Origin of the sequence: Halomonas sp. XH26 (genome assembly GCF_024138895.1) — a bacterium.
Lineage (GTDB): Bacteria > Pseudomonadota > Gammaproteobacteria > Pseudomonadales > Halomonadaceae > Vreelandella > Vreelandella alkaliphila.
On record NZ_CP071889.1, the window covers coordinates 3,166,449 to 3,397,134 of the forward strand.

The window sequence follows — 230,686 nt, forward strand, 5'->3', positions numbered from 1 at the left end:
TTCTTAGGCCCAGAATTCCCATCAATGATTGGTGCTATGGTGGGCTTAGCGATTGTAGTACCCGCTGCTCGCAAAGGCTTCTTGCTACCGAAAGACACCTGGGACTTTCCTGAATCAACGTCTTGGCCAGATGAATGGATCGGCAACCTGCAGATCAAATTGGATGACGTTGTTGGTAAAGCGCCAATGTCGACCTTCAAGGGCTGGATTCCTTACGTCCTACTCGCGGTATTCTTGGTTGCTTCACGCACCGTTGAACCGCTGAAAGCTGCCTTGACCTCCGTTAACCTGAGCTGGAACAACATTCTAGGCGAAGCCGGTGTTAGCGGCGGTGTACAGCCGCTTTATTTGCCAGGCGGCATTATTATCGCGGTGGTCATCGTCACCTACTTCTTGCACCGCATGAACCCGCAGAAAATCAGCGCTGCCGTGTCTGAATCTACTAAAACCATCTTCGGTGCTGGCTTTGTCTTGATCTTCACCGTTCCCATGGTACGCATCCTGATTAACTCTGGCGTGAATGGTGCTGACCTTGTGTCAATGCCCGTCATGATGGCCCAGGCGGTAGCTAACAGCGTAGGGGGCATTTATCCCTTCTTTGCACCTGCGGTTGGGGCTATGGGTGCCTTTATTGCCGGCTCCAATACCGTTTCTAATCTGATGCTAGCGGAATTCCAGTTTAGCGTTGCCGAAACACTTGGGTTGTCTACGGCGATGATGGTCGCGCTGCAAGCCGTTGGTGCCGCAGCGGGTAACATGATTGCGATTCACAATGTTGTCGCCGCATCAGCGACGGTTGGCCTACTGGGTCGCGAAGGTACGACGATTCGTAAAACAATTATTCCCACGATCTACTATCTGATCTTTACTGGGATCATTGCGCTTATTGCTTTCTATGTGATTGGCATTACCGATCCACTGATGTGACGGGAAAACGTTAATCAAGAGTGAGTCATTCCTGCTGGGTAGCCTAAGGGCAACCCAGCAGCCTCTTCACGAGGGACCACTACCCAGCAACCTCAGCAGAAACAGTAAATCATTAACACGTTATTAGAATTTTCACTGTATGCAAAAGTTTTCCAGCATCGAATTAGTTATTTATGGAAAGATTTTCCATAAAGTGATTAGATAATTTTCTGCTCTCCTCACCCACAGGAGCTAACATGAACATTCTTTTCGATGAACGCCTCGACGGCGAATTCATTCACCGCGATAAAGCAGATGTTTTAGATGATCTGCAAAACGCAGTGCCGTCTTTGACGCTGCTGCACCGTGAAGAGGACTTACATCCCTTTGAGTGCGACGGCCTTGCCGCTTATCGCATCATGCCGATGCTGGTTGCATTACCCGAGACTCTGGAACAGGTAGAAGGTCTTCTAAAACGCTGCCATGCCCTGGGTGTTCCGGTCGTTACTCGTGGTGCAGGCACGGGGCTTTCAGGCGGTGCTTTACCGCTTGAACGAGGCGTCCTGCTAGTGATGTCGCGCTTCAACACGATTATTAATGTTGACCCAGATGCTCGTCTTGCACGTGTACAGCCAGGCGTGCGCAACTTAGCTATTTCTGAAGCTGCTGCCCCTTACGGGCTTTATTATGCACCCGACCCATCGTCACAGATTGCTTGCTCGATTGGTGGCAACGTGGCGGAAAATGCGGGTGGCGTGCACTGCCTCAAGTATGGTCTCACCGTTCATAACGTGATGCGTGTTGATGTCATGACGATTGAAGGCGAGCGTATGACGCTGGGATCCGAAGCACTGGATGCACCTGGCTTTGACCTCCTCGCGCTGATGAATGGCTCTGAAGGCATGTTGGGTGTGGTCACTGAAATTACCGTAAAGCTGCTGCCCAAACCTGAAACCGCCAAGGTACTAATGGCCAGCTTTGACGACGTAGAGAAAGCGGGCCGTGCTGTTGGCGACATTATTGCCGCGGGGATTATTCCTGGCGGATTAGAAATGATGGATAAGCTGGCCATCAAGGCTGCAGAAGATTTCATCAAAGCTGGTTACCCCGTTGAGGCAGAAGCCATTCTTCTGTGCGAACTAGATGGTGTTGAAGCCGATGTGGACGACGATTGCCAAACCGTTCGCCGAGTCTTAGAAAAAGCGGGGGCGACCGACATTCAACAGGCTCGCGATGAGGCTGAGCGGGCCAAATTCTGGGCAGGGCGAAAAAATGCCTTCCCCGCGGTGGGGCGCATGTCGCCTGACTACTACTGTATGGATGGCACCATCCCTCGCCGCGAACTCCCTCGCGTCCTCAAAGGTATTGCCGCCCTGTCGGAAGAGAGTGGCTTGGCGATTGCCAACGTCTTCCATGCCGGTGACGGCAATATGCACCCGCTGATTCTATTTGATGCCAATAAAGAGGGAGAGCTGGCTCTTGCAGAGGACGTCGGCGGAAAAATTCTGGAGCTATGCGTCGCGGCGGGCGGCTCTATCACTGGCGAACATGGCGTCGGCCGCGAAAAAATCAATCAGATGTGCAGTCAGTTTCAACCCGATGAACTAACGGTATTCCATGCCTTGAAAGCCGCTTTTGACCCACAGCGCTTACTCAACCCAGGGAAAAATATTCCTACCCTGGCGCGCTGTGCTGAGTTTGGCGCGATGCATGTGCATAACAACGAACTACCGCATCCGGAACTACCACGCTTCTGATGCGACTCCTAGTCGACTAACCACTAGGAAGCATAATGATTAGGAATCACCATGACTGAACTAGCGATACATGCTGCCGATCAAGATATCGCTGACGACCTGTGCGAACAGGTGCGCAGCGCCTATGCCAACCGCACGCCACTGCGCATAGTAGGTGGCGATACCCGCGCTTTTTACGGCCGACCGGTAGAAGGCAACGCCTTAAATATGTTGCCCCATAGCGGCATTGTCTCCTATGACCCGGTAGAGCTTGTGATTACTGTTCGTGCCGGTACGCGGTTAAGCGCACTCAACGCAGCTCTAGCCGAAGAAAATCAAATGCTGGCCTTTGAACCACCCGCGTTCAGCGATGCCAGCACCATTGGCGGTGCTGTTGCCACCGGCATGTCCGGCCCACGCCGCCCATGGGCTGGCGCAGCGAGGGACTTTGTCTTAGGCACACGCGTGATCACCCAAGAAGGCAAGTTGTTGCGTTTTGGCGGTGAAGTCATGAAAAACGTCGCCGGATACGACCTCTCACGCTTGATGGCAGGTGCTCAAGGGACGCTAGGCGTACTGGCTGATATCTCGTTTAAAGTCCTTCCCATTCCTACTGCCACTCACAGCCTACGCCTAAGCATGAGTCTTGAAGATGCCTTGGGTAAGCTCGCCGAACTAGGACGACAGCCGCTGCCCATCACCGCAGCAGGATGGCACGCAGGCGAGCTATTTATTCGTTTAGAAGGCGGCGCAAGTTCCGTTAATGCGACCAAGGAACGCTTGGGCGGCGAATCACTTTCCAGCGATTTCTGGCAGCAACTGCGCGACCATCAGCATCCTTTTTTCCGTCTGAATGAAGGGCAAGCGCTGTGGCGCTTATCATTACCCCCCAATACGCCGCCGCTAGCCTTGAATATACCCCAAAGCGATATCTTCTATGACTGGGGTGGCAGCCAGCGGTGGATAAAAACCAACGCGGCAGCTGATACGTTACGCACGGTTTGCCAGCAGGCAGGTGGTCATGCCACTTGCTTTACCCCCTACGCCCAAGGCGGAGCAGAGTCACCGTTCACCCCGCTCAACCCCGTGGTCGAAAAGTATCATCGCAACCTGAAGGCCGAGTTGGATGCCTACGGCATTTTCAACCCAGGCCGTCTTTATGCGGCGTTTTAATCAGGAGAGTAGACATGCAGACGCACTTTACCGATGCTGATCGCCAAAAACCGCATATTCAGGAGGCCGAGCGCATCCTACGCACCTGCGTACACTGCGGCTTTTGTAATGCTACCTGCCCCACCTATCAACTGCTAGGCGATGAGCGGGACGGGCCGCGCGGGCGCATCTATTTAATGAAAGAGCTGCTGGAAAGCCGCGATGATAATGATCAGGTCACCGAAGAGACACGCCTGCATTTAGACCGCTGTTTGACCTGTCGCAATTGTGAAACCACCTGCCCTTCAGGCGTGGAATATCACAAACTTTTGGATATCGGTCGTGCAGAAATTGACCGCCGGGTTCCTCGCCCCATGGCCGAACGCGCCCAACGCTATGCACTGCGTAAGATGCTGGTAGACCCTAAGCGCTTCAAAGCACTTCTGTCCTTAGGGCAAACCTTCAAACCCCTGGTGCCTGGCAAGCTACGCAGTAAGATGCCACCGACGCCAGTCGACGCAGGCCAACGCCCGGATAGCCAACGCCATTCTCGCAAGGTGCTAATACTAGAAGGGTGCGTTCAACCAGGCCTATCGCCAAACACCAATGCAGCGACCGCTCGACTGCTAGACCGTCTTGGGATTAGCGTGACGCCCATCAGCGAAGCAGGTTGTTGTGGGGCCATTGATTTTCACCTGAATGCCCAGGACGATGGTCGCGCTCGTATGCGTGCCAATATCGATGCTTGGTGGCCACAGATCGAACAAGGGGCTGAAGCCATTGTTCAAACGGCCAGCGGCTGCGGCGCTTTTGTCAAAGAGTATGGCGACATGCTCAAAGATGACCCGGCCTATGCCCAGAAAGCGCAAAAAGTCAGCGCACTGGCGAAAGATATTGTCGAAATACTGCGCGAAGAGCCAGTAGAGAAGCTCGAGCTGAAAGAGCACCAACGTCTGGCGTTTCACTGCCCTTGCACACTGCAGCACGCCCAGAAGCTCAATGGTGCGGTTGAAGGCGTGCTCAGCAAGCTGGGGTTTTCGCTAACGCCGGTACAAGATGCGCATCTATGCTGTGGCTCAGCTGGCACCTACTCGGTTACCCAGCCAGCGCTTGCCACACAGCTGCGCGATAACAAGCTCAATGCGCTGGAAGCTAGCAACCCAGAGGTTATCGTCACTGCCAATATTGGCTGCCAAACCCATCTTGCTAGTGCCAATCGCACCCCGGTACGGCACTGGGTGGAAGTGGTGGATGCTGCCCTGGTATAAACACTAATTCACTTTGCCGCGCTAACAAGCTTTTACAAGCAAACAATAGCGCGGCACTTTACTCCCCTTGATCAAAAGGAAAGTTTGATGCAAAGCAAAGCTGTTCTCGGCCAAGCCGATGTCATTCAGGTACTAGATGCTGCTCAAAAAGAAGCCGATAACAACGGCTGGCCGGTCACCATTGCCATAACGGATGATGGCGGGCATCTACTCGCTCTGCGCCGCTTAGACGGTGCTGCACCCTTCAGTGCCGATGTAGCAACACATAAAGCGCGCAGTGCAGCACTAGGCCGTAAAGAGACCCAAGTATTTGAAGAAATGATTAACGGTGGGCGCACGGCATTTGTCTCTGCGCCACTGCAAGGTTTGCTGTCAGGCGGCGTTCCTATCATCGTCGATGGCAACGTCGTGGGTGCTGTCGGCATCTCAGGCGTGAAGCCTGACCAGGACGTACAGATTGCCAAAGCCGGGGTAAGCGCTATCGCCTGATATTACCGTGCAGCTGCATGGCTGCACGTTATGGCGCTAGAGAATGGACTCAAGGTACTAAATGACACGCAATAAAAAGCCCAGATCAATGATCTGGGCTTTTTGGAATTCGTTCGACTAAAACGTTTAGTCGATGAGTGCTTAAATGGCGGACCGGACGAGACTCGAACTCGCGACCTCCGGCGTGACAGGCCGGCATTCTAACCGACTGAACTACCGGTCCACTTTAAGTCACTTATTTCTAACCATGAAACTAGCTATTTAAAAGCGGTTCAGAGGCGCTTAAAAACATTCAGCTAAATGGTGGGTGGTACTGGGTTCGAACCAGTGACCCCCAGCTTGTAAGGCTGGTGCTCTCCCAACTGAGCTAACCACCCAGGGCATTTAAAGCAATAATGCTTAAATGGTGCAACTTGATAAGTTATCGTGGCGGACCGGACGAGACTCGAACTCGCGACCTCCGGCGTGACAGGCCGGCATTCTAACCAACTGAACTACCGGTCCGAATAGCGATAACTTTTATACGGTAATAATTGATGATGGCGGACCGGACGAGACTCGAACTCGCGACCTCCGGCGTGACAGGCCGGCATTCTAACCAACTGAACTACCGGTCCACTTAAAACATCAATTGCTACTGCTTCACGTTTCCAAACGACCAAATAAATGGTGGGTGGTACTGGGTTCGAACCAGTGACCCCCAGCTTGTAAGGCTGGTGCTCTCCCAACTGAGCTAACCACCCGCTGGTCACGTGGCGCTGCATTCTACAGGAACTTGGTGATATGTCAACACGGCGCGTTCAAATTTTCGATTCAAACCAGCGTATTGCCACTCATCACACGTACCTTGCTTGGTGAGCGCGGACGAAGGATGCCGCAAGTATGGCCGCTTCGTCAATCAAAACTTGCTGATTTAATCCAGAAACACGTCTAGGTTTAAAATCATGATCGCCATCAGCAAGCCAAGCAACGTTAATATTATTAGGAAGGTTATAGCCTAAAACCTCATCTACATTGCCAAAGGGATCTCGTTCCCCCTGAAGAATCTGCACGGGGCAACGAATAGCGGGAAAATGTTCCAAACGGGTTTTGTCTAGTTTTTTAGGTGGATGGAAAGGATAGCCCGCGACAATAACGCCAGGACCATGCACTTCATTATTGGCAAGCATTTCACTGGCAAATAAAGTGGCAACACGCCCACCCATCGACTTACCGCCCACCCACAAGGGCTGATCGCTTAAAGACGTCAGTAGCGAGTACCATGAGGCAAAATTAGCCACCGTTTGCTTGATAGGGGGTGGCGGACGGCGTTTACCCTGCTCGTTAATCTGCTGCATGTAGGGAAAATCAATTGCCAATACCTGCATGCCTTGCGCTGCTAACGTCGCGGCAAATTGCCGCATAAACACAGAGCAATGACCCGCCCCTGCGCCATGAGCAAGTAGTATTCGGCCTACCTTAGGCGACCCCAAAACTGAAAGCGGGCCGTGCCCAGTCACTATAAACCGCTGTACGCTGGGATTAGCTAACGCGTCGTTTAAAGCTGCTGGGTGTATATCGACGAAACCAAAACCCGCGTAATAAGACACGATTAACTCCTAATAATTCAGTGTTACTTCTATTGGCGTGTTCAGCTTAAGGCGCGGCTGCGATAGAATCTCTATCGGATCTTGACCTGCATCATCAAGCGGGTGGCCGCACCCGGGCAAAATGCTAATGCAAAATGCTACGGGTTACCCCCTAACCGCGTTCGATGGGAACATGAAATGAGCACAGCACTGGAACACCCGACCTACAACTACAAGGTAGTTCGGCAGTTCGCGATCATGACCGTTGTGTGGGGCATTGTAGGTATGACGCTTGGCGTTATCCTTGCCTCCCAGCTAGTTTGGCCGCAACTGAACCTCGGCTTACCTTGGACAAGCTTCGGGCGCTTACGTCCGTTACACACTAACGCTGTTATCTTCGCCTTCGGTGGCTCAGCGCTATTTGCGACGTCTTACTATGTCGTACAGCGTACCTGTCAGACTCGCCTGTTCTCTGACAAGCTCGCAGCGTTCACCTTCTGGGGATGGCAAGCGGTTATTCTCTCGGCTGTCGTGTCATTGCCGCTAGGCTATACCACTACAAAAGAGTATGCAGAGCTTGAATGGCCTATCAATATTTTGATTGCGGTCGTTTGGATTAGCTACGCTATCGTTTTCTTAATGACGATTAAAAAGCGCACCACTTCCCATATTTACGTGGCGAACTGGTTCTTTGCAGCGTTTATTTTGACCGTCGCGGTGCTGCACATCGTTAATAATGCGGCCATTCCGGTCACCCCCATGTACTCCACCTCGATTTATGCGGGTGCGGTAGATGCGATGGTGCAGTGGTGGTATGGCCACAATGCGGTCGGCTTCTTCCTGACGGCAGGCTTCCTGGGCATGATGTACTACTTCGTGCCAAAACAGGCCGAACGCCCGGTCTATTCCTACCGCCTCTCCATAGTCCATTTCTGGGCGTTGATTATGATTTATATGTGGGCAGGCCCCCACCACCTTCACTACACAGCGCTGCCTAACTGGGCACAGTCGCTGGGTATGATTATGTCTATCATCCTGCTTGCGCCTTCCTGGGGCGGTATGATTAACGGCATGATGACCCTGTCTGGCGCTTGGCATAAACTGCGCACCGATCCAACACTTCGCTTCCTGGTGGTAGCGCTGTCGTTCTACGGCATGTCGACGTTTGAAGGGCCAATGATGGCCATCAAGACCGTCAACGCGCTGTCGCATTACACCGATTGGACCATTGGTCACGTGCATGCTGGTGCGCTAGGTTGGGTAGCGATGATTACCATTGGCTCTATGTACCACCTGATTCCGCGGGTCTTTGGGCGTACCGAGATGTACTCCGTCAATCTAATTGCGGTGCATTTCTGGTTAGCCACCATTGGTACTGTGTTGTATATCGCCGCCATGTGGGTCAACGGCATCATGCAAGGCCTAATGTGGCGCGCGATTAATGCTGACGGCACGCTGATGTACACCTTTGTAGAGTCTGTCGAAGCCAGTGGCCCCGGCTACTTTGTGCGTATGATTGGCGGCCTCTTCTGGGTAACAGGCATGCTAATTATGGCATTCAACGTTTACATGACCGTAAAACGTCGCGAAACGATTAGCCATTCAGCGCCACAAGCCGCTTAAAACGGGGAAGTTGAGACCAATGAAACACGAGATTGTTGAAAAGAACGTTGGCCTGCTCGCCGTGTTGATCCTGGTTGCGATCAGCTTTGGCGGCCTGGCCGAAGTCGTACCGCTGTTCTTTCAAAAGCAAACAACTGAGCCAGTTGAGGGCCTCAAGCCTCTCACCGCACTGGAACTGGAAGGGCGCGACATATACCGCCGCGAGGGCTGCGTAGGCTGCCACTCCCAGATGGTTCGCCCCTTCAGGGCAGAAACCGAACGCTATGGCCACTATAACGTTGCAGGCGAACAGGTTTACGAACACAACTTCCTTTGGGGTTCTAAGCGCACTGGGCCGGATCTTGCTCGCGTAGGTGGACGTTATAGTGATGATTGGCACCGCGCCCACCTCTATAACCCACGAGATGTGGTACCCGAGTCAGTCATGCCTGAATATCCTTGGCTGTTTGAAAACACCTTGGATGGCGAATCGACACCGGCAAAAATGCGCACGCTGCGTCAGCTAGGCGTGCCATATACCGATGAAGATATCGCCACTGCGACAGAAGACGTTCGCGGCACCCAGGAAATTACTGCACTGGTGGCCTACTTGCAGCAATTAGGCACCGTGCTTGAGGGCACTCGTTAAGTTATGGATACGGGAACTTTCCGCGGCCTTATCACGCTGATATTGATTGTCGCTTTTATTGGCATCTGTTTATGGGCTTATTCCAAGCGACGCAAACCAGACTTCGACGAAGCAGCTAACCTGCCTTTCGCCGATGACGATGATAAGCAACCGACCCGTGACAAGCATGCTTCGTCTGAGCACGAAGTGGATTCCCGCCACGACAGGGGAGATAAAAATACATGAATAATTTATGGGGTGACTCCCTATCCAGCTTCTGGAGCGCCTGGATCATTGTCGTCACACTGGGCACTATCGCTCTGAGCGTTTGGATCTTATTTTCCAACCGCCGTACCGATAAAGCACCCGATGCTGATGGCAATATCGAAACCACTGGCCACGCGGCTGATGGGATCGAAGAGTACGACAACGCACTACCCCAGTGGTGGTTCAAGCTGTTTATCCTCACCGTTATTTTTGCCTTGGGCTACTTAGTACTTTACCCAGGCCTAGGTAACTATGCGGGCATTTTGGGCTGGTCCCAAGAAGGCCAGTGGGAAGAAGAGGTTGCTAATGCCGAAGAGCGCTTCACACCGATTTTTGCTCAGTATCAGGAAATACCTATTCCTGAACTGGCAAAAGACGCTGAAGCCATGCGGGTAGCAGAGCGTGTTTTCCTGAACAACTGTGCGGTATGTCACGGCTCTAACGCCCAAGGTGGTTACGGCTTCCCGAACCTCACCGATGACGACTGGCTGTATGGCGGTGAGCCGGAAAACATCATGACGACGTTGAATAATGGTCGTAATGGATTAATGCCTGCCTGGCAGCAGCTTGGCGAGAACAACATTGAGAACCTCACTCAGTACGTTCTCTCAATGTCTGGCGAAGAGCATGATGCAGACCGTGCAGCCAGTGGCGAAAGCACTTTCCTAGCAGCGTGCGCGGCATGTCATACACCCAGTGGAACGGGAAATACCGCGCTTGGCGCACCTAACCTTACTGATGATGTATGGCTCTATTTGGCACCGGGACAAAGCGTTGCTGATTCTGTCCGCCAAACACTGCGCAATGGTCGTAACGGCCACATGCCAGCACAAGCGGCTTATATCGGTGAAGAGCGTGTTCATCTAGTAGCCGCTTATGTCTACAGCCTACGCTTCAACGACTAATCGCTTAGTTAGTAGCAACCGCTTGTAGGTAGTATCACGAGGGTGCGGTTTCATACCGCACCCTTTCTTCATCCACCGTCCGTCCAGATACCCTTTCTATCCGTTACACTATTATTTAGCGACACGGCATACAGTTGTGTTATCTAGCGTCGCAGGTTTAACGCCACGATATCCATGCTGCCGCCCATTCCCGCCTTAGTGAGCTGCGATCATCGCCATGGAAAAAATACCTAGCCAAGATATTACGCCGCCGCCCGTTGGGCACCATACCCCTGGGGAAAGTACAACTCAGAGCATGTATGCTAAGCGCCGACATATTTATGTGCGCGAAATTAAAGGGCTCTTCCAGAAAGTAAGGCGCAGCGCCAACTGGGCGCTTATGCTGGGCTTTTTTCTGCTTCCATGGCTGAACTGGGGCGACCGCCCTGCCATCTGGTTTGACCTTCCAGGCCGAGAGTTTCATATTTTTGCTGCCACATTTTATCCCCAAGAGTTCGTATTACTTTCGTGGCTGCTTATTATCTGTGCCTTTGGACTATTTTTTATTACTGTTTTTGCTGGACGCGTTTGGTGTGGCTATACCTGCCCACAAAGCGTCTGGACATTCTTATTTATTTGGCTTGAGCACCGCATAGAGGGATCTAGAAACCACCGTATTAAGCTCGACAAGCAGCCAATGAATGCTGACAAAGCGTGGCGGAAAGGAGCTAAACATTCCGCTTGGTTACTGATTTCTTTGGCTACTGGCATTACTTTTGTGGGTTACTTCACCCCCATCCGCACGCTAGTAACGGAACTGCCTACGCTAGAAGCCCATGGCTGGTCCTATTTTTGGGTTGGCTTCTTTTTAGTATTTACCTATTTAAATGCAGGCTGGCTGCGTGAGCAGGTGTGTATTTACATGTGTCCCTACGCGCGCTTCCAATCAGTCATGTTTGATCGCGACACGCTGATCGTGTCGTACGACGAAGCACGCGGCGAGCCAAGAGGTCGGCGGAAGAAGTCGCTTAGCCATACTCAGGCGAGAGAAGCCGGCTTTGGCGACTGTATAGACTGCGAGCTATGCGTTCAGGTTTGCCCAACAGGTATTGATATTCGTGATGGGCTCCAGTACGAGTGCATTACCTGTGCAGCCTGCATTGATGCCTGTGACAGCGTCATGGACAAAATGGGCTACCCCAAAGGGCTTATTCGCTACACAACGGAAAATGCGCTAGAAGGCAAGAAAAGCCACATCTTACGGCCTCGACTGCTGGGCTACTTTGCCGCGCTGATTATTATGGTCGTTGCGTTTGCCTGGGCGGTTAACGACCGCATACCACTTAGTTTCGACGCCGAGCGTGAGCGCACACAGCTGTATCAAATGACCCGAGAAGGGCAAATCAGCAATGTTTACAGCCTTACAGTGCGTAACCTTGATAACCAGCCACACACTTACCAAATCAGTGTGTTAGGCCTACCCAGCTTAACGCTAGATAGCGCGTCGATTAGCGTGCCAGCAGGCGAGTCTCGCATTCAGGTAGTCACCGTACTTGCAAACCCTCAAGATCTAAGCCAGCCCAGCCACCCCATTACTTTTGTGCTACAAGCACAACAAGATGAGCAAATCCGTCAGGAGCGTGAAGCCCGCTTCTTAGGTAACGCCAGGAGATAAATGCGTTATGTCAGACCCTACGATTACGCCTTGGTACAAACAGTTCTGGCCATGGTTTTTGTTAGGCTTGCTGTTCTCCTCCATTATTGTCAGCACGACCTTTGCGGTTATGTCGATCAAAAGCTACGACGGTATGGTGGTACAAGAAGATTACTACGAGCACGGCAAAGCAATTAACATGGTATTCGCCAAGCAAGAGCAAGCGCGCGCTTTAAATTTAAGTGCCGAGTTACGCATTGATCCGCTTACCAGCGATATTGTTGTTGATCTTGCGGGTGATGCTCGCCCAGATAAGCTCTATCTAGATCTTATCTTTCCCACCGAAGACGATCGTGACCAGTCGTTTGTACTAGAGCATGTGCGCGAAGGCCGCTACATCACTCAAGGACCTGACAATCTGCGCTATCGCTGGTATCTACAGCTACAGCCAGAGCAAGGCGATGAATCAGAATGGCGCCTTATCGGAGAAGCACGCTTTCCTGACGAAAACACGATTGCACTACTACCTGGCGGGCGCTCGGAGAACGAATGACCACGACCGCCCTTAGCTGCTACCACTGCGGCAACCCGGTGCCCGAAGGGGCACCGTGGCGAATTAACATTGACGACACATCCAAACCACTATGCTGCCCAGGTTGCGAAGCCGTCGCCCACGCCATCGTTGATGGCGGGTTGGAGAGCTATTATCGCTATCGCACAGAAATGCCAGAGCGCCCTGACGAGCGCCAAGCTGCCAAAGCAGAAACCTGGTCGGTATTTGATGACCCAGGGCTGCAAGCGCAGTTTGTTCACCCAGAGGGTGACGAAGGACAAGTACGAGCCACACTAGCAATAGACGGCATCACCTGTGCAGCCTGCGCCTGGCTCATTGAACACCGTTTGAATGCACTTGATGGCGTTACTTCTAGCGCGGTCAACCTTACCCATCATCGCCTACGTGTGAGCTGGGACCCCGCCGTCATCAACCTCTCACAGCTGTTCGCTGAACTAGCGGCCATTGGCTACGATGCGCAGCCCTATGAACCTGATCAAGCCCAAACGCGCTTACAACATGAAGAACGCATGAATGTGCGACGCCTGATTGTCGCGGCTGTCGGGATGATGCAGGTCATGATGTTCTCCATTCCCATTTATGTATCGGGGCCAGGTGAGCTTAGCGAAGACTTTTACGCTCTGTTTCACTGGCTATCGTTTGCTCTAGCCACGCCCGTGGTATTTTTCTCAGCGCAGCCTTTTTTCCGTAACGCATTGCGTGATCTAAAAACCGGCGTTCTTGGCATGGATGTGCCGGTCTCGCTAGCCATTGGCGGCGCCTATTTGGCGAGCAGTTATGCAGTGCTGTTTAACGTTGGCGATGTTTATTTCGACTCGGTCGCCATGTTTACCTTCTTCTTGCTATTTGGCCGTTATGTAGAAGGTAGGGCCAGGCGGCGCAGCGGCCACAGTGGCAATGCGCTGAGCGGCGTTTTGCCGGTGTCCGCTATTCGCCTTGAAGCTGATGGCAGTGAACGCATTCTGCCTGCCAGTGAACTTAAAGAAGGCGACCGCGTGCTCATCAAGCCCGGTCATGGCGTTCCCGCTGACGGCATTATCGAAGACGGCGAATCCAGCCTTGATGAGTCGATGCTGACCGGTGAGTATTTGCCAGTGACTCGACGGGTAGGCGAAAGCGTGGTGGGTGGCAGCCAAAACATGGAAAACCCGCTCATCATAAAGGTAACCCATGCTGGCAATAGCGCCAGAGTGGCCGGTATTGTCGATTTAACCGATCGCGCCTTTGCAAGTCGCCCACGACTTGCCCAGATGGCGGCGCGTATGGCGCACCTGTTTGTATTACGACTGCTGATCGTTACCGCGTGTGTCACCGTAGCATGGTGGTTTATTGATCCATCTCGTGTGCTATGGGTACTACTCTCGGTATTAGTAGTCACTTGCCCTTGTGCACTGGCGCTGGCCACCCCCACTGCGCTGACAGCAGGGCATGGCCAATTGCGCCAGCGAGGCGTACTAATTACACGTGCTGACGCGATCGAATCACTCTCCAACGTCACCCGCGTGATCTTTGATAAGACCGGTACGCTGACCCGCGGCGAAATGCAGCTGACCCAAACGCACCCTATTGACCAACAGCATCTCGCCCACAGCGATACGACGCTCAGTGAAGAGCATGCCCAAGCCATCGCGGCGGCGCTAGAGGCACACTCTGAACACCCCATAGCCAGAGCTTTTCGCCCATTTAGAGATGCCACTCTGCAGGCACGCAACATCAAAAGTGTGACTGGAAGCGGGCTAGAAGGCACTTTAAACGGCGCAACATGGCGATTAGGCAAACCTGATTTTGCGACGACAACCACACTGCCTCCACCAAGCACCGGCCAGTGGCTTTTACTTAGTGAAAACAGCGCACCACGTGCCTGGTTCAAGCTACACGATGGCATTCGTGAAGATGCGGCTCAAACCGTTGCCGCACTTCAAGCCCGTGGATTGGAAGTAGAACTACTTTCTGGTGACACGCAAGAAGCGGTAGAGAGCTTGGCAGAACAGCTCAATATTACCACGTGGCACGCTGGCAAATCGCCTGAGGGCAAGCTGGCACGACTACGTGAGTTACAAGCCAGCGGTGAGCGTGTCGTGATGATCGGTGACGGTATCAATGATGTGCCGGTATTGGCTGGCGCTGACGTTGCCATTGCTATGAATGGCGCCACAGACCTCGCCCGTACCCGCGCCGACGCGATATTGCTCAGTCCACGCCTAATGCGTATTTTTGAGGCGATTGATATTTCCTGCGCCACACGCCGAATTATGCGCCAAAATATGATGTGGTCGGTTTGCTACAACTTTTCGGCACTGCCTTTAGCAGCAATGGGGTTAATCCCCCCCTGGCTCGCTGCGATTGGCATGTCGCTAAGCTCCCTGATTGTGGTAGGTAACGCGCTGCGTCTTACTCGCTGGCGTACCCCGCCCGCCCCTCAGATTGCCCTATCAACACCGGTGACGGCATGACGATTTTATACTTACTGATTCCACTTTCACTCACTCTTCTGGGCCTCGCGGTGTGGGCGTTTTTCTGGGCCGTGAAGCACGACCAGTTTGACGATTTGGAAGGCCCAGCCCACCGCATTCTATTCGACGATGATGAGAATGACCTGACTCCCGAGCAGCGTGCCGCACGTAAAAAAAGCGGCTCTTCTTCTCAAGATAACCAAGAGCCGCCCGCATGAATCCGACGGGACTTGATTTACCGCCCCTGCTAGCCGCGTTTGTATTTGGCTTAATGGGCGGCGCCCACTGTATCGGCATGTGTGGCGGCATTATGAGCGCGCTGACCTTTGCCGTACCGCCTAGCATGCGACACCCTGCCCGCATGGGTGGGCTGCTGATTAGCTATAACGCCGGACGCATTCTCAGCTATATGGTGGCGGGTGCCATTGTTGCTGCACTTGGCACACTTATCTCACTTTCTCCGTCTGCACGTGTTGCATTGCAGGCTTTCGCCGCATTGATGCTCATCTTAATGGCGCTCTATATCGCCAACTGGTGGAAAGGACTGCTGAAAGTAGAAGCGGTGGGAAGGCACCTTTGGCGATATATTGAGCCAGTGGGAAGACGCCTGATGCCTGTCGTCCATCTTCCTCAAGCCTTCGCCCTAGGGACACTGTGGGGCTGGCTGCCCTGTGGGCTGGTTTACTCCATGCTAGCCTGGAGCTTAGCGATTGCAGACCCACTCGATGGCGCGCTTCTAATGGGGGCTTTTGGCCTGGGTACACTCCCTGCTCTGCTGGCAACAGGACTTGCAGCACAGCAGTTAAGCCATTTAATTCGCCACCCTGCCACTCGCAGCGTCGCCGCACTGTCGATTATAAGTTTCGCCCTTTGGCAGCTATGGACGCTTATTCCTCTAACAGCGCATTAGTCAGACCCTCCTATAGTTTGATATAGCTCAACGCATTCCAAGTGACACCGACGTAGCATGCCGAGAGAACACTGAGCGACGGCGCTCAGTCACTCCTTTTGTTTACTTCTCACTTCGGAGCGCTCGCCATGCCCGTTCATGCCACTGCTGCCTTCTCACCTACCAACACTGATGTGTCTGGGGCTAATGCCTGGAATGAAACGCTGCTGCGTCGCTATGACAAAAGTGGCCCACGTTACACGTCCTACCCGACAGCTCTAGCGTTTCATGAGCAGTTTAGTGCCGATGACTTTACTCAGGCGCTAGCGCGCAGTAACGAGAGCCACCGCCCGCTATCACTGTATGTACATGTACCCTTTTGTCGAAAAATTTGCTTCTACTGCGCTTGCAATAAAATCGCAACGAAGAATACCGCCCTTGCAGAACCTTACCTTTCTCGGCTAGATCGAGAAATGGTGCTCACTGCCCGCCATTTAGACACTTCACGCCCGGTGCAACAGTTACACTGGGGTGGTGGTACGCCCACATTTCTAACCTTGGCACAGATGGGGGACCTAATTGACCGCCTAGATGCCCGTTTTGGTTTATCTAGCTCAGCCGATCGCGATTACGCTATTGAAATAGATCCTCGTGAAGCAGATGTATTTACGTTGCGCCATCTACAGTCTCTCGGCTTTAATCGACTAAGCCTTGGCGTGCAGGATTTAAATCCGCAGGTACAAAAAGCCATCAACCGAGTACAACCCCGGGTACTCACCGAAACGTTGATGGAAGAAGCACACCGTCTTGGTTTTCGCTCACTCAATCTTGATTTAATTTATGGGCTGCCATTTCAAACCGAAAAAAGCTTTGCTGAGACGCTAAGTCAAGTCATCGAACTCAACCCTGCACGGCTGTCCGTATTTAATTATGCGCACATGCCCACCCGCTTTGCGCCACAACGACGCATTAACGAAACGGACCTCCCCAGCGCTGATGAAAAGCTGGCTATTTTGCATACCACCATAGAAATGCTGACTAACGCAGGCTATGTGCATATTGGCATGGATCACTTTGCACGACCTGACGATAGCCTGGCGATTGCACAGCGCAACGGCACCTTACAACGCAATTTCCAGGGCTACTCTAGCCATGCACAGTGCGATTTAGTTGGCTTAGGCGTATCCGCTATATCACGGGTTGACGACGTTTACGCACAAAACCCGACTCAGCTTGACCAATATGAAGCAGCCTTAGATCAAGGTAAGCTGGCAACCGTCAAAGGATTAAGGTTAAATAAGGACGACCTAATACGAAGAGACGTGATTGAACGGCTAATGTGCGACATGCACATTGATCTAGCGGCAGTTGGAAAGCGTTGGCACATCGATGCTAATGACTATTTCTCCACCGCAATTGAGCAATTGAAGACAGCTGAGCAAGACGGCTTAATCACTCGCCATCAGCAAGTTATTAGCGCCACCCCCACTGGACGGCTGCTGATTCGCCATTTGGCGATGGCCTTTGATGCTCGCCTAGCTGATCAGCCTACTCAGCGCTACTCTAAGATTGTATAAGCTTCTTGAGACGTCTTGCCTCTGGGCCTATGATGGCTAACGAGAAAGGGAGAATGATATGCCACACCCCGCCAGCCAACGACGCTCACTGCTGCAAGAGGCGCGCTGTCAGACCTGTAGCCTAAGCTCGTTGTGTCTACCGCTCGCCTTAGAGCTTGAGGACATGAGCCAGTTTGATGCCATCATTCGCCGCCGCGCACCGCTCAAAAAAGGCGAGCCCCTGTTTCGCCAGGGTGATCACTTCACCAGTGTGTATGCCGTCCGCTCAGGCAGCCTGAAACAGGTGACCAGCGAAGGGAACGGCAATGATCAGCTGACAAATTTCTACCTTCCCAGCGAACTAGTAGGATTAGATGGAATTGACGAAGAGCACTACCCCGGTAGCGTCATTGCACTGGAAACCACTACGGTGTGTGAAATCCCATTTGACCGCTTGGACCTGCTTTCCGAAGAACTGCCCGAACTACGTGGCCAGCTTTATCGGAGCATGAGCAAAGAATTGCGAGATGACCGGCGTATGATGCGCTTGCTATCGCGCAAAACGGCCGATCAGCGACTAGCCAGCTTTTTAGTCACCCTTTCAGACCGTTTTCGTCGACGTGGATACTCGCCTTATAGCTTCAGACTCTCCATGTCCCGCGCCGACATTGGCAATTACTTAGGCTTGGCGGTAGAAACGGTCAGCCGTATTCTTAGCCGCTTTCAACAGCAAGAGGTGGTGGCTGTTTCAGGGCGGGAGGTTAATATTTTAGATATGCGGCGCCTCATCACGCTAGCTGAAGAGGAAGAACAGTCGGCTAGTCCACGCTAAGCGCCTGAATACGCCCTTCCATCAACGCCGCTTGTTTGGCTTCAAGGCCAGCAAAGTCAAATAAACGGCGGTCTGCTAGCTGGGAAGGCGCTACATTGGTCACCGCTTTAAACATGCTTTCTAGGCGTCCTGGATGTTTTTTATCCCACTCAGCCAACATATCTTTGACAACTTGACGCTGGAGATTGGGCTGAGAGCCACATAAGTTGCAGGGAATAATGGGGAATTCCATTAGCCGAGAAAACTCTGCAATATCAGCCTCTTTGCAGTAGGCAAGGGGGCGAATGACAATATTCTTGCCATCGTCAGATAAAAGTTTGGGAGGCATTGCTTTCAAAGTGCCACCAAAGAACATGTTAAGAAATAACGTTTCTAAAATATCTTCACGATGATGCCCTAGGGCAATTTTCGTTGCCCCAATTTCCTCGGCAAACCCATAGAGCGAGCCACGTCTTAGTCGTGAGCAGAGCGCGCAGGTCGTTTTTCCTTCTGGGGTTTTCTCTTTCACCACCGAGTAGGTGTCACGCTCTAGAATGTGGTATTCGACACCCACTTCATCTAGGTACTGGGGCAGCACATGCTCCGGGAAGCCTGGCTGTTTTTGATCCATATTGACAGCGACCAGAGAGAAGTTAACCGGCGCGTTGCGCTGCAGGTTAAGCAGTATCTCCAGCATCGTATAGCTATCTTTGCCGCCAGACAGGCACACCATCACCTTGTCACCTTCACCAATCATTTGATAATCAATGATGGCGTTACCAACCTCTCGCCGTAAGCGCTTTTGTAGCTTATTAAATTCACGCTTTTGTTTAGCGGCGTGATGCTCGGATGGTGTCTGTGCGCTATTAACAGCAGGGCTGTCAATAGAAACAGTATCAGGCGCTGCGGGGTCAAAATAGTCAGGTTGTAGCATGGTGTAGGCACTGCCGATGGTAGAAGAAGCAGCGGGCATTCTAACAAGACTCACCACGTCCACCCAAGATAAACCCGTGGATTCATCCCGTGAGGGTAGTAACGACTACCCCTGCTGGGCGATCTCGCGCTGCAAACGCAGATATAAAAGCGCGCTTGCGGTTGCATCCCCCAGCACTCCCATCCATTGAAGAGCGGGTATTTGCCAACGAGCGAGCGCTTCGGTTAGGCGGCCGCTCGTCTCACACTGTGGATGTAAGCGACGCAGCTGACGATAGTGTAGCTTTCCAACATCGACCTGGGCATTGGGCAAACCAAATCCCAACCCGGCTTTAAACAAAAGATTTAGGTGTTCCACCGAGCGGCCTAACTGCCAACCAATTAGCGGCCGATTACCGATGAATTCAGCTAGCGCCCCAAGATGCTCAGCGTTAGGCGCCAGCACCGTGTCCGTCGCATACAGCTGATGATGTCGCCGCAATGCAGGGGCGTTGTTGTCTTGCTCTTCTGCCAGGGTAGCCACCCAGGCTCGGCTGGTCTGCACTCTCCCTGGGCTTAAGACAACAGCAGCGACGCTGACCACCGGCGCTTGGCCTGGGCTAACCTGGCAGGCAAGCGCCACCATTTCTTCCCCCATGTAGGGCTGAAACAGCCATGCGTAGGGGGAATCTGCCCAACGTCGACGGTCGCTTTCGCGCTGCATTAATGTACGCAGCGAGCCACTGAGCAGTGACATATGCCGGTCTAACAAGCGCATTCCGCTCACGAATACTCCAAATGATAACGATGGGAGAGCCGCTGCTTAAAATCTTTTACGATATGCAGCGCCTCACGCAACAGGTCACGCTCAAGGGACGAGAGTTCTTGCACCACAACACGGTTACTACGCTGCTGAGTCGACGCTTCTGCTGTCTGCAACTGCTGCTTTAAACGTAGTTCGGTAAACAGCGCCAGCGCCTCGCCCAGGTCGTCAGCAAAACGGCGATCAAGACGACCATCTTCTGCTAAAGCGTCCAGGCGATCTAAGGTGGAAGTGGCATTAATGCGTCGCTCGAGGGCCATTGTGCGCACCCCATGAACAATAGGGAAAATACCGCCTTTTTTAATATCGATCCCATGCTGAGGCTTTTTTAAGGAGCCAAATAGCGTTAGCGGTGTTGAGAAACGCAGCGCAGCACGCGCAAAGTAAGACAGCAATAGCTCATCCCGTGAGCAGCGTTCAAACAGCTCTGCACGCACGCTGTCTAGCAATTGCGGATTACCAGCCACACCATGGGCATCCAGCAAAATCGCCAGCTTCATTAGGCTGTCGCCATCTCTTGCACTCACCCATTTAGCAATGTTGTTTTTCCATTGCGACACAGTGCCAACCCATTCAGGATTAGACACCATGATATTACCTGGGCATGGTGGGTAGCCGAGCTGAATCAGCGTTTGGGTAAGCACATTCATGTCTTCGGCAAGCGAAGGCCATTGGCTGTCATCGGCTAAAATCAGGCCATTATCTTGATCTGTTTTAAGAATTTGTTCACCGCGCCCTTCGCTCCCCATCACCATTAGGCAACTTTGGGAGTGATACTGCTCAGGAATAACAAATGACCACGCTTTATTGATAATTCGGCCATTCAACGCGGCCAGTAGGTCCATGGCAAAACGTAGCTTGACCCCTTGCGCCATAAGCGCATTCACCAATTCTGGCGTGCGTTGACTGGCAGCCGCCAATGCTTCTAAGCTATTCGCCTGTTCTACCTGCAGACTAACGACATAGCTACGGCTCGAAAAATAGCTAAGGACATCCGTTAGCTCCACCACCCCTTTCAGGGCGCCCTGTTCCATAACCACTACCCGCGTTACTTTATGCCGCGTCATCAGCACGAGCGCTTCAAATAAGTATTGATGGGGGGTAACGGTCACCAACGAGAAATGGGCCACATCCTCAACGGGCGCTGTATGTTCATAGTTATTCAGCACGACACCATTGAGCAAATCGGTTTTAGTGACAATGCCAAACTCGCCCTGGGTTTTGACTAGCAAGCTATCTGCATGACTATCGTTGAGCTGACGCACCGCGCTGGCAATATCTGTCGATGCATCCATGATAAGAGGTTCACGCATACATTCGCTGACTTTAGCCAACATAAAACCGGCCATGGTCACGCCGCCTTCGGCACGCTTTTCAGTCATTAACCGCGCTTTGTGAGATAGCGACTGTTTGAAGAAATTTTCGAAGTCAGGATGATGACGGCATAGTTTTATAAATAGCGCCTTCGGCATCACATAGCACAAGCATTCTTGCTCAGCCTGGAAGCGATAGCGGCTTTTACCGTTCAGAATACTAATGGCACCAAACAGATCACCAGCCGTGTAGTGCCCAATCCGTGCACTGGACGCTGGCAAAGTAGGATCTAGTTCAGCAACTTCGCCCTTGTGAATCAAAAATACCGATTCACCCGCTTGCCCCATCTCGATAATAATTTCATCACGATCAAAATAGGCGATGTCCATACCACGACGAACGTGGTCACGCCCTTCATCATCAATTAATGTGAAGGGCAATTGGGAAAGATCAACGTCAATCATGAGTGACCCCAGTTAATCGCGATGAAGAACACAATGGCTTAAGGTTTGATTGCTTTTTAACCAGCGCCTTTATTATACCTTTTGCTATACCGCTAACGTCGTAAAGACGTTTGTTTAGCGACCAAAGTAGCGACACGAACTAGCAAACTTGGCCACTTAATATACCACCTATTAAAAGTAGCAAACATTGCTTTTAAGCGACCCATAGACCATCGTCCTATCACCCAGATAGCAAAGCTAAAAAAACTTCAAAAACAAGTATTTATTTTCAATAATAAACATCACAATACGTACTGAAAGCTCATTGATACCAAAGTCTGGGATTTATTTTTTGCAATTATTGCCCACTATTAACAACGGGCTATACAGGATGTTCACGTGGCACTTGTTAAACACTTATCAAGGCACTGAAGAAAACCTTGCCAAACCATTAACCAGCAGAGCAACTTAACCAACAAGGTGATATGCGTCTAATCGCACTAAATCATCGCAGACAACTAAAAGAGCGGTTTTCTATGAAGGATTGCCCTAATGGATCACACGCTATCCTGAGTTAACTTTCCAACCCTAAAAATCACAACTGGAGAGCACCACAATGGCAGATGACAAATCCAACGCTGCTGAATACTGGAAAGCCAACGTCCGATTAATCTTTGGATGCTTGGCCGTTTGGGCGTTCGTTTCTTATGGATGTGCCATTCTCTTTCGTCCGCTGCTAGCGGGCATTCCCGTTGGTGGGACTGACTTGGGCTTTTGGTTCGCTCAACAGGGCTCCATCCTCACCTTCATCGTACTGATCTTCTTCTATGCCTGGAGAATGAACAAACTCGATGCAAAATTCGGCCTTGGGGAGTAAGCCAGTATGAGCCAGTTTGCCATTAACCTATTGTTTGTCGGCGCGTCGTTTGCGCTCTATATCGGGATTGCGATATGGGCACGAGCCGGGTCGACCAAAGACTTCTACGTTGCCGGTGGCGGCGTTCACCCTATCACCAACGGTATGGCGACTGCCGCTGACTGGATGTCAGCTGCATCGTTTATTTCAATGGCCGGTCTGCTAGCGTCTGGCGGATACGCTAACTCCACCTTCTTGATGGGCTGGACAGGTGGTTACGTTATCCTGGCAATGCTGCTAGCGCCTTACCTCCGTAAGTTTGGCAAGTTTACAGTGCCCGACTTTATTGGTGACCGTTTCTACAGCAACACTGCGCGCTTCGTCGCGATTGTGTGTTTAATCGTTGCCTCTGTTACTTACGTTATCGGTCAAATGACCGGTGCTGGCGTTGCTTTCTCGCGCTTCTTGGAAGTGAGCAACACCTGGGGTATCTGGATCGCAGCGCTGATTGTGTTCCTGTATGCCGTTTTTGGCGGCATGAAAGGTATTACCTACACGCAGGTCGCTCAGTACGTAGTGCTTATCATCGCCTATACTATTCCGGCGGTGTTCATTGCCATGCAACTAACCGGCAACCCGATTCCGATGTTCGGTATGTTCAGTACTCATACGGAGTCTGGTATTCCGCTACTGACCAAGCTGGATGAAGTGGTCAATGCACTTGGTTTCCGCGACTATACCGCCGACGTCGATAATAAGCTGAACATGGTGCTGTTTACTCTGTCGCTAATGGTGGGTACTGCTGGTTTACCCCACGTCATTATTCGCTTTTTCACTGTGCCGAAAGTTGCTGATGCGCGCTGGTCCGCTGGTTGGGCACTTGTATTCATTGCACTGCTGTACCTCACCGCTCCTGCGGTTGGTTCCATGGCGCGTCTAAACTTGGCTACCACCGTCTATCCCGAGATGGCAGGACAAGTAGAGAATTACGAAGAAGCCGCCCGCAATCCGATTCTCTATGAAGATCGTCCTGAGTGGGTGCGCACGTGGGAAGAAACTGGGCTTATCGCCTTCAACGATCTCAACAATGACGGCCGCATCCAAATGTACAATGATGCTACCGACTATTCTGATCGTGGCTGGGAAGGTAACGAGCTAACCGTTAATAACGACATTCTCGTATTAGCAAACCCAGAAATTGCTAACCTACCGGGTTGGGTTATCGGCCTGATTGCAGCAGGCGGTATTGCTGCGGCTCTCTCAACAGCGGCTGGCCTACTATTGGCTATCTCGTCAGCCATTAGTCATGACTTGATCAAAACAATGATCAATCCGAAAATCTCTGAAAAGGGTGAAATGCTGGCAGCACGCATCTCAATGGGCGGCGCAATTCTTCTGGCTACCTACCTCGGGCTTAACCCACCCGGGTTCGCAGCACAGACGGTTGCACTTGCCTTTGGTATCGCGGGTGCCTCACTGTTCCCAGCGCTGATGATGGGCATTTTCTCCAAGCGCATGAACAGCAAAGGCGCGATTTGCGGCATGCTTGCAGGTCTGATCTGCACCCTGCTCTATATCTTCACCTATCTCGGCTGGTTCTTCGTCCCCGGCACCAACATGCTGGCTAACACGCCAGACAACTGGATCCTGGGCATTTCACCGCTCTCCTTCGGTGCAATAGGCGCGATGATCAACTTTGCAACTGCGTTTGCTGTCTCTAGCGCAACGGAAGAGCCTCCGCAGGAGATTCAAGACCTGGTAGAAAGCGTTCGCTACCCGAAAGGTGCTGGTGTCGCGGTCGACCACTAAGTCATAATCGGCTCCTCCTCTTTGGCACACTGCCATTAGATTCGGAATCGATACTTCTCATCGGGCTTCCTTAGGGGAGCCCGATGTCATTTAGAAAGGATATTTTATGATTTGGCATCTTGTTGCCGCTGTATTTGCCGGGCTTGCCGCCGCAGGGATAGGCCTATTACTTAGAACGCTTAGCCGTAAACGGCTGCCTAAATGGATCGTGCCCGTTTTTGGTGGCCTGGGTATGCTTGGGTATCAGGTCTCAACCGAATACAGCTGGTTTGAACACAAGCGCTCTCAACTACCTGAAACTGCCATCGTCATTTCCAGCGATACGTCTAGCGCCGTGTGGCGACCATGGACCTTTGTGTTTCCGATGACGACTAAATTCAGCATCGTTGATAGCGACAATGTGCGCGCTCGCCACATTGACGATGAGTTAATTGCTGAATTTATTCTCTATCAATTCGAACGCCGCCATACCGATATACTGACCACTCAGCCTTATGTCTTGAACTGCGCTCACCGCGAGATAGTCCCCCTGAATACAGAGACGGGCGACGCTGAATTAAGCGAACGCCGCACGCTACGGGAAACCGCGCCTTTGCTAACAACCGTTTGCCAACTTGCCGCCGACCAGCAGACGTGATGCCCCTCCTTCGCCTAGAATAGGGTCTTTATTTAGATGATCGTTATTTGATATTAGATCGTCGCTAGGCGAAGCCTTCAACGTGGGGAGACGACATGTTTCATGGCGGTCTGCTGGTCGCGGTATCACTGCTTTACATTGCGGTGCTGTTTGGAATTGCCTGGTTCGGTGATCGCCGTGCACGGACTCACGGCGCCAGCCGCCGACGGCCAATCATTTACAGTTTGGCATTGGCCATTTACTGCACCTCGTGGACGTTTTACGGCGCGGTGGGGCAAGCAGCCACGGCTGGCTGGTCATTCGCCAGTATCTTTGTCGGCCCAATCTTAACGTTTCTGCTGTTTTGGCCTGTTCTGGCAAAAATGATTCGCGTTGCCAAACATCAAAACGTCACGTCAATCGCTGACTTTATTGCTTCCCGTTACGGCAAAACCCAATCTCTTGCGGCGTTTGCTAGCTTAGTTGCCCTCATTGGCACCCTGCCCTACATTGCTCTGCAGTTAAAAGCGGTGTCTACCACCTTTAGTGTTCTTACCGACGCAGCGGATATGACCCATACGCCGCTGTTTGGCGACACAGCGTTTTATGTCGCTATCGTCATGGCAATCTTCGCCATCCTTTTTGGCACTCGCCACACAGACGCGACAGAGCACCACGAAGGGCTGATTCATGCGGTAGCATTTGAATCTCTGGTAAAGTTGCTGGCGTTTGTTGTCCTCGGCGCGTTTGTTACCTGGGGCATGTTTGATGGCCTAGGTGAACTAATGGGCCACGCCGAAAGCCAATTGGAGTTGCAGCGCCAGCTAGCCAATCAAGATTTTGGCCAAAGCTTCTGGGCGCAAACGCTGCTCGCCATGCTCGCCATACTTTGCCTGCCTCGTCAGTTTCATGTGGCAGTGGTGGAAAATATCCACCCAGATGATGCAACGAAAGCACGCTGGCTATTTCCTCTTTACTTACTCGCAGTCGCCTTTTTTGTGGTGCCTTTGGCGGCAGCTGGTTTACTGCTGTTTTCTGAAAGCGGGGTTGAGCCTGATACTTACGTACTTGCTCTTTCGATGGCGTCTGGCCAGCAGTGGCTGACCCTTCTCACCTTTATTGGCGGATTTTCTGCCGCGACAGGGATGGTTATTGTGGCGGCAGTGGCAGTTTCTATCATGATTTCTAACGAGATCGTGATCCCAGCGCTCTTCAGGTTGCGTTGGTTCGACACCAAAGCTCGCGACTATGGCCGCTTAGTACTCCGCGCGCGCCGCCTTACCATTGTCGCTGTTCTGGCAATGGCTTACGGCTTCTATCAGCTCATTGCCGAATTCACCTCGCTAGCCTCAATTGGCATGCTGTCCTTTGCGGCCGCCGCTCAGTTTGCCCCCGCACTCATCGGCGGGCTGTATTGGAAGCGCGGTAACCGCCTCGGCGTTATCGTTGGCATGAACGCAGGCTTTGCGATTTGGGCATACAGCCTGCTAATGCCGGCTATGATCAACGCCGGAGTGCTTCCTCAAGCCTGGCTAGCGGGCGGCCCTTTAGGGCTTAATTGGCTATCGCCCACAACCCTATTTGGCTTAAACCTCGGCGACCCATTTACCCACGGAGTCATGCTGTCGCTGGGCATCAACTTGTTCTGCTATATCTTTGTTTCACAGGTAACTTCTCAGCGGGTTGTCGAGCGTATTCAGGCATCGCTGTTTGTCGATAGCGTTGAAACACGCCAAACATCCGTAAACCGCCCTTGGACAGGCGCCACTACTGTTGGCGACCTTAAAGTACTTTGTGAGCGTTTTCTTGGGGCAGGCCAAGTGGATCGCGCATTTGAGGATTACGCACGACGCGCGGGCAAACCCATGGAAGATAGTTCACGGGCGTCTATCGACGTCATCCAATTTACTGAGCGCTTTCTTGCGTCAGTGCTAGGTGCATCGTCAGCACGCATAGTCGTTAACTCGGCGCTTCAGGGACGCGGCATCGGCATTTCAGATGTCATTTCAATCGTTGATGAAGCCTCTCAAGTCTTAGAGTTCAACCGCGCACTACTGCAAGCCACCATTGAAAACATCAACCAGGGTATTAGCGTGGTTGACCAAAATTTGCGCTTGGTGGTGTGGAACCAACGCTATTTAGAGCTGTTCCGCTTCCCTGATCACTTGATACGGGTCGGCGCCCCCATGGATCGCATTTTTCGCTACAACGCGCACAACGGCGAATATGGTCCAGGAGATCCAGAGGAGCACGTCCAACTGCTGCTAGACAACATTCGCGACGGCCAGCCCCATCGTTATGTGCGTTACCGCCAAGATGGCAGTGTATTGGAAGTCCAAGGCAACCCGATGCCTGGCGGTGGTTTTGTCTATACCTATCAAGATATTACTCAGCAGAAGCGCATCGAAGAGGCGCTGATCCGCTCTGAAAACAACATCCGTATCTACACCGATAATGTACCCGCGCTGATTGCCTATTTTGATAAAGAGTGCCGTTACTTATTCACCAACCGCGCCTACGAACAAGCTTTCGATATTGATCGTAATGCCGTGATTGGACGCCGATACGAAGACGTATTACCGGTTAAAAAAGCTGAAGAGCGCATGCCATGGGTTCAGCGAACGCTTGCAGGCGAGCGCGTCAGTTTTGAAGTCTCAATGCGCGTTAATAATGCCATGCGCTATATGCTGGTCACCTATACGCCCCACTTTGGCGATAGCCAGTCGATTTTAGGTTTCTTCGCGCTTTATCAAGACATTACTGAGCGCCGCCAAGCTGAAATCGCCTTGAAAGAGACCAACGAAACTCTGGAAGAACGTGTTCGCGAGCGCACACAAGCACTTTCCGAGGCCAACGCGGCGCTGCGCCAAGAGAACCGTGTGCGCGCTGAAGCAGAGCAAGCGCTGCGCCAAGCGAAGCAATTAGCTGAAGATGCTAACGCTTCCAAAACGCGCTTTTTGGCTGCCGCCAGTCATGACTTGTTACAGCCGCTGAACGCAGCCCGGCTGTTTACTTCCGCATTAATGCAGAACGTCACCGCTAGCGATACCCAGCGTACCATCAGCCATATTGATAACTCACTTCAAGCCGCTGAAGAACTGCTTGGCACTCTGCTAGATATTTCAAAGCTTGATGCGGGTGCCCTCACACCGCGACGCAGCCACTTTGCACTGGCGGATATTATTCGTCCACTGCGTGCCGAATTTGAAGTAATGGCCGATGACCGTGGACTGGATCTTGTCGTCGTACCGACGCAACAATGGGTAGATTCCGATCCGCAGATGCTTCGCCGGATTGTACAAAACTTTCTATCCAACGCGATTCGCTATACCCAAGAAGGTCGTGTACTACTAGGCTGTCGCCGCCAAGCAGGACGACTTTCCATAGAGGTGTGGGATAGTGGGCCCGGTATTCCTGAGTCTAAGCTAACGGAAATTTTCCAAGAGTTCCGCCGATTGGATCAAGTTTCACGCCATAAAGAGAGTGAGAAAGGGCTCGGCTTAGGCTTATCAATTGCCGATCGTATGAGCCGTGTACTTGACCACCCAATTAAGGTTCGGTCCTGGGTAGGTGTGGGGACTGCATTCTGCGTCAGCGTTCCCATTGTTGCCGCCCGTGAAGTAACCTTAGCGGACCAAGAACCTCAAAGCCGCCGGAGTGGTAATAAGCTAGCGGGTACCCGCATTGTGTGTATCGATAACGAAACGCTCATTTTAGAGGGCATGACGGCCATGCTAAGCGGCTGGGGATGTGAAGTATTTACCGCGACCAGCATCGGCGGTGCAAAATCGATTCTGCGTAACATGGACGGCGACCCCGACGCCATCTTGGCAGACTATCATCTGGACAATGAAGTCACGGGGCTAATGGCACTCGAGGCCCTCAGTGAGCGCTTCGAAGGAGCCGTACCGGGCATTGTGATTACCGCCGACCGCACGGAAGCGGTGGCCGAAGAGATTAAGCGTGCGGGTTATCAACTGCTGCTTAAGCCGGTCAAACCTGCCGCGCTGCGCGCGCTTTTAACTCGCACCCTTCAGGCTAGCCGAGCAGGAGGGAAAACGTAATGATACGTCATACCGTCATTCCCGAATGGGGTTATCGGGAATCCAGTTTGACCTTACCCGCTGATGCCTGGGAGCCTGCTTCAAAATGGATTCCCGCTAAAAGCACGCGGGAATGACAGAGCAGCGAGACAGATGCATCACACCGTCATTCCCGAAACGAGACAGATGCACCATACCGTCATTCCCGAAGGGGGTTATCGGGAATCCAGCTTACCCTTCAAGAAGAAACTTTCGGCGGTTCCACTTCAAGTTTCTGAGCAGCAATAACAGCCTGGGTGCGCGAGTGCACTCCCAGCTTGCGCAGAATAGCCGTCACGTGGGCCTTAATAGTGGCTTCTGAGACGCTAAGCTCATAGGCGATCTGTTTATTCAACAAGCCTTCCGTCAGCATATTGAGCACACGAAACTGCTGCGGCGTCAGTGAGGCAATTGCCTCCGCAAAACGCGACTCTTCTTCGCTGGTTTCATCTAAGACGTTCGCCAACGCTTCTGGCAGCCAAACTTCCCCTTGCAGGATTTCCCCCACCGCTTCAGCAATCAACTGTAGCGAGGAAGATTTAGGAATAAAGCCTGACGCGCCGTAGTCAATTGCACGACGTACTACATAGGGCTCGTCACTGCCTGAAACAACCGCCACCGGAATATCGGGCATCTGGCCACGCAATTGAATCAAACCTGAAAAGCCATGCGCTCCTGGCATATGGAGGTCTAGCAAAATCAAATCAGCATCAGGGTGTCGATTAACGACCTCAGTGGTGGCTTCCATGGTGTCGGCTTCGACAATCTCAGCCTGGGGGGCTAACTGGCGCAACGCCTGGGTGAGCGCTGCACGAAACAGCGGATGGTCGTCTGCGACGATAAACTTATGGGCTACTGCCATGGATATTCCTCCGGTTCCTCGAGCAGCGGGGTTGGCTACCGCCGCGACGCTAGGCTCATACGGTTGAAGCATGGTACCCCATGGGCTTCGTCATTCCCAAGCATCACATGCACTATTTGTCATTGATACGTCATCCAAACAGAAATAACAGTGCCGGCTCCATGGCCGGCACTGCAACGGATCTATCCAGTTTGCCTTATTTAACATAGCAAATGAATGACATCCGTCATTTAAAAGTGCCCCCATTAGAAGGATAACTGGGGGCAAAAAACATTACTGGTTGGCACGATGCTCAATGAGTTCGTCCACCACCGACGGATCAGCCAGCGTGCTGGTGTCCCCCAGGCCATCACACTCATTGGCCGCAATTTTACGTAAAATGCGCCGCATAATTTTACCAGAACGTGTTTTTGGCAGCCCAGGAGCCCACTGAATTACATCTGGCGATGCAATCGGGCCAATATCTTTACGTACCCATTGGGTCAGCTCTTTCTTGAGTTCATCCGTGGGATCAATACCATCATTAAGTGTTACATAGATATAGATGCCTTGGCCTTTAATATCGTGCGGAAAACCGACGACGGCGGCTTCTGCCACTGCCGAGTGAGCAACCAGAGACGACTCTATTTCAGCAGTGCCCATACGATGGCCTGAGACGTTAAGTACGTCGTCAACCCGGCCTGTAATCCAGTAATAGCCATCCTCATCCCGGCGGCAGCCATCTCCTGTAAAATACATGCCGTCGTAAGTAGAAAAGTAGGTCTGTACAAAGCGTTCGTGGTCGCCCCAAATGGAGCGCGCTTGGCCCGGCCAGGAGTCGAGAATGACTAGATTGCCTTCCGTCTCGCCTTCCAATTTATGGCCTTCATTATCCACCAGCGCGGGGTTCACACCAAAGAAGGGCGTTGTAGCAGAGCCAGGCTTTAGATCAGTAGCGCCAGGAAGTGGCGCGATCATAATGCCGCCCGTTTCGGTTTGCCACCAGGTGTCCACAATAGGACACTTCTCATTGCCAATAACGCGATAGAACCACTCCCAAGCTTCTGGGTTGATAGGTTCGCCTACAGAACCTAGCAAGCGCAGTGAGTCACGTTTGCTAGAGTCCATCACGTTATCACCATGCGCCATTAATGCACGGACAGCAGTAGGCGCGGTATAGAGGATATTGACCTGATGTTTATCGACAATTTCGCCCATTCGCCCATGGCTTGGGTAGCTCGGTACGCCCTCAAACATTAGCGTGGTTGCACCATTGGCAAGCGGTCCGTACACGATATAGCTATGGCCCGTCACCCAACCTACGTCCGCTGTACACCAGTAAACTTCGCCTTCTTGATAGTCGAAAACATACTGATGGGTCATCGCTGCGTAGGTCAGGTAGCCGCCAGTGGTATGCTTTAAGCCCTTAGGCGCACCGGTTGATCCAGAGGTATAGAGAATAAACAGCGGATCTTCGGCATTCATGGTTTCAGCTTGGCATTCGGTAGATTGCTTATCCACCAGCTCGTCAAACCAAATGTCACGGCCTTCCTTCCAGTCAATATCACCGCCTGTACGCTTCACCACCAATACGTTTTTGCACACATCAGTGCCATCGCGCGTCAGAGCCGAATCGACATTCTCTTTAAGGGGTACGTGTTTACCACCACGCACTGACTCATCAGCAGTGATCACCAGTTTAGAATCAGCACCAATTACCCGCTGAGCGACTGCGTCCGGCGAAAAGCCGCCAAACACAACAGAGTGCACTGCACCAATACGGGCACATGCCAACATGGCCATGGCCGCCTCGGGAATCATCGGCATATACAGCGTCACTGTATCGCCTTTCTTTACCCCCAGCGACTTCAGGCCGTTGGCCAGCTGGTTAGTGCGCTCATAAAGCTCACGGTACGTAATATGTTTTGAATCGTTAGGATTATCTCCCTCCCAGATAATCGCTGTTTGGTCGCCACGCTTCTCCAAATGGCGATCTAGGCAGTTGGCGCTAACGTTTAGCTCACCATCTTCAAACCAGCGAATATCAACATTATCGCGTGCAAAGGAGGTGTTTTTAATCTTGGTTGGCGCCTTGATCCAATCAAGACGCTTTGCTTGCTCAGCCCAGAAACGCTCCGGGTCGTCCATGGACTGCTGATACATTGCCGCATATTTATCTTTATCAGCCCATGCACTGGCAGCGATACTATCGCGCACTGGATAGACGTTTTTATGCTCGCTCATGAAGTTGCCTCTGTCCGTGAAATTGCACTCTCTAGAAAATGGTGTCGGTATTATTGTTAGTCGCACCGACGCGCTTAATATTTACCTAGCATAAACCTCCCAACGCCGGCTTCCCTTTAGACATTGGTATTAACATTTTTAATATTTAAAACAATAGGTTAAAACACTTTCAAGGTTTTTTAAAAGCACTGTAGACCAAGGTCTGATCACAATGACGGCAGCGATAGCGACGCCCCTTTACCACTAAAGAATGACGCCTGGCTGTGAAACAATGCGTTTGACAGTCACATTGATAATAATATGGCCGAGACTGGGCATCCTGAACATCAAAGCGATGAGTCACCTTAGGCTCAAGGCCAAACAGGTCTCGCATGACAGCTTGCCATTCTCGACCATGCGGTTTGAGCCGCGTGCCATTGGCTAAATGAAAGACTAACCAATGCGCCATTTCATGGGGAATCACCTCGTCAAAAAACGCCTGCCGATTATTGCTCAGTAAAACAGGATTAAAACGCAGCCCGCCACGCCCTAGATGCGCCTGCCCTGCTGAGGCACCTTTTAGGTCGAACCACACCTTTGGCGCTGGCAGCGCAGGATAGACTTCTTGGCAGCGTTTTAACGCTTCATCAGTTCTATCTCGCACGGCGTGCATGAGCGCCTCTGAAGATAGTGTCGCAAGTTTTTCAGCAGGCCATGGGGGCAGTGGTAAAGTCTTCATTAGTGATAAACTAACCAGTAACGATGTTGCCAACGAGTGTTGCCGATCAACATCTTTTTCTCAAAGACGATTTTTATGATGAGGCCCCTTATGGCAGAGCGCAATAACGTTCCCGCAGCAACGTCGCCCAATACCACCCCACCTCAGCCGCTACTTGATGACGAGCAACTTGATCGACTGGATGACTTTCTCGACTCAGAGCAGGTCGGCGAAGATGCGCTGGACCTTATCTCTGCCCATGGTTTTTTAGTGGCGCTGGCGGTTGCCCCTAGCGAATTACCTACCAGTCAATGGCTAACTGAGCTGTTTCAGGGAGAGCCAAGTTATCGGGATGATGCCGAACGAGACGAGATTATCCAACTGTTAACACTGCTACGTGACAACGCCGTCGCAGTACTTGAACAGGGCGGTTTACCAGAGCTACCCTTCGAGCTAACGCTAGATGGCATCCCCGCTGAGGAAACGCCCATCGGCGACTGGTGCGCGGGGTTTATGGAAGGTGTCTTTAGCGACGAAAGCGCGTGGTTCCAAGATGACGAAGAAGCTGCCGCCACGCTACTGTTGCCCTTTATGTCGCTTTCAGGTTTATTCGATGATGAGCCAGAAATGGCTGAGATGGCCCAAGATCAGGCCAGTCAGGAAACCTTTGTTGCTCAATTGCCAGAATTAGTCCTGGATCTTTATCTTCACTATCGCGTGCCCCCCGAAACGCCGAAGCCTAAGCCACGCAAGAAAACACCGGCCAAAGGTAAAAAGCGTCGATAGCCGATTGTTAGCCGCACATTATTTAAGACGGGTGACAATACCATCCACTACGCCATAGACCCACTCTCGGGCTCGCTGCCACCAGGGTCGTGCGGCCCAGGCGGCAGCATCGACTTCTTGGCTGGCGGCAAAGTTACGCTCAAACAGCGATTGAACTTGCTTGGCGAAGGCTTGGTTTTCTACTTCTTGATTAGCTTCAAGGTTCCAGTGCAGATTCCAATGGTCGAAGTTGCATGAACCAAGACTGACCCAGTTATCTGCTAACACAAACTTGGCATGAATAAACGTGGGCTGGAACTCAAAAATCCGCACGCCAGCTTTTAACAACGCTTGGTAAAACCGTTGTCCTGCATAGCGCACACCTGGGTGGTCATGTTTACTACCCGGTAATAGTAAACAAACATCCACGCCACGCCGTGCTGCGCGAATAAGGCGTCGGCGCAGCGTGAAGGTCGGCACAAAATAAGGCGTACATAGCCAAAGTCGCTTGTTTGCCTGATTTACCCGCGCATAGAGCGAGTGACGAATAGCTTGGTAACGATAACCCCTCGCTGACATTACACGGCCACGTATGCCATCAGCATAATGCACTGCTGTCCGCTGTGGCGGCAGCACTGAGCTAGCCCGTCCACCACCTGCTTGCCGTGTTAACCGGGAACGCCATAAACGGCGAAAAAGCTCTTCCCAATCAGCGACCACTGGGCCTTCGATGCGCACCGCAATTTCGTACCATGCTTCCAGAAACTCATCCACTGCGCCAAATCCGCCGGTAAACGCAACCTCTCCATCCACGACAACAATTTTGCGGTGATCACGGCTTAAGTTACGAGCCAGCGAGTGAAAACCAATGGGATTAAAGAACCGTAATGCGACACCTGCTTGCTCTAGGCGTATGCGGTCACGATGTTCCAATCCCATAGAGCCATAACCATCGAGCAGCAAATACACTTTTACACCGCGCTCAGCAGCGTCGATCAGCGCATTACTCATCTGGCTCGCTAACTTACCTGACTCCATCAAGTAGAGCTCCACCAGCACATAGTGCTCCGCTTGACTAACCGCATCAAACATAGCTGGCAAAAATCGCGTTGCTTCCGGCAACAGAGTAGTGCGGTTGCCTTCACGCCACACGTGCTGCATAGAGACTCCTTCTCTTGAAGAAACGGCTCAGCGACGAGCCAGCGAGCGATGGACGTATAAATCGTAACGGCTCGTTTTACCTTCTAGCGTATGCTGCGGCGCTGGGCCATCGATAGGGGGAGCTTTGCGGGGGCGCTTGACCACCACTCGATGCGTTGCTACATCCAGCGCTGCTTCTAATAAGCGCGGTGCATCATCGTCATCTCCCGCCAGCTCTCGAAACAAGCGCATCTCTTTTTTGACCAACGCCGACTTTTCACGGTGCGGAAACATCGGATCAAGATGAACAACCTCAGGATCAAAGGCCGCGCTTTCCACAAGGGCAGCCAGCTGCTCAGCGGCATCACCATGACGAAGCGTCATACGCAAGGCAATCTCTGCTGTCGCGTCTGTTTTTGCGGCACGCGCAAGGCCATCTTGAAGCAGCGCAGCAATCGCCGCGACACGTTCAATTAATAAGACATTTGCGCCCAGGCTTGCCAGTACAAACGCATCCCGGCCCAAACCAGCAGTGGCATCCACGACGTTAGGTGTGATGCCTTTAGCAAGCCCACAGGCTTTTGCCACTAACTGCCCGCGACCACCACCAAACTGACGGCGATGGGCTGCCTTTCCAGCGGCAAAATCCACGCTAAGCGGTTTTCCGTATTGACGCTCATCACCTGACAGTGCCAATTGGCCATCAACGTAGCTAAGCGCCAATCCTGAAGGCAACACAAGCGTCTCTGGGCTTACCGTATGGCTCATGCTGGCTTTTTCCAGGCCACGTCGTTGCGCAAATAAACTGGCTGTGCTTCATGGGCTGCCTGACCTAACCCCGCTTCCAAATCACGAACGGCGAGCCATGCCATCTCTTCGGCCCGTGGCTCAAGATCAGTGAGATGCTGAGACATATTGGCCTGTAGGCTTAACGCAAAGTCATCCCACAGCGTAAACCCCGAGCCCACGCCTACCCAGTCGGCCTCCTCCGCAGGCAAATGAAAGTTAGCAGGCGCCACGACCACTTCGTCACTTTGCAAGCTAAGCGTGTCATTTAAACAGTGCCAAGTAGCCGCATAGATTTCGCCCATACGGGCATCTAACGCGGTCACTACATGACGAAAATGGTAGCGGCGATGGGCCTGAAGCGCGAGCGCTTCCAAGGTGGAAATACCCAACAATGGACGATCCAGCCCAAACGCCAAGCCTTGCGCTGCACCGGCAGCGATGCGCAAGCCGGTGAATGAGCCGGGGCCACGCCCAAACGCAACCGCATCTAGCTGCTGCGTAGCAATATTGGCCTCAGCGAGAATGTCATCCACCATCGGCATTAAGCGCCGGGTATGGGCCCTTGGCGTCATTTCGAATCGCGCCAAGCATTCACGCTGGCTACCCTGCTGGCGTAATAAAGCTGCAGAGCAGGCACTAGAAGATGCGTCCAGTGCGAGAAGGTATAACGATGACATCGATTCTGCACTCCATAAAATAGACCGTCATTATACCTTTACGCGGCCTCAACGACGATGGCCCGCAGGTAACCTGCGGGCCATCGTGTAACTCACTAGCATGTGCTACTTAGCAAAGCGCTTCTTTCACTTGCCGAGTAATGTCAGCCACGCTGCCTACGCCTTCTACGCGATGATACTGCGGCGCGGCCTCAGGGTCTTCTTTCGCCCACTGCTGATAATAATCTACCAACGGTGCAGTTTGGTCGTGATAAACCGACAGACGGTTGCGCACGGTAGACTCTTGATCATCTTCACGCTGAATCAGCGCTTCCCCAGTCACGTCATCTTTACCCGGCTCTTTGGACGGATTATGGTCGACATGGTAAACACGCCCAGATGCCGGATGCACGCGACGCCCTGCAAGACGGCTCACAATTTCTTCGTCTGGCACGGCAATTTCCAACACGTGGTCCAGCTTAACGCCAGCCTCTTTCATCGCATCGGCTTGCGGGATGGTGCGCGGAAAACCATCGAACAAGAAACCATTTCCACAGTCGGGTTGGCTAATGCGCTCTTTAACAAGATCGATAATGACATCGTCGGACACCAAACCGCCGCTATTCATAATCTCTTTTACTTTGAGACCCAATTCGGTACCGTCCTTGATGGCCGCGCGCAGCATATCCCCGGTGGAAATTTGAGGGATCTTAAATTGCTCACAGATAAACTGAGCCTGAGTCCCCTTCCCCGCGCCGGGGGCACCCAACAGGATTAAACGCATGGCACTGCTCCTTGAATGTTAGTCGTTAGATATGAATAATTTTTGAATAATGGACTGACAATAACCGTGCCGTTCGGATGACACAACTCCCCAAAAGCCTGATAACGCATTTTTTTAACATTTTCTTAAGCAAAAACAGACAGGTGGCAATTTCTTGTACTTTGGTCACCCCTTCTTTGCAGACCTACTGAACTGTTTTAAACACAAGCGGCGCCCTATTGGGCGCCGCTTTTGGCTTACTGTGAGACGATTACAGCAGTAATCGGCGAATATCCGTCAACACATCGGCCAGGAAGGCCGTAAAGCGGGCGGCATCCGCACCGTTAATCGCCCGGTGATCATAAGAGAGCGATAGCGGCATCATTAAGCGCGGTTGGAAGGCACTGCCATCCCATACCGGTTTCATCTGCGCTTTCGATACCCCCAGGATCGCCACTTCCGGCGCATTAACGATCGGTGTGAACGCGGTTCCACCAATCGAGCCAAGGCTCGAAATGGTGAAGCAGCCACCGGTCATCTCATCACGCTTAAGCTTCTTGGTTTGCGCTTTCTTGCCTAGCTCCGCCATCTCCTTGGCTATCTCGATCAAGGATTTCTTATCGGCGTTGCGCACTACCGGCACCATCAGACCGTCCGGCGTATCCACGGCAATCCCAATATGCACGTAGTTTTTCCATACCAGCGTTTCGCCGTCACCTTTCAGGCTGACGTTGAACTGGGGGAATTTACGCAGGGCAAAGGCACAGGCCTTGACCATAAACGGCAACGGTGTCAGCTTAGCGCCCTGGGCTTCGGCCTCGGCTTTCATGGCTTTACGGAAGCTTTCGAGCTCGGTAATGTCGGCCTCGTCGAACTGCGTCACGTGAGGCACATTGAGCCAGCTGCGGTGCAGATTGGTCGCGCCCATTTTCAGCAGGCGACCCATCGGCTTCTCTTCTACGTCGCCAAACTGGCTAAAGTCGACTTCAGGTATCGCGGGAATACCCGCACCACCACTCGCTGCAGGGGCAGCCGCTGTTTGTGCTTTACCCTGGCTGGCAATGGCCTGCTTCACGTAAGCCTGCACATCCTCTTTCAGCACCCGGTCTTTCGGGCCACTAGGCTTAACAAGGCCGAGGTCTACGCCGAGCTCACGTGCCAGCATGCGTACTGCTGGGCCTGCGTGTACCAGTTTCCCATCGCGAGGCTTATGAGCCGCCATCTGCGCTTCAGGGCTAGGCGTACCTTCTGGTGAAGCGGCAGGCTTTGCACTTGACTGACTAGTACTTGACTGACTAGCACTAGAGGATTGAGCTTTCTCCGGCGCTGCTTGTTTAGGGGCTGCCTTCTTGGCACCCGCTACTTCGATATAGCCAATCACATCGCCTTCAGAGACGGTGTCACCCTCTTTTACGGTCAGCTCTAAGAGCTTGCCTTTGTAAGGGCTCGGCACGTCCATCGACGCTTTGTCAGATTCCAGAGTGATAAGAGGATCTTCTTCGTTGACCTCATCACCTGCCGCAACACCAATTTCGATAATCGGCACGTCAGAAGAACCTGACAAATCAGGTACACGAATCTCTTTGCGCTCAGGCTCACCGCTACCGCTATCTTCTTCAACGGCAGACTCTTCAACAGCCGCTGCTTCCGGCGCGCTGCTGGTTTGGCTAGCAGCCTGCGCTTGCGATGCATCTTCTTCAGCCGATGCATCACCGCCTTCGCCAGCGATTTCCATCTGGCCGATCACGTCGCCTTCCGAGACGGTATCGCCTTCCTTGACGGTCAGCGCAACGATCTTACCGCCGTGCGGGCTGGGCACGTCCATGGAGGCTTTGTCCGACTCCAGGGTGATCAGGGTATCTTCGGCGTTGACCTCATCACCGGCGCTAACCGCGACTTCGATGATTTCAACGCTGTCTGAACCGCCCAGGTCCGGCACTTTAATATCGACCGTCTGCTTGCCGCCACTGGCTTTCTTCGCTGCCGGTGCGGGGGCGTCTTCCTGCGTTGGTTTGTCTTCTTTCACTGGCGCGTCGTTGGGCTGGCTGTCAGATGCGGGGGCTGACGTCTCTTCGCCGCCACCTTCTACTTCCAGCTCAACGATGTCGTCGCCTTCGGAGACAGTATCGCCTTCTTTGACCAGCACTTTGGTGACCTTGCCGCCTTTCGGGGCCGGAACATCCATGCTGGCTTTGTCAGATTCCAGGGTGATTAGGGTGTCTTCCGCTTCAATGACGTCGCCTTCTGACACCGCAATCTCGATGATTTCGACATCGGTATCGCCACCGATATCGGGAACTTTGATGATTTCGCTACTCAAGGTCGCGCTCCTTCCAAATCGGATCGAGCCGGCGGGCATCTGCCCGCCGGGCAGCGGTTTAGCTGGTCAGCGGGTTCGGCTTGTTGGCGTCAATGCCATACTTCTTCAGCGCCTCGCCGACGTGCTTACGATCAAGCTCACCGCGGTCTGCCAGCGCACGTAGCGCCGCCACGGTGACGAAGTAGCGGTCTACTTCAAAGAAGTAGCGCAGCTTCTCGCGGGTGTCGGAACGGCCAAAGCCGTCCGTGCCCAGCACGGTGTACTCGCTGGGTACCCAGGCACGCACCTGGTCGGCGTAGAGCTTCATATAGTCGGTGGAGGCAATCACCGGGCCGTCACGGCCTTCCAGGCACTTCGTCACGTGGGGCTTGTTGGCCTCGGCATCCGGGTTCAGGAAGGCTTCACGCTCCAGCAGCAGCGCTTCGCGGCGCAGTTCGTTAAAGCTGGTGACACTCCAGATATCCGCGCCAATGCCCCAGTCGTTGGCCAGCAGCTCGGCAGCCGCTTCGACTTCACGCAGGATGGTGCCGGAGCCCAGCAGTTGCACGCGGCCTTTATCGCCCTGGGTTTCGTTGAGCAGGTACATGCCTTTGACGATATCGTCGGTAGGCACGTTCTCAAGCGCGGGGTGCTCGTAGTTTTCGTTCATCACCGTCAGGTAGTAGAAGCAGTTCTCTTTGTCGGAGAACATGCGCTTCAGACCATCCTGGAGGATGACCGCCACTTCGTGGGCGTAGGTCGGGTCGTAGCTGCGGCAGTTGGGGATGGTGGAGGCTTGAATCAAGCTGTGGCCATCCTGGTGCTGCAGACCTTCACCGTTGAGCGTGGTACGCCCGGCGGTGCCGCCGACCATAAAGCCGCGGGCTTGCAGGTCACCCGCGGCCCAGGCCAAGTCACCAATGCGCTGGAAGCCGAACATCGAGTAGTAGACGTAGAACGGCAGCAGGGTAACGTTGTTGTTGCTGTAGGACGTCGCGGCGGCAATCCACGCAGACATCGCGCCAGCCTCACTAATCCCTTCTTCGAGAATCTGGCCTTTCTGATCCTCGCGGTAGAACATGATCTGGCCTTTATCGACCGGCTCATACTTCTGACCTTCCGAGGTGTAGATGCCGAGCTGACGGAACATGCCTTCCATGCCGAAGGTACGCGCTTCGTCAGGAATAATCGGGACGACATGTTTGCCGAGCTTCTTATCCTTCACCAGGCCGTTCAGCACGCGCACGAACGCCATGGTGGTCGAGACTTCGCGCCCTTTGGAACCGACCATTTGCGAGGCAAAGGTTTTGTCGTCCAGGCTGGGGATCTCCAGCGCCTCAAAGTCACTGCGGCGGCTCGGCAGGTAGCCGTTTAAGCGTTCCCGCTGCAGGTGCATGTATTTCAGCTCGGGGGAGTCTTCTTCCGGCTTGTAATAGGGCACATCTTTAAGCTGCTCGTCGGTGAGCGGAATACCGAAGCGGTCGCGGAATTTACGCAACGCCTCGTACTCCATGCTCTTGACCTGGTGGGACTCGTTGGCAGCTTCGCCATCGCCGCTGCCCATGCCGTAGCCTTTGACGGTGTGCGCCAGAATGACCGTGGGCTTACCGTTGGTCTGGTTGACCGCTTCGTGGTAGGCCGCGTAGACCTTGAACGGATCGTGACCACCGCGGTTGAGCTTCCAGATGTCTTCATCAGACAAGTCGTTGACCATCGCTTCGGTTTCGGGGTACTTACCGAAGAAGTGCTCACGGGTGTACGAACCGCCGTTGGCCTTGTAGTTCTGGTACTCACCGTCAACCGCTTCATCCATGCGTTTTTGCAGGATGCCTTTCTTGTCCTTCTCGAACAGCGGATCCCAGTGACGCCCCCAGACCACCTTGATGACGTTCCAACCGGCACCACGGAATACGCCTTCGAACTCGTCCATGACGCGGGAGTTGCCGCGAACCGGACCGTCCAAGCGCTGCAGGTTGCAGTTGATAACGAAGATCAGGTTATCGAGGTTTTCACGCCCCGCTAGGGAGATCGCGCCCAGTGACTCCGGCTCATCACACTCGCCGTCACCCATGAAGCACCAGATCTTACGGTCGTACATGTCTTTCAGCTCACGGTGATGCAGGTACTTCATCACGTGGGCTTGATAGATGGCCTGAATCGGGCCAAGGCCCATGGACACCGTGGGGAACTGCCAGTAGTCCGGCATCAGCCACGGGTGCGGGTAGGAAGAGAGGCCATCGCCGTCGACTTCGCGACGGAATTTGTCCATCTGCTCTTCTGATAAACGGCCTTCCAAGTAGGAACGCGCGTAAATACCCGGGGCAACGTGGCCCTGGATGTAAATCAGGTCGCCTTCAAAATCGCCTTTGGGGGCGCGGAAGAAGTGGTTAAAGCCGACATCGTACAGCGTGGCCGACGACATAAAGCTGGCAATGTGGCCGCCCAGCCCGGGGTTGGCGCGGTTATTACGGATGACCTGAGCAATGGCGTTGTAACGAATCAACGACCGAATGCGGCGCTCCATAAACAGATCGCCGGGCATCGGTGCTTCGCGATGCACAGGGATCGTATTCCGGTGCGGGGTTGTCACCGAGAAGGGTACCTTCATCCCGTCCCGGCGCAGGCGATCCGCCAAGCGGGTCATCAGGTAGCGGGCACGATCTTCGCCCTCACGATCCAGTACTGATTCCAGGGATTCCAGCCACTCCGTGGTTTCGAGCGGATCGAGATCTTCTCTTGTCTCCAGACTCATAGAGGTCTCTCCGAATGACGATAAATGACAATGAGCCCCGCCAACCCTTAGGGCCTGGGGCGGCTGCGGTGTTTAGCCACCACAGGCCGATAAAACACCGACGCCTAAGCGTCGCGTAGAGGTTTTCTTTCTACATTCAACAAGCTACGTACTTTCCGATGTAGTAAAGCTACACAATTGTCGTAAAAGTTAGCCTTTTGTATATGAGAAGATACCGCAAAGTCGTCACTCTGCCAATTCCAGCAAGCCCTAAAAGGCTATCGAAAACAGACTATTGCACCGCAACATAAAAAAATAGTAAGACTTTAGACGAATCTACCAAACGCTCAAAAATGTAGCCAAACTACCGTTTTATTTACTTACGAGTGAAGTACTTAATTAAATTTCCAACGTTCTTTTACAAATTTATTAACCCAGCGCTAAGCATCTAACTGTTGATAATAATAAGCCCAGTCAAAGGCTGGCCCTGGATCAGTTTTACGCAGTGGAGCCACGTGAGCATGACCGGTAATGCGTGACTTATCCAGCTGTGGGTAGCGCGCTATTAGCCACTGAGTTACCGCTACTAACCTTTGATATTGCGCTTTGGTAAAAGGGGTCACGTCGTCACCCTCCAGCTCAATACCCACTGAAAAGTCATTTAAGGCTGTTCGCCACGCCTTTTGATACGGATCCAGCCAGCATGAGCGCCCGGCATGCCAGGCGCGATGATCTGTATCAACAAACTGTAAGCACTCGCCATCGCGACGAATCAGAAAATGAGCTGATACCCTAAGATGTGCAATCTCAGCAAAAAAGGGGTGCTCTGCTGAATTTAGCTGGTTAGTAAACAGTGCCTCAATGGCATCACCACTAAACTGACCGGGCGGCAAACTAATCGCATGAATAAGCAGTAGCGAGACCTCACTATTGGGGCGCTGATCGCAGTTGGGTGATGCCATTTGTCTAGCGCTTGGCCACTGCCCATCAAAGGCTGTACTTTTCATAACAGATACACTCTTCTCTACGTTGGCATTCTCTTTCACTATAATGCCCAACACACTCAATAACGCCTAGAGAACTCACCGCCATGCATTATGAAAACGCTCTTGCCGAAGAGATACGCGCTAGCGCAGCCCGCTTACTAGCTGAGGATATTGGCCCTGGCGATATTACAGCGCAGCTAATCCCTGAGAACCAATGGGCAACCGCCAGCATCATTACGCGTGAACCCGCAGTACTTTGTGGTGTTGCTTGGGTAGATGAGATTTTTCGACGGTTAGATAACCGCGTTACGCTACGTTGGCAGGCAGCAGACGGCGACTCTCTTCAAGCAGATCAGTGTTTTTTAGAGCTAGAAGGGCCTGCTCGCAGCCTACTGACCGGTGAGCGTGCTGCCCTAAATATGCTGCAAACATTGTCTGCCACGGCTACATCAACACGACATTACGTTGATTTAATTGAAGGCACTAATGTCCGTCTACTAGATACGCGTAAAACATTGCCTGGAATGCGCCTAGCTCAAAAGTACGCAGTAACCTGCGGCGGTGGACATAATCATCGGATTGGATTGTGGGATGCTTTCTTAATTAAAGAGAATCATATTACTGCTTGTGGCGGTATTCCGGCAGCCGTTGAGCAAGCTCGTAAATTGGCAAGTGACCTGCCAGTAGAGGTAGAGGTGGAAACGTTTGAGGAGCTTGATCAAGCACTGGCCGCAAAGGCAGACATTATCATGCTCGATAATTTCGCCTTAGAAGACTTGCATGTAGCCGTCGAAATAACTGGTGGGCGGGCAACACTTGAGGCCTCTGGCAATGTCGGCGCAGCAACATTGAAGGCAATTGCCGATACCGGTGTTGACTGCATTTCCAGCGGCGCACTCACCAAAGACCTAAAATCGATCGATTTATCGATGCGTATTACCCACACCTTCGACGTTTGATGTACTCAGGTTTCGACAGCGTTGAGCTTTTTGACTAAGCGATAGCGTTTCAAAAGCTCGCCACTGCGCTCTACCCACTGCTCGCCGAGGTTGCTAAAACCTCGGCGAATCAAACGTTCATAAAGCACTAAGCTTGCTTCAATTTCTACACTCGATACGCCCTGCTCAAGCAGCATACGTTCAGCGTGTATCAACAATGTGGTACCGATCCCGCGTCCAGTCAGTGAAGGCCACACATAAAGTGTCTCTATACGTTTGGCCGCAACATCCAGCTCTAAAAACCCGACACATCGCCCATCACAGCTGGCAACCAGCGTAGTATAAAGCGTTTGTCTGGCCGCCCAGGCGCTTGCCTCGCGTGGCAGAGCATTCGCCCAAGCTCGGCGTTCGTCTACACCATAGTGGGAAGCAGCGCCCTGCATCACCGCGTGATAAAACACCTCTGCTTGGTCAGCTGCGTCACGGGCAAACCCTTCACGATAGATAATTCGTGGAGTGGGCGCAGAAGGTGTTTGGCTCACGTTAGTACTTGTCACATTAGTACTTGTCACATTAGTACTTATCATATATACAACTCCACTATTTAATTATCGCACCTTAACGGGTCATTGCATCCCAACTCGATGCTTGACTGCTTTATACTTCGTTTTTATCTACACGTAAGGTGTGCCATGCACGGTATATCCATAAATGAGTCATTTACCATCAACCCTATAGGTTATATTGAAAGCGACTACCCTGATAAGTTTGGCATTCCTCGCCAACCGGGACTAGCGACGGCAGCGAAAGCGACACTGATATTAACGCCCCCCTTCAACACACCGTTAAGCGTTCGTGGACTAGAAGCATTTAGCCACTTATGGATCAGCTTTATTTTTCATCGCAGTCCCGAAGAGTGGGCTCCCCTTGTACGCCCACCCCGACTGGGTGGCAATAAAAAAATAGGGGTATTCGCGAGTCGTAGCACACATCGGCCTAATCGTTTAGGACTATCGCTCGTTGAGCTAGTGGGTATTGATACGCACAACGGTGCACGGCTATTGCTCAAAGGAGCAGATTTAATGACAGGTACACCCGTGGTAGATATCAAACCTTACCTGCCTTGGACTGAAGCCGTTCCGAATGCACGCTCAGGCTTTGCCCCAGCACCGCCACCCTTTTACCCCGTAGAGTTCTCTTCAGCGGCCGAAAAAGCACTTGCTCAACGCGCAGATGCTAGTGACTTAAGGCAGCTAATTACTCAAGTATTAGGCCAAGACCCACGACCAGCCTACCATCATGGTCAACCAGAACGGGAATATGGCATGCAGTTAAGAGATGTCAATATTCGTTTTCAAATACAACAGATGCCTGAGCTAGGCAACGTCGTTTATATAATCAGCATTCAAAAAAACAACTAACAATTGGCACTTCGGCAACTCACAACTCACAACTCACAACTCACAACTCACAACTCACAAGAAGGTAGCTTCATTGTAAACTGACTACCTCTACCAAACTCACTTTCACAGAAAATCTCGCCGCCATGCTTAGCTGCTACCGTTTTCACTAATGCTAGCCCGAGACCATGCCCTTCTGCCACGCCGTCCTTATCGCTGCGCGTAAAGTCGTCGAAAATATCGTTAATTTCATCAGACTCAATACCGACGCCATTGTCAGAAACCTGCAGCACAATCCACTTACCCTGCCGATACACAAGAACATTAACTTCGCCCCAAGAAGGCGTATACTTAACGGCATTTTCAATTAAGTTAAACACAGCTCTTGCAAGATAGTTCTTGTCGCCCATCATCGGGGCGCCATCTTCATCCTGTAGCTCACTGACTAGTTTAATATCTTTCACTTTCGCTAGCGGATAAACTTGATCGAGCACCTCCATAACAATATCTTCAAAGAGCACAAACTCTCTTTTCAAGTCAAATGACTTAACTCGTGTTAAGTTAATAAAGTCGTTGATCATCCCAAGCCCCATCGTGAGGCACTGTTCCAAATGACTATAGAAATTAGCTTGTGTTGTGGCCGACGCTGGATCTTTTTGGGCTTCTAGAAATGCTAGCGCTCTTGCCTGAGGAGCTTTCATGTCATGTGACAAGAAACTAAGCATACTAGATCGTTGTGCTTCAGCTTCTACTTCACTCGTCAGGTCAACCAGCCATACCAACCAGCCACCAGCAGCACTATTTGTCGTTGTAGATAACTCCCCCATTTCCAGCCGATACGTATGCTCATCTCTGTCAGTACATAAGCCACCTATTTGAATACCGTTGACGCCACTCATGCCAGTTGGCTCGGGCGGCCATATAGTCGAAAAGCCTCGCTCTTCTTCAAAGGTTAGAAAGGATGGCAAAGCATCAATATGATCAATCGCATGTTTCCCTCCCTTACAACAAATCGCCAATGCTTTTTTATTTGCCAGCAGCACCTCTCCCTTCTTATTTAGTATAAAGTGAATCGCCCCGGATATTTTAGACACCCGTTAGGCTCTTAAAGTAACGCCTTTCATAATCAACCGGTGACAAGTTATCACTTGTGCCGTGTCGGCGCTTTGGGTTGTAAAACATTTCAATGTAATTGAACACGTCACGTCTAGCCGCTTCGCGTGTTGAATAAATCTGTCGCTTGATTCGCTCCCGCTTGAGAAGTTGAAAGAAGCTTTCAGCAACGGCGTTGTCATGACAGTTACCACGTCGGCTCATACTGCCTACCAAGCAATTCGCTTTCAGAAAGCTTTGCCAGTCTCCACTGCTAAACTGGCTCCCTTGATCCGAATGCACCATCACCGTTCCTTGTGGCTTGCGTCGCCAGACTGCTGATAACAAAGCATCCAGTGCCAACTCCGTAGTCATGCGTGACTTCATCGACCAGCCAATCACTTGACGGGAAAACAGGTCGATAACTACCGATAGGTAAAGCCAGCCTTCGTAAGTGCGGATGTACGTGATGTCCGTCACCCAAGCAATATTTGGCGCTGTTACTTCAAACTGACGGTCTAAATGGTTAGGGGATACGGCAGCCGGTTTCCCATCGCCATAGCCGCCAGGGCGTCGTCGATAGCCCGTCTGAGAGCGTAAACCTTCCCTATTCATAAGACGCGCCACACGGTGCTTCCCACAAGCTTCGCCAGCTTCACGCAAGTCCTGGTAGACCTTGCGATAGCCATATACACCGCCGCTTTCAAGCCAGGAGTGCTTGATCAATCCCAGCAAGCGCTCATCTTCCCGCGCTCGATTAGAGAGCGCTTTTTTACACCATGCGTAGTAACCGCTGGGGTGCACTGCCATCATCTGACACAAGCGACGTACCGAATATTGGCTCGAATAATTTTGAATAAACGCGTACCTCAGTCGGACTCCCTGGCGAAGTACGCGGTGGCCTTCCTAAGAAACCCGCTGTCTGGGGTCTGCTATGGGGGCCAATTCAAAGCCTAATGATTGCGCACGGCGTTGTAAGTTGCGAACAATACGTTGATGGTAACGTTCCTCATAGTAGTCAGCACCAGGGTCTTGATAAACCCAGCCGTAGCGCAGGACGTTGTAGAATAAAACGGCAATTTTCCTTGCTGTCGCAGTGACAGCTTTGGCCTTGCCTAGGCGACTCGCCAATCGGCGGTAAAAAGCACCAAGGCCTGTTTGAGAGCGCCCAATCGTGGTAGCCGCCAGACGCAGCAAGGCAGCTGCTCGATTCTTGGTTCGTCGGGTTCTTGACGATAGCACTTTGCCACCAGAAATCTTGCTTCCCGGTGACAACGCTAGCCAAGAGGTAAAGTGCTTGACCGTGGGCCAGCGACTCATATCGGTGCCACACTCGCTAATTAGCTTGAGTACCAAGTAGGGTCCAAGGCCATGAATCTGGGTTAGGTCAATGCCCAGCACCTGAAATAGAGCACTGCGTACATCGAATGCCGGTGCATTAGGGTTGGCATCCCGATGCCGAGCAGCAGGCAGCGAGCTTTCCGGCATTGGCGTTGCAAGTGAAAGCCGTTTGAGAGTCGCTTCAATAAACTGATCGCATTCGGCGACATGCTCATGGTAGGTGTCGTACAAGGAGAGCGACTGACGCAGTGCGAGTAGATGTTCCTCGCGGTAGTGGCCCTCCAAGCTTTGACGAATTGTTTCCTCGCTGGCTTTACAGCGCGGATCACGAAAGGAGGCTAGTACAACGGAGTCATGCTGCCCCTGGGCAATAGCGCGCAGAATCCGCATCCCTGTTTTACCGGTGATATCGGACACAACATGATGAAGTTGCAAGTTCATCTCCATCAATGCTTTCTGCATATGCTGAATATGAGAGGCACAATATTCCAGTAACCGTTCCCGCTGGCGTAGTAACGCTCGTAGACTGGCAAGCTCTTGAGTCGGACGAAAGCTGCCACGTAGCAGGCCATAGGAATGCAAGCGTTGCAGCCACTGAGCATCGTTGATATCTGTCTTACGCCCTGGGACATTCTTGGCCTCACGGGCATTGACCAAAATCACGTCAAAACCGCGTTCTTCCAAGAGTTCGTAAACGGGGATCCAATACACCCCTGTCGATTCCATTGCGATGGTCACGATGTTCTTTTCCGCTAACCAATCAGCTAGGCGACGCAAATCGCCCGTAAAGGTATCAAAACGTCGTACCGGTTGCGGATCCCGATCAGGGGGGATCGCTACAACATGAAAACGTGAACCAATATCTATCGCTGCGGCATTAGGGTGGACGACTTGTAGCTTGTCCCGTTGATGCGTGGAACGGGAGGATTGACGAGCCATGACAGCATCTCCTCAGCAACCGTAAATGACGGAAGGACCAGAGGAGGTGGCGTTGATAACATCTACCTTCCTAACCGGGATCACCTCAAACGGTGTCGCCACTTTCAAGTCCAGAACGCCATCCGAGCCACGTTTTTTAACGGGGTCGACCACCAAAAAGCCAACGGCTGCGCCCCTGGCACCCAAGCTGAGTATAGTGCGCCGTCGGGTTTCTGTACCTACAAGCGGGTGCCAACCCATAACGGTTTTTTAATATGTCTCGCTCTTCTAATACGCGTTTGAGTTCGGCCATCAAACGACGGTTTTCAGCTTGGAGATCATCATCCTCTTGCCGTTGTTCTACCGGCTTATCGTATCGCTTAATCCAGTTGTACAGGCTGTGACCTGACACGCCTAGCCGCTCAGCGACCTCGGCCACGCGATGGCCGCGCTCTACCACTTGTTTGACGGCTTCGATTTTGAATTCTTCAGTGTAGCGGGGATGGCTCATGGTTCCTCCTAGATACCTTTAGTATAGGGCCTGGAGGTGTCTATGAAACCTGGGGCGATTCATGGTGACTCTGCGGCAAGAAGAATCTGATATTATTCAAGCCTTAAACGCGGGAGCTGACGACTTCATCAGCAAGCCTTTTAGACCGCGCGAACTGGCTGCAAGAGCCTATGCATCAACTCGACGCCATTCGCTACGCACGCCAAGTGTTGCTCAGCAACAAACATTGGAGTTTGGCCGCATTAAGCTTAATACCAATCGTGAAACAGCATACGTGGACGGAGAAGAAGTATCGTTGACGAGGCAGGAGTTTCGCTTAGCCTTTCTTCTTCTAAACCAGCTAGGCAGCCCGCTTTCACGTTCCTACCTATATGAATATGTGTGGGGTAAAAGTGATCCGCCTGGCACGCGTACACTAGACGTTCATATTCACCGAGTGCGCAAAAAACTTAGTCTAACGTCGGAGTTCGGTTGGAATCTTGTTTCGGTTTATGGCTATGGCTACCGATTACAAGCGCTTGAAGAGATCACTGACGAGCCTTCAAGCGATGAGCCCTTCGGCGACAAACCTTCTAATGATGACGAGGCTACATAGGCAGCCCGCTTCAGAAAACCCCGCTTCGGAAATTGATACCTAAGCGGGGTTTTACTATGCACAACTCAATACAGATGTGCTTTGCGATTATTCGATATGAATACCAATCCGTCGTGCTACTTCTTCATACGCTTCAATAACACCACCTAACCCCTGGCGGAAGCGATCCTTATCAAGTTTTTCTCGCGTATTCGCATCCCATAAGCGACAGCCATCCGGAGAGAACTCATCGCCAAGGATTACATCGCCTTTGAAGACGCCAAACTCAAGTTTGTAATCGACTAGCAACATGTCGCCTTCGGCAAAAAGCTGCTTGAGCACATGATTCACTTTAAAAGTAAGTGACTTCATTTTCACCAATTGCTCAGGAGTTGCCCAGCCAAAGGTTTCTGCTAACGACTCGTTAATCATGGGGTCTCCCTTTTCATCGTTCTTTAAGAACAATTCAAAGGTGGGCGGATTCAAACTGATGCCCTCTTCCACACCCAGGCGCTTAACTAGGCCACCTGCTGCAATGTTGCGCACGACGCATTCAACGGGAATCATCTCCATTTTCTTTACTAGGCTTTCAGTATCAGAAAGCTGCTTCTCAAAATGGGTAGGAATCCCAGCCTCTTCCAGGCGCTGCATAATAAAAGCATTGAAGATGTTGTTCACTTTGCCTTTGCGGGCCAGTGACTCTTTCTTTTTGCCATCGAAAGCACTGGTATCGTCACGAAAGTGCAGTACCAACAAATCAGGGTCGTCGGTGGTATAAACGGATTTCGCTTTTCCAGCGTAGAGTTCTTGGCGCTTTTCCATAGGGGCTCCGAAAGATTTCAAAATTAAAAATTAACGTAGGTAGCCGGAGACACGCTCAAGCAGCTCGCGCTGATCATCAGCATTAAAACTACGCTCACTGGCATTAATCGCACGCAGAATGGTCTTATCACCGTCGGGTTGAAGGGCAAGACGAATTTGCTGCGACATACGGCGTACATCGGGACTGAAAACAATTTGCAGAGGATTGCGACCTCGCTCAGTTTCGGTCATGTACTCAACCAGGAATTCATAGTTTTCAGCAGAAGTGGCTAATAGGTCACGCTGACCTTCGACACTAAAGTCGAGCTCAAGATAGTGATCCAACTCTGCCCAAACTCGATCAATAGGTTGAGGAATCACAACTTCCCACTCGTCGCCCTGCTGACGCATTTGAAGCGCCTGATCTTGTGCGAGTCGTTGAGCCGTCCAAGAAGATGCACTAGCCGTGGCACTGCGTGCACCTAGGTACTGCTCTAGGGCATCGAGACACCCAGCCACGCTTTGCCCCGCTTGCTCACAGCGCACCTCACTACTGCCCGCCCTTAGCGCGCTTTGTAGCTTCAACGTGGCTTGAGAAGTCACTATGACACCTTGATTCGCATCGCTTTGCTGAATACCTAGCTGTCGACTATTCGCGAACGCTTCTAACTGAGGCCAAACGGCTCCCGTATCTGCCGCAACCACCAACCATGTCTGATTACCCACCTGACGACGCTCTACGAATTCAGGTTCTAAACCGCTCCCAATCGTCAACGTCTGAGGGGGGGCAATTTCGGCCGCCTCATCAATACGGCTACCTTGCATAGCTACCTGGGGCACAGGCATGGCATCACGGTAACGCTGAGTATTGCGGGTTTCAGGCAGTACTAAGGGGGGCGCTGGGGTAGCTTCAGTATAATCCAAATTGCGGTCGTGATAGTAACCGTCATCGCGCGCGCATCCAGCAAGCGTGACAGCCGCTGCGAGAGCCAGCGGTATCCATTTAAGCGCACGTTTTTCAAGCAAACGTTTTTCCAGAACAGGGCTCATCAAGCCACCTTTACAGTCAACAGGTCGAGTACTCGACGCGTTAACAAACCACGCCGAGTAGCAAAAGGGGATTACGTCGAATTACTCCTCTACGACACCCGCCAACTGCAGCGCTTCACTAACAGTGGCATGGTACTTTTCCGACAGCCAAGTTAACGGCAGACGAATCCCGGCGTCCATATATCCCATGCGATGCAGTGCCCACTTAACCGGAATCGGGTTAGCTTCAATGCCTAAATTTGTATGTAACGGCATCAAACGCGTATTAATTTGGTGAGCCTTGTCCGAATCACCAGCTACGGCTGCAGCGCAGAGCTCATGCATCGCTTTAGGTGCTACGTTCGCAGTAACAGAAATATCCCCGTGGCCACCCATCAGCATGAAGTCACAGGCCGTGGCATCGTCACCGGAATAGAGCATAAAATCACTGCCCTTCAAGCGGGCAATTAGATCCTCAGCGCGCTCAAGGTTCCCGGTAGCATCTTTCAAACCGATAATATTCTTCACCTCGGCTAAACGTACTACCGTTTCATTATATAGATCAGAGCAAGTACGACCGGGGACGTTATAAAGAATTACCGGCAGTTTGCTTCCTTCAGCCACCGCTTTGAAATGTTGATAGAGGCCTTCCTGAGTCGGCTTGTTATAGTAAGGACAAACCGATAAACAGTAATCTGCGCCGACTTCGCTAGCGTAGCGTGCTAACTCAACCGCCTCTGATGTGGCGTTCGCTCCCGTGCCAGCGATCACCGGAATACGGCCTTTCACCTCTTCTACCACACTGCGGATCACATCAAAGTGCTCAGCAAATGTCATGGTAGTAGGTTCACCCGTGGTGCCCGCTGCGACAATGGCATCAGTGCCATTGTCGAGGTGGAAGTTCACCAGGCGACGAAGCGCCTCCCAGTCGATGTCGCCATTGACTTTCATCGGCGTCGCCAGGGCGACAATGCTGCCTGTGATCATCCGTTTTTTCCTCACCTGCAAAATTATAAAATTAAGCTACTGACGATGTTCATTGAAAATCGAGAAGCTTCGACCATAAGGGCTCTATTTATAAGAGCCTGTCCACAAGAGACTGCCCACAAGAGACTGTCCACAAGAGCTTTGACCACTAGAACGAGCACACCGAGGCGATTTAACCTACTGCTATTTTATGCCTTGAGCACTGTGTTGTCGTCCCAAGGAGGGCTACAGACAGCAAATGGTACTCAGGCGGCTCGAACCTGTACAGCGTAAAGCGCTGAGAGTTTTCTCACCTACTCATCACTGGGCGCCTATTCGCTTTGACATAATAGCGTTACTTGCGTGTAATCAACTAAGTAAGTCATCTCATTAAAGGAGCTCTTCATGTCCGTAAAACTAAACCACCCAGTACCTGACTTTTCCGCCCCAGCCACCAGTGATGCGACGGTGACGCTGTCTGAGCTGCGTGGCAAGCAGGTGGTTATCTATTTTTATCCAAAGGCCAGCACCCCAGGGTGCACTACCGAAGGCGGAGACTTTAGAGACCGCAAGCCACAATTCGATGCTGCCAATACGGTTATTATCGGCGTTTCTAGAGATGGTATCCGTGCTCAGGAGAACTTCAAAGCCAAGCAAGATTTTAACTTCGAGCTTATCTCCGATAAGGACGAAACCGTATGCCAGATTTTTGACGTTATCAAACTTAAAAAAATGTACGGCAAAGAGCATCTTGGCATTGAGCGCAGTACTTTCCTAATCGACAGCGAGGGTAAACTTGCCCAAGAGTGGCGCGGCGTTAAAGTACCAGGGCATGCCGATGAAGTACTAACAGCAGCAGAAGCGCTTCACGCCAACTAACAAAGTCAAGAGCACCGCATCCTTCACGGGTACAGCGCGAAGCGGTGCCGCGACTGATTCGCAGGCAATTTTTCCGTTCGCGCCTCGTGTACTGCGGTTAGATGGTGCCTTTTAATTTTCAGCCAATGGGAGCTGCTTTTCTCCCTCTCTCTCTGCCATTCCTCTGGGCCATGCATAAACCAGTGCTTTTAGCAGGGTGGCCAGGGGAATCGCAAAGAAAACGCCCCAGAACCCCCAGATACCACCAAAAAACAGCACCGCAACAATAATGGAAACCGGGTGAATATTATTCGTTTCTGAAAACAACACCGGTGCAAGCACATTCCCATCAAGCGCTTGAATAACGCCGTAAGCAACAACCACATAAGCAAACTGCTCACTGATCCCAAAATGAAATCCAGCAACGGCCGCTACTGGGATGGTGACCACCGCCGCGCCAATGTATGGCACCAGAACAGAAAAACCCACCAGCACTGCTAACAAGGCGGTGTATGGCAAGCCAAAGAAAGCGAAGGTAAAAAAAGCGACCGTACCAACGATAATAATCTCTATCGATTTGCCGCGTATGTAATTTGCAATCTGACGATCCATCTCGTGCCAAATACGCGTTAACAGCGTACGCTTTTGCGGTAGCAACGACAGTGTAAAACCTACCAAAGACTGGCGATCCTTTAGCATGAAGAATACCAGTATCGGCACTAACACTAAGTAAATAATCAACGACATAATATTGCCGAGCGATGCCAGTGACAGCGTTAATGCACGCTGTCCTAGCTGGCTAATTTCCCGGCTGGCAACGCCTATCCAACTCTGCATTTGATCAGGGGTGATTAAGTTAGGATAACGAGCCTGAAGTTCGTCTAACCATCCTTGGCCGCTAGCAAACATACGTGGCGTTTCCTGAACAAGCCCGACAAGTTGATTCCAAATCAGCGGCATCAAAATAAAGGCCATTGTTAGCAACACGCTAACAAACGCCACAAACACAACAATGACCGCTAGCAAATGAGGCACACCGCGTCGCGTCAAGGCACTCACTACGCCCTGCAGTAAAAAAGCTATCACAAGCGCGGTGAAGAACGGCGCTAGCATCCTGCCAAACCAAATAATGGCCGCAAAACCAGCTACCAATACCAAGAGAAGAATTAACGCCTCTTCGTCTGAAAAGTAGCGATCAATCCAACTTTTCAGAATAGTGCGCATGGTCATGAGTGAGACATCCCTGCTTTGCGTATCCAAAAATAGTACATATCGCCATGCTGCTCGCGTGCTTCTAACACATGATCACTAAGCTCAGTGAAAGATGCCATATCACGCCACGAACCAGCATCCGTTGCTCTTACTTCAAGCAATTGACCTGGGGCCAGCCCTGCCAACGCCTGTTTGGCTTTTAATAATGGCAGCGGGCAGTGCAACCCGGTAGCGTCCAACACCGTATCGGGTTTAATGCTATCGTTTGACCTAGACTCTGTGTGCTCGGACATACCCTCTCCCCCAAAAGACCTACTTGATCAAAATACTTACTTGAATACGGCATTGTTACATAAACTATTTCTTTAAAACGGTCGCTGAGAATTTGATTTAACGGCACTTACCTGCCTGAATCAATGTCACACCGCTGTTTGCTGCGTATATTACTTGAAAATCAGGAACACCATGAGGATGCCATGCTGCACCTTCGATTCGCACTTTCTCGCCGAGCCTACGCGCTAGCGTTCATGCTGAGTGTCGCCAGTGTTAGCCCACCCAGCTTTGGCTTCGACGATTATCAGCTCCCAAGCCTAGGTGGCGCTTCAACCTCTGTCAGTAACGAGGAGTATCGCCTGGGTCGCGCTTGGCTTCGTCAATTTCGTGCCCAGGCACCACAGTGGCAAGACCCTATTGTAAATGACTACCTAGATAGTCTAGTTGCACGCCTTGCTCCCCACAGCCAGCTTGGCAACCTTCGCACAACGACAGTGATGGTTGATAACGGCTCTCTCAATGCTTTCGCAGTCCCAGGGGGAGTCATAGGTATCAATTCAGGGTTATTTGCCTTCGCTGAAGATGAGGGAGCCTTTGTGTCGGTTATCGCCCACGAGTTAGGCCACCTATCTCAACGACACTACGCCAGGGGCAGTGCACGTGCGGAGCAAACACAGCTGCCTGCAATGGCCGCCATGCTGGCCGGCATGCTCATTGCCGCTAGCGGAGGCGGCGATGCGGGCATGGCCGCCGCTATGGGTTCCCAAGCGGCGCTAATTCAAGACCAATTGTCTTATTCACGACGCTTTGAGCAAGAGGCCGACCGGGTTGGTCTGCAGGCAATGGCAAGCGCTGGATACAACCCTGATGCGATGGCGCGGATGTTCGGTGCCATGCAGCGGATGGCACGACTCCAGGGCGGCACGCCACCAGAGTTCTTACTTACCCACCCGGTGAGCGACAGCCGACTAAGTGATGCTCAAGCACGCGCATCACAGCTAAATATTGCCGACGCCTATACCAGCGACACGTTATACGACATGATGCGCGCCCGCGCACTTTTGAGCATTTACCACAACACACCGCAACAAGCTGCGTCACGACTTGCTCAAGAGAATAGCGAAGAACAAGCGCAACGCTATCTATCAGCGCTAATTGCAGCTCGAAATGGCCAAACAGACAACGCACTGCAAACCATTGACCAATTGGCCCGCGAGCTACCTGACTACGGCATGCTACCTGCTTCTGCCGCCACCGTTGCGCTAGAAGCACAGCGCTATGAGGAGGCTATTACGCGTAGCCAGCGTCTGCTTCGCATCATGCCCAACTACTTACCTGCTCAATTGGTGTTAGCCGAAGCACAGCTCCAGCGCGATCCGCAAGCAGCCTATGAGTTATTACGTGATATTACTGATCAGCACCCTGAAACCCCTCAAGGGTACAATCTTCTTGCCGAAGCGGCCGGACGCAGTGGCTATAATGGTTGGGGACACTTAGCGCGAGCAGAACACTTACAGCTAACGGGTAGAATTGACCGCGGTATTCGCCAGTTGAGCATCGCCAAAGATGCCGCACAGCAAGAGAATGATCAACAGGCACTGGCGCGTATCGAACAACGCAGGGAAGCGTTCATTGAATATCGAGAGGCACTAGAGAAGTTTTGACGTTTCAAAAAAACAGCCCGAATGCTTATCGCATTCGGGCTGTCGCTTTGCTGCTATGGAGAGTTTATACGCTAGGCATTAAAGTTCAACATTCGCTCTAATGGTTTTAACGCCTGCAGGCGCAGCGTGTCATCAACAAAAATCTCACCGCTACCATCACGCAACGCACCAGCCAAGTTATCCAGAGCATTCATCGCCATCCAGGGGCAATGTGCGCAGCTACGACAGGTAGCACCGTTACCTGCAGTGGGCGCCTCAAATAGTGTTTTATCGGGCACCGCCTGCTGCATTTTAAAGAAAATGCCGCGATCAGTAGCAACGATCAGTTTGTCATTGGGCAACGTTTGCGCGGCTTTGATCAGTTGAGAGGTTGAACCTGCAACATCGGCCAATTTGACCACGGCATCGGGCGATTCCGGGTGCACCAGTACAGCAGCTTCAGGATAAAGACGCTTAAGATCTTCAATCCCCTTTGCCTTAAACTCTTCGTGAACGATACAGGCACCGTCCCACATCAGCATATCTGCACCGGTTTTTTTCTGTATATAACCGCCTAAATGCTTATCCGGCGCCCACAGTATTTTTTCACCTTGGGCTTGAAGGTGCTCAATAACTTCGACTGCAATCGAAGAGGTGACGACCCAGTCAGCGCGGGCTTTTACAGCAGCAGAGGTATTGGCGTATACCACAACGGTACGATCCGGATGCGCATCACAAAAAGCGCTAAACTCGTCAGCTGGGCAGCCAATATCCAGCGAACAGGTCGCTTCCAGGGTGGGCATTAAGACGCGTTTTTCTGGCGATAGAATTTTCGCTGTTTCCCCCATGAAGCGTACACCTGCAACCACCAGCGTTGTTGCATCGTGCCGCGCACCAAAGCGCGCCATTTCAAGGGAGTCAGCAACACAGCCACCGGTCTCTTCAGCCAGCTGTTGAATGGCATCATCGGTGTAGTAATGGGCGACGAGCACCGCATTGTGTGCTTTTAGCAACTGCTTGATTTCGGCTACCCGTGCCTCATCTTCCGCAGGAATGCGGGTAGGGCAGTACGGGCTGGGGAGCGGAGCGTCAAGCTCAGCTTGAGTAGTCATAATAGTCATCGTGTCTACCACTGTGACGAACAGGGAATCCCCCTGTTAAACACCGGCCACGGCGTGTGCACTCCGCAAACGCCGCACTCGATGCGACAAGCCTCTGCGTCTCTCGCGGTGACTCGTCGCTCTGCCCGCCATTAGCCCGGGCAGCGCTACCGTGACATCATTGGTAGCTATAACTAAGACTATTGTGGTGTTAAATCGTTGCCCGCTGCAAGCATAAAGTGTGCGATAGAACGCTTTATCACCGAATAGCAAAACGCCCCTGGCAGCAAGCTACCAAGGGCGTTAAATTTGGTGGGTCGTGTAGGATTCGAACCTACGACCAATTGATTAAAAGTCAACTGCTCTACCAACTGAGCTAACGACCCAAATTTTGCTACGCACCTAGTTGACCACTTGGCGCTATAAACTGGTTCGAATGGTGGGTCGTGTAGGATTCGAACCTACGACCAATTGATTAAAAGTCAACTGCTCTACCAACTGAGCTAACGACCCCCTCGAACGGATGCATATAGTACGGATAGAGCTCGCCAATAGCAAGCCTTTTTTACCTTTCAACAATAAGCATCCGTCAAAATCACTCTTTTTAGCTACTTCCAACCGCTCTTAATTATTCCTAGCCACGCTTAGGCTTACGCATAGCTTGAACCGGGCGGCGTTTGTGTTTATCACGGCTCCAGCGATTTTTCTCGTCGGGTGTTAGTGCAGGTACCTTGCGAGTTTCCAGGTTTGCCAATGTGGCCAGGTCGTCGACTTCATCCTGGGAAAGCTCAACCCACTCGCCTGCTTTGGCGCGCTTATCAAGGAAGATGTTGCCGTAGCGCACCCGCTTCAGACGACTAACTGTTAGCCCCTGAGATTCCCACAAGCGACGCACTTCGCGGTTACGACCTTCTAAAATCACCACGTGGAACCAGGTATTAATGCCTTCGCCACCAAACTCTTGTACGTCAGTAAAGCGCGCAGGACCATCTTCTAACATGACGCCATCAACCATGGCGACAATATGTTCGCGCTTGACTTCACCCATCACTCGAACCGCGTACTCACGCTCTACCTGGGTCGAAGGGTGCATTAGTCGGTTAGCAAGCTCGCCATCTGTGGTGAATAGCAACAAGCCGCTAGTGTTAATATCCAAACGGCCAATGGCAACCCAGCGCTCGCCTTTCAGCCGCGGAAGACGTTCAAACACCGTGCGACGCCCTTCTGGGTCTTTGCGTGTGCACAGCTCACCTTCCGGCTTGTTGTACATAATCACACGGCGCGGCACTTCCTCTTCGGGGCGCAGCGACACAGGGCGATCATCAAAACTGACCTTGTCGCGGGCTTCTACTCGGTCGCCTAACTTGGCTACCTGGCTATTAACCTTTACCCGGCCGTCGGAAATGGCAGTTTCCATTTCGCGACGTGACCCTAGCCCTGCCCGGGCCAGTACTTTTTGCAGCTTTTCACTGGTGGGGGGCGTGGTGTTATTACTCTGACTCATGGTCGTCTGACCTCACATCGTTAGTCTGCGTGCGCGCATCATCATCGTTACGCTGCGCACGTGCCGCTAGGCGTGCCTCTAAATCGGCAAAACTCAGCGGCTGGGTTAACGCCGTCTCGGCGTGTTTATCAGCTATCTCTGCTGCAACAATCTCAGCTGAGTTTATCTCTTCACTCTGGGGTGGCGCATCCTGCACGGTTTCTGGCGTTTCGTCCAGTGCTGGTTGCGCTTCATCTTGCTCAATAACCGTATCGCTATCATCGGCATTGACCAGCTCATGCATCGGCGGCAATGCATCCAAGGTTTTCAGGCCAAAATCATCTAAAAAGCTGCGGGTGGTGGCATAAACAGCTGGTCGCCCAGGCACATCTCGGTGGCCTACCACGCGAATCCATCCCCGCTCCATTAGCGTACGGATAATAGAGCTGCTAACACTTACACCGCGCACGTCTTCGATATCACCCCGCGTCACTGGTTGGCGATAGGCAATCAGCGCCAGTGTTTCCAACAATGCCCGGGAGTATCGCTGTGGCCGCTCATCCCATAAGCGCGACACCCAATGAGAGAGCCGTGGGCGAATACGCAACTGGAACCCTGATGCGGTCTCTACTAGCTCCAGCGCCCCGTCTTCATGGCGCAGGACAAGGCGGGACAACGTATCGCGCAGTGCTTTTTTAGACGGACACTCGTCTTCTAAAAACAGCGTTTCAAGCCGCTCTAGAGAAAGCGGCTCACCAGCGGCAAGTAATGCCGCTTCAATAATATCGTCTAACGTGGTGTCTCTCACGGCGACTCCTCGTCAGGCTCAAATACTGACTCTTCAAACGCAGATTCTGAGGCGTCATCGTCTGAGTCAGACTCCTCAAATGCGCTCTCTTCTTCTCCATCTGTGAGGGCTGCACGCCGCGCACGCACATGAATGGGCGACAGTGGCGCGTTCTGAACAATTTCGATCATGGCTTCTTTGGCTAATTCTAAAATGGCCATAAACGTAACAACGACTCCAGCACGCCCCTCTTCCAGCGTAAACAACGCTTCAAACGGGGTATAGCGCTGATGGTCCCCGTCGTGACTTAACTGCTCCATAATTTTCAGCATGCGTTCGCGGGTAGAGAGAACCTCACGGCTGATTTGGTGGGCTTGCGCCAACTCAGCGCGTTTCAGAATATCTGTCAGCGCTCCCAGCAGCTCATCTAACCCTACATCGGGATGAATTACCCGTGCCTCTAACGGGGGCAGACCCGCCTGCACACTAAACCAGTCACGCCCTACCCGAGGCAGCGTGTCCAACGTTTCGGCGGCTTCCTTTAAGCGCTCATACTCTTGCAGACGGCGAATTAGCTCAGCCCTGGGATCTTCTTCCTCTTCGCCTTCTGCCTTCGGTGGGCGTGGCAGTAGTGTGCGGGATTTAATTTCCGCCAGCATAGCCGCCATTAATAAGTACTCTCCGGCCAGCTCAATCTCCATGGCTTTCATCAGTTCCACATACTCAATGTATTGATGAGTAATAGTCGCCACATTGATCGTCAAGATATCCAGGTTCTGACGGCGAATAAGATAGAGCAGCAGATCAAGCGGCCCCTCGAAAGCCTCTAGAAACACGCGTAGCGCCTCCGGAGGTATATAGAGATCCTCCGGCAACTGCATGATGGGCTCATCAAACAGACGCCCAAGCGCTTCCACTACCGGTTCGGCAGCTGGCTCAATAAGTTCGTGATCAACGGGGGCGTTTGGCGTCTCGCTCACGCGGGGCGTGTTCCTTTTTAGTTAAACATCCATGGTTAGTTAAGCGCCCATGGTTAGTTAAATGGCTATGCCCGCCAGTGTAACAGCGTGCCACCTATCGAGGCATTATCGCTAGCCTGCCTCAGCCGCCTTGCGATAACGCCCTTGGTAGTCAAACAGCTTATCGCGAAGCTGCCAGTGCCGTCCGACTTTACGCCCCACAACAAAATCAGGATGGCGCAGGCGGCGCTGCTCTTCGATCACCTCGGTCGGCGAAGCAGGCTGCCACTTAGCGCCTGGGGCACGCAGGTGGTTACGTAAAAAAACAGCATAAAATGCCCGCCGTTGAGCAGGCGTTTCCAGCGCAAACCACTCCGCCAAGCTCGCGCCATCTTCATCGTAATAGGTCACTTTTAGACGTGGCAGCCCCCGCCCATTGGCCGTGGCCTCTAACTGCATACCGCTGACTCGCAGCACTTTGGCATCTTTTAATTTGAGTGCGTCTTTGAGCTTATCGTCGGCATCCACCAGCAGTTGCTCGCAACCATGACATCGGCGGGCGGCAATATCATTCTCAGCGCCACACTGCTCACAAACTTTAAAGCGAAAACGAAAATCACACTGTTTTTGATCGGTGCCCTGCCTGCCCTTGCCCGGCTTAGCGGGCGGATTGGGATTGTCTACCAGCCCCTGGCAGCGGCGGCCAAAATGCTCAATCACCAGCTCTCCATCACGCTTACCCCAAAACAGATTGGCATGGCCACACGCTGGACACTCAACCTGGACCGGTTCGCTGTCGCTGTCTGGTTTTGGCTCGCCGACTTCTGGCGCATAAAGATCCCAGGGATTGCCTGCGAAATCCAACACTAGGCAGTTGGTTTTATCCGGCGATAAACGCAGCCCTCGGCCAACAATCTGCTGATAAAGGCTCACCGATTCCGTGGGCCGCAGAATAGCGATTAAATCCACATGGGGCGCATCGAACCCTGTGGTTAGCACGGCCACATTAACTAGAAACTTAAGCTCACGCGCCTTGAACGCCTCAATCAGAGAGACGCGCTCTTGGGAGGCCGTCGCGCCGGTAATCAACGCCGCTTGGTCCGCAGGTAAGTAGCTGATGATTTCTTCAGCATGAGCAACCGTTGCGGCAAAAATCATCACTCCTTGACGTTCTTCAGCGTACTCAACCACCTGCTGAATAATCCTTGGCGTAGCACGGCTACCGGCAACAACGCGATTGAGCTCTTCCTCACGAAACAACCCACTGGGCGCAGGAGCCAAGGCAGAAAAATCGTAGCCTTCAATGGCCATATCCAGCCGTTTAGGCGCCGCCAAAAAACCTTGTTTCACCATCAATCGTAGCGGCTGTTCAAAGACGCAGTCGGCAAAGAAGCACGCTTCATCGCCACGCACCATGCCATGGTGATGGCGGTGGTAGATAAATCCCTGCCCTAACCGAAACGGCGTAGCGGTTAAGCCGAGAATTTTTAGCTGTGGGTTCTGACGCTGCAGATGCTCAATCACTTGGCGATAGCTGGCATCTTTTTCCAGCGATACTCGGTGGCATTCATCAATCACCAGTAACGTAAAACTGGCGTCACTGAAGCGCTCCAGATTACGCACCACCGACTGCACCGAGCCAAACACCACTTGTCGGCTGGCTTCTTTACGCTTAAGACCTGCACTGAAAATATCTGCCTGAAGCCCGTAGGCTTGGTACTTGGCATGATTTTGCTCAACCAGCTCACGCACGTGGGCCAGCACCAGCACACGGCCACGGGCTAGCCTGGCCAGCTCAGCAATCACTAACGACTTACCGCTCCCAGTGGGCAATACCACCACTGCAGGCGCGCTGCTGGCACGGAAGTGGCCCACCACGCGTTTTACAGCCTCCGTTTGGTAGGGGCGTAAACGGGGTGGTGGGCCAGAAATGGGATCGCTGGAAGGGCTGAATTGAGGCATGTCAGTCGAAACGCGGGGCGCGACGCTCCATTCGTGCACTCACCGCCTCACGCTGCTCGGCACCGGCTAAAAGCTGCTGCTGCAAATGCGCTTCGAGGGCTAGTCGATCACGAGGGGCTAAATCCGGACTGCATGCAAACAGTTCACGAGCCGCAGCGACGGCACGAGGTGAGCGCGAGGCAATAAGCGCAGCGGTTTCCCGGGCGGCTTCCTGGGGCGTATCGCTCAGGCGGCTGCCCAAGCCCAACTGATAGGCCTCTTCACCTGATACCTTGCGCCCACTTATCGCCAATTCCTGGAGTACATCCTGACGCAGCCCCGCTCCAGTCACGCTAATGGCCATATCAGGGATGATCCCCCAGTCGATCTCAAGCAGCGCCAGACGTGCGCGGGGGTGGAGAATGCGGATATCGGCGCCCAAGGCTATCTGCAAGCCGCCGCCGTAAACATGCCCGTGCAGAGCAGCCACCACGGGAACGCCCGCCTCGCGCCAGCCTAGAGCCAAGCGCTGAACCGAGTTGATGCCCGCTTCATCGGACGCCAGCAGGGTGGGCAGCCGCTCCGCCTCGCTCATGATCGACGCCATATCGAGTCCCGCGCAAAAGCTGTCACCATCGCCGCTCAAGACCACCGCACGCAGCCCAGCGAGCTGGGTCAGGCACTGTTGGGCTGCCAACAGACCATCAATCATGGCCCAATCCAGGCCATTATGGTGGTCAGGTCGCGACAACATGACCTCAGCCACGTGGTCAGCGAAGGTCAGGGTCACACGTTCATTGAGGATTTGATGCATTCGAGCTCCCAGAAGATTCCTTTGGCTCGCCATCGATGGGCGATAGCTGAGCTTGTGAAGTAGTGCGCTTATGACGTGATAAAAGCGCTTGTGAACTGAGTGTGGCGCGAAGATGAAGCATTTTCAAACACACGTTTCATTCTATCGCAACCACCGCCAAGATCACTTCTCCACCACAGGAAAAAAGCGGCCCGCAGGCCGCTTTTCTTTAGCATGGCAGGGCGTATCAGCCCAGCCATACACGGGCGTTACGGAATAAACGCAGCCAAGCGCCATCCTCAGTCCACTCGGCCGGACGCCAGGAGTTGGTAACCGCACGAGCCACCCGCTCTGGGTGAGGCATCATAATGGTCACGCGGCCATCCGGCGTGGTGAGGCCGGTGATTCCTGACGGCGAGCCGTTAGGGTTAGCTGGGTAGCGGGTTGTTACTTGACCGTAGTTGTCGATATAACGCAGCGCTATCTGGCTGCTGGACTGCATACTGCGCAGATGCGCGGTATCACGGAACTCAGCACGTCCTTCGCCGTGGGCCACAGCAATCGGTAATTTAGAGCCTTCCATACCCGCCAGCAGAATCGACGGGCTTTTCTCTACCCGCACCATCGCCACACGTGCTTCAAACTGCTCAGATTCGTTACGCTCAAACGCAGGCCAGCTTTCAGCCCCCGGAATCAGTGTCTTAAGCTGCGAGAGCATCTGACAACCATTGCACACGCCCAGCGAGAAGCTGTCATCACGGGTGAAGAAGTTGGCAAACTGCTCACGGGCACGCTCATTGAACAGTACCGACTTCGCCCAACCGCCACCTGCACCCAGCACATCGCCGTAAGAGAAACCGCCGCAGGCGACTAGCCCTTTGAACTCATCAAGCGAAACACGCCCTTCCAGGATGTCACTCATGTGCACATCCACTGCGTCAAAGCCCGCTTTATGGAATGCCCAAGCCATCTCGACCTGACCATTAACACCTTGTTCGCGCAGCACGGCAACAGCAGGCTTGGCCGTGTTGATAAACGGCGCGCTGATATCATCGTTGATATCAAAGCTAGGCGCGGCGCTTAGGCCAGGATCACGAACATCCAGCAGGTTATCGAATTCGTTCTTAGCGCATTCGGGGTTATCACGCAGCGCCTGCATGCGGTAACTGGTTTCCGCCCAGGTGCGCTGAGTCAGTTGGCGAGTAGTTTCCAGCAGCGGCTCTTCAAACAGCGTTACCCGCACCTGGTCGTCATAACGGGGACGCGCAATAACACCGCATGTTTCGATACCTGCAACGGCAAACTGGGTAAGCACTTCTTCAGTGTGCTCACGGCTCACCTGAATCACCGCACCCAGCTCTTCAGAGAACAGCGCATTGAACGCTTCCACCGGCTCATCAATCAGCCAGTCCAGCTTAATCTCAAGGCCCGCATGGGCAGCAAAGGCCATTTCCAACAGCGTGACCAGCAGGCCACCATCGCTACGGTCGTGGTAGGCCAGCAGCTTGCCATCGCGGTTGAGCCCCTGAATGACCTCAAAAAACGCCTTCAGGTCTTCTGGGTCATCAACATCAGGACAGTCATTACCGACTTGACCATAGACTTGCGCCAGCGCAGAACCACCTAAGCGGTTTTGTCCATTTCCCAGGTCGATCAGAATCAGATCTGATTCGTCCTGCTCCAGATTGATTTGCGGTGTCAGCGTCGCCATTGCATCGGTCACTGGCGCAAACCCCGTCACCACCAGCGAAAGCGGCGATGTGATGCTCTTTTCGTCGGCACTGTTTTCGTCCGAACTGTCGCCTTCCTGCCAAGCGGTACGCATTGACATGGAATCCTTACCCACCGGAATGGCAATGCCGAGTGCCGGACACAGCTCCATACCTACGGCATGTACAGCATCATAGAGCGCCTGATTTTCACCGGGATGGTCGGCAGCGCTCATCCAGTTAGCTGAAAGCTTAATATCCGACAGTTTGGCAATTGGCGCCGCAGCTAAGTTAGTAATCGCTTCGGCAACGGCCAGACGGGCGCTGGCAGCGGGGTTAATCAGCGCCACTGGCGGGCGCTCGCCCATCGCCATGGCTTCACCAGCGTGGGTGTCGAAGCTAGCAGTGGTCACGGCCACATCGGCCACCGGTACCTGCCAAGGGCCAACCATCTGATCGCGGGCGACTTGGCCGGTAATTGAACGGTCGCCAATGGTAATCAAAAAGCTCTTCGATGCCACGGTTGGCAGGCGCAACACTCGATCCATCGCTTCGCGCAGATCCAGATTGTCGAGCATGACGCCAGAAAGCTCTAAAGTTTGACGTTCAAACGAACGCGTCATCTTCGGCGGTTTGCCAAACAACACGCTCATCGGCAGATCGACCGGCTTGGTATCAAAATGGCCGTCGCGAACTTCCAGATGATGATGCTCCATGGCCTCGCCGACCACCGCATAGGGGCAACGTTCGCGCTTGCACAGTGCGTCAAAGGTATCCAGGTCTTCGGGGGCAACGGCCAGCACATAACGCTCTTGGGCTTCGTTACACCAAATTTCCAGCGGGCTCATACCTGGCTCAGCGTTAGGCACTGCACGCAGGTCAAACAGACCACCGCGATTACCGTCTTTGACCAGCTCCGGTAAGGCGTTGGAAAGCCCGCCTGCACCTACATCGTGAATAAAGCGAATCGGGTTTTTATCGCCCAGCGCCCAACAGCGGTCGATGACCTCCTGGGCGCGACGCTCAATTTCCGGGTTTTCCCGCTGCACCGAGGCAAAATCTAAGTCCGCGCTAGACTCGCCTGATGCCATGCTAGACGCTGCTCCACCACCCAGGCCGATTAGCATGGCTGGGCCGCCCATCACGATTAGCTTGCCACCAACGGGAATTTCGCCTTTCTGCACATGGTGAGCACGAATATTGCCATAACCACCGGCCAGCATAATCGGCTTGTGGAAGCCGCGACGCTCGATACCATCGTCGCTCAGCGTATCCTGCTCGTAGGTACGGAAGTAGCCCGTCAGATTAGGCCGGCCAAATTCATTGTTAAACGCCGCACCACCGATGGGGCCGTCCAGCATAATTTGCAGCGCCGACTGCATGCGCTCTGGCTTGCCGTAGTCAAACGCTTCCCAGGGTTGTACGAACTCGGGGATGCGCAGGTTGGATACGGTAAAGCCCGACAGGCCGGCCTTCGGCTTGCCGCCGATACCGGTCGCCCCCTCATCACGAATTTCACCACCAGAGCCGGTCGCCGCGCCAGGGAATGGTGCAATCGCTGTAGGGTGGTTGTGGGTTTCCACCTTCATCAGAATGTGGATGGGCTCTTGGTGGGCGTCGTAGCTGGCCCGCTCCCCCTCAGCGCCGATCAGTGGCGTGGGGAAGAAACGCCCCCCTTGGCTACCTTTGATCACCGCTGCGTTGTCGCTATAGGCCGAGAGCACGTTATCCGGCGAGGTCGCAAAGGTGTTCTTAATCATCTTAAACAGCGAATGGCTCTGGGCTTCACCATCAATAACCCAGTCCGCGTTGAAGATTTTGTGGCGGCAGTGCTCCGAGTTCGCCTGGGCAAACATCATCAGCTCGACATCGCTAGGATTGCGACCAAGCTCAATAAACGCAGCCACTAGATAGTCGATTTCATCGTCGGCAAGCGCCAGCCCTAATTCTCGGTTGGCTGTTGCCAACGCTTCGTGGCCGCCTTCCAAGATATCGACACTGCCCAGTGGCGCAGGGGTATGATGAGCAAACAGTTTGACCGCATCAGCAACGTCAGCCAGCACGTTCTCCGTCATACGGTCGTGCAGTAACGCGCTGATCGCGTCTAACTGTTCAGCGCTAGGCTCACTGCGCAGCGCTACCCGATAATCGACACCACGTTCGATGCGATCAATCTGGTGCAGCCCACAGTTATGAGCAATATCAGTTGCTTTAGAAGACCATGGCGACTGGGTGCCTAAACGCGGCACAACCAGGAAGCGCTGGGCGTTTTCAGGAATGTCTTGGCTTGCGTGGCTGCCATAATCAAGCAGCTTGGCCAAACACTCCTGGGCAGCATCATCCAGTGTCTCGCGGTGGTCTATGAAGTGGACGTAATGGGCGGACAACGCCTCCACCTCGGGAACACGTTCACGCAACACCGTTAACAGCCGTTCATGGCGGAAGGCAGAAAGGGCAGGTGCGCCTCGCAGTTCGAGCATATCTGGGAGCCTCTAAAGCAGGAAGAGTTCGTGCGGGAAATCAGTGGGCCGCAGCGCGGCAATCTCACTATGATACTGGAAAGCGGCGGCCACACGAAATCAACAAGGTGACAGCATCTCTCAGGCTGGGTATCGTGGCAGCTTGTTTCATGCCGACAAGACGCCATGCTGACGTTGATTTGCCGACATTTTATAGCGCGTTATCGCGCCTATTTTGCAGTCATTGTTACGCTTTTCTTAGCGTTAATTCCGCGCGCCACCACGCCGGTACCGCAAGGTGAGCACCTCGCTCAGATCATCGCGAAAGAATTTATTACTATTCATACCCGCAATACACCAACCACTTACTATGAAGGCCGCCAAGGCCCCACTGGCTTTGAATATGAGCTGATGCATCGATTTGCTGACTATTTGGGGGTTAGCTTAAATCTCAATGCAAGCCACCATCCTGAAAGCGTGCTGCCTGCCGTACGAGAACAAGGAGACCTAGGTGCTGCGGCGCTACCCTTGCTGCCAGATTCACCCGGCATTCATTACACCCGCTCAATTATCCAGATGCAGCCACTGGTGGTTTATCGTCGCGGCTTGAACGGCATAAACGAGCCAAAAAATTTAGTTGGTTTGGAATTAGGCACGCTTAGCGAAGCAGGCACCAGCCAATCACTCCTCGCCCTTCAGCGCGACTACCCAAGTTTAAGCTGGAAAGAGTCTCACGAGCTTGAAGTAGCAGAACTGCTGGCTCGGGTGGAAAACGGCACGCTGGATGCCGCAATTATTTTTGATCATCAGTTTCGTCTCAATCGGCTCTTTTTCCCTAACGTCGAGCGCGGTTTCTTTTTGGGAGAGCCGCTGTCATTAGCCTGGGCGGTACCTAGCGGGCGCGGGCTGGGGCTATTGGAAACTGCCAATCAGTTTCTTCAAGAACTGCAGGAAAGTGGCACGCTGGAGCAGCTCGTCAGCCGCTATTTTGGCCATGATGATTATTTGGAGTACGTGGGAACACGCACGTTTTTAGCCCATCTTGATGAACGCCTGCCAACCTATAGCGAGCTTTTCAAAAAGGCTGCTCGAGACACGGGGTTTGACTGGAAACTGCTGGCCGCCGTGGGCTATCAGGAATCTCACTGGGACCCTAACGCAGTGTCTCCCACCGGGGTGCGCGGCCTAATGATGCTCACCAACCCAACCGCCAGCGAGATGGGCATTGCTGACCGCACTAATCCTGCCCAGAGCATTGATGGTGGCGCCCGCTATTTACGTAGTATTAAAGATCGCCTGCCAGAGAGCATTGTCGGCAATGACCGGCTCTACATGGCGATGGCAGCCTATAACGTTGGACTCGGGCACCTATACGATGCCCGCAAGATCGCCGAAATGCGCGGCGGCAACCCAGACAGCTGGCAAGATGTCCGTGCAGCGCTGCCCTTACTTCAGCAACGGGAATGGCACAGCCAAACTCGCCATGGCTATGCACGCGGCGGTGAGCCTGTGATCTATGTACGCAACATTCGCCGCTACTACGAGATGATTGAGTACGTCGAACGCAGTCGCCAGCAGTTTTTCCAGTTGGGACAAACACTGGTTAGCGATGAGCCTCTGTTACTCTTTGATATTATTCCACCCATGGAATAATGATTGGTTGCTACTCTCTATACCGCCACTCGTTGACGATAGTAGCGGGCTAGCGTTTCGTAGCAAAAAACTGTTTTAGCAATTTTTTTGCCGGCGCTGCCAGCACACCACTGGTGACGACTACTTGATGATTGAACCACGGCTGAGCAAGCAAGTTGGCTTTTGATTCGACCATCCCCGTGCGCGGCTCTGCCGCACCATACACCAAGCGTGTTAAGCGGGCATGGACCATGGCACCCGCACACATCATGCATGGCTCAAGCGTTACAAATAGTGTGCAGCCCTCTAAGCGATAGTTACCTACTTGCTGTCCCGCTGCTCTCAGCGCGCGAATTTCCGCGTGACCGCTAGGGTCGCAACTAGCTACCGGTGAGTTTCGCCCTGCACCTATAATAGTTCCCAGAGCATCCACCACTACAGCCCCCACCGGCACCTCGCCCTCTTTAAAGGCAAGGTGTGCTTGGTCAAGCGCTCGGTGCATGTAAAATTCGTCGCTGCGTATCAAGACAAACTCCGCTAAGGTAGCAAAACGATCGTTTTAATTGTGCCATAGCCGCATAGATACCCTGGCAAACATTAGCGGCCAAACGGACAGCACTAAGGATACCGAGAATGAACGATGCGCTGAAGTTACTGGTAAGCTTACTAGAGCTGGAAACACTTGAAGAGACGCTATTTCGTGGCCAAAGCCAAGACCTCGGCTTCCCACAACTCTACGGTGGCCAGGTATTAGGCCAAGCATTAGCAGCTGCGGCCCGCACCGTGCCCGATGATCGCCGCCCACACTCACAGCATGGCTATTTTCTGCGTCCCGGCGACCCTCACCGCCCCGTCGTCTACCAAGTAGACACGATTCGCGATGGTGGTAGCTTTACTACTCGGCGCGTTACCGCTATTCAAAAAGGGCGCCCGATCTTCTTCTGTAGCGCTTCGTTTCAAAGCGCCGAAGAGAGCATTAACCACCAGCGCGCCATGCCCCACGTGCCTACGCCAGAAGCGTTAATCGAAAGTGGAGATGTAAAGCATGCGCGTTTCCCAGGTCATCCTATCGAGTTTCTGCATTTAAAAGGCAATCCAGGCAATGCATCGCCTGCAGGTCAGTGCCTATGGTTTCGCCTAGCGGGCGGAACGCTGCCCGATGATCCAGCCCTGCATCGCCACCTGCTTTCCTACGCATCGGACTTCAACCTACTAACGACCGGACTGGTTCCCCACGGTATCAAGTTTACCGATCCCAAACTGCGCATCGCCAGCCTGGACCATGCCCTGTGGCTACACGAAGATACCCGCCTGGATGACTGGTTACTCTACGTGATTGACTCTCCCTGGGCTGGCGGCGCCCGCGGTTTAGCGCGCGGTCATATTTACCGACGCGATGGTCGCTTGGTGGCCTCTACCGCTCAAGAAGGACTGGTGCGCTACCCGCAACAGCACTAAAGCACATCAATCAACCGGTGCGCAAAAACACCGACGCCCGCTATCAGCGGGCGTCGGAGGATACATCAACGTGCGCTATAAAGTTTACGCACCGTAAACGTCATTAATTGTTTTGAGCGGATAGTGCGCGGGATAAGGCTTACGCGCCACACCTGAGTCTACGGCTGCCTGAGCCACCGCCGAAGAAACTCGGTCTAGCAGGCGAATATCGACCGGTGTCGGGATAATGTACTCACGCCCAAAACTCATCTCAGTGCGCTCGTAGGCGTCTAACACTTCTTGGGGTACCGGCTCTCGGGCTAGATCCTTCAGAGCGTGGACAGCAGCCAGCTTCATGGCTTCATTAATGCGTGTCGCCCGAACATCTAAAGCACCTCGGAAAATAAACGGGAAACCCAATACGTTATTTACCTGATTCGGGAAGTCCGAACGGCCGGTGGCCATGATCACATCAGGGCGTGCCTCGCGGGCCACAGCTGGGTGAATTTCCGGATCTGGGTTAGTACAGGCGAAAATAACCGGGTCTGCGGCCATTTTTTTCACTTGCTCGGCAGAAAGCAGCCCCGGGCCTGAAAGACCAATAAACACATCAGCACCGTCGATGGCATCGTCTAACGTGCGCATATTGGTATGGCGGGCGAATTCAGCTTTATACTCGTTAATGCCATCGCGATCAGCGTGAATAACACCGCGACGATCAAGCATCACCAAATTCTTTTTATTAGCGCCACACGACACTAGCAAACGCATGCAGGCAATCGCTGCAGCTCCCGCGCCCATACAGACAATCTTCACATCTTCAATACGCTTATTGGCAATATCCAGCGCATTAAGCATACCGGCAGCGGTCACAATGGCCGTACCATGCTGATCATCGTGAAATACTGGAATACTGCAGCGATCAATCAAGGCCTTTTCGATTTCAAAGCATTCGGGGGCTTTGATATCTTCCAGGTTAATACCACCCCAGGTATCCGCAATACGCGCCACCGTATCGATAAACGCCTGCGGGCTTTCAGCATCCACTTCAATATCGACTGAGTTAATGCCTGCAAAGCACTTAAACAGTACGCCCTTACCTTCCATAACCGGCTTACTGGCCAGCGGGCCAAGGTTACCAAGGCCTAGAATGGCAGTTCCGTCAGAAATGACAGCGACCAGATTCCCTTTACCAGTGTAGCGATACGCGTTTTCCGCCTCACGGGCGATTTCGCGAACCGGCTCAGCAACGCCAGGGCTATACGCCAGCGCCAGATCACGCGCGGTAGCTGTGGGTTTGGTTAACTCCACAGACAGCTTACCGGGAATCGGTTTAGCGTGATAATCCAAAGCCGCTTGCTTATTTGCATCCATCATGGTCAAGGTCCAATCAGCCTAAAGTAGAAAAGTCACTCCAGAATATAGAAAAAACCCATGCGCCTCAAGCACGTAGTAAACTTTGCAGAAAAACAGTTGTTTCAAACCCGTTTCCAACATGTTCGTAACTTTTCAACACCATTTGCTGCAACTTATAAATAAGTACGATAGCCATAAAGGTTTGCTTATTGATGCAATGCGGAATTTATGAAAATAAATTCCATTAAAAACCATAAAAAACCAACCTTTCCACAGGCCTGCCTTTACAGAAGCGGCTGTGGACAAGTATCTATTTTAAGCATCTGCTAGACGCATCCATGGATACATTATTACTAAGCAAAATAAGCCTTCAGAAGGCCTATCAGGTAAGGAAGGGAAAGGAAAATGGAAAAAGCGTGCCTCTGAGAATAAAAAGCCCACGCCGTAGCGTGGGCTTACATTGCAAACACACTGTGTGTTTGCAGCAGCGCAAATCCGTTAGGATTAGCCGCGCTTAACGGCAGCGCCGAAACGCTTGTTAAAGCGTTCTACACGGCCACCAGTGGTCGCTTGCTTCTGCTTACCAGTGTAGAACGGGTGGCAGTTGGAGCACACGTCCAGAGAGAAGTCCTGACCAGAGGTAGAACCAACCTGGAAGCTTGCACCGCAAGAACAGCTAGCGGTGACCGTGTTGTAATTCGGGTGGATACCTTGTTTCATCTTGAGCCTCATGAGCTGTATGCCGCCACCTGATCCGTTGCCAGGCACCGCATACGGGTTTGAAAAAACTGCTAACCGGTTAACCGCTCCATCCTATGGATTCAGAGCGGCCGCGCATTCTAGCAAACTAAACGCCGGAGGCCAATTGTCCGACTCTGTTTCTAACCAGGCACGCCCTCAAGGCGGGTCCTCAGCACCTTTTCAAGTGCTTAAAGTCGCTCTACCATCACCACTGCGGCGTTTATTTGACTATTTACCAACACGCCAACCACCCGCTTGTGGCTGGCAGATAGGCCTTAGAGTACGCGTCCCCTTTGGCCGCAGAGAAGTGGTCGGCGTGGTGGCAGAACTTGCCAATGGCAGCGAACTGCCTCACGGGAAGCTACGCGCTATTAGCGAGGTGCTCGATGACACCCCCCTGCCCAACGACTGGCAGTGGCTATGCCATTTCGCGGCCCGTTATTATCAGCACAGCTTAGGCGACACGATGCAGCTGGCCATGCCTGCCCGGCTGCGCCAGGGCCATCCGATGGGGGGACGAACACAGACCCTGTGGCTGCCGCTATCACCTGGGGACGACCTACCGCTTCAGCGAGCACCGAAACAAGCCGAGCTGTATGCCCTGCTGCGCCAGCATCCACATGGACTGGCTGGTCGAGCAATCACTGCTCATGGTTTCACCCGTGAACAGCTTCTATCCTTGCAAAAAAAGGGCTTCGCCCGTGCCCAGGAAACCACGCTAACCCCAACACCGTCCGCTGGCGGCAACCTGCTGGCCTCACCATCACTGCCGCTGAACAGAGAGCAGGCCTCGGCACTTGCCGTATTGCATGAAAAGCTCGAAAGCTACCATCCCTGCTTACTTGAAGGCGTGACCGGTAGTGGTAAAACCGAAATCTACCTTCAGCTAATTGAAGCCCTCGCCGCTAAAGGCAAGCAGTCCCTGGTACTGGTGCCTGAAATAGGCCTCACGCCTCAAACCCTGGCGCGCTTTAAGAGCCGCTTTAGGGTACCGGTAGTGGCGCTACACTCGGGGCTTACCGACCTGGAGCGCCTGGATGTATGGGAAGCCGCTGCCAATGGCCGCGCGCTAGTCATTATCGGCACTCGTTCGGCTATTTTTACGCCACTCAAAAACCCAGGCGCCATTATCGTCGACGAAGAGCATGATGGCTCCTATAAACAGCACGACGGGCTTCGCTACCACGCCCGGGACTTAGCCGTTGCCAGGGCTCATTACCACAATATCCCCCTGCTGTTAGGCAGCGCCACGCCTTCTTTTGAGAGTTTGCAGCAAGCGCTTTCCGGCCACTATCGCCATCTGCGTCTTACCCAACGTCCCAGTCGACACCCACCAGCCAAGCTTGAATTGATTGACCTACGTCATCAGCGACGCCAGGGGGGGCTTCTGCCCGGCGCCATCACCGCTATCAAAAACACCTTAGCGTCAGGCAAGCAGGCGCTCGTTTTTATTAACCGACGGGGATTCGCACCAACGCTGGCTTGCCATAGCTGTGGGTGGATCGCCGAATGCGGACAGTGCGACTCGCGCATGACGCTGCACCGCCAGCCTTCCCTTTTGGCCTGCCACCATTGCGATAGTCGACGCGCGCTACCAGACGCTTGCCCCGAGTGTGGCAGCGGTGACCTACGCGCCCTGGGCAGCGGTACCGAACGAACTGAAGAAACGTTGCAGGGATTGTTCCCAAACGTCACCGTTCACCGTATTGACCGCGACAGTACGCGTAAAAAAGAGAGTTTTGAGCAGATACTCAAAGAGATCCAGCGAGGCGAGCCATGCTTGCTCGTCGGCACCCAGATGCTGGCGAAAGGCCACCACCTACCCCATGTCACGCTGGTCGTCGTCGTTAATGCCGACGGTGGACTTTACGCTGCTGATTTTCGCGCATTGGAACACAGCGCGCAGTTGCTGGAGCAGGTCGCCGGTCGCGCAGGACGTGCCGCTCATCCAGGGCGGGTTCTGGTACAAACGCTGCACCCAGATGACCCGCACTTGGGCCAACTTGCGGAGCACGGTTATGGCGCACTCGCCCGTAGCCTTTTGGAAGAGCGCCGCCTCGCTATGCTGCCGCCTTTTTGTTTTATGGCATTGCTACGCATTGAAAGCCCTCATGAAGAAGCTGCCACGGCTTTGGGCCAGCAGGCTGCTCAAGCACTTCAACAATGGTTAACAATGGTAAAACTACCGGTGCGCTGCTTAGGCCCCGTCCCAGCTCCCATGGAGCGCCGTCAAAACCGTTATCATGTGCACATCATGCTGGCAGCAGATAAACGTAGCCAGCGCCATACCGCTGCTAACTGGCTGGTACAGTGGTTAGAAGCCAATCGTGAGGCGCGCAAAGTCCGATGGTCAATCGACATTGACCCGCAAACTCTCGCGTAGAGTCTCGCGTAGAGATAGACATATCGTGGGCCATTGGCTCGCCCTGTAACGTAATACGGCTTTGAAACTGCGCGCCAATTGCCGATAATGACCGCTTTGCCGCTGCCTAACATGAGCGCATGCACACGCCGCCACTGACGACATTCGGATATTTAAATGAAAGACACAATTGTTACTTTGCTAGAAGGCGCGATTGACGCGCTTAAGCACCAAGGCGTGCTGCCCGACGATTTACAGCCGACGATTAAAGTTGACCCCACTAAAGATAAAGCGCACGGCGACTACGCCACCAACCTAGCGCTTATGCTGGCGAAGCCCGCAGCAAAGAAGCCGCGCGAGCTAGCCGATCTACTGGTCGCCGCCCTCCCCGCGAGCGATGCTATTCAAAAAACCGAGATTGCTGGCCCCGGCTTTATTAATTTTTTTGCTGCCACGGATGCGGCCGCTCAAATTGTTGCTCAGGTGCTCGATAGCGGCGATGCTTTTGGCCGCAGCCTGATTGGCAAGGGCGAGAAAGTCCAGGTGGAGTTTGTTTCTGCCAACCCGACAGGACCTCTTCATGTTGGCCATGGCCGTGGCGCAGCAATAGGCGACTGTATTTGCCGCCTGTTAGAAGCCACCGGCTACGATGTGACGCGCGAATTTTATTACAACGATGCCGGCGCCCAGATCAAAAATCTGGCGCTTTCTGTTCAAGCTCGCGCCAAGGGCCTTGGGCCAGATGACCCCAGCTGGCCAGAAGACGGCTATCGCGGCGAGTACATTATTGATGTGGCCAACGACTACATGGCAGGCAAAACGGTGGCAGCCGATGACCGTGAAGTCACCGCTAAAGCAGATGCCAATGACCTAGATGCCATTCAGGCCTTCGCTGTCGCTTGGCTGCGCCGAGAACAGGATTTAGACCTGAAAGCGTTTGGCGTTGAGTTTGACGTCTACTTCCTTGAGTCATCGCTTTATCAAGACGGCAAAGTAGACGCGACCGTTGAGAAGCTCGTTGCGAATGGCCATACGTACGAAGAAGACGGTGCCATGTGGCTGCGCACCACTGACTTTGGCGATGACAAAGACCGCGTGATGCGCAAACGGGAAGGTGGCTACACCTACTTCTTACCGGATGTGGCCTACCACCTGAATAAGTGGCAACGCGGCTTTAAAACCGTGATTAATGAGCAAGGTGCTGACCACCACTCCACGGTTACCCGTGTTCGTGCTGGCTTGCAGGCACTGGAGGTCGGCATTCCCAAAGGCTGGCCCGACTACGTTCTGCATCAAATGGTAATGGTGACCCGCTCAGGCGTAGAGGTAAAACTTTCCAAACGTGCTGGCAGCTATGTCACCGTGCGCGACCTAATTGATGAAGTTGGCCGTGATGCTACTCGCTTCTTCCTGGCCGCACGCCGGGCGGATTCGCAGCTTACCTTTGATATCGACTTGGCGCGCTCGCAGTCGAACGATAACCCGGTGTATTACATTCAATACGCCCATGCGCGGGTATCCAGCATGCTGCGCAAAGCCGAAGATGCAGACCAGCCATTCAACCACAGCGTCGCTCTAGCTCACCTCGCACTGCTCGATAGCGACCAGGAAAAGGCCGTGCTTAATCGCTTGGCACGCTACCCAGAAGTGGTTGAAAACGCCGCTAAAAATCGCGAGCCCCAGCAGGTTGCTCAGTATCTATTGGATCTTTCAGGTGATTTCCACACGTGCTACAACGCCGTTAAAGTCATGGTTGAAGACGATACCCTGCGTAACACACGCTTAGCTCTTGGCCTAGCAACCAAACAGGTGCTTCGCAACGGCCTTGATCTTATGGGGGTCAGCGCCCCAGAGGAGATGTAAGCGATGGCCAGCCCAAAAGAGAAGCCCGCCCGCCGAGGCGCAACCTCTCAGCGCAAAGCCAGCAAAAGCTCAGGTGGCGGATTCAAAATTCCTGGCTGGCTTTGGGGGATAGCAGGCTTAGCGGCAGGCTTCTTCCTAGCACAGCATCAACATGGCACCGCTCCTTGGCAAGAGCAGGAAGACACGCCCCAAGCGACTGTCTTGCCTAAGCCTGCTGACAGCGATGAGCGTAGCGCTGCGCGTCAAACAGAAACCGTCGCCGAGCCATCAATGCCAACGTTTGAGTTCTACACGCTGCTGCCAGATACAGAAGTCATTGCTCCAGGCGTGTCGCTGCCATCAACCGTGAACCGCCCCGAGGCAGCAGCACAGCAGGAACAAACGACGGCAAGTAACAACGCGACAGCTAACGAAACAACGACAAGCAGCGCAAGTGCGCGTCAGAACGATGACCCTATTGCTCAGGTTATTGCAGCTAATATGCGCCCTGAAGAGCAAGTGGCCGCTGCCCAGCAAGCGCCTGCCAGTAACACGCCTAACCGCTACATGCTACAGGCCGCGTCGTTTCGAGAGCTAAGCGATGCCGAGCAGTTGCGTGGCCGTCTGCGCAACTTAAGCCTGCTAGCCCAAGTTAGCGAAGTAAAGGCTAATGGCGATACTTGGCACCGTGTTCAAGTAGGCCCTTACGAAGATACTCGTGAGCTTAACCGCGCCCAAGACTTAATGGCCACACAAGGCATTGAGCCACTGCTGATCCAACTGCAGAACTAGTCTAACCACAGACTACTTTAACTAAAGGGCTAGACAGGCTTTCATCGCCATAAGCCCCGTTAAAAAAACAGTTTATCTAACAGCTTTATTTAGCGGGCGGTTGATTTTTTATCAGCCGCCCGCATTTTGTTGTGAATCGCTTTTTATACGGTCTTTTAAAATGGCCGATCAGTCATCGGGAGCATGTGTCTCCCCCAAGGAGTTATCTCCATGACCACTATTGTATCCGTACGCCGCGGTAATCAGGTTGCCCTTGCAGGCGACGGCCAAGTATCTCTGGGCAACACCGTAATGAAAGGCAACGCGAGCAAAGTACGCCGCCTGTATCGTGGCAAAGTACTCGCTGGTTTTGCTGGCGGCACCGCCGATGCCTTCACCCTGTTTGAGCGTTTTGAAGCGCAGTTAGAAAAATACCAAGGACACCTCACCAAAGCAGCGGTTGAGTTGGCCAAAGATTGGCGCACCGATCGAGCTCTGCGCCGCCTGGAAGCACTACTGGCCGTAGCGGACCACAGCGCCTCGCTGATTATTACCGGTAACGGTGATGTGGTTGAGCCTGAACGCGGCATTATTGCTATTGGCTCTGGCGGCAACTTTGCCCAGGCAAGTGCCCGCGCACTATTGGAAAACACCGAGCTTTCTGCTCGTGAAATTACTGAAAAGTCTCTCGAAATCGCCGGCGACATCTGCGTATTTACCAATCACCACGTGACGCTCGAAGAGCTGAACATCAACGACCGTTGAGGCCCTTTTTATGACTCAGATGACACCCCGCGAAATCGTCCACGCCCTGGATCAATACATCATTGGTCAACAAGATGCCAAGCGCGCCGTGGCCATTGCCCTGCGTAACCGCTGGCGTCGCATGCAACTAGACGATGAGTTGCGCCCGGAAGTGACACCAAAAAATATTCTGATGATTGGCCCTACCGGCGTGGGTAAAACTGAAATTGCTCGCCGCCTCGCCAAGCTAGCCAGAGCGCCCTTCATCAAGGTCGAGGCCACTAAATTTACCGAAGTCGGCTATGTAGGCCGGGACGTCGAGTCGATTATTCGCGACTTGATGGAAGCCGCCATCAAAATGGTTCGTGAACACGCGAAGGAAGAAGTCGGCCATCGCGCTGAAGATGCCGCTGAAGATCGCGTTCTAGATGCACTGCTACCACCGCCCCGTGGCCAGGAAGATAAGCCTCGGGAAGATAACGGTACGCGTCAAACCTTCCGCAAAAAGCTTCGGGAAGGTCAGTTGGATGATAAAGAGATCGATATCGAAATCTCTTCCCATGGGCAAGGCATCGACATAATGACGCCGCCAGGTATGGAGGAGATGACCAACCAGCTACAGAGCCTGTTCTCCAACATGGGCCAGCAAAAGCGCGAACAGCGCCGTGTAACGGTCAAAGAAGCACTGGTTCTGCTGCGCGATGAAGAAGCGAGCAAGCTGGTCAATGAAGAAGAGATCAAAGCCCGCGCTGTCGAAGCCGTTGAACAGCATGGGATTGTCTTCTTAGATGAGATCGACAAAGTTGCCAAGGGTAGCGGCCAGTCTAGCGGTGGCGAAGTCTCCCGTGAAGGCGTTCAGCGTGACCTGCTGCCGTTAATCGAAGGCTCTACCGTTTCAACCAAATACGGAATGGTCAAAACCGATCATATCCTGTTTATTGCCTCGGGTGCCTTCCACCTATCGCGTCCCTCGGACCTTATTCCAGAGCTACAAGGACGCTTGCCGATCCGTGTTGAGCTGGATGCGCTGACCCCCGGCGATTTCCAGCGGATTCTCACCGAGCCATCCGCCTCGCTCACCAAGCAGTACCAAGCGCTGCTGGCTACCGAAGGGCTGGATATCGAGTTCACTCCAGACGGTATCGAGCGTATTGCCGAGATTTCCTGGCAAGTGAACGAAGGCACCGAGAATATTGGCGCTCGCCGTCTACATACAGTGCTGGAACGGCTGCTCGAAGAAGCCTCATTTAAAGGCGGCGACATGGATAGCCCGCTGGTCATCGATGCCGATTACGTCAATGCCCAACTGGGTGAGCTAGCAGTAGACGAAGACCTATCGCGCTATATTTTGTAAACGCGCTTATATCGGTATAGCCCGCAACAGCTTGCCCGCTTTTTACGCAAGCAAATGCCGCTGTTCAGGCTGCGCTGCGTCTAACGTTACGCACGATAACAACATCCCTGTTGCTCGTGCTTGATCGACGTCCTGTCGATCAAACGTTAGCCGTGGCGCTTGCCTTCACGCATTTGCTAAAGCGCAAATAGTCGGTCAATCCGCTTTAGCTCGATATCGTAAAAGGTGACGTCATCCATGAATGCCCCTACTTCTACGAATGCCCCCACCCCAACGCGGGTTCACTACCATAAGCAGGCTCGCGAGCTAGAACTTAGCTACGCCACGGGTGAAAGCTTTCGACTGCCTGTCGAATTTTTACGGGTTTATTCACCTTCAGCCGAAGTGCGTGGCCACGGCGGCGATACTGCCGTGCTGCAAGTGGGTAAAAAAGATGTCGGCCTGCAAAACATTACCCAAGCCGGCAATTACGCTCTGAAATTGCACTTTGACGACGGCCACGACAGCGGACTTTACAGCTGGAACTATCTTTACGACTTAGCTCAGCACCAAACAGATTATTGGCAAAACTACCTACAACGCCTAGAAGCGGCCGGCGCCTCCCGCGAACCAGCCAGCATCCAATTCAAACAGCTGTGACGCTTCACCTCAGTTGAAGCGCAGACAAGTTGGGGGTGAGAAGGCTACAATGTCGCTAACCATTTATTGCGACGACCTTTTGGTCGACTATTACCGCCTCGAACTCGGGAGCTAGAGCCCCATGAGCCCCACTGAAAAACGCACCACCCATTTTGGTTATCAGGAAGTCGCAGTTGACGAAAAAGCGTCTCGTGTTGCCGATGTCTTTCATTCGGTAGCTGCACGCTATGACATCATGAATGACTTGATGTCCATGGGTATCCATCGCGTCTGGAAACGCCTTACTATTGAGCGCGCAGGCGTTCGTCCTGGGCACCATGTGCTGGATATTGCTGGCGGCACTGGCGATTTAACGCTCAAATTTTCTCGTCTGGTTGGCCCGCGTGGCAAAGTGGTATTGGCCGACATTAACGCCTCCATGCTCAACGTTGGCCGCGACAAACTGATGGATAATGGCGTCGGAGGCAACGTTGAGTATGTACAAGCCAACGCCGAGTGCCTGCCATTTCCGGACAACAGTTTTGATTGCATTACGATTGCCTTCGGACTGCGCAACGTCACCGACAAAGACGCTGCACTGCGCTCTATGACACGCGTGCTAAAGCCCGGCGGACGGTTGCTAGTGCTTGAGTTTTCAAAGCCAAATAATGCGCTGCTGTCGAAAGCCTACGATGAGTACTCCTTCCGCCTTCTACCTAAAATGGGCGAACTAGTGGCCGGAGACGGTGAGAGTTATCGCTACCTCGCTGAATCTATTCGCATGCATCCCGACCAGGAAACCCTGAAAGGCATGATGGAAACGGCAGGGCTTGATCGGGTTGAATATACCAACCTGACCGGCGGTATCGTGGCCCTTCACCGCGGCATTAAATTATGAACTCACCGACAATGAGGTCAGCATGCTAGTCACCCCGACCCTGTTGCTGGCCGGATGTGAACGCACGTTGAATGCCTTGCTTGCCCGTGATCCGGCCTCACCTGCGCGCTTGTCTGCGCTAGCAGGGAGTCGACTACTGGTAAGGCTTGAAAAGCCTCACCTTCAGTTGGTGCTGCACTATCACCATGCGGGGATTGATTTGCTGCGTGGCGATGATCTAGACGAAACTGACGTCGACGCCATCGTCGAGCTCACCCCTGAAACGCTCTCTGAGTGGTTAAGTGGTGCCTCCATTGAGCGGTTGATGTTTGATGGCAAGCTTTCTGTGCGTGGCCGTATCCACCTCTTGGAAGCCACCCGCGACCTGCTCTTTGATCTGGATATCGATTGGGAAGGCGAGCTAGCTCGCTGGCTGGGGGATATGCCGGCCCATTCACTGGCCGAAGGTATCCGGCGCGCCGCACGCTGGGGGCTAAGAGCGAAAGATGAGCTGCTGCAAGACGTTTCTGAATATGTATTTGAAGAAGCACGCATACTCCCCGGCCGCCAACAGCGCGATGTACTCCGAGATCATTTGACCGAACTAGAGATCGCGACCGACCGCCTGGAAGCCAAACTCAATCGCCTGCATAAGCGCTTGACACAGTTGACGGCCAGTCAGTCGCCAAACAAGCAGCCACACCTCAAGGAGCCGCACTGATGAGCCTGCGGTTATTGAAAATCTCTTGGATAGTGGCTCGCCATCGCTTAGATACGTTGATACCCGTTGAGCGGCTCCCGTTCTGGCTACGTGCCTTAATGGCTCTTTCGCCTCTAAAACTGTTTCCTGTAGGGCAGCGCAGTCGCGGCGAGCGACTGCGCCTGGCCCTGGAAGCGCTGGGGCCGATTTTTATTAAATTTGGCCAAATGCTCTCGACCCGTCGAGACCTATTGCCCGAAGACATCGCCGATGAATTAAAACGGCTGCAAGACCAAGTGCCGCCCTTCCCCGGCGAACTAGCCGCTGCACGGGTCGAAAAAGAGCTTGAAATGTCGCTCGTAGAGGCATTTGCCGCCTTTGACCGAGTGCCTTTGGCGTCAGCATCGATTGCCCAGGTGCATGCGGCAACGCTGCATAGCGGTGAAGATGTCGTCGTCAAAATTATTCGCCCCGGCATCGACCGCATTATGCGTCAGGATATGGCGCTGATGTATCAAATCGCTAAGTTGCTGGGTAAAGTGCCTGACGCAAAACGCTTACGCCCTGTAGAAGTGATTCGTGATTACGAAGCCACCTTATTTGACGAACTTGATCTCTATAAAGAAGCGGCAAACACATCGCAACTTAAGCGTAACTTCAAAGACTCACCGCTGCTGTTTGTGCCGACAATCTATTGGTCATACACCCGCCGCCATGTCATGGTCCAGGAGCGCATTCGCGGCGTACCAGTGGCTGATTTAGATACCCTTATTGCGCGTGGAACCAACCTTAAGAAGCTGGCTGAACGCGGCGTAGAAATCTTCTTCACCCAGGTCTTCCGAGATAACTTCTTCCATGCCGATATGCACCCCGGCAATATCTTTGTTAACTGCGATGATCCTGAAGATCCACAGTATATCGCCATCGACTGCGGCATCGTGGGGAGCCTTACCCGAGAAGATCAAGACTACCTAGCGCGCAACCTACTGGCCTTTTTCCATCAAGATTATTACGAAGTAGCGGCGTTACATATTGAGTCCGGCTGGGTGGGCGAAAACACGCGCGCTAACGAGTTTGCAGCCGCTATTCGTACCGTATGCGAGCCCATTCTTGAAAAGCCGCTAAAAGATATTTCGTTTGGGCAGGTGCTGTTAGGACTGTTTCAAACAGCACGACGCTTTAATATGGAAGTACAGCCACAGTTAGTATTGTTGCAAAAAACGCTGCTTAACATCGAAGGGCTGGGTCGTCAGCTTTACCCTGAACTAGATCTGTGGAGCACTGCGAAACCATATCTAGAAAAGTGGATGAAACAGCGCGCTGGTATCGGCGGCCTTTGGGAGTCGCTCAAACGCCAAGCGCCGGAGCTTTCTCATCAGTTGCCTGAGCTACCCGTGCTAGCGCATCAAGCGCTGAGCCGAATGGAGCATGAACACCGCCAGCGTCATCAGCAAGTGAACTCCATTAGTACCGTTCAGCAGCAACTGACGCGCCAGCATAAACGTCATTACCGACTGCGTATCGGACTTATTTTGCTTGCTATTGCCCTGGCTTGGCAGCCGCTGAGCAGCTGGGCATCGGCTCAAGAGTGGCCTGTTTTAGCAGCTGCGGGAGTAGGTTTGTTGCTGCTGCTATGGCAATGAAACATTCTGGCAGTAAGATAAAGCGCCTCAGTGTCGCCCTTGGCGAAAGCACTGATCTTTGGCGAAAGCGCTGTGATGATTGATAAAAGGATGCCTATGACTGATTCTACCCAGACGACGCAAGTGCTAGATGCACTCGCGGAGGTCTTAAAGCAGCGTCGACATGCTTGTGCAGAAGATTCTTATGTTGCCTCCTTGCATCATAAGGGTTTGAACAAGATACTCGAAAAAGTCGGCGAAGAGGCGACCGAAACAATTTTGGCTGCTAAAGATGCCGAGCACGGCGGCGAGCAGGCGCATCAAGCTGTGATCGCTGAAACCGCCGACCTGTGGTTTCATAGTTTGGTGATGCTGTCGCACCTTGAACTGGATCATCAGCGCGTTTTAGATGAGCTAGCACGGCGGTTTGGTATTTCTGGTCATGACGAAAAAGCGTCCCGCACACAACGTTAACCTGCACTGATGAGGAAATGCATATGTTAGGTGGTATCAGTATTTGGCAGTTGCTGATTGTTCTGGGCATTATCATCCTAATTTTCGGCACCAAGAAACTGCGTAATGTGGGCACCGACTTAGGCGGTGCAGTCAAAGGCTTTAAGAAGGCCATTAACGAAGAAGAGAAAGACGGCGACAAAAAAGATGCTGACCAATCTCAGGCGAAGGTAAGCCACGAAGAGGCTGGTAACACCTATGATGTTCAAGCAGAAGAGAAGCGTGCCGCCGAAGAACGCCCCACAGAACGTAACGAAGAGCGCAAATAACCCATGCTGGATATCGGCTTTCTTGAACTGATGCTGATTGGTATCGTCGGGCTTCTGGTGCTTGGCCCAGAGCGCCTGCCTAGAGCCGCTCGCACAGCAGGCATGTGGATTGGCAAAATCAAGCGTACGGTATCCGGTATGCAGCGCGAGATCAGCGCTCAGTTGGAAGCAGAGGAGTTGCGTCAAAAGCTCAACGAGCAACAGAAAAAGCTCGATGACAGTCTCAAAAAAGCCAAGCAGGATGTTGAGAGCATTGCCGACGCCCCCTCTTCTTCCAGCACTTCGACACAAGCGTCCCAAAACGAGACCGAGCAGCGGGTTGCCAACGCGAGTGCTCGACTAGATGATGCACTGCAAACAGTACGCGAAGACACGCCAGCAGCCTCTTCCTCAACGCCTCATCAACGTGCTACCGATGAACTGCGCGCGGTAAATCCTAGCGGCAAAAATGAGTCTAGCAAGGCTAACGTCAAGCAGGCGGATGTGGGAAATGCCGATGCTAAAAAGGCGGATCTTACAAAGGCGGATCTTACAAAGGATAGTAATCACCAATGAGCATGTCTGGCGACTCCCAGGAGCCACGTAAAGACCAAGGCCAAGCGCCTCTTATTGAGCACCTGATTGAACTACGCTCGCGGCTTATGAAAGCGGTCGTGGTTATATTAGTCGTATTTCTTGGCCTTTATGCCTTTGCTAATGACATCTACAGCTTTGTGGCTGAGCCATTAATGGCACTGTTGCCAGAAGGCTCACAGATGATAGCCACCGAGGTAGCCTCGCCCTTCTTGGCGCCCTTCAAACTAACCCTGGTAGTCGCCGTCTTTATCGCTATCCCCTTCGTACTGCACCAAGCATGGGCATTTGTAGCACCTGGGCTTTACGATAACGAAAAAGCGCTGGCGATACCCATTCTGGTCTCTAGCATAGCGCTATTTTACGCTGGGGCGGCCTTCGCTTATTACGTGGTTTTTCCGCTGCTCTTTGAGTTTTTCACCCAGACCGGGCCGGAAAACGTGGCGGTAATGACCGATATTAATCAGTATTTGAACTTTGTACTTAAGCTATTTTTCGCCTTTGGTGTTGCGTTTGAAATCCCCATCGCAACATTTCTGCTAATACTGTCTGGCGCGACCACAGTCGAGAGCCTTTCTAAAAAGCGCCCCTACATTATTTTAGGCTGCTTTGTGGTGGGCATGCTGCTTACTCCTCCCGACATTATTTCTCAAAGCCTGTTAGCGATACCGATGTACCTACTTTATGAGGTGGGCCTATTGTTTGGCCGGTTGGTACGCCGTAAGGCAAAGGCGGATGACGCTGAGGAACAAGAGACCTAAAAGCACTATTAAAGGCGATACACTGCTCAAAAAAAGCCTCTGCCATGGGAACATGACAGAGGCTTTTTGCTCTTCATACGAGAGGCTTTTTGCCCTTCATACGAATAGCCGATTACCTAGAAAGCATTAGCCCATCATTTCATCAATGCGGTCTACCAACTTAAAGATACCTGTTGCGGCCTCACTGATACGGGTCGCCAGCATGTAAGCAGGCGTCGTTACCACCCGATGCTCATGATCTACCACAATGTCTTCTACGCCACAGCTGCGATGCAGGCCACCCATCGCACTAATGGCGCCAGAAACACTCGGATCATGACCAATCGTCACGGCCACACCTTCGCCAAGCAGGCGCGGGACCAAAACAGGAGCAATACACATCAGGCCAATGGGTTTTGCCTCTTCTTTAAAGCCTACCAGCGCCTCTTTCACGCTCTCAAGTACCTGCATGCTATCGCCCTGGTCGGCAAAATCAGACAGGTTTTTAGCGACACCAAAGCCACCAGGAACAATGACCGCATCAAAGTCATCTGCATCTAGCTCAGTAATCGGGCTAATATCACCACGGGCAAGGCGCGCCGACTCCTGCAGTACATTGCGCTGTTCGCCCTCGACAGGCTCTTGGGTTAAGTGGTTAATCACATGATGCTGAGCGACATCCGGCGCAAAGCAGCGATAGCCAATCCCTAACTGATCAAGGCGCAGCAGCGTTAGCGTTGTTTCATAGATTTCAGAACCATCAAAAACGCCGCAGCCTGCTAATACGATTGCTACCTGTTTGGTCATGCTTATCTCCTTATCGTAGCGCTTATTATCGCTGTTAAATCGTCGCCACTTAGCGTCGCTGAGTGGCTCACTTTAGTCAGTCTATAAAGCCACTACAAGCCAGCTATCACAAGCCCGCTTTCGCTGCAGTGCAGGACTGATATACTCACGTTAGGCCTTTTAGGGCACCCACTATTTGATTGACTATGCGATTGTTTGGAGAAAGCCGTTGAACACCTCTGCTCCCCGTCACTTCCCTGCCACCAGACTTCGCCGTATGCGTCGCGACGATTTCTCCCGTCGCTTAATGCAGGAGTCGACGCTAACACCCAATGATTTGATTTTGCCGGTTTTTGTACTGGAAGGCGAAAATCAGCGCGAAGCGATTGCCTCAATGCCCGGTGTTGAGCGTCTTTCCATCGACCTGCTGATTGAGCAGGCACGTGAGGCCTACGCGCTGGGTATTCCTGCCTTAGCTCTCTTCCCCGTTGTCAGCGCTGAGCAAAAAAGCGAGTTAGCAGAAGAGGCTTACAACTCGAATGGTCTGGTTCAGCGTAGTGTACGGGCGCTAAAAGAAGCACTACCAGAGCTTGGCATTATTACCGATGTCGCCCTTGACCCCTATACTAGCCACGGACAGGACGGCATTCTTGATGAGCACGGCTATGTGCAAAATGACCGCACAGTGGATACGCTACTCAAACAGGCACTCTCCCACGCCGAAGCAGGCGCCGATGTCGTGGCACCTTCCGATATGATGGATGGCCGCATCGGCGCCATACGCCAAGTGTTGGAGCAGGAACACCTGCATAATGTGCGTATTATGGCGTATAGCGCTAAGTACGCCTCTAAATATTACGGCCCTTTCCGTGATGCAGTCGGCTCTGCCGCCAATCTTGGCAAAGCGGACAAACGCACCTATCAGATGGATCCCGCCAATAGTGATGAAGCACTGCATGAAGTCGCTATGGATATCGCTGAAGGCGCTGATATGGTAATGGTAAAACCTGGCATGCCTTACTTGGATATCGTACGTCGTGTAAAAAGCGAACTCCAAGTACCGACATTCGCTTATCAAGTCAGCGGTGAGTACGCCATGCATCGCGCCGCTTTCGACAACGGCTGGCTTGAGGCCGAACCCGTCATTCTTGAGTCACTGATGTGCTTCAAGCGAGCAGGTGCAGATGGGATTTTAACCTATTTTGCCTTAGAAGCAGCACGCTTGTTACAGCGTTAATTTCAGGGGTCAAACCTTCAAAGATGACAAACCGGTGACACTTGTTTGTCATCTTTTCCCGGCATACTCCTATTAACAGTAGTTATCACGCTATGATGAGTATGAACCACCACCGGGGGGCAGCCATGGACGATCAATCAGCAGATTCCACGCCAGCATTTTCTAGCGAGTCAACGAACGCTGCAAACGAGACGGTAAGTGGCGAGGGAGAGGCTTTGCCATTGCGTATCAATCGTACCCCCACCGGAGTTCACGCGAAAGAGGCTCACTTGGAAGCGGATCTTGACGACCCGCAGCTTTACTTCAATCGCGAGCTTTCTCATCTGCAATTCAATATCCGGGTGCTTGAACAAGCCCTAGACGATGCACATCCGCTACTTAACCGGCTGATGTTTCTGCTGATATTTTCATCCAACATGGATGAGTTTTTTGAGATAAGAGTTGCTGGGCTTAAACACCAAATGGCATTAGGTGACGATACCACCGCCGCCGACGGCCGCTTACCTAAGGCTGTGCTGGCAGAAATCTCGGATATCGCGCATCAGCAAATTGCCCGCCAATATCAAATATTGAACGAAACACTGCTGCCCGCGCTGGAAGCTCAGGGGCTACGCTTTCGTCGTCGCGATCAGTGGACCGACGAGCAAAAAGCGTGGGTTAAAGGTTTTTTTGATAACGAAATCATGCCGGTCATCAGCCCCATTGGCTTAGACCCTTCCCACCCGTTTCCGCGTTTGGTTAATAAAAGCCTCAACTTCATTGTTGAACTAGAGGGAAAGGACGCCTTTGGTCGGGCTGGTGGCATGGCAATACTGCCAGCGCCTCGCTCACTGCCTCGCTTGATGGCACTGCCTAAAGCTCTGTGTGCAGAAGGTTTCTCTGAGTATATTTTCTTGTCATCGATGATTCACGCTCATGCAGAGGAACTCTTCCCCGGTATGCGTGTGCGCGGTTGTTATCAGTTCCGGCTGACTCGCAATGCCGATATGACCGTCGACCCAGAAGAGGTCTCAGACTTGGCCTCAGCGCTACGTGGCGAGCTATTAGCCCGCCGTTATGGCAGTGGTGTTCGCCTTGAAGTCGCTGATAATTGTCCAGATGACTTGATCAGTTTCTTGCTGCGCCAGTTTGAGCTAGAAAGCAGCGACTTATACCGTGTTCAAGGGCCGGTAAATTTGACCCGCATGATGGCTGTACTCGGTGATGTTGACCGACCGGAACTGCTCTATCGCCCCTATTCGCCTAGCGTGCCAAAAGCATTAAAGGGTGGCAGCCTATTTAGCGCTATTGCCAAAAGCGATATCCTGCTTCATCACCCATTCCAGTCTTTTTCACCTATTGAAGACCTACTACGCGAGGCCGCACGCGATCCGGACGTACTGGCAATCAAGCAGACTCTGTACCGCACGGGCGCAGATTCAACGATAGTGAGTGCTCTGGTCGATGCCGCCAGCCAAGGCAAAGAAGTCACCGTTGTTATCGAGCTGCGGGCGCGTTTCGATGAGGCCGACAATCTTCAGTTAGCATCACGCCTGCAAGAAGCCGGCGCCATCGTGATTTACGGCATCATGGCCTATAAAACCCATGCCAAAATGCTACATATCGTGCGACGTGAGAAGGGCGAGCTGCGCCACTACGCACATTTAGGCACCGGCAACTACCACTCTAAAACAGCGAAACTATATACCGATTACAGCCTGCTAACTGCCAATACAGCACTATGCGCGGACGTGCACAAGGTGTTCCAGCAGCTTTCTGGCATGGGCCGCGCGCGCAAGATCGACACGTTGCTCCACGCCCCCTTTACGCTTCACGAGCGCTTAGTCGAAATGATTGACCGTGAAGCTCAGGTGGCGCTTAGAGGTAAGCGCGGGCACATCATTATTAAGTGCAATTCGCTAACAGAGCCCAAGCTTATCAAAGCGCTTTATCGCGCCTCGCAAGCAGGCGTAGAGTGCGACCTGATCATTCGCGGCATGTGCTGTTTGAAACCCGGTATCGAGGGTGTTTCAGAAAATATCCGTGTCCGGTCGATTATTGGGCGTTTTTTAGAACATACCCGCGTTTTCCATTTTCACAATGACGGCAAACCAGAAACATGGTGCTCAAGCGCTGATTTTATGTCACGCAATATGTTCCATCGCGTAGAAACCTGCTTCCCGCTATTGGATAAAAAGCTTGCCACGCGGGTACGTAAAGATTTAGAGACCTACCTCGTCGATAACTGCCAAAGCTGGTTACTAAAAAGCGACGGTAGCTATCACCTCCAGGATCCTGGCAATGGCGACGCGATCAGCGCTCAGGAAACACTGCTCTATGCCTACGCATCAAAAAGCTAGCTGAGTAGAAAGGAGGGTTGGGGACGGTTAGCCATGATTGACCTGCCGTATCAGCATGAGGAAGCACACTTATAATGAATGGCATCAGCGACTCTACCGTTCTCACTGCGCTCAGCGCTGCATTGCACCTGGTGATTCAGTGGCTGCTGATCATCCGCGTTCTACTTAAACCGCACCGCGACCCTAGGGCCAGACTGACCTGGATAGTGGTCATCATCGCCCTACCAATCGTTGGCATCATTACCTATTTACTACTCGGTGAGACCAACATCGGCAACAAACGCGCCAAACGGATGCGTGAGGTACTTGCGCAAACATCAACACCAGAGACCACTCTTGGTGTTGATTCAACCAACCTCGCACCGCAGATTCCGGCGCACTATCAGCACTTGTTTCAGGTGGGCTATTCCATCAGCGGGTTCGAGCCGGTCGGTGGCAACCACGCAAAAGTACTAAAAGACTCCAACGCCGTCATTGATGCACTTGTTGCCGATATTGACGCTGCACAAGATCACGTCCATCTACTATTTTACATCTGGTTGACCGATAACAACGGCCTCAAAGTTGCCCAGGCGCTGATGCGAGCAGCCACGCGCGGCGTTGCCTGCCGAGCGATGGCAGATGACCTTGGTGCGCGCGCCATGATCCACTCCAAGCACTGGCGGGCGATGCAAGCTGCTGGCGTCCAGCTTGCACGCGCCCTGCCTATTGGCAATCCGATCTTGCGCATGCTTGGCGGCCGTATCGATTTGCGCAACCACCGCAAAATTGTCGTCATTGATGACCACATTACCTACTGCGGTAGCCAGAATTGCGCTGATCCTGAGTTTCGGGTCAAGGCGAAGTATGCGCCCTGGGTCGATCTTATGATTCGCTTTGAAGGGCCAATCGCACGCCAAAATCAGCATCTGTTTATCAGCGACTGGATGTCGCATGTCAACGACGATATCCGTGCCCTGCTGCACCGCCCCCTCCCCGCCACTCGGCCTGGCATATGTACACAGGTAATCGGCACCGGCCCCACCGTGCGCTACTCGGCCATGCCTGAGATGTTCGAGGCCTTGATTTACAGCGCCCGCCGAAGCCTAGTTATCACTACACCCTACTATGTGCCGGACGAACCTCTACAAGCCGCGCTCTGCGCCAGCGCACGTCGCGGCGTGGAGACTCTTATTATCTTTCCTCAACGCAATGACAGCCGCATAGTAGCCGCTGCTAGCCGCAGCTACTACGCCGAACTACTCACCGCCGGCGTAAAAATTTATGAGTATGTCGGTGGCCTGTTGCACACCAAGTCGCTCACCCTGGATGGTGAGATCAGTCTTATCGGCTCCGCCAACATGGACCGGCGCAGCTTCGAACTCAACTATGAGAACAATATCCTGGCCTACGACTCAGAGCTGGCCCAACAGATCCACCAACGTCAGCAGCACTACCTCAACAGCTCGGTGCGCGTTGACCCCAATGAGGTTGCAAACTGGCCCCGCCACCGCCGATTAATCAATAATACCGTCGCGATGCTGGGGCCGATCCTTTGAACTAAGCGGCCAGAAAGTGATTTATACTGCTGATATACGAAGAGAATAATGTCAGACCTATTCTGGCAGTATGTTGGTTGCAACTTAGCGAAAGGAGAGCCGTATGTGCACGCGAGTAGTTTGGCCGGACGCCAACGGAGCCGTCATCGTTGGCCGTAACATGGACTTTCACAAAGACCTGATGACCAACCTATGGACGCAGCCGAAAGGCATCACACGCGACGACGGGGTGCAGGGAGCGCTGACATGGACATCGAAGTACGGGAGCGTCGTTGCGACAGCCTTCGACATGATTTCAGTCGACGGTCTGAATGAGGCTGGCTTGGCTGGTCACGTACTATGGCTTGCAGAGTCAGACTACGGCAACCCAGAAGACAGTCGCACTCAGCTGAGTCAGGCCATCTGGATGCAGTACTTCCTCGACAACTACGCCACCGTCGCAGAAGCCGTCGAGTGGATTGAAACTTCAGACGTTCAAGTCGTCCAGATGATGGATCCTACCGGAGGGGCACCGCCGGCAATCCACCTAGCACTCGATGACGCCACCGGCGATTCGTGCATCATCGAGTATAGCGAGGGGAAACCCAAGGTATACCATAGCCGCGATTACCGAGTGATGACAAACTCACCCACGTACGACCAGCAACTCGAGCTAGTCCAAACCATCAGCGGACTTGGCGGCGACCAGCCCATTCCTGGGTCGACACTAGCAAGCGACAGATTCGCTCGTGCTGCATACTACGTGAGCCGTCTCGATCAGCCCCAGACGCAGCTGCAGGCCATCGCGGCTATGTTTAGTGTCATCCGCAATGTCGCCCAACCGTTCCGTATCCCAGATCCCGGCAAACCTGATGCATCCCAGACGCTTTGGCAGACTGTCACCGACCTAACTAATCGGCGCTACGTCTTTGAATCGACCACCCGCCCCAACATTGTCTGGGTAGACCTGAGTGACCTCAACCTAGCCGAGGGAGCCCCCCAGCTGAAGCTAGACCTCGTGAATGAACTAACTGTCGAGTGTGGCATTGCTGGCGAAGTAAGCGACAAATTCGTCGACACCGGCACATTGAAATTTCTCACTATCGAGCGCGAAAGGCAGCTAATTGCAGCTGCAACGCAGGCTAAACAGTAGACCATCAAGCTTGGCATGCCGTTGAAGACATGCAGGTCTTCAACATGGGTCTACTGAATGCTCTTTTTCAGTCACCTGCATGCCAGGTTTTACGCTGAAGCGGATCCGCAGAACATCTGCGGTCCGCATCATAGATAGTGTATTCAATAATTAGCAGGCTTCGACAGCAGCACAAAGCACCAGAGCTATAGAATGGTGCATTCAGTGATGGAACCCTGAAGCATCCTCTTCTGCCAAAGGAACCTGTTTGGGATGGGCCGCAATATGCGACAATGCTGCTTTCATATCATCAATAAGTAGCGCGCATAAATCCCCGCTGACGCCGTTGCGCACAAGAATTCGCTGAATCGCCTGATCTTCACAATGGGTTGGCAGTGTATAAGCTGGCACCTGCCAGCCACGTACCCGCAAACGGTCGGCAAGATCAAAAAGTGTAAAGCCAGGATCACTGCCGTCCTTCAGCTTCCATGAGACCGCAGGGATACCACGGCTGCGTTCTCCGTCGAAAACAATCTCGAACGGCCCCAATGCGGCGATCTCAGCGGCGAGGAACGCCGCGCTGTCATAACAGGCTCCGTGCACCTTTTCGTAGCCTTCGCGGCCGAGCCGGACAAAGTTGTAGTATTGGCAAACAATCTGACCACCAGGCCGCGAGAAATTAAGCGCAATGTCCTTCATGTTACCGCCCAGATAATTGACCCAAAAGATCATTTCCTCAGGCAGGTCGCTTTCCTCGCGCCATAGTACCCATCCGACACCGAGCGGCGCTAGGCCGAACTTGTGGCCTGACGCGTTGATCGAGCGCACCCGCGGAAGGCGAAAATCCCATTCAAGATCCGGTGCGCAGAATGGCGCTAAAAATCCTCCGCTGGCACCATCCACATGAATTGGGATATCAAGACCGGTATCGCGCTCCAACTGATCGAGCGCGTCGCTGACAGCTTTTACAGGCTCATACTCGCCTGTAAAGGTCACACCGAGGGTCGGAACCACGCCAATTGTGTTCTCGTCGCAGTATTTCAGAACTTCCTCGGGGGTCATCAGCAGCCGCCCCTGCTCCATCGGGATCTCACGATGTTCGACATCCCAGTAGCGGGTAAATTTGTGCCAGCAAACTTGTACTGGGCCAGTCACGAGGTTGGGCTTGTCAGTTGGCTTACCATCCGCACGGCGCCTGGCCTCCCAGCGGCGTTTCATGGCTAGCCCACCTAGCATTGCGGCTTCGCTAGAGCCTGTCGTCGAACACCCCGTCGCAGGCCCTTCGGGCGCATTCCAGAGATCAGCCAACATACGTACGCAGCGTGCTTCAATCTCGGCAGTCTGTGGATATTCGTCCTTGTCGATCATATTCTTATCGATGCAGGCATCCATCAGCTCATGCACTTCGGGCTCCTCCCAAGTCTGGCAGAAGGTCGCGAGGTTCTGGCGTGCATTACCGTCCAGCATCAATTCGTCGCGCACGGCAGCGCAGACCCAGCGTGGTGCTTGCTCATCATCGGGGAACCCGGATTTGGGAAGTGGCTTCGCCAACGTGCTGGATCCGTAGATTTCATCATTCATGTTTCGGGAACGATTTGTCATTGCTCATCTCCACTCTATGGTAGTGGCCACGCCTCCGGCGTCGCTCGGCGCAGGCAAAATCAGGCAGGTTTTGCCTTTTTCCAGGGTTTCACTTGATTGCTCAACAGGGGATCGAGTTCGCTAAGCGCAGCTCCGAATAACTGCCCTCTTAGCCGGGATAATCGAGAGTGATGCTGCGAGGCAGTCAACATAGTTCATGAGATGAGCCACTATCCGCACGGATAGCTCGGTTGTCTCGGCCGTTCCCGCGAATTACGTATAGTAGACATGTCAAGACAAGATCTGCGCGATGTAGCCACCGACAAGGGCAAGCACCGTCGTTATGGCGTAGGATACAGGGAAAGGCACCGCAGCCACTTGGCTTTTAGACTGTTCAAGCACCGCATTCAAGCTTGGCGTCGAGTTGCGCCCGCCCGCGCATGCGCCTGCGTTGATCACAGAGTTCAGTTTGAAGAATTTGTCAGCAACGAAAAAGGCTACCACTACCGGCAGAAGGGCCGCTATGGTACCTATCAGGGCGAGCCAGATGACCGTGTCGCCGCCTAGCGCCGAAATTATTTTCGGCCCAGTATTCGCGCCCAGCACGGCGACGAATACATTAAGGCCGATATCCTGCAAAAAACTGCGCGCACCTTCAGATACCGGCCCGCCAAATTGCGGGTTGCGACTACGTAAATATGCAACGATGATACCGGCAAGTAGGCAGCCAGCCGAAGTGCCGAGTGCGAAGGGAATGCCTGCGATCGTGACACTCAACGTCCCTGCGATGAAGCCGACTACCATGGCGATCGCCATATACATGACTTCAGTCGTCGCAAGGGTCTGCTCTGTAATAACCCTGCTGCCCAGGGCCTTTCCCGCCCGTTCGATACAACTGTCTGGCCCGGTAAGGCGCACTACATCACCCACGCGAATATCGGTTTGCGGCCCGATAGGAATCTCTTGCCCCGCCCGAAAAATCGCGATCAGACGAAGACCATAGGCCAGTGAGGTCCTTGCAAGCTCCGCAATAGTCTTGCCAGCAATCTCGGAGGACGATACTGCGATATCTGCAGACTCAATGGTTATGTCACGAGCAACTGGATCGTCTACCTCTGGACCGACCTCGTTACCGTGCAGGATCATGTCGTGCACATCTGCGCGCACAGTTACGATGTCGCCTTTGCGAATTGTCGGGTTATTGAGCGCATCGATTACCTGACCATCACGCTCTACACGAAGAATTGGGGCCTGAGGATGGGCCTCAAAAAGCTCATTAACGCTCTTTCCGACTAGGTTTTCGTTCTCGACCTTATAGGCGCGAATGTCAAACGGCATGTAGCCGAGCAGGAACGCATGCGGTGTGCCCGGAAGCGGATGGGTGCCTGAACCAGCAAAGGCGTCTTCAGCCTTTTTCGCATCTGCGGCAGGGTCGTGCCCAAACATCGCGGGCAGATAGCGCATTAGCAAGATGATTCCGACGCTCGACAAGATATAGCTGACGGCATAGCCCGCCGCCATATTGGCCCCAATCTCATCGGCGGTCATGCCCGGAGGTACCGTTGCCGAGCCGCTTTGCACGGCTGATTCCGCGACACCAAGGACGGCTGTAATCGTGTAACTGCCCGAAATCAGGCCAGCCGCAAAGCCTGATTCAAGCCCGACAAGATGCGCGCCGCCAACGCAAATCACCCAGTTCAGTGCCCAGATAATCACCCCGCAAACAATCGCCGCCAAACCACCGGATTTCAGACCAGCAAAGAATTTGGGGCCTACCCCGAGCCCCAGTGCATACATGAAGAGCGACAGGAAGATGGTCGCGACGATGCCCGGGATCGCATAAGTCATATTAAAAGCGATTTGCGCCGTCATCGAGATCACGACGGCGACAAGTAGCGTGCTGGCAGTTGAACCAAGAGAAATAGGACCGAACTTGAGTCGCCCGAGAGGATATCCGATGGCAAGCGCAAGCAAAATAAATACCCATTGCTGCGCGTCAAGGAAGGCAAAGACACCTTCGATACCACGCTCCGTCACCGGCTCGATGAATTCGAAGACACTGCCGAGGGCCCGCTCACTCGCCTGCTCAAAGGTTCGTAGGGTTCCGCTCTCTGCTGTTCCTGCTCCCTCAGCTTGCGCGTGCGTGGCAATGCCTAAGGCGAGTAGTCCAGCGACCAAAAGCACACTAAATCTGGCGCTTATTGAGGTACTTAGCAAAAAAGAAGAGTTGCGCATGTCGCTCCCTCGCTCTTGAAACAAACTCACCTTAGGCTTCGGTCAACTAATCACACTGCTACAAACCTGTCAACATATTAGGTTCTACAGACAATCATCTCGATATGATGAAACTGCCACTTTCGGCGTTAGTGCAATGGGTGTTGTCATGGCGTACAGCTATTATGCCTTTACCGATGAATTTTTTTATTTTTGGCATGATAGATATGAGGTCATCCGTATCGACCTCTATTGCCTGAGATGAAGGCATAGATGAAAGTACAAGGCGGGTGGGCGCCGTTGCATTTGATTCACGTCACAATCCGGCCGGAACATCGCTGTTAGTGAGACGACCGGTCGCAAAGGCAAGAGCTGTCGCGGCAGCGAAGGTGTCGGCAAAGGCTTGCTCATGGATTAAACGGACGTCGTTTAGACCGATTTTTGACTGACTGACTTCAGACAGCGACGCGAGGCCATTTTCGTAAAGTCCAAGCGCAGTTTCATAGGTTTCTCGCCCAGCCTCAAGCAGTGGACCGGAGGCCGTGTAGGCAGCTAGGCTGCTGTGCAGCAGACTGTAGGCTTCAACGATCTCCTGTGCAGCCAAATTGCGGATCTCAAGAAGATCCTGTTCAGCAGCTTCAGCCTGCATGCGGGCCTGCCGCTTCTGAGTCTGGCGTAGTCCGCCGTCAAAAAGGGGCATGGTGAAAACAATGCCAGCTACGGCCTCGTCAAGCGTCCTATTCATTGAGGCACTCCCGTCGAAGCGACTATCACTGAGGCTCACTCCCCCAATTGCTCGCCCAACTTCAGCCACCGCCGCGATCTTTGGCCTAGATGACGCTGCCACTAGGTTCACTTCTGAACGGGCTGCTCGGACCCGAGCCAACGCTGCCTGAATATCGGGCCGCTGAGCCAGTGATTTCTCGATCAGCTCGTCGAGCGGCATAGGCACCTCTTCCGGCAGTTGCCTATCTGAGAGCTCCGCTACCCCTATTGTGGTTGCTGGTGAGAGGCCCATGGCGTGCATCAACGCCGTCCGCTTGTTTTCCTCTCGACTCTCGGCCAGCGTCAAATCGAACTGGGCTCGAGCCTCGATCTGTCGTGCCTGGGCGACTTCAGCCCTAATAGCCAAGCCTTCTCGAAGTCTGCCTTCAGCAACTCTGCGCAAAGTTCGGGCGTCCTCCACCCGCTCTCGGTCGATGCGTGTTTCCGCACGTGCTGCAGAGTATTGAAAATAGGCCTCGCTGACTTCGAAGATGACCCTTTGGTGGGCACCGTGGAAAGCGATATTGCCACCGATGGCTACCTGCTCAGCAATCTCCATAGCGGCATCTCGCGCACCGAAGTCGAACAGCAGCCATTCTACGGTAAGGTTAGGTATCACATGGTAACCTGTCGCTGTCAGACGCCCTGTTCCGATTCCAAGCTCGGGAATTGCCTGTTCGGGACGTGATACCGTTTCGTAACCCGCTAGCACATTGGCTGACAGCTGTGGCAAATAGGAGGCCTCGACAACATTCACGGCAAGAGCCGCTTCACGGGCACGCAGCCAAGCAGCGCGGGTAGCGGGCTTGGTACGCTGGGCGATGTCGATCAGCTCCGGTAAGGTGTAAATTCGCTCCGAGTCGATAGCGACAGACAGTTCGTCCGTGAGCTGCTGACTGACGAGGGTGGATACCTGATCATCTGCCCGCGATAGATCGGCGGGTAGGGAAAAATCCATGGCACCGGTTGCCGTTTGCGCCAACCCCAGGGGTGTCGAGGCGTCGGGTGATGTTGCATGGGGTGGATGCTGTGCGCAGCCCGCTGTCGCAGCACAGATCGCGGCAAGCACTATTCGATGAAGTTCAACTCTCATTCACTTTCCCCTGTTAGTATCCCTACCAGAACTCGTGCGCGTTTGTAGACGTTATCACCTGCATCATTTAAATCTAAAACTGCCGACGTGTGTTCAGTGGTTGCCTCTAAAGCGGCCGCGAGTGGAGCTGCATTCTTCACGCTAATCAATGGCAATAGTCGTGCTAATTCATCGATTGCCGCAAGTCGCCGGACACCTTCGCCCTGTTCCCTGGCAATTGGCCCAGCCCACTCGAATCGCATAACTTCCTGAGCATGGTGTGCAGCACCAATATGTCGGTACATGTCATCAAGACGATCCTCGCCGCGTAGTACCTCGGCCATTACCACAAGCGCGGCGTCGACCTCGCTATCACGGGTATCTTTTGCACTCTCCGGCCAGACCAACGAAAACACCAGCCCCATGATGCCGATGCCCACGAGAATGCCAAGTACGCGATAGCCCGCGTCTGAGAGATTGTAGTTCGGTCCAAAGTCCAGTGGTGATCCGGGCAGCACGCAGATGAAAAAGGCGAGTGCCATCTGAAAGCCAGCATACTGCACTCGGTACGACCCCGTCGCTACCCAACCAGCTATCAGGCTACCCGCGGCGATGAGCAGGAAAAGGTGCCCCGGATCATCCAAGTGTGGCATCACGAAGACAACGGCGAAGGCTCCCATCGCTGCCCCAATCAGGCAGCCAATGATACGCAAGATGCTCTTATGGAACGTTTCGCCGGAGGTTCCCAGCGCTACCACAAAACAGGTGACCATCGCCGTGTGGATCTCAAACAACCCGATGCTTGTATACAAGGCATAGGTCAGAAAGACAGCAAGCAACACCTTGAGCGCAAACTGGATATAAATAGGATTCTCGAAAGCATCTGGCTTCAAAAATCCACTCTTAGCCTCAGATGATGTTGGTACAGTTACAGTAGCGACATTTCGGGCGGCAACAAAAGTACGGACGGCGTCGGCAACTAAACCACCACCCTCAGGCAAGGGCGGCGACGAGCCCTCTTCAGCCAACCGGCGCAGCAAGGGAGCCAGTTCGGGTTCGGGTCGGCCTGCGGCAGTCGCCGCCTGGGCTGTAGCGAGCAAATTGAAGCTCGCCGCTAGCTCCGCGACGAGTCGGTCGTGTTCCTCTTTCGACACCAGAGCAAGCAGGCGTGCCATACCAGCATGCTTTTCCGCCACTTCGTTGCCTTCCCGTAGTAATCGGTCGGTCGGGGTAGGATCTCCTCCTTCGGAGAGGCGCGCAGTCTCGTGTAGCCGTTCGCGCACTCGCTCACGCACCAATCGCAGTGGGCTGCGGCCAACAAACACGTTAAGAGCCACCAGCAGTACCATCGGCACGAAGACCACCATCCATACCCAGGCCAAGCCACGCAGCACCAATTCTGGCATAGAGATGTAGTCGTAGAACGTCAGGATAAATACGATAATGAACCCTAGTAGGCCGGCGGGTTCACCAAGCTTGCTAGCCCGAGCCAGCCACATAAAGCCGAAAGTGACCGCGCCCATCATCGCTAACCGCAATGCAGGCGCATCGGCAACGAACATCATAAGCAGGATGCTCAAAGCTATGATGACGGTCGCCGCAAGGATCAGGCCGACACCAATGCCGATGTTCTCGCCCGCATTGTCTCGATACATCAGGAAAATCAGATAGCAGGAGAGCAACGCCAATGGCACCTGCAGGGTCATTGCAACAACCGCTGTCAGTCCGCACAGCAAAGCAATGTGCAGCGTCATCTCCAAACGCCCATCATAGGGGCGCAGGTCGTTGATAACTGCCCGCAACATGCTGGCGTGGCTACTCATGCTCTTCAGCCGAATGGATAATGACGGAAGCGGAGGCACCAACGCGCATAAGCTCTTCGGGTGGCTCTTCGAGACGGATGGTCACAGGGAAGCGCTGCGCGACCCGAACCCAGTCTACTGAGCTATCTATAATCGGTAGCCCGAGAACACTGATAGTATCAGTGGTTCGAACCCCGTAGCCAAGGCTCTGGATACGACCACTCAGCCGCTGCGTCGGCGCCGACATTACAAAGACATCGACGGGCGCACCGACCCGGATGCGTGGTAATTCGGTTTCACGAAACAGGGCCGTGACCACCCAGTCTTCGGTATCGATGAGCGAGAACAGCGAAACACCGGTCACCACATACGTACCAACACCTAGGTCAAGCCCAGTGATGCGGCCCGAGATGGGGGCTCGCACTTCGGTCCTTCGTAATTCGCGTTCGGCCAGCGCCAGATTGGTTCGTGCTAGATCCACTTGGGACTCAGGGGCATCGAGGGTCCCTATCATCGTTTGCGCCGCCAGTTGCTGACTTAATGACTCGTCGAGCGAGATCAAAGCATCCCCGTGGACCGTGCGCGCAGTATCAACTTGCTGGGCGGTCACCATGCCACGTGGTAGCAGGTTTTCAAGTCGCTGAAGCGACTGACGGGTGAGGTCAACGTGATTGCGGGCGCGATCAATCTGACGACTAGCAATCTCAGCATTGGTCTGCTGGACGGAGAGCAAACGCCCACCCGTCTCGAGTTCGGCTTCTGCAGTGCGTAGCATCGCGCGCGCCTGTTCCACACGAAGCTCATAAGGCTCTGGATCAATACGAAACAGTAAATCTCCAGCTTCCACGAAGACGTTATCCTCGACAAACACCTCTACGACAGGCCCCGGCACGTTGGTCGATATTGGCACGATCGTGGCACTCACCGCAGCATGGTCAGTACGCAAGTTGGTGCCACGCTGCATGGCCGCAAAGACGATAGCAACAATGGCACTAGCAATCAGCGCGAAGCCAATCGCCCGCGCGACAAATATCCGCATACCCGGTTCGCGTTGAACCGGTATGTCTTTCGGGTTATTCATATCGCTCGGGTTACTTTTATCGTTCTGGTTACTCATATTGTCAGTGCTCCAGTCCAGAGCGCCCAGATCATGATACCGCTAAAAATTGCTGCGCTAAGATAGGTCAACGGCGACATCGGTAGGTGCGCGTGCAGCCCAACTCGAATGAACAGCAGCCGTAGGATGACCGAGCAAATAACACCGAGCAGGGCTGCAATCAGCCAGACTGGGAAGAACGATCCGTACAGGGACATTGTTGGCGAATGAGCATGCATAGAGCACCCCGCAAGTATCATTGGTGTCAGAAAGGTTGCTAACCTAGGAAGAAGCGAGCAACCTTCCCCACCCTTCAAGAGCCTGCGGCCGAAAGCAGCCAGAATCATTGCCTCACCTCTTTAGATGTTTGATATTCCTGAACGTAGCCTCGGACTATAGCCTGCACCGAACGGCCAATGGCGAATAAAAGAAAGATAAAAACGATTAACCAGATCTGCGGCAAGATGTTTGTGCCGAACAGAATGTCAACGAGTAAAGTACCGGTCACAGTGGCGGAGTTGAAGCCACCCTTTTTTGGCTCCACTCCAATAGGCGCCAGCGAGTGTAAGCAAAATCGGTCGCTTTTGATGCTCGCTAGACCTTTCCAAAATCCAGCTCCCATATCGCATGTTCCCTTTTGTTATTTGGAAGCGATCGAGTTTTCGATTAGCTCACCAGCGGCGATAATAGATGCTTATCTTATAATATAAAATCCCCTGAGTCCTTGAACCTGACACGAAACCATATGTAACTGTCAACCTTTAAGGTTCAACAGCAGAGCTTAATAAGAGAATAGCGAGTAGTTGCAGCAAGGGCTGGGGATTACATCTTTTATTACCACTTTGAGTGCATCAATAAACTAAAAAGCCTGAGTCCTGTGCCATGGACGCAGGCCTTGAGCATCAACTGAGCAAACCACCCTGCTATTAAAGGGCAGTTCATTACACAACGAGGCTTAATTTAAAAACTCTAGAGGGGTCTAAATTAGATAGAGAGGCCTGCGTTAGATAGTGCCAACACAGACATCTCTAGTGAGCGGCCAATTAATATAGCCCCTATCTTTTTATTACTCTTGTTTTACCCATAACGCTGACGCAGTTGATTGGCAGCTTCCACCATATTCGCCAACGCAGGCTCCACTTCTGCCCAGCCACGGGTTTTCAGACCACAATCTGGGTTCACCCACAGACGCTCGGCAGGGATTTTCTCTAGCGCTTTTTCCATCAGCGCCACCATCCAAGCAACATCCGGAATGTTGGGTGTGTGGATATCATAAACCCCTGGCCCAATTTCGTTCGGGTATGCAAAATCCTGGAAAGCGTCCAGCAACTCCATATCGGAGCGTGAGGTTTCAATAGTAATCACATCCGCGTCTAGGGCAGCAATGGCACCAATGATGTCGTTAAACTCCGAATAGCACATATGGGTATGAATTTGGGTGCTATCTTTAACGCCAGCAGCGCTTAGCTGGAAGCTTTCCACCGCCCAAGCTAAATAGTCTTGCCACTCGTGCTGGCGCAGCGGTAAGCCTTCACGTAGCGCAGGCTCGTCAATTTGAATGATCCGAATACCGGCTTTTTCCAAATCCAATACTTCGTCACGCAGCGCCAGGGCGATCTGGCGGCAGGTGGTTGCGCGAGGTTGATCATCACGCACAAACGACCACTGCAAAATCGTCACTGGCCCTGTCAGCATGCCTTTCATGGGCTTATCCGTGAGCGATTGGGCATATTCGCTCCACTTCACTGTCATTGGTACTGGTCGGGTGACATCACCAAAAATAATCGGTGGTTTCACACAACGAGAGCCATAACTTTGTACCCAGCCAAAGCGCGTAAAGGCAAAGCCTTCTAACTGCTCACCAAAGTACTCCACCATGTCATTACGTTCAGCCTCACCATGGACAGGCACATCAAGCCCTAGTGCTTGCTGGCGCTCTACGACGAAGGCAATTTCTTCACGCATGCGGGCTTCATAATCCGTTTGGCTCAGTTCACCGGCTTTAAATGCCCGACGAGCAGCGCGTATCTCATCTGTTTGTGGAAAAGAGCCAATGGTGGTGGTGGGAAACAGCGGTAACGCAAGCGCTCTGCGCTGTGTTGCTGCGCGGGCAGCATAAGGTGATTGGCGCTGGCTCTCTTGAGGCGTTATTGCTGCTAGACGTGAGCTGACAGCAGGCTGATGAATTCGGGTTGATTCCCGACGCTTATCCAGAGCATATGTTGCCTCGCTCACCCGCTGCTCATCAATGGGCGTTGTTCGGTTATCAATGAGCCGAGCGAGGGTCACCACCTCATCTAGTTTTTGCCGAGCAAATGCTAGCCAGCCCACCAGCTCGCTATCTAGCTCGGTTTCTTGGGACAAGTCTACCGGCACGTGCAGCAACGAACAGCTGGGCGCCAGCCATAACCGCTGCCCTAAACGCACTTTTAAGGGCAGCAAACGCTCACGTAGGGCTGCCAAATCAGCACGCCAAATATTACGGCCATCGACTAAGCCAATTGAAAGCACTTGATGAGGGCTTAAACGATCAATCACGCTCTCTACCTGGCCCGGCGCACGCACAGCATCAATATGCAACCCAGCCACTGGCAGGCGAGTGGTTAGCGAAAGGTTATCACCCAGCGCACCAAAGTAAGTGGCAACGAGTAACTTCAGCGGCGCCGATTGCAGGCGATGATAGGCGCGCTCATACGCTTGCTGCCATGCCAACGGCAAGTCTTGCACCAAAGCAGGCTCGTCAAGCTGCACCCACTCAATACCTTGAGTGGCTAAGCGTGCCAGAATTTCGCTATACACATCTAATACACTGTCTAGCAGGCTCAGCCGGTCAAACTCACTACCTTTAGCCTTACCCAGCCATAGCCAAGTAAGCGGGCCGGTTAGCGTCACTTTCGGCGTAAAGCCTGCCTGTAAAGCTTCATCTACTTCATTAAATAAGCGGTCAGACGCTAGCGTAAACGTCTGCCCCTCATGCAGCTCAGGCACTAAGTAGTGATAGTTAGTATCAAAGTACTTGGTCATTTCGCAAGCAACTGCGGGGATCCCGCTAGGGGCACGGCCACGGGCCATGCGAAACGCGGTATCCAAATCAACGTTGCCTGCGCTAACTTCGTGCTGAGCATTAAAACGCGCGGGCACCGCTCCCAGCATGACGGAAACATTAAGTACCTGGTCATAAAATGCAAAATCGCCAACACTGATAAAGTCGAGTCCTGCATTTTGTTGGATCTGCCAATGAGAAAGCCTAAGCGCCTGCCCTGTTGCTTCAAGGTCTCCCCGTGATATATCTCCTTTCCAATAGGCTTCGGTGGCTTTTTTAAGTTCGCGCTGAGCGCCAATACGGGGATAGCCGAGAATATGAGAAACTGTCATGATGAAACCTTTCAACGTGAATGATTTCGCACAGTCTGCTCACCCCACAAAGATGAATCAAACTAAAGTTTTTAATGTTAACCATGAAAAATACTCACAATGATTGAATTACGCCACCTGCGCACGCTGCTCGCCCTCCGGGAAACCGGCTCTTTAGTGGAGGCTGCTGAGCGGGTTCACCTAACGCAGTCGGCACTTTCCCATCAGTTAAAAGACTTGGAAGGTCGCGTTGACAGCGCGCTGTTTGTACGTAAAACGCGCCCAGTAGAATTCACTCGGGCGGGGCTTCGCCTATTGGCCCTGGCAGATGAGATTTTGCCCGAGGTACGTAAAGCTGAGCGCGACTTAGCTCGCTTGGCAGGTACCGAACAGGGGCGATTACATATGGCTATCGAGTGCCACAGCTGTTTCCAGTGGCTGATGCCAACGGTGGATTATTTTCGCGACCATTGGCCAGAGGTGGAAATTGATATCCCCAGTGGTCACCACTTCGATCCACTCCCTGCACTTGCTAGAGAGCAGTTAGACTTGGTGATTACCGCCGACCCTCAGCCACTGGAAGGGGTTCACTACGTGCCGCTGTTTCGTTATGAGGGACTGCTGGCAGTTGCTCGACAGCATGCCTTTGCTGGCCGGCCATTTATCGAACCACAAGCGTTAGCCGAGGAGACGCTAATTACCTATCCGGTCGAACACTCTCGGCTAGATGTGTTTACCCAGTTTTTGTCTCCCGCCAATGTACGACCACAGGAAATTCGCACCGCAGAGCTGACCATCATGATGATGCAGCTTGTTGCCAGCGGTAGAGGCGTCTGCGCGCTACCCAACTGGGCACTCACCGAGTATTTAGAGCGGGATTACGTTAGCGCCGTAAAACTGGGCGAGAACGGCATTTGGAGCACACTTTATGCTGCCATTCGGGAGGAAAATATAGAAGCGCCTTGGATGCAGGATTTTTTGCGCACCGCTAAAGAGACGTCATTTGCGGTGCTGTCAGGTATTAAACCGGCAACTCGCGACGAGGAATCAGCAGCGTAAAGCGCGCGCCGCCCAATGTAGGACTGGTATCAACAGTGACGCTACCGCCATGGCCTGCCATAATTTTTTGCACAATGGATAAGCCTAGCCCGTAGCCCCCAGAGCTACGTGCTCGACTGTCGTCAAGCCTGGCAAACGGCTTGAAGATATCACTACGCGCCTCGGGTGGTATGCCGGGTCCATCATCCTCAATATCAATACGTACAAGGTGAGGCTCATCCCATAGGCGAATCACTACTTGCGACTTGCCATAGCGACAGGCATTGCTAACAAGGTTCTGCAACGCTCGTTGTAAATAGCGGGGTTCGGCGTACAGCTCAACTTCAGCACTACCATCCAGCGTTAACGATAGGCTTTGGTGCAACGGTGACAGCGTGTCGATGACTCGCTCAGCCATTGCTCGGCACTCAACCAACGCCATTTCTAATTCAACGCCATTGATCGACTCCCCCCCCAAGCGGGCATAGGTGAGAATTTCGTCTACCAATTCATCTAGTTCAGAAATATCAGCATCAATACCCTGAAGCTGACGGCGAATCGCAGGTTGGTCGGTCATATCTTCGACCATTTGCACCGCAAACCGTATACGGGCAACTGGCGTGCGTAATTCATGAGAGACCGCGCGAATCATCTCTTGCTGGCCTCTTAGCAAGCTCTGAACTTGATTCGCCATCCCATTGAATGCCATGCCCAGGCGACCTAAAAAGTCTCCGCTTTCCACTTTCACCCGGGTTTCTAAGCGCCCGCTGGCGATTCTAGTCGCAGCAAGCTCTAAACGCGCCATACGCGCTTCAATGCTGCGCATAATTAAGTAAATAATCAGGCTAAGCACCACCATCAAGCCTACCAACAAAGGTAGGTGCAAATTAACCGGCAGCGTATCACCACGAGAGGTCGGCCCCGCTTGCAACCACTGATTATCACCAGGCACCCGGTAAAGCAGCATCAGTGAGAGCTTATCCGACACTAGCCGAGTCAGCACGCCTCCCTGAGCGAGTTGAAATTGCTGTTCTGGAGTAAGGTCAGAGGGCGGCGTTGAAAGCAGGACAAGTGGCCAGCTACCCGCGTCTAGCGAGGCGATGGCATCGGCCCTCGCCTCATGAGGCATGCTAGCAAGCCACTCTCCGAGTAGTATCATGCTGCCCTGCCACTGACGCTCGCTCCAGACGGCGAACGTTGCTTCCAGCATCCACTCATCGTTGGGTATGCGTTGCCGTAACCGCCAGGGCTCTTCGGCAACTAATACCGTGCCTCGCTCAATACGAGCTTGTTCAAAGTAGTTAAGGCCCACACTCTCAATGCGCTTAAGTGAGAGCTGCATACCCAGCCGTTCCGAGAAGCGAGCAAGCATGGCTTCTCTTTCAGCCACCGGACTTGACGCTAACTGCTGCTTCATTAGCGACATAGGCAATGCGGCGAGCTGTTCACGATAATCTTCACGACGAATCTGCTCGATAAAAGAACGCCCGCCCAATGCAATAAAAAATACCACGCATAGTGCTAGCCCTAGCAGAAGATAAAACCTTAAAAAAGAACCGTGGCCCAGCACTCGCCGCATGCGGTTAACCTCTGTTAGTTAACTGTCTTTGACAAAAAGATAGCCTTTGCTCCGCACTGTTTTTATCCGGTGCGGTTGGTTAGGGTCGTCGCCTACCTTGGGACGAATACGCGAGACCCGCACATCAATTGAACGATCCTGTCCATCGTATTTAATGCCACGCAGCTCATTAAAAATTTCTTCTCTGGTTAATACACGCCCTGCGTTGCTCGCCAACAGCCACAGCAGATCAAACTCCGCGCTGGTGCATCGGCACGACGAAGTAACGCACGCATACGTGCTAATAGGACGCGGGGTTGAACCGGTTTTGGAACATAATCATCGGCCCCCATTTCCAAACCCAGCACCTGGTCAAGATCATCCGTGCGGGCCGTCAGCATCATGATAGGACCAGCAAAGTTGGGCCTAACACGACGGCAGATAGCCAAACCATCCTCGCCTGGTAACATTAAGTCCAAAATCACCAGGTCAGGCTGAAGTGTTAAAATACGATCCACGCCTTTTGCACCATCCGCCTCTAGCGTCACTTGAAAGCCATTTGCCTCCAGATATTCGCGGGTCAGCTCTGCCAAGCGCTGGTCATCTTCAATAATCAACACATGATCTTGATCGGGATAGCCAAGTGTGGCGGCGTCTTGAGCCCCAAGCGCCTGAAATTGCTGTTCCAAGTGGTCTACCATCCTTTATATTCACTCCGCTTAGGCAGTTTGTGTTATCACCCGCTCACCCTATGTAACCGCAGGTTGCAATATCTTCCAGGATACCTCAAAACCGTTCAAACGCCTGCCCCCTTACTTCTTTCCCCATACCCTATGTAATGGTTTGCCTGCTAGACACCTTGATTCTCGCACCGCCAAACGCTAATGTGACTTCGCTAACTGTCGATAATCTGGCAGAAGGAGGACATTATGGGAAACAGCAAAACAAAAAGTGTTATCAAGCGCGTTTACGTACCCACTCAAGTGCGCGATCTGCCTAATGGAGAGAAGCTGACGATTCCTGGGCATTACAAAGCGCCACCAAGAGAATAAAACGGTTCACGCTATTAGCCGCTTCACGACGCTTAGGTAACCTGATCGCTAGATTACTAAAAAGGCAGACCACAGAGGTGGCCCGCCTTTTATTTTTTAGAAATAGTGTGTTGCCCGCTACCCTTTAGGGCCAAATAGAAACCACGCGATCAGTCCAACTAACGGGAAAAATAATAGTGCCAAGATCCATAACAGCTTTGCCAGCCCACCGGCTGAACTCTTAGCAACTTTAACAATGGCCCAGACAACAATGATGAGCCAGATAAGCCCTAGCAGTCCACCTACTTCAATACCCATAACTACTCCTTAGCGTGTTTGCTTCCATGAATTTTTAGCTAAGCACACTGCTTCGATGCAGACAAGTAACATTCACTCCGCAGGCAGGCTCAGCATCATTTCCCCGCCACGTATTTCAATCACCAATAAATTAAGAAAACTCATGCCAAGTAGTACGGTATCGTTTTCCATACCAGGGCTTATAGACCCTTGCACGCCATTCATACGTATGTTGCCTAACACAACTTCATCTAGCTGTGTCAACGTGCCCTCTGCGCGACCATTCGCGGTGTTAAACCAAGCACTGCGTCCCGGCTTTAGCCCCAACTCGCTAGCTAAATTGCGCGGTACTGCAACATAAGTCGCCCCGGTATCTAACAAAAAGGTCACCGGCTTCCCGTTAATTTTCCCAGGTGCTTCAAAATGGCCAGCACGATTACGCGTCAAATTGACAGGTCCGTCATCGGCGGAGGCGTACATCACATGGGCATTCGGCGTCATTACCTTCTCGAAACCACCATCCAACAGCCATGTGCCAGCAGCCAATAGCAGCACCCAAAAGAGTAGCATTATGACAATACCACCTCGTTGCGTAGCGAGGGTTTTCATACGCCACCTCCGAACTAAGCGCTCCTTTTCCAGGCAAGTGCAGCATCACGCCCACGCTGTTCATTCACGCCAGCGCATATCAACATCGCGATAACAAACAGTGCTACACATAATAGGATAGACGCTTGCAAACCAATTAACGTTTGCAAAATGCCCAGCATGACAATGCCGAATACGCCTGCCAATTTGTTGGCGAGCCCCCAGAAGCCAAAAAATTCAGCTGACTTCTCCAGTGGTGAAAATACGCCGACCAGCGCTCGGCTAGCTGATTGGCTAGACCCTAGACTAAGACCCGCCAGACAGCCGACCACCAGAAAAACGTACTGTGCTTGCCACTGCACGGCGTAATGGCTGTTAACCCAGTCAGTCAGCTCTGGCGTCGCCCATATCGATACAATAGCGATGACCCACAACGCTAGTGTCATTTGATACGTGCGCTTGGCGCCCAATTTATCCTGTAAAAAACCAAAGCCCAATGCGCCTGCCGCTGCCGTTATTTGAACAATAATAAACATAATATTGCGCACGCTCTCATCCCAACCAATCACCTGAGCGCCATAAATAAAAGCAAACGCAATAATGATGTAGACACCTGCCATTGAGAATAACAGCGACACTAAAAAGACAGTTAAGTCTTTAAAGTAGCGCAGCTCAGTAAATGTTGAGCGAACACGCTGTAAAGCAATACGTCGATAGGAAACAGCATGGGGTTGAGGCACACCTCGCTCTTTCATCCATAGGAAGGTGGGAAGCGCCGCTACTAAGAAAAAGCCAGCCGCAAAAGGACCTACCCAACGTATGCGCTCAAAGTTATCGGCGGTCGCCTCCCCTAGCACCATCAGCGTAAAACCAGCGGCAAAGAGGCCACCAATATAGCCAAGCGCCCAGCCAAACCCAGAAATTTTACCCAGCGCATTAGGGGGGCCTAACTCCGGTAAAAAAGCGGCAATAAACGACTCGCCCATCGAGTAAGCATAGTTTGAAAGTATAATTAACAGCAGTCCCGCGACTACGTAACCAGGCTCGACAAAGTAAAGCATGGCGGTTGTCGCCACAGTGGCGAGATAACTGATCAATAAAAAGCGCTTTTTTTCTGCTCGATAATCCATTACGGCACCGCAGAGCGGGGCAGTTAATACGACCATTAGATAGCTCAACGCTAGCGCGAGACTCCACAAAAAATTCGCTAGGCGAAAGCCATCACCTCGATCACCTACGATTACCGTCGTGAACAGTTCTCCAAACACGACCGTGATGATGAGCAAGGTGTAAGCCTGGTTGGCAAAGTCAAACATTGCCCAACCAAATATTTCACGTCGCGATGCGTAGGTGGGAGCAACCTTGGCGGGGTTAGCAGGCAGCATGCAGGCTCTCTCAAAAAAGTGTGTAGTAGCGTCATTACCCTATTAAGGACAGCTAATTCATGACGATAATAGGGCAGGTGATTATTCAGTAAAGCGGCTTAACCGCAGACGGGACCTTAAAAAAGCAAACGCTCGGCATAGCCGAGCGTGACACGCTGAACATTATTGCTTTTGCCATCCTTGGCGTTCTGATTCATAGCAACCAGTGCGCTACCACTGCCGCAATACCCACCACCATCGCTGTTATAACAGCGATGGTGACGAGGCGATCCAGCCAGCGATCAAAAACGTCCCTTTTGGGCTGTTTTCGCGTGGCGCCGTGGTGTCCTTGCCGGGCCATCAGCACGCCTTATCCATGTGTGCATTCCCCATAAATCAGCGAATAATTTAACTATTAATGCGGCGATTGACGACACTTGGAGCACGGCGTAGGCGTTCTTCCTCGCCTAACTGCTCAGCTTCAAATGCATCAGCACCAACCGGCGTTTCCCCGTGGCGACGATATAGCTGCGTTAGCATCGCCTTACGGTCAGCACGCAGCTCACGAACCAGCACTACAATCATCATATACAAAATAAAGGTAAACGGTAATGCCGAAAGCACCGCCGCTGACTGCAGGCCAGAAAGTCCACCCGCCACAATCAGTGTTAAACAAATGGCGGCGATCAATACTCCCCAAATAATACGCTTATAAAGTGGCGGATTGATGGAGCCATTGTCGGTCATTTGCGCCACGATGTAGGAAGCAGAATCTGCCGACGTCACCAGGAAAATGAAGATGAGCAACATAGCAACTACCGATAATGCACCGGTAAAGGGCATCAGCTCGAACATCTCAAACAACGCTACGGTAATATTGGCTTCAGTGGCGGTAGCCAATCCAGCATCACTGCTCGACATTTCCAAATTAAGCGCGGCACCGCCAAAAACACCTATCCATAAACAGGCTAATAGGGGTGGCACAAACAACACACCAAAGACATACTCTTTGATCGTGCGGCCGCGGGAAACACGCGCCACAAAGGTACCCACAAACGGCGACCAGGCAATGACCCATGCCCAATAAAAAATGGTCCAGCTACTCGCCCATTCATTATCGCTATAGGGCGAAATACGTAGGCTCATACCGATAAAGTTTTGCAGGTAATCGCCAAGACCCAGGGTAATAGTCTCTAAAATAGCAATAGTAGGGCCGGTGATTAATACGTAGAGCATCAAGCCAATACATAAAATCATGTTTAGGTTTGATAACCGCTTAATGCCTTTATCCAAGCCTGACCATGTCGATGCCATGTAAGCACAAAACATGACAAACAGAATGACAAACTGCCAAAAGCCATTTTCCGGCAAACCAAACACCGCATTAAGCCCACCGTTCATTTGCAGCACACCTAAGCCAAGCGAGGTGGCAACCCCCATAACGGTGGCGACCACAGCAAAAACATCTAGCCATGATGCGTAAGGACGGACTCGGGGATGCTTAGCCGTCACTGAAGAGAGTACTGAAGACACCAGCCCTGCTTGCCCTTTCCGAAATTGAAAGTAGGCAATAATTAAGCCCACAACAGAAAATGCTGCCCACTGGTGGATGCCCCAGTTAAAGTAACTGTATTGGATTGCATAGCGCGCAGCAGCGTCAGTTTCAGCAGGCACGTCACCATAGGGAGGGTTGATATAGTGCGTCATTGGTTCAGCCATACCGTAGAACACCAGCCCAACGCCGAACCCAGCCGCCAGCAGCATGCTAATCCACGAGAAAAAACTGTAGCTGGGCGTACTGTCCTGAGGGCCAAGGCGCACTTTTCCATACTTACTCAATGCTAAGCCAACCAGAAAAACTACAAAGCCAAACACTGAAAATAAGTAGAACCAGCCAAACAGTTCCGTAATTGATGTGAGCGCTGCTTGGGCTGCATTACCAAAGCCTTCTGGGAATGCAGCGCCAATAACAACCAAGCCGAATATAATCACCGCAGAGGCGACAAATACCGACTTACCGCCATGATTTGCCATATAACCATCCTGTTAAATGAGCATTGTGTGTAACAGCGTAAAATGTACCGATAAATGCAGTTTTTTTGAAATCCAGATCTTGTACTGAACATTAAACGGCATGACTTTTAACCTAACATATTCGTACAAAACTCCTTCACGGCCAGAATGAAGAAATGTTAACTCTGAGCAGGAACTTGATACCCAGCCTGTGTTCCAATGGAACGCATATGAACGATGGAGGCTTTCATGCCGCAAATGAATCGTGATCAACGCAATGCCGCGTGGCAAGCTGCTAACCAGTGGCGTGCTCGGGCAGCCCAGACCCAGCCGACCGGCCTGATGGGCAGTATTAAACTGCTACTGACGTGGTTAGCGTTTGGTGCACTGATGATCGTCGGTGCTGTACTCGGACTTTTTTTCCTGCTCATTGGCTGGGCAATGATGCCCTTTGTCCGCCATAAAATGAAAAAACGCATGGAGCAGATGCGCGCTGACAACGCTCAGGATGTTGGTGGCGGTTATGCTTACAGGGATACCTCTACGAGCCAGCACGACGCAATAGAAGGTAGTTACGAAGTTAAAGACGACCACCACCGGTCTTAATCAGTTGCTGACTACCGCCGCTGTTAAAGCGGCGCTTGAATCCAGGCGAACGCTGCTGCTAACGTCAGTGGCATAACGACTAAGCTCCCTAAATTGCCGATGAGCACCAACGAAGCGACTTTCTGAGGTGCAAGTTTATACTGCTCGGCCACTAAGTAGTTCAATACCGCAGGCGGCAGTGCAGCAAATACCAGTAGCACGGCTGTCTGTAGCGGATTCAATGGTAGTAACCACATGAGCGGTAGTGCGATCACTAAGCCAGAAAGTGGGCAGAGGAGCGCTCCCAACAAGCCTGCTCGCCAGTCATTAAAATCAATTTCCAGCAATCGAACACCTAATGCAAAGAGCATCAGTGGAATACAGATTCCCCCTAACATGTGCATTGCTTCTAACAGCCAGCTCGGCAACGGTACATTTCCAACGTTGATGACTAGCCCTGCTAGGCTCGCAGCTACGATGGGCATTCGTAACAGTCGCCAAAGTGACGTGCGCGGGTCCAACATATAAAGACCTACTGAGAAATGCAGCAGCATTTCAACAATAAACACGACCACTGCAGCCGGCAGGGCCTCTGGTCCAAAGGCGAGCACCAGTAGCGGTACCCCCATATTGCCAGAGTTATTGAACATCATCGGCGGCAAGAACACTTTTGTGTCCAGCGATAGCCATTTAGCAACCGGCCAAAGCACAAGACCAGACCCTAGCACGACGGCCACCGCCGCAGTGGCAAGCCACGCATAGTCCGCCAAAGGCGCTTGGCGATCAGCCAACACGGCAAATACCAGTAGTGGAACAAATAGCTCCATATTGAGCGTGTTAAGGCTGCGAATATCAGGGTTTCGATAACGCCCGTAAACCGCACCACAGCCAGCAATTAAGAACACGGGTAACAGCGTTGCGAGAATATGACCGATCATACGCCCTCCGCCAAGCGGCGGGCGCAGAGACAAACTGTTGCATGCATAGGGAGCTTTTCCTTATTGTTATCAGGCTATCTTCCCTATCGATGCTACTTAAAAACACTCATCTCGCCAATCAAGGTTCAAGAAAACGCTGCCAAAGTGCAATAACCACATCGCGATGGGCTTTGAATGCCTGTGCATCAACGACAGTTTTTTCCCCGGTTAACGCCGCACGATGGGTACGGCTACGATAAGCGAGATACGCTTCCCGCAGTTGCTCCGCTTCTGATTCGGTAATATGACCACTCTTGGCGAGGGTTTCTAAAATGCGGATATTATCGCTATACGTGATTAATGCAGGCGTGTCATGAGCTAGTGATAACACCGCGTATTGGCAAAGAAACTCAATATCGACCATGCCACCCACATCGTGCTTTAGACTAAACACCTCTCCGTCCGCACTACCTGGCTGCCCTTTAGAGGCCGTCCCTTTTGAACCCTGCCCTTTAGAACCAAGGTGATCACGCATTTTATGACGCATGCTGACAACGTCGTCTCTTAAGGCTTGCGGGTCACGCTCGCGACACAGCATCTCACCACGGATCGCATCAAATTTACTCGCCAGCGCGTTACTACCGGCGACAACGCGCGCGCGTACCAGCGCTTGGTGCTCCCAGGTCCAGGCGTTTTGGCGTTGATAATCCGCAAAAGCATCTAAAGAGGTCACCAACAGGCCTGCATTGCCCGAAGGCCGAAGGCGCATATCAACCTCGTAAAGGCTGCCGGCAGGCGTTACTGCGGTTAAGAGGTGGATAATGCGCTGGCCTAGACGGGTAAAAAAGACCGCTGTATCGATGGGCCGAGCACCATCGGTAGTGCCTTTTCCGTCGCTATCATGAAGGAACACCAAGTCCAAATCAGAGCCATAACCAAGTTCAATGCCCCCCAGCTTGCCGTACCCCACAATCAAAAACGCTGGCTCTCGTGTATTGAGGCCTTCTGGCACACCATGTTTCCGCGTGACATGTTTCCAGGCCATCGCTAGCACGGCATCTAGAATGACTTCAGCGATATACGTTAAGTAGTCGCTCACCTTCATCAAGTGGCGTGTTCCAGCGATATCCGATGCAGCAACGTGAAGCATCTGCGCATGCTTAAACACGCGAAGCGCTTCCAACTGCGCCTCATCATCATCTTCTGGCAAGCGGCTCAATGTTTGGCGTAGCTCGTCTGCCAAGCGTGACTTGTCAGCGGGGGTGTAAAGCGTATCCGGCGTTAGTAGCTCATCCAGCAGTATCGGGTAACGCGCAAGTTGCTCTGCAATCCAGTGACTGGACGAGCACAGCTTCATTAGGTGCTCAAGCGCCTGTGGATTTTCACGCAGCAGCGCAAGGTAAGCGGTTCGCCTAAGCACCGACTCGATCAGCGGCTGGACACCACTAAGCGCGTTATCCGGCAATTCACTTTCGGCAACGGCAACCAGTAGTAGCGGCATCAGCGCATCCAGCCGTTCAAAGCCGATACGCTGCATGCTTTGCACTTGGCGAGAATGGTAAAGGCTCTGCAGACGTTTAAGCGCTTTCTCTGGTTCTATAAAACCAGCATCAGTTAGCAGTGCTGCCGCCTCTTCCTGCTCTAGCTCGCCGCGCCATAATAACCGCCACTGAGACAGGCCAAGGTTATCGTCGCTACTCTCTGCATCGCTATCCTCTTCGGGGTCAGCGATCACCGCATCAAAGTGCTGACGAACGCGTTCGCGCACTTCCTCCAGCCGCGCGATAAGCCCAGGCCAATCTTCATGTCCCAAGGCAAAAGCTACCCGTTCCCGATCTTCATCATCAACGGGTAGCGTTTGGGTTTGACGGTCTTCTAGCGCCTGAATAGCGTGTTCCATGTCACGAAGATACGCATAGTCGGGTAGCAGCTCATCGACGACCGCTTGGGGCAATAGCCCCAGTTCAGGCAATCGATGAAGGGCGGTCTTGAGTGAGGTCACTTGAAGCTCGGTATCACGTCCACCGCGAATCAGCTGAAATGCCTGGACAACGAACTCAACCTCCCGGATTCCACCAGGCCCTAGCTTGATATTGCTTTGCATGCCCTTGCGCTTTACTTCGCGATTGATCATCGCCTTTAGCTCACGCAGCGACTCAATCGCACCAAAATCCAGGTAGCGGCGGTAAACAAACGGCCTGAGACTTGCGAGCAATTCATGCCCACCATCGATATCTCCTGCGACGGGACGCGCTTTGAGCATGGCATAACGCTCCCACTCACGACCCTGATCCTGATAGTAACTGGAGAGCATCGAGAAACTGCCCACCAGTGGGCCACCATCACCCAGTGGGCGCAGCCGCATATCAACGCGAAATACGAAACCGTCGGCCGTCATGGCATCTAAAGCGGCGATCAGTTTCTGACCTAGTTTGGTGAAGTACTCTTGGTGCTCAAGGGGCTTACGCCCGCCTTCGGTTTCACCTTTTTCAGGGAAGGCGAAGATCAGGTCAATATCTGAGGAAAGATTCAGCTCACCCGCGCCGAGCTTACCCATACCCAGCACCACCAACCGCTGAGACGAGCCATCTCTGCGGGCCGCAGGTAATCCCCAGCGTGGGGCGTAAAAACGTTCAAGCCAGCTGAGCGCGGCTTCAATACAGACTTCCGCCAGCCACGAGACTGCCTGAGCAGTGTCCCACATGGTGTAGCCATCAGGACGATTAAGATCGCGCCACACAATCCCGAGCATGCGGGCACGGCGGAAACGGCGAATAGCGCGATGCATTGCCTCTTCATCATCGGCATTTTCCAGCGCATCATCTAACCAACTCGCTTGCGACTCCTTACTTGCTATCGCATCCAGCTCGCCAGCTACATCTAAATCAATCAGCCAGTGCGGAAAGCGTGCCAAGGTATCTAGAGCGAAGCTTGAGACGGTTACGACGTTGGCTAACGCTTCACGACGCGCATCAGAAAGTGCCTCCCAACTACTGGAAGGCAACGACTGCTGGGTCATTGAGGCAATATTATCAGCTTGGCTAAGCGCTTCACTTAATCGCTGCCAGGCGCGCTGAGCGGCGGGCTTAAGCGCTGTTGGCAGCCCAACTTGGGGGAAAAACGCGTCGTCTAACTGCATAACCACCTCTCTGCCAAGCGTCTATTATGTTTGTTGATAAAGCGGGTCGCTGCATGAGCTGAATAAAAGCAATTTAGCCCACCAATTTTTGCCAGCCTAACAGCCCCCAGGTTAAGCCTGCCATGATCAATGACAGCATAACCGCCGCCGAGCCAATATCTTTAGCACGCCCTGAGAGCTCGTGATGCTCGGTGCCAATACGATCAACAACGTTCTCTATAGCGCTATTAAGCAGTTCCACAATCAGCACAAGGCACAGGCTGCCAACCAGCAGCAACCAGCTAATGGGCCCTTCTCCAATCCACCAAGCCAGCGGCAGCAACACCGCTGTAATACCCACTTCTTGGCGAAACGCAGCTTCATTTCTAAAAGCGGCTTTTAGCCCTTTCCATGAATAGCGCGTTGAGTGCATTAAATGGGTTAACCCCGTATGTCCTGGCTTCATGCCTGTTGCCTCAGCGGTAAGATTAAGATTAATTAGCCAATATCATCGCATCTAAATCCAGCGACAGCGGATCTAATACCTCGGGCCAGCTAAGATAAGGCGTACTACCAGTGCCGTTAACCAGCACACTAAAAACGCCCCAGCGCCCCTGGGCGGTACGGAAATAGCCCGCCGCGGCGCGAACAGCAAACGGCTGATTGAGCGTGCCTGTTTTCAGCATCACGTTATTTTGAAACGTTGGAGAACCACGGCGAATAAAGCGCATGACCCCATTGGCAGGCGACTGGAAAGAGGCGACAAAACTGGGGAACAAGGCGCTCTGGCGGAACATATCCTCCAACATCACATTGACGCCGTGGGCGGAGGTACGGTTATCAGTCGTCAGTCCGCTGCCGCTGTGTAAGGTTAACGGACCATGGCCCGACAAGCTGTTCACATAGGCTTCTATCGCCTCCCCCGCTTGGCGCAATTGCGCTTGGGGTGTTTCCACCAGGTTCAGCGCCAGCACATCAGCCATGTAATTATTGGAGTAATTCATGGTACGCAGCAGCAGCTCCTGCAGCGGCTTGCTGTCAACGGCTGCCAAACGCTGTGCACTACTGGGCGGACGCGTGGAGCTAACCCGCCAGGGATCTCGCACGCTGACACCCGCCTGATTTAGCATGCTTAACAATACTTGAGCCGTTTTCTCTGCCGCATCACCAGCGCCACGGTAAACATCACGAGCCGCGGCATTGGTTGAAATTTGCCCGGTAAGACGCAGAACATCACCGCGCTCATCGGTAATCCGTTCTGCACTGATGTCAGTGCCACTATTAGCTGGGCGCGTGATAACTTGGTTATCAATAGCAATTAACGGCGCCTGGCTATCGCATAACCCCACACGGGCAGGCTCTCCCGCTGCCGCAGCAGGGGCTATATTGGCGCACCAGCTACCAAAATTGACACCTGCCGAGGTGAGCGGCGCACTGTAAGCATTGGTGACTCGGGTACGCGCATTACAGCGGTCCGTGGTAATACACTCAACAGGGCCAAAGCGCCACTGACTGACCACCAGCGCGCCATCCACTTCGCGCACACCAGCCAGCTGCAGACGTTGCACTAACCGCCAAAGGTCTTCAGTTGTAAGGCCTGGATCGCCCCCACCTTCAAATACCAAGTCGCCACGCAATACACCATTTTCCACACTACCTGTGCTGACAAGCTGGCTAGTAAAGCGATGCTGGGGCCCAAAACGATTGAGTGCCGCAGCAGACATATAGGCTTTGGTGACAGACGCTGGCGATAGCTGACGCTCAGGATTCAGACTACCCAGCAATGTATTACTGCCGGTATCCGCATCCAGTAAGCGTGCTTCAGCACTAATTGAGAAGCCTTTGCTTTCTAACTGACCAAGCTGGCTGAAGTCGGCATACAGTGCAGGGCTTGCGCATATGGCGGCACCTACCACACTGGTCACCAACGCCCGATGCCAGCGGCGTAGGGATGATTTAACCGAATGATTAAACGCTGAGAATGCCACCGCAGAATAGCCAACTTCTGAACACTTAATATCTGAAGACCCAATATTTGAAGACCTAGTATCTGAGCACGTCACGCTTACGTTCCTCAATGCACGTTCATTTTTGAAAAGACTTGAAGTATGACTACCCCAGCCACGATCAAACTAATGCCGATAACGGCAGGTAAATCAGGTTTCTCACCGAAAACTACAATGCCCACCAGCGTGACCAACACGATTCCCAGACCTGCCCAGATGGCATAAGCAATACCGACCGGCAATGTCCGCAACACCAAGCTCAACAGATAAAATGCCACACCGTAGCCCACAACGACCATGATGCTTGGAAGCGGTCGTGTGAATCCCATTGACGACTTGAGGGCGCTAGTGGCGATAACCTCGGCAACAATCGCTAGCACTAAATATACAAACGTCATGCCCGCTCCAATTTAATCTGCAACTGCCAAAGCGTTTGGCCGCTTTGATCATACTTTGCTTCAAAAGGTGTTAGATAGCTGCCGTTAGGTACCAACGCGGCAATCGTTGCCTGCTTTCCCGTTACCAGGGCGGTTGCCAAAGCAAACTCTTCAACATACAACTGCCAATTGGAGCGCACTTCTAAATGCCCGCCAAGGGCTAGCAGTGTGGGGAAAACAGGATGCCCATGCCAGCGCATTTTTAAATGCGCAGCTTTTGGATAAGGATTGGGGTAAAGCAGAAAATGCCGTTCGGGCGCCCATTTTTCCTGTTCAGCTAGTCGCCAGAAATCAACAAGGTCAGCCCGCACCAACAGTGCATTAGCAGGCAATTCTCCATGGTCTCGACTTAGTCGATCTTCGCTTCGATCGACGCCGATCACCGCATGCGCTGGAAACTGTTCTGCCAAACGGCGTGCCGAAAGCCCCACACCGCAGCCGGCATCTAGGATTAACGGCGCTTGCTGCTTTTGAAGCCACGTATGCGCGTCTTCAAAAGCCTTTTGCGTATGCGCAGCGATTGGCTTTCGCAGTGGGTTTTCCAAGGCACGTGCTACCCGGCGCGCTACATCGTGATGCGGGCCGGGCTGATTGGAAACCACGGGTCGTGAAGTATGCTGCATGCCATTCCCTGCTTAAAAAAAACGTGATTCTATCAGTCTACCGCGCACGCGGCATGACGCCGTTGCACGCCCGGTGCTATGATCACGTTCGAGAGTATTATTAAGCGCAGATGAGCAGCACTTTTTTGCTATGCCTCTGACAATAGCTATTACTAAAAACCACCGCACCACGAGGAACCCGGCTTGTCACACTTACCGGTGATTGTCGGCATGGGCGGCATCAATCCCGCCGGCAGAACCTCGGGCCACCAGGCCTTCCGCCGCACCGTGCTTGATGCTCTTCCAGCTGACCAGCAGCGCCAAACACTGGAAGGCTTGGCAGCGCTTATGCGCCTTGCCGAGCATTCCGCTAACGGCTGGCAGGATAGCGCCGGCCAGCCCATTGACTCCCCTGCTCAAACCTTGCGCGATCATGTGCTTAACCACACATTGATTCGGCGCAACGAAGATCCACGTTTTCTCGCCCCGGGCTTGCCAGCCAACCGACGGGCAGAAATGACGCTGTCTGAACCGGTGCGGTTTACATTGCGCCGCCGTCAGTTGCCCGAACAGCTGCCGGAAGGATGGCAGGTGGAGGACATCGACGCGAAGGTAGTCGCCGTCACCGTGCCCGCGGGGAACTTTAGTGCTCTGCTGCCTGACGCTTTAGAGCCCAAGGTGCGTGCAGCAGCCCAACTGCCGAGTGGCTTCGACCCCGCTAGCCTTTACCGTAGCGTGCATCATCCGCGCGGGCTGTCGATGGCAGTCTTTAGTGCTAGTGACTGCCTAGGTGCTAGCGGGCTCGCTTGGGAAACAATTCGCCAGCGGCTTGACCCTGACCATATTGCTGTATATGCGGGCAACTCTATTGGCCAATTAGATGACCAAGGTTGGGGCGGCCTGCTAAAGAGCCTGGTGAGTGGCCAACGCGCCACATCTAAGCAGATGCCGCTGGGTTACGGGCAAATGCCCGCCGACTTCCTCAATGCCTACGTATTAGGCAGCGTGGGAAGTACGGGTGCTGCCTTAGGTGCCTGCGCAAGCTTTTTATATAACCTGCGCCTAGGTATTGATGATATTCGCACAGGGCGTTGCCGGGTCGTTATGGTAGGCACCGCAGATGCGCCGATTACCCCCGAAATCATCGAAGGCTTCCGCGCGATGGGCGCACTGGCCGATGATGCCAGCCTGAAAGCACTGGATTCTTTAGCGCTACTTACCGACGCTGACTACCAGCGCGCCTGTCGCCCGTTCGCACGCAACTGTGGCTTCACCATGGCGGAAGCGAGCCAGTTCGTGCTGTTAATGGACGACGCGTTAGCGCTTGAGTTAGGGGCGAATATTCTAGGTTCAGTGCCTGATGTATTCGTTAACGCTGATGGCTTTAAGCGCTCTATTTCCGCACCCGGCATTGGTAACTACATCACCCTAGGCAAGGCAGCCGCTTTGGTAAAAGATATGCTAGGTGAGAAAGCGCTAAAAGAGCGTACCTTCCTGCATGCCCATGGCACCAGCACCCCTAAAAACCGTACTACCGAATCCCATGTTTTCGATGAAATTGCCCGTGCAAATGGCATCGATAACTGGCCAGTGGTCGCTATTAAAGCGTTTATCGGCCACTCCCAAGGGTCTGCGGCAGGCGATCAGTTGGTAAGCGCTTTGGGCAGCTTTGCCCATGGGTTACTGCCAGGTATTCCTACCTTAGACGCGGTCGCGGACGATGTGTACGCTAAGCGGCTACGTTTTTCCACTACCCCAGTGGCATTTAGCGCCGATGCTGCCTTTATTAATGCAAAAGGGTTCGGTGGTAATAACGCTACTGGCGTCGTGCTCTCCCCTCAGGTCACCGAACGATTGCTCACTCAACGCCACGGCAGCGCTGCCATCAGCGCTTGGAAAACACGTCGGGAAGCTGTGCGCGAGAATGCCGCCGCTTATTTAGCAGACGCTGATCATGGGCACTATGCGCCTCGCTATCAGTTTGGTGAAGCCGTTCTAGAAGGCCCTGAGCTTGAGATCCATGCCGACCGCATTCATATCCCGGGCTATGATCACGCCGTTTCGCTAACGGCGGACAACCCTTTTGGTCAGCTTGACGAGCAGGAGACACCCGAATGAGCGATCAACGTGTGAATGTTGCCGTCTATCCCGGGACCTTTGACCCTATCACCAACGGCCACTTTGATCTTATCGAACGCGGCGCACGGATGTTCGATAAGGTGGTCATTGCCGTCGCGGCGAGCCCTGGCAAGCAGCCTAGTCTTGAGCTAGAAACCCGTATCGCGCTGGCCAAAACGGTGTGTGCTTCACTACCGAACGTAGAGGTCATCGGCTTTTCAACACTTCTGACCACTATGATGCATGAACAGGGTGCCACCATTATTCTACGTGGCCTGCGGGCTGTCTCGGATTTCGAGTACGAGCTACAGCTGGCCAATATGAATCGAGCGCAAAACCCTGAGCTTGAGAGCGTATTTCTCACCCCAGCGGTGGAAAACTCCTATATTTCGTCGACCATCGTGCGAGAAATCGCCAAACTGGGCGGCGATATTTCACCGCTCGTTCACCCGCAGGTCGCAGAGGCGCTGCGTAAGCACTACACTATCTAGCGATCGACATTGTTGAGTAAAACGCTCAGGTATATAACTACCTGGGCGAAAAGCCATTCGTGAGGTACGCCCATGGCCCTGATGATCACCGACGAATGCATTAACTGCGACGTCTGCGAACCTGAATGCCCCAATGACGCCATCTCTCCTGGCGAAGAGATTTACGTTATTGACCCCAACTTATGCACGGAATGTGTCGGTCACTTTGATGAGCCACAGTGCCAGCAAGTGTGTCCCGTGGACTGCATTCCTCTCGACCCAGAGCGTCCCGAAACCCACGAGAAACTCATGGAGAAGTACCGCATCATTACTGCTGCTTAGGCCCTCTGAAACGTGCGTATCTGGACTCTTGCCTAGCCAATCATTCTCTCAAATATAACAGTTCCCTTACTAGGGCTAGTCGATACTGCTGTGGTCGGGCACCTGCCCGATTCTCGCTACCTAGCGGCGGTAACCCTCGGAGCGACGCTGTTTAGCTTCCTCTATTGGGGGTTTGGCTTTCTACGCACACACTAATGTAGAAAATATTGACATGCACACTAATGTTCACCATGATATTGACATTTATGTTCTGAAGGGCAGTGCCTGTCGATATGACTCGATCAAAGATCGTATACATTCAACGCCTTTACAGGCTCGACGGAGCGTTAGCTCTCAGCGCTGAAGGGATTCCTACTATTAATTGGACAAACCGAACTCTGCACTGGAATATAGATAAGGATAAATTCGAAGAGACTAGCGACTTAATGATAGAGCGATTCCCAATCATCTACAGGAATTGTGAGCCGTGGGATCTCGGAAACCTTTACCTCTACCGCTGGTGGTTAAACTTCGCTGAATCCAGCCCACGCTCAATCGTAACAATAGATCGAAAAGCAAAGAACCTACTCTCCTACTTGCACTTCATCGAAGAACATAAGACCGACGATCTGCCACTCGATATTTTCTACGCTCCTCCTCGCAGTCGGAAGAACCAGCGCGTCACTTATCTCTATAAGTCATACCTCACGAGGCTGTTCGAGCAAAAACAGAACACGCTTCAGACGGTGAAGCAAAAAGCCGCAGAGGTCGCGGCCTTCTATATGTTTCTGAACGACAACAAGCTCACCCCTCCTGGCGAAGAGATAGAGGATCGCTTCTATACACTTAAAAAGAACACGGTAATAGTGAAGGGGGGCAGAAAGTTCCCCGTGAATTATTCAGACATTCATATTACAAAGGCTACGGTTGAAGAGACACAGTTCGATCTAATACAGGGTGAAGAAGGCGGAGTACGCCCACTCTCAGAAAAAGAGGTCGAGTGGGTTCTTGAGGGCGTGGAAGCTCTTAGTAACCGTCAAATGCAACTGATAGTCTGGTTGGCGCTATACACTGGGGCAAGAAAACAAACAATCTGCACATTGAGCGTTGAGGCTATACAAAAGGCTTATAAGTCATCCAGAACAGCCAAAGAGGCGAGAATACCTGTTGGACCGATGACTGGCGTTGATACGAAGGGCAATGTTCAGTACGTGCTCAAGGTGCCCAGCTCACTGGTTGCACAGGTATATGATTGGGTAAAGTACTCAGAGATATACAAAGAACGGAAAGAGAAAAGCTACTACGGTGATTCCTCTCGGAACTATGTCTTTCTTACAAAGTTTGGCCGTCCATTTTATACCGCCAATCGGCACACATATGACGCTGCCGATCCTACGTACTCAATGACTCTAAAAAGAAGTGAGCGGGGACAAGCAGGACTCCAATTAGGGAGTTCGATTAACGACTTCGTGAATCAGAAATTAATTCCATGGATAAGACAACACAAAGACGCACAGTACAAAGGCTTTAAGTTCCATGACCTTAGAGCAACACGGGGCATGCGATTCGTAAGGCAAGCCAAGGTATTAGGCATGTTGGACACAGAGATTATTACTCATGTCAAAGGTCTACTCGGACACAAGCATGAGTCGACTACGATGATCTACCTAAGATATGACGAATTAGTTCAATTGCAGAAAGAAAAAAACAAAAAAGTTCACGAAGCCATGTACGGTGAAGCCTTTCCTTGGGACAACTTCAATGTCTGAATTCTACGACCTGTATAACGACAGACCTGAAGAGTATTCTCACTTTGAAGCTTCATCGCTCACACTATCTGAACTGGGCAGAGTTCGGCTCAACTTCAAATGTAATGGTCAAAATTACAAGCAGATTTATGTTGGACGAGTACTTTTTAACTCTCGCAATACAGGCTCAGTAAAAAGCAGAATCAAGTGTTCTCCTAGCTCGCTGGGTAGCTGGGATATAGATTTCACAAGCCAAATTGCAAACCGTAAAGCTTACGTAACGAGACTTATCGACGCATTCCTCGATGGAACTACAAAACGAGGCTCAGTTACCAATCAGCTAATCTTCATAGACTATGCTGATAATATTTTCGAACGTGAGAAGCTCTTCATCAACATAGAGCTTATGAAAAAAGCATATCGTGACTACTCACTAAGACTCTGGGATCGAGTATCTCAGAGTAATCTTTCCAAATCACTCAAACGAGCCACTGCACGAGAGTATCAAGAAGGGGCTACCCAAGCGATCTTACTGTCATTTAATGACATAGATGAAGATACCGTAAAGAGCTGGGCTCTGAGAATCCAGTTCAGGAGAGGCGAAAAAGGATTCAAAATCCTCCAAAGCATACAGCACGCAGCGACCAGCCGAGATGCGCATCGGTATTTGTTCAATCAAATTTCTGAGTACTTACTTGAAGATGATCATATAAAGCCATTCGTTCTTAAACCAGAAATGAAACTTAGCATTACCGGTCAAATTTACCTCAGCCCATCAATATGGAACTTACACGGAGTAAACGAGACTCCTGCATCATACTATCAGAGATCGGGAAGCTGCGGGCGCAGCCGCATTCAAGAGTTACTTTACGACCGCACTGGAAAGCTAATCAGCTGCATCGATGAATTGACAAAGTTAACAAATTCTGAAATTGAGAAAAACGGACAATTTTCTGACAAGAAAATACACAAAAGATTACGCGAATATTATCGCTCTGCACTCGCAACGGAGCATAAAAATAAAAGCACATTGGGAGATTACCATCGTGATCTTTTTAATATTGCAAGTATTCACTTTTCTCATCTTATACTTGCAGATAGCGGTGCAAATCTAGCAGTGTTGTGTTCAGCTCCGCTGGTAGAGCCCACCCATCTCGAACGAGAAGGTAAGTTCAGAGTCATCTCTTTCAAGAACAAAGGAGATAAGCAGTTTTCACTTCGCCTGAGCCCCCTAGCAAAGAAATACTGGAGTCATTACCTCGCTCTGTGCCAAAAGTTCATTGTTTCAGACTCGCCCCTGATAGGGCCGCAGTACTTCAAAAATGCGCAGCCTCACACACGTACAATTAGTAATAAGAACCTCATTAACCCTACCAAGTTCTGGAACACAGATAACCTGTGGATTAATGCAAAAGATTGGCGAGATTACTCGGTGAATTTATCACTCACCGTAACTAACGATGTTCGCTACTCTGCAAATCAGCATCAGCACACGGTTGAGACATCGAGAAGGCACTACATAGCAGTTGAAAACCGAGTTGCAATTAAAGAGCTAAACGACTTCTTCAGCGGTCTAGCCAGCGTTGTAAAGCTCTACAAAGCGAAGCGGGTCGCTGTAAAGGTTATCAGTAAAGATAAGGGAGTGCAGGGCCTTACAGGCAATTGCACATCTCAGGGCAGCATCAAAGATGAAGGCTTTTCAGATCAAGCTCCCAACCCTCGCTGCTCAGCAATGCTTAGCTGCTTTTTCTGCAAGTCGTATGCGCTCAGAGCAACAGAAGAGGATGTTCTCATGCTGCTATCTATTAAGGAATGGCTGCCTTTGCACAGCCGTGCTAGTAGCTTGAACATGGATGAGCATCTTCTAAAGTTCCAGCCTATCATAGAGCGCTTAAACGACATAATCGCTGACTTCTCTGATAAAAATGAGCAGCACTCAAATATCGTTAAGCGAGCCGAGAGGCAAGTCGAGATTGGCAACTTGCATCCTTACTGGGAGATGAAGATAGCGGCTTTGAACGAAATCACAGATAGCAGAGGAGAGCAGTAATATGTGGGCACCGCGATTCTTGAAGGGCACCGAAAAGCTGGAGATCCAGCCCGACATGTTTTCTATTGAAGATCTAACGAAATCGCCGCCAGACAGCTTCGTCATTAGTCGCAACCTAACAGGTGACGCCCTTTCTATATACGGTGATAACATCTGGGATTTATCACCCTACTCAACAATAAGTAAGGGCATTAAGTACAATTTTACTAGCCAGTTCGGCAGAGCAGATGACGAGCTTAGCCCTACAGCGCACACGATTATCGGTGAGATGAAGCACATTATGTTCGCAGCGCTCTATGAGCCGACGCACTCGGGGGGACAGCGCAACAAGCCACAGACCTACAGCAAAATGATCGCGCTTCTAAGGGGTCTCTCCATCATCGCACTGAACGAAAATAAGACACTCGCCCAACTACATGAAAGCCCTTTTGCAGTACCTAAAATCACTGCCAGTCTTTACGCTTCTAGAACAGCATTTCGCAAAGCTGAAACACTCCGAGATTTAAAAGCACTGATCGACTATCTAAACGAGCGATTTAATGCTGGACTACCATCCCTGATCCCCAACGAGCAGCTCAAAAAGATCATTTCAGCCGCATCGCAATTGCGGTCGAACTACATTGATGATCCATCAGCTCAACGCACCCCGCTGATACCCTCCCGAATTTACGCTGCACTGATAAATCTATCGACAGAGATGGTAAATGACTTCCACGAACATAAAGAGAATATAAAAGGCCTGCTGAATAGAATCAACACAGACCCCCTGTTCTTCGCCACTCCATCAATGCTGAAAGAAAATGCAAAGCCAGGAACAGTCAATAACGCAAAGGTTTATCAGGTATTTGCATATTATAGGGCTAAATACCCCAACGCCAAAAGAACCGAAATGCCTTTAGTAAGTCAAGAAGACTCCATAGCTGAGTATGATCTAACGGAATTTTTCGAAAGGTGGTCAATCGGATCAATATATAAAAATAACGGCTACATAAAATATACACTCATAGGCATTAGAGGCTACCTGAGCCACGTACTGGATGCAGCAAGAATTCTCATATATAGCTACTCAGGTATGCGCAAACACGAGATGGATGCGCTGCAAAAAAATTGCCTGAGCAGCATTCAGATCCCTGGGCTAGGCGAACTTCCTATAGTTCTCGGCCACACTTCAAAAATGACAAACAGCAACTACAGCGAGTCTGTCTTACCCTGGGCGACATGCTCACAGGCAATACCGGCTGTCGAAGCATGTAGGTTCATCCGAGATATGATGGGCTGCCTTACCGATTTTCTATTTCCAAGCTTCGATCATCCTATGAGGATGAGGAAATTTCTCGATACAGACGTACATCGCCAAAAAACTCTTTCATACATCTCAAGAGGATCAGATGAGCTAAGAGTTAGAGAAAGCGACATTGTAGAGTTAGAAAACTTTGATGCATTCCGTGACTGGCGAAACGACCCTAGGCTCAACCTAAAAGTGGGTGAGTACTTTCACCTTGAGAACCATCAGTTTCGGCGCTCTACAGCTGTCTACGCAGCACGAAGCGGTATGGTCTCCCTCCCATCGTTGAAATTCCAGTTCAAGCACCTATCTGAAGTGATGACGATGCTTTACCGAGAGAACGCTAGCTTCGCTGAGAACATTTTCAATATTGTTAAGACTGGTTCTTCACATGATGTAATACGCGACTATCGAGATGAACTTATGTTCCTAGAAGCCTTGGACTTTGAAGCCCATGTAGTAAAAAGCACTGACGAGCTTTTCGGCGGAGCAGGCAGCAGATTTGAACAGGAAAAATCTCAGAGCCCATCATGGTTCAAGAGTATCGAAGATATCGAAAAACGTGTTAAAGATGGACGTTTATCTTACCGAGAAACGGTCCTCGGAGGATGCTCCTCCCGTGAGATGTGTGACAAGTTTAATGTAGATGAAGTCATCCCATGCCTAGCTGGCTGCAATGACGCGATCCTTGGTGGAGATGACGGACTAGGACTTGAACGTGGACATAAGCTCAAAAAATACAAAAGCACTTTAGAGGCGGAGCTAGAGCACATCGATCCAAAGCATCCCTCAGCTCGATTAGCATATGAGGAGATCACGCTAATCAACCAGAAATTAATCAAGATGGAGGCCATAAATGAGTAAGCATCAAGAGTACTACGAAGCACTCCAGAGGCTTATTAACAATGAGCCTTTAGTTGTCGAAAATGGTTCAAAAATCAATAAACGTAACGTAGCACTGGAAGCAGGCAAGAAGAATGCAAGCAGCATTCGGAAGGGCCGAGACTTTGACAATCTAGTCGCAGCAATAGATGCAGCTGCTGCTAAAATGCAATCACCAAAAAAAGTGAGAGCAGATAAAGCTGATACACTCGCAGCACGTAACCAGGAGCTACAAGACATGCTAGACATCTCTCATGCAAAATACCTAGCAGCAATGAATCTACTCCTTGAAAACGACCTTTACTCTGTTGAACAGAAACCCGCCCAAGTAATCAGCCTCGACGAAAGGGATAACGCTATACGCCCCGCGTTTGACGGTACTAATTCGAAGCCCCCCCCCGCCGAGAATAGCAGCACTTAGAAATAGAATTTTCGGGGAGTTACACAGGAAGCGCCGCATCAAGACTCTCCCAGCACTTGGCGGAAGTACATTTCTGTGCGGATGCGGTGGAGATAACAACATACCTGCTACCGGGAAATATCCGTTTCTTCTGATATCATCCCAACATCACCCCCCCTTCTTGGCCAGCAAAAAAATCACATGCCGCCTAAAAGCTGCTCCGCCTGCCCATCCAACCGTTCCTTCACCGACCGCCACTCCGGCATAAAACGATCCAGCAGCGCATAGAAACGCGGGCTGTGGTTATGCTCAACCAAGTGGCACAGCTCATGAAGCAGCACGTAGTCGATGGCTCGCGTGTTGGCTTTAATCAGGTGCGGGTTGAGTAGCACGGCACCTTCGGGAGAGCAGCTGCCCCATTGGGTTTGCATGTCGATCATGCGCCAATCGGGTACGGTTTTTGTCCATGGCAACGTCTCGACCATCATCGACAGGCGGCGCTGAAACACGTCCACCGCTCTGTCTCGGTACCACTGGCGCACGGCCTTTTGTGTGCGCTCAGCGGTCAGTTCTTTACCTTGCACCCGCAGCTGTCCGCCTATGAGCTTGCAGGTGCCCTTCCGCTGGTTTGGGTCATCAATCACCTTGAGTACGTACCGGCGCCCCAGGTAGAGCATGCTCTCGCCACTGACCCACGCTCTTGGTTGCACGTAGCGGTTGCGCTCTTCAATGTCATCCAGGTGCTTGAGTATCCATCTCGCCCGACGCTGCACCGCTGCTTTGATCTCGGGCAGCGGTGCCGATTCGGGCGCATCCACCTGCACCATGCCGTTGGGGTGAACATGTACCCGTATCGTGGATTTTTTATGTTCGGGCAGATAGCACAGGTGGAAGCTGAACGTTCGCTCACCGTAGCGCGCTTGATACACGCGTGGTTGTTCGTCCTGCGTGGCATCCACAGCGGTCATCACTTTGTTACTCCGTTACGCAGAATCTGCACCACTTCATCCAGAATTGCTTTGGCTTTATCCAAGCCTACCAGTGAGAACAGCTTCGGGAGCAAGTGTTTCCGTACATCTTGCTCAATGCCCACGGGGTTCAGTGAGTTTTCTGCCACGGCGCGGTTCACCACCGTGTCGATCTCAAAGGCCTCGTCGATCAATTGCTCGCCTTTGTCTTTTTCCAACACTGCGAAGTCATCACCCATCACGAGTTTAAACGTGCCGTAGTAGGCCTGGGCATGCTTGTTTCCGCTAAATGCCTCTAGTGGCAGGTCAGGCACCTCTCGCTCTTCAACCTTGGCTTCCAAGTCGCTGAACAGCTTGAACTGCGCCTTGTAGTCGAACATGGATTCAGCTTTTTCGATGGCTTCCTTCAGCAGCGCTGAGAACACCTTCTTGGCGTAGGGGTCGTCGCCTAGCTTCTCCTCGATGGTCTTCTTGGTACGCGTCTTGATCTTGTCGGTTTCGTTTTTGGTCTTCTCGTCGCTCCAGTTATCCGGGTTGCTCTCTACGGGGTCGATAAGCACGGGCTCATCGCCGGGGGCAACATGGACACCGGTGACATAACGATCAATCAGATCTCGAATCTGACCTTCGTAGGCGGAATAGTCGACGGTTTCCTGGGCATCCATCCGCACGGTCTTACGCAGGTCTGAAAACCACTTTAAATCGGATTTATAGCGGCGGATATCAGCCTCTGTGAAGGCCTTATCATCGAAGAAGCTCTGCGTGGAAAGGGCCGTTTTCAAGCACATCCCGAAGTTGGTGACGGCCTCATAGAAGTCCTCCCGCAGCGCCTGACGAACATCCACCTCTACACCGTCTTCGTCGGCTTCATAGTTAGGCATGAACACCTGGCGATAGGGTTCAGGGTCCAGGCGGTTATCAATATGCCCGAAGAAGCTTAGAAGCCGGTCGTGCAGCCTTGGCAGCTTCTTGTATTCCGTGTCGACGTTGGCATACAGGCCTTCAATATCCTCGATGGCAAAGCCGCCCTGAGTCTGATCCTCAAAGTTTTGGTAATCCTTAATGGCGGTATCCAGCTCTCTGAGAATGCCCCGATAATCGATCAGGTAACCAAAGGGCTTCTGAGGGTGTAGCCGGTTGACGCGAGCGATGGCCTGAATCAGGTTGTGGCCTTTAAGCTGCTTGTCGATGTAGAGAACGGTGTTGCGTGGCTCATCAAAGCCTGTCAGGAGCTTATCAACAACAATGAGGATATCCGGTGGGCCATCGGTGCCGAAATCCTCTATCGTGGCTTTCTCGTAGTCCTGTGGGTCGCCAGTAACGTTCTGCTTCCACCACGCTTGCACTAAAGGCAGGTTGGTTTCATCCACATCGGTATGGCCTTCGCGGGTATCCGGTGGGGAAATCACAATGGCACTGGTCACCATGCCTGCGCTATCGAGTTCCTGTTTATAGCGAATCGCGCTGAGTTTACTGTCAGTGGCCAGCTGTCCCTTCAGTTCTAATCCGGCTTTTTTGAAGTTCTCGCTGAAATGCACGCTGATATCAAACGCGTTGAGCTTGATACGATCCTGCGCGGTATAAATCTGGCCTTGCTTGGCGTACTTGCGTTTGAGATCGGCTTTTTGGTCGTCTGACAGTGCGGCGGTCACCTTATCAAACCAGCTATCGACCGCCTTCTGGTTCACATCGAGCAGCGGTTTACGCTCTTCGTACAGCAGCGGCGTAATGGTGCCGTCCTCCACCGCCCGCTTCATGGTATAGGCGTGAATGATGGACCCGAATTTCTCGGCGGTTTCGCTTTTCTCGTTTTTTAGTAACGGCGTGCCGGTAAACGCGATGAACGACGCATTGGGCAGAGCTTGGCGCATCCGCTGGTGGTTTTCACCCCCCTGGCTGCGGTGGCCTTCATCCACAATGACGATGATATTTTCCGAGGGGTTATAGCATTCTGGCTGCTTAGCGGCGGAAGCGAATTTGTTGATGATGGTGAACATAATCCGCTCATTGCCTTGGCCTATACGCTTGGCCAGCTCCTTGCCGGAGCGTGTCTTGGCGAGCGAGTCACCGGTTTTCTTACCGGCGATATCACTGCCAAAGGCACCACCCGTTAGGAAGGTCTTAGATAGCTGTTTCTCAAGATCAACGCGATCCGTGACGACGATGACCCGGCAATTCTTTAGCGCCTCACTGAGCAGCAGCGCGCGACATAGGTAAACCATGGTGAAGGATTTACCGGAGCCGGTGGTGTGCCACAGCACGCCGCCCCGGCGCTCACCGCTGGGTTTAAAGCCCGAGATGCGCTCCAACAGAGCCTTGATGCCGAACGCCTGGGGGTAGCGGGCCGCAATCTTGCCTACTTTGCGGTCGAACAGGATGAATAATCGTAGGAACTCCAGAAACCGGCGCCTATCCAGCAAGCCTACTAAAAGCCGATCTTGTTCGGTTGGCGTAACGTGTTTTGACCATAGCTGTTCAAAGTAAGCCCGGATCTTCGGGGGCTTGCCCTGGAACAGCGCGTCTTTAATGGAGGCAGACAAAGGCTGGTTCTTGATACTCTGAACGTAGTGATCGTCGAACGCTTCATCTTGCCATGTCGACCAGAACTTAGCCGGGGTGTGGGTCGTCCCGTATCGGCCATCGTTACTGCTGATGGCGAGCAGCAACTGGGCGAACGCATACAGGTAAGGGATTTCATCGTTTTTCTGGTTGCGGAGGTTCTGGCTGATGCCTTCCTCCGCCATGTTCTTGTTGGGGTTGCCGGAGACGGCCCGCTTGGCCTCTATAACCGCCAAAGGAATACCATTAACGAACGCCACCACATCGGGCCTGCGGGTGTGAGTACCCTGGATGGAAAGCACCTCCATCTCTTCGGTGACGTGGAATTCGTTGTTATCCAGGTGCGCCCAATCGATCAAGTGAACCGTTGGCTGAGCCTTTTTGCCGCCCACGAACTCGGTCACCGTAATGCCCAGCGTCAACATGTCGTATACGGACTGGTTGGCGTCCATCAACCCTTGAGCCATGGAGGGCGTCGTGATCTCTCGGATGACCTGATCAATGGCCTGATCAGACAGAGGGTATGATTCACCCTTAAACGTGAATCGGTGCTGGCGTAACACGCGCTCTAACACCGGCTTCATCACCACATCCCGCTGGCTGCCTCGTAGCGCCTGACACTCAGTGGCGGGTAGAAACGTCCAGCCCAGATTGATCAGTGTCGCCAGAGCGGGTATGTGGCTGGCATGTTGCTCATTCCCTTGAGGAGTGGTGTTCATGAGACCTCCGTACCGACCAGCGTCTCAGGCCAGATACGCTCGCAGATCATGCGATACAGATCATGCCGCGCTTCAATATCCGCTTTTATGAAGGTGTCGTGCGGCTGGAACGGCAGGTTCAACGCCGTTTTCAGCTTGAGAAAATTCGGATTGTTCTCGTAAGCGAGCGGGCAAAGCGACTTCACCAACAGGTTCTCTTTGATGTAGTGCGCCTTTTTTTGCTCATAAGGCTGGTCACCGTACGACTGGTTCGTTCCTCTGGGCAGGAGAACAAGATCTCCTAGCCGATTGCGGTAGTGGTGGAACTCGTGTTCTTGTTCAAACTCATCTTGATGGCGGGAAAACTTGTCAGCCCATATATGCTCAACTTCAAAGGGCTTACCGCTGGCAGGCTGGTAGTAGGTCACAAAGCTGCTGCTCATGCCTGCCTGCTGCTCACACCAGGCCGTCATACGGGCCAGCAAGAATTTTACAAACCGCCTGTTCTGACCATGCCAGCGAAAATGCTTCATGCCCTCGAACGACTCGTGCATGCCCTCAAGTTTCTGACCTAGCAACCGCTGAAGTTCCGGCAGATCTTTGCCTCGAATCTCCTTAACCAGGCTATACATGGTGTAGCGAATGGAGCTGGCAGAAAAATTGCGGAAATTCACCGACCGGCGCACCACAAAGGTTTCGATATAGGCCGCTACTGTATTAATTTTATGCGCCACGGTGTCTTGGCTGTCGTGCGAATTAAGTGCCGCCAGCATAAGCGGCAAACTCAGTGTTGGGGCAATTCCCCAGCGGGAGATATAGAACACATGCTCCAATCCCGGCACCAGGGCTTTCTCCGCATCCAAAATACGAAGATACGCTTTGTAGTAAAAACGGAATTCATGCTGAACAAACTGTTCAAACGAATCACCACTGTCCGCATCCAACCCAACTTTGGAAAGGTTATCGCGTACCCAACTGTGAAAACGGGTACCAATTTTCTCGAAGTCCTCGTTCTTGGAGCCTGCCTTACCAGGGCGAATACTTTCGGCATAGCGCGCCCGTAGCCATGACTGGAAGAAGCGTTGATCTTCATCCTTGTCATAGGCTTTCAGCTCAAGCATGGCCTGCTTCCAGAAGTCGTTGGCTTGCTTACGCTTTTCTGTGCTGTCGAAACGCGACAACATAAAGCCCTTCAGCATTTCGGAAGGCGTCAGGTTCAGGCCACGGTCGTTCATGGTTTCAAAGATGGTGTAGGCGTTTTCATCGGAATAGGCGATGATTTCCACCATGATCACGTTGTACCGCAGCCAATCAATAAAGAAGGGAAACGCGTCGTTTTTTAGCTCTTCAGGGAACGCTTTTTCAATATCCTGATAGCGTTCCGCCATATTGCGGGTAGATTCATCCGCACTGTCATCAGGCACGTACTCGCCCTGGTTGAAAAGGCCTTCCAAGCACGGAATACGCTCCTCAACCGTGATATTGAACGACTTACTGCCGCGCAGCTCCGAGAAAATCATTGGCTCGATTTTCTCCTGAAACGGCAACTCCTTCTGAAGGTTGTTCAAATAGATCAAAAACAGCGTCAGTGAGGTTAACCGCTGCTGGCCGTCGATAATGCTGCGTTTACCATCCTTACTGCTGACCACAAAGGGGCCCAGGTAGTAATTGTTGTAGTCCTCCCCCTGCTCACGCTTATCGCCAGGGGTATACTCACTCAGAAAGGCCGAGGTTAAATCCGTCACAAGCGCCTCGATATGCTTTTCGCCCCAACTGTACTCCCGCTGGAAGTAGTCGACGGTGTACTTCTGCTCATTCAGCACATCAAACAGGTTGCGATGACGGGCCTCAATTTTGTTTTCTAACTTGCTCATGCGGCCTCCAGGTCCACTTTCACCCGACGCTTGCCAGTCAGGAGTTGCTGCATCAGGGCTTTCTTTTCCTTTTTTAGAGCGTGTACGTTTTCCTGTAGAGCATAAATTTCCCGATCGGCCGAGTTTAGTACCTCAGAGATTCGAATCTGCTCTGTTAAGTCGGGAAGGGGGATTTCGAATGCTTTTACCATACCCGCGTTCAAATTGGATTGAGTGCCCTGTTGACCTTGTAGTTTTATCTCTTCCTTCAATGAAGAGAGGTAGAAATATAAAAACTCGAAGTGGAGATTTTTGCTTGGCCGGATTCCCAGAATTGCTTGGGACGAACTGGTCGGGACTCTGGCGATGCTGCATTCTCCAATAGAAGCATACATCGCGTAGAGAACAGTGTTGGCTGGATATATACGCGCCGCAGAGTTCTCGATACCAAGTTTCGACAGGTTTTTTTCTGTATGATCAATCCACTTGCCTTGTGAGGTCATATCGGCAATTGAGACCCAGGGGATATTCCCGCCATAATAATCAGCAACAGAAGATTTCGGCGTTCCTCCGCTGTTCATTTCTGCCACGGTAGCGAGTTTCACTTCCTCCCACTCATCCTCAAACCCCATCAGCCGCTTCTTCCCAGTCAGCAACTGCTGCATCAACCCTTTCTTCCGCTGCTGGCTATTCTCAAGCAGGCGCTCGGTGGCGGTGATGGCCTGGTCCCAAGTGGAGAGGATCTGGGCGATCATTTTTTGTTCGGGGAAGGGGGGGATGAGTAGCGGAGTCCCTAAAACATCCTCCCTGGATATACCTGGAATTAGACCTGCCGCAGCGCCCTCATATCGATTGAGACTCGACACAACATTGTAGTAGGTGAACCTGGGGTCAAAATCAGTGGCGCGTATAGCCATTAACTGGCGACTGATAGCATAATTATCATCTGACTCGATAACTTTCCCTGTTCCCGAACCCTTAACGGTAATTAGAATATCGCCCTTTCGGCTAAACTTTCGGCCTTGGTCCGTGTATTTCGATACAATAATCGAGCCGTTTGGAAAATCAGCAGGGCCAGTTAAATAAGGGTGTCCATCCCCCGTCTCGTTGACGTGCTGAGCCTCAACATGCTGACCGGAAATAAGATCAATTCCCTCGACAAACGTACCCTTTCTCCATCCTTCAGGCACCATAACCCAACTCCTTCAGATAACCCGCCATCTGCTCGTTCAGTATCGCAATCTCGGCCTCGATCTCCTTTCGCTCCGCTTGCACGGCCATCAGGTCGATTTCTTCCTCTTCCTCGAAGGTATCCACGTAGCGGGGGATGTTGAGGTTGAAGTCGTTCTCCTGAATTTCCTCCAGTCTGGCTAGGTAGGAATATTTGTCTCGGGTATCGCGCTGCTTGTAGGTATCGACCACCTTAGCGATGTTCTCATCCGAGAGCTGGTTCTGGTTCTTGCCGGCCTTAAACTCGCGGCTGGCATCGATGAACAGCACGTTGTTAGCTGTTTTGTCCTTACGGAATACCAGAATCGCAGCTGGGATGCCGGTGCCGTAGAACAGCTTCTCGGGCAGTCCGATGACGGCATCTAGCAGGTTCTCTTCGATTAACTTTTGGCGAATCTTGCCTTCGCTAGAGCCACGGAACAGGACGCCGTGGGGCACGACCACAGCCATGCGGCCCGTCTTTGGCTTCATGGTCTCGATCATGTGCAAGATGAAGGCGTAATCACCCTTGGTCTTGGGCGGCAAGCCACGACGGAATCGGGCATAGGAGTCACTCTCGGCGCCCTCAACTCCCCACTTTTCCAACGAGAACGGCGGATTGGCTACCACGATGTCAAAGTGCTTCAGGCCACCGTTTTCATCCAGCAGCTTGGGGTTGCGGATGGTGTCGCCCCATTCCAGCTTATGGTTGTCGATGCCGTGCAGAAACATGTTCATCTTCGCCAAGGCCCATGTGCTGCCGATGGCTTCCTGACCAAACAGAGCGAAGTTCTTGGAGCCATCAGCACCTTTGCGAATCTGATTGGCGCATTTTAACAACAGCGACGCAGAACCACAGGCGGGATCGCAAATCTCATCGCCTTCCTTCGGCTCGACGAGCTCAGCCATCAGTTCGGAGACTTCCGGCGGGGTATAGAATTCACCGGCTTTCTTGCCAGAGGTGGCCGCGAAGTTTTTGATCAGGTACTCGTAGGCGTTGCCGATCACATCCAGCTTACCAATTCGGCTTGGGCTCAAATTGAGCTCTGGGCGGGCAAAGTCTTCCAGAATGTGGCGCAGAAGCTCGTTCTTTTGTTTCTCATCGCCCAACTTGTTGGAGTTGAAGCTGATGTCTTGGAACACATCGGCCAGCTTGACGATGTTGGCCTCTTCAATGGCGTGCAGGGCTTTATCGATACGCTCGCCATTTCCCGGTTCATGCCGTTGGTCATGTAAAGCGTAGAAACCGGCACCATTCGGCAATACAAAGCGCTCATTCTTCATCAGCTCTTCGATCAGCTCTGGGGTGTCGCCGTATTCAGCCACGTAATTGTTGTAGTGATCCTGATACACGTCCGACAGGTACTTCACGAACAGCATGGTCAGCACGTAATCTTTGTAGATGCTGGGGTCGACCGTGCCCCGGAAGGTGTCGCAGGCGTTCCAAACCGCCTTGTTGATCTGTTCCTGCTTAACGGAATCGTTACTCATATCATTTTCCTGCCGTCGTATTAGGACAAAGTAGTTGGTGGCCAGCGGCATCAACCATGCGCTGCCGATTTTCCATTAACTGGTTAAAAAGCTTTTGTTCGCGGGTGGCGGCATCGGCCAGTTTGACCATCAGCGCCTGCTGCTCAATAGGCGGCACCACAATAGGCAGGTTGCCCAGCTGTGACTTGGTAATGCTGGGTGCCGCCGACCCCTGAGAGCACATGGCGAAATAGCGCTGGGCATCCACATGGTTGAGCTGCCAGGCCAAAAATTCAGGCATTACGCTGCATGCACTTGAGGTGAGCCGGATGTGGTAGAAATTCGGCGTGCAGACGGTATTACGTGGAAGCTCCCGAACCACCGCTGCATCGTTACGTGTGCCCTTGGCCATAAACAGGATGTCGCCTGAACAGAGATATTCTGGGTGTTTTCGGCCTGGCAACGTCACCCGATCCAGCGTTTTGCCTTGTGGGTCATAAAGGGCTTCACCCACGACAAGGTGGCGGTACTGCACAACAAAAGCATCGCCTTGGCTATCTAGCTCTAGCTTTCCACGAAAGGGATAGCCAGGCTGAATGGTGGCAATACTCTGTAGCAAACACCTTTCTTTGGGCTGATGATTCATGCAGCGATGCCAACGTCATGGTTAAGATGAATTAACCTTACCACGCGTGCATCATCGCGCAAGATGCAGTTTAAATATAAGGGCAATGCCAACCAAGGAGGCTGTGATGTCAGGTGAAGAACAAAAACCGGTGGAGACTCCACAAAATAACCCACTGCAAAAGCTCAAAGGCTCCATACAGCGCTATGAGCAGCCGTTTGAACCCGTTGGTGTCGAGGACTGGGAAGCAGCCCTGCTTGATGGGCTAACGCCTGAGACCGCCCATGCGGATGAGCTTGCGACGCCGTCCTTGAAAGAACTCGGGGAAAAACCTGACAGGAAGCGGTAAATCTCTACTCAGAGCTTGTTGATGCGGCGCCTCTCCGTATACTGTATGAAATAACAGTTATTTGAGAGGCTAGGCGTATGACTACAACCGCTTCGTTCATAGGCACTGCTGCCCTATGCCCCGTACCCCAACCGTTACCCATGTTCGCCAGTGCTGTGCGAGCGGGGTTTCCAAGTCCCGCTGACGACCACCTGGATGCGGAGATGGATCTGCATCGCCATGTCGTTAAACGACCCGCCGCCACATTCTTTGTGCGTGCGGAGGGCGACTCTATGATCGGTGATGGTATCCACCATGGAGACCTGCTGGTAGTAGATCGGAGCCTAGAGCCGCTGCCTGGGCGTGTGATTGTTATTGCGGTCGATGGCGAACTCACTGTTAAACGGCTAGAGCGTGTCGGGCAACGCGCCTACCTAAAGGCCAGTAATCCCGCCTACAAACCTATTCCTTTGGAAGGTCGCGAATCGCATGTTTGGGGTGTCGTAACCCATGTCCTGCACAGCTTACCGGGTGCCACGCCGCTATGATGGCACTGGTTGATTGCAATAATTTCTATGTGAGCTGTGAGCGTGTGTTTAATCCTACTCTGGAAGGGCGACCCGTAGGAGTGCTCTCCAACAACGACGGCTGTGTCGTTGCCCGTTCAAATGAGCTCAAAGCGCTGGGAGTCGAGATGGGAACGGCCAAGCACCTACTACCACCGTTTATCCGCCGCCAAGCTATTCTCTTGTCGAGTAATTATGCGCTTTACGGGGATATGAGCCGTCGCGTGACAGAGGCACTAACAGAGTTTTCGCCGGACGTAGAGGTGTACTCCATCGACGAAAGCTTTGTGGGGTTTCACGGCTTTGAACCTGCGACCCTAGAAGCCTATGGGCAAAACTTACGCCAGACAGTACGGCAATGGACGGGAATTCCGGTTTCGGTCGGTTTTGCGCCGACACGGGTATTGGCCAAAGTAGCCAACCACGCCGCAAAGAAACACCCAGGCTACCGAGAACAAGGTGTTTGCCTGTTAACGGCGGATAGCCATGCCACTCAAGCGCTGCTCAAACAGCTACCGGTGACCGAACTCTGGGGCATTGCACGACGTACCGGCGAACGGCTACGCGTGATGGGGATTGAGACTGCTTGGCAGCTGCGCGAAGCCGATCCCAAGCACATACGTCGTCATTTTAGCGTGGTGCAAGAACGCATTGTCTGGGAGCTACGCGGGCAGTCGTCCATTCAGCTAGATGATATGACCCAACCCAAGCAGCAGATTATGGTGTCGCGCTCCTTTGGGTGTCTTACCAATAGCCCACATGACCTGCGTGAAGCCCTTCGCCAACACGCTGCCCGCGCGGGTGAAAAACTACGCAAGCAGCACAGCGTCACCAGCGCCGTGATGGTGTTTGTGCGCACCAATGCGTTTCGACAAGATTTGCCACAGTACCGTAATCGCGTGATAGTGACACTAGAACGACCGACGGACGATAGTCGCGAGCTGATTCATGCTGCGATTCAAGGGCTCCGACAGCTCTGGCGTAAGGGCTACGCCTACCATAAAGCCGGCATCATGCTTCTCGATCTCTCCCCCAAAGCCAACCGCCAACTGACACTGACAGAAACACCGCAAACAGAGGAAGAAGCAAGGCGTAGTGAACGGTTGATGGCTACTGTCGACAAGCTCAATCGAGAACTAGGGCGAGGGACGATACAACTAGGGCTGCCTCGGGCAGGAAATGCCTGGACATTACGCGCTGAACACCGCACGCCGCGTTACACCACGCGCTGGGAAGAATTAGTGAACGTTAAGCTTTAAGCGGCAGCGATGCTAATGGAAAAAGCTCAGAATGGTGAGCAAATCTAATAATCTGGTGCTAAGGTGGTTTAGAAAATAGCAGTGCGTATTCTATTGGAGAGCAGGATGCCCCTAGCCAAGCCGTCTACTAACGACCCTTTACAAAGTGTGTTTGCTTTCCGCGCTTTTGATTTACGGGACAGATTCCCCCAGCCACTAGAAACGTTTCGCCAAGCACTGGAGTGCTTACAAAGCGGTGATGCTTACCTGCCCGATATGAGCGGTGAGATTGTGGCTTACCTCCGTGATGGTCGCGCACTGCCTATCCCCGAATATTTTTTCATCATTCAAAGCGGCAACACTAGCGCTGTGGTGCCACCGCAAGAAAATGATTATGTCTGCGCAGCTGTTGAAGCTTGGTTACGAGACGCGTTGCTGAAGACATCGACACTGCTAGAGAAAGCATCAGCAGTCAGACCTGCTCGGCTCAACATCCTACTTGATCAATGCGATCCAAATGCCCCGGAACCTGACGACATTCAAGGATGGCAGAATATGCGCGATGTCGGCAGAGAAATCATCAACACCCCCAGCAGAGAAAAGGTCTGGGAAGCAGCCGTTCAGGTAATGGGGGAGGTACAGGCAAGACGCTGGATGAAAACAGCGCATCCGAAGCTGGATGGTAAAAGCCCCAATTTATGCATTGAGGACGATCCTGCGCGGGTTTATGAGCTTGTGTTGCAGATGAACACAGGAGCGAGCTAATGGCTGATATCGACCCTTAGCGGACATTCCGAAAAATGTTGCTGGCACGTTCATCAGCGTTATGTAATCTAGCCCAATGATTGGGGTTATGCTCCGAGGAGTGAATGCAATGTATGTATTTGAGATCATAACTCCTGGAACATGGCTCGAAAGTGAGGATCGGGATTGGTCCTGGAGAATCGGAAATCTACTGCAATCAATTAAATCACAGTACTTTGAGGCAAATCTTGCACTGAACTTGTTTACGAAAGCCAGGTCTGTCCGCCCCCCATTTGCTGACCGCGAAAACTGGGAACGAGACGCGCAGCGAAGGAGTGAGATTAGGCAGGAGGTAGAGCAAGAGTATGGCGGGTTTCCTAGGCACGAGCAGTGGGATGAAATCCACTTTGAAACAGAAGTCCGGTTCAAAAGAGAGAAATGGTCAAACGGGTTTCAACCAAGGGAGTTCGAGCACAATTTACCTTTCATATACGCTAGAGCCTTCCTCTACGCTATTGATTCATTTGTTAAGTTCCTCGGGATACTATCAAGAGAAGAGGGTGCGCCGCACATCGTTTCAGAACTGCACGCTCAGACAGGCGAAGTGTTCCCTAATCTTCGAGGAGTGAGGAACACCGCTCAGCACTTAGAAGATAGATCTCGTGGTCTCGGTGCTGGGAGGAACCCAAAGCAACTGGACCTGAAACCAGTCGAAAACAATATGGTAAGTGCCCCCAACGGAGGTGTGCTTATTCTTAACTCCCTCAATGGATCAAAATATGGCTCAACAATGGCTGACGGCCATTATGGGGAGGTTGATGTATCACCAGAATCAATGGAGAGCCTTCAAATAATCCTGCAACAGGTATTGGAAGCATTCGAGTGGTATGGGCCAAAACAGCACGGTCCAAATGCCTGAGCACAACCCGCGCGTCAACGGGGCCGGTTTGTTTCGCTGAGCTTCACAAACCGCCCAGTTACGCCAGCGTTATACGTCTCCCGATGCGGCAATTCCCACCCCCCCCAAAAAATCAACCCTTTATCCCCTTCAGTTCACCGGGTGAGTAATCCCGCCAATGGCGACCTTGTTCGCAAATAGCGATTATTTGTTGACTATTAGCGAACTCGTTGCTATCATTCTTTAGCGTTAAAAAAGGGAGCCAATCACCAGTTACTTGAGTGGGTTACCACTCGCGGAGACGTTGTCTCTACCTTTTGCGCCGCTCATGCTGCATGGGTCAAGTTACATCGATTCATCTAGCCTAAGTGCGCGTCCACGTCGTGTGGTGATACCACGACGTGAAAACAGGGGTTTATTGCCGGTCACTCCCAAGTTCCTTTGGTAATGGTGATCCTGCACCCAGTTCCGGGTGTTAGGTACTAAAGGAGCATAAGCTTTATGAAAGAAATTTTTAACGTTGTCTGGCAATCGCTTAAGGAGCGGAAACCGAAGGAGAAAAACCGCAGCAAAACTTGGGCGCTGATCAAGTTGTTAATGAAGATTGGTGTCGTGGTTTGGAAGATACTGAAGTTTTTCTTCGATGAGGGTGGCCCTGCTTAGGCGGTCCCCTGATTTTTTATCAGAGGTTATTATGATTAATCGAGCATTAAAAACTATTCGCCAGTTTCATGGTTTAACGCAGGCAGAATTGGCCTTAAAGCTGAATATGTCCAAGTCCTACCTTAGTGAAATTGAATCTGGAAAGAAGTCTATTGGGTATGATCTACTTGAAAAGTATTCGGAGCTTTTCGATGTGCCTGTATCGTCATTGGTTTTTTTCTCTGAAAATCTTGAAGAGGCAGATACCATCCCAGAAAAATTTAGAAGTGTCGTAGCTGATAAGATTTTAAAGATTATGGAATGGGTTGCATTAAAAAATGAAGCAAAAACGGCGTAAGCCAAGAATCATTACAAAGAATAAGTCCTACCCCATTCAAGATTCAGTTTTCTACAAGCTATCCAGCAAAAAACGTCTAGCCAATCTATTATCTTCCACTCCTCAAGAGCTTAAATCTCTTGTAGGGGTTGATAATTATCACTGCTTTACTCAAACCAAAAACGGCAAGCATCGGCTTATCCAAGAGCCATTACCCAAATTGGATAGAATTCACTCTAGAGTTGCTAGCTTGCTGTGCCGGATCGAGACCATTGATGGATTGCATTCAGGAAAAAAAGGCAAATCAAATATTTCTAATGCTCGTTCGCACCTCGGTGTGGGTAAGAAGGTAATTACAGCCGACATTAAAAGCTTTTTCCCTTCGACTACGCGGCAAAATGTATTCGATTTCTTTTTTAACACTATGCAGTGTTCTCCTGATGTTGCAGATCTCTTATCTAAAATTCTGACCTATGACGACCACGTTCCTACGGGCAGCAGAATAAGCATGCCGCTCGCATACTTCGCCAACAAGAAAATGTTTGACGAGATCGAGTCTGCTGCAGGTGAGTGTGGGGCGAAAATGACCATCTACGTTGACGATTTAACTTTTTCTGGCGCGATGTTGCAGAAGAGCTTTATCGGGCGACTTGAAGCAATAGCTAAAACGTATGGCCATAAAATACACCCATCAAAGACTCGCTTTTACGGTGCCAATGAAGTCAAGCTGATTACAGGCGCAGCTGTTAAGGGAAATGAGATCACCCCAAGAAATAAGCACCTGAAACAGTTGCGAGGTGAGCTTACAGAATGGCTAGAGAGTTCCGTAAAAGATAAAAAACTCAGAAATCGTGTTTTAGGTAGAATGACGTTTATGGGTAGCATTGACCCACGTTATAAAGATAAAGCTAGGACATTTAGAAAAGATGCATTTAAATAATTGACGGCTTTTGGATTAGGATGCACGAATATCAAATGCGTATAACAAGTCAAAGCACTCGGACGTCGTTGCGCTCCGCCGGTGTTTGAAGCGTTACATAAGCCTACGCTGAATGCCCGCTCTTGGCCGGTTAGCGACGATCTTACTCCAACTATCGCTGTACAAGCGGGTTTGTCCGGCATTACTTAGTGGTTACGCCTACTTAAAACCACATAAACGTAAATCAAGCGATAGGCCGGGTTAAGCATATCCGCCCTGGCGAATATGGGCTATGTACGCGATTACCTCGTAAGCTCTTCCTTGAGCGGCTAGTTGCTGGGCTGTCTGTCCACCGAGAGCCGAAATGGGATATGTTTGATACCATACCCAGGCGTAGGATCGAGAGCCTGCCCAAGGTTCGATCTGGTCCAAAATAGCTTGAATTAACTTTTCTCGCTCTTGCCTTTCGTTCTGTTTATCGCGGTAGCGGGCCCATACAAGGCCGATTCCAAACATGAGTAGAGCGGTAAAAAGAATGCCGAGGGGGAGAAGTATAGCCAAAGCATCATGCGATAAAGATGGCATGTCGAGACTCTCCTTCGGTGTTTAGGGTCCGCATTATGACTTGTGTCGTTAAGATAAAAATTTCCGGAACGAGGGTGATTATCTTTTAGACAGTCTAGTTTAGATAACGGCCTCTAAGCCGAACGTAGCTGGATGCTCTAAGCTCGTCGCGGTTATCTATAAGCTAATCATACTCACACAGCCATGTGGGTTCGTCCAGGTACTGCTCAAGCCTCTTATTGCCCTTCTGGCGCTAGGTTATATTTATACCGGCTCTTTTGGCCATTTGTGCCCTCGACATCACAATGTGGTTTGAGCTGGCAGAAGAGATGCTGGCTCACATTGGAGCACGGCAGCGATCTCATATAACTTTTCAACGGTGATATTAACTTCTCCTCGTTCGACTCTTCCTATATAGCTGCGGTCGATACCAGTAGCTAAGGCAAAGGCGTCTTGTGAGTACCCCTTCTTTTTTCGTTTTTCCCTGATATTTCTTCCCAGCGTCGTTGCTAGCTCACCCATACCCGCCTCATTTCCTTTTGGCGGGACTATCCTTCGTTGCGGCCTATCTAGCCACGGACTATAATCCGCATTTCGTTTTTACCTCTCCTACGGTGATGGTCATGTCGAGTACCCCTCCTTCGATTGAGAAGCGCATTTTCGAGCTCCTTTTAGAAACTGATAACGCTCAATTCACTATTCGCAGCCTTCGTGACCAATACGCACACCAGCATGGCATAGCCGCAGAGCACCACGCTGCTCTGCGGCGTTTTATCTATGAAAGAATTAAAAAGCTAATCACCGCTGGCTTGGTGGAGAAAGACCGTGAAAAACGCAAACGCGATCAGCTTTATTATGTTTTGGCTTCAATAAGAGAAGTGAACTTGTGCCTGGAGGGAGAAAGCTTTGAAGCATGGCACAAGCGGCTCGTGTCTCAAACAGTAAATGAAACAACAGATACAACCATTATTCCAAAAGGCGAAAGTAGCAGTGAACAGAGCCTCAGTGCAAAGAAGGCTTCGAGCCAATATGCCTTGGAGAAAGTGTTAAAAGAAACGCAAAGTGAATTCCTTTCTACACTGGGTGAAGTCGAGGCGTTCTGTGAGCTTATGGATGAATACCCCGACCTTAAGCCAAGCATCGTGGTTGATCATCGTGATGCTTATGACAGGAGCGCACGCTTAATGGGTCGAGTGCGTGCGTTAGAAAAATCGCTACATAGGCTGTCAGGTAGATGAGCACGAGGTTGCGGAGATGGCAAGCAGAGTGCTTGGAGCTAGCGAAGGTTCACTACTTAATTCATAGCGACTTTTTCGTGCAAGCAACACCTGCGAGCGGTAAAACTCTACTGGCAGCTGAAATTACACGATGGCTCCTTGAAGAAGAACATATTGATTTTGTTATCTGCTTTGCACCTACCAGAGAAGTGGTGGCTGGCATCCAGCGCACCTTTACTGTTGTATTGAATCAGCGGTTTGGCGATACGCTTGCGTCGGTAGGGGCTGCCTATACCTACCAATCTATGGAATATCACCCTGAGGATTTTTGGGCGTTATTCACAGAATATCGCACCTTGGCCATTTTTGATGAGATACATCACTGTGCAGGCCATGATCCGCTCCTCAGCAACACGTGGGGCCAGCAGATAATTCAGCGTATCCAAAATGCGGCTACCTACACATTAGGGTTGTCAGGAACGCCTTGGCGTTCAGATGAATTACCTATCGCATTAGCTCGCTACAGCGATCCAGAAGGCAAGCTCATCTGCGATTACCGTTATGACCTGAAATCCGCTATTAAAGACGCCGTATGTCGCTCGCCACGAATTACGCTTATCGATAACCCATTGATCCGCTTGACCGAAGAGAACGAGAGTACAGCATCGGTAAAAGCGTTTTCCTCATTTCAACAGTTGCTCAGTGAATCGCCAATCAGCTACGAAGACCTGTTGCGACACGACGATATCCTGAATGCGGTGCTAGACCTAAGCATTGACCGACTTAACCAAGAACGGAACAGTGTGCCTAATGCTGGCGGTCTAGTAGTGGCTACTGACATTGAGCATGCCCATCAGATCGCCGAGCTTTTGCACCACAAAGGTCAAAGCTATGTAGTGGTGACTAGCCGAATACCGAAGGCGCATCAGCTAATTGACCAATACCGATATAACAGTACGCGCTGGATTGTTGCGGTAAGCATGATTTCCGAAGGAACAGATATTCAACGATTATGCGTATGTGCGTACCTAAGCAGGATTCGCACGGAGCTGCATTACAGGCAGGTTTTAGGCCGTATTTTACGCAAAATGGGCGACTCAGATGATAAAGCGTGGCTCTATGTGATCGCCGAGCCGCTACTGCGCAAATATTCGCAGCGAATTGCTGACGATCTTCCCGAAGACCAGGCAATGCTTCAAAACCAAAAGCTAAACCTACGATTAGAGAAAGCGCGTTCCAGTCATATGCACGGCACTGATGAGAGTGGGTCAGCTGCAGACAATGGCCAACCGTTATCTACAAAAAACATTAATGAGCGTGAGATGCTGTCTCTTGAGCCTCCATTACTAACGCTAAGCTTCTCAGAATATTACCGCCAGCATCTTTTGTCTCTTATATAGACTCAGCCTCTGCAAGATTTATGGGTCAAAAAGTGTACCTTTTGACCCCCTTCTATTATCTTTGAATTCAAATAGGTCATAAGTGTCTCTTTTGGTTATGGCCTAGGTTCAAAAAAAACCCACCTTATGATCCAAAATTGAGGATGCAGCTCAATGGCAACGATCGGCTATCTCCGAGTCAGCTCAAATGATCGAAGCACTCACTCCTGCCTTCGCTAGAGCCACGGAACAGCACGCCACGGGGCACGACAACCGCCATGCGGCCCGTCTTGGGCTTCATCGTCTCGATCATGTACAGAATGAAGACGTAATCACCTTGGTATTGGGCAGCAAGCCACGGCGGAACCGGGCATAAGGGTCGCTCTCGGCGCCCTCAACACCCCACTTCTCCAACGAGAACGGCGGATTAGCTACCACAATATCGAAGTGCTTCAAACCGCCGTATTCAACCAGCAGATTGGGGTTGCATAGCAAAGCATCTGCGCTTCATTTAGTATTCGCCAACAAAAACGGATATGATCAAGGAAACCTCTTTAGTGCATCTCTCAACTGGCGCTCGTTACATGCTGCTGTCAGCACTCGGCTTCGCGCTAATGACTGCATGTGTCAAAAGTGCTGCAGATCGCGGCATTCCAGTACTCGAAATCGTTGCGTTCCGAGCTGTCATCTCTCTTGTGTTGAGCTACTTGGACATAAAGCGCAAACGCTTGTCTGTCTGGGGCAACAACAAACCCTTGCTAATTGCTAGGGGTACGGTCGGTGCACTCACTCTTATATGCGTGTATTACGCAGTATCCACGCTATCATTAGCAGAAGCCACAGTTCTACAATATACGTACCCTGCGTTTACCGCCTTGATTGCCTTATGGTTCCTTAAGGAGCGTATTCAGATCGCGACGGTGCTTTGTATTGGCATGAGTATCGTTGGTGTGATCGCAATGATGCAGCCCAACCTTCGAGACGGGCTACTCACAAGCACCCCCCCTCTTAGCATCTTAGCAGCCTTAATTGGCGCCTTGGGCAGTGCATTGGCCTATGTGATGGTGCGGCAACTGAGTCGAACTGATGATTCTAGTGTAATCATATTTTACTTCCCTTTGATTGCCTTTCCTGTTTCGGTCGTACTCTTAGGTGACAGCTTTGTAACACCCAGCTTGGAAGAACTGGCCTTGCTCATTTTGGTTGGCATATTCACACAGGTCGGTCAAATTGGACTAACTAAAGCGATGGCTGCAGAACAGGCTGGCAAGGTAACAGCCTACGCCTATGTCCAGGTCGTTTTCTCCGCAATACTGGGCTGGAGCATCTTTTCTGAAGTCCCTACTGTATGGACGATTGCTGGAGGCGTGCTCATCATTTCCGGGGCACTTTTAAACACCCTCTGCAAGCGCTAGGCAACCTCATTTATTTGACAAATTTCCGCAATAACCTTGTCAATGTGTCAAATATAACACCCAATTTATGCTGTCAAAGAAAATAAACACCTGACACCCAAAAACCTAGAGAATTCGGGGCATCCATAAGAAGTGTCAATCTTTCCAACCTTAGTGTGTACGCATGGGCACCACGGGTTTGGTTGCTCAGGCAATCGGGCGCGAAGCACATAGCGATGTGCGCAATTTGCTGGGTCAGTCACTTATTATGGCGGCCGTTATCGGCGCGCTACTGATTATCTTTGGCTCGCCGCTGATTTCGCTCGGCCTATGGCTGTTAGACGGCAGTGAAGCGGCGACACCACTGGCACGCGAGTATGCCGAAATACGCCTCTGGTCAGCCCCAGCAGTGCTGGCGAACTACGCCGTCCTCGGCTGGTTTTTGGGCCAACAAAACGCCCGCGTTACGCTGATGATTTTAGTGCTGACCAACAGCGTCAATATCGTGCTCGATCTTTGGTTTGTCGTAGGGCTAGGAATGACCAGCAGCGGCGTCGCCCTGGCCAGCGTGATTGCCGATTACAGTGCGCTAACCTTTGGCGGCTATTTAGTACTGCGTCAGCTTGGCCACTTGGAAGGCTGCTTTCAACGGCAGCGACTTTTGGTAGTGTCAGCCTACTCAGCCCTGTTTAATGTTAACGCCAACCTGTTTGTGCGCACCTTAGGGTTGCTGTTTGCCATGGCCTTTTTTACCGCTCAAGGGGCACGCCAGGGCGATACGGTGTTAGCCGCCAATGCCGTGCTATTGCAATTTATTATGCTCACTAGCTACGCACTTGATGGCTTCGCCCACGCAGCGGAATCGCTGGTAGGCCGCGCGTTTGGGCGGCGTGACTGGCGGGAGTTTGCAGCGACGGTTCGGGCAACAGCACAATTCTCGTTCTGGACAGCCACTGTAGCCACCTTTGCCTTCGCACTGGGCGGAAATTATTTAGTTGCCATGCTGACAGGGCTGGCAGAGGTTCGTGCCACCGCCGCTAGTTACCTGCCTTGGATGGTCGTGATGCCATTGATAGCCGTATGGAGCTATTTATTAGATGGCGTTTTTATCGGCACCACCGCTGTGCGCGAAATGCGCAACAGCATTTTTATCGGTTTAGCGATTTACCTACCAACTTGGTGGCTATCCCAAGGGCTTGGTAACCATGGCCTGTGGTTAGCCTTTACGCTCTTTATGCTCACACGCTCGGCGGTACTGATCGCCTACTACTACCGCTACCGTCAACGCCACTGGTGCCCTCAGGGCTAAAGCCCATAGTACTGAAATCCACACCGCTAAACTCATAGTGCCCTCCCACCGTTAAAGCCCACCACGCTTAGCTGCTGCCAACTGGTCTACCGTAATAGTGAATATCAGAGCCAGCACTTGAGAAAGCACCTAACAATGGATGAAAAATACGGTGTACCGCCGTATATTAGCCACGCATATCTTAATAACGAATAAAGAGAGCACTCATGTTAAAACTCATATCAAAACCGGCAGTTAAGCTGGTCGAGCGCTATTTGCCAGACCCCTATGTCTTTGTTCTGCTGCTCACGTTAATTGCTTCCGTGGCTGCCATCGCCGTTGAGCGCCAAACACCGCTTGCCGTGCTGCGCATGTGGGGAGATGGTTTTTGGGGGCTACTCACCTTCTCAATGCAAATGCTGCTGGTACTCGTCACGGGTTTCATGCTGGCAAGCTCACCACCGGTCAAACGAATTCTGCAGAAAATCGCTAGCACTGCGAAAAGCCCTGGTGGCGCGATCATTTTAGTCACGCTCGTTTCGCTCGCGGCTAGTTGGATTAACTGGGGGTTTGGCTTGGTTGTTGGGGCGCTTTTTGCCAAAGAGCTCGCTCGTTTGGTACGAGTGGACTATCGGCTTCTGGTTGCCAGCGCTTACTCTGGGTTCGTGGTATGGCATGGCGGTCTTGCTGGTTCAATTCCGTTGACTATTGCTACTGAAGGCCACTTCTCCGCTGATCAAATCGGCGTTATCGGTACCGGCTCAACCATTTTTGCCTTCTTTAACCTTGCGATTGTTATTTGTCTGTTTATCGCCGTACCGCTGGTTAACCGCTTCATGCTGCCGGACGAAAAAGACAGCGTGTATGTGGATCCCAAACTGCTAAACGATGAACCCGAACAGCAAGGCCGTATTACCCGCCCAGCCGAAAAGCTCGAAAACAGTATGCCTCTCGCCCTGCTAGTGGGCGTTCCGGGACTGTTGTTCCTGCTCGACCATTTTCTGCTCCGTAGTGGTGGCTTGAACCTGAACGTCGTTAATTTCCTGTTCCTATTCTTAGCTATTGTGCTGCATCGTACACCGCGCAACCTGCTCAACAGTTTGAACGAAGCCATAAAAGGCGGCGCTGGCATCGTCATTCAGTTCCCCTTCTACGCGGGTATTATGGCCATAATGGTGCAGTCGGGATTGGCTCAGAGCATGTCTGAGTGGTTAGTCTCTTTCGCCACCGCTACGTCGCTGCCATTCTGGTCCTTCCTAAGTGCCGGCATAGTGAACCTGTTCGTGCCTTCCGGCGGTGGCCAATGGGCTGTTCAAGCCCCAGTCATGCTACCTGCCGCAGAAGCGCTGGGTGCTGATATTCCACGTATTGCCATGGCAGTGGCCTGGGGCGATGCCTGGACCAACCTGCTGCAACCTTTCTGGGCTCTACCGGTACTGGCGATTGCGGGTTTGAAGGCCAAGGACATCATGGGCTTCTGCCTAGTTCAGCTATTGATTACCGGCATTATCATCTCTGTTGGCTTAGTCTGGTTCTAAGCTCTATACCTTTAAAGGCTCCTTTCACTATCATGCCCGCCCACTCATGGGCGGGCATTTTCAACTTATAAGGTTCTACCATGTCTGCAACATCGAACTCAGAAAATAGCGCCCTACCCGGCCAGCATGAACTCTCTATGACGGTTCTTATGACTCCCGATATGGCGAACTTCAGCGGGAAAGTACATGGTGGTGCTATTCTTAAAAAGCTCGATGAAGTGGCCTACGCTTGTGCCAGCCGCTACTCTGGTCATTATGTCGTCACGCTTTCCGTCGATCAGGTGCTGTTTAAACAGCCGATCCACGTCGGCGAGCTGGTAACCTTTCTTGCCAGCGTCAATCATGTGGGGCGCTCTTCTATGGAGATCGGGGTTAAGGTAGTGGCCGAAGATATACGTGAGAAGCTGATTCGTCACACCAATAGCTGTTATCTCACCATGGTGGCAGTAGATTCAGACGGCAAGCCGGCGTTAGTGCCACCGCTAGCGTTGGAAACGTCGCTACAGAAACTGAGATTCGAAAAAGCCGCGCTACGCAAAAAACTGCGTAAGCAGGCAGAGCAGGAAGAGTTGCTAACTCATAAAAACCACCATCAGCAGCACTCTTAACGCTAACCCACACCCCAGAGCAAGGAGCCCTCATGCCCGCCAGGGAGCGCTACCCACACCTACCTAAAACCGTTGAGTATGCGCATATCGGCTGGGATTTTTTTATTCTCGCCGCGGTTATCATCAACCTTAGCCTGTTACTGCTTGACTCGTTATTTCTGATTGGGCCGATTAACGACACCATTGCTAGCCTCACACCCGGCTTTCACGCTTTTTACGACACAGTGATCCACAGCCGTTTTATTACCATCGACTTATTTTTCGTGGGTATTTTTATAGCGGATGTGCTGCTGGGCTGGATGGTAGCAATTGCCGAGCGGCGCTATCACCGCTGGTTTTTCTACCCGTTTGTTAACTGGTACGACGTATTGGGCTGCATTCCCCTCAGCGGATTCCGCTTATTGCGCGTGCTGCGCGTGGTATCGCTATTAAACCGACTGCATCGGCTGCGCTTGATTGATGTGACCAGCTGGGACAGCTACCGCTTTTTTGCCAAGTATTACGACATCCTGCTAGAAGAGCTTTCCGACCGCATTGCACTGCGCTTACTAGGTAATGTACAAGAGCAAATTGTCGCTAGCGATTCACTAACAGAGCGGGTTATTGATCGCGTTATCCTACCTCGCAAGGCTCAGCTAATTCATGAAATTGCTCAGCGGTTAGAAACAACGGTGGGACAAGCCTATCAACAAAACCGCATCGCTATCATGGCGGCGATTGATGACTTAGTTAACCGAACACTGCGGGAAAGCCCAGAAATTCAAAAACTACACCGCCTTCCCATGGGGCACACGGCTTCAAACGCTATGCAGGCGTCACTTAGCGGAGTTGCCCAGCGGCTAGTGGATGAACTCGCTCAGGGCATTCACTCAACAGAGTTTCGTCAACTGGTTGAGCGTACAGCTGAAACAGGCTTCAACAGCTGGCTGACCGTGGATGAAACAAGCGCGCATGTCACCGAACAAGTGCTTTACGACATTCTCGAAATGCTCAAAGAGCAGGTACGCCATCAAGGATGGAAGGACCGTTATGAGTAGTTTGGTTACCAATAGCAGGGCTATTAATAGCCAGCTCTGCTATACGGTAACGGTCGCCAGCGGTGGCTGAGCCAGGCACTGCTTAATAACGTTCAGTGCCTGGGTTAATGTCTGCCTGTCAGCAGCAGCGCCAATACAAATCCTAATGGCCTGGGGCGCAGGCGTACTTCCCACGCAAAAAGGCTCCGCATTTGAAACTTTAACGCCTTCCAGCTGCAAGCGTTCACACAGTTCGATGGCACGACTCCCTTCCGGCAGCGTAAGCCAGACATTGCTGCCGTTGTGACTTCGACCCAGCGTGTAATCGGAAAGCACCTCTGTCACTAGTTGCTGTCGCGCGGCCAGCTCCTCGGTTTGCCATGCAATCAGCGAAGCTGCCTCGGGCTGAGCGATCCAATAACAGGCAATATCAACCATCAGCGGCGGCACCATCCAACTCTGCGCTCTTAACCCAGCAGCTAGGCGTTCAAGCAGCTTATCAGGCGTCCGCAAGACTCCGATACGCAGCCCACCTGCTAATACCTTTGCGGTACTGAAGACAAACAGCGTTCGCTCTGGTGCTAACTGATACAGCGGTGTGCCGCGCTGCTCAGCAGGCAAATACTGCACACCATCTTCCAGTAGCCAACTGTCATAGCGTCTGGCGAGCGCCACCAATTGCTCTCGCCGCGCCTCGCTGAGACAAGCCCCAGTAGGGTTATTCTGATCGGGTGTCACATAGATTAACCTGGGTGGCTGGCGGGCGCACTGGGCCTCCAGCGCCTCCATACACATCCCCGATTCGTCAAAGGCAATGCCGACCATTTTTAGGTGTGCTTGCTGGGCAGCGCTAATTGCACCTGGATAGGTCAAGGCATCGGTCGCCATCAGTTCACCAGGGCGCAGCAACGTACTCAGCACCAGACTAATGCCATGCTGCCCTCCCTGAGTAATCAGTAGCTCATCCGCATCCAGCGACATACCTAGCTGCGCTAGCCACCCTGCCAACCTCTCGCGGTGACCTTCGGCTCCCCTCGCATCAAGATAGGAAACTCCTCGTGTCACTGCAGAAGGTGATTCGCTCATAGCCTTTAATGCAGCACTGAACGCCTGCAAACGAAGCGGATGAGGCGGTGGCAAACTTAAGCTTAAATCAATGACATCGCTGTCATCACTCGGCTGCCACGCCATATCAAAAACGGTTCTTGGTTCAGATTGTTTGACGAAGGTTCCACTGCCTACTCGAGCGGTTACCCAGCCGTGGTGCTCTGCCTCAGCATACCCCCGAGTAACGGTGCCTACGGTTACCCCCAACGCATCCGCTAAGCGCCGCTGAGGTGGTAAACGTTCGCCTGGGGCAAGTTCGCCGGCCGAGATGGCTGCGCCAATGGACTGCGCAATCGCGCGATAGCGTGGCCCAGAAAAACACTCAAGTGATGGCACCCAAATTGTCATGGTGACAATAAAACCTTTGACGTAAATTTACCCGCTATTATGCTTACAAAAGCTACCAAAGAACAATCTAAACCACAAAATTGTATGGATACAAAATGAACAACGAATGGCTACTGCTTGGCCCGGCTGCGCTTTATATGATGTCGATGACGCTTACCCCTGGGCCAAACAATATTATGCTGACCGCCTCTGGGGCGAATTTTGGTTTTCGCAGAACCATGCCTCATATATGGGGCATTTTAGGCGGCTGTTTCCTGCTGTTTTCCGGTTTCGCGCTGGGGCTAGGCGTATTGTTTGAACGCTTTCCTATGGTGCAAACGACACTCCGCTGGGTGGGTAGCGCCTATTTGTTGTATTTAGCTTGGAAGATAGCCACTGCGCCACCTCCGAATCTCAACGGAACTCAACACGGGGTGCCGTTAACCTTTTTCCAAGCCGCGATGTTTCAATTCGCCAACCCCAAAGCGTGGGTAATGGGGCTGGCGTTGATGGCAGGGTTTCTTCCCGAAAATGGCCAACCCGTGGTCAACGCACTAGTGTTAGCAGGTTTCGCGGAATTGGTCGCGCTGCCGTGCATTGCCCTGTGGGCAGCGTTTGGCAGCGCGATTGGGCAGTGGATCAAAAGTGATAAAGCATGGCGGTTATTTAATATCACCATGGGGCTGTTAACGGCCGCCTGTGTCGTACTGATCTTACGCTAGCCGCAGCGCAGCGCTTCAATCATGTCATTACTTTCAAGAAGAATATTTAAGCGATCTTCTCGGTAGTCCATGGTGGCGGCGCTGTTAGGCCTAAGCACGCGGACCTGCTTGGCACCGCTCTCACTTTGTAGCGTGGGCACATTGGCTTCATCAAAAGGAGAGCCGATAGCATACTGGACCGCGTCAGCATCGCATGTGGTGTTCGTCACGCTAGAAGTCTGACCTACAGTAGGTGGCGCTGGAGCGGAGACATTATCGGGTGAGCCTGCACATGCCACCAATAAGACCGAGACTGGCAATACTGACGCGAGTAATGCAGCTAAGCGGCTCACTTTCTTCTTCGCACAGCGTGTTGGGTGATTCATTATGGCGCTTCCTTGTGTTGGCAAATAACTACCCTGAATGCAAAACGGGCTAGACAACTATGCCTAACCCGCTCATTCACGCCAAGAAGCAGTGGAAATAAAGCGTATTAACTCGCCGCATCCTGAACCGCCTGGCCACCCTCTTGAACGTCTTGTCCTGCACCTGCAATGGTATTGCAGCCCGCTAGAGCGCCCGCCGTCATCAACAGAATAAAGCTAATACCTAATAGTTTTTTCATCTGTGTTCTCCTTAACAAATCATTCAACATCGGGAAGCTCCGACGGCAGCCTTGCCGTATGGGAGTGCTTTCAGAGTAACAGATTTTAATAATTTCGCCTGTTTTGACCTCCCCTTCCCAAGCCCTTGGCAAGTCCTTGGGTAAGGAGCAAGGTGTATCCGCAGCTGCTATGATAATTTTCATTATCTAAAGGAGCACTTACTTGAAAACGTTTGAACTTGACCCACGGCTAGAAGCGGATACCTTACCACTCGCCGACCTTCCCCTGTGTCGTGCGCTGCTAATGAACGATGCACGCTACCCTTGGGTAGTTCTGGTACCCAGGCGTGGCTCGGTCAGCGAAGTGTTTGAACTAAGCCAGGATGAACAAGCCCAGCTATGGCGTGAAACGATCGCGTTAGGGACGGCAATGAAGGAGCTATTTCACGGTGATAAGCTCAATATTGCCACCTTAGGTAATGTGGTCAGCCAGCTGCATATTCATTTGGTGGTGCGCTATACAGATGATGCCAGTTGGCCAGCGCCGGTATGGGGAAATGGTAGCCCAGAGCCTTATGAGCTACCCCTTCAGGGCAGTCGCCGCGAACAGCTGCTAGCCCAAATTGAAGGATTAAAGCTTTAGCTTAATTCCCCAGCAAAGAGCCCTGTCTGGATGGTGGCTCACTAAGTAATGGACCACTGGCAGGCTGGGCGGCGCCAGCCATAGAAAGTGATACGCCTAGTGCAACAATGAGAGCACCGCCGGCAAGCGCCGCCCAACCAGCCGCTTTCTCGACCACCTGTCGGCTGCTCTGTTGCTGCAACCGCTTAGCCGCCCAGCCCCGAGCCACAATGCTTGCCAGCGCCAGCACAGAAACGGTAATACCGGTACCAAGCGACATGGCAAGCACCGAAGCGACACCGACGTAAAACTGCCCAAGCAGGCTAGCAGCCCCCAGCATAAGCACTGCCCCAGTGCACGGACGCATTCCAATCGCACCAACGGTCATCAGCGCTGTGCGCCAGTCGAGCGCTTGTTGAGGCTCGATATGATGAGCCCCACCGCAGCAGTGGGAATGATCATGGCTGTGACTGTGACCAGCAGCATCACCAGCGTGGACTGAGTAAGCTTGACGCAATTGTTTTATCGCCCGCCAGCATAACCAACCACCTAACAGTGCCACTAATATAAAGCTGGCTTGCTCTACCCAAACCACACTGCCCATCGCCTGACGGGTCACCCAGCCTAGCCCATGTACGAGCACTGCCACCATGGCAATCGCCGTCCCCCCCTGCAGCAGAGCTGCCGCAAAAGAGAGCCCCAAAGCGCGACGGGTGGCACCACCGTGAGACGCTAAGTACGTCGCTAATACCGCTTTGCCATGCCCAGGCCCCGCAGCATGAAAAACGCCATAAGCAAAACTTACCCCTAGCAGAGTTAGCCAAGTGTTGGTAGAAGGCGTACGAGAGAGTTCGGTAATAGCAAGCGTCAGGGTGCGATGTAAATCTCGCTGCCAAGCCAGCAATTGAAGGCTTACCCCCTGCAAATTAGCCTGTACGATGAAGACCAACAGCAGCGCCCCCGACACGGTAAGCGCTCCCCATAACAGTTGTTGCCGCGTTAAAGGCATTGCCCCTCCGCCGGAAAGTTATAAAGTAACACTTTATACACGACCTTCCAGGTTTTCTGCTAGTCGCATTCAATCCGCCCCGTTTCTGCAAAATGGCGGCCCAATCCTGACTCTCCCGTTTCATCCACATCTAACAGCGCTGCTTGCATAACGAGCTCGGGATCAGGGTCAGCAGGTAGCACGCTTAAACGGCAGTCGGGCTCACCATAGAGAATCAGCGCCTGCTCAGAGGGTGCCCCGTCCTCTTCTTCGTGCACCACTTCGATATAGTAGGTTGGGTCAAAGACCTGATACTCCAGCATTCGCCCGGCCAATGGCTGAGGCGTTGCTAACGGCAGAATAAACATAAAGGTTAAGCGACCATCACGCTCCAACGCCGTGTATTCAGACACCTCACCCAGCACTTGCGGCTCGCCATTCACACGAACCTCCGTAAAGTAGTGCTGCTGCGACAGGTTATTACGGATGTCGCTGCCTAGCTGGTCAAGTCCCTCTTGCAAGTTGCTGCCTTGAACCTGCTGTAACTCTTCGAACACCACCAAACTGTAAAAGGGATCCATTCGCCATGTTTGATGAAGCCCTGTTGCGATCCCCTCATCGTTTGTTATCACCCTCACGCTGAGATCAATCCAACCATGGGGGTGGGCCAACACAAGGCTACTGTTTAGCGTGCTACAAACGCCTATTACCAGCACTATCCAGCAACTGCGGAGTTTATTCAGTGAGCTACCTAGCGGGAGGAATACGCCTGTCACGGCAACTCTCCTAATTTATGTTGCAGCTCAACCAGCCAGGGATCTAATACATACGGTGGCAGCGGCTGATTCCCACGTAACGCCGACAGGCTGACACGGCTGCCACCAGGTACCTCACTTACCTGCAGTTGCAAGCGATACTCTGGCCAGCGGGCTAACGTTGCATCTGCGCGCCCTAGCGCTAAATCAGCGTGCCGAACGACATAGCCTTGCTCCATCATTAACTCAATGGCTTCGCGGAACGCTTGCTCTGGGGAAGCGCTGTAACGTAGTTCTCGCGGCTCTAGTGGCTGCGTAGAGGCACAGCCTGCCAGCATAATAATCATGAGTACTGCGGTGGCCGTTAAAAAGTGCTTACGTAGTGATTTCATAACGCCCTCGGGGTAGCTACCGTTTGCTCAAACGCAGTTTGAAAACGTTGACAAAAATCATCATTGCTAGCGCTGTAAGATTCACGCAGATCCCCTAAGTGGTCAAAGCGCCGAATATCTCGGGAAAGCCGAATATGCCCATCGCGTGCCAGTAGCGATACTCGCTCTACTTCGACAGGTTGATGGTGGAAACCGCCTCCAAATCCACTACCAATCCCCAGACCAATGCTGGAACCACCACGCCCCAAACCAAAACCACCAAAGACCCGCATGCTTCGCCCATACCCAAAGTCGTTATCATAAGGGTCGTAGTAGCCAATCAAATCTCGCTGTCGACTAGCGGTCACTAAGCCTAAATCGGTGTCGGTAGCTTCAAGCTCAAACCCCCATGCTTCCAATACGTCAATACTTTGCGTCACCACCTCCAATGGCGGTGCGGTTTGGCCAGACGGCCCAGTGGGAAAGTAGCAGGCTGCAGAAGGCGCTGGCTCCGCTTGAGGAAGACGCTCTGGCACTGCTTGGCAGCCTGTCAGTATCAACAAGCACGTCATGCTAATCGGTAGTATTGCCTTCATGAGTGATCCTCTCGCCTCAGATGCGGCTGGTGTGTCATCGAACGCCGCGCTAAGCTCGCCAGCAGCCATTCATTAAGATAAATGATAAAAAATCACGATAAACGATTATGACAACACGTTAGGGAGGTTGTGCGATGAATGTTCTGCTTTGCCCCGATAGTTTTAAAGATGCACTTAGCGCTGAACAAGCAGCAAGCGCCATGGCCGATGGTATTCAACGGGCTGCGCCAACCGCCACGATCCACCTTTGCCCGCTTGCTGATGGCGGCGAAGGCAGCTTGGATGCGCTTATAGCTGCCACCCATGCCGAGCGACGTCAACTAACGGTACAAGATGCCTTGGGGCGGCCGCGTCAAGCATCCTGGGGTTGGCTTAGCGAGCAGCGTACCGCGTTTATCGAACTAGCAGAAGCCAGTGGGCTGCAGCATCTATCCCCTCATCAACGTAATGCCCTGCATACCACCACTTACGGGGTCGGAGAGTTATTTCATGCGGCGCTTGATGCTGGCGCCACGAAGGCGCTGCTTTTTTTAGGTGGCAGTGCCACCAACGATGCAGGCGCAGGCATGCTCCAAGCACTGGGAGCCAAGTTATTAGATAAGCACGGCGACTCGCTTCCCCCCGGTGGCGCAGCACTCCAGCAGCTTGCAACGTTAGACCTTTCCACGCTTGACCCTCGTTTAAACAGCTTAGAAGTTGAAGCCGCCGTGGATGTAGATAACCCGCTGCTAGGATCACGTGGGGCGAGCGCTGTCTTTGGCCCGCAAAAAGGCGCATCACCTGACGATGTCGCCACGCTTGATCGCGCGATTGGCCATTTTGCCGAACTAAGCGCCCAGGTACTGGGTCGCGATGAAAAAGAATTAGCCGGCGCGGGGGCTGCGGGTGGTATGGGATTTGCCGCTCGCTGCTTTCTGAACGCCACCCTCACGCCCGGCATTGAGATAATGATGCAGCAAACTAAGCTACCCAGCCTGCTTCCTAACATTGACCTAGTGATTACCGGAGAAGGTCGCTTAGATGGTCAAAGCCTTTCGGGTAAAACGCCTATTGGCGTTGCCCGTACCGCTAAACGCCACGGCAAGCCGGTCATCGTACTGGCCGGTAGCCTGGGTGAAGGGTGGCAAGCCTGCCGAGGAGAAGGCGTTACCGCTGCGTTTGCCCTTGCCGACGGCCCGATGACACTTGAAGATGCTTTACCACGCACCGCTGAGCTACTCGCTGACCGCTGTGAGAGCATTGCAAGGCTTTGGCTCGCTCGATAAATGGGTCAGCCGGCCAACGCGTAAAAACACGCCCCCTTGAAAAACACGCTAGGCGCCTACATCTCCTTTATTAGGCACACATTCGACGACATATCAGACCTGTACTATGTTGCGTAAGCGATGAGTCAGCCGCCGCCAGCTCACCGCCAAGGTAATGTTATGACGCTATTGCCGCGATGCAAAAAACTTGTTTTGCAATGCTCGCTAAGCGTCTTAAGCTAAATCAAACGATTTGATGACCGTACTGTTTTCAGAGCGGTTACAACCATGGAGGAGCACTACATGAGTGATACAAATAGCATTGGCTTACACGAAGGCAGCGCAAGCCAACTCGCTGAGAAACTTAATCACCTGCTGGCTAATTATCAGATTTTCTATATGAACGTTCGTGGCTACCACTGGAACGTACGAGGTAGCGACTTCTTTGAGCTACACGCGAAATTTGAAGAGTTTTATACCGACTTGCTTACCAAAGTAGATGAAGTGGCAGAGCGCATTTTAACGTTAGGCCACAAGCCCATTCATGCGTATAGCGACTATGTAAAAATTTCGCGCATTGAAGAAGATAAAGACGTTCATGATGGTCAAACCTGCGTGAAAGGCGTACTCACCGGCTATCAAACACTGATTGAATTACAGCGGGAATTGCTGGCAATTGCGTCGGACGCTGACGATGAAGGCACCGCTGCACAAGCCGGTGACTATATTCGCGAGCAGGAAAAAACCGTATGGATGCTCAACGCTTACCTGAGCAAATAACGCGATGCTTACCTCGCTGATGGCTAACGTAGACAGTGGGTAGGCACTAACCAAAACGGCACCCTATACGGGTGCCGTTTTTTATGGCGATTTGTCTAACGAGAGTTCGCCAAGGTTTCGATGAAATCGCGTAGCATCTCCCAGAACTCCGCCACTGAGGCAATTTCCACTCGTTCGGCCGGCGAATGCGCACCGCGAATCAGCGGGCCAAACGAAATCATGTCTAGCTGTGGGTATTTACTTCCCAGGATGCCGCATTCAAGGCCGGCATGAATCACCTTGACCTCGGGTTCACGGCCCATTAATGCAGCATGCCGAGCGTTAAAGGTAGCAAGCAAGGGGCTTTGTGGGTTAGGCACCCAACCTGGGTAGCCATTTTCCACTTTCACTCTAGCGCCCATCAGGCCAAATAGCGCCTGAAAACGTCCCGCCATCGCGTCAGTGGCACTGTCATGCAGTGAACGCACCAGTGCACAAAGGTGGAAACGTCCGTTTTCCACGCTTAATACACCTAAATTGTTCGAAGTTTCCACTACCCCCGGCACATCAGCACTCATGCGTTCGACTCCACAGGGGGCCGCGTGCAGCGCAGCCAGCAGCATCGCACTGGCGTCCCGCGTTAGTGGTTCAGCGTCAGCCCGCTCCACACGCTCAGCAGTAAGCGCCATATTGCTATCGCCACTGCCCAATTCAGCTTTTAGCGTATCAGCAAGCGTTTCCACCATCGCCAGCGCGGCGTCAAGCTCATCAGTAGGCAGGGCAATTTGCGCAAACGCCTCGCGGGGGATGGCATTACGTAGTGTGCCGCCATGGTAATTAATCAGCCGCGCACCAAAGGCTTCCAATGCCCACAGCACGCGGACTAGCAAGCGGTTCGCGTTGCCCAGGGGTTTATCAATATCCATCCCCGAGTGGCCGCCTTTTAGCCCCGTCAGCGCCAGCGAAACCACCTGCTCATTGTCTTGCAGCGCCGTGCTGGGGAGCTGCGCATTCACTACTACGTCAGCGCCTCCCGCACAGCCGATATAAACTTGCCCGCGATCTTCACTGTCTAAATTGAGCAGCAATGATCCTTCCAGCCAATTTTCAGCAAGATTGAGCGCGCCCCCCATAGAGGTCTCTTCCTCTAGCGTAAACAGTGCTTCTAACGGGCCATGCGTAAGCGCAGAGTCTTCCAATACTGCCAGAATAGCGGCGACACCAAGGCCATTATCAGCACCTAGTGTGGTGCCATCAGCAAATAGCCAACCGTCTTTTTCATACGTCTGAATAGGGTCGCGGGTAAAATTGTGGTCATGGCCTGCGTTAGCTTGCGCCACCATATCTAGATGGCCCTGCAGCACGATGCCTGGCGCGCTTTCACAGCCGGGCGTGGCTGGCTTGCAAATGCGCAAGTTGCCAAACTCATCACGGTCGTGGGGTAGCCCCTGGGAATCTGCCCAGGCCTCCAGCGTCGCCACCAGCGCGGCCTCATGACCAGAGGGACGCGGCGTATTACATAGTGTGCGAAAGTGCTGCCACACTAAACGTGGCTCGAGGGCTTCTAGATGTACGTTCATGGAAACTCTTCATTATCGATAACCAGTTTACTTTACCCCTCCGGGCTACTGGGGAAAAGCGTGCGCTGTTCAATAATTTGTTGAGTCGCGCGACGAATCAGCCGCACTGACTCACCGTGTGCCTTTGCTAACGGCTGGTTTTGGAAGGCCCAGGTAATCAACTGCTGGTGGGCTATTTGCGCCTCTTGCCCTAACGGCCAATGGCTAGCCTCTCTGGCCAGCGCCTGAAGCGACGTCCTTGCCAAGGCAGGGTCGCGGTGCGCATACGCCACATCGTCCACCGCCTGAATCTCAGCGTTGCTAAGCGGCAAACGAGGCAAGGACGGCAACAGTAACGCGACGATCGGCGCGGGCAGTGTCGCTAGCTCAAAGGCCAATAGCGTTATCAATGAGGCCGCAAAGGTATCACGCAGCGTCGTCAGCACTGCGTGCCCTTCGCTGGTCAGCGCGCGCGCCACCATAATCGCGTACTCGCCGGTAGCCGTTTCTCGAGAGATGCCTAAACGAACAGGCGCAAACCCGAGCGCCAGCCAAAAACGCAGCAACGATGCTTCGGCACCAAAGGTAGCCCCGTAAAGCGCGATACCCTGCTGACGAGCGTTAGCTATATCCTCTTCTAACAACCGGCGCCCTAACCCTTCACGCCGCCGCTCTGGATGAGCAGCAATGCGCGCTACTCGCCGCCAGCGAGAGGTTAACGCCTCACGACTGCCACTGTGAGCCGCCAACGACTGGGCCAGTAGATGGCCTTGAGGGCGTCGCTCACCACGAGCCACTTGCTCAGCAAGTGCGGCATTAAAGCCACCCTCTTCACGGGTCACCAAAACGGCCTGCGGCTCTTTTGATGCGATGATTGTGCGAATGGCGGTACCAGGGCCATCTAATAGTTGGCGCAAGTCACTAGGCGTGGTGCGATAGTGGGACTGCACCAGCAAGCCAAACAATTTCGCTAACAACTCACGCTGCTTGGCTAACTGCGTCTGAGTCAACACCATAGAGGCAGCCTGACAATGAGTACTGGCGTGTGCCTCAGGCAACTGAGCCTCAGGTAGCGGAGCATTGAGCAGCAGCAACACTTGGATAGTCGCTTCTAAAGGATCTCCCACTGACCAGCGAACAGGGGTATCTAACGGTAACTCTCGCCATTGAGGAGCTGTTCGATTGAGCACCTCGCGAAAACGTAGTGCAAAACCGCGCCCTGACCCTTCATAGCCATGCACAGTAGTTGCAAACGCGATACGTGGAAATGCAGCAAGCCAGTGAGCTAACATTGCCGCAGGAATGGCCGCTGCCTCGTCGACGAGTAAATAGCTGCCGCTACCGCCGAGTCTTGCCTGATCAACCTGTTCGTTAAGCGCATCAGGCGCAAGGAAACACAGCGAGCTACCGCTCGGCAGTTCAAACCGCGCTGAGCTGAGGCGTTGACCTTCCGGACATAGCGCTACTACGCGCGCAAACAAGCTTTCCACTGAACTGAGTCGAGGTGCAGTCACCACCAGTTGCGTCACGCTTTTTTGTAGCAGGCGAGCGCAAGCAATCCCCAATGCAGCGCTTTTACCCCGCCCACGATCCGCGGTAATAACCAATGGCCGGCGACGCTTTAGTTTTACTAGCGCATTCACTGCACGAGCCTGATCAGCCGTCAAACAGTCTGCGTCGTCAAACGGAGCCGCACGCGAGTCTCGAATAGACAGCCTGGGCAGCATGAGGCTACCGTCTACCTCCCAGCGAACAATAGTGCTCTCACCCGTCAGCTGAAACGCTAACCGTTTAAGGTAATGAGCGCTCAGCGAATCCCAACGCCACGGATAATCGGCAAAGCGGGCATAATCAGGATCAGGCTGTTCACCCCAGTTGCTGGGCGTAATAATCACCAATAACCCACCAGCACTCACGGTACCCGCTAATGCGCCTAGCGCATCTGGATCTAATCCTTGGCTACCACTAGCGTCTAGGACGATTAGCTGATGCTCCGCACCTAGCCGTGTGCGAGCTTTACTGGCTGGTAAACATGGCGCCACTGGCGTTTCATGCTCAGCGCCCACCCACAGCGGTGCCTGCCACATTTGCTCTTCCCACAACAGTTGCGCCTGCTGGCGGGCCTTATCAGGCGACCCATATAGCCATACCAGCGCCCGCCAACGACGGCGCTGCAAGCGGGTGGCATGATGAACCAAGGCTGATGCTTGCTTAATGACAGCGTTGGGTTTGTCAACGCGACAGCCTGCTCGCATAGCAACTCCTGAGATTGTCTTTTATTTACAACTTTGGTTGTAGATCAGCGTAATTTTCAACGCTCTTAGAGCTAACCATAAGGTTAAGAAAGTTACTAAAAAATATACAAATAATTGTTTTTAATGATCTAAATTTTTCAAAGAAACATCTTATACGACGTTAAATTCCTTGAGTTACTGATATTGCGCTGCAGCGGGGGGAGTGTGCTAGCTTAGCGATGCAGCCTTGCGGCGTTTACCTTACGTAAACGTAAGCCATACTCGCTGTACTTTCCTGCTTTCAGGTAATAAACACTAATAACGCCAACCGCCAAAGTACCAGGAAACATACAATGAAAAAGATGACTAAATTCGCACTAACCAGCCTCGCCGCTGGTGTCGCTTTCGCCGCGCTTACCTCCACTGCTCAAGCGCAAGAGCAGTGGACAATGACCACTACCTGGCCCGAAAACCTTGACCTGATTAAGATTGATCAGCACTGGGCAGAGCTTGTAAACCAACTTGCAGGTGACGAAGTACAAATTAACTTCCGTGCAGGCGGCACGCTAATGCCTGGCACTGAAGTGTTCGACGCTACAGAAACCGGCGCTATCCAAGCTTCTGGCGATTGGCCAGGCTACTGGGCAGGCTTGAACCCAGCGTTCTCTCCTCTGGCCACCACTACCAGCCTGTTTAACGGCGTGGATTACTTGAACTGGATTCAACAGTGGGGCGGCTTTGAGCTCTATCAAGAAATTTATGGCCAGTACAACATGGTGTATTTGCCCTACGGCATTACCAACAACGAATCTGGTTTCATGGGCCGCACCCCGATTGAGAGCATCGCAGATCTTGAAGGCAAGCGTTTGCGCCTATCGGGACGCGACCAGGGCCGAGTACTCGAAGAGTTAGGCGGTTCACAGGTCACTCTGGCCGGTGGTGAAGTGTATCAAGCGATTGAACGCGGCGTAATTGATGCAGGTGAGTTCTCGACTCCAGGCGTTGATTTTAACGCTGGTTTTGCTGAAGTTGCTGAATACTGGGCAACACCTGGCTGGCACCAGTCGGCAAGCGTTTTCGGCGTTATGATTAACAAAGACGCTTGGGATGCCCTGTCTGAAGAAACCCAGGCTAAGCTTAAAACAGCTGCTGAAGCCACCATGGCTTGGTCACTTTCCTGGTCGGAGCGTGAATCTACCGAAGCAACCCAGAAGTTTATTGATGCGGGCGTCACCATTAACCAGTTCTCAGAGGAAGACTTGGCGCGCATCCAGGAAATTACCAACGATGTCATTGTACGTGGCGCTTGTGAAAATTCCGACCACGCCAAGGTCTATCACTCCATGATTACTTATCTACAAGAGTACGCTGCATGGCGTGATGTTACTGCGCCATTCAACATGAGCCGCACGATGGATAACCTACCCTCATTGGAAGAGATCGAAGCCTGCCTATAAGGCGTTTAAGTGCCGCCCCTGCGCTGCTGGGGCGGTTATTGCTTAGCTGCGGAGACCTTCCATGAACGCGATTGCCAAGGCGATCGATGCAATTAACGAGCTGCTGGGCCGCATCATTGCACCGTTAATTGCCATCATTACTCTAATAGTGCTTTACGACATTGTGTCGCGCTTCTTCTTTGGCCGCCCTAGCGACTGGGCGTTTGATGTCACCAAAATGCTGTTCGGCGCCCACTTTATGCTGATGGCCGCCTATGGATTGCGCCACCATGCCCACGTGGAAGTCGACGTTATTAAACGCCTGCTATCACGCAAAAAGCAGGCCGTACTAGACCTGCTCGGCTACTTGATATTCTTTGTGCCCTTCATCTGGCTGTTATTGACCTACGGCTGGCGTTTTTTCGAGCGCTCGTTCAGTCGTGGCGAAACTACCTACGGAATGGTCTCAATCCCGGTGTATCCGGTGAAAGGCGTTATCGTAGTCGCTGCTGTGCTTATTTTGTTGCAGGCGATTGCTATCGTTCTGCGCGCCATTATGCAGCTGCGTGAGGAGACGTCCGCATGAGTGCAGAACTACTGACGCTGGTGATGTTTGGTGGTCTTTTAGTTGGCCTGTTTATGGGTCATCCGCTTGCTTTTGTATTGGGTGGCATGGCGGTCATCGGTGCTTATTTAGGGCCGGGCATTAATACCCTGGGTATCATCATTAACAACGTCTATGGCAACGCTATGGACAACTATGTACTAGTGGCGATACCACTGTTTATTCTAATGGCGCGCTTTCTTAATGACTCAGGCGTCACCGAAAAAATGTTTGATGCCATGCGCTTGCTGCTGGCGAACCTTCGCGGTGGATTAGCGCTTACCGTGGTGGTTGTATCTGTCTTACTTGCAGCTACCACTGGCATTGTCGGCGCGTCGATTGCCGTTATGGGCATGATTGCCTTAGTGCCAATGCTTAAGTATGGCTATAACAAAGAGCTGAGTGCTGGCGTCATCATGGCTAGCGGCTGTCTGGGCATTTTGATTCCCCCCAGCATTATGCTGATTTTAATGGCAAGCTACTCACCTGTCTCAGTGGGCGCACTCTTTGCTGGAGCGTTAGTACCCGGCCTGATACTGGGGGTGATGTATGCGCTGTACGTGCTGGTAATCTGCTGGCTCAAACCTAGCTACGGACCTAAAGTACCTGCAGAAGAGCGCGCTGAAGTCAGCACAAAACAGCTACTGATCATGCTGGGCAAGTATGTTGTCCCGCCAATGTCGTTAATTCTCGGCGTACTGGGGGCACTGTTTACCGGTGTGGCGACGGCGACTGAGGCATCCGCCATTGGTGTTTTTATCGCTTTCCTACTGTTTTTAATCTTCGGCGACCGCAAACTATCAACCTGTTACAACACGCTGATTGAAGCTGGCAAAACCACAACGATGGTGATGTTAGTGCTCGTCGGGGCCACAGCGTTCACTGGGGTATTCTCGATTGGTGGCGGGATGACCGTGATCAGTGATTTTGTACTGGCCATGCCGGGTGGCACCGTTGGTGCCCTGCTATTAATGCTGTTCCTGGTATTCATTCTCGGCATGTTCCTTGATTGGACTGGCATTGTGTTGCTTAGCTTCCCTATCATGCTGCCAATCATTTCGCAGATGGGGGTGGATGTCCTGTGGTTCGTCGTCATGGTGGCGGTGGTGTTACAAACCTCCTTCTTAACGCCGCCCTTTGGTTATGCGCTGTTCTATTTGAAAGGGGTGGCTCCACCAGGGGTCGAAATCGTCGACTTATATAAAGCCGTCGTGCCATTTGTGGCCATCATCCTTTTCGCCTGCATACTAATGGCTATTTTCCCTAGTTTGATTACGGGACTACCAAGTGTGCTGGTGGGCTACCAGTGATACCAAGCTACTAATGCAAAACGCACAACTTCCCCCCGCCTTGCGGGGGGATTTTTTTGATAGCCACAATGTTGGCTGCAGTAGCCTAACGCAAGTGATACTATTTGCAGCCGCTATTTTTTCGCATTGACGAGCCAAGCTGCCCCTCATCCAAGGAGACAACGACGTGTCTACGCCAGCTCGCCGCTCACCATCGGCCCTGCTTTCAGGTTTTGCGTCACGCATTTCACTATCGCTCAACCCTTGGTCAATCGCGCTTTTTTTGATCGCCCTTGTTGTCGCACTGCCTATTATTGTGGTCCTAAGCCATATTTTTGTGCCGACAGAAGGCGTTTGGCAGCACCTTTCAAGCACCGTATTACCACGCTACCTTTCTAATACGTTCTGGCTGGTGCTATGGGTTGGCATTGGCACTCTGATTACAGGCGCCGGGACTGCGTGGCTGGTGGTGATGTGCCGTTTCCCAGGCAAGCGCATATTTGAATGGGCGCTGCTGTTACCCCTGGCGGTACCAACGTATGTCATTGCCTATGCCTATACAGACTTTTTCCAAGTAGCAGGACCGCTACAAAGCTTGTTGCGTGAATGGTTTGACTGGCGAGTGGGCGATTACTATTTCCCCAACGTGCGCTCACTAGGCGGCGCGGCAACCCTGATTACCTTTGTGCTTTACCCGTATGTGTATCTGTTAGCTAGAGCTTCTTTTCTTGAGCAGTCGGTATGTGTATTAGATGTAGGCCGCACTCTGGGGCGTGGCCCCTGGCGCTTGTTTGCCAGCGTGGCGTTGCCCCTCGCCCGCCCGGCATTAGTAGGCGGCGTTTCACTGGTACTGATGGAGACGCTTAACGAATTTGGCGCGGTGCAGTTTTTTGGAGTAGATACGTTTACCACAGGGATCTATCGCACATGGTTTGGCTTAGGTGAACCTGTAGCTGCCGCTCAGCTAGCCGCTTGCCTGCTGACCTTCGTCATTGTATTGGTTCTTCTAGAGCGCTATTCGCGGGGTAAACGGCGCTACTTCCATACAACCAACCGCTATCAGCAACTACCGGAATATCAGTTGCGTGGCTGGCATGCACTCGGGGCTACCCTGGCGTGTTTGCTGCCCATTGTTATCGGCTTTTTATTGCCCAGCGGTATTTTGCTCAATATGGCCATTAAAACGGGCGATAGCTTGTTCGGCACACGGTTTATTGGCTTTGCTATGAATAGCCTGAGCCTCGCGACCGTTGCCGCATTGATTGCGGTAGGGTTAGCCGTACTCCTGAGCTACGGGGTTAGGCTCAACAATTCACCAAGCGCACGATTTTTCACACGTATCGCCGCAATGGGCTATGCCATTCCTGGCTCGGTGGTTGCCGTAGGCATCCTGATTCCGTTTGCTTGGCTGGATAACTCGCTGAACATGTGGCTTCACGAACACTACGGAAAAATCATTGGTCTAGTGTTTAGCGGCTCAGCATTTATTTTGGTTTACGCTTATGTAGTACGCTTTTTGGCCGTCTCGTTTAACGCGGTAGAAGCGAGCCTTGGCAAAGTAACCCCCAGCATGGATGCCGCATCCCGCACCTTGGGCCAAACCGCTGGCGGCACGCTACGCCATATTCATACGCCGCTGATGCGTAGCAGTCTTCTAGCAGCCGGGATTCTGGTATTTGTCGATGTGATGAAAGAGTTACCTGCCACGATCATCTTGCGCCCCTTCAACTTTGACACGCTGGCAGTACGCGCTCACAGCCTCGCCTCAGATGAACGCTTAGCTGAAGCGTCAACAGCCTCTCTGACCATTGTGGTAGTGGGCATCTTACCGGTGATTTTACTCAGCTTGGCAATGCGCCGGGCGCGCCCTGGTAGCCAAGCTGAGTAGTAGACGCGAGCAAGCGCTGAACAACGAAAATTAACGCGGAAAGATAAATACCTGGGAGTGATCCAAGTCGATATCAATCGGCTGGCCCTCCTGGGGTAAAAACACGCCTGGCACACGGGCGTGAAGGTGGGCTTCCTGACCATCTTCTCCATGCGCACATAAGTGAATAAGGCTGGAACGCCCTAGCAGCTTAGCCATGACCACATGGCTGTGGCTATGCGATTCTACGGGCAAGTCACGCTCTTTGATACGCAGTGCTTCGGGGCGAATCATCACCTGAACGTTACTGCCTTCTGGCAACCAGCTGGCATCTACCGGCCCAACTGGCGTAGCGACAAATCCCCCTTTAACAATGCCGCTTAACTCATTCACCTCGCCAAAAAACGTCACCACAAAGGGAGCCACTGGCGCACAATAAAGCTCACGGGGGGTGCCAGTCTGCACAATTTCGCCATCCCGCATTAGCGCGATACGGTCTGCCATAAACATGGCTTCTTCAGGGTCGTGGGTCACTAACAGGGTCGCTGAGCCGAGCTTTTTCAACACGTGCAGCGTATCGTCTCGGATGCGATCACGTAGCCGCGCATCCAGGCTAGAAAAGGGTTCATCCAGTAACATTAATTTAGGCGTGGGCGCCAGCGCTCGCGCCAGCGCAACGCGCTGCTGCTGCCCACCTGACAACATATGCGGATAGCTCTCGGCGTAGTCGGCCATGCCGAGTTGAGCCAGCAGTTCCAGCGCACGCTCTCGGCGCTGGCTAGAGGGCAAATTTTTCAGACCGAAGGTAACATTTTCCAGCACGCTAAGGTGTGGGAACAAGGCTGAGTCTTGGAAAGCGAGACCAACATTGCGCTTTTCTGGTGGCACATGACGCTTACCGGGTGCCGCAATGGATAGACCATCAAGACTAACCGAGCCTTCCTGCACGACCTCTAAGCCCGCAGCAATCCGAAGCAGTGTGGTTTTGCCGCAACCAGAAGGGCCCAGTAAACACACAACCTCACCTGGAGCGATATCAAGATCAATGCCTTTCACCACTTTATTAGCCGCAAACGTGTGCTGAATACCACGAAGCGACAGTGCTGATGCAGGCGCCGACACATCGGAAAGTGACACAGTTGCCGTCATTATTTCACCATTGTCTCGTCCACCCGCGACATGATAAACGCATGCCGCTGCGAACACGGTTGAAAGTTATTTGCATTCTATTTTCTATTGAGTAGAGATGCACGTTTCTTGCTAAACAGCAGATGCGTTTCATTAGCATTTAACTTGACGTCAACCAAGAGAAGCGTTTCAATACGTCACGTCGCTAATGCAACTTATTATCATAAACATTCAGGGTATTTGTTATGAAAAAAGCACGTCTTACGGCTACCGTAGCTGCCATCGTGGCAGGTTCTGCTTTTGCAGGTAGCGCGCTCGCTAACGAGGTCAACATTTACTCCGCCCGCCATTACGACTCTGATGAGATTCTCTACAAAGCGTTCACTGAAGAGACCGGCATCGAAGTTAATGTACTGGAAGGCGACTCCGACCAGTTGATGGAGCGCATGCAGCGTGAAGGCATTGCTAGCCCTGCTGACGTAATGCTTACCGTTGATGCAGGCCGCCTATGGCGCGCCGAGCAAGACGGCCTTTTTCAAAGCGTAGACTCTGACGTGCTTAACGAGCGCCTGCCAGAATCAATGCGCCACCCTGACGGCCTGTGGTTTGGCTTTAGCCAGCGCGCACGGGTTATTTTCTACAACCGTGAGAACTTTGACCCCAGCCAAATCACCTCCTATGAAGATCTGGCCGATCCGCAGTTTGAAGGCCAAGTATGCATTCGCTCTTCCAACAACATTTACAACCAGTCGCTACTCGCCTCACTGATTGAGCATCACGGTGAAGAAGGCGCGGAAGAGTGGGCTCAAGGTGTTGTGAATAATATGGCGCGCGCCCCAGAAGGCGGTGATACCGATCAGATTCTTGGCGTTGCGAGTGGTGAGTGCGACTTAGCAGTTGCGAACCACTACTACTACGTTCGTTTACTGCATTCCGATGAAGATGCCGACCGCGAAGCCGCGCGCAAAGTGGGGATGATTTTCCCCAACCAGGATGATCGTGGCACCCACGTTAACGTTGGCGGCGCAGGCTTAGTGGCTAACGCGCAAAACCCAGAAAACGGCATTCGCTTCCTGGAGTTCTTAGCCTCTGACGAAGCTCAGGAAGTACTGGCTGACCGTAACTACGAGTTCCCCGTCGTGGAAGGCATCAAGAAAAACCCGGTGCTTGAATCTTGGGGTGATTTCGCCAAAGACGATATCAACATCAGCATCCTGGGTGAAAATAACCCAGAAGCGATTCGTATTTTCGATCGCGTAAGCTGGCGTTAAGCTCTGCGGCCCTTAGGACTCATGAGCCGCAAGCATAACTAAAAAAACACCTGCAGCTCAGCTGCAGGTGTTTTTTATTGGGCTGTCGGTCACGACCCCGTAACGTCGTTTAAGCCTTACTTAGCCTAGAGGCCTTAGCCTAGCAGGCTTCATGCTAGTGGTTAATACTAGTGGGCTTCATCCCAGTTGGCGCCGCTTTCGGCTTCAACAATCAGCGGCACGCTAAGCGTGGCAGCGGCTTGCATACGCGCCTGAACTTGCTCAATAAACGCCTCAACTTGCCCTTCGGCCACCTCAAACACTAGCTCATCGTGCACCTGCATAACCATGAGGGCGTCAAACTCCCCTTCAGCAAGCCATGCATCGACATCAATCATCGCCTGCTTGATGATATCCGCTGCCGTGCCCTGCATAGGCGCGTTAATGGCGGTGCGTTCAGCACCCTGGCGGCGATTGCGGTTTTGCGAGTGGATCTCTGGCAGGTACAGCCGCCGCCCTAGCACGGTTTCCACAAAGCCATCTTCTGCGGCCTGGGTGCGAATACGATCCATATAGCGAGCAACGCCAGGATAACGGTCAAAATAGCGGTCGATGTAGGTTTGCGCCTGATTGCGATCAATATGCAGCTGGCGTGATAAGCCCCAAGCGCTCATGCCGTAAATTAGGCCAAAGTTGATCGCTTTAGCGCTGCGCCGCTGGTCGGCAGAGACCTTTTCAAGCGCAGTACCAAACACTTCGGCAGCGGTCGCAGTGTGGATATCGCGCCCTTCCGCAAACGCCTCTAAAAGCCCTTTATCTTCTGAGAGGTGCGCCATAATACGCAGCTCAATTTGCGAGTAGTCTGCCGCCACAATGCGATAGCCTGGGCGTGCCACAAACGCTTGACGGATTTTACGCCCCTCTTCTGTGCGAATCGGGATGTTTTGCAGATTCGGGTCGGACGACGAGAGACGCCCTGTCGCCGTCACCGCTTGGTGATAGCTGGTATGCACTCGGCCAGTGGTTTTATTGAGCAGGCGCGGTAGCTTATCGGTATAGGTGGATTTTAGCTTCGCCAGCCCCCGGTGCTGCATAATCACCTTGGGCAAGGGGTAATCCAGCGCCAACTCCTCTAGCACCGCCTCTGCTGTCGAAGGTGCGCCTTTGGGAGTTTTCTTGATCACCGGAATTTTCTGCTCTTCGAACAGAATCTGCCCCAGCTGTTTGGGCGAACCGAGATTAAACTCACGACCGGCTAACTCGAATGCCTCGCTTTCAAGCTCACGAATACGGCGCTCTAGCTGCTGGCTTTGCTCGTGCAGACGTTCGGCATCCAGTGCGACACCATTGCGTTCAATCCGCGACAACACGTTAATCAGCGGCAGTTCAAGATGATCCAGCACGTCCGCTAAACGCCCTTCCCGCTCCACCTGAGGACGCAGTATTTCTTGCAGCCGTAGCGTGATATCTACATCTTCACAGGCATAAGGAACCGCTTGCTCTAGGGCAATCTGGTTAAACGTGAGCTGCTTGGCACCCTTTCCAGCGATCTCTTCGAAAGAGATGGTTTTTTCGCCCAAATACTTCAGTGCCAGCGAATCCATGTCGTGACGCGTGGCGGTGGAATTCAACACGTACGAGGCTAGCATAGTGTCGGCCAGCGGCCCCACTACGCGAATATCATAGTTTGCCAGCACGGAAATATCGTACTTAAGGTTCTGGCCAACTTTGGTTTTTTCAGGATCTTCCAGCAGCGGCTTTAATGCCTGCAGGACCTGTTGACGATCAAGCTGTGCGGGCGCATCCAGATAGTCATGGGCCAGTGGAATATAGGCCGCTTCACCAGCCTCCAGTGCCAGGCCAACGCCGACAATATCGGCGTCCATATAATTCAGGCTGGTCGTTTCTAAGTCGAAGCAAAAGCGCTCGGCTTTTTTCAGTCGCGCTAGCCACGCATCAAACTCAGCTTGCTCAACGATGACATGGTCGTTTCGCTGGCTGGAAGCCGCGGCGCTATCAGTCACGTCATTAGCAGCGTTATCAGGCGCAGGCTCGCCCCCTTTTACATCATCGACGCCCTCATCGGTACCTGCCAGTAGCTCAGCCAACCATTGCTTGAACTCCATTTCTTTATAGAGTTCTACCAGCGCCTCGCGGTCTGGATGCGCAATATCCAAGTCATCCAGACCCACAGGCAGTTCGCAGTCGGTCTTAATGGTCGCTAATTGGTAAGAGAGAAAGGCCTGCTCACGGTGCTCTTCCAGCTTCTTAGGTAACGTTTTCGCACCACGGAAGCTGAGTGTTTTGACACGTTCCAGATCACCATAAATGGTCTCTAAACCACCTTCCATGCCTTGCAACAGACCTATGGCAGTCTTTTCGCCCACCCCCGGCACGCCGGGAATGTTATCAACCTTGTCACCCATCAAGGCCAGAAAATCAATGATCAGCGAGGGCGGCAGCCCAAATTTCTCTTTGACACCCGCTTCATCGAGGGTTTCTTCTTTCATGGTATTGACCAGTGTGATGTGGTCATTCACCAACTGCGCCATATCTTTATCGCCAGTTGAGATCACCGCATCACGGCCAGCCTGGGTGGCATGATGGGCCAGGGTACCAATCACATCGTCGGCTTCAACGCCCTCAATGCACAGCAGCGGTAAGCCTAGCGCTTTTACACAAGCGTGCAGCGGCTTAATTTGGCTGCGCAGGTCATCCGGCATGGGCGGTCGATGAGCTTTATAGTCGCTGTACATCTCATCGCGAAAGGTTTTTCCTGGTGCATCAAACACCACCGCCATTGGGCTTTCCGGGTAGTCTTTGATCAACCGCTTGAGCATATTTAATACGCCTTTCACGGCCCCCGTAGGCTGGCCGTTGGAGGTCGTTAACGGTGGCAGCGCGTGAAAAGCGCGATATAGGTACGATGAGCCATCGACAAGCACGATTGGGGCACGGGCCATAACCAATTCCATTGTTAGCAACACAGTAAGAAGTCTATTAGCTATGATACGCGTTCACGGCAATGGCTGCAGAAACAACCGTTACGAATAACGTATTTCAAACTCACACAACGCTGCCAACTGACCCTGCAAGCCGCTACAATAATGGGCTTAGCAACCTGGGCGAGATTCTCATGGCTGTATTTACTCCGCTGAGCGACGTTCAGGTCGCCGCGTTTTTGGAAAAATTTGATGTAGGCAGCTTCGTTTCGCTACAAGGCGTTGCCGGTGGCACAGAAAACTCGACGTTTTTTGTGACCACCGATCGTCGTGAGCTGGTGTTAACCCTGTTTGAACAGGGCGAACATGAAGAGCTGCCGTTTTTTGTCGAGTTGTTGGATTACCTGGATGAGCACCGTCTGCCGGTGCCCGGTACTATTCACGACCGCGAAGGGATTGCGCTACACAGTTTGGCAGGCAAGCCTGCCTTACTGTTTCCACGCCTACCAGGCAAGCATCCTAGCGCCCCTAACCTTGCCCAATGCCAAGCGCTGGGCAATACGTTGGGGCATTTGCATGTTGTCTCCCAGCGTTTTCCTGGCCATCGGCCAAACCCGCGCGACCTTCACTGGCTGCGAGCAGTGCATCACAAGGTGCTAACGTATATTAGCCCTGACGACCAAACGCTGATGAAAAATGAAGTCGATGACTTCGAAGGTGCCTTTAGCCAGCACGGCGAGCTACCGCAAGGAGCGCTTCACGGCGACTTATTCCGTGACAACACGCTGTTTGAGGGCGACCAATTAGGCGGTGTTATCGATTTTTACAACGGTTGTACCGGCGATTTGCTATTTGATCTCGCCATCGTCATTAACGACTGGGCAACCAATGAGGATGGCACGCTGAATGCTGAGCGTTATGAAGCCATTCTGAGCGCTTACCAAGCACGTCGCCCTCTCACCGCAGATGAACGTGAATTATGGCCAACCATGTTGCGCATGACGGCATTGCGATATTGGCTATCGCGCCTGCTGGTTGTCTATGTTGACCCACCTGCCCATGACCTAACGCCTCATGACCCTGAGCGTTTCCGAACCATTTTAAAAGCGCGCATTGCATTTGGCGCACTACCGCTCCCAGAGGTTTCTTGATGATCGAATCGGTGACCACCAGCGCCCAGGCCTTACGCGCCCGACGCACATGGAATATTGACCAATGGGGCAGTGGCTACTTTGATGTGAACGACCACGGGCAAGCCTTGGTTCGTCCGCTAGGTAGCGACGCAGAAGGCCCAGCATTGCCACTTAGCGGGCTTGTGCGTCAGTTGCAGACTGCGGGTCTGCGGTTGCCGGTACTGGTAAGGTTTAGCGACATTCTGCACGACCGCGTAGAACTGCTGTGCGGTGCGTTTGATATCGCGATGCAGGACATCGACTATCAGGGCGGCTACACAGCCGTTTATCCGATCAAAGTGAATCAGCAGCGCCGCGTGGTGGAAGAGATCCTCGCCACCTCCGAGCGAGGCAATGGTCGCGTAGGCTTAGAAGCAGGCAGTAAACCGGAGCTGCTGGCAGTGCTGGCGCTGTCTGATGGCGGCTCCTCGCTGATCGTCTGCAATGGTTATAAAGACCGCGAGTACGTTCGCCTAGCGCTGCTGGGTGAAAAGCTGGGGCATCGCGTTTACCTGGTCGTTGAGAAGCTGTCTGAGCTAGAGCTTATATTAGAAGAGGCGCGTGAGTTGGAAGTCACCCCGCGTATTGGTTTGCGGGCACGGCTTGCCTCAGTGGGTAAGGGTAAATGGCAAAATACCGGCGGCGAGAAGTCGAAGTTTGGTCTGACTGCCAGTCAAATTCTTGACGTAGTCGCGACCTTGCGCGCTCAAAATGCGTTAGAGAGCCTACAGTTAGTGCACTTTCATCTCGGCTCGCAAATTGCCAATATTCGCGACATTCAGCGCGGTCTGCGGGAATGCGCCCGTTTTTACCAAAACCTGATGAGCCTAGGGGCACCGATTGATACCGTCGATGTGGGTGGCGGTCTAGGAATCGACTACGAAGGCACCCGCTCACGTAGCTACTGCTCAGCCAACTACTCCATGCAGGAGTATGCACGTAACGTCGTTAGCGCCTTTGCGCAGCTGTGTCAGGAGGCTGACCTTCCCCAGCCTCATCTGATCAGCGAGTCAGGCCGTGCGCTAACGGCTCATCATGCCGTGTTGATCACCAACGTAATTGGCGAAGAGCGCGTTAACGATTCGCCTCCAGAGCGCTCTTCTCAGGAAGACCTCCAGGTGGAAGCCCTATGGCGGGTTTTTGAGCAGTTAGCCGAAAGCCAGGAGCCCCGTGTTTTGGTGGAAGCCTGGCATGATCTTCTGCAGGCGGTTAGTGAGCTGCAAGACCGTTTCGTAATGGGCTTAAGTGATATCAATGCCCGTGCCGAAGGTGAACGACTTTATATGGCAGCCTGTGCACGCCTACGCGGTCAACTCGATACCCGTAATCGCGCGCACCGGGAAATTATGGACGAACTGGCCGAAAAGCTAGCCGACAAGCTGTTTGTCAATTTCTCATTATTCCAGTCGGTGCCTGACGTTTGGGGAATCGAACAGATATTCCCTGTTCTGCCGTTGAGCGGGTTAGACCAACCCCCCACTCGTCGCGCAGTCATTCAGGATATTACCTGCGATTCAGATGGCCGCATTGATAGCTACGTGGATGGCCAAGGCGTGGAAAGCACACTACCGCTGCCCGAGTGGGCGAGCGACGACGAGCGTTGGCTAGGCTTCTTCCTGGTAGGCGCCTATCAGGAAATTCTTGGCGACTTGCACAACCTATTCGGCGATACCGACTCAGTCGATGCCGCACTGGGTGAAGATGGCGAGTGGGTCCTTTCTAACCTACAGGCAGGCGATACGGTGGCCGATGTTTTAGCCTACGTGAATTTTGATGCTCGAGTGCTTAAGCAAAAGCTCACCGAGCAACTAATCACTAGCGGCTTTTCGACCCAAGAGCAGGCAAAGTTTGCCGCTAGCCTGAGCGAAGGCCTGGATGGCTACACCTATTTAGAATAGTGCTTATAGAACTGTGTTTATAGAACCGTGCTTATAGAATAGTGCTTTTAGAATAGGCCAACGAAAAAGCCACTGACATCGTCAGTGGCTTTTCGCATAACTGCTAACGCTTACCTATTGTTGGTTTTGGCGTCATCGCCATCCAACTACTCTACTACGCTAGTGGTGATTTCTAACCCGCCGGTCAACGTTAAACGCAGCGAAGCTCCACGGGGCAATTCGCCCACACCCGCAGGTGTGCCTGTCAAAATGACGTCACCCGGCTCTAGCGTGAAGTGACGACTCATCTCTGCCACCAACGTCGGGATCGCGAAGATCATATCGGCACCTTCTCCGTGTTGACGCTCTTCACCATCAATCTCAAGGGTGAACACCAGCGCGTTCCAATTGGGGATGCGGCTTAGCGGCAAAAACGGTGATAGTGGGCAAGCACCATCAAATGCTTTTGCTATTTCCCACGGGTGCCCCTTCTCTTTCAGCTTGGTTTGCACATCTCGCAGCGTTAAATCCATCGCCAGGCCAATACCCACAATGGCACGCTCTGCTTCATCTTGAGTAGCGTGAGTCAGTGTCTCTCCAACCAAAAGCGCAAGTTCGACTTCATAATGTACATCACCCCGTGAAAACGGCGGATCAAGAGGTTTAGTCAAGTCCACCACACTGGTGGCGGGCTTCATAAATAACAGAGGCTCACTGGGAACCGGATTATCCAGTTCTTTGGCATGGTCGGCATAGTTGCGGCCAACGCAGACGATTTTGCCCAACGCGTGGGGAAACTCCTGACCATCGGTAAACTGGGGAACAAAACGCATGGCGGGTCCTCTCCTTCTCATTATGCGTGCCGCATTCGCAACGACAGGCGCAACAGTCTACCCCAGCTATGCGTATGTACCACAACCTCTTCTACAGCATTTCATACATATCACTAGTGATACGTTAGATTATGCGTCGGGCGTCCAGCGATCATCAGGCTCATGCGCCAAAAAGCTAGGGCGCTGCTTGGGAGCAGCAAACGGTGCAACACAGCGATTATCCGGACGGTTAAATACAAAGAACACGTTACTGCGGGGGTCAGGCGACAAATTGGCATTAGACGCATGCAACGTGTTGCAATCAAACAGTAGCAAGCCCCCTGCTTTACCTTTTGGCGCTTCAATACCATATTTTGCTACTAACTGAGTCAGTGCTTCTTGGCTGGGCACGCCAACCTTCTGTGCTTTAAGCGAGCTTTTGTGGTTATCCTCCGGCGTTTCCCCCAAGCAGGGCACAAATTCCAAATGGGAGCCTGGAATCAGCATAAGCGGACCGTTAAATTCATGGTTGTCGGTCAAGATCAGTGAAGCGCTAACAGCATGCATATTCGGCATGCCATCTTCCGCGTGCCACGTCTCGAAATCAGAGTGCCAATTAAACCCTTTACCCGCAAAGCCTGGTTTATAGTTAATCCGTGACTGATGCACGTAAGGATTAGCGCCAATGATCTGCCGGGCTGCACCCGCTAAGCGTTCGTCACTGGCCAGTTCACCTAATCGCTCAGAAAGCCTATGCACGGCAAACAGCGAACGAATATCGTGGCTTTCTGGCTCGGTAATGCTGAATTCCTGATCGCGATAAGCCTGATTATTCATCAATAATGTCATTTCATCGCGAAGTGCCTCCAGCTCTTCACCTGAAATGAGGTTTGGAATAAACAAAAAACCTTTGCGTTCAAACTCATCAAGCTGCGCAGAGGATAGCGGCCCTGATAAGTTCCGACCTTTAACCACCGCATCGCGACGCGGCTGAGTTAGCGAAGCTGGGGCTGCCGCTAGGCGCGTTGGGTAGTCATCTTTCACCGCTGTACGTTGCGCCGACGGCATATCCAACATTTCATTATATTGCTTATAGGCAGTAATCGTTTTGAGAGCGTTGTTGCTGACTGTCATCTAATCCACTCCTTGTATGATTAAATTTCAGACCGATAAAACATGTAGCGATTTTCGTTAGTGCATAACACAGACAGTAGGATAGCTAAGTAGCCAGCCCTTGCAACCCATATTACTTAATTTATAACATGTGTTATGAAACTTTTTAACCCTTATTAAAAAGACATAGAAACAACTTTTAAAAACTAATCCAGAAAACTATACCCACAAACAGATTCACTATAAAAACTGGCACCTCTTTCACTTCCTTCGGACTAGAAAGCATGATAGCGCTATAGGCTTTAGGAGTTTTTCTGTTCAAAACCCGACATAAAGTATGGCGGCACGGTCAATTTAGCCGCCCAACCAGATAGACCCAAAGCATCACCAGATGGCACGGCGTCATGGAAAACTAACACGCTTATATCAGAGCCCTATTTGCAATAAAGGTAACGGCAACATAATTAATAACACTTTACTTAATCACGCTTATTTCACACCAAATACTGGCCCTCAAAGATTGATTCAAGCAGTAGATTATAAAAAATATAAAAACTCGACTTACCACTTAAATAAAAATTTAAAAACGGGGGAGATAAAATATTCGACAAGGTATCTAACATAAGCCAGGGTAGAAAAAAATTAACGATCCAATTATGATTTTATGACGCAAACCTAGAGAAACGCTTTATGAAAAAATTCTCCCTTATCGCATCTACTCTTATTATCCTGTTAGCTAGCGGGTGCCAATCACACTCAGCGCCTCATCAAGCAGCCAAGCCTGACGAAACGCTAACCAATACGTACTGGAAACTGGTCACGCTTGAAGGGCAACCCATCATCACCGCTGAGAACTTTCGCGAGCCTCATCTTGTGCTGCATGAAGAAAATACACGGCTAGCTGGCTCAACTGGCTGCAATACCTTGATTGGCAGTTACCGTGTTGATGGTAAGCAAATAGCATTTGAACAAGTTGGCACCACGATGATGGCCTGCCCCGACACGCAAATGCGTAACGAGCAGACAATGCTAAGTACACTTAACAGCGTAGCCACTTGGCAAGTAGACGGTGGTTCCCTGTCACTTAAAAATACCAATGGCAAACCAGTGGCAGTATTTGAAGCCGTGCATCTTTATTAGCCATCGGTTTGCAGGCAAGCTCACTTAATGAAAGCGCCCTCTTGTCGCTGCTGCTCTCTATGCGCAAGTATGTCGACAAATGCACGCACTTTCGCAGGACGAAAACGTGCTAATGGGAAAACGACATGTATGCCGCCGGAGGGCAAACTCCACTGGGGTAAAATATGTATAAGGCGTCCGGCGGCTATGTCGCCTGCAATGACATAATCCGGCAATACCGAGATTCCTGCACCAGCGTACAACGCTTCGCGTACCGCGAGTGTAGCATCAAGAAAGATTGAGGCGCGCACGTGGATGGTTCTGCGTTCACCCTTACTGAGTGAAAACTCCCACTGCAATGGATGGGGCAGCGCTTTATTAGCAATGAACGGGAATTTCAATAACTCTTCTGGCTGAGAGAGCTGCGCCACCTCTTTTTCAAGGCTTGGCGATGCAACTAGCAATTGCCGAAAAGAGCCTATTTTCCTTGCCTGCACGCTTGCCTCTGTTAGCCAACCAACACGGATAGCCAGTTCGATATCCTCAGCCATCAGATCGACTTTTTGATCCCGCAGCGTGGCATCGACCCGGCAATCGGGATATTGCTGGGTATATGCAGCAATCGCAGGCACCACAAAGGTGACACCGTAATCGAAAGGGGCGGTCAACCGTAATGTGCCTGTCGGCTCCTGGGCTATTTCGCCTAACTCATCAAAAGCATCTTCAGCTTCACGGAGAATCAAGGCACAGCGTTGGTAAAACACTTTTCCAGCGGAGGTAACTTGTACCGATCGCGTCGTACGCGTAAGGAGAGAGGTTCTAAATTCTTGTTCAAGACGTGCCACCTGCTGGCTAACCACCGCCTTGGTGATACCCAGACGCTCTGCGGCGGCCGTAAAAGACCCCGTTTCAACCACAGCAGCAAAATAAGCTAAGCGCCGCAAGTTATTAAATCCGCCTAGCTTACTTCCACTTCGACTGTATGCTTTTTCCATACGCATAATATGCTTCGTATGTATTTATCCGTCAATACAATCTCTTTAGCATGCGAGTCAATCATGTATAGAGAGACTCGACTATGAATAACACTTTGTATTACCTATTCGATCCTTTGTGTGGCTGGTGCTATGGCGCAACATCATCTGTTTCAGACGTGATCGCGGCAGACGATATAAAAGTGGTTCTGTTACCCAGCGGCCTTTTCACAGGCCGTGGCGGAAGGCAAATGGATCATGAATTCGCGGCCTATGCCTGGAGTAACGATCAGCGGATTGAGCGCCTAACGGGACAACTATTCACTCAACTATATCGCGATCACGTGTTAAGCGATCACCATCAGCGGTTTGACAGTAGTGCCGCTACGCTAGCGCTAACGGCAGTATCGCTTACCGCACCCGCCGATGAGTTCGAGGCTTTAAAAGCAATCCAATACGCACGCTACGTACAGGGTCGAGACGTGACATCTCAAGTCACGCTGGTTGAGATTCTACAAGGACTTGAGCTGACACAAGCGGCAGAGTTAATGACAGGTGCCAGTGAAACACTTATGCATTCCAATCGTTCTCGAATTTCACAGGCTCAAACACTAATGCAGAAGCTTGACGTTCGAGGAGTGCCCACGTTCATCGCTCAGTCGAGTGAAAACCTAAAGGTTCTTTCCACGAATGAGTTGTATGCCAACCCCAGTGCGCTAGCCCAACAGATACGCGCGCTATAACGCACCAACTTAATCAATTGACCCTCTAAACAAAATTGCAGAAGGAAGAAAAAATGGCTACTCGGCGTATGTTTTTAAAGTCATTAACTGCCTTAGGGTTATCCATGGCTATAAGCACTGGTAACCTAAGTGGCATAAAAAAGAGCCTCGCGTCTGATGATCAATTAAGTTGGCAGCACTTTCCTGCTGGAGAGCATGGCTTTTTCCGAGCGCCCGTACTGGTGACGGGAGCAACAGAGGCAGTATTAATTGACAGCGGCTTTACCTTATCTGACGGACGTGCCGTTGCCGAGGCAGTCCAACAGAGCGGTAAGCAGCTAACCACCGTCTACATTAGCCAAAGCGATCCTGATTACTATTTTGGCCTTGGCGCGATAAAAGCAGCCTTCCCTGATGCTCGCATTGTCGCAGCTTCAGCTACCGTTGATGCTATCGAAGCTAATGTAGAGAAAAAAATCTCTACATGGTCCCCCCAACTTCAAGACAATGGCCCTCAGTCACTTGATGATATCGTTATGCCTGAGGTTTTCGACGGCCATTTATTGCAAGTCGATGGTGAAGATATCCAGATTGTTGACGTGGAGGGTTTACCTAATCGTCGCTATCTTTGGGCTCCTTCCTTAAATGCTGTTTTTGGAGGTGTGCTGGTATTCTCAGACCTACATGTGTGGATAGCAGACACCCCTACTGCTGAACAGCGAGCGGCTTGGATACAAGCGCTTGATGAAATGGCAGCACGCTTTCCTAAGGTCGTTATACCCGGTCACATGCAACCTGACGCAGCTATTGATGCTTCCGCGATTCAATATACACGTGACTACCTATTAGCATTTGAAGAAGAGCTCGCCAAAGCGAATAACAGCGATGAACTCATTGAAGCAATGACCCGTCGCTACCCAAATGCAAAGCTAAGCGTTGCACTACAGATTGGCGCTAAAGTAGCTATGGGGGAAATGGACTGGGGATAGTCATTTTTCCCTGTAGTATAGAGGTGGCCGATGACTATCTTTCTGTAATGGCAGCTTGGTCACCCAACTTGCAAGGTTCAGTTGTGGAGGTGCCCACGCTGTAGACACTTTATAGACACATACGAAAAAGCCGCCCTTTCGGACGGCTTAATCTAATTCTCTAACGCTTTGATTTTAACCACTTTTAAGTGGTGCCGACACCAGGAGTCGAACCCGGGACCTACTGATTACAAGTCAGTTGCTCTACCAACTGAGCTATGTCGGCTCTTCGCGCTTTCTTGAGAATATGATTGCTTCACTGTTAAGCTTTGCAATCAACAAGAAATCTTGTTGGCAATGGCTGGGGTACCAGGATTCGAACCTGGGAATGCCGATACCAAAAACCGGTGCCTTACCACTTGGCGATACCCCAACGTTTGGTGGCCAGAGACGGAATCGAACCGCCGACACGGGGATTTTCAATCCCCTGCTCTACCAACTGAGCTATCTGGCCGCTGCCAACGGTGCGTATTAAACTAAAAACTCAGCTTTTCGTCAACACTTTCGTGAAACTTTCTTTCTAGTCACGTGCTTAGGGCACTTCTTTGCAGGGCTCAAAACGTGCAAAAGCCGCGCCATCCGTGGGCTGCACCGAGTTTCACTCCTTACAGCCTTGCTTCCTGAACGCTTAAGCCTGGGTAGGCGGCACGTAACCTTCCGCTTGATCCGTTGCTTCGTTATTTAGAAAACGCTGCATTTGATCCATCAAATAGGCGCGCGCCTCAGGCTCTAACATGTTGAGGTGCTTTTCATTAATCAAGCGCGTTTGCAACGACTGCCACTCTTCCCAGGCCTGCTTAGACACGGTGGCTTGAATCTCTTGTCCCTGCTTACCTGGTAATGGTGGAAATGGCAGGGCGGGCAGCTCTTGTTGGTACTTGCGGCAGAAAACGGTGGTGCTCATGGTGTGCTCCTTTATGAATAACGGTGCGAATATAAAAGTAATAACGCGAGTGAGGTTAGCGCGACGGCCCTGGCGTTGGATCTAAGGAAAAAGGCGCCAGCTGGCTCAGCAGCGATTTAACCGGCGCAGCCAAGCCAAGCGTGGGCGGTTCGTCAACGTCATACCACACGCCATCTTCTCTTACGCCGTTCAGCCTATCGCAACTGACGGGCTGAGGCGTAATCAATAGCCGAAAATGACTAAACGTATGAGTAAAGCTGGGCATTGGCGCATGGCGTTCGGGGGACGTCACATGATCAGCCAGCCAATCGTTCAGTTCACTATGCTGCTCAAATTGAGGCAGGCTCCATAGGCCTCCCCACAAGCCGCTGGGTGGCCGTTGCTCTAACCACACCCGCCCTTGCCTGTCTCGTAGCATCAGCATAATGGTTTCACGCGTCGGCAAGGCTTTTTTAGGCTTGGATTCGGGAAAGCGTTGCGGCTCACCTTGGGCATAGGCACGGCATACGTCGTTAAACGGACAGATCAGGCAATCAGGTTTGCTGCGTTTACATAGCGTGGCGCCGAAATCCATGATGGCTTGGGTATAGTCGGCAAGACGGGTATTGGGCGTGAAATACTCAGCCAGTGTCCATAGTGAACGCTCTACTGCTGGCTTGCCTGGCCAGCCAGCAATGGCATGCAAGCGAGTCAGCGATCGTTTTACATTGCCATCTAAAATCGCGGCCTGCTGACCAGAACGTTGTTTATCAGAGCTATGTTTATCAGAACTTTGCGCGATGATCGCGCCAGCAGTGGAGCGGCCGATACCCGGCAGCGCCATTAACGCTTCGACACTGTCCGTTGGCAGCTCTCCCCCATGGGACGCTAACGCCACTTGAGCCGCTTTATGCAAATTACGGGCACGGGCGTAGTAACCCAGCCCGGTCCAAAGATGCAGCACGTCGTCCTGAGGTGCGTTGGCCAGTGCTTCTAACGTGGGAAAGCGCGTCATAAAGCGTTTGAAATAGGGAATGACCGTAGCGACCTGGGTTTGTTGGAGCATAATTTCAGATACCCATACCCGGTAGGCACTTCGGGGCGACTGCCAAGGCAGGTCATGCCGTCCATACTGATCGAACCAGGTAAGCAAGCGACGTTGAAACTCTTCCGCCGCGAGGCACGGTGTAAACATGTCGGCCATAGGATTTCCTTAAACAGTAAAACGGCACCCTGCAATTAGCCGTCAGTTGGCCTTGCTATTATGTGGCTAACTAACACGCAAAAAAGCGCCGGCGGTAAGGCCGGCGCGCACTTATTGTATCGATTCAAAACGTGCATGAATGCTCAGTTAAATAGACGACGAATCCCCTCACGAAGTTCCTGACCAGCACCTTCTCCTAAGCGTTCGTCAATTTGATCAAGCGAATCGCCCAGCCGTTCCTCAAGCTCTTCTTCAAGACGGCTGCCTGCTTCATTACGAAGTAGGTCTATCACCGCTGCTTGGAAAGCCGAACGATCAAATCGGCACCACTGGGTTTTATCGTCGCCCACATGGCCTTCACAACGAACTGGAAGAGGCAACTGCTCTAAACGCGGGTTCACGTTACAGGCGGCATCCGCCGTGTCGACCAGCCTAGCATTTGCCTCAGTCGTAAAATTCAGCGTATTGAGATTGAATTCGCCTTCACCTTGTACGTCAATGCCAGGAAGGGTGATAAGCAAATCGTCACTGTTTACTACGCCATTACGCACTTGGAAGGTCGCGTCAAACCGTTCAAAGCGCGTATCAGGTTCCCATTCGCGCAGGGTGCCTTCGCCCTCTAGCTGCGCCACTATCTCACACATTTGCTGAGAGATATTCGTTTGCAGAATAGCGCCGTCGTTCAGTTGTGCACTTAGCTCGCCGTTAAGATTATTGGTGAGCACATCACGGCGATTGCCTTGGGTCGTCAGTGCGCCTTCCAAGTTGAAGCGGCCTCGTAACGGTGACGCCTCTTCGCTAAAGGTTTCAATGAGCGGTGCGACCTGAACATCACTGACACGTGGAGAAATCTGCCATTCCAGTACGTTTGCTGTCGCATCTAGACGGCCAGTCGAATTAAGCTCGCCCTCATAAAAACGCGACTCAAAGGCTGTCAGTTGGTGCACTCCATTCTCGCCGCGCAAGCTTAGCGAAGTGCCATCGAACGTTAATCCAGCCAGCACAAGCTGGTCGACGCTTAAGTCCCCCTCTAGCGATAGCGTGCTCAGCCATTCCTGAGGTAATAGTGCCCCATCGGTTTGGGCGAAGGCTTTGCGCAGCATGCCTCGGCTAGCTTGTTGAGCGGTTTCCGGACCAGGCAGATAATGATCAATATTCAGTTGATCGCCTTCCAGATTAAAGGCGAGCCGAGTACCGTCCAGCGCGGCGGAAATATTACCTGTAAAGGTACTGTCGTCCACTACTAAGGAAAGACGCGGCAGTGCAATACTCGTCATATCGCCTTCAATTGGGCTAGTCATCGCCACATCTCTCAGGGCACTTTCATTGGCCGTATTGAGAGTAATGCCTGCGCGAGATAACCAAGGCCGCAATGTAAAAGGCGCTGCGGTGAGTTGGCCGCTGTACTGAGGAGAGTCTAAAAACTTTTCGACATTGAGATGGCCGCTGACTCTCAGTCCATCCGGCCCGGTTAACTGAGCATCTTTAAACTGAGCAGTTTGCGCCGCCCAGTCACTTTCCAAACCAAATGCCAACGAAAGCGCGAGGCTACCCTGCCAATTGTCTGGATGACGTAAGCCCGCGTCAACGACACCCTCGCGAATCGTAAGTTGCTGCTCACCCATTCGGGCAACTATTTCAGCTGCTTTCAAACTAAGCTGCTGCGGATCACTTTCTCCAGAGCGTCGCGTACGAGTCGTCAACTGGATATTTTCAAAAACCAGCTGCTCATCTTTCAAACCTAAACGAAGACGAGTTTCGAGATTCACTTCGCTGCTCAGGTCGGGCGTACGCTCCAACACCTCTGCATCTAAGCGATTATGCTTAGTTAATGTGAACATGGTTTTTAAAGGGAAGGAGCGTAACGGATTGACGTTGGCGCCTGAAATATTGAGCGACTGCACACGCCAAAGTGCTTGGCTTTGCTCATCACGAAAACGAATATCAGCATTTTTCACTTCTACACTGGCAATATTCAGCACCACCGACAAATTACCAGCATCTGCGTTGGGGCCAGCGCTTGCAGGCGCCAGTACCGTTTCCGCTGTTTCGTTACCCTGCTCAGCGAGGCGCTCTAGTAACGGCTGCCAATTACCTTCGCCCTGCTCATCCTTTTCAAGGTTTAAGCGCATGCCATCTAGGGTTAAGCCGTCAACCGCTATTTCGCCGCGTAATAAAGGGGCAAAGGCTACGCTAACTTCAGCTCGCTCAATGGCGGCAAACGCACTCTCGTCCTGAGCTTGCTCTGGCAGCCACGCTTTTGCCTGCTCAACACTGACCCCTATACGCGGATAAAATGACCATGTGATTGGGCCTTCCAACGCTAGATTCAGGCCAGTTTGTTCTTCTACCACCGCAGTTAGCCGAGGCTTGAAATCTTCTGGGTCAAGAAAAGTGGTGACATACACCACTGCGGCAACGGCAACAATCGCTAAAATACCTACCGCAGCCAGCAAAATACGTAGTAGATGATTCATTGCCCTTTTCCTTGTGGGTCTAGCTCAACAAAATCACTGGTGATGGAATCATCCGACTGTGCGGATGATTCAGGGGCTACGGGGCGATAACCAAGCTTTGAGAGCAGTACTCGATCTGCTAACGGCAGCGACGACGTTTCGATGCGCAGCACACGTCCTTCTTGTTTTGCCTGCTCTCCTAACAGTGCCATTAGTCGCGCGCCTACGCCACGCCGTCGGGTGGGTTTACGCACGCACAGCTCGGAGAGCCACCACGCGCGGTCAGTTGCCTCTTTTATTGCAACCGCACCGAGCAGTCGATCGTTAAAATGTGCGCAGGCAAAAAAGTGCTGCCCTTTTAAATGCTGTTCAATAAAAGGGGCGACCGTTGGTGTAGGCATTCGCTCTTGGGGCGCATCTTCATAAATGCGTATTAGGTCAATACGCACCTGCTCCTCAGCTTCCCAACGGGCCTGGTCGACGTAATGCAATGTCACCGGCATGGTGAAATCCTCTTTGCCAAAGCAGCAAGGCTGCTATTCTACCGCCAGCAAAGGCGGCTACCTTTCGCGCATTGTAGCGGATGGGGGCGCCGATTCACTATAATGGTCGCTTTTGGCACAGGTTATGCTTTGATCTAGCGGTGTTAACATTACCCGATGATCCACCAATACCCCCTCAGAGTGCGCATCAGCGCAGGAGATGCAACATGTCAGCGCGTATTGCCACGGTAAGCCGTGACACCAACGAAACGCAGATTACGGTCAGCGTCAACCTTGATGGCGAAGGCCGTCTCCGCAGCGACACCGGCGTTCCGTTTCTTGATCATATGCTTGATCAAGTAGCTCGCCATGGGATGGTGGATCTCGATATTGACGCAAAAGGCGATCTGCACATCGATGATCACCACACAGTTGAAGATCTAGGCATTACCCTAGGCCAAGCATTTCACCAAGCGATCGGCGATAAACGCGGCATCTATCGCTACGGGCATGCTTACGTTCCTCTTGATGAAGCGTTGTCCCGTGTGGTTATCGACTTCTCCGGCCGTCCAGGTCTCTATATGAATGTCGACTTCACCCGCGATACCATTGGCAGTATGGATACCCAGCTGTTTTGGGAATTTTTCCAAGGCTTCGTCAACCATGCGCGCGTCACCCTGCATATTGACAATGTAAAAGGCTTTAATGCTCACCATCAGGCTGAGACTATATTTAAAGCGTTTGGCCGCGCGCTGCGCATGGCGGTGGCAGAAGACCCGCGTATGGCGGGACAAATGCCGTCTACCAAAGGAAGCCTATAATGCCGGGTATTGCAGCGAGTGGTAGCTCGCCAACGATAACAAGGAGCGCTTTATGACCATCGCGGTAATCGATTATGGAATGGGCAACCTGCACTCTGTGGCAAAAGCGCTTGAGCATGTCACCCACGAAAATGTGATTATTACCCGCGACCCTCGGCGTATTTTAGGTGCTACGCGCCTAGTACTCCCGGGCCAAGGGGCTATTCGGGACTGTGTAGGCGAGCTGGAACGTACCGAGCTACGCGGTCTAGTCGATGACATCCTTACCCGTCAAGCTAAACCACTATTGGGTATTTGCGTGGGCCAGCAAATGCTGATGGAGCGTAGCGAAGAGAACGGCGGCGTAGATTGCCTGGGCTTTTTCCATGGCAGCGTTGATCGTTTTCCGGCCAATATGCGCGATGATTACGAACAGCGCTTAAAAGTTCCGCACATGGGCTGGAACCTTGTGGCGCAACATCACGATCACCCGCTATGGTCAGGCATTGACGATAACGAACACTTCTATTTTGTGCACAGCTACTACGTTAATGCGACCGACGATGCCCAAGTGTTTGGTACTACCCAGTACGGCAAGGTTTGCGCCCATGTAGCGATTGGCCGTGATGCCACCTTCGCTGTGCAGTTCCATCCTGAAAAAAGCTCCCGCGCGGGCCTTCGCCTGCTAGAAAACTTTGTCACCTGGACGCCCTGAGAGGTTTCACAATGTTGGTAATTCCCGCGATTGATCTCAAAGACGGCCAGTGTGTGCGCTTGAAGCAAGGCCGCATGGAAGATTCAACGTCCTACGGCGATGACCCTGTTGCCATGGCCGCTCGCTGGGTAGAAGCGGGTGCTCGCCGCCTGCACTTGGTTGATCTAAACGGCGCTTTTGAAGGCAAGCCGATGAACGGCGAGGCAGTCACCGCAATTGCGCGCGCCTACCCTAAACTGCCCATCCAAATTGGCGGTGGTATCCGCTCAGCGGAAACCATTGAGCATTATTTAAATGCCGGGGTTTCTTACGTCATTATTGGCACTAAAGCGGTTAAAGAGCCGAACTTCGTGGGCGAAATGTGCCGTGCGTTCCCAGGCCACATTATTGTTGGCCTGGATGCTAAAGATGGCTATGTGGCCACCGATGGCTGGGCGGAAGTATCCACTTTAAAGGCGACCGAGCTCGCCAAGCGCTTTGCCAATGACGGCGTTTCCAGCATTGTCTATACCGACATTGCCCGCGATGGCATGATGCAAGGCGTCAATGTAGAAGCCACGGCTGCGCTAGCCCGCGAAGGTGGCTTACCGGTGATTGCTTCCGGCGGCGTCACCAATTTAGACGACATTCGTGCGCTGTGTGATGTCGCTGACAGCGGCATTTTAGGCGCGATTACCGGCCGCGCGATCTATGAAGGCAGCCTCGATGTGGCAGAAGCTCAGCGCTTGAGCGATCAGCTTAGCGGAGGCGACAAATGAGTTTAGCGAAACGTATTATCCCCTGCTTAGATGTCGATGCCGGACGCGTGGTGAAAGGCGTTAACTTTGTAGGCATCCGTGATGCAGGCGATCCGGTCGAAATTGCCCAGCGCTATAACCAGCAGGGTGCCGATGAAATCACCTTCCTCGACATTACCGCCAGCCATGAAAACCGTGACACAACGGTCGACATGGTAGAGCGCATTGCCGGTGAAGTGTTTATTCCCCTCACCGTGGGGGGAGGCATCCGCAGCTGCGATGATATTCGCACGATGCTGAATGCAGGGGCTGATAAAGTCTCCATCAATACCGCCGCGGTGACCAACCCTGAGTTTGTTCGCGAAGCCGCCGAGCGCTTTGGCAGCCAATGTATTGTGGTGGCGATTGACGCTAAGAAGGTGTCTAAAGAAGGCGAGCCTCCTCGCTGGGAAATATTCACTCATGGTGGGCGTCGACCAACGGGACTGGATGCCATCGAGTGGGCCAAAAAGATGGTAGAGTTTGGTGCTGGCGAGTTATTGCTCACCAGTATGGATCGCGACGGCACTAAAGTGGGCTTTGATCTGGGGGTTACCCATGCTATTTCTGAAGCCGTCAGCGTGCCGGTAATTGCCTCTGGCGGTGTAGGAAACTTGGATCACTTAGTAGACGGCGTACTCAAAGGTGGTGCCGATGCAGTATTGGCAGCAAGCATCTTCCATTTCGGTGAATATACGATACCAGAAGCAAAACGTTACATGGCGGAACGTGGCATCGAAATGCGCCTTTAGCGAAACCACTTAGTAGTGAAATCACTTAGCAAAAAGCCCTTCTCTCAGGAACAGTGACATGCCTCGTTATTATCAATGGGCAGGAGGGATAGCAGGGATTTGGCTGAGCACTACCGTCTCAGCCTTTTCTTTGCCAGATTGGCCTCCCACCTTAGAACTCGATCACACACTGGTGCAAACCAGTTTGCTAACGCGCCACTTCGATCCTGACCCTGACCATACCAATCAGCAAAAACTGGTAAGCATTGAACTACATAATCCAGACCGCTGGTTAACAGGGGCGGCATGGTTTAAAAACTCGTTTGATCAACCAACCTGGTATTTTTATGCAGGGCGTGAATTCCCGCTTTGGCAATTTGCCGAAGAGATCAACGTACGCGCCAAGCTAACTGGCGGGCTACTACACGGCTATAAAGGTGAATATCGCGACAAGATTCCCTTTAACCATTTAGGCACGGCGCCTGCACTGCTACCCAGCATTGGCGTGCAATGGGGGCGCGTAGAATCAGATCTCATCATCTTCGGCACCGCCGGCATGATGGTGACGGCGGGCCTGCGGTTTTAACCAGCTTCGACAGCTACTCCTTGCCCTCGTCTAAGGTTAAACCAAGATTACTAATGCCGTTATTACGCCCTAGCTGACGAATTTCTTTTAGGTAGGCTTTAGTAATTGGCTCACTCACGGCGTCCAAAACAGCGTCCTGGAAATCATTTTCGTCGGCCATCAAGGGATGGTCGCGAATGATCAGCGCAAGCGCCTGGGCATCTTCTTCACCTTCCGTTAGCTCGATAAAAGCGCGAACGCCCGCTCGCGAGGTGCGGCTGACATCTAACACGGCTTCAGGCGACTCCCCCAGCAGCGTATCCAGCAGCGCGGATACCGACACAACAGCATCTAACGCTCGGCGCGCTCCAAAGCTCTCATCATCTTCCGGAGGTTCGCACTCAGCCAGCTTTTCCGCTTGCCGAGCAAAGTCAATGCTAGCATTAGAAACGCTCAGCCGTTCCCACACCAGGCTCAGCACAGTACGCAGTGTATGCTCGTCACCTAACCCCGTGGTTTGTTGATAAAGCGCGTAGTTAGGTAGCAGACGTTCACACAGGGCTGCCATAAACGCTTGCTGAGCGGGCAACGGCAACTGTTGAAGCCGCTGGTAAAATCCTAGGGGTTTAGCCACCATGCTGATTTCCTGGGTCACAATATTGGTGAAATGAACGCGATACGTTATCGTCGCACAAACGCGGCAGGAGATCCCTATCGCGTTATTAACATCGGCCGGCGAGGAGATTACCATGCATATTCATCTGCTACAGCACGGCCCTGACCATGGTCCCGCTCGTCTAACTGACTGGCTTGAGAGTATGGGCCATAGTTACACCGTTTTTCATCTTTATGCGGGCGAGCTAACTCCACGACCAGGTGAGTGCGATGCGCTAATTATACTGGATGGCCCTGAACGTCTAGTAAATGATCCACCCGATTGGTTTAAAGCCGAACGCAAGCTGATTAACCGCTATCTGGATGGGCAGAAACCATTATTGGGTATTGGCTTGGGCGCACTGTGGATAGCGGAGGCGCTGGATGCCGTTATTGCACCAGGCACCTACCCTGAAATTGGCTGGCACCAAATAACACTTGCCCCGGAAAGCACCTTTGACCTACCCGAACAATTTGAGGCATTTATGAGGCACCGCCTCGTGTTTAGCTTACCGGAAAGCGCACTACCGCTAGGCGGCAGTGCAGCAGCACCACTGCAAGGTTTTTCGTGGGACGCCGGGCGTGTCGTCGGTTTACTGTGTCATTTCGAAGCGACGGCTTCCAGCGTATCACCACTGCTCAATGCCGATGAATGGCCACAGCCCAAAACTGCCTCAGCAGGGCGCTTTATACAAACCAGTGAACAGATCCTAGAAAATGCTGGACGCTTTCATCAGTTAGCCCCGCTGCTAGACCGCGTGATGACCCAATGGCTGAAAGCGGCATAAGCTATAGATGAATACAACGCCGCTAAGCGCTCCACTGCCTAGCGGCTTCTAAGCAGCTTTCCCAATCGCCAACATGCAGTTCCACAGGGCGGTTATCTCGCTGCTTTTCAAGATGATAGCGATAAAGTGGGTCGTAATATTCGGTCAACAGTGGCGCAAGCCATGCTTCGTGGGCTTGAATATTCCCTAGTGCATGGGCATCAAAAGCCATACCTTGTAATCGCTGTAGACGCTGCAATCGGGCATTGCCTAAGCGTTTCGCCAAACGCTCCAGGGCATTGGCTAATTGGAGTCGCATACGTTGCCAGCCCTCTTGTGGGCCGTAACGGGCAGTGTAGCGCTGTTCAAGTGCTTCGATATAGTCGCGGCGCAACTGCTCTAAACGCCAATCCAAGGGCATCTCAATGCGTATTCGCGGCGCACGTTGCAGGGCATGCCAAAAGGTAAGCGGAATATTGGCATTACCGATTTGCCGCGACTCATCTTCTACCACTAAGCTTCCCGTCAGCCCAATTAAGCGCTTGGCTAAGGCATGCTCAAAATCAATTTGTGTTGTCGGCTCTTCTGGCTGCCTCCCAAAAGCCGATCCTTTATGGTTGGCAAAAGCCTCCAGATCAATGCCATTACTCAATTGATTGATTAGCGTCGTTTTCGCGCACCCCGTCAGCCCCGCCACGACCAGCATCGGCTGGCTGGAAGCCTCATCAATGCGCTGACATAGCCGTTGCCGCATCGCTTTCCAGCCACCGTCAATGCGCGGCCTGTTGATGCCTGCATCAGCAAGCCATTGCTGTGCAATTTGCGAACGCAGCCCTCCGCGAAAACAGTAGATAAGAGCGTCTGGTTGACGTGCTACGTATTCCAGCCACGCGTCAACGCGTGCTCGTTTAGTGTCACCGCTGACTAAACGTTCACCTAACCCGATTGCTACCTGCTGTCCGTGCTGTTTATAAGCAATACCAACTTGATGGCGCTCATCATCAACCATTAACGGTAAGTTAACCGCGCCAGGCAAACTGCCTTGAACAAATTCAACCGGGGCGCGCACATCTATCAGCGGTGTTGTTTGCGCAATTAAGTTCAATGATGCTGGAACAGTGGCTAGCGTCATCCAATGACCTCAATCAAAACGTCGCCTTGAGCTGCCTTCATGGTGCCAAACGGTACCAAGGTAAGACTGTGCTCACGACCAATACGCTCTACATCATCTTCCCAGGCAGGGTCGACACTGATCAGCAAACCACCTGACGTCTGAGGATCACACAGCCATTGCCAGTGAGCATCGTCCATCACAGGCAACGCTTTACCAAGGGCTTCGCGGTTGCGCAGCGAACCTCCGGGGACAGCGCCCTGCCGACGGTAGGCTTCGGCTTCTGCTAAACGGGGTAAGCGGCGAAAATCGATCTGCGCCATCACACCGCTTGCGCTGCACATTTCAGCTAGGTGTCCAGCAAGGCCAAACCCGGTGACATCCGTCATAGCGTTAACGCCTTTCACCTTAGCTAACTCAACACCGATATGATTGGGCTTGAGCATCGTTTCACGGGCAAGGCCATGGTGCCCAGCCTCTAACAAACCCCGTTTTTCGGCTGTGGTTAGTAGCCCTACGCCAAGTGGCTTGGTTAGGAATAACAGGTCATTAGGCTTTGCTTGGCTGTTGAGCTTTAAATGCGCTAAATCGACTAACCCGTTGACCGCCAAACCAAACATCGGCTCAGGAGCGTCGATCGAGTGACCGCCCGCTAACGCTACCCCTAGCTCACGACAAACAGCCTGGGCACCGGCAACAACATCACCCGCGATTTCTGCGCTGAGTTTATCCAGCGGCCAACCTAAAATTCCCAATGCCATGACCGGCGTGCCACCCATGGCATACACATCGCTAATCGCGTTAGTGGCAGCAATACGACCAAAATCAAAGGGGTCATCGACAATCGGCATAAAGAAGTCGGTGGTCGCAATCATGCCGCGGCCATCACCCAAATCATACACCGCTGCGTCTTCGCGTCCCTTGTTACCGACAATGAGTCGTTTATGGCCCGCGGCAGGCCCAGCTTTAGCAAGAATCCCATCCAGTACATCTGGTGCAATTTTGCAGCCGCAACCCGCTCCGTGACTATATTGGGTTAACCGAATTGCACTCATGGCGCATCTCCTTAGTCTTAATGCTTTTCCTTAGCATAGCTTACGCTACAACGCTTCCAGGGCATCGCTCAATTTATCAACAGGAATAACCTCCATTCCCTTCGGAGCCTGCTTAGGTGCGTTGCCGCGCGGAACAATTGCCCTTAGAAAACCGTGCTTAGCCGCTTCAGCAATGCGTTCTTGCCCACTGGGCACTGGCCGAATTTCTCCTGAAAGCCCCACTTCGCCAAACACCACTAGCTCTTTTGGCAGTGCGCGATTTTGCAGACTGGACACCACGGCTAACAGCACCGCTAAGTCAGCACTGGTTTCGAGCACTTTCACTCCACCCACCACGTTAAGGAAGACATCTTGATCACCAGTAAACAGACCACCGTGGCGATTTAATACGGCTAGCAGCATGGCAAGTCGGTTTTGATCGACGCCAACGGCAACACGGCGAGGATTACCCAGGGCAGACTCATCCACCAATGCCTGCACTTCCACGAGAATTGGCCGAGTGCCTTCCCACACCACCATGACCAAACTACCGGGTGCCTGCTCTTCTTGGCGTGAGAGGAAAATCGCGCTGGGGTTTTTAACCTCTTTCAGACCTTGCTCGAGCATTGCAAACACACCCAGCTCATTCACCGCGCCGAAGCGGTTTTTCTGGCCGCGGAGCGTTCTAAATCGAGAATCAGCTCCGCCCTCTAATAGCAACGAAGCATCAATCATATGCTCCAGCACTTTAGGACCCGCCAGCGTGCCATCTTTGGTCACATGTCCAACCAGCAAAAGAACCGTGTTCGTTTGCTTAGCAAAGCGTGTCAGCGCTGCCGCAGATTCCCGTACCTGGGCAACGCCCCCCGGCGCAGAGCTGATATCCTCCAGATGCATAGTCTGGATGGAGTCAATCACCAGAATCTCTGGCTTCTCCCGTTCAGACACCGCCAAGATGGTTTCCACGCTGGTCTCGGCCAACATTTTTAAGCCATTAGTAGGCAGCTGTAAGCGGTGGGCGCGCATGGCGACTTGGGAAAGCGACTCCTCCCCAGTGACATATAGAATACGCCGCTGCTGGGCGAGCTTGCAGGCAGTTTGTAGAAGCAGTGTAGATTTACCAGCGCCTGGATTCCCCCCCAGTAATACAGCGGAACCCGGCACTAAGCCACCACCCAGTACACGATCAAACTCGGCAAAGGTCGAGGTAAGGCGAGGAACCTCACTGAGATCCACATTGCCAAGATCCACCACATCTCGCGACAGGTCTCCAGCATAGCCCGCTCGTCCCGTCGCAGTACCACCTCCAGGTCGCGCACTGGCCAAACGAATCTCACTTAGCGTGTTCCACTCCTGGCAGCTGGAGCACTGGCCTTGCCACTTCCGATACTCTGCACCGCACTCGGTACATACAAAGGCACTCTTCGCTTTCGCCACCGCCATGTTGCTCCTGTTGATATCTTGATGTCGCCACTGAGATTTATGCATCAGATAGCTAGAAATGCAAAAGGCGGCCAATGGCCGCCTTTGAGCATCGCTTCACACTTTATTGACGCTGTAACTGCAGCATCTCGCCATTCTCGAAACGACGACGCTCTGGGTCGATCAGTTCCAACGTGCGCTCACTGATACGCTGGAAGTAGTAAATCTGACCATCGCCATTCGGCGTTAATTCATAGACAGTAGCATCTGGATCAGACGGCGTGCCCGTCAACACTTCCCAGTTCCCTGCATAGTTTTCGTCTGGTGGTGTTTGTGGATGATTACGATAAGTGGCGTTTAACGTGAACGTCCGCTCTTCAGGAGCACTCATTTCTTCGCCTATCATCGTCACATCCAAGTCGATACCATCGCAGTTGCGGCAAGGCAGCGTACCTTGGTAATTGACTTGAGAAGCAGTCATTCCTGCATCTTCACCCTGGCCCGTCGGGCCAGCTGCACAGCCCGCCAGCAGTGCCAACATAGCCGAGCCGGCTAGCAAACTCCTAAATTGCATTGAGTGTCTCCTTATCGTGTTGGACATACATTTCTTTCGCGCGCTTATGACAGCATAACCGCTACAAGGTGCGACGCCCACCCCCTTGCTTACTTGAATGCTTGCGCTCGGGCAGCCATCGGGTGACCATGGGGTATTAACATTAGGATAATCAGGTTACCCCCATGAGCCAATACTGGAGTCCAGCTGTTCGGGAGCTTACCCCCTATGTGCCAGGTGAGCAGCCCCGCGAACAGGTTATTAAACTCAACACCAATGAAAACCCTTATCCACCCGCGCCAGGGGTAAGCAAGGCGCTGCGCAATTATGCCACTGATCATTTGCGCCTGTATCCTGACCCTACCTCTTACGCATTGCGTACTGCGCTGGCTGAAAGCTATGGGGTTAGCGTGGCAGAAACCTTCGTCGGCAATGGGTCAGATGAAGTACTCGCGTTTGCGTTTCAGGCCTTCTTCTGCCATGACGCACCGCTGGATGTTCCCTCAATCACCTATAGCTTCTATCCTGTTTACGCCAATCTTTATGGCGTCACGCTTCGCAAACACCCACTAAATGCCCAGTGGGAAGTTGATATTGATGCCCTGGCGAGTGCATCAGAGCGCAGCGGCGTTATTTTTGCCAACCCAAACGCGCCGACTGGACACGCGCACTCCCTCGAAACCATTGAGGCTCTGCTTAAGCGCGTGACAAACCGGGTTGTATTAATCGATGAGGCTTATGTTGATTTCGGCGCTGAAAGCGCTGTCACCTTAGTTGAGCGCTACCCTAACCTGCTAGTCACGGGAACGTTCTCTAAATCACGTAGCTTGGCTGGTTTACGCTTGGGCTATGCCATTGGCTCCCCTGAGCTGATTGATGGCCTCCAGCGGGTCAAGGACTCGTTTAATTCCTATCCAGTGGATAGCCTAGCGAGCCTCATCGGCATTGAAGCTCTGAAAGATGAAGAACACTTTAACGCTTGCCGAAATAATGTGATCACGACCCGTGAGCGCACACGTCAGCGACTTGAGCAGCTAGGTTTTGAAGTACTGCCTTCAAAGGCCAACTTCGTGCTTACCCAGCATCACGATTTTGAAGGCGCTCAGCTGTTTGCAGGCCTCCGCGAGCGAGGAGTTTTGGTACGTCACTTTAATACTGACGCGCTCAACAACTTCTTACGCATCACAATCGGTACAGATGATGAAATGGATAGTTTAATAGAGGCACTGGAAGCAATCTGCCGCTAATTCTCACATTTTCAAAGCATAAAAAAATCCCTCAAGGCATCAGCCCTGGGGGATTTTTTCGAATAGTCTATAACCAATAGCGCAAACAAAAAACCCAGCCGATGGGCTGGGTTTCTTGTTAAATAAGTACCTGACGATGATCCGGGCGGCGTTCCGCTACTCTCCAGGGGAGACCCCTAAAAAGCAAAACCCCGACCAAATGGCCGGGGTTTCTCAATAAGTGCCTGACGATGACCTACTCTCGCATGGGGAGACCCCACACTACCATCGGCGCTAAGCGGTTTCACTTCTGAGTTCGGCATGGGATCAGGTGGTTCACGCGTGCTATGGTCGTCAGGCGTAACTTTTAATGCATATCATGCTGAACATGTCACTGATGTTTTGTGGCGTCTCTCGTCTCCTGTCGCTGACAGGAAGCGCGTATCCGGTTTTCATTATCACTACGACCAGACCCCTTGGGTGTTATAGGGTCAAGCCTCACGGGCCATTAGTACACGTTAGCTCAACGCCTTGCAGCGCTTCCACACCGTGCCTATCAACCAGCTGGTCTCGCTGGGCCCTTCAGGAGGCTCTAGGCCTCAGGGATGTCTCATCTTGAAGGGGGCTTCCCGCTTAGATGCTTTCAGCGGTTATCCCGTCCGCACATAGCTACCCGGCAATGCCACTGGCGTGACAACCGGAACACCAGAGGTGCGTCCACTCCGGTCCTCTCGTACTAGGAGCAGCCCTTCTCAAACATCCAACGCCCACGGCAGATAGGGACCGAACTGTCTCACGACGTTCTAAACCCAGCTCGCGTACCACTTTAAATGGCGAACAGCCATACCCTTGGGACCGACTTCAGCCCCAGGATGTGATGAGCCGACATCGAGGTGCCAAACACCGCCGTCGATGTGAACTCTTGGGCGGTATCAGCCTGTTATCCCCGGAGTACCTTTTATCCGTTGAGCGATGGCCCTTCCATACAGAACCACCGGATCACTAGAACCTGCTTTCGCACCTGCTCGACGTGTCTGTCTCGCAGTCAAGCACCCTTATGCTCTTGCACTCACTGCACGATGTCCGACCGTGCTGAGGGTACCTTCGTGCTCCTCCGTTACTCTTTGGGAGGAGACCGCCCCAGTCAAACTACCCACCACACACTGTCCTCGATCCGGATAACGGACCTGAGTGAGAACGCCAATGATGCCAGGCTGGTATTTCAAGGTTGGCTCCCCTCGAACTGGCGTCCGAGATTCAAAGCCTCCCAGCTATCCTACACAGGCAACATCAGCGTCCAGTGTGAAGCTATAGTAAAGGTTCACGGGGTCTTTCCGTCTAGCCGCGGGTACACCGCATCTTCACGGCGATTTCAATTTCACTGAGTCTCGGGTGGAGACAGCGTGGCCATCATTACGCCATTCGTGCAGGTCGGAACTTACCCGACAAGGAATTTCGCTACCTTAGGACCGTTATAGTTACGGCCGCCGTTTACCGGGGCTTCAATCAAGAGCTTCGGACGAATCCTAACACCATCATTTAACCTTCCGGCACCGGGCAGGCGTCACACCCTATACGTCCGCTTGCGCGTTAGCAGAGTGCTGTGTTTTTACTAAACAGTTGCAGCCACCTGGTATCTTCGACCGGTTCGGGCTTAGAGAGCAAGTCTCGTCACCCTACGCCGGCGTGCCTTCTCCCGAAGTTACGGCACCATTTTGCCTAGTTCCTTCACCCGAGTTCTCTCAAGCGCCTTGGGATTCTCACCCTGACCACCTGTGTCGGTTTGGGGTACGGTCGCACATGATCTGAAGCTTAGAGGCTTTTCCTGGAAGCGTGGCATCAATGACTTCCTGACCGTGGTCAGTTCGTTTCGTGTCTCGGCCTTAAGGCATCCCGGATTTACCTAAGATACCAGCCTACTCACTTTCACCAGGACAACCAACGCCTGGCTCACCTAGCCTTCTCCGTCCCCCCATCGCAATCATGTCCGGTACAGGAATATTGACCTGTTTCCCATCGACTACGCCTTTCGGCCTCGCCTTAGGGGCCGACTCACTCTGCTCCGATTAGCGTCGAACAGAAACCCTTGGTCTTCCGGCGAGGGAGTTTTTCACTCCCTTTATCGTTACTCATGTCAGCATTCGCACTCGTGATACCTCCAGCGAACTTCTCAATTCACCTTCATCGGCTTACACGACGCTCCTCTACCGCTCACACATAGTGTGAACCCGTAGCTTCGGTACCTGGTTTAGCCCCGTTACATCTTCCGCGCAGGCCGACTCGACTAGTGAGCTATTACGCTTTCTTTAAAGGATGGCTGCTTCTAAGCCAACCTCCTAGCTGTCTGAGCCTTCCCACATCGTTTCCCACTTAACCAGGATTTCGGGACCTTAGCTGACGGTCTGGGTTGTTTCCCTTTTCACGACGGACGTTAGCACCCGCCGTGTGTCTCCCACGCTTGCACTCACCGGTATTCGGAGTTTGCCTCGGGTTGGTAAGTCGGGATGACCCCCTAGCCGAAACAGTGCTCTACCCCCGGCGGTGATACGTGAGGCGCTACCTAAATAGCTTTCGAGGAGAACCAGCTATCTCCGAGCTTGATTAGCCTTTCACTCCGATCCACAAGTCATCCAAATCTTTTTCAACAGATCCTGGTTCGGGCCTCCAGTTGATGTTACTCAACCTTCACCCTGCTCATGGATAGATCGCTCGGTTTCGGGTCTATATCCAGCGACTATGTCGCCCAGTTAAGACTCGGTTTCCCTACGGCTCCCCTAAACGGTTAACCTCGCCACTGAATATAAGTCGCTGACCCATTATACAAAAGGTACGCAGTCACAGAACAAGTCTGCTCCTACTGCTTGTACGCACACGGTTTCAGGATCTATTTCACTCCCCTCTCCGGGGTTCTTTTCGCCTTTCCCTCACGGTACTGGTTCACTATCGGTCAGCCAGGAGTATTTAGCCTTGGAGGATGGTCCCCCCGTCTTCAGTCAAGGTTTCTCGTGCCCCGACCTACTCGATTTCACATGATCAGATTTTCGACTACGGGGCTATCACCCACTATGGCCGCGCTTCCCAGCGCATTCGCCTAATCAGTCACATGCTTAAGGGCTGGTCCCCGTTCGCTCGCCGCTACTAGGGGAATCTCGGTTGATTTCTTTTCCTCAGGGTACTTAGATGTTTCAGTTCCCCTGGTTCGCCTCTTACGCCTATATATTCAGCGTAAGATACTCATCTTATGATGAGTGGGTTTCCCCATTCAGAAATGCCCGGGTCACAGGTTGTTTGCCACCTCGCCGAGCCTTATCGCAGGCTTCCACGTCTTTCATCGCCTCTGGCTGCCTAGGCATCCACCGTGTGCGCTTCATTGCTTGACCCTATAACCCGAAGGAGTCTGGTATCTCGCAATGATAACGATTGCCGGATACGCTTGAGACGTATCACAAAACAATTACGTATAAACGTTTTAAAACGTTTATGTCAGCATGATATACATTGTTAAAGAGCGACTGCTATGCGCAGTGATAAGCGAGTGCTTTTTTTCACATTAAGAGGAAAAGAAAGGTCTTTAAAGAAGATCTTCAAAAAGGTCTTTTCTCTTTCTTCAACATGAAGAAAACGCTTATCACTGCGTATCAACAGCATTCTGATCAGGTAATTCATTGTGAGCGCTTACCGCGAGGGATGATGCATCGTTTAAGGAGGTGATCCAGCCGCAGGTTCCCCTACGGCTACCTTGTTACGACTTCACCCCAGTCATGAACCACACCGTGGTGATCGCTTTCCCGAAGGTTAAGCTAACCACTTCTGGTGCAGTCCACTCCCATGGTGTGACGGGCGGTGTGTACAAGGCCCGGGAACGTATTCACCGTGACATTCTGATTCACGATTACTAGCGATTCCGACTTCACGGAGTCGAGTTGCAGACTCCGATCCGGACTGAGACCGGCTTTTCGGGATTAGCTGACTCTCGCGAGCTCGCAACCCTTTGTACCGGCCATTGTAGCACGTGTGTAGCCCTACTCGTAAGGGCCATGATGACTTGACGTCGTCCCCACCTTCCTCCGGTTTGTCACCGGCAGTCTCCTTAGAGTTCCCGGCATTACCCGCTGGCAAATAAGGACAAGGGTTGCGCTCGTTACGGGACTTAACCCAACATTTCACAACACGAGCTGACGACAGCCATGCAGCACCTGTCTCTGCGTTCCCGAAGGCACCAAGTGATCTCTCACAAGTTCGCAGGATGTCAAGAGTAGGTAAGGTTCTTCGCGTTGCATCGAATTAAACCACATGCTCCACCGCTTGTGCGGGCCCCCGTCAATTCATTTGAGTTTTAACCTTGCGGCCGTACTCCCCAGGCGGTCGACTTATCGCGTTAACTTCGCCACAAAGTGCGCTAGGCACCCAACGGCTGGTCGACATCGTTTACGGCGTGGACTACCAGGGTATCTAATCCTGTTTGCTACCCACGCTTTCGCACCTCAGTGTCAGTGTCAGTCCAGAAGGCCGCCTTCGCCACTGGTATTCCTCCCGATCTCTACGCATTTCACCGCTACACCGGGAATTCTACCTTCCTCTCCTGCACTCTAGCTTGACAGTTCCGGATGCCGTTCCCAGGTTGAGCCCGGGGCTTTCACAACCGGCTTATCAAGCCACCTACGCGCGCTTTACGCCCAGTAATTCCGATTAACGCTTGCACCCTCCGTATTACCGCGGCTGCTGGCACGGAGTTAGCCGGTGCTTCTTCTGCGAGTGATGTCTTTCCTAATGGGTATTAACCACTAGGCGTTCTTCCTCGCTGAAAGTGCTTTACAACCCGAGGGCCTTCTTCACACACGCGGCATGGCTGGATCAGGCTTTCGCCCATTGTCCAATATTCCCCACTGCTGCCTCCCGTAGGAGTTCGGGCCGTGTCTCAGTCCCGATGTGGCTGATCATCCTCTCAGACCAGCTACGGATCGTTGCCTTGGTGAGCCATTACCTCACCAACTAGCTAATCCGACATAGGCTCATCCAATAGCGGGAGCCGGAGCCCCCTTTCTCCCGTAGGACGTATGCGGTATTAGCCTGGGTTTCCCCAGGTTATCCCCCACTATCGGGCAGATTCCTATGCATTACTCACCCGTCCGCCGCTCGTCAGCGGGTAGCAAGCTACCCCTGTTACCGCTCGACTTGCATGTGTTAGGCCTGCCGCCAGCGTTCAATCTGAGCCATGATCAAACTCTTCAGTTTAAAATCATTGTGATACTTACTCGTCACTCGAAAACGTGATGTTTACGAACAACAAAAGCGCATCAAACTTGGCTCAAGGTTCAAACGAATTCATTCAACTATTGTTTAAAAACTTACGTTTAAAAACTGTCGTTCTCATGACCGCTTGCCTTGATATTTGGTGATTTATCACCCTCATCGGCAAGCGCCCACATGAATTACCTGATCAAATTGTTAAAGAGCTGTTTTCACTGCTGAACTTCCGAAGAAGTAACTGGCTAGCCGATGAACTGGCTTGCCTCAGCGAGGAAGGCGTATTCTACGCATTTCCTAGTGTTTGTCAATCACTGTTTTGAGTGAGTGAAGCGAGTGAGCGAAGAAAGCGAGATAACGTTGCTTTCTGGCGCGGCTCGTTTCAAAAAGCGTTGGAAGACATCGCAGTATATTGCTGCTGAGTTCTTCTAACTCTCTGACAAACCGAAGGTTTTCACCTTCATTCACCGCTGGTAACGCTGTGCGTCCCCGGCAGCGGATGCGTACTTTACGGATTCGCTGCCGTCTTGGCAAGTGGTTTTTTGAGAAAATGTGAATAAACTTTAGCTTTTAGGCTTGGCCTTGCGCATAACGGCCAATACCGGGCCTGAGCACACATAAGCACCAAAAAGCAGTAGCAGCATTACAGATGGTTCCACTGAGATCATTACGAACCCTAGCACCACCGCTAGAAGCACAACAAAAGGTACAGGCTTTTTGAAATCGAGGTCTTTAAAGCTGTAATAACGAATATTGCTAACCATGAGCACACCCGCAGCCCCTACGACAAATAGCATTAGCAGCTTAAAACCTACCGCATCCGCATCAAAACTATGGAAGGTCCACACACTTGCAGCCACTAAAGCGGCAGCGGATGGGCTTGGCAAGCCAATAAACCATTTCTTATCAACACTACCAATCTGTACATTAAAGCGCGCCAGGCGCAGTGCAGCACAAGCCACATAAAGAAATGCCACCACCCAGCCAGTTTTACCGATGTCTTGTAAAATCCAGGTAAAGGCCACCAATGCAGGCGCCATACCGAAAGAGATCATGTCGGAAAGGCTATCGTACTCTGCGCCAAACTCGCTTTGGGTATTGGTCATACGGGCAACACGGCCATCAAGCCCGTCAAGCACCATGGCGATAAAAATTGCCACTGCTGCCGAAGTGAATTCTCCGTTAATGCCAGCTACCACCGCGAAGAACCCTGAAAACAGCGCAGACGTAGTAAACAAGTTAGGTAATAAGTAAATGCCTTTTCGGCGAATTTTCTTACCGTCCTCAACCGCTTCTTCAACCACTTCGGTTTCGCGCAAAAAAACGCTAGCCAGATCTTCATTACTTACGTTGTCATGACTTACGCTGCCATTACTTACCTTTTCGTGACTAGCATCTTCTTGCTCTCCAGCACCACTAGCTTCTGTTTTCTGGCCTTCTTGAGGCACTGACTGCGGGGCCTGTTTACGCTCTTGATCGCGAGCATCCTGGGTCATAAATATCATCCGTTTGAAGTGAAGTCACCAGCACAGTGATCTCTTTTCATTCTACACGGTGAAGCTAACTCAGCCAGTCAATTGCAGCATGCAACGCCAAACGCCTCGGGGCGCAACAATGTGCGCCCCGAGGCTTTAACTAGCGTACTAACACGCTAACCGCTTAGTTTTTCGATTTATCAACCAACTGGTTGGCAGCAATCCACGGCATCATGCCACGTAGCTTAGCGCCTACTTGCTCAATTTCGTGTTCAGCATTCAAGCGACGACGTGCCGTCATCGACGGGTAGTTAGTGTTGCCTTCCTGAATGAACATTTTGGCATACTCACCCGTTTGGATACGCTTGAGTGCATTGCGCATTGCGACACGAGACTCATCGTTAATCACTTCAGGGCCAGTAACGTACTCACCGTACTCCGCATTGTTGGAGATGGAGTAGTTCATGTTGGCGATGCCGCCTTCGTACATCAGGTCAACAATCAGCTTAAGCTCATGCAGACACTCGAAGTAAGCCATTTCTGGCGCATAACCCGCTTCAGTCAGCGTTTCAAAGCCAGCTTTAACCAGCTCAACTGCGCCGCCACACAGAACTGCTTGCTCACCGAACAGATCTGTTTCGGTCTCATCTTTGAAGGTAGTTTCGATAATGCCGCTACGGCCACCACCAACGCCTGCCGCGTAGGAAAGCGCTAATTCTTTGGCATTACCAGACGCATCCTGGTGGATAGCGATCAGGTCAGGAATACCGCCACCTTTAACGAACTCAGAGCGTACCGTGTGTCCCGGTGCTTTCGGGGCGATCATGATGACATCAAGATCTTTACGCGGCTCGATTTGGTTGTAGTGGATATTAAAGCCATGAGCGAAGGCCAAGGTCGCGCCTTCTTTCAAGTTCGGCTCTACTTCTTGCTCGTAGATTGCTTTTTGATTCTCATCCGGCGCCAGAATCATGACAACGTCTGCGGTTTTGCACGCTTCTGGAACGCTTGCCACTTTCAGGCCTGCGGCTTCTGCTTTGGCGGCAGAGGAAGAACCTTTGCGCAGAGCAACCGTGACGTCGACGCCAGACTCTTTCAAGTTATTCGCATGGGCATGGCCTTGCGAACCATAACCAACAATAGTGACTTTCTTGGCTTGGATGAGGGATAGATCACAATCTTTATCGTAATAAACGTGCATAGCAAGACTCCAAAAATCGAATTTGATCAAAAAATGATCGTTATATAGGAATAATTTATATATGTCGTATCAGCGTTGATGGCCACCCGTGCCGTCTTTTGCAGCACTGGGCTTTGGCGTTGAGATCACTCTACGCCACCGCCACCATTGCGTAAAACGCTATATTTGCAACATACTATTTCTAATTATGAAACATCGATCTTAACAGTGGGCTTCCTATGGATTTTCGCTTATTAAAGCATGTGGTAACGCTGGCCGAGACGCTGCATTTTGGCCGCGCCAGCGAGCTTTGTCATATCAGCCCATCCACCTTAAGCCGCTCAATTCAGCAGGTTGAAGGCGAGCTAGGCACGCAACTATTTGAGCGCGACAATCGCCATGTCACGCTAACTCCTCAAGGCTTAGCGTTTCAGCGCTATGCAAAAGAGACCTTAGAGCAATGGGAAATGCAAAAGCGAACACTGGCCGCCACGGTGGCACAGCTGAGTGGCGAAATAAGCATTTACTGTTCGGTAACCGCGAGCTATAGCTTTCTCTACGAACTACTGAGTGATGTGCGTACTCGGCACCCTGGTATCGAATTAAAGCTGCATACCGGTGACCCCGCTGACGCCATGTCACGGGTACTGGAAGGCGCAGACGATATGGCCATTACCCCCCGTCCGCGAATTCCACCCAGCGCTCTGGCCTTTAAATCGCTTACCCGCTCGCCGCTGCTGTTTATTGGACCTACAGAAGCCCACGACTGGCTGCCAAGTCAGCCGGAAAGCTCAACAGCCGAGCAGTGGCGTGATGTTCCGATGATTCTTTCAGAGGCAGGGCTTTCAAGGGAGTACGCCAACACGTGGTTTAAGGCGATGGGTATAACGCCGCGCATTTATGCCCAAGTAGCTGGGCACGAAGCGATTGTGAGCATGGTGGGGCTGGGATTTGGCGTGGGCGTGGTACCCAAAATCGTGTTAGATAACAGCCCGCTGTCCGAACGTGTGCAAGTGCTCAGCGTAAAACCCGAGCTCCCCCACTACGATGTCGGAGTTTGCGTGCTTAACCGACGCCTCAAAAATCCGATGATTGACGCGTTTTGGGCGACTGTGACGCCACGTTAACGCACGCTTATAAGAACACAAAAAAAGCCGCCCTGATAAGGACGGCTTTTCCAACGGCTTACTCAGCTAGCATGCCGCGTTTACAACGATAGAACTTTATCGCCACGAGCGATACCGGACACCCCGGTACGCGCCACTTCGAGAATGCCTACCGGCGCCATGGCCTGTAGAAATGCATCCAACTTAGCAGCGTCACCGGTAATCTGAACGGTATACAGGCTTGGCGTTACGTCGACGATCTGCGCCCGGAAAATATCCACCGTACGCTTCACTTCATCGCGGGCAGCGCCTAACGCTTTTACTTTCACCAACATCAGCTCACGCTCAATGTGGTTACCTTCCGTCAGGTCGACCAGCTTCACCACATCAATCAGCTTATTCAGATGCTTGGTGATTTGCTCAATCACGCGGTCATCACCCACGGTGGTCACCGTCAGGCGTGACAGCGACGGGTCTTCGGTCGGTGCAACGTTCAGCGTTTCAATGTTGAAGTTACGCTGGGAGAACAGCCCGACCACACGTGACAGCGCACCCGGTTCGTTTTCCATCAGAATCGAGATGATATGACGCATCAGGTACGCTCCGTTTTAGACAGCAGCATGTCACGCATGGCACCCAACGGCACCTGCATCGGATAGACGTGCTCAAAGGGATCAACCTTCACATCCAGGAACACCAGCTCATACTTGTCGGCAAAGGCGCGCTCTAGCGCCGGCTCCAACTCGTCAAGGGTATTCACGGTGATTGCGGTAAATCCGTAAGCCTCAATGAGCATGTGGAAGTCTGGCAGCGACTCCATATAGGAGTGCGCATGACGGGACTTGTAGTTCAAATCTTGCCACTGCCGCACCATGCCAAGCGATGCATTGTTGAGGTTTACAATTTTGACGCCCACGCCGTACTGCTTACAGGTAGAGAGCTCCTGCATCATCATCTGAAAGCTGCCTTCCCCTGTTACACACACGACATCGTCATCAGGGAAGTTCTGTTTGATACCCATGGCAGCCGGGAAGCCAAAGCCCATGGTGCCCAAACCACCCGAAGTGATCAGACGGTTAGGCTTATCAAACTTGTAGTACTGAGCAGCAAACATTTGGTGCTGGCCAACATCCGTCGTCACATAGGCTTCACCGCGAGTAACACGGCATAGCGCTTCGATAACTTCCTGTGGCTTCAACACTTCGCCTGGCTTAGAAGGCTCATATAGCTTGCCTTCACGCTCGGCGCGCCACCCGTCAATCTTTTGCCACCACTCGGTTAGCGCTTCAGGCTGCGAAATTGACTGACCTTGAACCAGGCTGATCATTTCATTAATAACGCTAGACGCTGGCCCAACGATGGGCACATCTGCGCGTACGGTTTTAGATACCGAACTTGGGTCCACATCCACGTGAATGATTTTTGCCGTGGGGCAAAACTTCGACGTGTTGTTGGTCACTCGGTCATCAAAACGCGCGCCAATAGCGATAATCAAATCCGCATGGTGCATAGCCATATTGGACTCATACGAGCCGTGCATCCCTAACCAGCCCAGGCACTGCCGATCACTTTGCGGATAGGCGCCAATGCCCATCAGCGTCGTGGTAATGGGGAAGCCGAGCTGTTTGACCAAATCGGTCAACCCTTCGCTTGCCTTGCCAGTTACCACGCCACCGCCGGTATAGAACACCGGACGTTTGGCTTTCAGCATCATCTCAACGGCTTTTTTAATTTGCCCCGTATGTCCCCGGGTAACCGGGTTATAGGAGCGCATCTTGACCTTTTTCGGGTAGACGTACTCATAGCGCTCGGTCGGTGCTGTCATATCTTTAGGAATATCGACCACGACCGGACCCGGGCGGCCAGTCGCCGCGAGATAGAAGGCTTTTTTCAGCACTTCTGGAATCTCAGACGGATGCCGAATTGAGAAGCTGTGCTTCACGATGGGGCGAGTCACACCCACAATATCGGTTTCCTGGAAGGCATCGTCACCAATCAGGTGGCTCATGACCTGACCGCACAGCACGACCATTGGAATCGAATCCATATAGGCAGTCGCAATGCCGGTAACCGCATTGGTAGCACCAGGACCCGAGGTGACAAGCACCACGCCTGGTTTGCCCGCTGCACGAGCATAACCATCGGCTGCGTGAGTCGCTGCCTGTTCGTGACGCACAAGAATGTGCTTCACCTTGTCCTGGCGGAACAACGCATCGTAAATGTGCAGCGCCGCGCCGCCGGGATAACCATAAATGTACTCAACGCCCTCATCCTGCAAGAAGCGGGCGATCATATCTGCGCCGGAAAGCAGTTCCACTGTGTTTCTCCCCTGGAGGTCTCGAGTGCGATCCGCAGGACATCCTGCGGTGTCGAGTGCGGCGGTATGCCGCTGCCGGCCCATGCCGGCACCTGATGCCAAACCCTGGCATATGGCCCGGTTAGGGCCTGCACTCTCATCGGAAGCACCGGCATATCATCAAATACGCCAGTAGCTACCTTACACGACGGTTTGCCGTGTCGGGGCGTTGGCCAGGTCGGGCGGTTAGCCCAAGCCCGGAAGTCCTTCGGCGGGTAAAGGCTTTCGCCTACCCTTCGCGCGGGGATTAGGGGTTGCCCGTTGGTTCCGCGCCCGCAAATCAGGAACACACAAGATTCCATTAGCGCCCTCAGCCTGTCAACCTCCGATCAGGACAAACGCAACAAACGTCGCAGTTAGCCATTAAAAAAGCCCCGCTAGCAGAGCTAACGAGGCTTTTGCACTATTTCATTGCGCAGGCTTACTGAGGTTCATTGCGCAGGCTTGCTGAAGTTCATTGCGCAGGCTAGTTGAGGACGTGGGAATTTTAATTGCCCACGCGTAAATTACTCAAATACTAGCTTGCCTTCACTCGCACTGATATGAATAGTGTCGCCAGGGGCATATTTGCCCGCCAGCAGGTCTTGAGCCAATGGGTTCTCGATGCGGCTTTGGATCGCCCGCTTCAGCGGCCTTGCGCCATACACTGGGTCGAAACCGACCACCGCCAGCTGGGCCATGGCGTCATCGCTAATTTCCAGGCTCAGGTCATGCTCAGCCAAGCGAACTTTCAAACGCTCTAACTGAATACCGGCAATCGCCTGAATTTGCTCTTGGCCAAGGGCGTGGAACACCACCACCTCATCAATGCGGTTAATCAATTCAGGGCGGAAATGGTTACCCACCACTTCCATCACTGCATTTTTCATGACTTCGTAGTCGTTATCATCTCCACCCATGCGCTGGATGATGTCCGAGCCCATGTTAGAGGTCATCACGATCACCGTGTTACGGAAATCGACTGTGCGACCTTGCCCATCAGTTAAGCGGCCATCCTCCAGCACTTGCAGCAGGATATTGAACACATCCGGATGCGCTTTTTCCACTTCGTCCAGTAGCAGCACCGAGTAGGGCTTACGACGCACCGCCTCAGTTAAGTAGCCACCCTCTTCATAACCTACATAGCCTGGGGGCGCACCAATCAAGCGAGCCACGGAGTGCTTCTCCATAAACTCCGACATGTCGATACGCACCATTGCCTCTTCAGTATCGAACAAGAAGTTAGCCAGCGACTTACATAGCTCTGTTTTACCCACCCCGGTTGGGCCGAGGAACAGGAACGAGCCGTTGGGTCGATTGGGGTCAGACAACCCTGCCCGCGAGCGGCGCACGGCGTTAGCCACTGCCTCTACCGCTTCATGCTGGCCAATCACTCGCTCATGCAGCGCTTCTTCCATGCGCAGCAGCTTGTCTCGCTCGCCTTCCAACATTTTGGAGACTGGTATGCCTGTCCAGCGAGAAACCACCTCGGCAATCTCTTCTTCGGTAACGTTTGAGCGCAGCAGTTGGTGGCTGGCAATATCAGCTTCGCCTTCACCCGCTTCGCTGATTTTCTTCTCAAGCGCCGGAATTTTGCCGTACTGAATCTCTGACATACGACCTAGATCGCCCTGGCGACGCGCTTGTTCAAGGTCAATGCGCGCCTGCTCCAACTCCGCTTTAAACTGCGCTGCGCCTTGAATACTGGCTTTCTCAGCTTTCCAGATTTCATCCAAGTCAGCGTATTCGCGCTCTAATTCGTGGATCTGGTTGTTCAGCGCCTCAAGGCGTTTCTTAGTGGCCTCATCGGTCTCTTTCTTAAGCGCTTCGCGCTCCATTTTCAGCTGGATTAGCCGACGATCCAGCCTATCCATCTCTTCAGGCTTAGAGTCCAGCTCCATGCGGATACGTGACGCTGCCTCATCGATCAGGTCAATGGCTTTATCGGGCAACTGCCTATCAGTGATATAGCGGGTAGAGAGCTTGGCCGCGGCGATAATCGCCGAGTCGGTAATATCCACGCCGTGGTGGACTTCGTAACGCTCTTTTAAGCCACGCAGAATAGCTACCGTGTCCTCTTCAGAGGGCTCATCGACCAACACCTTCTGGAAGCGACGCTCCAGCGCGGCGTCTTTTTCAATGTATTTGCGGTACTCATCCAGGGTGGTCGCCCCTACGCAGTGCAGTTCACCACGCGCCAGCGCGGGCTTAAGCATGTTGCCTGCATCCATCGCACCTTCAGCCTTACCCGCGCCCACCATGGTGTGCAGCTCATCAATAAACAGGATGACCCGGCCTTCTTCCTGGGAAAGCTCTTTTAGCACCGCTTTCAGACGCTCTTCAAACTCGCCACGGAATTTGGCGCCTGCCAGCAGTGAGCCCATATCCAAGGAAAGGACGCGTTTCTCTTTCAGGCCTTCAGGCACTTCACCGTTCACAATACGCTGAGCCAGCCCTTCAACAATGGCGGTTTTACCCACCCCTGGCTCACCGATCAGTACCGGGTTATTTTTGGTACGACGCTGCAGCACCTGAATCGTGCGGCGAATTTCATCATCACGACCAATCACGGGATCCAACTTGCCATCTAATGCACGCTGGGTTAGATCCATGGTGTATTTATTAAGCGCTTCGCGCTGGTCTTCGGCATTCGGGTCGTCGACCTTAGCACCACCGCGCAAGCTATTGATTGCGGCTTCCAGGGCCTTCCGGTTGAGCCCTGACTCTTTCATCAGTTTGGTGATCGCACTGTTCATTTCCAGTGCAGCCAGAAGTACCAATTCACTGGCAATGAACTGGTCGCCACGCTTCTGCGCTTCCCGGTCAGTTAAATTGAATAGTTTGATGAAGTCGCGAGATGGCTGAACGTCACCGTCGAACTGGCTTACTTTAGGTAAGTTATCTAGCTGCTTCTGCAAACCGTCGCGCAGGCGCGAGCTACTGCCCCCAGCTTTTTCAACCAGGGCTTTAATGCCAGTGTCTTTGGTATCGAGTAACGCAAGCAATAAGTGCGCGGGATCAAGCTGATTATGGCCGTGCCCAACCGCAAGGGATTGTGCCTCAGAAATAGCGGCCTGTAATTTGGCAGTAAATTTATCGAATCGCATGGAATTCCTCCTGGGGGTGCCGTGCGTTTGGACCCACGGTGTTTCCCAATAACTTGTCTTTAATGTGCTAAAAACGTTTAGCTTGACAAGTTTAATGGAGTCAGTTCCACGCATTTCAAGAGCTGTGCATAACAAGCTCGAAGGAATAACACTACTTAATTGATCCAGATCACACTTGCCATGCGTCCAGTGCTGCCATTGTCTCGGCGGTAGGAGTAAAAACGCGACTCGCAGGCCGTGCAGAAGTGGCCTCCGCTGATGTGATGAATACCCAGCGCTTCTAAACGAAAGCGCGCCAAGCGATAAAGATCCGCCATATAGTGACCAAGACGATAAGGGCTGTGGTCAAACGCTTCAGCGGTCTCAGGGTGTACCGCAACAAAGGCACCATACACTTCTGGTCCTACCTCAAATTGGGCATTCGAAATAGCCGGCCCGAGCCATACCAAAATGTCGTCAGGATCGCAGTTCATAGCGGCGACGGTCGCTTCCAGCACGCCACCCGCTAGCCCGCGCCAGCCCGCGTGGGCAACGGCTACCTGGGTCCCTTGGCGATTGCAGAACATCACCGGCAAGCAGTCTGCGGTTAGCACCACACAAGCATAGTCGTTGCTGCTGGCAACCGAGGCGTCTGCTTCCGGCGTATCGTCTTGATACGCCTGCTGAACGCGTGCGCCATGGGTTTGGTTAAGCCACAGCAGCGGCCGATCATCGCCGATTTCTTTGTGCAACAAACGCCGACATAGCGCGACATGATCAGCATTATCGCCTACGTGGCTCGCTGGATTAAAAGCGGCAAAATCATCCTGGCTCGGCCCTGTTTCCCGAGTGGTCACAAACGCCCGCACATTCGCGGGGGCTGGCCAATCAGGTAACAGTAGCGTGGGCTTTAGATCAATCGCGTCGCTCATCTCATGGTCTCACTATCTTCGCGCAGGTAATCCAACAACATCAGTAGATCATCAGGCAAGTCGGCATGAAAAGTAAGCGTTTCACCACTCACCGGATGCACAAAACTGAGCTTCCGAGCATGCAGCGCCTGACGCGGAAATTCACGCAAAATCTCTTTTAACGGCGCAGCAGCACCCGGCGGCAGCTTAGCACGGCCACTATAGAGCGGATCGCCAATCAATGGGTAGCGGGCATGAGCCATATGAACGCGAATTTGATGGGTACGCCCGGTTTCCAACTGGCAACGCACATGGGTATGCGCGCGGAAACGCTCAACCACCCGAAAGTGAGTCACTGCCGGTTTCCCAGAAGCCGTGACCGCTTGGCGCTTGCGGTCTTTTGGGTGCCGACCAATGGGCGCGTCAATGGTGCTGCCCGACACGGGCTTGCCAATCACCACTGCATCATATTGACGAGAAACGCTGCGCGCCTGCAACTGCTCAACCAGCGTCGTTTGTGCGGGCAACGTTTTCGCCACCATCATTAGACCAGTGGTGTCTTTATCCAGGCGATGTACGATTCCCGCCCGAGGCACTTCTGCCAGTGCAGGATGATGATGGAGCAACGCATTCAACAATGTGCCATCAGGGTTGCCCGCGGCGGGATGAACCACCATGCCCGCGGCTTTGTTGATGACTATTACCGCGTCGTCTTCATAAACGATATCAAGCGGAATATCTTGGGGCTCAAAACGAGTATCGTCTTCAATAGTCGCTTTAAGCGCTAATGTTTCGTGGCCGTGCAGCTTGGCCTTCGGTTTTACTTTAGCGCCGTCGACGGTGAGCTCACCGGCGTTGATCCACGCTTTCAAACGCTCGCGGGAATAATCGCTGAACAACTCAGCTGCGGCTTGGTCTAAACGCGCGCCAGCTAATGTCGCGGGTACTCGCTGCGTGGCTTCAACAATACGAGACATGAACAACCTCTTTAAGACGCAAACACCGCGGCTACCCTATAATGCTTTTTAACTCTTCAAACGGCATTAGAGTGTCGCTAAGCCTGCGTTTTGCGTCTAGGTGATTTATAGTGGGCGAACTGCGACCTATTCTACCATTTCTACTTATGGCCATCGTCGCTTTTCGGTGATTGAGGCTTGTTTGCAACGAGGATGATGATGCGCGCTTTTTCCGCTGCCAACCGCTTTGGCGTTCTAGCCTTAAGCCTTGCCCTTTTGGCAGGCTGTGCCAGTAACGACACCACACCTGAAGAAGAGGATGAATTCTCAGGTGTGCAAGAACGCGAGCTCTATGAGCTTGCCCGCACAGCGCTGGATAGCAACCGTTTCCCAATTGCCATTGAGCGACTGGAAGCGCTTGACACCCGCTACCCATTTGGCCCCCATGCCGAACAAGCTCAGCTTGAGCTAATTTATGCTTACTACGAAAACAGCAACTGGGAAGAGGCACGCGCCGCTGCCAGCCGCTTTATTCGCTTGCACCCTGATCACCCTCAAGTGGATTACGCCTACTACCTGCGCGGCCTTTCCGCTTGGCAGGCAGGGCGATTTAGCCTTGAACGCTTGCGCCTGATTGATATTTCTAAGCGTGACTTGGGTGCTTCACGGGATGCTTACAACGACTTCCGCGAATTAATTCAGCGCTTCCCCCAAAGCGAATATGCAGCGGATGCCCAGCAACGCATTGTGTATCTACGTGAGTTGCTGGCACGCCATGAACTGCACGTGGCCGATTACTACTTGCGTCGCGGTGCTTTCCTGGCCGCCGTTGAACGAGGTCGCTGGGTGATTGAAAACTATCCGGAGTCCGACGCAACGCGTGACGCGCTGGCAACCATGGTAGAAGGCTATCAAGGACTTGGCATGGACGATCGCGCCAACGAAGTGCTTACCGTGCTGCGCGAAAATGCGCCAAACCATGAGCAGCTTAGCAATGGCCGTTTCAAGCCTAAGCACCTGTAAATAAGCACTTATGAATAAGCGCCTGTAAAATAACGCCTGGTCCAATGGCCGCATAGGATGGATTAGCCAGGTGTACACCGCCCTAAATCATGCTGAAGCACGATTTAGGGCGTTTTTGATGCTTAATCGCCAGGCTGCCAGCCATTAACAATCGGGTAGCGCCGGTCGCGCCCAAACCCTCTGGGCGTGACCCGTACTCCGACCGGGGCTTGGCGGCGCTTATATTCACAGCGATCAACAAGCTTCACTACTTTATAAACATCTTCCTCATCAAACCCAGCGGCGATAATTGCCTCAGCACTCATATCGCCTTCAATGTAGCTCACCAGAATGGCGTCTAGCACATCGTAATCAGGCAATGAGTCACTGTCTTGCTGGTCGGGAGCTAACTCCGCACTGGGCGGGCGCTCAATTACTCGCTCTGGAATAGCGGGCGATTGGGTATTGCGCCAGCGGGCCAAACGATACACCCAGGTTTTGTAGACATCTTTGATGGCGTTATAGCCGCCCACCATGTCGCCATAAAGCGTGGCGTAACCCACGGCCATTTCGCTTTTATTGCCGGTCGTAAGCACCATCAGGCCTTTCTTATTGGAGATCGCCATCAACAGAACGCCGCGACAGCGCGACTGCAGGTTCTCTTCAGTGGTATCCCGCTCGGTGCCCGCGAAACTTTCCGCCAAAGTGCCCATAAACGCTTCGACCATCGGCTCGATAGGCATTACGTCATAATGAACGCCCAGCATATCCGCCTGTTCGGCAGCGTCCTGCTTCGAGATATCCGCCGTATAGTGATAAGGCATCATCACTGCTTGCACACGCTGGGGACCCAACGCATCGACGGCAATCGCTAAGGAAAGAGCGGAATCGATACCACCGGAAAGCCCCAGAACAACGCCTTTAAAACCACTTTTATTGACGTAGTCGCGCAGCCCTGTCACCAGCGCACAGTAAAGACTCTCTTCAGGCTCAACTTCTGGCTCAATTTCACCCGCTTGGGGTTCCCACGTTTCAGCGCTCGTTTGCAGCAGTTGAACGGGCATTAAGCCTGCTTGCCAAGAAGGCGCCAGCACTTTGAGTTCGCCTTGGGCGTCTACACAGCTAGAACCACCGTCGAAAACCAGCTCGTCCTGCCCACCGATCGTGTTCACATACACAATCGGGCGGTTTACATCCTGGGCACGCTGCTCTAACAGGCGCAAGCGCTCGCTGGGCTTATCCTGATGATAGGGCGAGGCGTTTAAGCTGATCAGCACTTCTGCACCGGCTTCGCGGGCTGCATTAACCGGCGTACCTTCCCAAAGGTCTTCACAAATCAGCAGCCCTAGCTTGGCGCCTTTGTGCTCGTAAACCAGCGGTTTGGTGCCAGGCGTAAAGTAGCGCTGCTCATCAAACACTTGATAGTTCGGCAGTGCCTGCTTGGCATACTCAGCTTCCCATTGGCCGTTATACAGCACACCCGCCAGGTTATAGCGCTTTCCTTCACGAACGCCCGGGTAGCCAATAATCACCAGCACATCGCGGGCGATTTTTTCTGCCATCTTCGCCCGCGCTTCACGCAAGCGAGCTTCCATCGATGGGCGAAGTAGCAGATCTTCCGGTGGATAACCAGACAAGAAAAGCTCTGGGAAGACAACAATATCCGCCCCATGCTCGATCCTTGCTTCGCGCACCGCTTCAATGGCGCGTGCAGCATTGCCGGGAATATCTCCCACTAAAGGGTCGAGTTGGGCCATTACCAGCGTTAAGTCTTGCATGGGCGTTAAAATCTCTTGAGAATCTTTAGAACACGTTGCCGCTCACCTACGTACATTGTCCCGCAAGGGCTGCCAACTGGCAAAGGTTAGCCGGCGCTCATGTTACTCTAGCTATTATTACATCCCACCATGGGAGTCATAGAGGATGAACCTTTTGATCATTCGGCTGATTATTTTTGCCGTGCTGTTCTATGTGGGCCTGAAACTTTATGGTCTCTACCGAGAGCGCAAACTTTCCCACCAACAGAGTGAACCCGAACGCCATGAAGGCGGACAAATGGTGCGCTGCCGCTGGTGCGATGTCCATGTTCCGGAAGAGGAAGCCCTACGCGATAGCGAACAGTGGTTTTGCTCAAGCGCTCATCGGGATCGTTTTTTGCAAGAGCAACAAGATAAGCAGAACCGCGATTAAAACCGCTACCGATAGACAACGACAGCCATAAGCTATGCCAAATCCGTCATTAATCGATCTACCGTCGGCTGAAAGGGCGCTGGGTCGATAAGTGGCTCACGCCCTAATAGCTGATCAACCAATACATGGGTAGAGGCTGGTGCAAGCACTAACCCATTGCGGTAGTGGCCAGCATTGACGTAAACATCGGACCACCCTGGCAATGCCCCAATAAATGGAATGCCATCCGGGGAGCCAGGGCGCAGCCCTGCCCAATGATAAGCAACCGGGCAATCTGACAACGCAGGTACAATGCTTTCAGCGGTCTGTTTGAGTGACGCCAGTGCTTCACTGTCGGTCGTTTTATCAAAACCCGCTTCTTCTAAGGTTGAGCCTACCAACAGCAACCCATCGCTACGCGGGATAATATAGCGACCATCTTTCAATACCACGCGCTGCACCAATCCTGACGGCGCTTGATAAGCAATCATTTGGCCTTTTACGGGGCGTACCGGCAGGCGAATCGTTATGCTTTCTAACAGCCTGGCTGTCCAGGCGCCACCACATACCACCACCTTTTCAGCGCGCAGCTCCCCTTGCGCGGTCGCAACGCCCAACACCTGTTGGTCATGCGTTATAAAACTATTTACCTCACAGCCTTCATTCAGCACAACGTTCGGCATTGCCAGCAGCCGAGCGCGCAACGCCTGTCCCAGACGTGGGTTGCGCACACTACCGAGTGTCGGCATCCACAACGCACTCTCCTGGGCAGCAGCCACCATGGGCTCCTTCTGACGAACAAAGTCAGCGCTAACACGCTCCAGCGGCTTGGCTAAGCCTCTCGCCCAACCAAGCGCAGTGTCAGCATCGTCAACGTTAAGATAGAGCAGCCCTTTTTGGCGATATTCAGGATCAATACCGGTTTCTTCCAACAAGCGTAGCGACAACGTGGGATACACGCCCTCTGACCAGCGCGAAAGTTGCGAGATTGGCGGCGCATACCGCCATGGGTAAAGCGGCGAGACAATGCCACCACCTGCCCAAGAAGACTCCTGCCCGCAAATGCCGCGCTCCACTAAAGTAACTTGCTGGCCAGCATCTGCTAGCTGCAGTGCCGTCATCATACCGATCACGCCACCGCCAATAATTAAGAAATTGCTCACAACGTTTGTCCGCTTTGGCTTACATAAAAAACGATCACCGCGAGGTAGGCTGTAGAAAAAACACACGCCTGGAGTCACCATGCCAGCTAACAATAACGGCGTTCCACACACGCGTATCCAAGGCTTTACCCTGATCGAACTTATTATTGCTCTTCTGCTTATTTCAGCCTTAGCCGCCTGGGGAGTGCCAAATTTTCAAGCACTTGGCCGAAGCACAGCCGTTACCGCCGATATTAACAGATTGCAGTCTGCCTTTTCGTTGGCTCGCAACACAGCCATCACGCAGCGTAAAACGGCCACGGTTTGCCCAACCAATCAGCAAAGAAACACCTGCACCAGCGACTGGAGTAACGCGCTACTGGTCATCAAGGGGGACGCGATAAATCAAATAACCAGCAGCGATGTTGTTCGTGTCTTCCCTAAAGAGCAGGCAACTACCGTCACTTATAATCGTAACAGGCGGCGTGTGAGCTATAGTACGCTTGGCCACGCAAACGGCTTCAATGGCAGTTTTTATATATGTGCGGCAAGCGCTCCAGGAAAAGTGCTCGTGCTCAGCCGACTGGGTCGCCTGCGCATCGATGAAACGCCCGCCGATTGTTGATCACGACAGGCGTTTAACCACGGCTAACTCAGGCGATGCCATCCAGATAACGCTCAGCATCTAGCGCTGCCATGCAACCACTGCCTGCAGAGGTAATCGCCTGACGATAAATATGATCCATCACATCACCACAGGCAAAGACACCTGGCACACTGGTAGCGGTAGCATTGCCTTCAAGGCCTGATTTCACCTTGATGTAGCCGCCGTTCATTTCCAACTGGCCCTCAAAAATCCCCGTATTAGGGCTATGACCGATAGCGATGAACAACCCAGGCGCGTGAATCTCGTTGGTAGAACCATCTTTAGTCGACTTAACGCGCACGCCAGTCACGCCGGAGTTATCGCCCAGCACCTCGTCCACTTCATAAAACCACTCAAGGGCAATTTTGCCTGCTTCGACTTTCTCAAACAGCTTGTCCTGCAGGATTTTCTCGGCGCGCAACGTATCGCGACGATGAACCAAAGTAACCTTTGAGGCGATATTTGAGAGGTACAGTGCTTCCTCAACAGCGGTGTTGCCGCCTCCCACCACAATCACTTCTTGGTTACGATAAAAGAAGCCATCGCAGGTAGCACACGCAGATACCCCTTGCCCCATAAATTGCTGCTCGGTTGGCAAGCCCAGATAGCGTGCGCTGGCACCGGTGGCAATAATCAGCGCATCACAGGTGTAAATTCCGCTGTCCCCTTTTAAGGTATACGGCTTCTCACCTAAGCTGACCTCATTGATATGGTCGAACAACACTTCCGTATTAAAACGCTCAGCGTGCTGCTTCATGCGCTCCATCAACTCTGGCCCCTGAACACCCTGTGCGTCGCCGGGCCAGTTATCGACATCGGTTGTGGTGGTCAATTGGCCACCTGCCTGCAGGCCGGTAATCAGCAGCGGTTTTAAGTTAGCACGGGCTGCGTACACCGCTGCCGTATACCCGGCAGGGCCGGAACCAAGAATAATTAAACGTTCATGACGCGTTTCCATGACACCACCTTTGTCACAATTGAGCAGATATCGTTTGCAAGAGAGTCTGCCTGAAATGGCGTCAAGTACAAGCAATTACAAGGGTTAGCCTTCGCTATTAGGCGAAGACGCCTTGAAAGCTGGGGGTGAAACACCCATGTGCTATTAACAAGATAAGCCATACTGGGGATAAGCCACATTAAAGAAAAGCAGTGACCGTCGCGCCTAAGCGTTGCGATCAGCAAATTGAGATCAGCAGTTCGCTTAAGGCCAAGCAATCAAAGGAGAGACCAATGGGCAAGATACCCGATACGCTCACCACGCTAGAAATAGACAACCAGCAGTATCATTACTATAGCCTGCCAAAAGCCGCCGACGCGCTCGGCAACATTGACCGGCTACCCAAAACGCTCAAAATTCTACTCGAAAACCAGCTGCGCTTTGGCGATGACGAAAGTGTTGATCAAGAGGACATTCAGGCGCTAGTGGACTGGCAAAAAGAGGGCAAATCAAGCCGTGAAATAGGCTACCGCCCTGCCCGCGTCCTCATGCAAGATTTCACCGGCGTGCCAGGGGTTGTAGATCTTGCCTCTATGCGCGCTGCCGTTGAGAAGCTCGGCGAAGATCCCGCCCGTATTAACCCACTTTCTCCTGTTGATCTGGTTATTGACCACTCGGTGATGGTCGACAAATTCGGCAATGCTGCCGCGTTTCAAGAAAACGTCGATATCGAAATGCAGCGCAACCGTGAGCGCTACGAGTTTCTGCGCTGGGGCCAGCAAGCGTTCGACAACTTTAGCGTTGTACCGCCCGGCACCGGCATTTGCCACCAGGTTAACCTCGAGTACCTGGGTCGCGCAGTGTGGACAAAAGAGCAAGATGGCCAGACGTTTGCCTACCCCGACACCTTAGTCGGCACCGACTCCCACACCACTATGATCAACGGCCTGGGCGTACTTGGCTGGGGCGTCGGCGGTATCGAAGCGGAAGCCGCCATGCTTGGCCAGCCGGTCTCGATGCTGATTCCGGAAGTCGTTGGCTTCAAGCTTAACGGCAAACTGCGCGAAGGCATTACCGCCACTGATCTAGTGCTTACCGTTACTGAGATGCTGCGTAAAAAAGGCGTGGTAGGTAAGTTTGTTGAATTCTACGGTGACGGCCTTAAGGATTTGCCGCTGGCCGACCGCGCCACGATTGCCAATATGGCACCGGAATATGGCGCTACCTGCGGCTTTTTCCCAGTAGACGACGAAACGCTTAACTACATGCGTCTCACCGGCCGTGAAGATGACCAAATTGCGTTAGTAGAGGCATACAGCAAAGCGCAGGGCTTATGGCGCGAACCTGGCGATGAGCCGATCTTTACCGACTCTCTCAGCCTCGACATGGACGAAGTAGAAGCGAGTCTTGCCGGCCCGAAACGCCCCCAAGATCGTGTGGCGCTGAAAGACATGGCCGCCGCCTTTGACAAGTTCATGCAAGAGGACACCAGCGCAGATACAACCGCAAAAGGAAAACTCTCCTCGGAAGGCGGCCAAACCGCGGTGGGGGTTGAGAGGAGCTTTAAACATGACACCAGCCAAGCCGTTAAACTTAACGATAAGGATTTCAGCCTCGATCCAGGTGCCGTGGTAATTGCCGCTATCACCTCATGTACCAACACCTCCAACCCAAGCGTCATGATGGCAGCCGGGCTGCTGGCACGTAATGCACGCCAAAAGGGGCTTACCACGAAACCTTGGGTTAAGACCTCGCTTGCCCCCGGCTCCAAAGTGGTGACCGATTACTTAGCAGCCGCGAACTTAAGCGATGACCTGAATGCACTGGGCTTTAACTTAGTGGGTTATGGCTGTACAACATGTATCGGCAACTCCGGCCCGCTGCCCGATGAGATCGAAAAAGCGATCAACAGCGGCGACCTTGCCGTGGCATCGGTGCTTTCAGGCAACCGTAACTTTGAAGGCCGTGTGCACCCGCTAGTCAAAACGAACTGGCTCGCCTCACCGCCCTTGGTGGTCGCCTATGCGTTAGCCGGTAACGTACAGTGCAACTTAACGACCGACCCACTCGGCCAAGACAATGACGGCAACCCGGTTTATCTCAAAGACATCTGGCCTTCTCAAGCAGATATCGCCACTGCCGTTGAACAGGTCAACACTGAGATGTTCCGCAAAGAGTATGGTGCGGTATTTGAAGGCGACGATACCTGGAAAGCCATCAACGTTCCTGAAAGCAAAGTTTACCAGTGGCCTGAATCGACCTACATTCAGCACCCGCCGTTTTTCGAAGGCATGGAGCGTGAGCCGGACGCCATTGAAGATGTGGAAAACGCCCGTGTATTAGCCCTGCTAGGCGACTCGGTGACGACCGACCATATCTCCCCAGCGGGCTCTATCAAACCCGATAGCCCTGCGGGTCGTTATCTGCAAGAGCACGGCGTGAAGCCCGTCGACTTCAACTCCTACGGCTCACGTCGAGGTAACCATCAAGTAATGATGCGTGGCACCTTTGCCAACGTGCGCATTAAAAATGAAATGCTGGACGGAGTTGTTGGTGGTGAGACCCGCCACGTTCCCAGCGGCGAGCAAATGGCGATTTACGATGCCGCCATGAAATATAAGGAGGAAGGCACTCCCCTAGTGGTGATTGCTGGTAAAGAGTATGGCACCGGCTCTTCACGGGACTGGGCAGCAAAAGGCACCCGCTTATTGGGTGTGCGCGCGGTTATTGCCGAGTCTTATGAACGTATTCACCGCTCAAACCTAATTGGAATGGGCGTGGTACCGCTGCAGTTCCCTGAAGGTGAAAGCCGTGAAACGCTTGGTTTGACCGGTGATGAAGAGATATCAATTGCTGGCTTAAGCGATTTAAGCCCAGGAGGCAGCGTGAAAATTGTCATCAAAAATGACGATGGGGAGCGCACCGTTGATGCCAAGTGCCGAATTGATACCGTCAATGAGCTGGCTTACTACCGCCACGGTGGTATCCTTCACTACGTGTTGCGCAAAATGATCGGCGCAGCTTAAAGGCAAAACCTACCAATGCTTGCATAGCCCCCACCATGGTGGGGGCTTTTTTTTTTGCGCTCACTTTGCTGTTTCGCTTCCCGTTATTAAACTTAGAAAGCCCTGCGACGATAAGCACGGTATTCAGGCGACCAGCACGCTCTCTCAATACGCTCACGTAGTTCGGTGCCGCTTGTTTTAAGCGCCACGCCGTTTTGCTGGGCCTGGGCAGCCACTTCAAAGGCGATCGATTTACTAATATCACGAATCCGCGACAACGGCGGTAGCAGTGCGCCCTTGCCCTCCTTAACCAGCGGCGCTTCGCGCGCCAGCGCCCGAGAGGCGCTCATCAACATTTCATCAGTAACGCGATTAGCATTCGCGGCAATCACACCTAAGCCAATACCGGGGAAAATATAGGCATTGTTGCACTGGGCAATTGGATAGGTGCGGCCGTTATACACCACCGGTGCAAAAGGGCTACCAGTCGCGACTAGCGCTTGGCCGTCGGTCCAGCGAATCACATCTTCGGGTACCGCTTCTGCCTGAGAAGTAGGGTTCGACAGCGGCATAATCACCGGATGTTCGCAGCCCGCGTGCATGGTGCGCACCACTTGTTCGGTGAAAATACCGCGCTTGCCGCACACACCAATCAATATCGTTGGTTTCATTTGGGCAATGGTTTCTTCAAGCCCTTGCCCATTCCAGTTAGCAACCAGCTCAGAATCGTGGGCCAAACGGCGCTGAAAATCCCGCTGCCAAGGCTGATCCGTGGTCATCAACCCATCTCGATCAACAATAAATATTCGCGCCCGTGCTTCGCTTTCAGTCAGACCTTCTGCCTGCATGGCCACGACCACCTGCTCAGCAATACCACAGCCTGCCGAACCGCCACCAACAAACACTACGCGCTGCTGGGCAATCGTTTCATCGCGGGCCTGGCACGCCGCCATTAAGGTGCCCACCACAACTGATGCGGTACCTTGCACATCGTCATTAAAGCAGCACAAATCGTCACGGTAGCGCTCTAAAAGCGGTACCGCATTGGCCTGGGCAAAGTCTTCGAACTGCAGCAGAACGTTCGGCCAGCGACGTTTTACAGCGGCAATAAACTCCCCCATAAACGCATCGTACTCTTCCTGACTAACCCGCTCATGACGCCAGCCCATATACATAGGGTCATCCAGCAATGCCTGATTGTTAGTGCCCACATCAATCATAATCGGCAACGTATAGGCGGGGCTAATACCACCACAAGCGGTATAAAGTGCCAGTTTACCGATGGGAATGCCCATTCCACCAATCCCCTGATCACCCAGCCCTAAAATCCGCTCGCCATCGGTGACAACAATCACCTTAACGTTATCTTTGGTGGCACTGCGCAGGATATCGTCCATATGCTCGCGATCCGGATAGCTGATGAACAGCCCCCGGTGATTGCGATAAATATTAGAGAACTCCTGACATGCCTGCCCAACCGTGGGGGTATAAATAATCGGCAACATCTCTTCCAGATGCTGGGAGACCAAGCGAAAGTAAAGCGTTTCATTGTCGTCTTGGATGGCACGCAAATGAATATGCTTCTCTAAATCACTATGACACTGTTGATACTGGCGATAAGCCCTCGACAACTGCTCGTCAATGGTCTCCACTTTTTGCGGCAACAAACCAATCAAGTTAAACGCTAGCCGCTCCTCTTGAGTAAACGCGCTGCCTTTGTTCAATAGCGGCATTTCAAGCAAAGAAGGACCGGCGTAAGGAATGTACAGGGGGCGTTTACTCATCGTAGACATAGGCACTCTCTTTTTATGTCGATTGCTATTGCAATGCAGCAACGCTGGGCGTTGGCGGCGTTTATCCGTAATGTAACACGCTAATACGACAAAGGTGGGAGGGACATAAATAATGGCAATAAAAAAACGCCTTGGTAGCTACCAAGGCGCTCATAAAAAGCCTTAAAACTGATCAACTGCTAGCAGCTTTTAGCAACAGGCTGGCGACCTTCAACTCCGCTAAAAAAGAACGGCCGCAGCTTAACGCCCACCATGTTGCCAGCGAACGCCGCAACCATCCATATCCAGCCATGCAAGCTGCCAGAGGCAATACCGCTGAAGTAAGCGCCAATATTGCAACCAAATGCCAGCCGCGCGCCATACCCCAGCATGATGCCACCAATGACAGCTGCTAATAGGGATTTAAACGGAATGCGGAAGTTGGGAGCAAAGCGCCCAGCTAGGCTCGCTGCGGCAAGCGCACCCAGCATGATGCCAACGTTCATCACCGTCGTGATATCACTCCATACACTCGCCTCTAATGCCGCAGCATTACCCGGCGCTTGCCAATAACCCCACTGACTGACATCACCACCAACGAGTTCAAACCCTTTCGCACCCCACAACGCGAACGCAGAGGTAATACCCCAAGGGCGACCAGCAAGGGCCAATGTTGCGAAATTGAGTAGCGCTAGCGCCACTGCGCCAGCAATCAACGGCCACGGACCCGTTAACCAGCGCTGACTGCCAGGCTTGTCGACCAACGGTGCCTGCTCCAAGTGGCCATGGCGACGCCTTTCCATAATCACAGTAAACGCAGCAATCGCTGTAAACAGCACCAAACTAATTGCGATACCACCGCCAGCACCTGCTACATTCACCAGCGACACAGGCTGAAACGCTGGCAAGCTCTGCCACCACGCAAAATGCGCTGAACCAATCACCGACCCGACAATAAAGAACAGCAGCGTAATTAACATTCGTGCATTACCACCACCTGCAGTAAACAGCGTGCCCGACGCACATCCGCCACCTAACTGCATGCCCACACCAAAGATAAACGCCCCCACCACGACAGAAATACCAATCGGCGCAACAAAACCACTCACGCTGGTGCCAAACAGCGAACCAGCGCTTAACGCCGGGAAAAATAGCACCACCGCAATCGCCAACATCACCATTTGGGCGCGCAAGCCACGGCCCCGCCGCTCGGTGATAAATACCCGCCAAGCAGCAGTAAAGCCAAATGCCGCGTGATACAGCACCAGCCCAAGCAAGCCGCCAACAATCATTAAGAGACCAATATTGGCGCCAAACACGACACCGATAAGCACCGCGCCCAGCACGATGGCTGCCGCTGAGAGTAATGGCACCCGGTTCTGACTAGGTGCCACTGCAGAAATCGTCGACATAGCTCACCTTCTAACAACGCCAAAAGCGCCTGTTAAAAACAGGCGCTTGGCTGAGTGGGACAATAATAAGCCTAACGCTGGCTGTAGAACGCTGGAAATTCTTTATTCAGCAGTGCATATGCTTTTAAAGAATATTAAACAAAGCGCCCTAAGCCTACCGCGGAACGTAAGCGATCCATGGTGACGGCGGCTTCTTCTCTAGCGCGATCGGCACCTTTTTGCAGCACCGCTTCGATATGCCCTGGGTCTTCCATGAGCGCGATGTAACGCTCGCGGGGGGCACTTAAGTGCGCATTCAAGTAATCGAACACCTGGTTCTTCGCATCGCCCCAGCCGATACCTGCCACGTACTGCTCGCGTAGTGCAGCGGCTTCCTCATTGCTGGCGAACGCTGAGAATATCTGGAACAGCGTGCAGGTGTCTGGGTCTTTAGGCTCACCGGGTTCCAGTGAGTTGGTTTTGATTTTGCGCACCAGCTTCTGCAGCTTTTTCTCGCTAGAGAAAAGCGGGATCGTATTGTTATAGCTTTTGGACATTTTGCGACCGTCCAAGCCCTTCAATACTTCGCCTTTTTCATCCACAACGGCTTCAGGTTGAGTGAAATACTGGCCTTTAAACATGTGGTTGAAACGTCCGGCGATATCACGCGCCATTTCAATGTGCTGAATTTGGTCGCGCCCTACCGGCACTTTATTGGCATTAAACATTAAGATGTCGGCGGCCATTAACACCGGGTAACCGAACAAGCCCATAGTGACGCCTTTATCGGGGTCTTGGTCACCGGCTTCTTCATTCTCAGCGACCGCTGCTTTGTATGCGTGGGCGCGGTTCATCAGCCCCTTGGCGCACACACAAGAAAGCATCCACATTAATTCGGGAATTTCAGCGATATCCGACTGACGATAAAAAATGGCGTTATCGGTATCTAACCCTAGCGCAAGCCAAGTGGCGGCAATTTCCAGACGCGACTCTTGCACACGCTTCGGATCTTGGCATTTGATCAGCGCGTGATAGTCAGCAAGAAAGTAAAACGACTGCACATTGGGGTCTTGGCTTGCCTCAATGGCAGGCTTAATAGCCCCCACATAGTTACCAAGATGTGGCGTTCCGGTCGTGGTAATCCCGGTCAGCACGCGGGTTTTGGCTGTCTGACTCATAGTGTGGATCCAGCTGGATAAAGGTCAAAAAAGGTAAGTCATTGTACACTTAATGCCAAACCACCGTCGCCTGTGTCTGATGGCTTTCCTCACTCTCCTCTACTTTGATAAATATAGGTAGGCTCTGTGCCAGTAACGTTTCACTATCGGTATTGGCATTAGTAATAACCGCACCTAACGCCACTACCCAAGGTTGGCCGTCACGCTCAACGGGCGTAAATAAGCAACTATTGTGTTCGCAGTCATCACCTAGCACTGTGGTTAATGGGTGCGCTACGACATCTTCCCAGCGGAGAGGTTGATCGCTATTGATGGTGAGCACGTTGCCTCCCCACTCCAATTCACTAAAAGAAGCCACTGCTTGCGAGGCGGCTATTTCAGCGCGCATTTGCGCTAACGTCGACGCCCGATAATTACTCGCTAAGCGTTCATCCACAAACGCAGATTGCACGCAAATAACGCCAATAATCAACGCGCTAGCTAACAGCGCCATCACCACAACTAGCGCAGCGCCCTGCTCCTGCGGTCGCGGTCTAAGCTGCATATCGCCTCCTTAGCACAACTCCATACATCTCATGGGCTAGCCGAAAACGTAGGCTGCAGAACAGCCTCTCGATGGGTAACGTGGAAATCGATATTAGCCCCTT

At 52.5% G+C, this 230,686-nt stretch carries 192 protein-coding genes, 10 tRNA genes, 3 rRNA genes and 6 pseudogenes (2 of these 211 only partly in view); 97 read left to right on the forward strand and 114 right to left on the reverse strand.

The window, feature by feature from the left end:
• From J4377_RS14530 to J4377_RS14550, 5 genes are all read left to right on the forward strand, one after another.
• Positions 1-927 carry the 3' portion of an L-lactate permease gene (locus J4377_RS14530; protein ID WP_095604057.1) on the forward strand. The gene continues 765 nt to the left of window position 1, outside the view, so the window shows 927 of its 1,692 coding nt (coding positions 766-1,692); its start codon lies beyond the left edge, outside the window; its stop codon occupies positions 925-927.
• 236 nt (positions 928-1,163) lie between these two features.
• Positions 1,164-2,663: a glycolate oxidase subunit GlcD gene (gene glcD, locus J4377_RS14535; protein ID WP_038477916.1), complete on the forward strand. Its 1,500-nt coding sequence runs from the start codon at positions 1,164-1,166 to the stop codon at positions 2,661-2,663.
• Between the two features lie 51 nt (positions 2,664-2,714).
• The gene (glcE, locus tag J4377_RS14540) at positions 2,715-3,815 is read left to right on the forward strand and encodes a glycolate oxidase subunit GlcE (protein ID WP_253486029.1); all 1,101 of its coding nucleotides are present in this window, start codon (positions 2,715-2,717) and stop codon (positions 3,813-3,815) included.
• Positions 3,816-3,829: 14 nt separating this feature from the next.
• Positions 3,830-5,062: a glycolate oxidase subunit GlcF gene (glcF, locus tag J4377_RS14545; RefSeq protein WP_038477922.1), complete on the forward strand. Its 1,233-nt coding sequence runs from the start codon at positions 3,830-3,832 to the stop codon at positions 5,060-5,062.
• Between the two features lie 87 nt (positions 5,063-5,149).
• Positions 5,150-5,551, forward strand: coding sequence for a heme-binding protein (locus tag J4377_RS14550; protein ID WP_038477925.1), 402 nt, complete (start codon positions 5,150-5,152; stop codon positions 5,549-5,551).
• A gap of 146 nt (positions 5,552-5,697) precedes the next feature.
• Here the strand turns inward: J4377_RS14550 and J4377_RS14555 are convergent.
• The 6 genes from J4377_RS14555 to J4377_RS14580 form a co-directional block, all read right to left on the reverse strand.
• Positions 5,698-5,774 (reverse strand) — tRNA-Asp (locus tag J4377_RS14555).
• A gap of 78 nt (positions 5,775-5,852) precedes the next feature.
• Positions 5,853-5,928, reverse strand: a tRNA-Val gene (locus J4377_RS14560).
• A 50-nt stretch (positions 5,929-5,978) separates the two neighbouring features.
• Positions 5,979-6,055: transfer RNA gene (locus J4377_RS14565), tRNA-Asp, on the reverse strand.
• A gap of 36 nt (positions 6,056-6,091) precedes the next feature.
• A tRNA-Asp gene (locus J4377_RS14570) sits at positions 6,092-6,168 on the reverse strand.
• Between the two features lie 50 nt (positions 6,169-6,218).
• Positions 6,219-6,294, reverse strand: a tRNA-Val gene (locus tag J4377_RS14575).
• A 93-nt stretch (positions 6,295-6,387) separates the two neighbouring features.
• The gene (locus J4377_RS14580) at positions 6,388-7,140 is read right to left on the reverse strand and encodes an alpha/beta fold hydrolase (RefSeq protein ID WP_038477928.1); all 753 of its coding nucleotides are present in this window, start codon (positions 7,138-7,140) and stop codon (positions 6,388-6,390) included.
• Between the two features lie 177 nt (positions 7,141-7,317).
• On the opposite strand from J4377_RS14580, the gene ccoN reads away from it, so the two are divergent.
• The 11 genes from ccoN to fnr all read left to right on the forward strand — a co-directional run bounded on the left by ccoN (position 7,318) and on the right by fnr (position 18,458).
• Positions 7,318-8,742 (forward strand): cytochrome-c oxidase, cbb3-type subunit I, encoded by a 1,425-nt coding sequence (gene ccoN, locus J4377_RS14585; protein ID WP_038477931.1) that lies wholly within the window; start codon positions 7,318-7,320, stop codon positions 8,740-8,742.
• Positions 8,743-8,761: 19 nt separating this feature from the next.
• Positions 8,762-9,370: a cytochrome-c oxidase, cbb3-type subunit II gene (gene ccoO / locus J4377_RS14590; protein ID WP_038477934.1), complete on the forward strand. Its 609-nt coding sequence runs from the start codon at positions 8,762-8,764 to the stop codon at positions 9,368-9,370.
• Between the two features lie 3 nt (positions 9,371-9,373).
• Positions 9,374-9,595: a CcoQ/FixQ family Cbb3-type cytochrome c oxidase assembly chaperone gene (locus J4377_RS14595; RefSeq protein WP_038477937.1), complete on the forward strand. Its 222-nt coding sequence runs from the start codon at positions 9,374-9,376 to the stop codon at positions 9,593-9,595.
• Positions 9,592-10,521, forward strand: a complete 930-nt coding sequence (gene ccoP, locus J4377_RS14600) for a cytochrome-c oxidase, cbb3-type subunit III (RefSeq protein WP_038477940.1) — start codon at positions 9,592-9,594, stop codon at positions 10,519-10,521. The genes J4377_RS14595 and ccoP overlap by 4 nt, the downstream gene beginning before the upstream one ends.
• Positions 10,522-10,738: 217 nt before the next feature.
• Positions 10,739-12,175 (forward strand): cytochrome c oxidase accessory protein CcoG, encoded by a 1,437-nt coding sequence (gene ccoG, locus J4377_RS14605; protein WP_038477943.1) that lies wholly within the window; start codon positions 10,739-10,741, stop codon positions 12,173-12,175.
• A 7-nt stretch (positions 12,176-12,182) separates the two neighbouring features.
• The gene (locus tag J4377_RS14610) at positions 12,183-12,707 is read left to right on the forward strand and encodes a FixH family protein (protein WP_038477946.1); all 525 of its coding nucleotides are present in this window, start codon (positions 12,183-12,185) and stop codon (positions 12,705-12,707) included.
• Positions 12,704-15,181 (forward strand): heavy metal translocating P-type ATPase, encoded by a 2,478-nt coding sequence (locus J4377_RS14615; RefSeq protein WP_253486030.1) that lies wholly within the window; start codon positions 12,704-12,706, stop codon positions 15,179-15,181. The genes J4377_RS14610 and J4377_RS14615 overlap by 4 nt, the downstream gene beginning before the upstream one ends.
• The gene (gene ccoS / locus J4377_RS14620; protein ID WP_095604068.1) at positions 15,178-15,399 is read left to right on the forward strand and encodes a cbb3-type cytochrome oxidase assembly protein CcoS; all 222 of its coding nucleotides are present in this window, start codon (positions 15,178-15,180) and stop codon (positions 15,397-15,399) included. The genes J4377_RS14615 and ccoS overlap by 4 nt, the downstream gene beginning before the upstream one ends.
• The gene (locus J4377_RS14625; RefSeq protein ID WP_038477955.1) at positions 15,396-16,091 is read left to right on the forward strand and encodes a sulfite exporter TauE/SafE family protein; all 696 of its coding nucleotides are present in this window, start codon (positions 15,396-15,398) and stop codon (positions 16,089-16,091) included. The genes ccoS and J4377_RS14625 overlap by 4 nt, the downstream gene beginning before the upstream one ends.
• Positions 16,092-16,219: 128 nt before the next feature.
• Positions 16,220-17,647 (forward strand): oxygen-independent coproporphyrinogen III oxidase, encoded by a 1,428-nt coding sequence (hemN, locus tag J4377_RS14630; protein WP_038477958.1) that lies wholly within the window; start codon positions 16,220-16,222, stop codon positions 17,645-17,647.
• A gap of 58 nt (positions 17,648-17,705) precedes the next feature.
• The gene (gene fnr / locus J4377_RS14635; RefSeq protein ID WP_038477961.1) at positions 17,706-18,458 is read left to right on the forward strand and encodes a fumarate/nitrate reduction transcriptional regulator Fnr; all 753 of its coding nucleotides are present in this window, start codon (positions 17,706-17,708) and stop codon (positions 18,456-18,458) included.
• On the opposite strand, the gene ttcA is transcribed toward fnr, so the two are convergent.
• From ttcA to J4377_RS14650, 3 genes are all read right to left on the reverse strand, one after another.
• Positions 18,445-19,410, reverse strand: a complete 966-nt coding sequence (gene ttcA, locus J4377_RS14640) for a tRNA 2-thiocytidine(32) synthetase TtcA (RefSeq protein ID WP_198350227.1) — start codon at positions 19,408-19,410, stop codon at positions 18,445-18,447. The two genes, fnr and ttcA, sit on opposite strands and share 14 nt — an antisense overlap.
• Before the next feature lie 66 nt (positions 19,411-19,476).
• Positions 19,477-20,127, reverse strand: coding sequence for a DNA polymerase III subunit epsilon (locus J4377_RS14645; RefSeq protein ID WP_253488154.1), 651 nt, complete (start codon positions 20,125-20,127; stop codon positions 19,477-19,479).
• A gap of 5 nt (positions 20,128-20,132) precedes the next feature.
• Entirely contained in the window at positions 20,133-21,950 is a 1,818-nt protein-coding gene (locus J4377_RS14650) for a putative nucleotidyltransferase substrate binding domain-containing protein (protein WP_038477963.1), read from the reverse strand.
• Between the two features lie 595 nt (positions 21,951-22,545).
• Here J4377_RS14650 and J4377_RS14655 point away from each other — a divergent pair.
• The 4 genes from J4377_RS14655 (at position 22,546) to J4377_RS14670 (ending at position 29,274) form a co-directional block, all read left to right on the forward strand.
• Positions 22,546-22,806, forward strand: coding sequence for a DUF4212 domain-containing protein (locus J4377_RS14655; RefSeq protein WP_038477966.1), 261 nt, complete (start codon positions 22,546-22,548; stop codon positions 22,804-22,806).
• A gap of 6 nt (positions 22,807-22,812) precedes the next feature.
• Positions 22,813-24,594 (forward strand): sodium:solute symporter family protein, encoded by a 1,782-nt coding sequence (locus J4377_RS14660; RefSeq protein WP_038477969.1) that lies wholly within the window; start codon positions 22,813-22,815, stop codon positions 24,592-24,594.
• 106 nt (positions 24,595-24,700) lie between these two features.
• Positions 24,701-25,231, forward strand: a complete 531-nt coding sequence (locus J4377_RS14665; protein ID WP_120386388.1) for a hypothetical protein — start codon at positions 24,701-24,703, stop codon at positions 25,229-25,231.
• Positions 25,232-25,326: 95 nt separating this feature from the next.
• Positions 25,327-29,274: a NahK/ErcS family hybrid sensor histidine kinase/response regulator gene (locus J4377_RS14670; protein WP_253486031.1), complete on the forward strand. Its 3,948-nt coding sequence runs from the start codon at positions 25,327-25,329 to the stop codon at positions 29,272-29,274.
• Between the two features lie 217 nt (positions 29,275-29,491).
• On the opposite strand, the gene J4377_RS14675 is transcribed toward J4377_RS14670, so the two are convergent.
• The 3 genes from J4377_RS14675 to J4377_RS14685 form a co-directional block, all read right to left on the reverse strand.
• Positions 29,492-30,154 carry a response regulator transcription factor gene (locus J4377_RS14675; protein WP_009721286.1) on the reverse strand — a complete coding sequence of 221 codons (663 nt, stop codon included), beginning with the start codon at positions 30,152-30,154 and terminating at the stop codon, positions 29,492-29,494.
• 273 nt (positions 30,155-30,427) lie between these two features.
• A complete protein-coding gene (acs, locus tag J4377_RS14680) occupies positions 30,428-32,377 on the reverse strand; it encodes an acetate--CoA ligase (RefSeq protein WP_038477978.1) in 1,950 nt (649 codons plus the stop codon).
• 169 nt (positions 32,378-32,546) lie between these two features.
• Positions 32,547-33,095 (reverse strand): SprT-like domain-containing protein, encoded by a 549-nt coding sequence (locus J4377_RS14685; RefSeq protein ID WP_039868362.1) that lies wholly within the window; start codon positions 33,093-33,095, stop codon positions 32,547-32,549.
• A gap of 90 nt (positions 33,096-33,185) precedes the next feature.
• Between J4377_RS14685 and J4377_RS14690 the strand changes: the two genes are divergently transcribed.
• A complete protein-coding gene (locus tag J4377_RS14690; protein WP_198350223.1) occupies positions 33,186-33,860 on the forward strand; it encodes a YecA family protein in 675 nt (224 codons plus the stop codon).
• Positions 33,861-33,878: 18 nt separating this feature from the next.
• On the opposite strand, the gene J4377_RS14695 is transcribed toward J4377_RS14690, so the two are convergent.
• The 7 genes from J4377_RS14695 to ampD form a co-directional block, all read right to left on the reverse strand.
• Positions 33,879-35,000, reverse strand: a complete 1,122-nt coding sequence (locus J4377_RS14695; RefSeq protein WP_120386386.1) for a phosphatidylserine/phosphatidylglycerophosphate/cardiolipin synthase family protein — start codon at positions 34,998-35,000, stop codon at positions 33,879-33,881.
• 27 nt (positions 35,001-35,027) lie between these two features.
• Positions 35,028-35,747 (reverse strand): class I SAM-dependent methyltransferase, encoded by a 720-nt coding sequence (locus tag J4377_RS14700; protein ID WP_253486032.1) that lies wholly within the window; start codon positions 35,745-35,747, stop codon positions 35,028-35,030.
• Positions 35,744-36,445: a tRNA (adenosine(37)-N6)-threonylcarbamoyltransferase complex dimerization subunit type 1 TsaB gene (tsaB, locus tag J4377_RS14705; RefSeq protein ID WP_038477993.1), complete on the reverse strand. Its 702-nt coding sequence runs from the start codon at positions 36,443-36,445 to the stop codon at positions 35,744-35,746. The genes J4377_RS14700 and tsaB overlap by 4 nt, the downstream gene beginning before the upstream one ends.
• Before the next feature lie 109 nt (positions 36,446-36,554).
• Positions 36,555-37,208: an adenylate kinase gene (gene adk, locus J4377_RS14710; protein WP_231657678.1), complete on the reverse strand. Its 654-nt coding sequence runs from the start codon at positions 37,206-37,208 to the stop codon at positions 36,555-36,557.
• 250 nt (positions 37,209-37,458) lie between these two features.
• Positions 37,459-39,507: a dihydrolipoyllysine-residue acetyltransferase gene (gene aceF / locus J4377_RS14715; RefSeq protein WP_253486033.1), complete on the reverse strand. Its 2,049-nt coding sequence runs from the start codon at positions 39,505-39,507 to the stop codon at positions 37,459-37,461.
• Positions 39,508-39,565: 58 nt separating this feature from the next.
• Positions 39,566-42,238: a pyruvate dehydrogenase (acetyl-transferring), homodimeric type gene (gene aceE, locus J4377_RS14720; protein ID WP_253486034.1), complete on the reverse strand. Its 2,673-nt coding sequence runs from the start codon at positions 42,236-42,238 to the stop codon at positions 39,566-39,568.
• 419 nt (positions 42,239-42,657) lie between these two features.
• Complete coding sequence (ampD, locus tag J4377_RS14725; protein WP_038478002.1) at positions 42,658-43,224, reverse strand: 1,6-anhydro-N-acetylmuramyl-L-alanine amidase AmpD; 567 nt, start codon at positions 43,222-43,224, stop codon at positions 42,658-42,660.
• Between the two features lie 83 nt (positions 43,225-43,307).
• Here ampD and nadC point away from each other — a divergent pair, with 83 nt between their 5' ends.
• The gene (gene nadC / locus J4377_RS14730) at positions 43,308-44,162 is read left to right on the forward strand and encodes a carboxylating nicotinate-nucleotide diphosphorylase (protein ID WP_038478005.1); all 855 of its coding nucleotides are present in this window, start codon (positions 43,308-43,310) and stop codon (positions 44,160-44,162) included.
• Positions 44,163-44,167: 5 nt separating this feature from the next.
• On the opposite strand, the gene J4377_RS14735 is transcribed toward nadC, so the two are convergent.
• Complete coding sequence (locus J4377_RS14735; RefSeq protein ID WP_370687190.1) at positions 44,168-44,728, reverse strand: N-acetyltransferase family protein; 561 nt, start codon at positions 44,726-44,728, stop codon at positions 44,168-44,170.
• A gap of 105 nt (positions 44,729-44,833) precedes the next feature.
• Between J4377_RS14735 and tsaA the strand changes: the two genes are divergently transcribed.
• Positions 44,834-45,562 carry a tRNA (N6-threonylcarbamoyladenosine(37)-N6)-methyltransferase TrmO gene (gene tsaA / locus J4377_RS14740; protein WP_253486035.1) on the forward strand — a complete coding sequence of 243 codons (729 nt, stop codon included), beginning with the start codon at positions 44,834-44,836 and terminating at the stop codon, positions 45,560-45,562.
• A gap of 47 nt (positions 45,563-45,609) precedes the next feature.
• Here tsaA and J4377_RS14745 read toward each other — a convergent pair whose 3' ends face one another.
• From J4377_RS14745 to J4377_RS14760, 3 genes and pseudogenes are all read right to left on the reverse strand, one after another.
• Entirely contained in the window at positions 45,610-46,635 is a 1,026-nt protein-coding gene (locus J4377_RS14745; protein ID WP_253486036.1) for a HAMP domain-containing sensor histidine kinase, read from the reverse strand.
• Positions 46,628-48,913, reverse strand: a pseudogene (locus J4377_RS18915) (IS3 family transposase). Before J4377_RS18915 ends, J4377_RS14745 begins: the two are co-directional and overlap by 8 nt.
• A 247-nt stretch (positions 48,914-49,160) precedes the next feature.
• Positions 49,161-49,403, reverse strand: a pseudogene (locus tag J4377_RS14760) (transposase); the annotation flags it as partial.
• 61 nt (positions 49,404-49,464) lie between these two features.
• Between J4377_RS14760 and J4377_RS14765 the strand changes: the two are divergent.
• Positions 49,465-49,998 carry a response regulator transcription factor gene (locus J4377_RS14765; protein ID WP_253486037.1) on the forward strand — a complete coding sequence of 178 codons (534 nt, stop codon included), beginning with the start codon at positions 49,465-49,467 and terminating at the stop codon, positions 49,996-49,998.
• A gap of 87 nt (positions 49,999-50,085) precedes the next feature.
• Here J4377_RS14765 and purC read toward each other — a convergent pair whose 3' ends face one another.
• The 3 genes from purC to dapA all read right to left on the reverse strand — a co-directional run bounded on the left by purC (position 50,086) and on the right by dapA (position 52,794).
• Positions 50,086-50,799, reverse strand: a complete 714-nt coding sequence (gene purC, locus J4377_RS14770) for a phosphoribosylaminoimidazolesuccinocarboxamide synthase (protein WP_038478039.1) — start codon at positions 50,797-50,799, stop codon at positions 50,086-50,088.
• A gap of 30 nt (positions 50,800-50,829) precedes the next feature.
• Positions 50,830-51,828 carry an outer membrane protein assembly factor BamC gene (gene bamC, locus J4377_RS14775; protein WP_038478041.1) on the reverse strand — a complete coding sequence of 333 codons (999 nt, stop codon included), beginning with the start codon at positions 51,826-51,828 and terminating at the stop codon, positions 50,830-50,832.
• Between the two features lie 81 nt (positions 51,829-51,909).
• The gene (dapA, locus tag J4377_RS14780) at positions 51,910-52,794 is read right to left on the reverse strand and encodes a 4-hydroxy-tetrahydrodipicolinate synthase (protein WP_038478043.1); all 885 of its coding nucleotides are present in this window, start codon (positions 52,792-52,794) and stop codon (positions 51,910-51,912) included.
• A 384-nt stretch (positions 52,795-53,178) separates the two neighbouring features.
• On the opposite strand from dapA, the gene J4377_RS14785 reads away from it, so the two are divergent.
• On the forward strand, positions 53,179-53,652 hold the full coding sequence (locus tag J4377_RS14785; protein WP_253486038.1) for a peroxiredoxin: 474 nt from the start codon (positions 53,179-53,181) through the stop codon (positions 53,650-53,652).
• A gap of 111 nt (positions 53,653-53,763) precedes the next feature.
• Here J4377_RS14785 and J4377_RS14790 read toward each other — a convergent pair whose 3' ends face one another.
• Together J4377_RS14790 and J4377_RS14795 are read right to left on the reverse strand one after the other, a co-directional pair.
• The gene (locus J4377_RS14790; RefSeq protein ID WP_038478049.1) at positions 53,764-54,861 is read right to left on the reverse strand and encodes an AI-2E family transporter; all 1,098 of its coding nucleotides are present in this window, start codon (positions 54,859-54,861) and stop codon (positions 53,764-53,766) included.
• Positions 54,858-55,136: a sulfurtransferase TusA family protein gene (locus J4377_RS14795; RefSeq protein WP_038478052.1), complete on the reverse strand. Its 279-nt coding sequence runs from the start codon at positions 55,134-55,136 to the stop codon at positions 54,858-54,860. The genes J4377_RS14790 and J4377_RS14795 overlap by 4 nt, the downstream gene beginning before the upstream one ends.
• A gap of 183 nt (positions 55,137-55,319) precedes the next feature.
• Here J4377_RS14795 and J4377_RS14800 point away from each other — a divergent pair, with 183 nt between their 5' ends.
• Entirely contained in the window at positions 55,320-56,780 is a 1,461-nt protein-coding gene (locus tag J4377_RS14800; protein WP_253486039.1) for a M48 family metalloprotease, read from the forward strand.
• A gap of 71 nt (positions 56,781-56,851) precedes the next feature.
• Here the strand turns inward: J4377_RS14800 and nadA are convergent, their stop codons facing one another.
• From nadA to purL, 9 genes are all read right to left on the reverse strand, one after another.
• Positions 56,852-57,880 carry a quinolinate synthase NadA gene (gene nadA, locus J4377_RS14805; RefSeq protein ID WP_253486040.1) on the reverse strand — a complete coding sequence of 343 codons (1,029 nt, stop codon included), beginning with the start codon at positions 57,878-57,880 and terminating at the stop codon, positions 56,852-56,854.
• A gap of 289 nt (positions 57,881-58,169) precedes the next feature.
• A tRNA-Lys gene (locus tag J4377_RS14810) sits at positions 58,170-58,245 on the reverse strand.
• Between the two features lie 51 nt (positions 58,246-58,296).
• Positions 58,297-58,372: transfer RNA gene (locus tag J4377_RS14815), tRNA-Lys, on the reverse strand.
• Positions 58,373-58,493: 121 nt separating this feature from the next.
• On the reverse strand, positions 58,494-59,363 hold the full coding sequence (rluB, locus tag J4377_RS14820; RefSeq protein ID WP_038478061.1) for a 23S rRNA pseudouridine(2605) synthase RluB: 870 nt from the start codon (positions 59,361-59,363) through the stop codon (positions 58,494-58,496).
• Positions 59,350-60,150, reverse strand: a complete 801-nt coding sequence (scpB, locus tag J4377_RS14825) for an SMC-Scp complex subunit ScpB (protein ID WP_038478064.1) — start codon at positions 60,148-60,150, stop codon at positions 59,350-59,352. The genes rluB and scpB overlap by 14 nt, the downstream gene beginning before the upstream one ends.
• Entirely contained in the window at positions 60,147-61,109 is a 963-nt protein-coding gene (locus J4377_RS14830) for a ScpA family protein (RefSeq protein WP_253486041.1), read from the reverse strand. The genes scpB and J4377_RS14830 overlap by 4 nt, the downstream gene beginning before the upstream one ends.
• Before the next feature lie 111 nt (positions 61,110-61,220).
• Positions 61,221-63,050, reverse strand: coding sequence for a DEAD/DEAH box helicase (locus J4377_RS14835; protein ID WP_253488156.1), 1,830 nt, complete (start codon positions 63,048-63,050; stop codon positions 61,221-61,223).
• A 1-nt stretch (position 63,051) separates the two neighbouring features.
• Positions 63,052-63,843 carry a crotonase/enoyl-CoA hydratase family protein gene (locus J4377_RS14840; protein ID WP_038478071.1) on the reverse strand — a complete coding sequence of 264 codons (792 nt, stop codon included), beginning with the start codon at positions 63,841-63,843 and terminating at the stop codon, positions 63,052-63,054.
• Positions 63,844-64,069: 226 nt separating this feature from the next.
• Positions 64,070-68,011 carry a phosphoribosylformylglycinamidine synthase gene (gene purL / locus J4377_RS14845; RefSeq protein ID WP_253486042.1) on the reverse strand — a complete coding sequence of 1,314 codons (3,942 nt, stop codon included), beginning with the start codon at positions 68,009-68,011 and terminating at the stop codon, positions 64,070-64,072.
• Positions 68,012-68,176: 165 nt separating this feature from the next.
• Here purL and mltF point away from each other — a divergent pair, with 165 nt between their 5' ends.
• A complete protein-coding gene (gene mltF, locus J4377_RS14850) occupies positions 68,177-69,643 on the forward strand; it encodes a membrane-bound lytic murein transglycosylase MltF (protein ID WP_253486043.1) in 1,467 nt (488 codons plus the stop codon).
• 49 nt (positions 69,644-69,692) lie between these two features.
• On the opposite strand, the gene tadA is transcribed toward mltF, so the two are convergent.
• The gene (tadA, locus tag J4377_RS14855) at positions 69,693-70,145 is read right to left on the reverse strand and encodes a tRNA adenosine(34) deaminase TadA (RefSeq protein ID WP_217181852.1); all 453 of its coding nucleotides are present in this window, start codon (positions 70,143-70,145) and stop codon (positions 69,693-69,695) included.
• 110 nt (positions 70,146-70,255) lie between these two features.
• Between tadA and J4377_RS14860 the strand changes: the two genes are divergently transcribed.
• On the forward strand, positions 70,256-71,080 hold the full coding sequence (locus J4377_RS14860) for an acyl-CoA thioesterase II (protein ID WP_253486044.1): 825 nt from the start codon (positions 70,256-70,258) through the stop codon (positions 71,078-71,080).
• Between the two features lie 84 nt (positions 71,081-71,164).
• Here the strand turns inward: J4377_RS14860 and J4377_RS14865 are convergent, their stop codons facing one another.
• Positions 71,165-72,436 carry a malic enzyme-like NAD(P)-binding protein gene (locus tag J4377_RS14865; protein WP_038478085.1) on the reverse strand — a complete coding sequence of 424 codons (1,272 nt, stop codon included), beginning with the start codon at positions 72,434-72,436 and terminating at the stop codon, positions 71,165-71,167.
• Positions 72,437-72,919: 483 nt separating this feature from the next.
• A complete protein-coding gene (gene rpmE, locus J4377_RS14870) occupies positions 72,920-73,135 on the reverse strand; it encodes a 50S ribosomal protein L31 (protein ID WP_009724828.1) in 216 nt (71 codons plus the stop codon).
• Between the two features lie 19 nt (positions 73,136-73,154).
• Between rpmE and J4377_RS14875 the strand changes: the two genes are divergently transcribed.
• From J4377_RS14875 to tatC, 13 genes are all read left to right on the forward strand, one after another.
• Positions 73,155-75,539 carry a primosomal protein N' gene (locus J4377_RS14875; RefSeq protein WP_253486045.1) on the forward strand — a complete coding sequence of 795 codons (2,385 nt, stop codon included), beginning with the start codon at positions 73,155-73,157 and terminating at the stop codon, positions 75,537-75,539.
• Positions 75,540-75,695: 156 nt separating this feature from the next.
• Complete coding sequence (gene argS / locus J4377_RS14880) at positions 75,696-77,381, forward strand: arginine--tRNA ligase (protein WP_253486046.1); 1,686 nt, start codon at positions 75,696-75,698, stop codon at positions 77,379-77,381.
• Positions 77,382-77,384: 3 nt separating this feature from the next.
• On the forward strand, positions 77,385-78,152 hold the full coding sequence (locus J4377_RS14885) for an SPOR domain-containing protein (protein ID WP_095604516.1): 768 nt from the start codon (positions 77,385-77,387) through the stop codon (positions 78,150-78,152).
• Positions 78,153-78,362: 210 nt separating this feature from the next.
• The gene (gene hslV, locus J4377_RS14890) at positions 78,363-78,896 is read left to right on the forward strand and encodes an ATP-dependent protease subunit HslV (RefSeq protein ID WP_009724832.1); all 534 of its coding nucleotides are present in this window, start codon (positions 78,363-78,365) and stop codon (positions 78,894-78,896) included.
• Positions 78,897-78,906: 10 nt separating this feature from the next.
• Positions 78,907-80,229, forward strand: a complete 1,323-nt coding sequence (hslU, locus tag J4377_RS14895; protein WP_038478099.1) for an ATP-dependent protease ATPase subunit HslU — start codon at positions 78,907-78,909, stop codon at positions 80,227-80,229.
• Positions 80,230-80,466: 237 nt separating this feature from the next.
• The gene (locus J4377_RS14900) at positions 80,467-80,868 is read left to right on the forward strand and encodes a gamma-butyrobetaine hydroxylase-like domain-containing protein (protein WP_038478102.1); all 402 of its coding nucleotides are present in this window, start codon (positions 80,467-80,469) and stop codon (positions 80,866-80,868) included.
• Positions 80,869-80,989: 121 nt separating this feature from the next.
• Positions 80,990-81,745: a bifunctional demethylmenaquinone methyltransferase/2-methoxy-6-polyprenyl-1,4-benzoquinol methylase UbiE gene (ubiE, locus tag J4377_RS14905; RefSeq protein WP_038478106.1), complete on the forward strand. Its 756-nt coding sequence runs from the start codon at positions 80,990-80,992 to the stop codon at positions 81,743-81,745.
• A 22-nt stretch (positions 81,746-81,767) separates the two neighbouring features.
• Positions 81,768-82,445 carry an SCP2 domain-containing protein gene (locus J4377_RS14910; RefSeq protein WP_038478109.1) on the forward strand — a complete coding sequence of 226 codons (678 nt, stop codon included), beginning with the start codon at positions 81,768-81,770 and terminating at the stop codon, positions 82,443-82,445.
• Positions 82,445-84,067: a ubiquinone biosynthesis regulatory protein kinase UbiB gene (gene ubiB / locus J4377_RS14915; RefSeq protein WP_038478112.1), complete on the forward strand. Its 1,623-nt coding sequence runs from the start codon at positions 82,445-82,447 to the stop codon at positions 84,065-84,067. Before J4377_RS14910 ends, ubiB begins: the two co-directional genes overlap by 1 nt.
• A gap of 96 nt (positions 84,068-84,163) precedes the next feature.
• Positions 84,164-84,520, forward strand: coding sequence for a phosphoribosyl-ATP diphosphatase (locus tag J4377_RS14920; RefSeq protein WP_038486243.1), 357 nt, complete (start codon positions 84,164-84,166; stop codon positions 84,518-84,520).
• 23 nt (positions 84,521-84,543) lie between these two features.
• Positions 84,544-84,828, forward strand: coding sequence for a Sec-independent protein translocase subunit TatA (gene tatA / locus J4377_RS14925; protein WP_038478116.1), 285 nt, complete (start codon positions 84,544-84,546; stop codon positions 84,826-84,828).
• A 3-nt stretch (positions 84,829-84,831) separates the two neighbouring features.
• Positions 84,832-85,383, forward strand: a complete 552-nt coding sequence (gene tatB / locus J4377_RS14930) for a Sec-independent protein translocase protein TatB (RefSeq protein WP_253486047.1) — start codon at positions 84,832-84,834, stop codon at positions 85,381-85,383.
• Positions 85,380-86,162 (forward strand): twin-arginine translocase subunit TatC, encoded by a 783-nt coding sequence (tatC, locus tag J4377_RS14935; RefSeq protein WP_083007012.1) that lies wholly within the window; start codon positions 85,380-85,382, stop codon positions 86,160-86,162. The genes tatB and tatC overlap by 4 nt, the downstream gene beginning before the upstream one ends.
• A gap of 126 nt (positions 86,163-86,288) precedes the next feature.
• Here tatC and elbB read toward each other — a convergent pair whose 3' ends face one another.
• Positions 86,289-86,948 carry an isoprenoid biosynthesis glyoxalase ElbB gene (gene elbB, locus J4377_RS14940; protein ID WP_038478122.1) on the reverse strand — a complete coding sequence of 220 codons (660 nt, stop codon included), beginning with the start codon at positions 86,946-86,948 and terminating at the stop codon, positions 86,289-86,291.
• A 208-nt stretch (positions 86,949-87,156) separates the two neighbouring features.
• Between elbB and hemB the strand changes: the two genes are divergently transcribed.
• The 4 genes from hemB to J4377_RS14960 all read left to right on the forward strand — a co-directional run bounded on the left by hemB (position 87,157) and on the right by J4377_RS14960 (position 93,173).
• Positions 87,157-88,164: a porphobilinogen synthase gene (gene hemB, locus J4377_RS14945; protein ID WP_198349873.1), complete on the forward strand. Its 1,008-nt coding sequence runs from the start codon at positions 87,157-87,159 to the stop codon at positions 88,162-88,164.
• Between the two features lie 125 nt (positions 88,165-88,289).
• Positions 88,290-90,503 carry a polyphosphate kinase 1 gene (ppk1, locus tag J4377_RS14950; protein ID WP_253486048.1) on the forward strand — a complete coding sequence of 738 codons (2,214 nt, stop codon included), beginning with the start codon at positions 88,290-88,292 and terminating at the stop codon, positions 90,501-90,503.
• A 74-nt stretch (positions 90,504-90,577) separates the two neighbouring features.
• Positions 90,578-92,041 carry a cardiolipin synthase gene (gene cls, locus J4377_RS14955; RefSeq protein ID WP_095604507.1) on the forward strand — a complete coding sequence of 488 codons (1,464 nt, stop codon included), beginning with the start codon at positions 90,578-90,580 and terminating at the stop codon, positions 92,039-92,041.
• Positions 92,042-92,144: 103 nt separating this feature from the next.
• Positions 92,145-93,173, forward strand: coding sequence for a linear amide C-N hydrolase (locus J4377_RS14960; RefSeq protein WP_038478135.1), 1,029 nt, complete (start codon positions 92,145-92,147; stop codon positions 93,171-93,173).
• Between the two features lie 201 nt (positions 93,174-93,374).
• Here the strand turns inward: J4377_RS14960 and J4377_RS14965 are convergent, their stop codons facing one another.
• The 7 genes from J4377_RS14965 to metE form a co-directional block, all read right to left on the reverse strand.
• On the reverse strand, positions 93,375-94,754 hold the full coding sequence (locus J4377_RS14965; RefSeq protein WP_095604505.1) for a glutamate decarboxylase: 1,380 nt from the start codon (positions 94,752-94,754) through the stop codon (positions 93,375-93,377).
• Between the two features lie 270 nt (positions 94,755-95,024).
• Positions 95,025-96,968 carry an aspartate:alanine exchanger family transporter gene (locus tag J4377_RS14970; protein WP_253486049.1) on the reverse strand — a complete coding sequence of 648 codons (1,944 nt, stop codon included), beginning with the start codon at positions 96,966-96,968 and terminating at the stop codon, positions 95,025-95,027.
• Between the two features lie 295 nt (positions 96,969-97,263).
• On the reverse strand, positions 97,264-98,805 hold the full coding sequence (locus J4377_RS14975) for a TolC family protein (protein WP_253486050.1): 1,542 nt from the start codon (positions 98,803-98,805) through the stop codon (positions 97,264-97,266).
• Positions 98,802-100,607: an FUSC family protein gene (locus tag J4377_RS14980; protein ID WP_120386360.1), complete on the reverse strand. Its 1,806-nt coding sequence runs from the start codon at positions 100,605-100,607 to the stop codon at positions 98,802-98,804. The genes J4377_RS14975 and J4377_RS14980 overlap by 4 nt, the downstream gene beginning before the upstream one ends.
• Positions 100,600-101,703 carry a biotin/lipoyl-binding protein gene (locus J4377_RS14985; RefSeq protein ID WP_095604502.1) on the reverse strand — a complete coding sequence of 368 codons (1,104 nt, stop codon included), beginning with the start codon at positions 101,701-101,703 and terminating at the stop codon, positions 100,600-100,602. Before J4377_RS14985 ends, J4377_RS14980 begins: the two co-directional genes overlap by 8 nt.
• Positions 101,700-102,029 (reverse strand): YtcA family lipoprotein, encoded by a 330-nt coding sequence (locus J4377_RS18920; protein ID WP_120386359.1) that lies wholly within the window; start codon positions 102,027-102,029, stop codon positions 101,700-101,702. The genes J4377_RS14985 and J4377_RS18920 overlap by 4 nt, the downstream gene beginning before the upstream one ends.
• 730 nt (positions 102,030-102,759) lie before the next feature.
• On the reverse strand, positions 102,760-105,057 hold the full coding sequence (gene metE / locus J4377_RS14995; protein ID WP_253486051.1) for a 5-methyltetrahydropteroyltriglutamate--homocysteine S-methyltransferase: 2,298 nt from the start codon (positions 105,055-105,057) through the stop codon (positions 102,760-102,762).
• A gap of 99 nt (positions 105,058-105,156) precedes the next feature.
• Here metE and J4377_RS15000 point away from each other — a divergent pair, with 99 nt between their 5' ends.
• Positions 105,157-106,095, forward strand: a complete 939-nt coding sequence (locus J4377_RS15000) for a LysR family transcriptional regulator (protein WP_038478154.1) — start codon at positions 105,157-105,159, stop codon at positions 106,093-106,095.
• Here J4377_RS15000 and J4377_RS15005 read toward each other — a convergent pair.
• Positions 106,058-107,653, reverse strand: coding sequence for an ATP-binding protein (locus tag J4377_RS15005; RefSeq protein ID WP_253486052.1), 1,596 nt, complete (start codon positions 107,651-107,653; stop codon positions 106,058-106,060). The genes J4377_RS15000 and J4377_RS15005 overlap by 38 nt on opposite strands.
• 18 nt (positions 107,654-107,671) lie before the next feature.
• Positions 107,672-108,333 (reverse strand): annotated as a pseudogene (locus J4377_RS15010) (response regulator).
• 228 nt (positions 108,334-108,561) lie between these two features.
• Between J4377_RS15010 and J4377_RS18870 the strand changes: the two are divergent.
• On the forward strand, positions 108,562-108,684 hold the full coding sequence (locus J4377_RS18870) for a hypothetical protein (RefSeq protein ID WP_267900561.1): 123 nt from the start codon (positions 108,562-108,564) through the stop codon (positions 108,682-108,684).
• Positions 108,685-108,801: 117 nt separating this feature from the next.
• On the opposite strand, the gene J4377_RS15015 is transcribed toward J4377_RS18870, so the two are convergent.
• The 5 genes from J4377_RS15015 to J4377_RS15035 all read right to left on the reverse strand — a co-directional run bounded on the left by J4377_RS15015 (position 108,802) and on the right by J4377_RS15035 (position 112,946).
• Positions 108,802-108,981, reverse strand: coding sequence for a PLDc N-terminal domain-containing protein (locus tag J4377_RS15015; RefSeq protein ID WP_038478161.1), 180 nt, complete (start codon positions 108,979-108,981; stop codon positions 108,802-108,804).
• Between the two features lie 72 nt (positions 108,982-109,053).
• The gene (locus tag J4377_RS15020) at positions 109,054-109,569 is read right to left on the reverse strand and encodes a TIGR02281 family clan AA aspartic protease (protein ID WP_231658470.1); all 516 of its coding nucleotides are present in this window, start codon (positions 109,567-109,569) and stop codon (positions 109,054-109,056) included.
• Between the two features lie 14 nt (positions 109,570-109,583).
• Entirely contained in the window at positions 109,584-110,933 is a 1,350-nt protein-coding gene (locus J4377_RS15025) for an MFS transporter (RefSeq protein WP_038478168.1), read from the reverse strand.
• A 193-nt stretch (positions 110,934-111,126) separates the two neighbouring features.
• Positions 111,127-111,273 carry a hypothetical protein gene (locus tag J4377_RS15030; RefSeq protein WP_167457105.1) on the reverse strand — a complete coding sequence of 49 codons (147 nt, stop codon included), beginning with the start codon at positions 111,271-111,273 and terminating at the stop codon, positions 111,127-111,129.
• A gap of 47 nt (positions 111,274-111,320) precedes the next feature.
• Complete coding sequence (locus tag J4377_RS15035) at positions 111,321-112,946, reverse strand: BCCT family transporter (protein ID WP_253486053.1); 1,626 nt, start codon at positions 112,944-112,946, stop codon at positions 111,321-111,323.
• 228 nt (positions 112,947-113,174) lie between these two features.
• Here J4377_RS15035 and J4377_RS15040 point away from each other — a divergent pair, with 228 nt between their 5' ends.
• Entirely contained in the window at positions 113,175-113,531 is a 357-nt protein-coding gene (locus J4377_RS15040; protein ID WP_253486054.1) for a hypothetical protein, read from the forward strand.
• Positions 113,532-113,554: 23 nt separating this feature from the next.
• On the opposite strand, the gene J4377_RS15045 is transcribed toward J4377_RS15040, so the two are convergent.
• The 6 genes from J4377_RS15045 to J4377_RS15070 all read right to left on the reverse strand — a co-directional run bounded on the left by J4377_RS15045 (position 113,555) and on the right by J4377_RS15070 (position 120,611).
• Positions 113,555-114,448, reverse strand: a complete 894-nt coding sequence (locus tag J4377_RS15045; protein WP_120386355.1) for an AEC family transporter — start codon at positions 114,446-114,448, stop codon at positions 113,555-113,557.
• Positions 114,449-114,566: 118 nt separating this feature from the next.
• Positions 114,567-117,566 carry a bifunctional [glutamate--ammonia ligase]-adenylyl-L-tyrosine phosphorylase/[glutamate--ammonia-ligase] adenylyltransferase gene (gene glnE / locus J4377_RS15050; RefSeq protein WP_038478180.1) on the reverse strand — a complete coding sequence of 1,000 codons (3,000 nt, stop codon included), beginning with the start codon at positions 117,564-117,566 and terminating at the stop codon, positions 114,567-114,569.
• Positions 117,567-117,639: 73 nt separating this feature from the next.
• Positions 117,640-118,011: a diacylglycerol kinase gene (locus tag J4377_RS15055; protein WP_038478183.1), complete on the reverse strand. Its 372-nt coding sequence runs from the start codon at positions 118,009-118,011 to the stop codon at positions 117,640-117,642.
• Between the two features lie 28 nt (positions 118,012-118,039).
• Positions 118,040-119,461: a D-alanyl-D-alanine carboxypeptidase/D-alanyl-D-alanine-endopeptidase gene (gene dacB, locus J4377_RS15060; RefSeq protein ID WP_038478186.1), complete on the reverse strand. Its 1,422-nt coding sequence runs from the start codon at positions 119,459-119,461 to the stop codon at positions 118,040-118,042.
• 158 nt (positions 119,462-119,619) lie between these two features.
• Complete coding sequence (locus J4377_RS15065) at positions 119,620-119,949, reverse strand: multidrug efflux SMR transporter (RefSeq protein WP_120386353.1); 330 nt, start codon at positions 119,947-119,949, stop codon at positions 119,620-119,622.
• Entirely contained in the window at positions 119,946-120,611 is a 666-nt protein-coding gene (locus J4377_RS15070) for a tRNA (guanosine(46)-N(7))-methyltransferase TrmB (protein ID WP_253486055.1), read from the reverse strand. The genes J4377_RS15065 and J4377_RS15070 overlap by 4 nt, the downstream gene beginning before the upstream one ends.
• A 210-nt stretch (positions 120,612-120,821) precedes the next feature.
• Here J4377_RS15070 and J4377_RS15075 point away from each other — a divergent pair, with 210 nt between their 5' ends.
• The 8 genes and pseudogenes from J4377_RS15075 to J4377_RS15110 all read left to right on the forward strand — a co-directional run bounded on the left by J4377_RS15075 (position 120,822) and on the right by J4377_RS15110 (position 129,885).
• Positions 120,822-122,708, forward strand: coding sequence for a beta-ketoacyl synthase (locus tag J4377_RS15075; RefSeq protein ID WP_253488157.1), 1,887 nt, complete (start codon positions 120,822-120,824; stop codon positions 122,706-122,708).
• On the forward strand, positions 122,705-123,199 hold the full coding sequence (gene coaD / locus J4377_RS15080) for a pantetheine-phosphate adenylyltransferase (protein WP_038478195.1): 495 nt from the start codon (positions 122,705-122,707) through the stop codon (positions 123,197-123,199). Before J4377_RS15075 ends, coaD begins: the two co-directional genes overlap by 4 nt.
• Positions 123,200-123,271: 72 nt before the next feature.
• Positions 123,272-123,520: a YfhL family 4Fe-4S dicluster ferredoxin gene (locus tag J4377_RS15085; protein ID WP_038478199.1), complete on the forward strand. Its 249-nt coding sequence runs from the start codon at positions 123,272-123,274 to the stop codon at positions 123,518-123,520.
• 39 nt (positions 123,521-123,559) lie between these two features.
• Positions 123,560-123,706: pseudogene (locus tag J4377_RS15090) on the forward strand (MATE family efflux transporter); the annotation flags it as partial.
• A 74-nt stretch (positions 123,707-123,780) separates the two neighbouring features.
• Positions 123,781-125,268: a tyrosine-type recombinase/integrase gene (locus tag J4377_RS15095; protein ID WP_253486056.1), complete on the forward strand. Its 1,488-nt coding sequence runs from the start codon at positions 123,781-123,783 to the stop codon at positions 125,266-125,268.
• Entirely contained in the window at positions 125,261-127,297 is a 2,037-nt protein-coding gene (locus J4377_RS15100; protein ID WP_253486057.1) for a hypothetical protein, read from the forward strand. The genes J4377_RS15095 and J4377_RS15100 overlap by 8 nt, the downstream gene beginning before the upstream one ends.
• A 1-nt stretch (position 127,298) precedes the next feature.
• The gene (locus tag J4377_RS15105) at positions 127,299-129,446 is read left to right on the forward strand and encodes a hypothetical protein (protein ID WP_253486058.1); all 2,148 of its coding nucleotides are present in this window, start codon (positions 127,299-127,301) and stop codon (positions 129,444-129,446) included.
• On the forward strand, positions 129,439-129,885 hold the full coding sequence (locus J4377_RS15110; protein ID WP_253486059.1) for a hypothetical protein: 447 nt from the start codon (positions 129,439-129,441) through the stop codon (positions 129,883-129,885). The genes J4377_RS15105 and J4377_RS15110 overlap by 8 nt, the downstream gene beginning before the upstream one ends.
• Before the next feature lie 176 nt (positions 129,886-130,061).
• Here J4377_RS15110 and J4377_RS15115 read toward each other — a convergent pair whose 3' ends face one another.
• From J4377_RS15115 to J4377_RS15140, 6 genes are read right to left on the reverse strand one after another with little or no spacing between them, the layout of a single operon-like run.
• Positions 130,062-130,832, reverse strand: coding sequence for a M48 family metallopeptidase (locus J4377_RS15115; RefSeq protein WP_253486060.1), 771 nt, complete (start codon positions 130,830-130,832; stop codon positions 130,062-130,064).
• Positions 130,832-134,110, reverse strand: coding sequence for a type I restriction endonuclease subunit R (locus J4377_RS15120; protein ID WP_253486061.1), 3,279 nt, complete (start codon positions 134,108-134,110; stop codon positions 130,832-130,834). The genes J4377_RS15115 and J4377_RS15120 overlap by 1 nt, the downstream gene beginning before the upstream one ends.
• Positions 134,107-135,963 carry a DUF262 domain-containing protein gene (locus J4377_RS15125; RefSeq protein WP_253486062.1) on the reverse strand — a complete coding sequence of 619 codons (1,857 nt, stop codon included), beginning with the start codon at positions 135,961-135,963 and terminating at the stop codon, positions 134,107-134,109. Before J4377_RS15125 ends, J4377_RS15120 begins: the two co-directional genes overlap by 4 nt.
• Positions 135,960-137,135 carry a restriction endonuclease subunit S gene (locus J4377_RS15130; protein ID WP_253486063.1) on the reverse strand — a complete coding sequence of 392 codons (1,176 nt, stop codon included), beginning with the start codon at positions 137,133-137,135 and terminating at the stop codon, positions 135,960-135,962. Before J4377_RS15130 ends, J4377_RS15125 begins: the two co-directional genes overlap by 4 nt.
• Positions 137,125-138,642, reverse strand: coding sequence for a type I restriction-modification system subunit M (locus tag J4377_RS15135; RefSeq protein ID WP_253486064.1), 1,518 nt, complete (start codon positions 138,640-138,642; stop codon positions 137,125-137,127). The genes J4377_RS15130 and J4377_RS15135 overlap by 11 nt, the downstream gene beginning before the upstream one ends.
• A 1-nt stretch (position 138,643) precedes the next feature.
• Positions 138,644-139,240 (reverse strand): restriction endonuclease subunit S, encoded by a 597-nt coding sequence (locus J4377_RS15140; RefSeq protein WP_253486065.1) that lies wholly within the window; start codon positions 139,238-139,240, stop codon positions 138,644-138,646.
• A 133-nt stretch (positions 139,241-139,373) separates the two neighbouring features.
• Here J4377_RS15140 and J4377_RS15145 point away from each other — a divergent pair, with 133 nt between their 5' ends.
• The 8 genes from J4377_RS15145 (at position 139,374) to J4377_RS15180 (ending at position 144,939) form a co-directional block, all read left to right on the forward strand.
• Positions 139,374-139,595 (forward strand): hypothetical protein, encoded by a 222-nt coding sequence (locus tag J4377_RS15145; protein ID WP_253486066.1) that lies wholly within the window; start codon positions 139,374-139,376, stop codon positions 139,593-139,595.
• 77 nt (positions 139,596-139,672) lie between these two features.
• Positions 139,673-140,122, forward strand: coding sequence for a LexA family transcriptional regulator (locus J4377_RS15150; protein WP_253486067.1), 450 nt, complete (start codon positions 139,673-139,675; stop codon positions 140,120-140,122).
• The gene (locus J4377_RS15155) at positions 140,119-141,399 is read left to right on the forward strand and encodes a Y-family DNA polymerase (RefSeq protein WP_253486068.1); all 1,281 of its coding nucleotides are present in this window, start codon (positions 140,119-140,121) and stop codon (positions 141,397-141,399) included. The genes J4377_RS15150 and J4377_RS15155 overlap by 4 nt, the downstream gene beginning before the upstream one ends.
• Before the next feature lie 105 nt (positions 141,400-141,504).
• Positions 141,505-142,143: a hypothetical protein gene (locus J4377_RS15160; RefSeq protein WP_253486069.1), complete on the forward strand. Its 639-nt coding sequence runs from the start codon at positions 141,505-141,507 to the stop codon at positions 142,141-142,143.
• 109 nt (positions 142,144-142,252) lie between these two features.
• Positions 142,253-143,041, forward strand: a complete 789-nt coding sequence (locus tag J4377_RS15165; RefSeq protein WP_253486070.1) for a hypothetical protein — start codon at positions 142,253-142,255, stop codon at positions 143,039-143,041.
• A 480-nt stretch (positions 143,042-143,521) separates the two neighbouring features.
• Positions 143,522-143,683, forward strand: a complete 162-nt coding sequence (locus J4377_RS15170; protein WP_253486071.1) for a hypothetical protein — start codon at positions 143,522-143,524, stop codon at positions 143,681-143,683.
• 31 nt (positions 143,684-143,714) lie between these two features.
• Entirely contained in the window at positions 143,715-144,020 is a 306-nt protein-coding gene (locus J4377_RS15175; RefSeq protein WP_253486072.1) for a helix-turn-helix domain-containing protein, read from the forward strand.
• Positions 144,001-144,939, forward strand: coding sequence for a reverse transcriptase family protein (locus tag J4377_RS15180; RefSeq protein WP_253486073.1), 939 nt, complete (start codon positions 144,001-144,003; stop codon positions 144,937-144,939). The genes J4377_RS15175 and J4377_RS15180 overlap by 20 nt, the downstream gene beginning before the upstream one ends.
• A gap of 240 nt (positions 144,940-145,179) precedes the next feature.
• Here J4377_RS15180 and J4377_RS15185 read toward each other — a convergent pair whose 3' ends face one another.
• Together J4377_RS15185 and J4377_RS15190 are read right to left on the reverse strand one after the other, a co-directional pair.
• Positions 145,180-145,503, reverse strand: coding sequence for a hypothetical protein (locus J4377_RS15185; protein WP_253486074.1), 324 nt, complete (start codon positions 145,501-145,503; stop codon positions 145,180-145,182).
• Positions 145,504-145,782: 279 nt separating this feature from the next.
• Positions 145,783-146,004, reverse strand: a complete 222-nt coding sequence (locus tag J4377_RS15190; RefSeq protein ID WP_253486075.1) for a helix-turn-helix domain-containing protein — start codon at positions 146,002-146,004, stop codon at positions 145,783-145,785.
• Between the two features lie 17 nt (positions 146,005-146,021).
• Between J4377_RS15190 and J4377_RS15195 the strand changes: the two genes are divergently transcribed.
• On the forward strand, positions 146,022-146,720 hold the full coding sequence (locus J4377_RS15195; RefSeq protein ID WP_253486076.1) for a hypothetical protein: 699 nt from the start codon (positions 146,022-146,024) through the stop codon (positions 146,718-146,720).
• The gene (locus tag J4377_RS15200) at positions 146,717-148,099 is read left to right on the forward strand and encodes a DEAD/DEAH box helicase (protein ID WP_253486077.1); all 1,383 of its coding nucleotides are present in this window, start codon (positions 146,717-146,719) and stop codon (positions 148,097-148,099) included. The genes J4377_RS15195 and J4377_RS15200 overlap by 4 nt, the downstream gene beginning before the upstream one ends.
• Before the next feature lie 178 nt (positions 148,100-148,277).
• Here the strand turns inward: J4377_RS15200 and J4377_RS18925 are convergent.
• Positions 148,278-148,516: pseudogene (locus J4377_RS18925) on the reverse strand (N-6 DNA methylase).
• Between the two features lie 98 nt (positions 148,517-148,614).
• On the opposite strand from J4377_RS18925, the gene J4377_RS15215 reads away from it, so the two are divergent.
• The 5 genes and pseudogenes from J4377_RS15215 to J4377_RS15235 all read left to right on the forward strand — a co-directional run bounded on the left by J4377_RS15215 (position 148,615) and on the right by J4377_RS15235 (position 153,943).
• Positions 148,615-149,493, forward strand: a complete 879-nt coding sequence (locus J4377_RS15215) for a DMT family transporter (RefSeq protein ID WP_253486080.1) — start codon at positions 148,615-148,617, stop codon at positions 149,491-149,493.
• A gap of 157 nt (positions 149,494-149,650) precedes the next feature.
• Positions 149,651-150,781 (forward strand): annotated as a pseudogene (locus tag J4377_RS15220) (MATE family efflux transporter); the annotation flags it as partial.
• Positions 150,782-150,987: 206 nt separating this feature from the next.
• Complete coding sequence (locus J4377_RS15225) at positions 150,988-152,298, forward strand: short-chain fatty acid transporter (RefSeq protein ID WP_231658478.1); 1,311 nt, start codon at positions 150,988-150,990, stop codon at positions 152,296-152,298.
• Positions 152,299-152,378: 80 nt separating this feature from the next.
• Positions 152,379-152,906, forward strand: a complete 528-nt coding sequence (locus J4377_RS15230; protein ID WP_038478207.1) for an acyl-CoA thioesterase — start codon at positions 152,379-152,381, stop codon at positions 152,904-152,906.
• A 32-nt stretch (positions 152,907-152,938) separates the two neighbouring features.
• The gene (locus J4377_RS15235) at positions 152,939-153,943 is read left to right on the forward strand and encodes a hypothetical protein (RefSeq protein WP_038478210.1); all 1,005 of its coding nucleotides are present in this window, start codon (positions 152,939-152,941) and stop codon (positions 153,941-153,943) included.
• A gap of 39 nt (positions 153,944-153,982) precedes the next feature.
• Here J4377_RS15235 and J4377_RS15240 read toward each other — a convergent pair whose 3' ends face one another.
• Positions 153,983-155,377, reverse strand: coding sequence for a PLP-dependent aminotransferase family protein (locus J4377_RS15240; RefSeq protein ID WP_253486081.1), 1,395 nt, complete (start codon positions 155,375-155,377; stop codon positions 153,983-153,985).
• A gap of 95 nt (positions 155,378-155,472) precedes the next feature.
• On the opposite strand from J4377_RS15240, the gene J4377_RS15245 reads away from it, so the two are divergent.
• Positions 155,473-156,078 carry a LysE family translocator gene (locus tag J4377_RS15245; RefSeq protein WP_253486082.1) on the forward strand — a complete coding sequence of 202 codons (606 nt, stop codon included), beginning with the start codon at positions 155,473-155,475 and terminating at the stop codon, positions 156,076-156,078.
• Here J4377_RS15245 and J4377_RS15250 read toward each other — a convergent pair.
• Positions 156,075-156,443 (reverse strand): I78 family peptidase inhibitor, encoded by a 369-nt coding sequence (locus J4377_RS15250; protein WP_095604490.1) that lies wholly within the window; start codon positions 156,441-156,443, stop codon positions 156,075-156,077. The two genes, J4377_RS15245 and J4377_RS15250, sit on opposite strands and share 4 nt — an antisense overlap.
• A gap of 107 nt (positions 156,444-156,550) precedes the next feature.
• Positions 156,551-156,682 carry an entericidin A/B family lipoprotein gene (locus tag J4377_RS15255; protein ID WP_038478218.1) on the reverse strand — a complete coding sequence of 44 codons (132 nt, stop codon included), beginning with the start codon at positions 156,680-156,682 and terminating at the stop codon, positions 156,551-156,553.
• Between the two features lie 202 nt (positions 156,683-156,884).
• Between J4377_RS15255 and J4377_RS15260 the strand changes: the two genes are divergently transcribed.
• Positions 156,885-157,304 (forward strand): HIT domain-containing protein, encoded by a 420-nt coding sequence (locus J4377_RS15260; protein ID WP_038478220.1) that lies wholly within the window; start codon positions 156,885-156,887, stop codon positions 157,302-157,304.
• 1 nt (position 157,305) lies between these two features.
• Here J4377_RS15260 and J4377_RS15265 read toward each other — a convergent pair whose 3' ends face one another.
• Genes J4377_RS15265 through J4377_RS15280 form a run of 4 tightly spaced genes read right to left on the reverse strand, consistent with a single transcriptional unit; the run spans position 157,306 to position 159,993 of the window.
• The gene (locus J4377_RS15265) at positions 157,306-158,292 is read right to left on the reverse strand and encodes a nickel/cobalt transporter (RefSeq protein ID WP_038478222.1); all 987 of its coding nucleotides are present in this window, start codon (positions 158,290-158,292) and stop codon (positions 157,306-157,308) included.
• 59 nt (positions 158,293-158,351) lie between these two features.
• Positions 158,352-158,990 carry a DUF1007 family protein gene (locus tag J4377_RS15270; protein WP_253488158.1) on the reverse strand — a complete coding sequence of 213 codons (639 nt, stop codon included), beginning with the start codon at positions 158,988-158,990 and terminating at the stop codon, positions 158,352-158,354.
• 53 nt (positions 158,991-159,043) lie between these two features.
• On the reverse strand, positions 159,044-159,418 hold the full coding sequence (locus J4377_RS15275; protein WP_038478224.1) for a hypothetical protein: 375 nt from the start codon (positions 159,416-159,418) through the stop codon (positions 159,044-159,046).
• Positions 159,415-159,993, reverse strand: coding sequence for a hypothetical protein (locus J4377_RS15280; protein WP_038478226.1), 579 nt, complete (start codon positions 159,991-159,993; stop codon positions 159,415-159,417). The genes J4377_RS15275 and J4377_RS15280 overlap by 4 nt, the downstream gene beginning before the upstream one ends.
• 134 nt (positions 159,994-160,127) lie before the next feature.
• Here J4377_RS15280 and J4377_RS15285 point away from each other — a divergent pair, with 134 nt between their 5' ends.
• Both J4377_RS15285 and J4377_RS15290 read left to right on the forward strand, forming a co-directional pair.
• Complete coding sequence (locus J4377_RS15285) at positions 160,128-161,258, forward strand: glycerate kinase (protein WP_120386342.1); 1,131 nt, start codon at positions 160,128-160,130, stop codon at positions 161,256-161,258.
• 282 nt (positions 161,259-161,540) lie between these two features.
• Complete coding sequence (locus J4377_RS15290; protein WP_009724882.1) at positions 161,541-162,017, forward strand: Dps family protein; 477 nt, start codon at positions 161,541-161,543, stop codon at positions 162,015-162,017.
• 95 nt (positions 162,018-162,112) lie between these two features.
• Here the strand turns inward: J4377_RS15290 and J4377_RS15295 are convergent, their stop codons facing one another.
• Complete coding sequence (locus J4377_RS15295; RefSeq protein ID WP_253486083.1) at positions 162,113-163,576, reverse strand: aminoacyl-histidine dipeptidase; 1,464 nt, start codon at positions 163,574-163,576, stop codon at positions 162,113-162,115.
• A 32-nt stretch (positions 163,577-163,608) separates the two neighbouring features.
• A complete protein-coding gene (locus J4377_RS15300) occupies positions 163,609-165,810 on the reverse strand; it encodes a GNAT family N-acetyltransferase (protein WP_253486084.1) in 2,202 nt (733 codons plus the stop codon).
• 332 nt (positions 165,811-166,142) lie between these two features.
• Between J4377_RS15300 and dctP the strand changes: the two genes are divergently transcribed.
• The 4 genes from dctP to J4377_RS15320 all read left to right on the forward strand — a co-directional run bounded on the left by dctP (position 166,143) and on the right by J4377_RS15320 (position 171,006).
• Positions 166,143-167,246: a TRAP transporter substrate-binding protein DctP gene (dctP, locus tag J4377_RS15305; RefSeq protein WP_038478238.1), complete on the forward strand. Its 1,104-nt coding sequence runs from the start codon at positions 166,143-166,145 to the stop codon at positions 167,244-167,246.
• A 61-nt stretch (positions 167,247-167,307) separates the two neighbouring features.
• Positions 167,308-167,811 (forward strand): TRAP transporter small permease subunit, encoded by a 504-nt coding sequence (locus J4377_RS15310; RefSeq protein WP_038478240.1) that lies wholly within the window; start codon positions 167,308-167,310, stop codon positions 167,809-167,811.
• Positions 167,808-169,139 (forward strand): TRAP transporter large permease subunit, encoded by a 1,332-nt coding sequence (locus J4377_RS15315; RefSeq protein WP_038478243.1) that lies wholly within the window; start codon positions 167,808-167,810, stop codon positions 169,137-169,139. The genes J4377_RS15310 and J4377_RS15315 overlap by 4 nt, the downstream gene beginning before the upstream one ends.
• 166 nt (positions 169,140-169,305) lie before the next feature.
• The gene (locus J4377_RS15320) at positions 169,306-171,006 is read left to right on the forward strand and encodes an iron ABC transporter permease (RefSeq protein ID WP_253486085.1); all 1,701 of its coding nucleotides are present in this window, start codon (positions 169,306-169,308) and stop codon (positions 171,004-171,006) included.
• 30 nt (positions 171,007-171,036) lie between these two features.
• On the opposite strand, the gene J4377_RS15325 is transcribed toward J4377_RS15320, so the two are convergent.
• Positions 171,037-172,134 carry an ABC transporter ATP-binding protein gene (locus J4377_RS15325; protein ID WP_038478249.1) on the reverse strand — a complete coding sequence of 366 codons (1,098 nt, stop codon included), beginning with the start codon at positions 172,132-172,134 and terminating at the stop codon, positions 171,037-171,039.
• A 224-nt stretch (positions 172,135-172,358) separates the two neighbouring features.
• Between J4377_RS15325 and J4377_RS15330 the strand changes: the two genes are divergently transcribed.
• Entirely contained in the window at positions 172,359-173,384 is a 1,026-nt protein-coding gene (locus J4377_RS15330; RefSeq protein ID WP_253486086.1) for a Fe(3+) ABC transporter substrate-binding protein, read from the forward strand.
• Between the two features lie 167 nt (positions 173,385-173,551).
• Here J4377_RS15330 and polA read toward each other — a convergent pair whose 3' ends face one another.
• The gene (gene polA / locus J4377_RS15335; RefSeq protein WP_253486087.1) at positions 173,552-176,326 is read right to left on the reverse strand and encodes a DNA polymerase I; all 2,775 of its coding nucleotides are present in this window, start codon (positions 176,324-176,326) and stop codon (positions 173,552-173,554) included.
• A 173-nt stretch (positions 176,327-176,499) separates the two neighbouring features.
• On the opposite strand from polA, the gene J4377_RS15340 reads away from it, so the two are divergent.
• Positions 176,500-177,456, forward strand: a complete 957-nt coding sequence (locus J4377_RS15340; protein WP_095604530.1) for a homoserine kinase — start codon at positions 176,500-176,502, stop codon at positions 177,454-177,456.
• Positions 177,456-179,375 carry a biosynthetic arginine decarboxylase gene (gene speA / locus J4377_RS15345; protein ID WP_253486088.1) on the forward strand — a complete coding sequence of 640 codons (1,920 nt, stop codon included), beginning with the start codon at positions 177,456-177,458 and terminating at the stop codon, positions 179,373-179,375. Before J4377_RS15340 ends, speA begins: the two co-directional genes overlap by 1 nt.
• A gap of 146 nt (positions 179,376-179,521) precedes the next feature.
• Here the strand turns inward: speA and J4377_RS15350 are convergent, their stop codons facing one another.
• Positions 179,522-180,187: a fumarylacetoacetate hydrolase family protein gene (locus J4377_RS15350; RefSeq protein ID WP_095604474.1), complete on the reverse strand. Its 666-nt coding sequence runs from the start codon at positions 180,185-180,187 to the stop codon at positions 179,522-179,524.
• A gap of 129 nt (positions 180,188-180,316) precedes the next feature.
• Complete coding sequence (thpD, locus tag J4377_RS15355) at positions 180,317-181,300, reverse strand: ectoine hydroxylase (RefSeq protein ID WP_253486089.1); 984 nt, start codon at positions 181,298-181,300, stop codon at positions 180,317-180,319.
• A gap of 669 nt (positions 181,301-181,969) precedes the next feature.
• On the opposite strand from thpD, the gene J4377_RS15360 reads away from it, so the two are divergent.
• Positions 181,970-182,419 carry an META domain-containing protein gene (locus tag J4377_RS15360; RefSeq protein WP_253486090.1) on the forward strand — a complete coding sequence of 150 codons (450 nt, stop codon included), beginning with the start codon at positions 181,970-181,972 and terminating at the stop codon, positions 182,417-182,419.
• 20 nt (positions 182,420-182,439) lie between these two features.
• Here the strand turns inward: J4377_RS15360 and J4377_RS15365 are convergent, their stop codons facing one another.
• Positions 182,440-183,399, reverse strand: a complete 960-nt coding sequence (locus J4377_RS15365) for a LysR family transcriptional regulator (protein ID WP_253486091.1) — start codon at positions 183,397-183,399, stop codon at positions 182,440-182,442.
• 77 nt (positions 183,400-183,476) lie between these two features.
• Between J4377_RS15365 and J4377_RS15370 the strand changes: the two genes are divergently transcribed.
• Both J4377_RS15370 and J4377_RS15375 read left to right on the forward strand, forming a co-directional pair.
• The gene (locus J4377_RS15370) at positions 183,477-184,115 is read left to right on the forward strand and encodes a DsbA family protein (RefSeq protein ID WP_253486092.1); all 639 of its coding nucleotides are present in this window, start codon (positions 183,477-183,479) and stop codon (positions 184,113-184,115) included.
• A gap of 104 nt (positions 184,116-184,219) precedes the next feature.
• Complete coding sequence (locus tag J4377_RS15375) at positions 184,220-185,083, forward strand: MBL fold metallo-hydrolase (protein WP_198349856.1); 864 nt, start codon at positions 184,220-184,222, stop codon at positions 185,081-185,083.
• A 189-nt stretch (positions 185,084-185,272) separates the two neighbouring features.
• On the opposite strand, the gene J4377_RS15380 is transcribed toward J4377_RS15375, so the two are convergent.
• From J4377_RS15380 to J4377_RS15410, 7 genes are all read right to left on the reverse strand, one after another.
• Positions 185,273-185,348, reverse strand: a tRNA-Thr gene (locus tag J4377_RS15380).
• Between the two features lie 72 nt (positions 185,349-185,420).
• A tRNA-Gln gene (locus J4377_RS15385) sits at positions 185,421-185,495 on the reverse strand.
• A gap of 5 nt (positions 185,496-185,500) precedes the next feature.
• Positions 185,501-185,576 (reverse strand) — tRNA-Phe (locus J4377_RS15390).
• A gap of 174 nt (positions 185,577-185,750) precedes the next feature.
• The gene (locus tag J4377_RS15395; RefSeq protein WP_083007102.1) at positions 185,751-186,026 is read right to left on the reverse strand and encodes an oxidative damage protection protein; all 276 of its coding nucleotides are present in this window, start codon (positions 186,024-186,026) and stop codon (positions 185,751-185,753) included.
• 55 nt (positions 186,027-186,081) lie between these two features.
• Complete coding sequence (gene mutY, locus J4377_RS15400) at positions 186,082-187,209, reverse strand: A/G-specific adenine glycosylase (protein ID WP_253486093.1); 1,128 nt, start codon at positions 187,207-187,209, stop codon at positions 186,082-186,084.
• Between the two features lie 143 nt (positions 187,210-187,352).
• Entirely contained in the window at positions 187,353-189,686 is a 2,334-nt protein-coding gene (locus J4377_RS15405; RefSeq protein WP_038478287.1) for an AsmA family protein, read from the reverse strand.
• Complete coding sequence (locus tag J4377_RS15410) at positions 189,683-190,168, reverse strand: acetyl-CoA sensor PanZ family protein (protein WP_253486094.1); 486 nt, start codon at positions 190,166-190,168, stop codon at positions 189,683-189,685. The genes J4377_RS15405 and J4377_RS15410 overlap by 4 nt, the downstream gene beginning before the upstream one ends.
• A gap of 206 nt (positions 190,169-190,374) precedes the next feature.
• On the opposite strand from J4377_RS15410, the gene hisB reads away from it, so the two are divergent.
• The 5 genes from hisB to J4377_RS15435 are packed head-to-tail and all read left to right on the forward strand — an operon-like array spanning position 190,375 to position 193,755.
• Complete coding sequence (gene hisB, locus J4377_RS15415; protein ID WP_095604467.1) at positions 190,375-190,968, forward strand: imidazoleglycerol-phosphate dehydratase HisB; 594 nt, start codon at positions 190,375-190,377, stop codon at positions 190,966-190,968.
• Between the two features lie 52 nt (positions 190,969-191,020).
• A complete protein-coding gene (hisH, locus tag J4377_RS15420) occupies positions 191,021-191,662 on the forward strand; it encodes an imidazole glycerol phosphate synthase subunit HisH (RefSeq protein ID WP_038478294.1) in 642 nt (213 codons plus the stop codon).
• An 11-nt stretch (positions 191,663-191,673) separates the two neighbouring features.
• Entirely contained in the window at positions 191,674-192,420 is a 747-nt protein-coding gene (hisA, locus tag J4377_RS15425; protein WP_095604466.1) for a 1-(5-phosphoribosyl)-5-[(5-phosphoribosylamino)methylideneamino]imidazole-4-carboxamide isomerase, read from the forward strand.
• Positions 192,417-193,190 carry an imidazole glycerol phosphate synthase subunit HisF gene (gene hisF / locus J4377_RS15430; RefSeq protein WP_038478299.1) on the forward strand — a complete coding sequence of 258 codons (774 nt, stop codon included), beginning with the start codon at positions 192,417-192,419 and terminating at the stop codon, positions 193,188-193,190. Before hisA ends, hisF begins: the two co-directional genes overlap by 4 nt.
• A 58-nt stretch (positions 193,191-193,248) precedes the next feature.
• The gene (locus J4377_RS15435) at positions 193,249-193,755 is read left to right on the forward strand and encodes a hypothetical protein (protein ID WP_051626361.1); all 507 of its coding nucleotides are present in this window, start codon (positions 193,249-193,251) and stop codon (positions 193,753-193,755) included.
• Between the two features lie 13 nt (positions 193,756-193,768).
• Here the strand turns inward: J4377_RS15435 and J4377_RS15440 are convergent, their stop codons facing one another.
• On the reverse strand, positions 193,769-194,371 hold the full coding sequence (locus J4377_RS15440) for a YjaG family protein (protein WP_038478301.1): 603 nt from the start codon (positions 194,369-194,371) through the stop codon (positions 193,769-193,771).
• A 112-nt stretch (positions 194,372-194,483) separates the two neighbouring features.
• Here J4377_RS15440 and J4377_RS15445 point away from each other — a divergent pair, with 112 nt between their 5' ends.
• Positions 194,484-195,176 carry a type 1 glutamine amidotransferase gene (locus tag J4377_RS15445; protein ID WP_253486095.1) on the forward strand — a complete coding sequence of 231 codons (693 nt, stop codon included), beginning with the start codon at positions 194,484-194,486 and terminating at the stop codon, positions 195,174-195,176.
• A 22-nt stretch (positions 195,177-195,198) separates the two neighbouring features.
• Here the strand turns inward: J4377_RS15445 and mnmH are convergent, their stop codons facing one another.
• The 4 genes from mnmH to J4377_RS15465 all read right to left on the reverse strand — a co-directional run bounded on the left by mnmH (position 195,199) and on the right by J4377_RS15465 (position 199,296).
• Positions 195,199-196,287, reverse strand: a complete 1,089-nt coding sequence (gene mnmH / locus J4377_RS15450) for a tRNA 2-selenouridine(34) synthase MnmH (RefSeq protein WP_253486096.1) — start codon at positions 196,285-196,287, stop codon at positions 195,199-195,201.
• Complete coding sequence (selD, locus tag J4377_RS15455) at positions 196,284-197,321, reverse strand: selenide, water dikinase SelD (protein WP_095604463.1); 1,038 nt, start codon at positions 197,319-197,321, stop codon at positions 196,284-196,286. Before selD ends, mnmH begins: the two co-directional genes overlap by 4 nt.
• A gap of 45 nt (positions 197,322-197,366) precedes the next feature.
• Positions 197,367-198,737: a DNA repair protein RadA gene (gene radA / locus J4377_RS15460; protein ID WP_038478312.1), complete on the reverse strand. Its 1,371-nt coding sequence runs from the start codon at positions 198,735-198,737 to the stop codon at positions 197,367-197,369.
• Between the two features lie 109 nt (positions 198,738-198,846).
• Positions 198,847-199,296 carry a copper resistance protein NlpE N-terminal domain-containing protein gene (locus J4377_RS15465; protein WP_038478315.1) on the reverse strand — a complete coding sequence of 150 codons (450 nt, stop codon included), beginning with the start codon at positions 199,294-199,296 and terminating at the stop codon, positions 198,847-198,849.
• 164 nt (positions 199,297-199,460) lie between these two features.
• Here J4377_RS15465 and hisC point away from each other — a divergent pair, with 164 nt between their 5' ends.
• Entirely contained in the window at positions 199,461-200,522 is a 1,062-nt protein-coding gene (hisC, locus tag J4377_RS15470) for a histidinol-phosphate transaminase (protein WP_253486097.1), read from the forward strand.
• Between the two features lie 222 nt (positions 200,523-200,744).
• Here hisC and rrf read toward each other — a convergent pair.
• The 5 genes from rrf to ilvC all read right to left on the reverse strand — a co-directional run bounded on the left by rrf (position 200,745) and on the right by ilvC (position 208,424).
• A 5S ribosomal RNA gene (gene rrf, locus J4377_RS15475) occupies positions 200,745-200,860 on the reverse strand.
• A gap of 128 nt (positions 200,861-200,988) precedes the next feature.
• A 23S ribosomal RNA gene (locus J4377_RS15480) occupies positions 200,989-203,881 on the reverse strand.
• A gap of 320 nt (positions 203,882-204,201) precedes the next feature.
• Positions 204,202-205,736, reverse strand: a 16S ribosomal RNA gene (locus J4377_RS15485).
• The 16S, 23S and 5S rRNA genes sit together here, the layout of an rRNA operon.
• A gap of 575 nt (positions 205,737-206,311) precedes the next feature.
• On the reverse strand, positions 206,312-207,244 hold the full coding sequence (pssA, locus tag J4377_RS15490; RefSeq protein WP_095603765.1) for a CDP-diacylglycerol--serine O-phosphatidyltransferase: 933 nt from the start codon (positions 207,242-207,244) through the stop codon (positions 206,312-206,314).
• 163 nt (positions 207,245-207,407) lie between these two features.
• Positions 207,408-208,424: a ketol-acid reductoisomerase gene (gene ilvC, locus J4377_RS15495; protein ID WP_253486098.1), complete on the reverse strand. Its 1,017-nt coding sequence runs from the start codon at positions 208,422-208,424 to the stop codon at positions 207,408-207,410.
• 218 nt (positions 208,425-208,642) lie between these two features.
• On the opposite strand from ilvC, the gene ilvY reads away from it, so the two are divergent.
• Positions 208,643-209,530 carry an HTH-type transcriptional activator IlvY gene (gene ilvY / locus J4377_RS15500; RefSeq protein ID WP_095603764.1) on the forward strand — a complete coding sequence of 296 codons (888 nt, stop codon included), beginning with the start codon at positions 208,643-208,645 and terminating at the stop codon, positions 209,528-209,530.
• A gap of 80 nt (positions 209,531-209,610) precedes the next feature.
• Here the strand turns inward: ilvY and ilvN are convergent, their stop codons facing one another.
• The 5 genes from ilvN to rluD all read right to left on the reverse strand — a co-directional run bounded on the left by ilvN (position 209,611) and on the right by rluD (position 216,818).
• Positions 209,611-210,102: an acetolactate synthase small subunit gene (ilvN, locus tag J4377_RS15505; RefSeq protein ID WP_027336791.1), complete on the reverse strand. Its 492-nt coding sequence runs from the start codon at positions 210,100-210,102 to the stop codon at positions 209,611-209,613.
• Positions 210,102-211,826: an acetolactate synthase 3 large subunit gene (locus tag J4377_RS15510; protein WP_253488159.1), complete on the reverse strand. Its 1,725-nt coding sequence runs from the start codon at positions 211,824-211,826 to the stop codon at positions 210,102-210,104. The genes ilvN and J4377_RS15510 overlap by 1 nt, the downstream gene beginning before the upstream one ends.
• A gap of 545 nt (positions 211,827-212,371) precedes the next feature.
• Positions 212,372-214,951 (reverse strand): ATP-dependent chaperone ClpB, encoded by a 2,580-nt coding sequence (gene clpB, locus J4377_RS15515; RefSeq protein WP_038478334.1) that lies wholly within the window; start codon positions 214,949-214,951, stop codon positions 212,372-212,374.
• Between the two features lie 155 nt (positions 214,952-215,106).
• On the reverse strand, positions 215,107-215,862 hold the full coding sequence (pgeF, locus tag J4377_RS15520; RefSeq protein WP_038478337.1) for a peptidoglycan editing factor PgeF: 756 nt from the start codon (positions 215,860-215,862) through the stop codon (positions 215,107-215,109).
• On the reverse strand, positions 215,859-216,818 hold the full coding sequence (rluD, locus tag J4377_RS15525) for a 23S rRNA pseudouridine(1911/1915/1917) synthase RluD (RefSeq protein ID WP_038478339.1): 960 nt from the start codon (positions 216,816-216,818) through the stop codon (positions 215,859-215,861). The genes pgeF and rluD overlap by 4 nt, the downstream gene beginning before the upstream one ends.
• Positions 216,819-217,016: 198 nt before the next feature.
• Here rluD and J4377_RS15530 point away from each other — a divergent pair, with 198 nt between their 5' ends.
• On the forward strand, positions 217,017-217,820 hold the full coding sequence (locus tag J4377_RS15530; RefSeq protein WP_193060818.1) for an outer membrane protein assembly factor BamD: 804 nt from the start codon (positions 217,017-217,019) through the stop codon (positions 217,818-217,820).
• 122 nt (positions 217,821-217,942) lie between these two features.
• Here J4377_RS15530 and J4377_RS15535 read toward each other — a convergent pair whose 3' ends face one another.
• The gene (locus J4377_RS15535; protein WP_120386322.1) at positions 217,943-219,577 is read right to left on the reverse strand and encodes an NAD+ synthase; all 1,635 of its coding nucleotides are present in this window, start codon (positions 219,575-219,577) and stop codon (positions 217,943-217,945) included.
• A gap of 145 nt (positions 219,578-219,722) precedes the next feature.
• On the opposite strand from J4377_RS15535, the gene J4377_RS15540 reads away from it, so the two are divergent.
• Positions 219,723-219,989: a PP0621 family protein gene (locus tag J4377_RS15540; RefSeq protein ID WP_038478351.1), complete on the forward strand. Its 267-nt coding sequence runs from the start codon at positions 219,723-219,725 to the stop codon at positions 219,987-219,989.
• A 32-nt stretch (positions 219,990-220,021) separates the two neighbouring features.
• Here the strand turns inward: J4377_RS15540 and thiO are convergent, their stop codons facing one another.
• Complete coding sequence (gene thiO, locus J4377_RS15545; protein ID WP_253486099.1) at positions 220,022-221,131, reverse strand: glycine oxidase ThiO; 1,110 nt, start codon at positions 221,129-221,131, stop codon at positions 220,022-220,024.
• A 79-nt stretch (positions 221,132-221,210) separates the two neighbouring features.
• Between thiO and J4377_RS15550 the strand changes: the two genes are divergently transcribed.
• On the forward strand, positions 221,211-221,735 hold the full coding sequence (locus J4377_RS15550; protein ID WP_038478354.1) for a GspH/FimT family pseudopilin: 525 nt from the start codon (positions 221,211-221,213) through the stop codon (positions 221,733-221,735).
• A gap of 28 nt (positions 221,736-221,763) precedes the next feature.
• Here J4377_RS15550 and trxB read toward each other — a convergent pair whose 3' ends face one another.
• Positions 221,764-222,714: a thioredoxin-disulfide reductase gene (gene trxB, locus J4377_RS15555; protein WP_253486100.1), complete on the reverse strand. Its 951-nt coding sequence runs from the start codon at positions 222,712-222,714 to the stop codon at positions 221,764-221,766.
• Between the two features lie 272 nt (positions 222,715-222,986).
• On the opposite strand from trxB, the gene acnA reads away from it, so the two are divergent.
• Entirely contained in the window at positions 222,987-225,719 is a 2,733-nt protein-coding gene (acnA, locus tag J4377_RS15560; protein WP_253486101.1) for an aconitate hydratase AcnA, read from the forward strand.
• A gap of 92 nt (positions 225,720-225,811) precedes the next feature.
• On the opposite strand, the gene J4377_RS15565 is transcribed toward acnA, so the two are convergent.
• The 5 genes from J4377_RS15565 to J4377_RS15585 all read right to left on the reverse strand — a co-directional run.
• On the reverse strand, positions 225,812-227,491 hold the full coding sequence (locus J4377_RS15565; RefSeq protein WP_038478362.1) for an NAD-dependent malic enzyme: 1,680 nt from the start codon (positions 227,489-227,491) through the stop codon (positions 225,812-225,814).
• A gap of 179 nt (positions 227,492-227,670) precedes the next feature.
• Positions 227,671-228,882, reverse strand: coding sequence for a YeeE/YedE family protein (locus tag J4377_RS15570; protein ID WP_253486102.1), 1,212 nt, complete (start codon positions 228,880-228,882; stop codon positions 227,671-227,673).
• Positions 228,883-229,016: 134 nt separating this feature from the next.
• Positions 229,017-230,039: a tryptophan--tRNA ligase gene (locus J4377_RS15575; RefSeq protein WP_253486103.1), complete on the reverse strand. Its 1,023-nt coding sequence runs from the start codon at positions 230,037-230,039 to the stop codon at positions 229,017-229,019.
• A gap of 49 nt (positions 230,040-230,088) precedes the next feature.
• Positions 230,089-230,583 (reverse strand): hypothetical protein, encoded by a 495-nt coding sequence (locus J4377_RS15580; RefSeq protein WP_233437275.1) that lies wholly within the window; start codon positions 230,581-230,583, stop codon positions 230,089-230,091.
• Between the two features lie 29 nt (positions 230,584-230,612).
• Positions 230,613-230,686, reverse strand: partial view of a PilW family protein gene (locus J4377_RS15585; RefSeq protein ID WP_193060809.1) — the 3' portion only. Its footprint extends 400 nt past the window's final position; only the last 74 of its 474 coding nucleotides appear in the window; the start codon falls outside the window, past its right edge; it ends in the stop codon at positions 230,613-230,615.

Excerpts from the sequence above, each read along its gene's own strand:
- glcD (WP_038477916.1), top strand. The coding sequence starts at position 1,164 with ATGAACATTCTTTTCGATGAACGCCTCGACGGCGAATTCATTCACCGC.
- glcE (WP_253486029.1), top strand. The coding sequence starts at position 2,715 with ATGACTGAACTAGCGATACATGCTGCCGATCAAGATATCGCTGACGAC.
- glcF (WP_038477922.1), top strand. The coding sequence starts at position 3,830 with ATGCAGACGCACTTTACCGATGCTGATCGCCAAAAACCGCATATTCAG.
- J4377_RS14550 (WP_038477925.1), top strand. The coding sequence starts at position 5,150 with ATGCAAAGCAAAGCTGTTCTCGGCCAAGCCGATGTCATTCAGGTACTA.
- ccoN (WP_038477931.1), top strand. The coding sequence starts at position 7,318 with ATGAGCACAGCACTGGAACACCCGACCTACAACTACAAGGTAGTTCGG.
- ccoO (WP_038477934.1), top strand. The coding sequence starts at position 8,762 with ATGAAACACGAGATTGTTGAAAAGAACGTTGGCCTGCTCGCCGTGTTG.
- J4377_RS14595 (WP_038477937.1), top strand. The coding sequence starts at position 9,374 with ATGGATACGGGAACTTTCCGCGGCCTTATCACGCTGATATTGATTGTC.
- ccoP (WP_038477940.1), top strand. The coding sequence starts at position 9,592 with ATGAATAATTTATGGGGTGACTCCCTATCCAGCTTCTGGAGCGCCTGG.
- ccoG (WP_038477943.1), top strand. The coding sequence starts at position 10,739 with ATGGAAAAAATACCTAGCCAAGATATTACGCCGCCGCCCGTTGGGCAC.
- J4377_RS14610 (WP_038477946.1), top strand. The coding sequence starts at position 12,183 with ATGTCAGACCCTACGATTACGCCTTGGTACAAACAGTTCTGGCCATGG.
- J4377_RS14615 (WP_253486030.1), top strand. The coding sequence starts at position 12,704 with ATGACCACGACCGCCCTTAGCTGCTACCACTGCGGCAACCCGGTGCCC.
- ccoS (WP_095604068.1), top strand. The coding sequence starts at position 15,178 with ATGACGATTTTATACTTACTGATTCCACTTTCACTCACTCTTCTGGGC.
- J4377_RS14625 (WP_038477955.1), top strand. The coding sequence starts at position 15,396 with ATGAATCCGACGGGACTTGATTTACCGCCCCTGCTAGCCGCGTTTGTA.
- hemN (WP_038477958.1), top strand. The coding sequence starts at position 16,220 with ATGCCCGTTCATGCCACTGCTGCCTTCTCACCTACCAACACTGATGTG.
- fnr (WP_038477961.1), top strand. The coding sequence starts at position 17,706 with ATGCCACACCCCGCCAGCCAACGACGCTCACTGCTGCAAGAGGCGCGC.
- ttcA (WP_198350227.1), bottom strand. The coding sequence starts at position 19,410 with ATGCCCGCTGCTTCTTCTACCATCGGCAGTGCCTACACCATGCTACAA.
- J4377_RS14645 (WP_253488154.1), bottom strand. The coding sequence starts at position 20,127 with ATGCGCTTGTTAGACCGGCATATGTCACTGCTCAGTGGCTCGCTGCGT.
- J4377_RS14650 (WP_038477963.1), bottom strand. The coding sequence starts at position 21,950 with ATGATTGACGTTGATCTTTCCCAATTGCCCTTCACATTAATTGATGAT.
- J4377_RS14655 (WP_038477966.1), top strand. The coding sequence starts at position 22,546 with ATGGCAGATGACAAATCCAACGCTGCTGAATACTGGAAAGCCAACGTC.
- J4377_RS14660 (WP_038477969.1), top strand. The coding sequence starts at position 22,813 with ATGAGCCAGTTTGCCATTAACCTATTGTTTGTCGGCGCGTCGTTTGCG.
- J4377_RS14665 (WP_120386388.1), top strand. The coding sequence starts at position 24,701 with ATGATTTGGCATCTTGTTGCCGCTGTATTTGCCGGGCTTGCCGCCGCA.
- J4377_RS14670 (WP_253486031.1), top strand. The coding sequence starts at position 25,327 with ATGTTTCATGGCGGTCTGCTGGTCGCGGTATCACTGCTTTACATTGCG.
- J4377_RS14675 (WP_009721286.1), bottom strand. The coding sequence starts at position 30,154 with ATGGCAGTAGCCCATAAGTTTATCGTCGCAGACGACCATCCGCTGTTT.
- acs (WP_038477978.1), bottom strand. The coding sequence starts at position 32,377 with ATGAGCGAGCATAAAAACGTCTATCCAGTGCGCGATAGTATCGCTGCC.
- J4377_RS14685 (WP_039868362.1), bottom strand. The coding sequence starts at position 33,095 with ATGAAGACTTTACCACTGCCCCCATGGCCTGCTGAAAAACTTGCGACA.
- J4377_RS14690 (WP_198350223.1), top strand. The coding sequence starts at position 33,186 with ATGGCAGAGCGCAATAACGTTCCCGCAGCAACGTCGCCCAATACCACC.
- J4377_RS14695 (WP_120386386.1), bottom strand. The coding sequence starts at position 35,000 with ATGCAGCACGTGTGGCGTGAAGGCAACCGCACTACTCTGTTGCCGGAA.
- J4377_RS14700 (WP_253486032.1), bottom strand. The coding sequence starts at position 35,747 with ATGAGCCATACGGTAAGCCCAGAGACGCTTGTGTTGCCTTCAGGATTG.
- tsaB (WP_038477993.1), bottom strand. The coding sequence starts at position 36,445 with ATGTCATCGTTATACCTTCTCGCACTGGACGCATCTTCTAGTGCCTGC.
- adk (WP_231657678.1), bottom strand. The coding sequence starts at position 37,208 with ATGCGTTTAATCCTGTTGGGTGCCCCCGGCGCGGGGAAGGGGACTCAG.
- aceE (WP_253486034.1), bottom strand. The coding sequence starts at position 42,238 with ATGAGTCTGGAGACAAGAGAAGATCTCGATCCGCTCGAAACCACGGAG.
- ampD (WP_038478002.1), bottom strand. The coding sequence starts at position 43,224 with ATGAAAAGTACAGCCTTTGATGGGCAGTGGCCAAGCGCTAGACAAATG.
- nadC (WP_038478005.1), top strand. The coding sequence starts at position 43,308 with ATGCATTATGAAAACGCTCTTGCCGAAGAGATACGCGCTAGCGCAGCC.
- J4377_RS14735 (WP_370687190.1), bottom strand. The coding sequence starts at position 44,728 with ATGATAAGTACTAATGTGACAAGTACTAATGTGACAAGTACTAACGTG.
- tsaA (WP_253486035.1), top strand. The coding sequence starts at position 44,834 with ATGCACGGTATATCCATAAATGAGTCATTTACCATCAACCCTATAGGT.
- J4377_RS14765 (WP_253486037.1), top strand. The coding sequence starts at position 49,465 with ATGGTGACTCTGCGGCAAGAAGAATCTGATATTATTCAAGCCTTAAAC.
- purC (WP_038478039.1), bottom strand. The coding sequence starts at position 50,799 with ATGGAAAAGCGCCAAGAACTCTACGCTGGAAAAGCGAAATCCGTTTAT.
- bamC (WP_038478041.1), bottom strand. The coding sequence starts at position 51,828 with ATGAGCCCTGTTCTGGAAAAACGTTTGCTTGAAAAACGTGCGCTTAAA.
- dapA (WP_038478043.1), bottom strand. The coding sequence starts at position 52,794 with ATGATCACAGGCAGCATTGTCGCCCTGGCGACGCCGATGAAAGTCAAT.
- J4377_RS14785 (WP_253486038.1), top strand. The coding sequence starts at position 53,179 with ATGTCCGTAAAACTAAACCACCCAGTACCTGACTTTTCCGCCCCAGCC.
- J4377_RS14790 (WP_038478049.1), bottom strand. The coding sequence starts at position 54,861 with ATGACCATGCGCACTATTCTGAAAAGTTGGATTGATCGCTACTTTTCA.
- J4377_RS14795 (WP_038478052.1), bottom strand. The coding sequence starts at position 55,136 with ATGTCCGAGCACACAGAGTCTAGGTCAAACGATAGCATTAAACCCGAT.
- J4377_RS14800 (WP_253486039.1), top strand. The coding sequence starts at position 55,320 with ATGCTGCACCTTCGATTCGCACTTTCTCGCCGAGCCTACGCGCTAGCG.
- nadA (WP_253486040.1), bottom strand. The coding sequence starts at position 57,880 with ATGACTATTATGACTACTCAAGCTGAGCTTGACGCTCCGCTCCCCAGC.
- rluB (WP_038478061.1), bottom strand. The coding sequence starts at position 59,363 with ATGAGTCAGAGTAATAACACCACGCCCCCCACCAGTGAAAAGCTGCAA.
- J4377_RS14835 (WP_253488156.1), bottom strand. The coding sequence starts at position 63,050 with ATGCCTCAATTCAGCCCTTCCAGCGATCCCATTTCTGGCCCACCACCC.
- J4377_RS14840 (WP_038478071.1), bottom strand. The coding sequence starts at position 63,843 with ATGCATCAAATCCTCAATGAACGTGTGACCCTGACCTTCGCTGACCAC.
- purL (WP_253486042.1), bottom strand. The coding sequence starts at position 68,011 with ATGCTCGAACTGCGAGGCGCACCTGCCCTTTCTGCCTTCCGCCATGAA.
- mltF (WP_253486043.1), top strand. The coding sequence starts at position 68,177 with ATGCTGACGTTGATTTGCCGACATTTTATAGCGCGTTATCGCGCCTAT.
- J4377_RS14860 (WP_253486044.1), top strand. The coding sequence starts at position 70,256 with ATGAACGATGCGCTGAAGTTACTGGTAAGCTTACTAGAGCTGGAAACA.
- J4377_RS14865 (WP_038478085.1), bottom strand. The coding sequence starts at position 72,436 with ATGATGGATGCAAATAAGCAAGCGGCTTTGGATTATCACGCTAAACCG.
- rpmE (WP_009724828.1), bottom strand. The coding sequence starts at position 73,135 with ATGAAACAAGGTATCCACCCGAATTACAACACGGTCACCGCTAGCTGT.
- J4377_RS14875 (WP_253486045.1), top strand. The coding sequence starts at position 73,155 with ATGCCGCCACCTGATCCGTTGCCAGGCACCGCATACGGGTTTGAAAAA.
- argS (WP_253486046.1), top strand. The coding sequence starts at position 75,696 with ATGAAAGACACAATTGTTACTTTGCTAGAAGGCGCGATTGACGCGCTT.
- J4377_RS14885 (WP_095604516.1), top strand. The coding sequence starts at position 77,385 with ATGGCCAGCCCAAAAGAGAAGCCCGCCCGCCGAGGCGCAACCTCTCAG.
- hslV (WP_009724832.1), top strand. The coding sequence starts at position 78,363 with ATGACCACTATTGTATCCGTACGCCGCGGTAATCAGGTTGCCCTTGCA.
- hslU (WP_038478099.1), top strand. The coding sequence starts at position 78,907 with ATGACTCAGATGACACCCCGCGAAATCGTCCACGCCCTGGATCAATAC.
- J4377_RS14900 (WP_038478102.1), top strand. The coding sequence starts at position 80,467 with ATGAATGCCCCTACTTCTACGAATGCCCCCACCCCAACGCGGGTTCAC.
- ubiE (WP_038478106.1), top strand. The coding sequence starts at position 80,990 with ATGAGCCCCACTGAAAAACGCACCACCCATTTTGGTTATCAGGAAGTC.
- J4377_RS14910 (WP_038478109.1), top strand. The coding sequence starts at position 81,768 with ATGCTAGTCACCCCGACCCTGTTGCTGGCCGGATGTGAACGCACGTTG.
- ubiB (WP_038478112.1), top strand. The coding sequence starts at position 82,445 with ATGAGCCTGCGGTTATTGAAAATCTCTTGGATAGTGGCTCGCCATCGC.
- J4377_RS14920 (WP_038486243.1), top strand. The coding sequence starts at position 84,164 with ATGACTGATTCTACCCAGACGACGCAAGTGCTAGATGCACTCGCGGAG.
- tatA (WP_038478116.1), top strand. The coding sequence starts at position 84,544 with ATGTTAGGTGGTATCAGTATTTGGCAGTTGCTGATTGTTCTGGGCATT.
- tatB (WP_253486047.1), top strand. The coding sequence starts at position 84,832 with ATGCTGGATATCGGCTTTCTTGAACTGATGCTGATTGGTATCGTCGGG.
- tatC (WP_083007012.1), top strand. The coding sequence starts at position 85,380 with ATGAGCATGTCTGGCGACTCCCAGGAGCCACGTAAAGACCAAGGCCAA.
- elbB (WP_038478122.1), bottom strand. The coding sequence starts at position 86,948 with ATGACCAAACAGGTAGCAATCGTATTAGCAGGCTGCGGCGTTTTTGAT.
- ppk1 (WP_253486048.1), top strand. The coding sequence starts at position 88,290 with ATGGACGATCAATCAGCAGATTCCACGCCAGCATTTTCTAGCGAGTCA.
- cls (WP_095604507.1), top strand. The coding sequence starts at position 90,578 with ATGAATGGCATCAGCGACTCTACCGTTCTCACTGCGCTCAGCGCTGCA.
- J4377_RS14960 (WP_038478135.1), top strand. The coding sequence starts at position 92,145 with ATGTGCACGCGAGTAGTTTGGCCGGACGCCAACGGAGCCGTCATCGTT.
- J4377_RS14965 (WP_095604505.1), bottom strand. The coding sequence starts at position 94,754 with ATGACAAATCGTTCCCGAAACATGAATGATGAAATCTACGGATCCAGC.
- J4377_RS14970 (WP_253486049.1), bottom strand. The coding sequence starts at position 96,968 with ATGCGCAACTCTTCTTTTTTGCTAAGTACCTCAATAAGCGCCAGATTT.
- J4377_RS14975 (WP_253486050.1), bottom strand. The coding sequence starts at position 98,805 with ATGAGAGTTGAACTTCATCGAATAGTGCTTGCCGCGATCTGTGCTGCG.
- J4377_RS14980 (WP_120386360.1), bottom strand. The coding sequence starts at position 100,607 with ATGAGTAGCCACGCCAGCATGTTGCGGGCAGTTATCAACGACCTGCGC.
- J4377_RS14985 (WP_095604502.1), bottom strand. The coding sequence starts at position 101,703 with ATGAGTAACCAGAACGATAAAAGTAACCCGAGCGATATGAATAACCCG.
- J4377_RS18920 (WP_120386359.1), bottom strand. The coding sequence starts at position 102,029 with ATGATTCTGGCTGCTTTCGGCCGCAGGCTCTTGAAGGGTGGGGAAGGT.
- metE (WP_253486051.1), bottom strand. The coding sequence starts at position 105,057 with ATGACAGTTTCTCATATTCTCGGCTATCCCCGTATTGGCGCTCAGCGC.
- J4377_RS15000 (WP_038478154.1), top strand. The coding sequence starts at position 105,157 with ATGATTGAATTACGCCACCTGCGCACGCTGCTCGCCCTCCGGGAAACC.
- J4377_RS15005 (WP_253486052.1), bottom strand. The coding sequence starts at position 107,653 with ATGCGGCGAGTGCTGGGCCACGGTTCTTTTTTAAGGTTTTATCTTCTG.
- J4377_RS18870 (WP_267900561.1), top strand. The coding sequence starts at position 108,562 with ATGGGAAACAGCAAAACAAAAAGTGTTATCAAGCGCGTTTACGTACCC.
- J4377_RS15015 (WP_038478161.1), bottom strand. The coding sequence starts at position 108,981 with ATGGGTATTGAAGTAGGTGGACTGCTAGGGCTTATCTGGCTCATCATT.
- J4377_RS15020 (WP_231658470.1), bottom strand. The coding sequence starts at position 109,569 with ATGAAAACCCTCGCTACGCAACGAGGTGGTATTGTCATAATGCTACTC.
- J4377_RS15025 (WP_038478168.1), bottom strand. The coding sequence starts at position 110,933 with ATGCTGCCTGCTAACCCCGCCAAGGTTGCTCCCACCTACGCATCGCGA.
- J4377_RS15030 (WP_167457105.1), bottom strand. The coding sequence starts at position 111,273 with ATGGCCCGGCAAGGACACCACGGCGCCACGCGAAAACAGCCCAAAAGG.
- J4377_RS15035 (WP_253486053.1), bottom strand. The coding sequence starts at position 112,946 with ATGGCAAATCATGGCGGTAAGTCGGTATTTGTCGCCTCTGCGGTGATT.
- J4377_RS15040 (WP_253486054.1), top strand. The coding sequence starts at position 113,175 with ATGCCGCAAATGAATCGTGATCAACGCAATGCCGCGTGGCAAGCTGCT.
- J4377_RS15045 (WP_120386355.1), bottom strand. The coding sequence starts at position 114,448 with ATGATCGGTCATATTCTCGCAACGCTGTTACCCGTGTTCTTAATTGCT.
- glnE (WP_038478180.1), bottom strand. The coding sequence starts at position 117,566 with ATGCAGTTAGACGACGCGTTTTTCCCCCAAGTTGGGCTGCCAACAGCG.
- J4377_RS15055 (WP_038478183.1), bottom strand. The coding sequence starts at position 118,011 with ATGAAGCCAGGACATACGGGGTTAACCCATTTAATGCACTCAACGCGC.
- J4377_RS15065 (WP_120386353.1), bottom strand. The coding sequence starts at position 119,949 with ATGACGTTTGTATATTTAGTGCTAGCGATTGTTGCCGAGGTTATCGCC.
- J4377_RS15070 (WP_253486055.1), bottom strand. The coding sequence starts at position 120,611 with ATGCAGCATACTTCACGACCCGTGGTTTCCAATCAGCCCGGCCCGCAT.
- J4377_RS15075 (WP_253488157.1), top strand. The coding sequence starts at position 120,822 with ATGGGCGGCATCAATCCCGCCGGCAGAACCTCGGGCCACCAGGCCTTC.
- coaD (WP_038478195.1), top strand. The coding sequence starts at position 122,705 with ATGAGCGATCAACGTGTGAATGTTGCCGTCTATCCCGGGACCTTTGAC.
- J4377_RS15085 (WP_038478199.1), top strand. The coding sequence starts at position 123,272 with ATGGCCCTGATGATCACCGACGAATGCATTAACTGCGACGTCTGCGAA.
- J4377_RS15100 (WP_253486057.1), top strand. The coding sequence starts at position 125,261 with ATGTCTGAATTCTACGACCTGTATAACGACAGACCTGAAGAGTATTCT.
- J4377_RS15105 (WP_253486058.1), top strand. The coding sequence starts at position 127,299 with ATGTGGGCACCGCGATTCTTGAAGGGCACCGAAAAGCTGGAGATCCAG.
- J4377_RS15110 (WP_253486059.1), top strand. The coding sequence starts at position 129,439 with ATGAGTAAGCATCAAGAGTACTACGAAGCACTCCAGAGGCTTATTAAC.
- J4377_RS15115 (WP_253486060.1), bottom strand. The coding sequence starts at position 130,832 with ATGACCGCTGTGGATGCCACGCAGGACGAACAACCACGCGTGTATCAA.
- J4377_RS15120 (WP_253486061.1), bottom strand. The coding sequence starts at position 134,110 with ATGAACACCACTCCTCAAGGGAATGAGCAACATGCCAGCCACATACCC.
- J4377_RS15125 (WP_253486062.1), bottom strand. The coding sequence starts at position 135,963 with ATGAGCAAGTTAGAAAACAAAATTGAGGCCCGTCATCGCAACCTGTTT.
- J4377_RS15130 (WP_253486063.1), bottom strand. The coding sequence starts at position 137,135 with ATGGTGCCTGAAGGATGGAGAAAGGGTACGTTTGTCGAGGGAATTGAT.
- J4377_RS15135 (WP_253486064.1), bottom strand. The coding sequence starts at position 138,642 with ATGAGTAACGATTCCGTTAAGCAGGAACAGATCAACAAGGCGGTTTGG.
- J4377_RS15145 (WP_253486066.1), top strand. The coding sequence starts at position 139,374 with ATGTCAGGTGAAGAACAAAAACCGGTGGAGACTCCACAAAATAACCCA.
- J4377_RS15150 (WP_253486067.1), top strand. The coding sequence starts at position 139,673 with ATGACTACAACCGCTTCGTTCATAGGCACTGCTGCCCTATGCCCCGTA.
- J4377_RS15155 (WP_253486068.1), top strand. The coding sequence starts at position 140,119 with ATGATGGCACTGGTTGATTGCAATAATTTCTATGTGAGCTGTGAGCGT.
- J4377_RS15160 (WP_253486069.1), top strand. The coding sequence starts at position 141,505 with ATGCCCCTAGCCAAGCCGTCTACTAACGACCCTTTACAAAGTGTGTTT.
- J4377_RS15165 (WP_253486070.1), top strand. The coding sequence starts at position 142,253 with ATGTATGTATTTGAGATCATAACTCCTGGAACATGGCTCGAAAGTGAG.
- J4377_RS15170 (WP_253486071.1), top strand. The coding sequence starts at position 143,522 with ATGAAAGAAATTTTTAACGTTGTCTGGCAATCGCTTAAGGAGCGGAAA.
- J4377_RS15175 (WP_253486072.1), top strand. The coding sequence starts at position 143,715 with ATGATTAATCGAGCATTAAAAACTATTCGCCAGTTTCATGGTTTAACG.
- J4377_RS15180 (WP_253486073.1), top strand. The coding sequence starts at position 144,001 with ATGAAGCAAAAACGGCGTAAGCCAAGAATCATTACAAAGAATAAGTCC.
- J4377_RS15185 (WP_253486074.1), bottom strand. The coding sequence starts at position 145,503 with ATGCCATCTTTATCGCATGATGCTTTGGCTATACTTCTCCCCCTCGGC.
- J4377_RS15190 (WP_253486075.1), bottom strand. The coding sequence starts at position 146,004 with ATGGGTGAGCTAGCAACGACGCTGGGAAGAAATATCAGGGAAAAACGA.
- J4377_RS15200 (WP_253486077.1), top strand. The coding sequence starts at position 146,717 with ATGAGCACGAGGTTGCGGAGATGGCAAGCAGAGTGCTTGGAGCTAGCG.
- J4377_RS15215 (WP_253486080.1), top strand. The coding sequence starts at position 148,615 with ATGATCAAGGAAACCTCTTTAGTGCATCTCTCAACTGGCGCTCGTTAC.
- J4377_RS15225 (WP_231658478.1), top strand. The coding sequence starts at position 150,988 with ATGTTAAAACTCATATCAAAACCGGCAGTTAAGCTGGTCGAGCGCTAT.
- J4377_RS15230 (WP_038478207.1), top strand. The coding sequence starts at position 152,379 with ATGTCTGCAACATCGAACTCAGAAAATAGCGCCCTACCCGGCCAGCAT.
- J4377_RS15235 (WP_038478210.1), top strand. The coding sequence starts at position 152,939 with ATGCCCGCCAGGGAGCGCTACCCACACCTACCTAAAACCGTTGAGTAT.
- J4377_RS15240 (WP_253486081.1), bottom strand. The coding sequence starts at position 155,377 with ATGACAATTTGGGTGCCATCACTTGAGTGTTTTTCTGGGCCACGCTAT.
- J4377_RS15245 (WP_253486082.1), top strand. The coding sequence starts at position 155,473 with ATGAACAACGAATGGCTACTGCTTGGCCCGGCTGCGCTTTATATGATG.
- J4377_RS15250 (WP_095604490.1), bottom strand. The coding sequence starts at position 156,443 with ATGAATCACCCAACACGCTGTGCGAAGAAGAAAGTGAGCCGCTTAGCT.
- J4377_RS15255 (WP_038478218.1), bottom strand. The coding sequence starts at position 156,682 with ATGAAAAAACTATTAGGTATTAGCTTTATTCTGTTGATGACGGCGGGC.
- J4377_RS15265 (WP_038478222.1), bottom strand. The coding sequence starts at position 158,292 with ATGCCTTTAACGCGGCAACAACTGTTATGGGGAGCGCTTACCGTGTCG.
- J4377_RS15275 (WP_038478224.1), bottom strand. The coding sequence starts at position 159,418 with ATGAAATCACTACGTAAGCACTTTTTAACGGCCACCGCAGTACTCATG.
- J4377_RS15280 (WP_038478226.1), bottom strand. The coding sequence starts at position 159,993 with ATGAAGGCAATACTACCGATTAGCATGACGTGCTTGTTGATACTGACA.
- J4377_RS15285 (WP_120386342.1), top strand. The coding sequence starts at position 160,128 with ATGAATGTTCTGCTTTGCCCCGATAGTTTTAAAGATGCACTTAGCGCT.
- J4377_RS15290 (WP_009724882.1), top strand. The coding sequence starts at position 161,541 with ATGAGTGATACAAATAGCATTGGCTTACACGAAGGCAGCGCAAGCCAA.
- J4377_RS15295 (WP_253486083.1), bottom strand. The coding sequence starts at position 163,576 with ATGAACGTACATCTAGAAGCCCTCGAGCCACGTTTAGTGTGGCAGCAC.
- J4377_RS15300 (WP_253486084.1), bottom strand. The coding sequence starts at position 165,810 with ATGCGAGCAGGCTGTCGCGTTGACAAACCCAACGCTGTCATTAAGCAA.
- dctP (WP_038478238.1), top strand. The coding sequence starts at position 166,143 with ATGAAAAAGATGACTAAATTCGCACTAACCAGCCTCGCCGCTGGTGTC.
- J4377_RS15310 (WP_038478240.1), top strand. The coding sequence starts at position 167,308 with ATGAACGCGATTGCCAAGGCGATCGATGCAATTAACGAGCTGCTGGGC.
- J4377_RS15315 (WP_038478243.1), top strand. The coding sequence starts at position 167,808 with ATGAGTGCAGAACTACTGACGCTGGTGATGTTTGGTGGTCTTTTAGTT.
- J4377_RS15325 (WP_038478249.1), bottom strand. The coding sequence starts at position 172,134 with ATGACGGCAACTGTGTCACTTTCCGATGTGTCGGCGCCTGCATCAGCA.
- J4377_RS15330 (WP_253486086.1), top strand. The coding sequence starts at position 172,359 with ATGAAAAAAGCACGTCTTACGGCTACCGTAGCTGCCATCGTGGCAGGT.
- polA (WP_253486087.1), bottom strand. The coding sequence starts at position 176,326 with ATGGCCCGTGCCCCAATCGTGCTTGTCGATGGCTCATCGTACCTATAT.
- J4377_RS15340 (WP_095604530.1), top strand. The coding sequence starts at position 176,500 with ATGGCTGTATTTACTCCGCTGAGCGACGTTCAGGTCGCCGCGTTTTTG.
- speA (WP_253486088.1), top strand. The coding sequence starts at position 177,456 with ATGATCGAATCGGTGACCACCAGCGCCCAGGCCTTACGCGCCCGACGC.
- J4377_RS15350 (WP_095604474.1), bottom strand. The coding sequence starts at position 180,187 with ATGCGTTTTGTTCCCCAGTTTACCGATGGTCAGGAGTTTCCCCACGCG.
- thpD (WP_253486089.1), bottom strand. The coding sequence starts at position 181,300 with ATGACAGTCAGCAACAACGCTCTCAAAACGATTACTGCCTATAAGCAA.
- J4377_RS15360 (WP_253486090.1), top strand. The coding sequence starts at position 181,970 with ATGAAAAAATTCTCCCTTATCGCATCTACTCTTATTATCCTGTTAGCT.
- J4377_RS15365 (WP_253486091.1), bottom strand. The coding sequence starts at position 183,399 with ATGCGTATGGAAAAAGCATACAGTCGAAGTGGAAGTAAGCTAGGCGGA.
- J4377_RS15370 (WP_253486092.1), top strand. The coding sequence starts at position 183,477 with ATGAATAACACTTTGTATTACCTATTCGATCCTTTGTGTGGCTGGTGC.
- J4377_RS15375 (WP_198349856.1), top strand. The coding sequence starts at position 184,220 with ATGGCTATAAGCACTGGTAACCTAAGTGGCATAAAAAAGAGCCTCGCG.
- J4377_RS15395 (WP_083007102.1), bottom strand. The coding sequence starts at position 186,026 with ATGAGCACCACCGTTTTCTGCCGCAAGTACCAACAAGAGCTGCCCGCC.
- mutY (WP_253486093.1), bottom strand. The coding sequence starts at position 187,209 with ATGGCCGACATGTTTACACCGTGCCTCGCGGCGGAAGAGTTTCAACGT.
- J4377_RS15405 (WP_038478287.1), bottom strand. The coding sequence starts at position 189,686 with ATGAATCATCTACTACGTATTTTGCTGGCTGCGGTAGGTATTTTAGCG.
- J4377_RS15410 (WP_253486094.1), bottom strand. The coding sequence starts at position 190,168 with ATGCCGGTGACATTGCATTACGTCGACCAGGCCCGTTGGGAAGCTGAG.
- hisB (WP_095604467.1), top strand. The coding sequence starts at position 190,375 with ATGTCAGCGCGTATTGCCACGGTAAGCCGTGACACCAACGAAACGCAG.
- hisH (WP_038478294.1), top strand. The coding sequence starts at position 191,021 with ATGACCATCGCGGTAATCGATTATGGAATGGGCAACCTGCACTCTGTG.
- hisA (WP_095604466.1), top strand. The coding sequence starts at position 191,674 with ATGTTGGTAATTCCCGCGATTGATCTCAAAGACGGCCAGTGTGTGCGC.
- hisF (WP_038478299.1), top strand. The coding sequence starts at position 192,417 with ATGAGTTTAGCGAAACGTATTATCCCCTGCTTAGATGTCGATGCCGGA.
- J4377_RS15435 (WP_051626361.1), top strand. The coding sequence starts at position 193,249 with ATGCCTCGTTATTATCAATGGGCAGGAGGGATAGCAGGGATTTGGCTG.
- J4377_RS15440 (WP_038478301.1), bottom strand. The coding sequence starts at position 194,371 with ATGGTGGCTAAACCCCTAGGATTTTACCAGCGGCTTCAACAGTTGCCG.
- J4377_RS15445 (WP_253486095.1), top strand. The coding sequence starts at position 194,484 with ATGCATATTCATCTGCTACAGCACGGCCCTGACCATGGTCCCGCTCGT.
- mnmH (WP_253486096.1), bottom strand. The coding sequence starts at position 196,287 with ATGACGCTAGCCACTGTTCCAGCATCATTGAACTTAATTGCGCAAACA.
- selD (WP_095604463.1), bottom strand. The coding sequence starts at position 197,321 with ATGAGTGCAATTCGGTTAACCCAATATAGTCACGGAGCGGGTTGCGGC.
- J4377_RS15465 (WP_038478315.1), bottom strand. The coding sequence starts at position 199,296 with ATGCAATTTAGGAGTTTGCTAGCCGGCTCGGCTATGTTGGCACTGCTG.
- hisC (WP_253486097.1), top strand. The coding sequence starts at position 199,461 with ATGAGCCAATACTGGAGTCCAGCTGTTCGGGAGCTTACCCCCTATGTG.
- pssA (WP_095603765.1), bottom strand. The coding sequence starts at position 207,244 with ATGACCCAGGATGCTCGCGATCAAGAGCGTAAACAGGCCCCGCAGTCA.
- ilvC (WP_253486098.1), bottom strand. The coding sequence starts at position 208,424 with ATGCACGTTTATTACGATAAAGATTGTGATCTATCCCTCATCCAAGCC.
- ilvY (WP_095603764.1), top strand. The coding sequence starts at position 208,643 with ATGGATTTTCGCTTATTAAAGCATGTGGTAACGCTGGCCGAGACGCTG.
- ilvN (WP_027336791.1), bottom strand. The coding sequence starts at position 210,102 with ATGCGTCATATCATCTCGATTCTGATGGAAAACGAACCGGGTGCGCTG.
- clpB (WP_038478334.1), bottom strand. The coding sequence starts at position 214,951 with ATGCGATTCGATAAATTTACTGCCAAATTACAGGCCGCTATTTCTGAG.
- pgeF (WP_038478337.1), bottom strand. The coding sequence starts at position 215,862 with ATGAGCGACGCGATTGATCTAAAGCCCACGCTACTGTTACCTGATTGG.
- rluD (WP_038478339.1), bottom strand. The coding sequence starts at position 216,818 with ATGTCTCGTATTGTTGAAGCCACGCAGCGAGTACCCGCGACATTAGCT.
- J4377_RS15530 (WP_193060818.1), top strand. The coding sequence starts at position 217,017 with ATGCGCGCTTTTTCCGCTGCCAACCGCTTTGGCGTTCTAGCCTTAAGC.
- J4377_RS15535 (WP_120386322.1), bottom strand. The coding sequence starts at position 219,577 with ATGCAAGACTTAACGCTGGTAATGGCCCAACTCGACCCTTTAGTGGGA.
- J4377_RS15540 (WP_038478351.1), top strand. The coding sequence starts at position 219,723 with ATGAACCTTTTGATCATTCGGCTGATTATTTTTGCCGTGCTGTTCTAT.
- J4377_RS15550 (WP_038478354.1), top strand. The coding sequence starts at position 221,211 with ATGCCAGCTAACAATAACGGCGTTCCACACACGCGTATCCAAGGCTTT.
- trxB (WP_253486100.1), bottom strand. The coding sequence starts at position 222,714 with ATGGAAACGCGTCATGAACGTTTAATTATTCTTGGTTCCGGCCCTGCC.
- acnA (WP_253486101.1), top strand. The coding sequence starts at position 222,987 with ATGGGCAAGATACCCGATACGCTCACCACGCTAGAAATAGACAACCAG.
- J4377_RS15565 (WP_038478362.1), bottom strand. The coding sequence starts at position 227,491 with ATGTCTACGATGAGTAAACGCCCCCTGTACATTCCTTACGCCGGTCCT.
- J4377_RS15570 (WP_253486102.1), bottom strand. The coding sequence starts at position 228,882 with ATGTCGACGATTTCTGCAGTGGCACCTAGTCAGAACCGGGTGCCATTA.
- J4377_RS15575 (WP_253486103.1), bottom strand. The coding sequence starts at position 230,039 with ATGAGTCAGACAGCCAAAACCCGCGTGCTGACCGGGATTACCACGACC.
- J4377_RS15580 (WP_233437275.1), bottom strand. The coding sequence starts at position 230,583 with ATGCAGCTTAGACCGCGACCGCAGGAGCAGGGCGCTGCGCTAGTTGTG.